General features: G+C 32.7%; 180 protein-coding genes, 1 tRNA gene and 1 pseudogene (1 of these 182 cut by a window edge). 50 read left to right on the plus strand and 132 right to left on the minus strand.

Features of this window, described 5'->3' with window-relative positions:
- The first annotated feature begins 247 nt into the window (after positions 1 to 247).
- From Q0870_RS07505 to ppk2, 7 genes are all read left to right on the plus strand, one after another.
- The gene (locus Q0870_RS07505) at positions 248 to 847 is read left to right on the plus strand and encodes a ribonuclease HII (protein WP_298553986.1); all 600 of its coding nucleotides are present in this window, start codon (positions 248 to 250) and stop codon (positions 845 to 847) included.
- A gap of 55 nt (positions 848 to 902) precedes the next feature.
- Positions 903 to 3,335, plus strand: a complete 2,433-nt coding sequence (locus tag Q0870_RS07510) for a ribonuclease HII (RefSeq protein WP_298553989.1) — start codon at positions 903 to 905, stop codon at positions 3,333 to 3,335.
- A 124-nt stretch (positions 3,336 to 3,459) separates the two neighbouring features.
- Positions 3,460 to 5,004, plus strand: a complete 1,545-nt coding sequence (locus tag Q0870_RS07515) for an OmpA family protein (protein ID WP_298553993.1) — start codon at positions 3,460 to 3,462, stop codon at positions 5,002 to 5,004.
- A gap of 5 nt (positions 5,005 to 5,009) precedes the next feature.
- Positions 5,010 to 5,687 carry a hypothetical protein gene (locus Q0870_RS07520; RefSeq protein WP_298553995.1) on the plus strand — a complete coding sequence of 226 codons (678 nt, stop codon included), beginning with the start codon at positions 5,010 to 5,012 and terminating at the stop codon, positions 5,685 to 5,687.
- Between the two features lie 123 nt (positions 5,688 to 5,810).
- A complete protein-coding gene (locus Q0870_RS07525; RefSeq protein WP_298553998.1) occupies positions 5,811 to 6,860 on the plus strand; it encodes a nucleoid-associated protein in 1,050 nt (349 codons plus the stop codon).
- Between the two features lie 70 nt (positions 6,861 to 6,930).
- Positions 6,931 to 7,467: a hypothetical protein gene (locus tag Q0870_RS07530; protein ID WP_298554001.1), complete on the plus strand. Its 537-nt coding sequence runs from the start codon at positions 6,931 to 6,933 to the stop codon at positions 7,465 to 7,467.
- Between the two features lie 97 nt (positions 7,468 to 7,564).
- Positions 7,565 to 8,344, plus strand: a complete 780-nt coding sequence (ppk2, locus tag Q0870_RS07535) for a polyphosphate kinase 2 (RefSeq protein ID WP_298554004.1) — start codon at positions 7,565 to 7,567, stop codon at positions 8,342 to 8,344.
- A 215-nt stretch (positions 8,345 to 8,559) separates the two neighbouring features.
- Here ppk2 and lipB read toward each other — a convergent pair whose 3' ends face one another.
- The 3 genes from lipB to Q0870_RS07550 are packed head-to-tail and all read right to left on the minus strand — an operon-like array spanning position 8,560 to position 10,216.
- Positions 8,560 to 9,258 (minus strand): lipoyl(octanoyl) transferase LipB, encoded by a 699-nt coding sequence (lipB, locus tag Q0870_RS07540; protein WP_298554007.1) that lies wholly within the window; start codon positions 9,256 to 9,258, stop codon positions 8,560 to 8,562.
- A 2-nt stretch (positions 9,259 to 9,260) separates the two neighbouring features.
- Positions 9,261 to 10,019, minus strand: coding sequence for a hypothetical protein (locus Q0870_RS07545; protein WP_298554010.1), 759 nt, complete (start codon positions 10,017 to 10,019; stop codon positions 9,261 to 9,263).
- 38 nt (positions 10,020 to 10,057) lie between these two features.
- The gene (locus Q0870_RS07550) at positions 10,058 to 10,216 is read right to left on the minus strand and encodes a YqaE/Pmp3 family membrane protein (RefSeq protein WP_298554013.1); all 159 of its coding nucleotides are present in this window, start codon (positions 10,214 to 10,216) and stop codon (positions 10,058 to 10,060) included.
- Positions 10,217 to 10,487: 271 nt separating this feature from the next.
- Between Q0870_RS07550 and lysS the strand changes: the two genes are divergently transcribed.
- The 3 genes from lysS to Q0870_RS07565 all read left to right on the plus strand — a co-directional run bounded on the left by lysS (position 10,488) and on the right by Q0870_RS07565 (position 14,426).
- Positions 10,488 to 12,182 carry a lysine--tRNA ligase gene (gene lysS, locus Q0870_RS07555; protein ID WP_298554613.1) on the plus strand — a complete coding sequence of 565 codons (1,695 nt, stop codon included), beginning with the start codon at positions 10,488 to 10,490 and terminating at the stop codon, positions 12,180 to 12,182.
- Between the two features lie 306 nt (positions 12,183 to 12,488).
- Positions 12,489 to 13,706 (plus strand): hypothetical protein, encoded by a 1,218-nt coding sequence (locus tag Q0870_RS07560; RefSeq protein ID WP_298554015.1) that lies wholly within the window; start codon positions 12,489 to 12,491, stop codon positions 13,704 to 13,706.
- Positions 13,707 to 13,955: 249 nt separating this feature from the next.
- Entirely contained in the window at positions 13,956 to 14,426 is a 471-nt protein-coding gene (locus Q0870_RS07565) for a hypothetical protein (protein ID WP_298554018.1), read from the plus strand.
- A 77-nt stretch (positions 14,427 to 14,503) separates the two neighbouring features.
- Here Q0870_RS07565 and hemL read toward each other — a convergent pair whose 3' ends face one another.
- From hemL to Q0870_RS07585, 4 genes are read right to left on the minus strand one after another with little or no spacing between them, the layout of a single operon-like run.
- Entirely contained in the window at positions 14,504 to 15,790 is a 1,287-nt protein-coding gene (hemL, locus tag Q0870_RS07570; RefSeq protein ID WP_298554021.1) for a glutamate-1-semialdehyde 2,1-aminomutase, read from the minus strand.
- A gap of 9 nt (positions 15,791 to 15,799) precedes the next feature.
- Positions 15,800 to 16,588 (minus strand): glucosaminidase domain-containing protein, encoded by a 789-nt coding sequence (locus Q0870_RS07575; protein WP_298554025.1) that lies wholly within the window; start codon positions 16,586 to 16,588, stop codon positions 15,800 to 15,802.
- A gap of 4 nt (positions 16,589 to 16,592) precedes the next feature.
- On the minus strand, positions 16,593 to 17,504 hold the full coding sequence (locus tag Q0870_RS07580) for a pyridoxal-phosphate dependent enzyme (RefSeq protein WP_298554028.1): 912 nt from the start codon (positions 17,502 to 17,504) through the stop codon (positions 16,593 to 16,595).
- Positions 17,494 to 17,832: a hypothetical protein gene (locus tag Q0870_RS07585; RefSeq protein ID WP_298554031.1), complete on the minus strand. Its 339-nt coding sequence runs from the start codon at positions 17,830 to 17,832 to the stop codon at positions 17,494 to 17,496. Before Q0870_RS07585 ends, Q0870_RS07580 begins: the two co-directional genes overlap by 11 nt.
- 49 nt (positions 17,833 to 17,881) lie before the next feature.
- Between Q0870_RS07585 and Q0870_RS07590 the strand changes: the two genes are divergently transcribed.
- Both Q0870_RS07590 and Q0870_RS07595 read left to right on the plus strand, forming a co-directional pair.
- Positions 17,882 to 18,046 (plus strand): DUF5522 domain-containing protein, encoded by a 165-nt coding sequence (locus Q0870_RS07590; RefSeq protein ID WP_298554034.1) that lies wholly within the window; start codon positions 17,882 to 17,884, stop codon positions 18,044 to 18,046.
- 125 nt (positions 18,047 to 18,171) lie between these two features.
- Positions 18,172 to 18,720: a DUF4136 domain-containing protein gene (locus tag Q0870_RS07595; RefSeq protein ID WP_298554037.1), complete on the plus strand. Its 549-nt coding sequence runs from the start codon at positions 18,172 to 18,174 to the stop codon at positions 18,718 to 18,720.
- A 31-nt stretch (positions 18,721 to 18,751) separates the two neighbouring features.
- Here Q0870_RS07595 and Q0870_RS07600 read toward each other — a convergent pair whose 3' ends face one another.
- Complete coding sequence (locus tag Q0870_RS07600; RefSeq protein ID WP_298342311.1) at positions 18,752 to 19,855, minus strand: bestrophin family ion channel; 1,104 nt, start codon at positions 19,853 to 19,855, stop codon at positions 18,752 to 18,754.
- Positions 19,856 to 20,018: 163 nt separating this feature from the next.
- On the opposite strand from Q0870_RS07600, the gene Q0870_RS07605 reads away from it, so the two are divergent.
- Positions 20,019 to 21,782, plus strand: a complete 1,764-nt coding sequence (locus Q0870_RS07605) for an aromatic amino acid hydroxylase (protein ID WP_298554041.1) — start codon at positions 20,019 to 20,021, stop codon at positions 21,780 to 21,782.
- A gap of 34 nt (positions 21,783 to 21,816) precedes the next feature.
- On the opposite strand, the gene Q0870_RS07610 is transcribed toward Q0870_RS07605, so the two are convergent.
- Positions 21,817 to 22,566 carry an enoyl-CoA hydratase/isomerase family protein gene (locus Q0870_RS07610; RefSeq protein ID WP_298554044.1) on the minus strand — a complete coding sequence of 250 codons (750 nt, stop codon included), beginning with the start codon at positions 22,564 to 22,566 and terminating at the stop codon, positions 21,817 to 21,819.
- Between the two features lie 112 nt (positions 22,567 to 22,678).
- On the opposite strand from Q0870_RS07610, the gene Q0870_RS07615 reads away from it, so the two are divergent.
- Positions 22,679 to 22,984 carry a rhodanese-like domain-containing protein gene (locus Q0870_RS07615; protein ID WP_298554047.1) on the plus strand — a complete coding sequence of 102 codons (306 nt, stop codon included), beginning with the start codon at positions 22,679 to 22,681 and terminating at the stop codon, positions 22,982 to 22,984.
- Here the strand turns inward: Q0870_RS07615 and Q0870_RS07620 are convergent.
- From Q0870_RS07620 to alaS, 9 genes are all read right to left on the minus strand, one after another.
- Positions 22,979 to 23,593 (minus strand): DUF4230 domain-containing protein, encoded by a 615-nt coding sequence (locus Q0870_RS07620; protein ID WP_298554050.1) that lies wholly within the window; start codon positions 23,591 to 23,593, stop codon positions 22,979 to 22,981. The two genes, Q0870_RS07615 and Q0870_RS07620, sit on opposite strands and share 6 nt — an antisense overlap.
- 177 nt (positions 23,594 to 23,770) lie before the next feature.
- The gene (locus tag Q0870_RS07625; protein ID WP_298554053.1) at positions 23,771 to 24,421 is read right to left on the minus strand and encodes a response regulator transcription factor; all 651 of its coding nucleotides are present in this window, start codon (positions 24,419 to 24,421) and stop codon (positions 23,771 to 23,773) included.
- Positions 24,422 to 24,497: 76 nt separating this feature from the next.
- The gene (locus Q0870_RS07630) at positions 24,498 to 26,450 is read right to left on the minus strand and encodes a sensor histidine kinase (RefSeq protein ID WP_298554056.1); all 1,953 of its coding nucleotides are present in this window, start codon (positions 26,448 to 26,450) and stop codon (positions 24,498 to 24,500) included.
- Between the two features lie 59 nt (positions 26,451 to 26,509).
- Positions 26,510 to 28,456 (minus strand): sensor histidine kinase, encoded by a 1,947-nt coding sequence (locus tag Q0870_RS07635; protein WP_298554059.1) that lies wholly within the window; start codon positions 28,454 to 28,456, stop codon positions 26,510 to 26,512.
- A 10-nt stretch (positions 28,457 to 28,466) separates the two neighbouring features.
- Positions 28,467 to 28,616 carry a hypothetical protein gene (locus Q0870_RS07640; protein ID WP_298554061.1) on the minus strand — a complete coding sequence of 50 codons (150 nt, stop codon included), beginning with the start codon at positions 28,614 to 28,616 and terminating at the stop codon, positions 28,467 to 28,469.
- Between the two features lie 366 nt (positions 28,617 to 28,982).
- Complete coding sequence (locus Q0870_RS07645; protein ID WP_298554065.1) at positions 28,983 to 30,833, minus strand: PQQ-binding-like beta-propeller repeat protein; 1,851 nt, start codon at positions 30,831 to 30,833, stop codon at positions 28,983 to 28,985.
- Positions 30,834 to 30,902: 69 nt separating this feature from the next.
- The gene (locus tag Q0870_RS07650; protein ID WP_298554068.1) at positions 30,903 to 31,442 is read right to left on the minus strand and encodes a DUF6252 family protein; all 540 of its coding nucleotides are present in this window, start codon (positions 31,440 to 31,442) and stop codon (positions 30,903 to 30,905) included.
- A 126-nt stretch (positions 31,443 to 31,568) separates the two neighbouring features.
- Entirely contained in the window at positions 31,569 to 32,513 is a 945-nt protein-coding gene (locus tag Q0870_RS07655; protein WP_298554071.1) for a GSCFA domain-containing protein, read from the minus strand.
- 3 nt (positions 32,514 to 32,516) lie between these two features.
- Positions 32,517 to 35,129 (minus strand): alanine--tRNA ligase, encoded by a 2,613-nt coding sequence (gene alaS / locus Q0870_RS07660; protein ID WP_298554074.1) that lies wholly within the window; start codon positions 35,127 to 35,129, stop codon positions 32,517 to 32,519.
- Between the two features lie 222 nt (positions 35,130 to 35,351).
- Between alaS and Q0870_RS07665 the strand changes: the two genes are divergently transcribed.
- From Q0870_RS07665 to Q0870_RS07685, 5 genes are all read left to right on the plus strand, one after another.
- On the plus strand, positions 35,352 to 36,323 hold the full coding sequence (locus tag Q0870_RS07665; RefSeq protein ID WP_298554077.1) for a M23 family metallopeptidase: 972 nt from the start codon (positions 35,352 to 35,354) through the stop codon (positions 36,321 to 36,323).
- Positions 36,323 to 36,652, plus strand: coding sequence for a MerR family transcriptional regulator (locus Q0870_RS07670; RefSeq protein WP_298554080.1), 330 nt, complete (start codon positions 36,323 to 36,325; stop codon positions 36,650 to 36,652). Before Q0870_RS07665 ends, Q0870_RS07670 begins: the two co-directional genes overlap by 1 nt.
- Positions 36,653 to 36,740: 88 nt before the next feature.
- The gene (locus Q0870_RS07675) at positions 36,741 to 37,328 is read left to right on the plus strand and encodes a LemA family protein (RefSeq protein WP_298554083.1); all 588 of its coding nucleotides are present in this window, start codon (positions 36,741 to 36,743) and stop codon (positions 37,326 to 37,328) included.
- 1 nt (position 37,329) lies between these two features.
- Positions 37,330 to 37,770: a TPM domain-containing protein gene (locus Q0870_RS07680; RefSeq protein WP_298554086.1), complete on the plus strand. Its 441-nt coding sequence runs from the start codon at positions 37,330 to 37,332 to the stop codon at positions 37,768 to 37,770.
- Positions 37,771 to 37,779: 9 nt separating this feature from the next.
- Positions 37,780 to 38,634, plus strand: coding sequence for a TPM domain-containing protein (locus tag Q0870_RS07685; RefSeq protein ID WP_298554088.1), 855 nt, complete (start codon positions 37,780 to 37,782; stop codon positions 38,632 to 38,634).
- Between the two features lie 230 nt (positions 38,635 to 38,864).
- Here Q0870_RS07685 and der read toward each other — a convergent pair whose 3' ends face one another.
- Positions 38,865 to 40,169: a ribosome biogenesis GTPase Der gene (gene der / locus Q0870_RS07690; RefSeq protein WP_298554090.1), complete on the minus strand. Its 1,305-nt coding sequence runs from the start codon at positions 40,167 to 40,169 to the stop codon at positions 38,865 to 38,867.
- Between the two features lie 168 nt (positions 40,170 to 40,337).
- Between der and Q0870_RS07695 the strand changes: the two genes are divergently transcribed.
- Complete coding sequence (locus Q0870_RS07695; RefSeq protein ID WP_298554093.1) at positions 40,338 to 40,838, plus strand: GTP-binding protein; 501 nt, start codon at positions 40,338 to 40,340, stop codon at positions 40,836 to 40,838.
- 60 nt (positions 40,839 to 40,898) lie between these two features.
- On the opposite strand, the gene Q0870_RS07700 is transcribed toward Q0870_RS07695, so the two are convergent.
- The 5 genes from Q0870_RS07700 to Q0870_RS07720 all read right to left on the minus strand — a co-directional run bounded on the left by Q0870_RS07700 (position 40,899) and on the right by Q0870_RS07720 (position 46,229).
- Complete coding sequence (locus tag Q0870_RS07700) at positions 40,899 to 42,449, minus strand: choice-of-anchor I family protein (RefSeq protein ID WP_298554096.1); 1,551 nt, start codon at positions 42,447 to 42,449, stop codon at positions 40,899 to 40,901.
- An 87-nt stretch (positions 42,450 to 42,536) separates the two neighbouring features.
- The gene (era, locus tag Q0870_RS07705; protein WP_298554098.1) at positions 42,537 to 43,418 is read right to left on the minus strand and encodes a GTPase Era; all 882 of its coding nucleotides are present in this window, start codon (positions 43,416 to 43,418) and stop codon (positions 42,537 to 42,539) included.
- A 123-nt stretch (positions 43,419 to 43,541) separates the two neighbouring features.
- Positions 43,542 to 44,243: an FKBP-type peptidyl-prolyl cis-trans isomerase gene (locus Q0870_RS07710; protein WP_363317936.1), complete on the minus strand. Its 702-nt coding sequence runs from the start codon at positions 44,241 to 44,243 to the stop codon at positions 43,542 to 43,544.
- A 177-nt stretch (positions 44,244 to 44,420) separates the two neighbouring features.
- Complete coding sequence (locus Q0870_RS07715; protein ID WP_298554103.1) at positions 44,421 to 45,089, minus strand: bifunctional 4-hydroxy-2-oxoglutarate aldolase/2-dehydro-3-deoxy-phosphogluconate aldolase; 669 nt, start codon at positions 45,087 to 45,089, stop codon at positions 44,421 to 44,423.
- A gap of 93 nt (positions 45,090 to 45,182) precedes the next feature.
- Positions 45,183 to 46,229: a sugar kinase gene (locus tag Q0870_RS07720; protein WP_298554105.1), complete on the minus strand. Its 1,047-nt coding sequence runs from the start codon at positions 46,227 to 46,229 to the stop codon at positions 45,183 to 45,185.
- 155 nt (positions 46,230 to 46,384) lie between these two features.
- Here Q0870_RS07720 and Q0870_RS07725 point away from each other — a divergent pair, with 155 nt between their 5' ends.
- Entirely contained in the window at positions 46,385 to 47,416 is a 1,032-nt protein-coding gene (locus Q0870_RS07725) for a LacI family DNA-binding transcriptional regulator (protein ID WP_298554108.1), read from the plus strand.
- Positions 47,417 to 47,679: 263 nt separating this feature from the next.
- Here Q0870_RS07725 and Q0870_RS07730 read toward each other — a convergent pair whose 3' ends face one another.
- From Q0870_RS07730 to Q0870_RS07850, 25 genes are all read right to left on the minus strand, one after another.
- Positions 47,680 to 48,321: a copper homeostasis protein CutC gene (locus tag Q0870_RS07730; protein ID WP_298554111.1), complete on the minus strand. Its 642-nt coding sequence runs from the start codon at positions 48,319 to 48,321 to the stop codon at positions 47,680 to 47,682.
- Positions 48,322 to 50,253, minus strand: a complete 1,932-nt coding sequence (locus Q0870_RS07735; protein ID WP_298554114.1) for a hypothetical protein — start codon at positions 50,251 to 50,253, stop codon at positions 48,322 to 48,324.
- Between the two features lie 27 nt (positions 50,254 to 50,280).
- A complete protein-coding gene (locus Q0870_RS07740) occupies positions 50,281 to 51,681 on the minus strand; it encodes a hypothetical protein (protein ID WP_298554119.1) in 1,401 nt (466 codons plus the stop codon).
- A gap of 43 nt (positions 51,682 to 51,724) precedes the next feature.
- The gene (locus tag Q0870_RS07745) at positions 51,725 to 52,795 is read right to left on the minus strand and encodes a mannonate dehydratase (protein WP_298554121.1); all 1,071 of its coding nucleotides are present in this window, start codon (positions 52,793 to 52,795) and stop codon (positions 51,725 to 51,727) included.
- Positions 52,796 to 52,801: 6 nt separating this feature from the next.
- On the minus strand, positions 52,802 to 53,989 hold the full coding sequence (locus Q0870_RS07750; protein ID WP_298554124.1) for a CoA transferase: 1,188 nt from the start codon (positions 53,987 to 53,989) through the stop codon (positions 52,802 to 52,804).
- A gap of 2 nt (positions 53,990 to 53,991) precedes the next feature.
- Positions 53,992 to 54,762 carry an enoyl-CoA hydratase/isomerase family protein gene (locus Q0870_RS07755; RefSeq protein WP_298554127.1) on the minus strand — a complete coding sequence of 257 codons (771 nt, stop codon included), beginning with the start codon at positions 54,760 to 54,762 and terminating at the stop codon, positions 53,992 to 53,994.
- Entirely contained in the window at positions 54,749 to 55,903 is a 1,155-nt protein-coding gene (locus Q0870_RS07760) for an extracellular solute-binding protein (RefSeq protein ID WP_298554129.1), read from the minus strand. Before Q0870_RS07760 ends, Q0870_RS07755 begins: the two co-directional genes overlap by 14 nt.
- A 29-nt stretch (positions 55,904 to 55,932) precedes the next feature.
- Positions 55,933 to 56,985 carry a lactonase family protein gene (locus Q0870_RS07765; RefSeq protein ID WP_298554131.1) on the minus strand — a complete coding sequence of 351 codons (1,053 nt, stop codon included), beginning with the start codon at positions 56,983 to 56,985 and terminating at the stop codon, positions 55,933 to 55,935.
- Between the two features lie 53 nt (positions 56,986 to 57,038).
- Positions 57,039 to 57,836 (minus strand): glucose 1-dehydrogenase, encoded by a 798-nt coding sequence (locus Q0870_RS07770; RefSeq protein ID WP_298554133.1) that lies wholly within the window; start codon positions 57,834 to 57,836, stop codon positions 57,039 to 57,041.
- An 11-nt stretch (positions 57,837 to 57,847) separates the two neighbouring features.
- A complete protein-coding gene (locus Q0870_RS07775; protein ID WP_298554135.1) occupies positions 57,848 to 58,264 on the minus strand; it encodes a hypothetical protein in 417 nt (138 codons plus the stop codon).
- 1 nt (position 58,265) lies between these two features.
- Complete coding sequence (locus Q0870_RS07780) at positions 58,266 to 59,726, minus strand: sugar porter family MFS transporter (protein ID WP_298554138.1); 1,461 nt, start codon at positions 59,724 to 59,726, stop codon at positions 58,266 to 58,268.
- A gap of 38 nt (positions 59,727 to 59,764) precedes the next feature.
- Positions 59,765 to 60,469 (minus strand): RraA family protein, encoded by a 705-nt coding sequence (locus Q0870_RS07785; RefSeq protein ID WP_298554141.1) that lies wholly within the window; start codon positions 60,467 to 60,469, stop codon positions 59,765 to 59,767.
- A 23-nt stretch (positions 60,470 to 60,492) separates the two neighbouring features.
- Positions 60,493 to 63,348, minus strand: a complete 2,856-nt coding sequence (locus Q0870_RS07790; protein ID WP_298554144.1) for a glycosyl hydrolase-related protein — start codon at positions 63,346 to 63,348, stop codon at positions 60,493 to 60,495.
- 64 nt (positions 63,349 to 63,412) lie between these two features.
- Positions 63,413 to 64,438 carry a LacI family DNA-binding transcriptional regulator gene (locus tag Q0870_RS07795; protein ID WP_298554146.1) on the minus strand — a complete coding sequence of 342 codons (1,026 nt, stop codon included), beginning with the start codon at positions 64,436 to 64,438 and terminating at the stop codon, positions 63,413 to 63,415.
- Between the two features lie 146 nt (positions 64,439 to 64,584).
- Positions 64,585 to 65,895: an L-fucose:H+ symporter permease gene (gene fucP, locus Q0870_RS07800; protein WP_298554149.1), complete on the minus strand. Its 1,311-nt coding sequence runs from the start codon at positions 65,893 to 65,895 to the stop codon at positions 64,585 to 64,587.
- 144 nt (positions 65,896 to 66,039) lie between these two features.
- Positions 66,040 to 70,071, minus strand: a complete 4,032-nt coding sequence (locus tag Q0870_RS07805) for a two-component regulator propeller domain-containing protein (RefSeq protein ID WP_298554152.1) — start codon at positions 70,069 to 70,071, stop codon at positions 66,040 to 66,042.
- 15 nt (positions 70,072 to 70,086) lie between these two features.
- Entirely contained in the window at positions 70,087 to 71,880 is a 1,794-nt protein-coding gene (locus Q0870_RS07810; protein ID WP_298554154.1) for a metallophosphoesterase, read from the minus strand.
- Positions 71,881 to 71,887: 7 nt separating this feature from the next.
- Positions 71,888 to 74,833, minus strand: a complete 2,946-nt coding sequence (locus tag Q0870_RS07815) for a glycosyl hydrolase 115 family protein (RefSeq protein ID WP_298554158.1) — start codon at positions 74,831 to 74,833, stop codon at positions 71,888 to 71,890.
- A complete protein-coding gene (locus Q0870_RS07820; RefSeq protein ID WP_298554161.1) occupies positions 74,826 to 75,902 on the minus strand; it encodes a phosphatidylinositol-specific phospholipase C1-like protein in 1,077 nt (358 codons plus the stop codon). Before Q0870_RS07820 ends, Q0870_RS07815 begins: the two co-directional genes overlap by 8 nt.
- Positions 75,903 to 77,342, minus strand: coding sequence for a glycoside hydrolase family 125 protein (locus Q0870_RS07825; protein WP_298554162.1), 1,440 nt, complete (start codon positions 77,340 to 77,342; stop codon positions 75,903 to 75,905).
- A 98-nt stretch (positions 77,343 to 77,440) separates the two neighbouring features.
- Entirely contained in the window at positions 77,441 to 79,747 is a 2,307-nt protein-coding gene (locus tag Q0870_RS07830; RefSeq protein ID WP_298554163.1) for a GH92 family glycosyl hydrolase, read from the minus strand.
- Between the two features lie 5 nt (positions 79,748 to 79,752).
- Positions 79,753 to 81,381: a glycosyl hydrolase family 28 protein gene (locus tag Q0870_RS07835; RefSeq protein ID WP_298554165.1), complete on the minus strand. Its 1,629-nt coding sequence runs from the start codon at positions 81,379 to 81,381 to the stop codon at positions 79,753 to 79,755.
- A 2-nt stretch (positions 81,382 to 81,383) separates the two neighbouring features.
- Positions 81,384 to 83,459, minus strand: a complete 2,076-nt coding sequence (locus Q0870_RS07840) for a GH92 family glycosyl hydrolase (RefSeq protein ID WP_298554168.1) — start codon at positions 83,457 to 83,459, stop codon at positions 81,384 to 81,386.
- A gap of 155 nt (positions 83,460 to 83,614) precedes the next feature.
- Positions 83,615 to 85,276, minus strand: a complete 1,662-nt coding sequence (locus Q0870_RS07845; RefSeq protein ID WP_298554171.1) for a RagB/SusD family nutrient uptake outer membrane protein — start codon at positions 85,274 to 85,276, stop codon at positions 83,615 to 83,617.
- Between the two features lie 19 nt (positions 85,277 to 85,295).
- Positions 85,296 to 88,352 carry a TonB-dependent receptor gene (locus Q0870_RS07850; protein WP_298554173.1) on the minus strand — a complete coding sequence of 1,019 codons (3,057 nt, stop codon included), beginning with the start codon at positions 88,350 to 88,352 and terminating at the stop codon, positions 85,296 to 85,298.
- 328 nt (positions 88,353 to 88,680) lie between these two features.
- On the opposite strand from Q0870_RS07850, the gene Q0870_RS07855 reads away from it, so the two are divergent.
- Positions 88,681 to 89,550 carry an inositol oxygenase family protein gene (locus Q0870_RS07855; RefSeq protein ID WP_298554174.1) on the plus strand — a complete coding sequence of 290 codons (870 nt, stop codon included), beginning with the start codon at positions 88,681 to 88,683 and terminating at the stop codon, positions 89,548 to 89,550.
- A gap of 33 nt (positions 89,551 to 89,583) precedes the next feature.
- A complete protein-coding gene (locus Q0870_RS07860; protein WP_298554176.1) occupies positions 89,584 to 91,161 on the plus strand; it encodes a solute:sodium symporter family transporter in 1,578 nt (525 codons plus the stop codon).
- 35 nt (positions 91,162 to 91,196) lie between these two features.
- Here the strand turns inward: Q0870_RS07860 and Q0870_RS07865 are convergent, their stop codons facing one another.
- The 5 genes from Q0870_RS07865 to Q0870_RS07885 are packed head-to-tail and all read right to left on the minus strand — an operon-like array spanning position 91,197 to position 100,646.
- Positions 91,197 to 92,807 carry an altronate dehydratase family protein gene (locus Q0870_RS07865; RefSeq protein ID WP_298554178.1) on the minus strand — a complete coding sequence of 537 codons (1,611 nt, stop codon included), beginning with the start codon at positions 92,805 to 92,807 and terminating at the stop codon, positions 91,197 to 91,199.
- 30 nt (positions 92,808 to 92,837) lie between these two features.
- The gene (locus tag Q0870_RS07870) at positions 92,838 to 94,298 is read right to left on the minus strand and encodes a tagaturonate reductase (RefSeq protein WP_298554180.1); all 1,461 of its coding nucleotides are present in this window, start codon (positions 94,296 to 94,298) and stop codon (positions 92,838 to 92,840) included.
- A gap of 55 nt (positions 94,299 to 94,353) precedes the next feature.
- Positions 94,354 to 96,678, minus strand: a complete 2,325-nt coding sequence (locus tag Q0870_RS07875) for a GH92 family glycosyl hydrolase (protein ID WP_298554182.1) — start codon at positions 96,676 to 96,678, stop codon at positions 94,354 to 94,356.
- A 43-nt stretch (positions 96,679 to 96,721) separates the two neighbouring features.
- Positions 96,722 to 99,415: a GH92 family glycosyl hydrolase gene (locus Q0870_RS07880; RefSeq protein WP_298554184.1), complete on the minus strand. Its 2,694-nt coding sequence runs from the start codon at positions 99,413 to 99,415 to the stop codon at positions 96,722 to 96,724.
- A gap of 28 nt (positions 99,416 to 99,443) precedes the next feature.
- Complete coding sequence (locus tag Q0870_RS07885; RefSeq protein ID WP_298554186.1) at positions 99,444 to 100,646, minus strand: CaiB/BaiF CoA-transferase family protein; 1,203 nt, start codon at positions 100,644 to 100,646, stop codon at positions 99,444 to 99,446.
- 584 nt (positions 100,647 to 101,230) lie between these two features.
- On the opposite strand from Q0870_RS07885, the gene Q0870_RS07890 reads away from it, so the two are divergent.
- Positions 101,231 to 104,665, plus strand: a complete 3,435-nt coding sequence (locus tag Q0870_RS07890) for a glycosyl hydrolase-related protein (protein ID WP_298554188.1) — start codon at positions 101,231 to 101,233, stop codon at positions 104,663 to 104,665.
- 18 nt (positions 104,666 to 104,683) lie between these two features.
- Positions 104,684 to 108,292 (plus strand): glycosyl hydrolase-related protein, encoded by a 3,609-nt coding sequence (locus tag Q0870_RS07895; RefSeq protein ID WP_298554191.1) that lies wholly within the window; start codon positions 104,684 to 104,686, stop codon positions 108,290 to 108,292.
- Between the two features lie 102 nt (positions 108,293 to 108,394).
- Here the strand turns inward: Q0870_RS07895 and Q0870_RS07900 are convergent, their stop codons facing one another.
- From Q0870_RS07900 to nagB, 23 genes are all read right to left on the minus strand, one after another.
- The gene (locus Q0870_RS07900) at positions 108,395 to 109,480 is read right to left on the minus strand and encodes a peptide-N-glycosidase F-related protein (protein ID WP_298554194.1); all 1,086 of its coding nucleotides are present in this window, start codon (positions 109,478 to 109,480) and stop codon (positions 108,395 to 108,397) included.
- Between the two features lie 767 nt (positions 109,481 to 110,247).
- Entirely contained in the window at positions 110,248 to 110,961 is a 714-nt protein-coding gene (locus Q0870_RS07905) for a response regulator transcription factor (RefSeq protein WP_298554200.1), read from the minus strand.
- The gene (locus tag Q0870_RS07910) at positions 110,958 to 112,037 is read right to left on the minus strand and encodes a sensor histidine kinase (protein ID WP_298554203.1); all 1,080 of its coding nucleotides are present in this window, start codon (positions 112,035 to 112,037) and stop codon (positions 110,958 to 110,960) included. The genes Q0870_RS07905 and Q0870_RS07910 overlap by 4 nt, the downstream gene beginning before the upstream one ends.
- Before the next feature lie 115 nt (positions 112,038 to 112,152).
- Positions 112,153 to 114,018 (minus strand): LamG-like jellyroll fold domain-containing protein, encoded by a 1,866-nt coding sequence (locus Q0870_RS07915; RefSeq protein ID WP_298554206.1) that lies wholly within the window; start codon positions 114,016 to 114,018, stop codon positions 112,153 to 112,155.
- Positions 114,019 to 114,026: 8 nt separating this feature from the next.
- The gene (locus Q0870_RS07920; RefSeq protein WP_298554209.1) at positions 114,027 to 115,574 is read right to left on the minus strand and encodes a SusD/RagB family nutrient-binding outer membrane lipoprotein; all 1,548 of its coding nucleotides are present in this window, start codon (positions 115,572 to 115,574) and stop codon (positions 114,027 to 114,029) included.
- An 11-nt stretch (positions 115,575 to 115,585) separates the two neighbouring features.
- Positions 115,586 to 118,666 (minus strand): SusC/RagA family TonB-linked outer membrane protein, encoded by a 3,081-nt coding sequence (locus Q0870_RS07925; protein WP_298554212.1) that lies wholly within the window; start codon positions 118,664 to 118,666, stop codon positions 115,586 to 115,588.
- A gap of 217 nt (positions 118,667 to 118,883) precedes the next feature.
- Positions 118,884 to 121,139, minus strand: a complete 2,256-nt coding sequence (locus tag Q0870_RS07930; RefSeq protein ID WP_298554215.1) for a GH92 family glycosyl hydrolase — start codon at positions 121,137 to 121,139, stop codon at positions 118,884 to 118,886.
- A gap of 19 nt (positions 121,140 to 121,158) precedes the next feature.
- Positions 121,159 to 122,328 carry a DUF418 domain-containing protein gene (locus tag Q0870_RS07935; RefSeq protein WP_298554218.1) on the minus strand — a complete coding sequence of 390 codons (1,170 nt, stop codon included), beginning with the start codon at positions 122,326 to 122,328 and terminating at the stop codon, positions 121,159 to 121,161.
- A 14-nt stretch (positions 122,329 to 122,342) separates the two neighbouring features.
- Positions 122,343 to 124,691 carry a GH92 family glycosyl hydrolase gene (locus Q0870_RS07940; RefSeq protein ID WP_298554222.1) on the minus strand — a complete coding sequence of 783 codons (2,349 nt, stop codon included), beginning with the start codon at positions 124,689 to 124,691 and terminating at the stop codon, positions 122,343 to 122,345.
- Between the two features lie 11 nt (positions 124,692 to 124,702).
- Positions 124,703 to 125,674, minus strand: a complete 972-nt coding sequence (locus Q0870_RS07945) for a type I phosphomannose isomerase catalytic subunit (RefSeq protein WP_298554224.1) — start codon at positions 125,672 to 125,674, stop codon at positions 124,703 to 124,705.
- Positions 125,675 to 125,708: 34 nt separating this feature from the next.
- The gene (locus Q0870_RS07950; protein WP_298554226.1) at positions 125,709 to 127,823 is read right to left on the minus strand and encodes an FN3 associated domain-containing protein; all 2,115 of its coding nucleotides are present in this window, start codon (positions 127,821 to 127,823) and stop codon (positions 125,709 to 125,711) included.
- Positions 127,824 to 128,615 carry a chitobiase/beta-hexosaminidase C-terminal domain-containing protein gene (locus Q0870_RS07955; protein ID WP_298554229.1) on the minus strand — a complete coding sequence of 264 codons (792 nt, stop codon included), beginning with the start codon at positions 128,613 to 128,615 and terminating at the stop codon, positions 127,824 to 127,826.
- A complete protein-coding gene (locus tag Q0870_RS07960) occupies positions 128,612 to 129,655 on the minus strand; it encodes a 6-bladed beta-propeller (protein WP_298554232.1) in 1,044 nt (347 codons plus the stop codon). Before Q0870_RS07960 ends, Q0870_RS07955 begins: the two co-directional genes overlap by 4 nt.
- Before the next feature lie 9 nt (positions 129,656 to 129,664).
- On the minus strand, positions 129,665 to 131,122 hold the full coding sequence (locus tag Q0870_RS07965) for a DUF1501 domain-containing protein (RefSeq protein WP_298554235.1): 1,458 nt from the start codon (positions 131,120 to 131,122) through the stop codon (positions 129,665 to 129,667).
- Between the two features lie 4 nt (positions 131,123 to 131,126).
- Positions 131,127 to 133,460, minus strand: coding sequence for a PSD1 and planctomycete cytochrome C domain-containing protein (locus tag Q0870_RS07970; RefSeq protein ID WP_298554238.1), 2,334 nt, complete (start codon positions 133,458 to 133,460; stop codon positions 131,127 to 131,129).
- Between the two features lie 181 nt (positions 133,461 to 133,641).
- Entirely contained in the window at positions 133,642 to 134,616 is a 975-nt protein-coding gene (locus Q0870_RS07975; protein ID WP_298554241.1) for a N(4)-(beta-N-acetylglucosaminyl)-L-asparaginase, read from the minus strand.
- 2 nt (positions 134,617 to 134,618) lie between these two features.
- Positions 134,619 to 136,895 carry a GH92 family glycosyl hydrolase gene (locus Q0870_RS07980; RefSeq protein ID WP_298554243.1) on the minus strand — a complete coding sequence of 759 codons (2,277 nt, stop codon included), beginning with the start codon at positions 136,893 to 136,895 and terminating at the stop codon, positions 134,619 to 134,621.
- A gap of 3 nt (positions 136,896 to 136,898) precedes the next feature.
- A complete protein-coding gene (locus Q0870_RS07985; protein WP_298554246.1) occupies positions 136,899 to 137,993 on the minus strand; it encodes a family 10 glycosylhydrolase in 1,095 nt (364 codons plus the stop codon).
- Positions 137,994 to 137,999: 6 nt separating this feature from the next.
- Positions 138,000 to 139,079, minus strand: a complete 1,080-nt coding sequence (locus tag Q0870_RS07990) for a carbohydrate-binding family 9-like protein (RefSeq protein WP_298554249.1) — start codon at positions 139,077 to 139,079, stop codon at positions 138,000 to 138,002.
- Between the two features lie 3 nt (positions 139,080 to 139,082).
- Positions 139,083 to 140,051: a glycoside hydrolase family 130 protein gene (locus tag Q0870_RS07995; protein WP_298554251.1), complete on the minus strand. Its 969-nt coding sequence runs from the start codon at positions 140,049 to 140,051 to the stop codon at positions 139,083 to 139,085.
- 9 nt (positions 140,052 to 140,060) lie between these two features.
- On the minus strand, positions 140,061 to 141,938 hold the full coding sequence (locus Q0870_RS08000) for a sodium:solute symporter family protein (protein WP_298554254.1): 1,878 nt from the start codon (positions 141,936 to 141,938) through the stop codon (positions 140,061 to 140,063).
- Positions 141,938 to 144,202 (minus strand): GH92 family glycosyl hydrolase, encoded by a 2,265-nt coding sequence (locus tag Q0870_RS08005; RefSeq protein ID WP_298554257.1) that lies wholly within the window; start codon positions 144,200 to 144,202, stop codon positions 141,938 to 141,940. Before Q0870_RS08005 ends, Q0870_RS08000 begins: the two co-directional genes overlap by 1 nt.
- Positions 144,203 to 144,410: 208 nt before the next feature.
- Positions 144,411 to 146,324: a glucosamine-6-phosphate deaminase gene (gene nagB, locus Q0870_RS08010; RefSeq protein WP_298554260.1), complete on the minus strand. Its 1,914-nt coding sequence runs from the start codon at positions 146,322 to 146,324 to the stop codon at positions 144,411 to 144,413.
- Positions 146,325 to 146,943: 619 nt separating this feature from the next.
- Here nagB and Q0870_RS08015 point away from each other — a divergent pair.
- Positions 146,944 to 148,275, plus strand: coding sequence for a tyrosine-type recombinase/integrase (locus Q0870_RS08015; protein WP_298554263.1), 1,332 nt, complete (start codon positions 146,944 to 146,946; stop codon positions 148,273 to 148,275).
- Position 148,276: 1 nt separating this feature from the next.
- On the opposite strand, the gene Q0870_RS08020 is transcribed toward Q0870_RS08015, so the two are convergent.
- Positions 148,277 to 149,257 carry a D-cysteine desulfhydrase family protein gene (locus tag Q0870_RS08020; RefSeq protein WP_298554266.1) on the minus strand — a complete coding sequence of 327 codons (981 nt, stop codon included), beginning with the start codon at positions 149,255 to 149,257 and terminating at the stop codon, positions 148,277 to 148,279.
- A 92-nt stretch (positions 149,258 to 149,349) separates the two neighbouring features.
- Here Q0870_RS08020 and Q0870_RS08025 point away from each other — a divergent pair, with 92 nt between their 5' ends.
- The 6 genes from Q0870_RS08025 (at position 149,350) to Q0870_RS08050 (ending at position 154,274) form a co-directional block, all read left to right on the plus strand.
- A complete protein-coding gene (locus Q0870_RS08025; RefSeq protein ID WP_298554270.1) occupies positions 149,350 to 150,264 on the plus strand; it encodes a helix-turn-helix transcriptional regulator in 915 nt (304 codons plus the stop codon).
- Between the two features lie 192 nt (positions 150,265 to 150,456).
- Positions 150,457 to 151,284, plus strand: coding sequence for an RteC domain-containing protein (locus tag Q0870_RS08030; RefSeq protein ID WP_298533087.1), 828 nt, complete (start codon positions 150,457 to 150,459; stop codon positions 151,282 to 151,284).
- Positions 151,285 to 151,563: 279 nt separating this feature from the next.
- On the plus strand, positions 151,564 to 151,845 hold the full coding sequence (locus tag Q0870_RS08035) for a helix-turn-helix domain-containing protein (RefSeq protein ID WP_028283588.1): 282 nt from the start codon (positions 151,564 to 151,566) through the stop codon (positions 151,843 to 151,845).
- Between the two features lie 6 nt (positions 151,846 to 151,851).
- A complete protein-coding gene (locus Q0870_RS08040) occupies positions 151,852 to 152,499 on the plus strand; it encodes a hypothetical protein (RefSeq protein WP_298533084.1) in 648 nt (215 codons plus the stop codon).
- Positions 152,483 to 153,139, plus strand: a complete 657-nt coding sequence (locus tag Q0870_RS08045) for an ATPase (protein WP_298554273.1) — start codon at positions 152,483 to 152,485, stop codon at positions 153,137 to 153,139. Before Q0870_RS08040 ends, Q0870_RS08045 begins: the two co-directional genes overlap by 17 nt.
- A 13-nt stretch (positions 153,140 to 153,152) precedes the next feature.
- On the plus strand, positions 153,153 to 154,274 hold the full coding sequence (locus Q0870_RS08050; RefSeq protein ID WP_298554276.1) for a hypothetical protein: 1,122 nt from the start codon (positions 153,153 to 153,155) through the stop codon (positions 154,272 to 154,274).
- A gap of 115 nt (positions 154,275 to 154,389) precedes the next feature.
- Here Q0870_RS08050 and Q0870_RS08055 read toward each other — a convergent pair whose 3' ends face one another.
- From Q0870_RS08055 to Q0870_RS08070, 4 genes are all read right to left on the minus strand, one after another.
- Positions 154,390 to 156,117 carry a DUF2326 domain-containing protein gene (locus Q0870_RS08055; RefSeq protein ID WP_298554279.1) on the minus strand — a complete coding sequence of 576 codons (1,728 nt, stop codon included), beginning with the start codon at positions 156,115 to 156,117 and terminating at the stop codon, positions 154,390 to 154,392.
- Positions 156,110 to 156,349 carry a hypothetical protein gene (locus tag Q0870_RS08060; protein ID WP_298554281.1) on the minus strand — a complete coding sequence of 80 codons (240 nt, stop codon included), beginning with the start codon at positions 156,347 to 156,349 and terminating at the stop codon, positions 156,110 to 156,112. Before Q0870_RS08060 ends, Q0870_RS08055 begins: the two co-directional genes overlap by 8 nt.
- 3 nt (positions 156,350 to 156,352) lie before the next feature.
- Positions 156,353 to 157,279 carry an SMEK domain-containing protein gene (locus Q0870_RS08065; RefSeq protein WP_298554284.1) on the minus strand — a complete coding sequence of 309 codons (927 nt, stop codon included), beginning with the start codon at positions 157,277 to 157,279 and terminating at the stop codon, positions 156,353 to 156,355.
- 289 nt (positions 157,280 to 157,568) lie between these two features.
- Positions 157,569 to 158,222, minus strand: a complete 654-nt coding sequence (locus Q0870_RS08070; RefSeq protein WP_298554286.1) for an N-acetylmuramoyl-L-alanine amidase — start codon at positions 158,220 to 158,222, stop codon at positions 157,569 to 157,571.
- 175 nt (positions 158,223 to 158,397) lie between these two features.
- On the opposite strand from Q0870_RS08070, the gene Q0870_RS08075 reads away from it, so the two are divergent.
- Positions 158,398 to 158,685 carry a hypothetical protein gene (locus Q0870_RS08075; protein ID WP_069831856.1) on the plus strand — a complete coding sequence of 96 codons (288 nt, stop codon included), beginning with the start codon at positions 158,398 to 158,400 and terminating at the stop codon, positions 158,683 to 158,685.
- A gap of 16 nt (positions 158,686 to 158,701) precedes the next feature.
- Here Q0870_RS08075 and Q0870_RS08080 read toward each other — a convergent pair whose 3' ends face one another.
- A complete protein-coding gene (locus Q0870_RS08080; RefSeq protein WP_298554629.1) occupies positions 158,702 to 158,839 on the minus strand; it encodes a hypothetical protein in 138 nt (45 codons plus the stop codon).
- On the opposite strand from Q0870_RS08080, the gene Q0870_RS08085 reads away from it, so the two are divergent.
- The 8 genes from Q0870_RS08085 (at position 158,775) to Q0870_RS08120 (ending at position 165,531) form a co-directional block, all read left to right on the plus strand.
- The gene (locus Q0870_RS08085; RefSeq protein ID WP_298554616.1) at positions 158,775 to 158,969 is read left to right on the plus strand and encodes a hypothetical protein; all 195 of its coding nucleotides are present in this window, start codon (positions 158,775 to 158,777) and stop codon (positions 158,967 to 158,969) included. The genes Q0870_RS08080 and Q0870_RS08085 overlap by 65 nt on opposite strands.
- Positions 158,956 to 161,358: a TraG family conjugative transposon ATPase gene (locus tag Q0870_RS08090; RefSeq protein ID WP_298554289.1), complete on the plus strand. Its 2,403-nt coding sequence runs from the start codon at positions 158,956 to 158,958 to the stop codon at positions 161,356 to 161,358. The genes Q0870_RS08085 and Q0870_RS08090 overlap by 14 nt, the downstream gene beginning before the upstream one ends.
- A gap of 4 nt (positions 161,359 to 161,362) precedes the next feature.
- Positions 161,363 to 161,944 carry a conjugal transfer protein gene (locus Q0870_RS08095; protein WP_298554292.1) on the plus strand — a complete coding sequence of 194 codons (582 nt, stop codon included), beginning with the start codon at positions 161,363 to 161,365 and terminating at the stop codon, positions 161,942 to 161,944.
- 2 nt (positions 161,945 to 161,946) lie between these two features.
- Positions 161,947 to 162,789, plus strand: a complete 843-nt coding sequence (locus Q0870_RS08100; RefSeq protein ID WP_298554297.1) for a hypothetical protein — start codon at positions 161,947 to 161,949, stop codon at positions 162,787 to 162,789.
- A gap of 11 nt (positions 162,790 to 162,800) precedes the next feature.
- Positions 162,801 to 163,424, plus strand: a complete 624-nt coding sequence (locus tag Q0870_RS08105) for a conjugal transfer protein TraK (RefSeq protein ID WP_298554300.1) — start codon at positions 162,801 to 162,803, stop codon at positions 163,422 to 163,424.
- On the plus strand, positions 163,405 to 164,334 hold the full coding sequence (traM, locus tag Q0870_RS08110; protein WP_298554303.1) for a conjugative transposon protein TraM: 930 nt from the start codon (positions 163,405 to 163,407) through the stop codon (positions 164,332 to 164,334). Before Q0870_RS08105 ends, traM begins: the two co-directional genes overlap by 20 nt.
- Complete coding sequence (locus tag Q0870_RS08115) at positions 164,331 to 165,161, plus strand: DUF4138 domain-containing protein (RefSeq protein WP_298554306.1); 831 nt, start codon at positions 164,331 to 164,333, stop codon at positions 165,159 to 165,161. The genes traM and Q0870_RS08115 overlap by 4 nt, the downstream gene beginning before the upstream one ends.
- A gap of 100 nt (positions 165,162 to 165,261) precedes the next feature.
- Positions 165,262 to 165,531 carry a hypothetical protein gene (locus Q0870_RS08120; RefSeq protein WP_298554309.1) on the plus strand — a complete coding sequence of 90 codons (270 nt, stop codon included), beginning with the start codon at positions 165,262 to 165,264 and terminating at the stop codon, positions 165,529 to 165,531.
- Positions 165,532 to 165,599: 68 nt separating this feature from the next.
- Here the strand turns inward: Q0870_RS08120 and Q0870_RS08125 are convergent, their stop codons facing one another.
- The 36 genes and pseudogenes from Q0870_RS08125 to Q0870_RS08300 all read right to left on the minus strand — a co-directional run bounded on the left by Q0870_RS08125 (position 165,600) and on the right by Q0870_RS08300 (position 208,281).
- Positions 165,600 to 166,064: a hypothetical protein gene (locus tag Q0870_RS08125; protein WP_298554311.1), complete on the minus strand. Its 465-nt coding sequence runs from the start codon at positions 166,062 to 166,064 to the stop codon at positions 165,600 to 165,602.
- The gene (locus tag Q0870_RS08130; RefSeq protein WP_298554314.1) at positions 166,061 to 166,567 is read right to left on the minus strand and encodes a restriction endonuclease; all 507 of its coding nucleotides are present in this window, start codon (positions 166,565 to 166,567) and stop codon (positions 166,061 to 166,063) included. The genes Q0870_RS08125 and Q0870_RS08130 overlap by 4 nt, the downstream gene beginning before the upstream one ends.
- A gap of 258 nt (positions 166,568 to 166,825) precedes the next feature.
- Entirely contained in the window at positions 166,826 to 168,334 is a 1,509-nt protein-coding gene (locus Q0870_RS08135; protein WP_298554317.1) for an RNA-binding domain-containing protein, read from the minus strand.
- The gene (locus Q0870_RS08140; protein ID WP_298554320.1) at positions 168,321 to 168,920 is read right to left on the minus strand and encodes a DUF4062 domain-containing protein; all 600 of its coding nucleotides are present in this window, start codon (positions 168,918 to 168,920) and stop codon (positions 168,321 to 168,323) included. Before Q0870_RS08140 ends, Q0870_RS08135 begins: the two co-directional genes overlap by 14 nt.
- A 49-nt stretch (positions 168,921 to 168,969) precedes the next feature.
- Positions 168,970 to 170,562, minus strand: coding sequence for a type IV secretory system conjugative DNA transfer family protein (locus Q0870_RS08145; protein ID WP_298554323.1), 1,593 nt, complete (start codon positions 170,560 to 170,562; stop codon positions 168,970 to 168,972).
- Position 170,563: 1 nt separating this feature from the next.
- Positions 170,564 to 171,592, minus strand: a complete 1,029-nt coding sequence (gene mobB / locus Q0870_RS08150; protein ID WP_298554619.1) for a MobB family relaxase — start codon at positions 171,590 to 171,592, stop codon at positions 170,564 to 170,566.
- Positions 171,593 to 171,596: 4 nt separating this feature from the next.
- A complete protein-coding gene (locus Q0870_RS08155; protein ID WP_298554326.1) occupies positions 171,597 to 171,992 on the minus strand; it encodes a BfmA/BtgA family mobilization protein in 396 nt (131 codons plus the stop codon).
- A 398-nt stretch (positions 171,993 to 172,390) separates the two neighbouring features.
- Positions 172,391 to 172,588: a hypothetical protein gene (locus Q0870_RS08160; protein WP_034043620.1), complete on the minus strand. Its 198-nt coding sequence runs from the start codon at positions 172,586 to 172,588 to the stop codon at positions 172,391 to 172,393.
- A gap of 11 nt (positions 172,589 to 172,599) precedes the next feature.
- Entirely contained in the window at positions 172,600 to 172,980 is a 381-nt protein-coding gene (locus tag Q0870_RS08165; protein WP_034043618.1) for a DUF6876 family protein, read from the minus strand.
- A gap of 77 nt (positions 172,981 to 173,057) precedes the next feature.
- Positions 173,058 to 173,411 carry a single-stranded DNA-binding protein gene (gene ssb, locus Q0870_RS08170; RefSeq protein WP_034043616.1) on the minus strand — a complete coding sequence of 118 codons (354 nt, stop codon included), beginning with the start codon at positions 173,409 to 173,411 and terminating at the stop codon, positions 173,058 to 173,060.
- A 623-nt stretch (positions 173,412 to 174,034) separates the two neighbouring features.
- Positions 174,035 to 174,580 (minus strand): hypothetical protein, encoded by a 546-nt coding sequence (locus tag Q0870_RS08175; RefSeq protein ID WP_298554333.1) that lies wholly within the window; start codon positions 174,578 to 174,580, stop codon positions 174,035 to 174,037.
- 36 nt (positions 174,581 to 174,616) lie between these two features.
- Positions 174,617 to 174,778: a hypothetical protein gene (locus Q0870_RS08180; RefSeq protein WP_298554335.1), complete on the minus strand. Its 162-nt coding sequence runs from the start codon at positions 174,776 to 174,778 to the stop codon at positions 174,617 to 174,619.
- 259 nt (positions 174,779 to 175,037) lie between these two features.
- Entirely contained in the window at positions 175,038 to 176,834 is a 1,797-nt protein-coding gene (locus tag Q0870_RS08185; protein ID WP_298554337.1) for a ParB/RepB/Spo0J family partition protein, read from the minus strand.
- Between the two features lie 374 nt (positions 176,835 to 177,208).
- Positions 177,209 to 179,083, minus strand: a complete 1,875-nt coding sequence (locus Q0870_RS08190; RefSeq protein WP_298554339.1) for a P-loop NTPase fold protein — start codon at positions 179,081 to 179,083, stop codon at positions 177,209 to 177,211.
- 89 nt (positions 179,084 to 179,172) lie between these two features.
- Positions 179,173 to 181,137, minus strand: coding sequence for a heavy metal translocating P-type ATPase (locus tag Q0870_RS08195; protein WP_298554341.1), 1,965 nt, complete (start codon positions 181,135 to 181,137; stop codon positions 179,173 to 179,175).
- Between the two features lie 11 nt (positions 181,138 to 181,148).
- Positions 181,149 to 181,355 (minus strand): GDCCVxC domain-containing (seleno)protein, encoded by a 207-nt coding sequence (locus Q0870_RS08200; protein ID WP_034043606.1) that lies wholly within the window; start codon positions 181,353 to 181,355, stop codon positions 181,149 to 181,151.
- Positions 181,355 to 181,948 carry a mercuric transport protein MerTP gene (gene merTP / locus Q0870_RS08205; RefSeq protein WP_298554342.1) on the minus strand — a complete coding sequence of 198 codons (594 nt, stop codon included), beginning with the start codon at positions 181,946 to 181,948 and terminating at the stop codon, positions 181,355 to 181,357. The genes Q0870_RS08200 and merTP overlap by 1 nt, the downstream gene beginning before the upstream one ends.
- 22 nt (positions 181,949 to 181,970) lie before the next feature.
- Positions 181,971 to 182,465 (minus strand): isoprenylcysteine carboxylmethyltransferase family protein, encoded by a 495-nt coding sequence (locus Q0870_RS08210; protein WP_298554344.1) that lies wholly within the window; start codon positions 182,463 to 182,465, stop codon positions 181,971 to 181,973.
- Between the two features lie 156 nt (positions 182,466 to 182,621).
- Positions 182,622 to 183,035 carry a transcriptional repressor gene (locus tag Q0870_RS08215; RefSeq protein WP_298554346.1) on the minus strand — a complete coding sequence of 138 codons (414 nt, stop codon included), beginning with the start codon at positions 183,033 to 183,035 and terminating at the stop codon, positions 182,622 to 182,624.
- Between the two features lie 2 nt (positions 183,036 to 183,037).
- Positions 183,038 to 184,243 carry an efflux RND transporter periplasmic adaptor subunit gene (locus Q0870_RS08220; RefSeq protein ID WP_298554347.1) on the minus strand — a complete coding sequence of 402 codons (1,206 nt, stop codon included), beginning with the start codon at positions 184,241 to 184,243 and terminating at the stop codon, positions 183,038 to 183,040.
- Positions 184,244 to 184,247: 4 nt separating this feature from the next.
- Positions 184,248 to 188,582 (minus strand): CusA/CzcA family heavy metal efflux RND transporter, encoded by a 4,335-nt coding sequence (locus Q0870_RS08225; protein WP_298554349.1) that lies wholly within the window; start codon positions 188,580 to 188,582, stop codon positions 184,248 to 184,250.
- A 123-nt stretch (positions 188,583 to 188,705) separates the two neighbouring features.
- Positions 188,706 to 189,017, minus strand: coding sequence for a DUF6660 family protein (locus Q0870_RS08230; RefSeq protein ID WP_147677779.1), 312 nt, complete (start codon positions 189,015 to 189,017; stop codon positions 188,706 to 188,708).
- Between the two features lie 108 nt (positions 189,018 to 189,125).
- The gene (locus tag Q0870_RS08235; RefSeq protein ID WP_298554351.1) at positions 189,126 to 189,566 is read right to left on the minus strand and encodes a heavy-metal-associated domain-containing protein; all 441 of its coding nucleotides are present in this window, start codon (positions 189,564 to 189,566) and stop codon (positions 189,126 to 189,128) included.
- 21 nt (positions 189,567 to 189,587) lie between these two features.
- The gene (locus Q0870_RS08240) at positions 189,588 to 191,360 is read right to left on the minus strand and encodes an efflux RND transporter periplasmic adaptor subunit (protein ID WP_298554354.1); all 1,773 of its coding nucleotides are present in this window, start codon (positions 191,358 to 191,360) and stop codon (positions 189,588 to 189,590) included.
- A gap of 3 nt (positions 191,361 to 191,363) precedes the next feature.
- Positions 191,364 to 193,862: a heavy metal translocating P-type ATPase gene (locus tag Q0870_RS08245; RefSeq protein ID WP_298554356.1), complete on the minus strand. Its 2,499-nt coding sequence runs from the start codon at positions 193,860 to 193,862 to the stop codon at positions 191,364 to 191,366.
- Positions 193,859 to 194,830, minus strand: coding sequence for a metal-dependent hydrolase (locus Q0870_RS08250; RefSeq protein ID WP_298554359.1), 972 nt, complete (start codon positions 194,828 to 194,830; stop codon positions 193,859 to 193,861). Before Q0870_RS08250 ends, Q0870_RS08245 begins: the two co-directional genes overlap by 4 nt.
- A 4-nt stretch (positions 194,831 to 194,834) precedes the next feature.
- A complete protein-coding gene (locus Q0870_RS08255) occupies positions 194,835 to 196,052 on the minus strand; it encodes a TolC family protein (protein WP_298554362.1) in 1,218 nt (405 codons plus the stop codon).
- Positions 196,049 to 199,777 carry an efflux RND transporter permease subunit gene (locus tag Q0870_RS08260; RefSeq protein WP_298554365.1) on the minus strand — a complete coding sequence of 1,243 codons (3,729 nt, stop codon included), beginning with the start codon at positions 199,775 to 199,777 and terminating at the stop codon, positions 196,049 to 196,051. The genes Q0870_RS08255 and Q0870_RS08260 overlap by 4 nt, the downstream gene beginning before the upstream one ends.
- A gap of 111 nt (positions 199,778 to 199,888) precedes the next feature.
- On the minus strand, positions 199,889 to 200,302 hold the full coding sequence (locus Q0870_RS08265) for a hypothetical protein (protein WP_298554368.1): 414 nt from the start codon (positions 200,300 to 200,302) through the stop codon (positions 199,889 to 199,891).
- A gap of 71 nt (positions 200,303 to 200,373) precedes the next feature.
- Positions 200,374 to 201,477 carry a DUF4238 domain-containing protein gene (locus Q0870_RS08270; protein ID WP_298554370.1) on the minus strand — a complete coding sequence of 368 codons (1,104 nt, stop codon included), beginning with the start codon at positions 201,475 to 201,477 and terminating at the stop codon, positions 200,374 to 200,376.
- Between the two features lie 7 nt (positions 201,478 to 201,484).
- The gene (locus tag Q0870_RS08275) at positions 201,485 to 203,167 is read right to left on the minus strand and encodes a hypothetical protein (RefSeq protein ID WP_298554373.1); all 1,683 of its coding nucleotides are present in this window, start codon (positions 203,165 to 203,167) and stop codon (positions 201,485 to 201,487) included.
- On the minus strand, positions 203,164 to 204,744 hold the full coding sequence (locus tag Q0870_RS08280; RefSeq protein ID WP_298554375.1) for a hypothetical protein: 1,581 nt from the start codon (positions 204,742 to 204,744) through the stop codon (positions 203,164 to 203,166). The genes Q0870_RS08275 and Q0870_RS08280 overlap by 4 nt, the downstream gene beginning before the upstream one ends.
- Positions 204,745 to 205,003: 259 nt before the next feature.
- A tRNA-Met gene (locus Q0870_RS08285) sits at positions 205,004 to 205,076 on the minus strand.
- Between the two features lie 126 nt (positions 205,077 to 205,202).
- Positions 205,203 to 205,373: pseudogene (locus Q0870_RS08290) on the minus strand (CPXCG motif-containing cysteine-rich protein); the annotation flags it as partial.
- 75 nt (positions 205,374 to 205,448) lie between these two features.
- Entirely contained in the window at positions 205,449 to 206,273 is an 825-nt protein-coding gene (locus Q0870_RS08295) for a Two component regulator three Y domain protein (RefSeq protein ID WP_298554377.1), read from the minus strand.
- Between the two features lie 97 nt (positions 206,274 to 206,370).
- Positions 206,371 to 208,281: an ABC-F family ATP-binding cassette domain-containing protein gene (locus Q0870_RS08300; protein WP_298554380.1), complete on the minus strand. Its 1,911-nt coding sequence runs from the start codon at positions 208,279 to 208,281 to the stop codon at positions 206,371 to 206,373.
- 85 nt (positions 208,282 to 208,366) lie between these two features.
- On the opposite strand from Q0870_RS08300, the gene Q0870_RS08305 reads away from it, so the two are divergent.
- Positions 208,367 to 208,750, plus strand: coding sequence for a DUF983 domain-containing protein (locus Q0870_RS08305; RefSeq protein WP_298554383.1), 384 nt, complete (start codon positions 208,367 to 208,369; stop codon positions 208,748 to 208,750).
- Between the two features lie 69 nt (positions 208,751 to 208,819).
- Here Q0870_RS08305 and Q0870_RS08310 read toward each other — a convergent pair whose 3' ends face one another.
- The 10 genes from Q0870_RS08310 to Q0870_RS08355 form a co-directional block, all read right to left on the minus strand.
- Complete coding sequence (locus Q0870_RS08310) at positions 208,820 to 209,860, minus strand: FAD-binding oxidoreductase (protein ID WP_298554386.1); 1,041 nt, start codon at positions 209,858 to 209,860, stop codon at positions 208,820 to 208,822.
- Positions 209,861 to 209,998: 138 nt separating this feature from the next.
- Positions 209,999 to 210,889, minus strand: coding sequence for a gliding motility protein GldN (gene gldN / locus Q0870_RS08315; protein ID WP_298554389.1), 891 nt, complete (start codon positions 210,887 to 210,889; stop codon positions 209,999 to 210,001).
- 68 nt (positions 210,890 to 210,957) lie between these two features.
- Complete coding sequence (gene gldM / locus Q0870_RS08320) at positions 210,958 to 212,523, minus strand: gliding motility protein GldM (RefSeq protein WP_298554392.1); 1,566 nt, start codon at positions 212,521 to 212,523, stop codon at positions 210,958 to 210,960.
- A gap of 47 nt (positions 212,524 to 212,570) precedes the next feature.
- A complete protein-coding gene (gene gldL / locus Q0870_RS08325; RefSeq protein ID WP_298554395.1) occupies positions 212,571 to 213,206 on the minus strand; it encodes a gliding motility protein GldL in 636 nt (211 codons plus the stop codon).
- Between the two features lie 85 nt (positions 213,207 to 213,291).
- Positions 213,292 to 214,665 carry a gliding motility lipoprotein GldK gene (gene gldK / locus Q0870_RS08330; RefSeq protein ID WP_298554622.1) on the minus strand — a complete coding sequence of 458 codons (1,374 nt, stop codon included), beginning with the start codon at positions 214,663 to 214,665 and terminating at the stop codon, positions 213,292 to 213,294.
- Positions 214,666 to 214,823: 158 nt separating this feature from the next.
- Entirely contained in the window at positions 214,824 to 215,990 is a 1,167-nt protein-coding gene (locus tag Q0870_RS08335; RefSeq protein ID WP_298554398.1) for a formimidoylglutamase, read from the minus strand.
- A 6-nt stretch (positions 215,991 to 215,996) separates the two neighbouring features.
- Positions 215,997 to 218,504 (minus strand): type I DNA topoisomerase, encoded by a 2,508-nt coding sequence (gene topA / locus Q0870_RS08340; protein ID WP_298554401.1) that lies wholly within the window; start codon positions 218,502 to 218,504, stop codon positions 215,997 to 215,999.
- Between the two features lie 123 nt (positions 218,505 to 218,627).
- A complete protein-coding gene (locus tag Q0870_RS08345; RefSeq protein ID WP_298554404.1) occupies positions 218,628 to 219,398 on the minus strand; it encodes a hypothetical protein in 771 nt (256 codons plus the stop codon).
- A gap of 109 nt (positions 219,399 to 219,507) precedes the next feature.
- Positions 219,508 to 220,752 carry a hypothetical protein gene (locus tag Q0870_RS08350; protein ID WP_298554407.1) on the minus strand — a complete coding sequence of 415 codons (1,245 nt, stop codon included), beginning with the start codon at positions 220,750 to 220,752 and terminating at the stop codon, positions 219,508 to 219,510.
- Positions 220,753 to 220,764: 12 nt separating this feature from the next.
- Positions 220,765 to 221,193 (minus strand): hypothetical protein, encoded by a 429-nt coding sequence (locus Q0870_RS08355; RefSeq protein WP_298554410.1) that lies wholly within the window; start codon positions 221,191 to 221,193, stop codon positions 220,765 to 220,767.
- A 189-nt stretch (positions 221,194 to 221,382) separates the two neighbouring features.
- Between Q0870_RS08355 and miaB the strand changes: the two genes are divergently transcribed.
- The 8 genes from miaB (at position 221,383) to groL (ending at position 228,603) form a co-directional block, all read left to right on the plus strand.
- Positions 221,383 to 222,831, plus strand: a complete 1,449-nt coding sequence (miaB, locus tag Q0870_RS08360; RefSeq protein WP_298554415.1) for a tRNA (N6-isopentenyl adenosine(37)-C2)-methylthiotransferase MiaB — start codon at positions 221,383 to 221,385, stop codon at positions 222,829 to 222,831.
- Between the two features lie 6 nt (positions 222,832 to 222,837).
- Complete coding sequence (locus tag Q0870_RS08365) at positions 222,838 to 223,179, plus strand: hypothetical protein (protein WP_298554418.1); 342 nt, start codon at positions 222,838 to 222,840, stop codon at positions 223,177 to 223,179.
- A gap of 13 nt (positions 223,180 to 223,192) precedes the next feature.
- Positions 223,193 to 224,467, plus strand: coding sequence for a sigma-54 dependent transcriptional regulator (locus tag Q0870_RS08370; RefSeq protein ID WP_298554420.1), 1,275 nt, complete (start codon positions 223,193 to 223,195; stop codon positions 224,465 to 224,467).
- A 36-nt stretch (positions 224,468 to 224,503) separates the two neighbouring features.
- Entirely contained in the window at positions 224,504 to 225,010 is a 507-nt protein-coding gene (locus Q0870_RS08375) for an LptE family protein (RefSeq protein ID WP_298554422.1), read from the plus strand.
- Positions 225,011 to 225,118: 108 nt separating this feature from the next.
- Positions 225,119 to 226,063, plus strand: a complete 945-nt coding sequence (locus tag Q0870_RS08380) for a hypothetical protein (protein ID WP_298554424.1) — start codon at positions 225,119 to 225,121, stop codon at positions 226,061 to 226,063.
- On the plus strand, positions 226,063 to 226,425 hold the full coding sequence (gene secG / locus Q0870_RS08385; protein ID WP_298554427.1) for a preprotein translocase subunit SecG: 363 nt from the start codon (positions 226,063 to 226,065) through the stop codon (positions 226,423 to 226,425). The genes Q0870_RS08380 and secG overlap by 1 nt, the downstream gene beginning before the upstream one ends.
- Before the next feature lie 143 nt (positions 226,426 to 226,568).
- Positions 226,569 to 226,847 (plus strand): co-chaperone GroES, encoded by a 279-nt coding sequence (locus tag Q0870_RS08390; protein ID WP_298554430.1) that lies wholly within the window; start codon positions 226,569 to 226,571, stop codon positions 226,845 to 226,847.
- Between the two features lie 121 nt (positions 226,848 to 226,968).
- On the plus strand, positions 226,969 to 228,603 hold the full coding sequence (gene groL, locus Q0870_RS08395; RefSeq protein WP_298554432.1) for a chaperonin GroEL: 1,635 nt from the start codon (positions 226,969 to 226,971) through the stop codon (positions 228,601 to 228,603).
- An 82-nt stretch (positions 228,604 to 228,685) separates the two neighbouring features.
- Here groL and Q0870_RS08400 read toward each other — a convergent pair whose 3' ends face one another.
- The 3 genes from Q0870_RS08400 to Q0870_RS08410 form a co-directional block, all read right to left on the minus strand.
- Positions 228,686 to 229,036 carry a ribose-5-phosphate isomerase gene (locus tag Q0870_RS08400; RefSeq protein ID WP_298554435.1) on the minus strand — a complete coding sequence of 117 codons (351 nt, stop codon included), beginning with the start codon at positions 229,034 to 229,036 and terminating at the stop codon, positions 228,686 to 228,688.
- Positions 229,037 to 229,053: 17 nt separating this feature from the next.
- Positions 229,054 to 229,407 (minus strand): heavy-metal-associated domain-containing protein, encoded by a 354-nt coding sequence (locus Q0870_RS08405; protein WP_298554438.1) that lies wholly within the window; start codon positions 229,405 to 229,407, stop codon positions 229,054 to 229,056.
- 65 nt (positions 229,408 to 229,472) lie between these two features.
- Positions 229,473 to 230,686 carry the 3' portion of a TonB-dependent receptor gene (locus Q0870_RS08410; RefSeq protein WP_298554442.1) on the minus strand. 1,024 nt of this gene lie beyond the right edge of the window, so 1,214 of the gene's 2,238 nt are visible here — the last part of the coding sequence; its start codon lies off the right edge, out of view; it ends in the stop codon at positions 229,473 to 229,475.

Here is a 230,686-nt window from a genome sequence, read left to right on the forward strand (position 1 = left end):
CAATCATATGATTGTTCAGTTTTAATTAATAAATTTAATCCTTTAATAATCTGTATCGACTATTTAGGACTAGACATATCATCCAATAGTTCTTAAGATGAAAATTCAAATTTTATTTGAGTTAGTCATTAACAAATGACTGAATGTTATTTTTAAAAACCAATATTATTTCTAAAAAAACGCAGCTATTTAACTATTTTCAATTATACTAAGTGCTACATATTATATATTTGTTTATATTTTATTTATGCTACTACTAAACCATTCAAAACACAAGTTAGAATGCGGAACTGATGAAGCTGGACGTGGCTGTTTAGCTGGGCCAGTTACTGCCGCCGCAGTAATACTTCCTAACACTTTTAAAAATTCAATTTTAAATGATTCAAAACAATTAAGCGAAAAGAAAAAAACCATTTTAAAACCTATTATTGAAAATCAAGCCCTATGTTATGGAATTGCTCATGTATTTCAAGAAAAAATTGACAGTATTAATATATTGAATGCATCTATTCTGGCCATGCACCTTTCTATTGATAAATTAAATAAAACTCCAGAATTCATTATTGTAGATGGAAATAAATTTAAACCGTATAAAAATATTCCGCATGCAACTATTATTAAAGGTGATGGTAAATATTTAAGTATTGCTGCAGCTTCCGTTTTAGCTAAAACGTATAGAGATTTATATATGGACAAGATTCATAAAGAATTTCCGATGTATAATTGGAAACAAAACAAAGGCTATCCAACAAAAGAACACAGAGCTGCTATTAAAAAATACGGCATAACAAAGTATCATAGAAAATCGTTTAAATTATTACCTGAGCAATTAAAATTAGATTTGTAAAATCTATTTTAAAACAGGCACTAAGTTTATATATTTACAGAAATTAATTCAATCCATGAGATTCCTTTGCTCCCTCCTCCTTCTTATATTATTAATTGGTTGCTCTAAATCTAAAACAGAAAGTTCTAATCTTTTAGATTTTGTACCCAAAAACACCTCAGTAATTATTAAAACTTCTAATCTAGAAAATTTAAATAGTAGTATTAGTAACAGTGATTTATTACAACGCATTTCAAAAACGGAAACCTATCAATATTTAGAGCAGAAACTATCTCTTTTAACAAACTTAAATACATCAAAAGATGTATTAATTTGTTTTACTAAAGATATAAATGATAGTTTGCATTATTCAATCGCAACCAGGCTTACTAAAAATTTATTTTTAACCGACTCGCTACCAAACTACACAGAAGAAAAGCTTTCATATAAAAATAAATCTATAACAAAATCCACCTTTAATGATGATGTACTTTATAGCACCATCATTGACAGTACTTTTTTTGCATCATCATCAAAAGCAATTGTTGATGCGGCTTTTCATAATATTAATGAAGATGCGGAACTTAAAAAAATACTCAAAGCATCAAGCAATCACAAAACGTTTTCATTAGTTTTAATGCCAAATGAAAGCTTTAAACCATTCATTTTTGTAAAAGACTCATTATCAATTGACAATTTTACAAAATATCTTTCTGTTGATATTGAATTAAACCAAAATGAAACCTATTTTAATGGCATTGCAAAAGCCACAGATTCTACTGAAAGTTTAATTAATATTTTCAAGAACACAATTCCTCAAATAAATCAAATACAAAATATTACACCATCTAACAGTGATGGTTTTATGAGTTTTACATTTAACAATTTTGATATTATAAAAACTAATTTACTTAAGTATAATAAGGTGGACTCTCTGGATGCTAACACAAAGCTCTTTAACGATATTATTGAAGTTGGTGTTATTTATGAAGATGATAATCGAGCCATCGTTTTAAACTCTCTTGATATTATAGCCACTAATGATGCCCTTTTAAGTGAACAAACCATTAACAGCACTTACAGAGAAATTGATATTTATAATTTTAGCAGACCGAACTTGCTTGCTAAAACATTTAAACCTTTAATAAGTGAAACAAGCATTAATTTGTATTGTATTTTAGACGACTTTTTTGTATTTACAAATGACGCAGAAATGCTTCAAAACATTATTGCAAACTATCAAAACAAAACAACTTTAAGTAACACATTTTATTTTAAAAACGTAAAAGAAAAGCTTAGTGACGCCTCGTCATTATTACAGGTTACAGACGCATCTACTCTAAAAACTATTTTAAATAAAAACATTTATGCGAATAACAACTATAAACTAAAAAACTATAATGCTTCAGCTATTCAGTTTATATATGACAACAATTTTGCACATGTTAATGGCATCATCCAAAAGAATAAGACAAGAGCATCTATAAATTCAATTTCGGAAGAATTAAACATTAAACTTGACAAAGCTATTTTAACAAATCCTCAATTAGTTAAAAATCATATTACCAAACAAAAAGAAATTGCAGTACAAGATGTAAATAATAATTTGTATTTAATTTCAAACAAAGGAAAAATTCTTTGGAAAAAACAACTACAAGGACCTATTTTAGGAGAAATAGAACAAATTGACATTTATAAAAACGGACGACTACAATTAGCTTTTGCAACGCCTAACCGCATATATGTTTTAGATAGAAACGGAAATGAAGTTAAGCCTTTTTCATTAAAGTTTAATGATGCCATCACACAACCATTAGCTGTTTTTGATTATGATAATCACAAAAAATACCGATTATTAGTAACTCAAGGTAAAAACGTTTTAATGTATGATGTTAAAGGAAAAAGAGTTAATGGATTTACTTTTAAATCAGCCAATAACACCATAATCTGTCAACCAAAACACTTTAGAATTGGCAGTAAAGATTACCTTGTTTTAAAAACTAAAAACAAACTATACATTTTAGACAGGTTAGGAAAAACAAGAGTTAAACCTAAACAATCTTTTACTTATTCTAACCAACCCATGTTTTTATACAATAACACATTTACAACCACTACTGCTTCTGGCGATTTAATTTCTGTTGACACAAAAGGAAACGTTTCTTCAAAAAACTTAAACCTTTCTGAAAATCATAATATTGAAACCACCAGCAAAACTTTAGTTACTCAAAACGAAAACAAACTTTCAATAAAAAACAGAACCACAACCTTAGATTTTGGAGAATATTCAAACCCAAAACTTTTTTATATAGATAATAAAATTTATGTTTCCACTACAGATTTACAGTCACATAAAATCTATTTATACGATAGCCAATCAAAACTGCTCCCAAATTTCCCTGTTTACGGAAACTCATTAATTGCACTTGATAATATTGATAAAGACAGGAATTTAGAGTTTGTAACCAAAGGAGAATCTAATGCTATAATTTTGTATCAAATAAATTAATAAGCCATCTATATTTAATAGCAAAACTGAATTGATTATAAATATTAAGAAATTTAACAATACATTTTTGTCGATAAAAAACTAATCTTTATCTTTAACACAGCTATTAATCAAATAATTACAAATGAAATTACCAAAAAATGCAATAGGCATCCTAGTCTTTTGGCTAGCTATTGTATTTATTATTCCCAATACTGAGGCACAAACCAAACCATTAAAACGCCCAAAAAGCAAAGTTGGTGTATCTAGTGTCGACACTTTTGTTTCAGAATCTTTTGATATTTATGATAAAGTTTACAAATATGATGCTTATGCCAAAGCAGGCACGCCTTTAGACGATGAAGATATTGATGTTTTAGAAGATGCTCTTGATGACTTAACAGGCTTAGGCGACAGTGCTCCTAATATATTAGGAGATATTGACGGTTTAAGTATTTTAAAACAAGGGAAAGCTACCCTGCAAATGAATAAGGCAAAAAAAGCACTTAAATATAGCATAAAAACTGCAAAAGAACTCTTACTGGGGCAAAGAGAACGTGATAAAAAAGAGGAGGATTCTGAGGAGGAAGAATCAAATACTAATAATGAGTCTTCTAAAAACCCTTCCGATTCATCAACCAATAAAGAAGAAACATCAAATATTTCAGATAACATTGAGGTTTATAGCAAATTTGATTTTGTACCTGGAGATGAATTACTCTTTTTTGATGATTTCTCTCAAGATTTCATTGGAGATTTTCCGAGTAAATGGAACACAAACGGCTCGGGCGAAGTCGTTAAAACGAACAAGGTAAAGGGCAATTGGTTTCAATTAAAATCTGGCTATAACATTCATTTTATTCCCGATTTAAATAACCTACCAGAAGATTACACTATTGAGTTTGATGTATTAGTTAATGGCGTAGATAAAAATACATCTTCCACTGCTAGATTACATATTATTATAAGTGATAACCCCAAATTTAATAAAGGGAATGCGCATTACGTTGAAGCCTCAATTCCTTTTGGGCAGTATGGTGCCTTCGATTTTAGGTTGAGTAATTTTTTCAATAAAAACACAGGAGATATTAACTCAAACATTAAAGCAGACATAAGAGACCAAGTTTTAAATCAGCCACACATATCAATCTCGGTAACAAAAAAAAGATATCGTTTGTGGATAAATCAAGTAAAATATGTTGATATACCAAGATTCGTTCAAGAATTGAATGTATTAAACTTCATCAAATTTCACATAAACAACTTTAAAGATGATAAAGAGCAACTTTTTATAAGAAATCTAAAAGTTGCTAAAGGTGGTGTAGATTTGCGTAGAGAATTACTAAGTAAAGGAAAAGTTTCTACTAATGGTATTTTATTTGATTCTGGTTCAGCATCTATACAACCTCAATCTTATGGTATTATTCGTCAAATTTCTCAAGTTTTAATGCAAGATGAAAATTTAAAATTGAACATAATAGGTCATACTGATTCTGACGGAAATGACGATACTAATTTAAAATTATCAAAAAACAGAGCTGATGCAGTAAAAGAAGCACTAATTAAAGTTTACAAGATTTCTGGCGACAGACTTCAAACTGATGGAAAAGGCGAAAGTATACCTGTTGTAGATAATAGTAATTCTGCTGAAAAAGCTAAAAACAGACGCGTAGAATTTGTGAAAATATAAATGTTATGAAAACAAAAGTTTTAATTTCAATTTGCTCATTTCTTATAAGCTTTATGGCATTTAGCCAAAACGCTTGTAAAACCTATTACCCTTTTGAAGAAGGCTCAAAATTTGAAATCACAAATTACAACAAAAAAGGCAAAAAAGAAGGCTCTATAAACTATGAAGTTACTAACGTTCAAAACAATGTAGCAACTGTAAAAACAATAATATTTGATGCTAAAGGAAAAGAAATAACTACTACTGACTATAAAATAACTTGCGTAGGCAATAGTATTTCAATTGATTTTAAATCTTTAATGAACCCAGATATGTTTAAACAATATAAAGACATGGATGTGGATTTTACAGGAACCAATGTTGAGTTACCCAACAACTTACAATTAGGGCAGTCTTTAAAAGATGCCAATATGAATATGGCTATAAATATGGGCGGCATGAAAATGAATATGAGCATAAATATGGTTAACAGAACAGTAGACAAAAAAGAATCTATAACTACACCAGCAGGCACTTTTGATTGTTTTGCTTTAAGCTATAACTCAGAAATGAAGATGGGAATGAAAATGAAATTTTCCATCAAAGAATGGATAGCAGAAGGTGTTGGCGTAGTAAGAAATGAATCATACAATAAAAATGGTAAACTCATGGGATATTCTGAACTTACAAGTCTTAATAAATAACGGTTTTTAACCACCAAAAGTAAGTCCTCAAATCTTGAGCGTCAAAATGTAATGTTTTGGCGCTCATTTTTTGTACTAATTCAAGGTTTATTTTATAGTATTGTAGTCTTAATAAAAACACTTATGATTTCAAGAAAAAATGCAGCTATTTCAAAATTTATTATTCATAAAGTTGGTAATAAATTTAACGATACTAAAAATGCTTTTTCAGAAAAACTAGTCGATTTTGACGAAGCTAGTTATGATTTAATGCTACCATTTTTATTAAGACCATTTGGTAGTGTGGTGCAAAGTTACCGCTTTAATCATCATGCAAATATTTCTTTAAACGAAATAAATAGTTATTGCACGCAACTGTTTAATGATGAAGATGGATTTATAGAAATTTCAAAACATATAGTAACTCATTTATATGAACAATCTAGCTCTGCTCAAATAAAAACAGGTGATGTATTAGTGGTTATGTTTGAAGGTATCGAGTTCAGAGATATGATTACCAATGCCATTGGAATTTTTAAAATAGAAAGTAAAGTTAATTTCTTTCAAACTTATTTAGAAAATAAAAGTTATGATGTTTTAGTGCAAAAAGGAATTAACTCAAAAAAAGTAGATAAAGGCTGTTTAATTTTAAATCAGAGCGACACTGAAGGCAATATTATTTTAAGTGTAGACAATAATAGTTATGATGCGCAATATTGGATTAATCATTTTTTAAACATAAAATATGCTGATGATGCTAATAATCATACTCAACAATACATAGAGCTTTGCAAAGAATTCTCAACCGAGGTTTTAAAAACCAATTATGGCGCGCAAGAGCGAAACACATTTTTAGCACAAACCATAGATTTCTTTAAAGAAAATGAAGTTGTCAATATTGAACGTTTTAAAGAAGAACTTTTTGAAGAAGAAAAGCACATTCGAGAATTTGAAAATTACAAAAAAGAATTTGAAGGCGAACAAAATCTGGTCATCAGAAACCAATTTGATGTTGCTGAATCTGTAGTTACTAAGGAAAAACGAAAAATTAAAACAGATATTAAATTAGACACAAACATTCAAATTAAATTAGACATTGACGCTCCTGATGCCTCGAGCGAATATTTAGAACGTGGTTATGATGATGAAAAGAAAATGCACTACTATAAAGTGTTCTTTAATGCCGAAGATTAATTTTTTGAATATCTGCTTTAAATAGCCGAACTTGTTGTGATAAATTCAACTAATAATTAATTTTGTAATTATGAAAAAAACACTTGTCTTTTTAGCTATTATGCTTATTACAAACATTAAAACTACCTACGCTTTTATTCCAAAAAAATCAAATACAGAAATCAATAAAGATTCACTTCGTATAGCTGAACTGAATCAGTATTGGAAAGCACTCTCCAAAACAGTAAAAGAAGGAGATTTTGAAGGATATGCCGCTGCATATCATGAAGATGCTGTAGTTATTTTTGCAACTGGAAAAAATAAAGTTTCAGTTCCGCTGGCTAAAGCATTAGCAAGTTGGAAACAAGGATTTAACGACACGAAAGCTGGAAAGAACAAAAGCGGTGTAACGTTCCGGTTTTCACAACGCATTGGAGATGCCACTACTGCGCACGAAACAGGCATTTTTAAATATTATACTTCAGACAGTAACAATAAAAACAATGTAGAGATTATGATACATTTTGAAATGCTATTGGTTAAAAAAAATGACAAATGGTTAGGCGTTATGGAATACCAAAAAAATCAAGCCACACTTAAAGAATGGGAAGCATTAAAAAACAAATAAGAATCTATATAAATTACATGTATTACCCACAAAAAGACTAAGTAGCACTTGGTCTTTTTGTGTTTTTTATTAACTTGTGCTTATCCAAAGCACAAGCATGTCAAAAGACAAAAAATTTAACTACGACGAAGAACTAGCCATATTACATGAAGAACTGGTGCATCTACAAGAATGGGTAAAAAACCAAGGTTTAAAAGTAGTTATCGTTTTTGAAGGCAGAGATGCTTCAGGAAAAGGTGGCACAATAAAACGATTTACCGAGCCTTTAAATCCGCGCGTATGCAAAGTAGTTGCTTTAGGAGTACCTACCGAAAGAGAGAAAACCCAATGGTATTTCCAAAGATATGCTTACCATTTACCCGCCGCTGGCGAAATTGTTCTTTTTGATAGAAGTTGGTACAATAGAGCTGGAGTTGAAAAAGTTATGGGGTTTTGTACCAATGATGAGTATGATGAATTTTTAAGGTCCTGTCCTGAATTTGAGCGTATGCTAGTTCGTTCTGGTATTATTGTTTTGAAATACTGGTTTTCTGTAAGCGATGAAGAACAAGAACGTCGTTTTAAGAATAGAATAAGTAATCCATTAAAACGCTGGAAATTTAGCCCTATGGATTTAGAATCGCGCTCTAGATGGTTAGAATATTCTAAGGCTAAGGATAATATGTTTGCGCATACTGATACCAAACAAGTACCTTGGTATGTTGTAAACTCAGATAATAAGAAAAAAGCACGTTTAAATTGTATTAGCCATGTATTGAGCCAGATTCCTTATAAACACATGGATATAAAACCTATTGAATTACCTGAATTACCAGACTATAAAGCTTATGTAAGACCGCCTATGAACTACCAAACTTTTGTACCCGAGAAGTATTAAATCTACTTGACTTTGTAAAAGTTTTCAACTAACTTCGCTAACGACTGATATAAGTCATTAAAACGACGTCATATCATGCTAGTTGGAGTGAATTCCTGCGTCATTCACTCCAACGTCCCCGCGAATAAGATTTGGAGCGACTGCCAAAAGGCACTCACACCAACAACGAATAAAATTCATTGAAACAAATCTTATTCGCGGGGACGTTAGCGAACCTAAAAAAACTCGGCCTCAAAAAGCTTAGAAAAGTGCTTTAATAATTTCTCTTTAACCTCAGCTTCATCAACTTCCTTTTTTCCTAATTCAACGTTTAAAGACGTTACTGCCTTACCACGAATACCACAAGGAATCATTAAATCAAAATAGCCCAAATTGGCATTGACGTTAAGCGCAAAACCATGCATAGTAACCCAACGGCTAGCACGAACGCCCATGGCACAAATTTTACGTGCAAATGGTGTTCCTACATCTAACCAAACTCCTGTTTCGCCTGGGCTATGCTCGGCTTTTAAACCATATTCTGCCAGGGTTAGGATTATCATTTCTTCTAGAAAGCGCAGATATTTATGAATATCGGTAAAAAAATTATCTAAATCTAAAATAGGGTAACCTACAATTTGCCCGGGGCCATGATAGGTAATATCGCCACCACGGTTTACTTTATAAAAGCTTGCATTTTTTTCTTTTAATTGGGCTTCGTCAATTAACAGATTTGACATATCGCCACTTTTACCTAAAGTATAAACATGCGGGTGCTCTACAAATAAAAAATAATTGCTAGTTTCTATACCAGCATCTTCTCGCCTATTTTTAATTTTAGTATCTACAATACTTCTAAACAATTGCTCTTGGTAATTCCAAGTTTGTTTGTAGTCTTTAAGCCCTAAATCTTGTAACTTAATGGTTTTATTCAAACTTAATTTTCTAGTACAATTTCTAAATTCATTACTTCTGGATTTGTCATGTAATCCATTAAACCGTATTCAATTATAACGGTTTTACCATCAGCACTAAACAGCGCTTTATCATTTGATACAGATTTAACTCTTTTTGGGAAGTGATAATTAAGTTTATATTTAGAATTTGCAAACATCATTGCTGCTTGCCCTAAACTGTCAATAATTTGTTGTTGCACTTCTTTATCTATAACCTTTACTGTTCTTTTAAAAACACCATTTTTAAACGAGTAACTTAAATTAGAATTTCCTCCTGAAGCCATAGACGAAAATGGATTTGTTGGGTCATTTGCTTTTACTACACCTTTTCCTTTTAAATTACCAACGGCACTTACAGCTGAAAACATATCTTGTAATTCATCAGCATTTTTAAAATCAGTAAAAATTTCCATGTTGAATTTCTTTTCATTTTCATTCATTAACATGTGTACTGAAAATTGTTCTAAAGCTTTAAGTTGTTCTTGTTGTTCGGTTGTTAATTTAGCAATACTATCTCTTTTTTTATCAAAAATCTCCTTGAATGTAAATGTGGAATCCATATCCTTATCGCCTGAACCTTCAGCTAATTTATCTCCTGCCATTTGCATGATTTCAGAAGCATCAAAACTAAATTCCATCTTACCAGAACCGTCTTCATTAAAATAAATACTTTCAGAAAATTGACAACCAACAAAAAATATAGTAATAAATACTAATAAGAAAAATTTAAGTCTGTTCATTCTAAATAAATTAGTGTTATAATACAGACAAAGATAATTTAATTTTTAGGATTATTAAGTATAACTAGTGCTGCTATAACTCCCGGTACCCAGTCACAAAGCCATAACAGGAAGACAATAATAATGGAGCCACAGCCCTTATCTATGACGGCTAAAGGAGGACAAATAATTGAGAGTAAAACTCTGAAGAAACTCATGTTTGATTTAATTTAATACTGAAACAAGTTCAGCACATGTTGATGATTTTAATAGTTTGACGTAAAAGTTGATTGTTTGTTACACCGTGCGCTAGGGATTGCAGTGGAAAGCCCACAGCGGAGGCACGGAGTGAGGACTTGTAACGAAAAGCCCGACCTCCCGATAGCTATCGGGAGTGGTAACGCCAAAAAAATCATAAATCAATAATCGTAAATCGTGAATCAAATGTTTATCTTTGTGGCTTTAAAATTTTCACACAGTAAATTGACTATGTCGCAATTATCAGAACAAGAACTTGTAAGAAGAGAAAAGTTAGCAAAATTACGTGATTTGGGCATAAACCCATATCCGGCAGATTTATATCCTGTAAAGGACACATCGAAATCTATAAAACGTGATTTTAAGGAAAGAAACAAGGTTGTTATTGCAGGTAGATTAATGTCTAGACGCATTCAAGGCAGCGCTAGTTTTGCTGAATTACAGGATGCTGAGGGACGCATACAGGTGTATTTTAATAGAGATGAAATTTGTACTGGTGATGATAAAAGCAAGTACAATGATGTATATAAAAAATTGCTAGACATTGGTGATTTTATTGGTATTGAAGGTGAATTATTCACAACTAAGGTTGGTGAAAAAAGTGTTAGAGTTAACCATTTTTCTTTGCTTAGTAAAGCTTTAAAACCTTTACCATTACCAAGAACAGATGCTGAAGGCAAAGTGCATGATGCTTTTACTGACCCTGAGCAACGTTATAGACAACGTTATGCTGATCTAGTGGTAAACCCGCAAGTTAAAGAGGTGTTTGTAAAGCGTACCAAATTGTTTAATGCCATGCGTTCTTTCTTTAATGATGCTGGATATTTTGAAGTAGAAACGCCTGTATTACAGCCTATACCAGGTGGTGCAGCGGCGCGTCCGTTTATTACGCATCATAACGCTTTAGATATTCCTTTGTACATGCGAATTGCAAATGAGTTATACCTAAAACGGTTAATTGTTGGTGGTTTTGACGGGGTTTATGAGTTTTCTAAAAACTTTAGAAACGAGGGTATGGACAGAACGCATAACCCAGAGTTTACTGCCATGGAAATCTATGTAGCCTATAAGGACTATAATTGGATGATGGATTTCTGTGAACAATTGCTAGAATACTGTGCAATTGCTGTAAACGGAAGTACGAAAGCTACTTTTGGCGAACATGAAATTGATTTTAAAGCGCCATACGCAAGAGTAACTATGGCAGATTCTATAAAGCATTTTACCGGTTTTGATATTACTGGAAAAAGCGAGGATGAAATAAGACATGCTGCTAAAGATTTAGGTGTTGAAGTTGATGCCACCATGGGAAAAGGAAAGCTTATTGATGAGATTTTTGGTGAGAAATGTGAAGGCAACTACATACAGCCAACTTACATAACAGACTACCCGAAAGAGATGAGCCCGTTGTGTAAAGAGCATCGTGATAATCCGGAATTAACTGAACGTTTTGAGCTTATGGTTTGTGGTAAAGAAATAGCAAACGCCTATTCTGAGCTTAATGACCCAATTGACCAACGTGAGCGTTTTGAACACCAACTTAAATTAGCTGCAAAAGGTGACGATGAAGCCACCGAGTTTATAGATTACGATTTTTTACGCGCCTTAGAATACGGCATGCCTCCTACATCTGGTATGGGTATAGGTATGGATAGGCTAATTATGTTTTTAACAAATAATCAGTCTATACAAGAGGTTTTATTCTTTCCACAAATGCGCCCAGAGAAAAAAGCTATTGCTATTAGCGATGATGCAAAAGCTGTTTTTGAGGTTTTAAAGAAAGCTGAAAAACTAGAGCTTATTGACTTGAAATCTCAATCTGGTTTATCAAATAAAAAATGGGATAAATCCATTAAAGAATTGACTAAAAATAATCTTGCAAAAGTTGAAAAGACAGATGAAGGATTATTTGTTAGTGCTGTTTAATTTCTTACCAAGATATAAAGCATTAAAAAAGCCAGTAATTTAAAATTACTGGCTTTTTTTAAAACTAACTAAATATATTAACTAAACTCAATACAAATATCAGTTAATTATACAGGCTTGGTGTTGTCTTTTAGAAATGTTTAACAATAGTTATTGGTATTTTAATTTTTATTTAAGATTTGATTATTTGTTATGTTAATTTTTTTAAGAAAAGACTAGTTTAGACTTGCAACTAATAAAACAAGCCCAGATAGAATTATTAAACACATAATTAATACTTATTCAAACTTTACCTATTTTTACACAATGCTAAAAAAAAGACTATTTGTTTTACTCTATTTATGTAGTTTAATTATAACCGCGCAAAAACAAGATAGCCTATCATTTAAAAATGGAATAGATAACCCGAGTATATTATCCACTCATCATTTTGGTATATTTAGTTCAAGGATAAACACCAATTTTAAGTATACTCCTCCAAAAAAAACCATATTAGCAGTCCATTATACTAGCGGAAATAATTTTCATCCTTTTGTTGAGGCATATTACCCAAAAGACCCAGCAATTAGAGAGCATCTTAGTCAATTTAAGTGGCATGACCGCCCTTTTAGTTTTATTAATCAAGACATAACACCTGCCGATTATTTAAACATTGTTATCGATGCCGTTATTAAAGAGTTTAGAGTTACCACAAACATCCCAATAAACAAACAACACGAATTAGGCATTACCCTTCGCTCCTATTTAATAACCAAAGGAAAATACCCGTTTTCACTTTTCACCAGTGATGAAAGTATTGAATGGTTTCATAGCAACGTAGCTGGTGGCGAAGACCCTTTCGGGAGGAGATACTATGGGCTCAATCAAGTTAATTTCAAATATCTTGATAGAAACGGCAACACTCTAGAGCTAAAAAACAACGATTTTTTTATTGGCGGACTTGAAATAAATCACCACTATTACCCAAAGCTATCCATAAATAAAACCCGAAATATATTTCTTAATTTTGGCACACATTTAGGATGGAATACTTCAAAATTCAATGCATCAATAGATGTTGGTATTTCCGCAAACGCCATTAAAAAACTTGTACTCAAAAACAATCATGAGCTTAATTTTGCCCTTGGCGCTAATTTGTTACGCAAAAACATCATTAACTTTAAAGAAGTTATTGACCTAGGCAACAATCCATATCTAGGAACTCTTGAGGCCGAAGTAGAAATCACCAAATACACAAAAAAAGGTAACTTCAACGCTTTTGGTATTAATTATCATATTCAAACCCGGTATAACAAAAAATCTGAAGCCGAATATTACAAGCTATTAGGCAAATGGCGCGAAATTAATGGCGGTTGGCAAAACGGCGTTTTCACACTCTACGAACCGCTTTCCAGCTGGAATTTCATTTACACATACGGCACACCCAAATACCTACTTACACTCTTTGTAAAAGAAGACTTAAGAGTAAACAACGCCCCCGATTTTCAAACAGGCATAAGTTTAAAATTCCCTCTATCTAAATAATTCGCAGCAATTCTGTATTATTATAGTGGTTGGGCGTTACCACTCCCGATAGCTATCGGGAGGTCGGGCTTTCACTACTCGCTTCCTCCTGCGTCGGCGAGCTCAAACATGCCGTTCAATCCCTAACGCAAACCCGTTTCCATAATAAAAACACAAATATGTTAATATGTCGTTAAAATCCTCAGGCATATTAAACCCTTTTAAACTTTTAAAGTCCAAAAGACAAATACATATAAAAACAATATAAAAATGAAAAAACTAATAATTATCGCATTAGCACTTGTAAGCTTACAAGCTATAGCACAAGAAGGGAAAAAAGAAAAACAAAACAAACCTGAAAGAGCAGAAAAAATGATGAATCTTCCTGCTGAAGATATTGCCACTCTAAAAACAAAGAAAATGACTTTGTTTTTAGATTTAAACGAATCTCAACAAGCTAAGATTCAGAAAATAAATTTAGAAAATGCCACAAAAAGAAAAGAAATGATGGCAAAACGTAAAGCCAAAAAAGAAAATGGCGATGCTAAAAGGCCAACGCCAGAGCAACGTTTAAAAATGGAAAATGCCAGATTAGATTACAAAATTGCTATGAAAGCTAAAATGAAAACCATTTTAAATGATGAGCAATATGCTAAATGGGAAAAGGCACAAATACGAAAAGCAAAAAAAGGAAAAGAGAAAATTAAAGCCAAAAAAAAAGGTGCTAACAAAAAATATTAGAAAAATTTTTGTTGGTTAATTTGATTATAGTTTAGTTGATGAAAAACGCATCCCAATAATTGGGATGCGTTTTTTATTTATAGTGTTTTCGCAACCGTATTCACAGCAGTAATCGTAAAATCTAAATCCTCATAACTTAATGCATCTGTTAAAAACCAAGTTTCAAAAGCGCTAGGTGCAATATATACCCCTTCATTTAGCATACCGTGAAAGAATTTTTTAAATGTATCATTATTGCCTTTTGCAGCTGTATCAAAGTCAATAACATCTGCTTCATCAAAATGCACAGAAATCATAGAACCTACTCTATTAATAGTATGCGTAATATTATTATCAATCAAAACCTTGGAGATACCTTCGTGCAAATAGGCTGTTTTTTCCTCAAGTCTATTAAACACTTGAGTATCCGTATTTAATTCGGTAAGCATTGCTAGTCCAGCAGCCATAGCTAACGGATTTCCGCTTAAAGTCCCTGCTTGGTATACAGGCCCTAAGGGCGCTAAATGATTCATAATCTCATTTCTAGCAGCAAAGGCACCAACTGGCAACCCACCACCAATCACTTTACCAAAACATACAATATCAGCTTGTATTCCAAACAATTCTTGTACACCACCTTTAGCTAAACGAAATCCCGTCATCACCTCATCAAAAACTAATAATATATCATTGGCATCACATAAATCTCTTAATGCTTGCAAAAAGCCTTCTTTAGGCGGAATACACCCCATATTTCCAGCAACAGGCTCAATGATAATACAGGCTATTTCATTCTTATTAGAATTTATAAGCTCAGATACATTATCAATATCATTATATCTAGCCAGCAATGTATCCTTAGCAGTTCCTTGTGTAACACCCGGACTATTAGGTGTTCCAAATGTGCTTGCACCACTTCCTGCCTGAATTAAAAACGAATCTGAATGCCCGTGATAACACCCTGCAAACTTGATAATTTTATCTTTCCCTGTAAAACCTCTTGCTAAACGCACCGCACTCATACAAGCTTCAGTACCAGAATTCACAAAACGAATTTTATCAACATTAGGCACCATAGAAACTGCTAATTCTGCAATTTTCGTTTCAATTTCGGTTGGCATTCCAAACGAGGTTCCTTTTTTCGCTTTTTCAACAACCGCATTCACAACAGGTTCGTGAGCATGACCTAAAATCATAGGCCCCCAAGAATTTATGTAATCAACTAATCGATTTCCATCTTCATCATACAAATACGCTCCTTTTGCCTCTTTTACAAAAATAGGTGTTCCACCAACTCCTTTAAACGCCCTAACCGGAGAGTTTACACCTCCTGGAATTACTTTTTCTGCTTCTGCGAACAACGCACTGCTTCTCTTATAAATCATGAATTCTTATTAATTTTTTGATGATGGTTTTACAACTAATACTTGCCCAATACTTAAAGCTGAATCACGTAAACCATTTATATTTTGAAGTTTTTCTACTGAAATATTATAGCGTTTGGAAATAGAATACAAAGTATCACCCTTAACAACTGTACAAGTCTCTGCCTCATTAACCACGGGGCTTTTATATTTAACATAAGTATCACCCATAACTTCTTTATCAAACTCATACAACTTATAACGCTCAATTAAACTAATAAGCTTTTGTGGGTATTTTTTATCGGTAGCATATCCAGCTGCTTTCAAACCTTTTGCCCAACCTTTATAGTCTTCTTTTTTTAACTTGAAAAGTTTTGAGTAACGCTTTCTTTCACTTAAAAATAAAGAATGATCTCTAAATGAATACTTAGCATCTTTATATTTTCTGAAACATTCTTGTTTTTTATCATCATCATGATAGATTTTTTTACCCGTCCAACCATGACATTTTATTCCAAAATGATTATTAGCCTCAACAGATAATCTACCCTTTCCTGAACCAGATTCTAAAATACCTTGAGCCAAAGTGATACTTGCAGGTATATCGTATAGACTCATTTCTTGTTGTGCCGTAGTTTTATGAACATCAATATAACGCTCTGTATTATTAGCATAAACTTTAGTTGCGGAATCGGCAGTTTCTTTTTGTTTATCTACTTGCTTCGTAGTATTACCAGCCTTTCTCGTGACAATGCCTTTTTTAGATTTACAGCTAAAAAGGACACAACTAAAACATAAGATTACAATTATTCTATTCATCAATCTAAATAATTACTGGTAAATTTTTCTTTTTTAAAACCACATTCATCCCATCAATGCCTTGTAAACCACCAGTATGAATGGTTAATAGTTTTGAACCTTCAGGAAAATAACCATTTTTAATTAAATCAAAAATTCCAAACAGCGTTTTACCTGTATAAACAGGATCTAACGGCACTCCTTGATTTATCTTAAACCGATTGATAAACGCCACTAATTCTTCATTTATTTTAGCGTAACCACCAAAATGGTAGTCGGTAATTAATTTCCAATTGGTTTGCGTTACAAATTTACTAATATCTTCCTTTAAAAAATCTCCTTTTAGGGCAGGAAAACCTAAAACTTGTTGACTGGGTTTTGAACAATTTATAAGTCCAGAAATTGTACCTCCCGTACCTACCGAACAACAGATATAATCAAAGGCTTCATCATCTTTATTTAAAATTTCTTCGCAACCTTTAACAGCTAATGCGTTTGTTCCACCTTCTGGAATTAGGTAAAATTCACCAAACTCATCTTCTAAAGATTTTAAAAAAATTTCAGAAGTTTTATTTCTATAAACTTCACGAGACACAAATTTAAATTGCATACCATTTTCTTTTGCAAAGCTTAAGGTTGGATTATTTTCTATTTTATTTTGCAGTTCATCACCTCTAATAATTCCAATAGTATTAAATCCGATTATATTCCCAGCAGAAGCTACCGCAGCAATATGATTTGAAAATGCACCTCCAAAAGTCAACAGGGTTTTAAAACTTGTTTTTTCGGCTTTTAAAAGATTATATTTAAGTTTTCTGTATTTATTTCCTGAAACAAAGGAATGAAGTTTATCTTCACGCTTTAAATACAGTTCAACACCCTTTGCATTAGGAAGGTTTACTCGCTCATTTACTGTATTTTCAAACTCAAATTTCATTAGCGCTAAGATACTTCAAAAAACTCCAAATTAAACGGTTTTGAAGGTATTCTAAATTTGCCTGATTGCAATAGGCTTCTCTTTCAAATGAAATATTTCTATAAGCCTTTTGCCAATTTCTGTATTTTACTAATCGTATTAAAAACTCTATCACATAGAACACATAAAAAGGAATAACCAAAAGTTCTAACTGCTGTTTTAAATGAATTTTTTCATGATTAATTAAAACTTTATTCTCTTTTAATTGCTTGGTTTTCAAAAACACAAAGGGGAATATAGTCATTCCGGTATAGCCTTTAGGTACTAAATATTTCGAAATAAAAATCATATTTATAGTATTTCAAAAATCAACCCAATTTACATTATATTTGTTATTAATGAAAAAAATAATCCTCATTGAAGAAGGCGATTACTACCTAACCCCTGAAGGTTATCGTTGTTTTACCAAACAATACCATTTAAAGCGTGGCTATTGCTGCCAAAGTGGTTGTAGGCATTGCCCTTATGGTTATGACAAAGCGACTAACTCTATAAAAAAGTAACTATACCCTGTAAAAACACAAGTATCTTGGTATGATTATTGATAATATTTACACACTAAGTTATTAAAAAAAAGCTGCTAAGAATATACTTTTTATACAGCTATAGCAACCTAAAAAATTGTATTATGAAAAAAATTATTAAAACATTACCACTTTTAGCATTGTTTATAGTGGTATCGTCTTGTAGCTCCATTAGAGTAGCTGCAGACTACGACAGAGAGGCAACTTTTAACGATTACAAAACCTTTGCTTTTTTTAAAACAGGAATAGATAAAGCTGAAATTAGCGATTTAGATAAGCGCAGAATTTTAAGAGCCATTGAAGCCGAACTTTTAGCTAAAGGTTTTACAAAATCTGAAAAACCAGATTTATTAGTAAGCCTGTTTACCAAATCTCAACAACGCGTTGATGTTTACAACAATTCCTGGGGCATGAATGGCTGGGGTTGGGGAGGCTTTGGTCCTGGTTGGGGCTGGGGTTGGAATCAGCCTAGCGTTTCAACGAGTACTCAGGGGCACCTATACATAGACCTTATCGATGCAGATAAAAAAGAATTAGTGTGGCAAGGTATGGGCACAGGCTATTTAAGCAGAAATATGGATAAGAAAGAAGCCCGAATAAAAGAATTTGTTACCAAAATCATGGAGAAATATCCTCCAGGATCTGAACAATAAAAAAAAGGCAACTCAATGAGTTGCTTTTTTATTACATCACAATATCATTCTCCCATTTATAAGGTTCAGGGATATCGGTATCATCTATAAGTTGTCTGATATCAATTTCTATACCTCTACTCATATCTGTAATAGGAATATCATTTGGTCCGCCTTCAAAAGGGTTCTCTGTATTTTCTCCAATAGCTTCCATGGTATGAAACACCCAAGAAATTAATGCACTAAAGGGTATAGAAAACCACACAAAATGCTTTGCTATAAACTCTTGTATTAAATGCCCTAGAGAAGTATGAGATTGATGGTTTGCTAAATCTTCTAGAATATGGTCGCCAATAGATTCAAAACCCTCCATAATTCCAAACGGCAATAGAATAATAAATATCCATACAAAAAGATAATTTAAAGTAGCAAACTGCCTTGGGTATGGAAAATTTTTAATGCGCTCACTCTTTCCTTGTAAGGTATAAAATTCAACAAGCATATTTGCCATTTCCATGTGCCTAAAATCTTCAATTAAACCTTCATTCATAAGTGTTTTTAGATGTCTTGACTGAATTCCTAAAATTTGAGAGGCTTGATTTCCTTTTGCAAATATTTCTTTGAATTCATCTTCAGAAAGATAGTCTTTAATGGCATCTTCCACTATAATTTCATCTTCACATACTCTAAAATGATTGCTTCTAAATTCTGCATTTTGTTTTCCTTGCTTTAAATGCATCTCCCATGGCTTATCTTGCCTTAATTGATACCTTAGAGCTGTTAACCAAGCTACATGCCTATGCACCAATTTACGTTTTATAGCTTGTAATTCCGTGTCTGTTCTTTTCTTCTTTGCATGTGTATTATCAATAAAATCCTTAACCATAATTGTCCAAGAACGAGAAGCGTTAACAATACCGCCCCAAATTTTTCGAGCTTCCCATAACCTATCATAAGACGCATTATTTTTAAAACTTACAATAAATGCCACAGCGGTACCTAAAACACCTAATGGTAACCATGGCACATGCAACCACTTTAGGCCAACAACATCAAATAATACAACTGGAATTAGCGCAATTAATAAAAACAAAAAAATATGTCTGCGCGTCCATTTTAAAACACCTCTTACAGGAAATATTCGTCTAGTATACATGAAGTTTGATTAAAAAATTAGGTGTTCTAAATATATGGAAATCTTTAAGGTTTTCTTAAACAGAATAAACTAATAGATTCTAATATTGAAAGAAAACCTAAATTTAACGATATATAGTGAATAATTCGTATTTTTATAAAGGATTTACATGTAAAAATTAACGATGTCGAAATTATTTGAATCTAACGAAATTCTTCAAAAGCTACCAAAGCATTTGAAACAGTTTATAAAACCTCAAAATTATGAGGATTATTCTGCTATTAATCAAGCGGTATGGCGATATGTTATGCGAAAAAATGTAGATTTCCTAAGCACTGTTGCTCATCATTCTTACTTAAAAGGCTTAAAACAAACAGGTATTTCAATTGATAGTATTCCAAATATGTATGGCATGAACCGTATTTTAAAAGATATAGGTTGGGCTGCTGTTGCTGTTGATGGATTTATTCCTCCAAATGCCTTTATGGAATTTCAAGCTTACAATGTTTTAGTTATAGCTAGCGATATCCGACAATTAGAACATATTGAATACACCCCTGCACCAGATATTATTCATGAGGGTGCAGGACATGCTCCTATTATCGCAAACCCTGAGTATGCTGAGTACTTAAGGCGTTTTGGAGAAATTGGAAGCAAAGCGATTTCATCAGCAAAAGATTATGAATTATATGAAGCCGTAAGGCATTTATCCATAATAAAAGAAGCTCCAACTTCCAAAGAAGATGATATCGCTTCCGCGGAAGCTAAAGTAGACGCTTTACAAAAAAATATGGGGGAACCCAGTGAAATGGCACTCATTAGAAACTTACATTGGTGGACCGTAGAGTATGGCTTAATTGGAAGCCTTGAAAACCCAAAAATATATGGAGCAGGTCTGCTTTCATCAATAGGTGAAAGTGCTTGGTGCATGACCAACGAAGTTATAAAACTACCTTATAATATTAATGCTACGTATAAAGATTTTGATATCACCAAACCTCAACCACAACTATACGTAACACCAGATTTTGCAAATTTAAGTTTGATATTGGAGGAATATGCAAACACTATGGCACTCCGTAGAGGCGGTCTTTCTGGAGTTAATAAGCTAATAAAATCAAACGCATTAGGAACAATCGAACTGAGTACAGGACTTCAAATTTCAGGAGTTTTTAATCATACTATTGAACACGAAGGCAAACCCATTTATATTCAAACTATTGGAAAAACTGCTTTAGCTTATCGCGAAAAAGAACTTGTTGGCCATGGTACACATTCACATCTAGAGGGTTTTGGTTCTCCTATCGGAAAATTAAAAGGGATTAACCTTGCTATTGAAGATATGAGTCCGCGAGATTTAGCTGCTTATAATATTTACGAAGAACGCATTGTAAACTTAGAATTTGAAGGTGGCATTAAGGTTTCTGGAGAAATTATTACTGGAAAACGAAACCTTCAAGGTAAAATTATACTTATCAGTTTTAAAAACTGTGTCGTTACACACAACGAAACTATATTATTTAAACCTGAATGGGGTAATTATGATATGGCTGTTGGAAAAGATATTGTTTCTGCCTTTTCTGGACCTGCTGATTTGAGTAGTTTTGATTTAATAACACACAAAACTTCTTCAAATACCATTCATATTGAAAAACCTAAAGAACAATTAGCTCTTGAAGTATTATACCAACAAGTTAGAGATTATCGAGAAGGCACAAACAAAACCATATCAAGAACGAAAGTTTTAGAGCAACTTATAGATGAGCATCCTAATGATTGGTTGTTACCTGTTGAACTTTATGAACTAGCCCAAATTGGAAATGAAAGAGAATTATGCGAAAAAATCATGAACCACCTAGAGTCAATCAAACAAAACAAACCTCAAGTTGGACATTTGATTGATGATGGGTTGAGGATTGCGAGGAATGATAAAATTAATAATCATTAAATTTTAAAACAAGCTTAAAATAACAAATAAAACCTTACCTAAACCGCTTTAATGTGTGTTTTGTAAACTCACTTAAAACAAGTCTTCCACTCATTTCAGCACGTTCAGATAATAAATCATCCCAATGCTCAGTGCCTTTCCAAAATACTTTTTTCATTTCGCTTAATGCTTCTGGGTTATATGCAGCTAACTTTTCTGCTAAAGTTTTAACTGCATCATCTAATACTTCAGTGGTTTCAAAAACATCAGCATATAAACCTTTATCTAATGCAAATTTTGGCGAGAAAAAAGTTTCTGCATCAATTGTCATTTGAGACATAGCTGTTACGCCTATTTTTCTAGATACTGCAGGCTCAATAACAAAAGGTCCAATACCAATACTTAATTCACTTAATCGAATAGAGGCGTATTGAGTAGCCAAACAATAATCTGTAGCAGCAGCCAAACCAACACCACCACCTACTGTTTTTCCTTGTATTCTTCCTATAATCAATTTAGGGCATTTACGCATGGCGTTAATTACATTCGCGAAACCCAAAAAGAATTTTTTTCCAGATGCTTCATTATTAATTGCAATAACTTCATTAAAACTAGCTCCTGCACAAAACGTTCTATCGCCTCCACTTTTTAGCACAATAACTTTTATCTCGTCATTTTTACCAGCTTTAATAATTGTGCCTTCTAGTTTTGATAAAACATCACTAGGCATTGAATTTCTATTGGGATGATAAAACTCGATAAAACCAACTTCATTTTCAATTGTAAGTGCAACATAGGCTTCCATAATACTCTATTTTTAAAAGTTGAATATACATAAAATTTTAATGTGCTTTAATGCAACATTTGTTACCAATACATTAAAAAAAATTAAAGTAATTTGTCATAAAATTTAAATTATGGGTTTATTCGATTTTCTATTCGGCAATAAAAAAAACAAAATAAAAGATTTACATTCTAAAGGCGCAATTATTATAGATGTAAGAACAATTAAAGAATATAATCAAGGTGCTATCTCTGGTTCAAAAAACATTCCTTTGCAAACAATCAAATCAAAAATTGAAGAGATAAAAAAATACAACAAACCTGTAATTACCTGTTGCGCAAGCGGAATGCGCTCTGGAAGCGCTAGTGTTATTTTAAAAAACAATGGCATTGAAGCTATTAATGGGGGCGGTTGGATGAGTTTAAAAAGTAAACTATAATTTAAGGTTTTGAAAATCTTTAAAGGATTGAACTGAATTTTCGTTATATTTTAAGGTCCAACCTAAAGAGTTTGTTAGAATATAAAACTTTGAAAGTTCACTAATTAATCTGTTTTTGGCATTTGCTTTTAAATCTGATTTATCAATTTTATTTGATAGAGATTTGTTGATTGTATTTTTAATATCATTATAATCTTTAGCCTCAAACGGATTTAAATAATCTGCTTGAACATCATAATACTCTAAATCTGGATTAATTTTTATTTCTTCCTCAGGAATACTTAAAATAGTAAGTGTTTTATTTGCTTCATCAACTTCAAATTCAATTTTACTTAAATCATAAGCAATAGTAACTTCTGCATTTACAACTACCAGAGCTTTCTTTTCAACAGACAGTAAATCGCCAAAAATATCTTTTGAGTTTTTATAATTAAAAACTTCGCTAAAATGCCCTTCGGTAACTATAAGCTTTCCAACATTATTAATTTGTTGCTGTATTAGGGCTGAATTTTCTTGAAGTACAATTTTGTCTTCGCGTTTATCACCACAATATTTAAAAGTAAAGAGTACAATTAGAGTAATTATAACTCCGAATAGAATTTTTCGCATGCACTAATTTAGACATAATTTGAGAAATCTGTGCATTTACAACTTAAATTTAGAGCAAAAAAAACATCAGTTTCCTTCGACATAAGAAGTCCAAACCAATGTAATTAATCAACTAAACTAACACTACAAATATATAAGCTTTATAATTTATTATGTTACCTCAAAGTTAAACCTAGTTTAAATTAAGTTATTCTTTTTTGCTTTTTGCACTGCTTCTAGTTTATTATGTACTTGAAGTTTTTTATAAATATTTTCAATATGTTTTCTTATAGTTCCTAAAGATAAAATAAGGTTGTCTGCTATAGCATTATAACTTAAGCCTTTGCTAAGGTGTTCTAAAACCTCAACCTCTCTTGGGGTAAGTTTAATCTTTTCTTGCTCTTGAGTGTTATCTATTTCTAATGGGTTTCTAAGCAATTTTAAGGTTTTTAGCGCAATGGATGGATTCATTGCAGCACCACCATTTAAAGTATCAACAATACCATCATGCAAGTTTTTTGCATTTACTTCTTTCAACAAATAACCATCTGCTCCAGCTTTTATAGCATTAAAAATATTTTCATCATTATCAAAAACAGTAAGCATTATAATTTTTATGTGTGGATACTTTTGTTTTACTATTTCGGTGGTTTCTATGCCGTTTAGAACTGGCATTTCTATATCCATTAAAATAATATCGATATTATGATTGTCTTGAAGCTTTTTTAATAAATCTGAGCCATTCAAGGTTGTAAATTTCACTTTTAAATTTTCAAAAAAGGATAGTTTTTCTTTAACAGTTTTAATTAGAAAAGAATTATCATCTGCAATGGCAATTTTAACAATCATATAATTTTATTTATGGACGAAAAAGGCACTCTTTAATTAGAAACAATCATATACGCAATTGGTCGTATATTTCACTTTATATTGGCAAAATTAAAGCCACATTAGTCCCTGTATTTATATCACTCTCTATATTGAGATTAGCACTCATATCTTGGGCTCTTTTCCGTATATTGTTTAGCCCATTTCCTTCTTCAGTTTCGCTTTCCTTAAATCCTTTACCATTGTCTTTTATTTCAATTTTAACGCTTTTGTTTTCTTTTAAAATATTAACCGAAATATTTTTAGCATCTGAATATTTTATAGCGTTATTTAAAGCTTCCTGGATAATTCTATACACATTCATACCTATAACTGATGTAAATTCTATATCCTTAGAAAGTGATTGATTAATATTAAAATCAAACTGAATTGAACTTGAAGAAATATCAGCTTTATCAATAAAATTTGAAATACGTGTTTGCAAATCTTTTAAAGAAATAGCATTTTTATTCATTGCCCAAATAGTATCCCTGAGTTCATATATCGTATCTCTAGAAAAATCACTTATACTAGACAACTTATTAATTAGCTTCTCATTTTTAATTTTTAAACCGTATTGTAAATTTTCAATTGAAGAAATTATAAAAGTAAGCTGCGCACCAATATTATCATGTAAATCTCTTGATATCCTTAAACGCTGGTCTTGTAACCTATTTTGTGTTTCTATTTTAACTAATGCTTCCTTAAGTTCACTTTCTCTTTGAAGTTGATTGTTTTTTAATTTTTGTTGTTTAAAAAGTAAATAGCCTAAAAGAGAAATAACTACCGCTAAAATAATCAACCCTATAAGCTGCGTGTTTTTTTTGTTTAAATTAAGTTCTTTTTCGGCTAAATCTGCACGCTGGGAAAGGATTTGCTTTTCTTTTTTTTCTGTTTGATACTTAACTTCTAAGCTAGCCAAACCATTAGCATTAGAATCCGAAAACATAGAATCTTTCATTTTTACAAAGCTATTAATGAGTTCTCTAGCTTTGGATGCATTACCAATCCTAAAATAGCTTTCAGCTGAATTAACATAAAAATCATCAGAATAATTATTGTAGTGCGGGTTTTCTATTAGAATACTCTCTGCTTTTTTAGAATATTTAAGTGCTTGAATTGGTTTATTCAATTTATTATAAACCCCCGTAATTTTCGCAAGTACAATCAGTTGTCCTTTCCTATTAGACTTTAACTCAACACTACCGTCATATGATTTATTATAATATTCTAAGGCTTTATTATATTGTCCTAACTCATCATACAATGTTCCTATATTTTCTAATATTTTGTAGTAATGTAATAAATTACCAGACTCCAAACCTATTTCAAGGCCTTTAGTATAGGCATCAAAAGCTTCATCAAAACGCTTTAATTCTTTTAAACAAATTCCTATATTATTATATGAATTTGTTTGTTCCTTTTTTAAGCTGTAAGTTTTTCGGATTTTAAGACTCTGTAAATGATATTCTAAAGCCTCTTCTACCATATTCAATTCTTGATAGATTAACCCAATATTACTTAGTGGAATCGCCCTTGATTTTTCATCCTTTAAAACTTCATACATTTTTAAAGCTTTAAAAAAGAAATCTTGAGCCTCTTTAAATTCCCCTCTATTCCAATTAAACATACCTAGATTATTTAGACACCTAACCTCTGTTGTTGGAATTTGATGCTCTTTACTTAATTGTAAAGCTCTATTAAAATAATATTTAGCTGAATCAGATTTACCAGACACATCCATATAAATACCATATGTATTTATAAGTTCTGACAATCCTATATATTCATTTTTTTTTTTAGCAATTTGGATTCCTTGTTTTAAAACCTGATTTGCGTTTTTTAAATCGTTAAAAATAGAGTAAAACCCAACTTTGTTATACAAGCTAACCTTAACAGAATCATTTTTCGTATGTCTTGCCACAACCAATAAGCTATCGAGGTTTTGAGAAAAAACAATTGTAGTTGTAGAACAGAAAAGTGCTAACGTAAAAAAAATCTTAATAATCATAATTACCAATCGCATTAGTTTTGTTTATTTATAGCAGAGTTAATTTAACAAAAAAATGATTACAGTTGAAGAACAACCGATGTTCCTTCATTTTCAACAGAGGTAATGCTAATCACACCATCAATATCATGCGCTCTTTTTTTTATATTGTTTAGCCCGTTTCCTGAGCTAACTTTTTCAGGATTAAATCCTTTTCCATTGTCTTTTATTTCAATTTTAACGCCTTGATTATTCTCAGACATATTAACAGACACAGCTTTTGCTTCCGAATATTTAATGGCATTATTTATAGCCTCCTGAATTATTCTATATATATTCATACCTTTTACCGATGCAAATTCAATGTCTTTAGAAAATGATTCATCAATATTTAAATCAAACCGAATTGAACAAGAAGAAATATCAGCTTTATCAATAAAATTTGAAATACGTGTTTCCAAATCTTCCAAAGAAATAGCATTTTTATTCATAGCCCAAATAGTATCCCTTAATTCATAAATAGTTTCTTTTGTAAAACCACTTATGCTTAACAATTTATTAGTAAGCTTTTCATTTTTAATTTTAAAACCATATTGCAAATTCTCTAAAGAAGAAATAATAAAGGTAAGTTGCGCGCCAATATTATCATGTAAATCTCTGGAAATTCTTAAGCGTTGTTCTTGTAATCTGTTTTGGGTTTCAATTTTAATTAATGCTTCACTAAGCTCCTTTTCTTTTTGAAGCTGACGGTTTTTAAGCTTTTGCTGATTGTATAACAAATACCCTAATACAGATAAAACAATTGCTAAAACGCCTAAACCAATAAGCTGGGTGTTTTTCTTGTTTAGACTAAGTTCTTTTTCTGCTATATCTGCACGTTGAGTAAGAATTTCTTTTTCACGTTCTGCAGTATTGTATCGTTCTTGTACCTCAGCTATTTCTTTTGTAACTCTGTTACCATATATTGAATCATTAAGCTTGATATATTGATTATGATAATGAACAATACTATCTGAATTTAATTTATTAGAATAATAATAGAGTAATAAATTGTATGCTTCAAGTTCATGTTTTTTATCTTTTATTTTTTTTGAAATAGCCAGCCCTTTATACAATTTACTTTTTGCTTCTAAATAATTTTTATTAATAGTATTTATATTACCAATATTTAGCAAAGCATTAGTTAATCCAAAATCATCATCAATTTTTTCACTTAACAAATAGGCTTCTTTATAAAAAATTAAGGCTTCAGAATACTTTTTTTGCCTCTCTTTCATCAATCCATAGTTTGCGTATAAATTTGACAATGTTCTATAGTAGTTGTTAGATTTGGAAATTTTTATAGCCTTTTCAAAATAACTAAACCCTTTAATTGTATCATTTAAAGACAAATATGTGTTTCCGATATTAGAATACACATTTGCTAAACCTAATGAATCATTAATCTCTTTGGATAAATCTAATGTTTCAAAATGTATTTTTAAGGCCTTATCATATTGCTTCATTTCTTCATATAAAGCAGCAATATTTCCTTTAATTAAAAAAACATGTCTAGGGCTTTTTAGACCATTATAAATATTAAGCGCCTTTATAGTATATTTTAAACAAGAATCCATTTGGAACTTCTTATAGTATGAAACTCCTAATTTATTATACAAACTAGCTAAACCAACAGAATCGTTAAGAATTTTTCTAATTTTTAATGACTTATGATAATGCTTTATTGACTCATCAAAATTAGATTCATAAGTATGTATAATACCTATATCATTATAGGCTTGAGCTTCTCCAACCAAATTATTAGTTTTTTGAGATAATTTGAGTGCTAAATTCCCATAATGAAAAGCTGAATCATTTGAAACTCTCCCGTAATACCAACATAAATCACTATACGTTTTAATTTTAATTGAGTCGTTAGGTTTTGATTCAATTACTAATTTTAAACTATCAATTATTTTTAAGTTTTTTTGAGAAATACAATGATAACTTATTGAAATAAATAAAAATGAGAGAACTATTTTTTTCATAAAAGCATGGTTACTTACCAAATATAAGCTTTTGAAATAAAATTAATTCTTTAGTAATAAAAAATAAACGATCTAAAATTGAATCATTAAAGCCATTGGCAATTTTACTTTTTTGAGAATTTAAATGATTTATTTTTCGCTCTAATTTATACTTTTCCATAAGGAAAATATAATTATTATCTGTATTTTTTCTAATAAGACGAGAATCTGAATATACTTTTACTACACAAAAAAGCAATAGAAATACAATTAAAAAGATTATAACACCAAACCAATCAAAAACCATAATCACAAATAATTTTTAGTGTTATTTAAATGATAAAATGGTCTACAAAAAAAACACCAATTACCAATCATTTTTTTGATTAATAGCATTGGTGCTTTTTGATATGAACTGATTAATAGCATTTTAAATCTACAATTAAAAGTAATACATCATTAAAATTTTCGACCAAATGTGATAAAAAAAGATTAAGCGTAATAATCTGATTATCACGCCCAATCAAACAAATCTCAACAACAAGATTTATTTTTTAAGGTCGTAAGCATATATGCTATTATTGCTAGCTAAGTAGTACAGGTAACCTCCAAAGTCATCCACTTCGTAGATTGGCTTTTTATCTTTTAATAAAATTTCCTTTTCAACTTTCCCTGAATCCTTGTTTATTTTTACTAAGCTCACACCTTCATCCAATTTAGTTAAAGTGAATTGTGCATTTTCAGTAGCGGAAGTCGCTCTAAACCGTTTTGCCATTTCATTAAAAGATGCTGTTGCTATGGCAGCATACGCATCCGCTTCTCTTTGTTTTTGAGCACCGTATTGATTGTATTGCCCAAGATAGTTTTTATTTGCCCCAGCTTGAAAGCTCGCATCCGCCATTGCTGCAGTTGATGCCAATGCTACCGCACTTAAAGCTACTATAGCAAAAGCACTTTTGCCTGGCGCCCTATAATATTCATGAAATTTCTCTGAACCATCAAAATCGAGCATCATAACATTTTGATCTGAGGACAGCAAAAGTCCTTCATCCCTTATCTCAAAACTTTTGGGATTTTCTTTAGCTTCAAAATCATAAGTAGCTAACGTACTAATATCTCCAGATTCTTCATTAATGGCAATCATCTCTTCACCCGTACTTATTAAATATCTGCCCCTATTCTGATCATAAACACTTGTAACAGCCTTAGCTCTTTTGTATTTTATTGGTTTGCTCCAAATAGATTCACCTGTATTTAAATTTATAATATTGGCATCACTATCTGTTATATAAATCATACCTTGTTTAGTTAGCGCCATGGTATGAATGTTTTCACCCGTTTTTAATGGCTTATTGAATAATGGCTTCCCATCAAAAGAAATCTTATTAATACCACCTTCACCAAGTCCAAATAAAATACCATCATCCATTATATAAAAATGCTGAACATAACCTTTTGTTTTTGGCGCTTTTTCCCATAAGTCCTCACCAGTACTCGACGACAAAAATGAAATATTACTTTGCGCTTTGGCAGAAGCCAATTTTCCTAAACCTTTTTTACCAGAATCTGCAACATCGCTTACAATAGCCAAGCCTTTAGGAGTTACTTCAAAATTTGAAACAACACCTTTCAATTTTTTGCCTTCACCCCACATTTGCGACCCAGAAGCACTTATTTTATGAATCATATGGTTTTTACCTTTACCTTGAACAGCATACATAGATTTACCATCATTGTCAGGAATAATGTAAGCCACATTTTTCAAATCCACTACCCAATTTTCTGCTCCAGTATTCATGTCTATTCTATAAATACCCTTATAAGTTGGCAATATTACACCCCCATCTATTATACTAGGCCTTCCGGTAAGCGAATTAGAACCTTTTAGTTTAAACAGTTTTATTTCATTGCCAGTTCCCATATCGTAAATACCTACTGCTTGCGTGTACTTTTCTTTTGCAGTACGTTGCCCTGACACAATTAATTTGTTCTCTGGCATAATTAAAGTTGGCCTTCCAGCGGCTTTCCAGCCATTAGCTTTAGTATCGAACAAACGCTTACCAGACACTACGTCTATTACGCTTTGTTTGGCAGCAATTCCGCCAAAACCAGCTTGACCCACCATAACATAAGGCGTGTTAGGCACAATAAAAATCTCTTCTTGCTTTACTTTTCCATAATCGTCAAAGTTAAATACTAAGCCATCTTGCCCAGGTTTTATTCCTGCTAACCCTTTACCATGTGTAATTAACATCACGCCCGAAGTCGTTAGAGTCATTTGATCTATTTTTCCACCTAAATTATATGTAAAATTAGGCGTCTCTGCCTTTTGAGCCTGTGTTACGCTAACCATTAGTATACATACTAATAGGAAACTAATTTGTTTTAATTTTTTCATTGTTGAATTTGTTTTGTTAATAATAGCAAAAGAGTCGTGCGAAAGTCACACAACTCTAATTTTTAAAACCTAAATGGTTTGTTTTGACAGATTGAATGAACCACTAGTTACATCCTTTATAGAATTGTCTCCATTTACATTCTTGCACATAAAACTAAAAGTGCCTTTTACATTGGAATTTGTTTCTTCAGAAATGGATACAGACCCCACTTTTGTATTGTCATATGGTGCTTGCCATATTTCTGTTGTAGATGCTGTTGGATTACTTAAATTAACATCTGTTTCAGTATAAGTAGCTACAACATTTCCTAAACTAGCACCAGTAATATCGTAAGTTCCTTCACCTGCATACCCAGAAATAGTAATTGCAAAGGCATTTCCGTCGCTGTTTGACGCAATGATGATTAAATTGTTAATACCACCTGCACTGGCAAGTGTTGCTTTTGACGAAATTTCCATGGATTGAAAAGATACCCCTCCAATATTTGCCGTTAGAGTTCCTGAAGCAGCATTTCCGTCACTACCGCCATCGTCACTTGATGAACATGATGTAAATGTTAGTAATGATCCTATCATTACTAACAGCATGATTTGTTTTAAATTTCTCATTGTTGAATTATTTTATTGATTAATAGTATTACAAAACTGCAACAATGAGCAAGGGAAATCAATACGATGAATTACGTATATTTTAATTTACGATGGAAAATTTTTGATTTATGAAAAAATTTTTCGCTAAAATTTAATGAAAGGAAATTGTGATTGAAGCGTTTTTGTCTTTGCTTCTATATTTTGAAGAAATGCTTTGTAAGATTGAGATTGCGGATTGAATGGTTTATGCTGAAGCCCTTTTTGAATTGCATCAACGTCATCCATAACTTTGGAAGATTCATCAGAAACCCAAACGTTTTTAAAGGTATTCCAGATATAATTGATGGCTAATTGATTTGGGTGAATCATATCTTCGCTATAAAAACGATAATCACGAAGTTCGTCCATCATTATTTCATAAGACGGAAAATAGAATGATTGATTCTTTACAACTTGATGAATAGCAGAAATTAAATGTGCTTTACTTTGCGTGTTTTCTACAAATCCATCATTTAAATGGCGAATTGGAGAAACTGTGAAAATTATTGAAACTTTAGAGTTTACTTTTCTAATTAAATCTACAATGCTATCCAAAGATGCTGTTACTTCTTCAACTGAAAGTAGTTTTTTGGTAAATTCCTTTTGAGATACTTTATGGCAGTTTGCAACTGTTTTATTTGCCTTATTAAAATGATAAACCCAAGCCGTTCCTAAAGTAATGATTATATGCGTTGTTTTACTAAGTTGCGAAGCTATGACGTTGATGCTATTGTTAAGTTGTCTTATTAATTCTTCTTTTGAAGTGTTGCTTAACTTTGAATGTGCATCAAAACAATGCCATTGCTCGTTATGAAAAAAGACATCATCTTCAGAAAATACTTTTTGATTTACTGTATTTTCAATTAAAGTCTGAATAGCTTTTGGATGAAATAATATCCCAAAAGGATTTTGAACACTTTGAAATTTGAAATACTCTAATTTATCTCCAATGTTTTCTGAAAAGCAAGAACCTATCAATAGAATATTAGACTCGTAATCTATTAGGTTATTAGATTGTTTTCCAAGTGATATTTTAGTTTGAAGATTCAAAACTTAAGAAACATAGTTCTTAGCGTTATTTAAAGCCTCATCAATACCTGCAAGGTTCTTACCGCCTGCAGTAGCAAAAAATGGTTGTCCACCACCACCTCCTTCGATGTATTTCCCCAATTCTCTAACTACTTGTCCTGCATTTAAATCTTTAGTTGCAACTAATTCTTTTGAAATATAACATGATAATAATGCTTTACCTTTTTGCTCTGAAGCTAAAAGTAAAAACAAGTTATCAAATTGACTTCCTAATTCAAAAGCAACATCTTTTAAACCTCCAGCATCCAAGTCTAACTTTTTAGCTAAAAATTGAACACCATTAATATTTTCCAACTCACTTTTAAGTTCGCTTTTAATATTTTTAGCTTTATCCTTAAGTAATCCTTCTATTTGTTTTTTAAGATTTATATTTTCTTCTTGAAGATTCTGGAGTGCTTTTACTGGTTCTTTGGCATTGTTTAATAAATCTCTCATTTCAAAATAAGCGCGGTTATTTTCAAAATAAAAATCTTTTACAGCATCATTAGTAATCGCTTCAATTCTTCTAATTCCAGCAGCAACAGCTCCTTCAGAAACTATTTTAAAATGCCATATATCAGAAGTATTTTGTACGTGTGTACCTCCACAAAGTTCTATAGATTTTCCAAATCTAATTGCTCGAACAGTATCTCCATATTTTTCACCAAATAAACTCATCGCACCTTCAGCAATTGCTTGTTCTTTTGGAACATTACGCATTTCTTCTAAAGGCAATTTACCTTCAATACGTCTGTTTACAAAATTCTCAACGTCTCTTATTTCTTCAACAGTTAATTTTGAAAAGTGTGAAAAATCGAAACGTAAATATTTTGAATGTACTGCACTTCCTTTTTGCTCTACATGCGTTCCTAAAATTTCTCGTAAAGCTTGGTGTAGTAAATGTGTTGCTGTATGATTACACTCTGTTCTATGTCGCTGTTTAGAGTCCACGACTGCTTTAAAAGATTCATTAATATGCTTAGGTAAGTTTTTAGCAAAATGGATAATAACGTTATTTTCCTTTTTAGTATCTAAAATATAAACCACATCACCATGCGTATCTTCCAAGTAGCCTTTATCGCCTACTTGTCCGCCTCCTTCTGGATAAAACGGTGTTAAATTAAATACTAACTGATACATGTCGCCTTCTTTTTTTGAAGTTACTTTTCTGTATCGTGTTAATTTTACATTAGCCTCTAAGGTGTCATAACCAACAAATTCTTCTTCAGCATCATTAACTAAAATTGTCCAATCATCTGTAGACATTTCACTTGCTGCACGAGATCTACTTTTTTGTTTTTGTAACTCAATATTAAAGCCTTCTTCATCAAGCTTCAATCCTTTTTCAGATAGAATCAACGCAGTTAAATCTATTGGAAATCCATAAGTATCATATAATTCAAACGCTTTTTCGCCTGAAACAGTTGTTCCTTGAGTTTCGTCAACAATTTTATTTAGTAATACTAAACCTTGATCTAAGGTTCTTAAAAACGACTGTTCTTCTTCTTTAATTACATTTTCAATAAGTTGTTTTTGAGCTTTAAGTTCTGGAAACGCCTTTCCCATTCGATTACTCAATACATCAACCAACCTATAAATAAAAGGTTCTTTTTTATCAAGAAATGTAAATCCGTATCGTACAGCACGACGCAAAATTCTTCTAATAACATAACCAGCTCCTGTATTACTTGGAAGCTGTCCATCTGCTATTGAGAAGGCTACAGCACGAACATGGTCTGAAATAACACGAATAGCTACATCTTCCTTTTCGTTTTTACCGTAATTTTTATTCGTAATCGTTTCAATCTCTCTAATAAGCGGTGTAAAAACATCGGTATCATAATTTGACTGCACCCCTTGAAGTACCATACACAAACGCTCAAAACCCATTCCTGTATCAATATGCTTATTTGGTAAATTTTCAAGAGAACCATTAGCTTTTCGGTTGTATTGCATGAAAACTAAATTCCATATTTCCACTACTTGTGGGTGGTCTTCGTTTACTAAATTTTTTCCAGAAATTTTTGCTTTTTCTTCCACAGAACGAATATCTACATGTATTTCGCTACAAGGTCCACATGGTCCTTGATCTCCCATTTCCCAAAAATTATCCTTTTTATTCCCTTTTAAAATACGGTCTTCAGAAATGTATTGCTTCCAAATATCATAAGCCTCATTATCCATTCCAATACCATCCTTTTCATCACCTTCAAAAACAGTAACGTATAAAATATCTTTATCAATACCGTAAACTTCAGTTAGAAGTTCCCAAGCCCAAGCAATAGCTTCTTTCTTAAAATAATCACCAAAACTCCAGTTACCAAGCATTTCAAAAAGTGTATGATGATATGTATCATAACCAACCTCTTCCAAATCATTATGCTTCCCAGACACGCGTAAGCATTTTTGAGAATCTGCAATACGGTTGTTTTTTGGCTGCGCATTTCCTAAAAAATACTCTTTAAAAGGTGCCATCCCAGAATTAACAAACATTAAAGTTGGGTCGTCTTTTAAAACCATAGGTGCAGAGGGCACTATGCTATGTTTCTTTTCTTGAAAAAAACTTAAAAATTTTGATCTTACGTCTTGTGATTTCATCTATTGTTATTGAGCATCTTTGTCTCTATTAAATTCTTTTTAATAGGAAACAATTTTTATATTTACTCTCCAAAATTATTTAAAATAAAGGAGTTCATTAACCTCGAATTAAGTTTTTAGTTTAATTACTATAAAAATAATTTCGTAGGTTTGTTCGTTTACACACTAGAAACAGTAGTAATACTGTTTAAAATTAGTTGCAAAAATAGTATAATTTAAGGAATGAGTAAGGTAAAATATTACTACGATAAAGAATCGCTTTCTTACCGAAAAATTGAGCGCAAAAAACGTACTACATTTAAATATGCTACTATATTTATTTTAGCAGCTGCTTTTTTTGCTTTTATTTTTGTTTTTATTGCCAGTCAATACATAGAATCTCCAAAAGAACGTGCTTTAAAAAGAGAACTTCAAAATGCACAATTACAATTTGAGTTGCTTAATAAAAAGATGGAACATGCGGAAGCTGTTTTAGAAAACATTGCAGATAGAGATAATAATATTTACCGTGTTTATTTTGAGGCAAACCCCATTCCTGATGAACAACGTAGGGCTGGATTTGGAGGAATTAACAGGTATAAAAATCTGGAAGGTTTTGATAATTCTAAATTAATTATTGAAAGTAACAAACGATTAGATATTTTACAAAAGCAAATTGTAGTTCAATCTAAATCGCTAGACGAAATTAAAATACTTGCTGAAGAAAAAGAAAAACTTTTAGAAGCAATTCCTGCAATACAACCTGTTAGTAATGAAAATTTAACGCGAATGGCTTCTGGGTATGGTATGCGTTCAGACCCATTTACTAAGGTAAGAAAAATGCATTGGGGTATGGATTTTACAGCGCCGAGAGGAACGCCAGTTTACGCAAGCGGAGATGGTGTTGTAGAACGTGCAGACAGTAACTCTTCTGGCTATGGAAAACATATACGAATTAAACACGGCTATGGGTACACCAGTTTATATGCCCACTTATACAAGTACAACGTTAGAAAAAATCAAAAAGTAAAACGAGGCGATTTAATTGCTTTTGTAGGCAGTACAGGACGCTCTGAAGCACCACATTTACATTATGAAATATTTAAAGATGGAGATCGTATAAACCCTATAAACTTTTACTATGGAAGTTTAACTGCCGAAGAATTTAATAAACTACTAGAACATGCTTCTTTAGAAAACCAATCCCTCGATTAATGCATATAGAATTACCTGAAAAACGATATTATGGTATAGGCGAAGTAGCTAAGGCTTTTGGCGTTAACACTTCTCTTATACGTTTCTGGGAAAAAGAGTTTGATGTACTCAAACCTAAGAAGAATGCTAAAGGCAATCGCAAGTTTACACCTGAGGATGTTAAAAACCTTAAATTCATTTACCACCTAGTTAAGGAACGCGGTTTTACTCTTGAAGGTGCCAAGACACATCTAAAAGAAGAAAAAAAACAGGCTCTTAATAATTTTGAAATTATTAATAAGCTTGAGGATGTAAAAAATCAGCTTATTAAAATAAAGCAACATCTGTAAAAATTTGTTATAGTAAATAAGTAACTTTTATAGAAAACATGTGTCTTATCTAACAACAACAAAATTAATTCACTAAACCATTTTTATCATGAAAAAATTTTTACCATTAATTATTATAGCAATTCTTGTATTAGGAATCTATTCTTGGGCAAAGGGATTTAACAATACTGCAGTTGAGTATGAAGCTGATGCTAAAACAGCCTGGTCTAATGTTGAAAGTGACTACCAGCGTCGCGCAGATTTAATTCCAAACCTAGTTGCTACAGTAAAAGGTTACGCAGCTCATGAAAAAGAAACTTTAGAAGGCGTTATTAAAGCACGATCTGAAGCTACAAAAACTACTATTGATGTTGGAGATTTAACCCCAGAAAAAATGGCTCAATTCCAAAAAGCGCAACAAGGCTTAAGTGGTGCTTTATCTAGATTATTAGTAACTGTAGAAAAATATCCTGAATTGAAAGCTGACAGAAGCTTTCTTGAACTACAATCTCAGTTAGAAGGTACCGAAAATAGAATTAAAGTCTCTAGAGATCGTTTTAATGAAAAGGTGAATATTTATGATAAATTCACAACAAAATTTCCAGGAAAGTTATTAGCTAGCCTATTTGGTTTTGAAGAAATGGCTCGTTTTAAAAGCGCTCCAGGAAGTGAAAACGCTCCTAAAGTAGAGTTTTAAAATGTCAAATAAAGTTGAAGACTTTTTAACACCTGATGAAGAACAGGACGTTATTGAAGCTATTCGGGTAGCAGAGTTAAATACTTCTGGAGAAATCCGTGTTCATATTGAAAAAACATGTGAAGGCAATGCTACAAATCGTGCTTTAGATCTTTTTCATACGCTTAAAATGGACAATACCAAACTTCAAAATGCGGTATTAATTTATTTAGCTATTGAAGATAAAACCTTTGTGATTTATGGTGACAAAGGTATAAATGACGTTGTTGAAAACGAGTTTTGGGACAGTACTAAAGAGATTATGCAATTATATTTCAAAAAAGGAGATTTTAAACAAGGTTTAATTGAAGGTGTTTTAAAATCTGGGGAACAACTTAAAAAATATTTCCCTTACACTGATTCTGATTCAAACGAATTAACAAACGAAATTTCTAAAGGATAATTTTTCAGTATGCAGTATTCAGTATTCAGTTTGCAGTTGCAGTATAGCTTTAAAAACAAAGCTATACTTAGTTTACTATTCGCTGTATTATCTATTAGTTTTTCTTCTGCTCAATATGATATCCCTGAAAAACCAACAAAAGCAAATCCAGATGCTGTATATGACTATATAAGCTTACTTTCTACCTCTCAAAAAAGTAGTTTAGAAAGAAAATTAATTAAGTATTCTGATACAACCTCAACTCAAATTGTTGTTGCTATAATTAACTCCACTAATGGCGAAAATATTAATTATTTAGGTGCTAAATGGGGGCAAAAATGGGGTATTGGTCAAGACAAAGAAGATAATGGTGTTTTAATACTATTAGCAAAAGGAGATAGAAGAATTGCTATAAATACAGGATATGGTGTTGAACATCTATTAACAGATGCCATGTCTAAACGTATTATAGAACGTGACATTATCCCTTATTTTAAACAAAATGATTACCCTGGAGGCTTAAATAGAGGCACTGATGCCATTTTTGAAGTCTTGAATGGCGAATACAAAGGTACACGTCAGTCCAATCAAAGTGAATTCCCTATAGGATTGATTTTTATTTTGATTTTCATATTTATAATTATCCTTATCTCAATTTCTAAAAATAGACGTGGAGGCGGCGATGGAAATCGCGGAAACCGATCTTCAGGAAGTGACTTATTAGAAGCCATAATTTTAAGTAATATGGGACGTGGTAGTTACCGTAGAGGTTCAAGCGGCTGGGGCGGAAGCTCTGGCGGTGGAGGATTTTCTGGTGGTGGTGGGTTCGGTGGCGGATTTGGCGGCGGTGGCTTCGGCGGTGGCGGTGCTTCAGGAGGGTGGTAGTAGTTTAATCTACAGCACATAACACAATCTTATATCGAACTTATATCACTAAACTAGACAGCATATAATATTAGTTTCAAAACAGACTTTGATGGATTTGCCCGCGTTAGGGATTGAAGTGTATAGCCCACAGCCCGACGTAGGAGGTGCGAGGACTTGTAACGGAAAGCACGACCCCTTAGGGTAACGCCCAAATTAATTATTATTAAAACTACTGTACTGGAACAGGTTTACTTTTTACGCATATATACACTAATAGGTACGCCATTAAACCCAAAATTCTCTCGAAGTTTGTTTTCTAGATAACGTTTGTAAGCGTCTTTAACGTACTGAGGTAGATTACAGAAAAATGCGAATTGTGGTTGTGCTGTTGGTAATTGCATGATGTATTTAATCTTTACAAATTTACCTTTATAAGCAGGAGGAGGATAACGCTCTATAATTGGCAACATAATATCATTTAACTGACTTGTTTTTATCTTTTTAGAACGGTTTTTGTAAACCTCAACAGCAGTTTCGATGGCTTTAAAAATACGTTGTTTAGTTAAGGCAGATATAAAAACTACTGGAACGTCTGTAAATGGCTCCATTTGTTTTTTTATAGCCTTTTCGTATTCCTTCATAGACTTATGGTCTTTTTCAACTAAATCCCACTTATTTACTAAAACCACAATCCCTTTTCTGTTACGCTCTGCTAACCAAAATATATTTTGCACTTGTCCGTCAAAACCTCTATTAGCATCTAAAACCAATAAACATACATCGGCATGTTCAATAGCTCTTACGCTTCGCATTACAGAATAAAACTCTAAATCTTCTTTTACTTTAGATTTTCTTCTAATTCCAGCAGTGTCTACCAAATTAAATTCGAATCCAAAACGATTGTATTTTGTATCAATAGAATCTCGTGTTGTTCCAGCAATATCAGTAACGATATATCTGTCTTCACCAATCAATGCGTTTATAAATGACGACTTTCCAGCATTAGGCCTTCCTACTACAGCAAATCTTGGCAACTCCTCTTCTATAACCTCTTCCTTTTCGGGTAAAGCTTCAATTAAAGCATCTAAAAGTTCTCCTGTACCACTTCCGTTAATACTAGCAACGGTGTAATATTCGCCTAATCCTAAAGAATAAAACTCAACAGCATCTTCAGCTCGTTTTCCATTATCTACCTTATTTACAACAAGAAATACAGGTTTAGTCACTTTTCTGAGTAATCTAGCCACATCTTCATCCATCCCTGTTACTCCAGATTCTACATCCACCATAAAGATTATAGCATCAGCTTCATCTATAGCTAATTCAACTTGCTTATCAATTTCAGCTTCAAAAACATCATCACTCCCCAAAACATAACCGCCTGTATCTATTAAAGAAAATTCTTTTCCGTTCCAATCACTTTTACCATAATGACGGTCTCTAGTAACGCCACTAACAGCGTCAACAATAGCTTCGCGTCGTTGTATTAAACGATTAAAAAACGTTGATTTCCCAACATTTGGCCTTCCTACTATAGCAACAATATTACTCATATCCTTTGTATTACGTTTTACATCTATCCGATGCCTCTATTATTTCTATCCGAAATATTTTGCAAAAATAGGAAATATAGACGACGCAAAGTTCTTTTTTAATAAAGATTGAATGTATTTAAAGTTTAAAGAAAAAATAGTACTTTACTGTTCTAAACTTAACTACAAATGCCACTAAGTAATGACATTGTTTTAAGACCGAGGTTTAAAATGGAAATACCAAGGTATAATGAAGCCATTTTAAGTGATTTCGAGAATGCAAAAACTACTCAAAAGGATTTTGTTATAACTCGAGTAGATGACCATGTATTCATAAAATTCCCTAGAGACAAACAAACATTTTGGACGCCACAACTTCATCTTGAAATTAATAAAATTGACGATAATTCAAGTAAACTTCACGGATTATTTGGACCAAACCCAACAGTTTGGACACTTTTTATGTTTCTTCATTTTATAGTAGCTGGATTATTTATAGCATTTGCCATTTGGACTTATACCAACATGACTATAAAAGAAAGTTATGCTGTTCAAGCTAGTGTTACATTTCTGATGGTTTTGGTTTGGATAACGTTATATTTTGCAGGAAGTATAGGAAAGGCTTCAGGTACAAGTGACATGCGATTACTTAATAATTTTATGAACAGTATATTAAACGCTGAAAGTTAAAACCAGAGTGTAAGTTACACTCTGGTTCTCTTATTTACTCTTTATAAATATCGTAAAATTCTATTTTGAATAAATATTTAAAGTAGCGTCACTTGGAAACTCATTTGAAACAATTAATAATCTTTTTCCATTAGGACTTTCTTCTGGGTTTACTACTAATAAACCTTCAGGTGAAGTATTCCTTAATCTTTGAACGAAAAATGGATTATATACATCTGTTATATTATAAATAAGTACATCCCCACTTCTTTCTAGTCCAATTATTGCGAATGTATTTATTCCATCAGAATAAGTAGTTACAGCCTCTGGCTCAGTTCCTTTATCATCTGATCTGTTTTCAGGATAGTTTCCAAAATCAAACAAACTCGCTAGTGTAAACTCATTCCCAGAGTCAAAAATCAATTTACCTGTAGTATCCCATATAGAAAAGGAACGTGCTCCATAGCCATATATTTGATCTATATCACCGTCTCCATCTGTATCTCCATTAGCTGTGGTAACTTTTAAACGTCCTAAATTTTCTTCCTCTTGAAGTATTGCTGCATTTGGGTAAGCTACCGGATCCAAAATTAAATCATCACCTCTTTCTTCTTCAGAATAACCATCATAATCTCTTGCATCTCCTTCATTAGCAGTAATAATATAACCAATACCTCCTATTTCAAAATAATCAATAGCATCAGGTTGATAAAAACTCAGTACTGGCCAATGTTTTAAATTTCCAATATCATCATCTCTATCACTTAAATCAAAAGCTATTTCAGAATAATCTTTTGTACCTAAAGGATAAATATTTGTTATTATTTTAGTATCAATATCCAATTTAGCAATACCATTATTCTCTTGTAGTGCTATAAAAGCTATTTTTGAGTCTGATGATACTGTTATATACTCGGGCTCAACATCTGTACTTAAATCTGCTCCTGGACCAAATACTCTAAATCCATTATCCTCTAAAGTGGCTTCATCTGAATTAAAATTATCAAAGAAAATTTGAGTTGCAGTTTTAGTTTCTACTTCAATTAATGTTATAGACCCTTTAGGATCTATATCATAAGCATCATTAGGCTCACCTTCATTTGCAGCTATAATATATTTTGCATCTGGTGTAAAAGTTACCATATCTGGTAATGCTCCAGCAGTAATTTCAGCATAAGGAGTGGTTAAATTATTTGTTTCAAAAACAATCACTTTACCATTGTCAGTAGATTCGTTTGCTTCTATTGCGATTGCCAAAAGACCACTTCTACAAGCTACAGAGTTTACATTACCTCCATACAAAGTAACATCAATTGGATTTTTAATCTCTGGGTTGTTTAAATCAGATATATTTATAACATCAACTTCTTTAGCTTCAGAATTTGTTGAAAACACAGTTTTAGTTGCAGCATCATAAGCAGAAATTTCCGGAACACCGTCGCCTAAGCTAATTTTAGCTTCAGTAGTAAAATAGGCAACATCCATGCCGTCTTGCCCATTGCCCCCATCTTGTCCATCAAGACCATTTGTTCCGTCTTGCCCGTCCATGCCGTCTTCAACACATGAAGTGAATACTATAAAAGTTCCCACAAGGGTTACACTAAGTAATTTAAATAATTTGTTACGTTTCATAATTTTGAATTTATTAATTAATTCACAAATATGAAACAGCAACTTTATGATAACGTTAATTTATCAAGAAACTACTATTAGGATTTACTAGTTATTGTAACCAAAACGTTTCAGCTGATTTTGGTTACTACGCCAATTTTTATTCACTTTTACATATAATTCTATATGAATTTGTTTTCCGAAGAACTTCTCTAAATCTTTTCTAGCCTCTATACCTACTCGTTTTAATGCGCTTCCTTTATGGCCTATAATGATGCCTTTTTGAGTCTCGCGCTCTACCATAATTACAGATCGCACTCTTATTATATTTTCTTCTTCAAAGAATTCTTCGGTATCAACTTCGACAGCATAAGGAATTTCCTTTTTGTAATGCATTAGAATTTTTTCACGAATGGTTTCGTTAATAAAAAAACGTTCTGGTTTATCTGTTAATTGGTCTTTTGGATAAAATGGTGGTGATTTAGGAAGTAAATCAATAATACGATTAAAAACTTCTTTTACATTAAACCCTTGAAGAGCAGATACAGGATAAATTTCAGCATTAGGCACTTTTTCAGTCCAAGATTGAACTTGATTTTCCAATTGTTCTTGATCTGATTTATCTATTTTGTTAAGTAATAACAAAATAGGTATTTTCGAATCTGTTATTTTATTAAAAAAGGCTTCATCTTTCAACTCCTTTTCACCAATTTCAACCATATAAATAAGAACATCGGCATCTTCAAAAGCCGACTTCACAAAACCCATCATAGATTCTTGAAGCTCGTAAGCTGGTTTTATTATGCCTGGTGTATCGCTTAAAACCACTTGAAAATCATCTCCATTTACAATGCCTAAAATCCTATGTCTTGTAGTTTGTGCTTTTGAAGTAATAATGGAAAGCTTTTCGCCAACAAAGGCATTCATTAATGTTGACTTTCCAACATTAGGGTTTCCTATTATATTTACAAAACCTGCTTTATGATTCATAGATGCCTTTATTTATAATTGCAAAGTTACAACTTGAATATTTTATTCTACTAGAAATATATAAAACAAAAAAAGCAGGAAGTATAACTTCCTGCTTTTAATATCTAAATAAGTAATTATAAATTACTTTACCTCCAATAATTCTACATCAAAAATTAATGTTGAATTAGGTTGAATTACTCCACCTGGTCTTGGGTTTGCACCGTAAGCGATATCGCTTGGCACAAAAAACTTGTATTTAGCACCTTCTTTCATTAACTGTAAACCTTCGGTCCAACCTTTTATAACTTGAGTTACACCAAATTCTGCTGGCTGTCCTTTATCAACTGAACTATCAAACACAGTTCCATCAATTAAAGTACCATGATAGTGCACTTTTACTTTAGATGCAGTAGTTGGCTTTTCGCCTGTTCCTTCTTTTAAAACAATGTATTGTAAACCACTCTCTGTTGTTTGAACACCATCTTTAGATTTGTTTTCAGCTAAGAATTTCTCACCTGCCTCCTTATTCTCTGCTGCTGCTTCCTGACGCTTAATAGCATCTGCTTTTTGTTTCTTCTGAAAATAAGTTCTAACTATTTGTTGTGCTACATTTTCTTCAAGCAAGATATCTGTAGAATCGGTAACATTATTAAACCCTTGTATAAACAAATCATTATCAAAATCGTCAAAACTAGCTTTGACATTTTTAGCAACATCCATTCCTATTGCATAGCTTACAGAATCTAATTCCGTTTTTATTGGTTTTTTAGTTGCTCCAGTTTGGTTACATGATACAACAAGCATTACCATAGTTACAAAACTTAAAAATTTCATTATTTTCATTTTTATTATTTTTTTATTATGACGCCAAATGTAACAAATTTATAGGGAGTATAAAAGAAAAATAATTGCACTTGATAAATACCAATAGTCATTTAAATATGATACAAAAAGGACACTATACAAAAGTAAAGAGCCGCAAAAATTGCGGCCCTTTAAATATTTAATATAATTCTACAATTATTTTCTAACAGATTTTACAATTGCCAAAGCAGCTCTAACATCGTTCTCTAATTTAGCATAATCTTTATTTGCTACTATCTCTTTTGAAATTAGTTTAGACCCCATTCCAACACAGGTTACCCCTGCATCAAACCATCCTTTTAGGTTTTCTTCAGTTGGAGAAACACCTCCTGTTGGCATAATAGAAGTCCACTGTTGTGGCCCTTTAATACCTTTTACAAATTGAGGTCCATAAATATCACCAGGGAATAGTTTTACGATTTCACACCCTAACTCTTCAGCTCTAGTAATTTCAGTTAATGTACCACAGCCAGGAGACCAAAGTACCTTTCTTCTATTACAAACTATTGCAATATCTTCTCGTAATACTGGTGTTACTATAAAATTAGCACCTAAAGCCATGTACAATGAAGCTTGTCCTGCATCTGTAACAGAACCCACACCCATTATCATACCAGGTAATTCTGTGATTGCATATTTTGTTAATTCGCCAAAAACTTCATGAGCGAAATCTCCACGTGCTGTAAACTCCATTAAACGAGCCCCACCATCGTAACATGCTTTTAGTACTTTTTTACTTAACTCAATATCATTATGAAAAAACAAAGGAATCATCCCTGTATCTTTCATTGTTTGTGCAACTTCTAATCTTGAAAATTGTGCCATTTTATTTAAATGTTTAATTGTTAATTTGTGTAGTTGTTGAACTGAAAACCGATTAAACGATTCAACAGTTCAACAATTAAACACTTATATTATCTATCTAGCAACACGCCCAGAAGCATCACCTCCCATTAATTTTTCAACTTCTGCTACAGTAGCTAAGTTAGCATCACCCTTAATTGTATGTTTTAAACAAGATGCTGCAACTGCAAAATCTAGTGCATTTTGATCATTCTCTGGGTATTTTAATAATCCGTAGATTAATCCGCCCATGAAAGAATCTCCACCACCAACTCTATCTACAATATCAGTAATTTGGTATTGACGAGTTTCGTACATTTTCTTTCCATCATATAAAACACCAGCCCAAGTATTATGAGATGCCGAAATAGACCCTCTTAATGTAGTAATTACCTTTTTAGCTCTTGGGAACTTTTCCATCATTTGCTGACAAACAGATAAGAAAGCTTCAGCTTTAACATCATGACCTTGTGTTTGAACTGTAATACCTTCTGGCTTAATTCCAAAATGCATTTCCGCATCTTCTTCATTTCCTAAAACAATATCACAATAAGAAGTTATTTCAGTCATTACTTTTTCTCTATGAGCATCGCTACAATATTTCCAAAGTTTAGCTCGGTAATTTAAATCTGTTGAAATGGTAATTCCTTTTGAGCTAGCAACTTTAACAGCTTCTAAACAAACATCTGCAGCACCTTGAGAAATAGCAGGAGTAATCCCTGTCCAGTGAAACCATTCAACACCTTCAAAAACAGCATCCCAATCAATCATTCCTGATTCAATTTCAGAAATTGCAGAATGTGCTCTATCATATACTACTTTAGAACCTCTAGATACCGCTCCAGTTTCCAAGAAATAAATACCTAAACGATCTCCACCCCAAACAATTTTATCAACTCCAACACCTCTTTTACGCATTTCCATCATAGCACACTCACCAATATCATTCTTTGGTAAACGTGTTACAAAATCACATGACACACCATAATTAGCTAAAGAAACAGCTACGTTAGATTCTCCTCCACCATAAATAGCGTCAAAATTATTTGCTTGCGAAAATCTTAAAAATCCTTGAGGAGCTAATCTTAACATGATTTCTCCGAATGTTACTACTTTACTCATTTTAATTAATCTTATTTAAAAAAGTTAGTTTTTTTAGTTAAACGTTTAACCTATATTTTAAAATTAAATAAAATCCTTTGAATTTATATTAGATTTTGATTTAATCATATAATACTATATATTTGCTTAAACGTTTAAGCAAATATATAAAAAAATTGAATACCAAAAAGAAAACTACAATAAAAGATATAGCAAACGTTTTAAATATCTCTATAGCTGCAGTTTCTAAAGCACTTCATGACGACTCTAGGATTAGTAAAAAAACTAAAAAAGCCGTAAAGCAGGTTGCAAAAAACTTAAATTATCAACCAAATCATTTGGCTAGTGCCTTAAGAAAAGGAAAAAGTAAATTAGTTGGTGTAATTGTTCCTAGAACTAACAGCAATTTTTTTTCTTCAGTCATCGAAAATATTGAAGAAGTATTAAATAAAGAAGGTTATAACATCATTATAACTCAGTCTAATGAATCGTTTAAAAAAGAGTGTGACAATATAAACACTTTATTATTCACTCAAGTAGACGGTATTATTGCTTCGATGGCCAATGAAACTATTGATTTAGAATATTTCGAAAAAATTAAAGCCAAAGGAATTCCATTAATCTTATTTGATCGTGGTGAAAATGATTTGAATGTGGATTATATTGGTATTAATGATTATGATAGTAGCCACAAGATTGTGGAGCACTTGGTAAACCAGGGATGCAAAAGAATTGCTCACATTGGTGGTTTTAAGCGTACTAGAATATACAATAACCGTATTAGGGGTTACATGGATGCCTTAAAAAAACATAATCTGCCTTTAGATAATGAACTTCTTATTGAAAGCAATCTCACAATTGCAGATGGAAAAGAAAAAATGCTTGAATTACTGAAGCTAAAGAAAAGACCAGATGCTGTATACGTTGCTAGTGATTATGCTGCCTTAGGAGCATTACAAGCTCTAAAAGACAAAAACATAAAAGTTCCTCAAGACATTGCTTTAGTAGGTTTTGGAGATGAACCTTTTACCGCTTTGGTAACACCTTCTATTTCAAGCATAAATCAACATAGCGCGGAAATTGGAAAACAAGCGGCACAAGTGTTTTTATCTTACACTAAAGTAAAATCAGTAAAACAAACTTTGAATAAAATTATTTTAGAGGCTAAACTAGTGATTCGGGAATCTTCAAACACAAACATAATTTAACTATATTTTTAAAACAGAAAAAAATTCAAGACATTGAAAGGCTTTTCTCTAGTAATTGGAACTGGGCTCCAACCTGTGAAATTGGTCTTATGAATTCTGTGTTGGTATTTTTTTTAACACAAGCACCGAACTTCACATCTGTATTTTTTGAAAATCATGTCCTAAAACGTATTTCGTTTTTATCTTCATTTTTGTTATTAATAGTATTTATAAAAATTTAAATATTATTAACTAATTCAACATTATTTTATACCGTTAGCCTTTTATAATTCTCCAACAATTAACTTACCATGATACGCTTTAGCATTCAAAATTTTGTGAGCCAATACTATATTTAAGTTTGTTATTTTTCCGCAGGGCATAATCTCTAATTTATCACCAGCTACTTTAATCATTTGTTTTATTAATCCCCCCCCTTCTTGCCATGTGTTTCCCTTGCCTGAAGTTAAAACTGTTTCAATGTCATTTATTTTCATAAGTTGTTTTGTAGCTTCTATTGGGTCTTTAACTGTATCTATAGCTTTATGAATGGTAACTTTCATAGGAAAGGCTAGTTTCGTCAATAATTCAATTTTAGATATATCTAATTGACCACCAATAGTAGTTATTCCAAACACTACGCCTTCAACTCCTATAGATTTACATTCCTTTATTTCTGATTTCATTATGCGGAACTCCGTTTTCGAGTATATAAAATTGCCTTCACGAGGCCTTATAATTACTCTAATTGGAATACTACATGCTTCTTTCACAGCTATTACCGTGCTCATCTTTGGGGTTAATCCATCCAAATCTAAACGGGCGCATAATTCAATTCTATCTGCACCTTGTTTTTCAGCATTTATGGCTTGTTGTATGCCTTCTACACAAGCTTCTTTAATGTATGAATGATTTATTTGATTCATCTATTTTAAGTGAACTATACTTCTTGAAACCTTACTTCGTGTTCCATCTTTAGCTATGGATTCCACAAGAATTTTTATAAAATTATCACTTTCTTTTATTTTGAAAGGTACCACGTAATAATCTGTACCTCTTGTTTTACCAAGCCATATTTTTTGGCTGCTATTTAGGTAATAAATATTGTGAAATTTGGCTCGTTTATCTCCGTCTATATGTACATAAAGCTCTATTTTATTTTTATTAAAAAAGGGCGTTACTTTTACCTTTGGCTTTTTTATAGATGATGCCTTAGCTTCTGTTATTGAAAGTGATCCCAGATTTACAAACTCATTTTTATTCCCAGTAAACAAAGCTTCAACCTTAATAACTCTAAGGCCTTTTAATTCTGATAAACTAAATTGACTTTTAGTCCAATCTTGATGTATTTCTGCTAAAAAAGACTGTTGAGAACCGTTATTGGTATAAATTACAAGACTCAATGTTCCTGAACCTTTAATTGCAAAAGACAATATTTCGCTGCCAGATAATTCTAGTGCTGTTTTATATAAAGGTATTTTAATGTTTTTAACACGTTTTACTGCCTGAAACTTAACAGAAGAGCCTCCTGTATAACTTTCGGTAAAATCAAAACCTGCTTTAACCATAGTTGTATCCACCTGCCATTGCCATGTAGGCAAAATATCTTGAATACTTAAATTATGCCATTCTTTATTTGATAACAACTTACCTCCTTCATTATAAAACCGACCTAACCCATAATTAAAATTTGTAACAAAAGGAAGCTCACTAATAACGGAACGTGCAGGAAGATATTTTGAAAACCCTTTCCATTCTTTAGATTGCCATGCAGGAACATCTTCTTCTAAAATAGTACCATTCCAAAATTTTTGTTCCTCAACATAAACTGATTCTGGTTGTTTGTCTTTTGCAATATCAAACGTAGAATTTGGCCAGTACAAACCAATAGATGTTGTATAAGGCTTTTCGTTTTTATATAGCCCTTTCCAGTTTGTTGGTGTTTTATAACTTTTACCTTGTACATCTATGCCTGAGAATAACTCCCACGGACTTCTATTAAGTTCTTTTGCACGTTTATGAGAATCTTCCAATTGGGTTTCGCTCCAACCAAAATCTATGAACATAATATCTGATAGTTTTTCATCTCCATTTTGAAAATACATACTATTATGATGATTTAACTCATCTTGCCAAATAACACGACCGTCTTCTATCATCGCATCATACCACATAATTTTTAGTGATGCGTTTGATTTTTTTTGATAGTATTTTAAAAAAGCTTGCATCAAATCTGCTTCTTTTTTCTCCATACCATTGGTTTCTTGATTGATGAACCAACCTTCAAATTTGTAAAGTTTAGCAACTTCAATAAGTTTATCGGCGACGGGAAAATTGCCATTTGCATCTTGCTGCAAAAATTCGCGAACCCACTCCTCCTTACCTCCATAAACATTTGGTGGAAAAAACACAGTTCCTAAAATTTTAACACCATTCTGGTGAGCAGATTCTATCCAAAATACTGTTGGGCTTATAATAATACCTTCGCCTGCAGACCCACCCCATTGCACTAAATAATCTATATATTGCCAATATGGAAATACATATTGCTCTACTGTTTGAAATCCTTGTGAAGGATGATTATTAGTAGTATGAGGCGCTATTAAAGACACAATAGAAGGCTTAGTAGTTAATGCAGGAGAAATTTGTGTTGCACTATCTATAAAACGCTGTTTTAAAGGCAAATGACTTATATTAAATTTGGTATTAATGTCCGTTTCTGGATTCCATTTTAAAAGCTCATCTATAAACCAATATGATGAAAATGGCTGATGCTTGCTAAGTTTTCTTTGAGCATTAGAAAAATTAAAAAAAACAACGAGTACAAGTATCTGAAATGGTATTTTAAATTGCTTCATATTAATACTACATTCTTAATAGTGTGATTATTTATTTTGATTGCGAATTACAGCTCCTAAAACATCTAAACCTATAGACTGGCAAACCCCATTTTTATTCTTTTCTTTCATCATATCCAGATTCCACTCATAAACCTCATCAGCTAAACCCCAAAGTTGTTTAAATTGTTTAACATATAATTTATCATTTTCCAAAGTTGTAAACTCTGGTTGAAACTGATTATTAGATTTATCTCTTGTTTCCCAAATAGCATTTAAAGTTTTTGATACGTTTTGGGCTAAATCTATATCTATTAAGTTATCTATTTCTTTTTGACCTAAGTAACGCATCATAATACCTCTACCAGCTAAATAATCTCTACCATGTTTGGGCCCAAAACTGGATAAGCATGGTGCTTCTCTAATAATACCATCAGTGTTAGATACAAATGCATTTTTTACACCTTTTCCCAGTAATTTTATATATTTTTTTAGTTTTGATTCGTAATCATCTATTTTAAAATCGGGGTCAATATTGTTTTCAATTAAATAATCAGATAATTCATTCTTAATAGCTAACATATCTACTAAAGCAGCAATTAACATTCCTTGATCCCCAGTCCAAACCCATCCTTCTGCCCATGGCGGGTGGACTTTTTCCTGATAAGTAGAACCTTCAACAAAAGCCATTGGTCGCTCTTGAACTAATGCCCCATTAGCGTCTAGTTTCTTTAGGTACTCGAATTCCTGTAGACCGAACCAGTTATCAAACCAAACCCATTGACTATAGGCCATATCTAGATATTTATTCTTATCTTCTTTAATACTTTCATCCAATAAAAGTCTATAAATACGTGATGATAATAAAAAAAGTAATACGTTAGTTACTGTATTTTTAACCCCTTTACTATGTCCGTTGGCATCTCCATTTCTACATCCGTGAAGGACAGGTTTTGCATCCTCTGTATAATCGTAAGCTGTTTTCTTTTTATACTCCCAGCATAAATCGGTAGATAGCTTTAAATAAGTATCAGCCAACTCTTTATTATCAATTTTTAAAAGATGTTTTCTTGCATTTAGTGCCATTAACCCCAACCAACCAAAATCATCCGCCCAAAGTTCGCCAGGATCATAACTATTGAAAAAGGTTAAATTTTCCTCTAGCATTACTTCAATTTGTTTTTGAATATCATTAACTTGATTATCATCAGGCCAACGTTTTTGTAGCGCATCAGCAAAAACAAGACAAGCATCGAAGGTATTTCCTCTTTTCCAAAAATCGTTAAAATTCCAAACTTCCGAAAAGCGCTTAAATGCTAATAAAGCTTGATTTTTTAATATCTTTTCTGGTACATTTGAATTAAAATGAGCAAAAGAAGTAAATGAAGAAAAACTCATTAAAGACACTCCAAATAAACTCGTATTTCGAATAAATTTTCTTCTTTCCACGTCTTGACTTTTAATACTATTTAATAATGATTATTCAATTTTATTACTCATTCACAGCCCTTAAAGCTGCTTTCATAAAGCCCATAGCATAAGCCATACCTGCGTACCAAGAACCATCGCAACTCATTTGCGGTGTATGGTCGGGAATTAAAATGCCTTCAAAATTATTCTGTTTTAAAATTTCTAAAATTTTAAACATATCAATATCTCCTTCATCCACAAATACCTCTTTATAATTAGGCACTTTACCTACTACATTTCTAAAATGGATATAAGCAATTTTATTTTGTTTACTATATTTGTTTGTTGCTTCGTAAACGTTGCCATCTGTCATTTCTGCAATGGTGCCTAAGCAAAATTCAAGATTATTACTTTCACTGGGTTGCATGTCTATAAGACGCTGATACATATCTGGTTGATAAACCAATCGCGGTGTGTTTCTAACATAGGGCATTGGTGGGTCGTCTGGGTGAGCAGCCATTTTCACACCCGCTTCTTCTGCAACAGGAATAATTTCATCTAGAAAATACTGCAAGCGTTCCCATAGTGTATCATGAGATACGCGTTCTACGGTTCCTTCTGGTGCATTTTCATCGTAAATCATGTTCCAAACCATGCCGTTAGGAATAGGGGTTTCATCTACTGAACCTTCCATCCCTACAGAAACAGCGCCTCCCCTAGCAAATGGTTTTTCAACTCTACTGGATACACCCGCCAAAGAAAAATTGTATCCAAAAACAGGTATTCCTGCTTTTCCAACAATACGAATCTGCTCTTTAACCAATTCTATTTGTGCTTCTTTTTTTGGGCCATCCAAAAGAATATCATGCCAAATAGAAGGGTCGAAATTTTCAATGGCATACCATTCCAAACCGTGACTATTTATCTCTTTTTTAATTTTAAGAAGTTCATCTAAAGTCCATAGCTCGCCATTACCTGCTTTACCCCAACCTCTATCGCCACCAATAGGCTGGTTGGCGTTAGATTTACTGTTGTCTGCATTACCAAAATAATCTACCATGTGCACTACTAAATGTGTAGCTCCACATTGCTTTGCAAATTTATAATGCTGCTCATTGAGCATGTGGCGGTATAATCCAAATCCTAATTTCATCTTATACTATTTTTGTTTTAAAAATGCTTTAACCTCTTCATCTGTATAGCTACTAAAGTGTTTCAATATCTCTTCAGCATGTTGATTTAATAAAGGCGCTGGTTTATCAATTTTTTGCGGTGTATCACTAAATTGAACAGGGAAACCTGTAGTTTTCACTTTACCTATTGTAGGGTGCTCATATTCTAAAATCATGTTGTTGTGTTTTATCTGAGGGTCTTCTACCATCTCTTTAAAACTATTAACCTGTGAGCACCAAATATCTTCAGCTAACAATATATCTAACCATTCGGTAGTAGTTTTTGTTTGAAAAACCGCGTTGAAATCATTGCGAATCTCATCCCTTCTTTCTATAATATTATTTGAATCGAATGTTTCATTATCGTACTTATCCAAACCGATGACCTGGGCTAATTTTCGAACAGCATTCATGCCTATAGCAATATAGCCATCACTTGTATCATACAATCCATATGGCGCTCCAAGCCACGGATTTGGAATACCACTTTCACTACGTTCAGGATTTTCGCCTTTGTGTAAAAACGCCGTAATTTCCTGAGTATGAAACCCTACTGCCGAACTCAATAAATTAGCTTCTATTTTCTGTCCTTTTCCTGTAACGCTGCGTGAATAAATCGCTGCCAAAACCGATTGTACAATAAACAAACTCGTTAATAAATCTGCTTGTCCAACCGCAGTCACTACCGGTAAATCTCCTTTTTTTCCATTTAGGAATGGCCCACCACTAATAGATTGTGCCAGTAAATCTTGCCCTGGTCGTTTTAAATAAGGTCCAGATGCACCATAACCTGAACTAGAGCAATACACTAATTTGGGGTTTAGCATTTTCATATCTTCATAACCTAATCCCAAACGCTCCATAACTCCTGGGCGAAAATTCTCTAAGAGTATATCGGCTTTGGCAATAATATCTTTTGCTATTTGTTTGCCCTCATCGGTTTTCATATCGAGCGCAATACTTTTTTTATTTCTGTTGAAACTAATAAACGAAATACTTTCACCTTTTGGATATAGATTGCCATAAGCATAATGACGCATCCAATCGCCTTTGGGGGGCTCTATTTTTATGATTTCCGCACCCATGTCTCCTAACATCTGTGTTGCCCAAGGGCCTTGTGCTAATTGTGAAAAATCGGCAACAACCAATCCTTTTAATGGTCCGTTTTGTTCCATAGTTATTTTTCTGATTTTTTTATAAAACTTTGAATGGCCTGTTGTGCTTCCTCATGCAAAAACAATTTTTTAACGGTGCGTGCTTCATTGTTTATGCGTTCTTCAAAGGGGGTAGCCGTCATACTTAAGTTTACCAAGCGTTTCAACTGCGCAATAGATTGTTGTGGTCGCCTTGATAATTTACCCGCGTAATTCATAGCCTGAGAAAGAAAATTATCACTTGGAAATATGGCGTTAACAACACCCCAATTGTTTAAGGTTTTAGCATCATATTGCCCTCCTAAAAACAACATTTCTTTAACACGGTTTACACCTATCTTTTGAATCAATCGCTGTGTACCACCACCTCCAGGAATTAAACTTAAAAATACTTCTGGTAATCCCATTTTGGCATCTTCTGAAGCTACAATCATGTCACAAGACAAAGCAATTTCAAAGCCACCCCCTAGCGCAAAACCGTTTACGGCGGCAATCCATGGTTTTGATGCATGTTCTATAGCATCATACAATTGCATTCCTTTTTCTTGAAATGCATCAAACTCTTCAGCAGTTTGACTGCCATATTCTTTAATATCGGCTCCAGCCATAAATGCTCTTCCTTCTCCGGTTATGACAGCGACGTTTACTTTATTATTTGAATTAATCCATCGAATACCTTCAACAATTTCATCCATCATCAGCCTATTCATGGCATTTAATTGTAAGGAGCGGTTAAATTTTAACACCGCTATTTTATCTGTAACTTCAATCTGTATCGTTTTAAATGTTTTCATTACCAACTGATTTATAAAGTTCGTTTAAATTTTTCATGATAATTTCAGAGCTTATATTTTTCAATATCCCTTCATGAATAATATCTGCACCATGCTCCTGAAATTGATTCCATCCTGGATGTTGTGGACGTATGTAAGCGTTTTCAATAGTTAACTTAGTGTCTTTAAAAAAGTTATTACATAGCTCATTGTTCTCTGCATTTTCCCAAGCAGTTTTACTTGCGGGTTGCCCCCCATTTAAAGTAAAAACACCTTTTTGAATAGCTGCACTTGCGGCATACATTACAAAATTTGCAGCTATTGAAGGGTGCTTACATAAAGCTGATACTGCTAGTCCTACACCTCCCATTATCGTTGACACGTTTTGCTGCTGGCCAACTGGACTATTGGTGAAATGCACGATATTTTTGGTGTAACTTTTTCGGGAATAATTGGTATATCCAAATAAATAGGGTGAATAAATGATTTCATCTTCATTACCCATGCTGTCTAATATTTGAATAGGGTTCCAGTTTAAAGACTCTGGATGACTATGCGTTGCATGAAACTTTATATCGTCTAATGCCTCCACTCCAACTTGCGAATTTATATGTTGATTTTGAATAAAGCCTTTACCATAATTCTGAGCACAAAGGCTTAGAAACGTACACCAAATATCGGTTGGACATAGTGCCCATGCTACTGAAAACTCTGATGGTAGTTTTTTATAAAACCCTTTAAGTTCTTCACGGTTTTTTGGGAAGCTTAAACCTGTATTTCCAAGAAGGTCTTTTCTATATGAAGCCACTAAAGCCGCTGCATCTATAGGCGTTGCATAGAAATGGCTGTTGTAATTATATATATCATAACATTTACCTAAAGCGTCAGATTTTAATAGTTCTAATGCTCCCGAAGAAACACATGTTTCTAATTTAAGTAACAATCCATTTTTATCGGCTTGCCCCATGTAAGGATGGTCAATAGTTATAAAATCGTACTTACCAATTAAATCCTCTATTGGCATGTCTCCAAATTCTTTTAAAGAGCGTACATCCCATTGAATATTTACTTTCGGATTTGTTTTTTTGAATGCCTTTGATGCTGCAATCAGAGGTTCATACCCTCGTGGGTGGTCCCACGCTATACCTTTAAGTTCAATCATTTTAGATTATGATTATTTATTTTTTCAATTTACAACCAGCAAATATTTACTGGTGTTTGTACTTCTAATTTTGATTGTTCTCGCAGCGTTCCATTTTTTGGATTAATTTGAAAAACAACTAATGTATTTGAATCTTGATTTGCTGCAATCAACCATTTACCTGTGTTATCAATATTGAAATCTCTAGGTGTTTTACCATTAGTAGATTGATGCCCCACAAGATTCAATTGTTTAGTTTCACTATCTATTCTAAATATTGTAATAGTTTCTGATCCTCGGTTTGAAGCATACAAAAACTTCCCGTTTGGATGAATTCTTATAGCTGCACCACCAATAGCTCCCGTATGATTTTCTGGAATAAAACTTAGTTTTTGTACGATTTCAGGTTTACTTCCTTGTAAGTCAGCCACAGAAATTTCACCTGTTAACTCTCCCAATATATAAGCAAAATCTTCGGCGTTATCCATAACCATGTGCCTTGAACCGCTACCCTTCTCAATTATAATATCAAGATTTGGTTTAGCCTCCCATTTTTTAGAAATAGGATTTAGTTGATATGCCTTGGCCGTATCTAAAGTTAAGTCTACTCCATACATTTTATCTTCTCCAAAAGGATATACCATATGGGCATGTGCAGCTTCTTGTCGTTCTGCATTAGGCCCTGTACCTTTGTGTTTCATCTCTTGCGAACAAGGTGCTAAACTCCCATCGTTTAGAATTGGAAAAGACAATAAATTTCCTGAAACATAATTAGCTAACACCAGTTTATCCTCAATTATATCTAAATGACATGCATAATCTCCATTTATTTTTTGTGAGTTTAAAAGTGTTAATGCCCCATCTTTTTCAATTTTATACGCATACACTTTAGGGTTTAAGTTTTCAAACATTTCCTCAAGAGCATAGAGATATTTTTTGTCTTCAGAAATTGTAAGATAACTAGGGCTACGTTGTTTTGTATAGTACAGGTTTTTAATTTCTCCAGTTTCTAAATTTAGCTGAAAGCACCCTATACCATTACCTGTTGGGTTTTCGGCAGGTGCACCCGCTTGCGTGTAACTTCCTGTATAGAATATTGCCATACTTTGTAGCGTTAATGTTAAGAAAATCAATTTCATAAATAAATTATGATTTATTATTTTTTACGTGGTGGCCGTGGGTCATACTGTATGGTATGATTCATATACGCACCATCTATATAAAGGTCTGAACCATTAATATAGGCTGCCATATCACTAGCAAGAAAGGCTACAGTATTTGCAACTTCGGTAACATTACCTACGCGACCAGATGGAATCCAATTGTTGAATTTTTCTCGACCAAATTTGTTAATTTCTTCTCTATTCATATTGGTTTCTATGGCACCTGGTGCTACCGAAACCACTCTTATATTACTTTCTGCTAATTCTAGAGACAAGCATTTTGAGAACATTTTTAAACCCGCTTTTGCAGAACAGTAATGAATTAAGCCTTTTCTTGGTACAACATCATGAATGGATGAAATGTTTATGATAACCCCAGATTTCTTTAATTCCATTCTTCGCCCCGCTTCTTGAGCACACAAAAAAGGACCTTTTAGATTGATGTCTAATACTCTATCCCATTCATCTTCTTCTAAATCTAAAACATGCTCTACGCTTTCACTACCAGCATTATTTACTAAAATATCTAAACTGCCGAGTTCTTCATCTAGTTTATTAAACATAGCTTTAACCTCTTTAAATTTAGATACGTTTGCTCTACCAATAGCTACTTTTACATCAAAAGACTTTCTTATCTCTTCGGCAACAACTTCTGCCTTTTCTTTATTACTGTAATAATTTATAAAAACATTTGCACCACAAGCTGCTAGTTGCTTACAAATTTCGGCTCCTATGCCTTGGCTTCCCCCAGTAACTAAAGCTGTTTTTCCAGTTAAATCAATATGTTTCATGTTGCTTATGTTTACTTTACTGTATTAAAAAGAGTTTTAACCTTTTCCTTTAATTCAATTTGTTTCTCTTTACTTAATTCAAAGAATTCAAAATCAGAAATGTGTGTGTTCGATTTTTCTATAATTATAACTTCACTACCTTCTTCCATGGCTATATTATGCCACATATCTTGTGGGATATTATAAACTTTTTGTTGTTCCATGAGTTGCAATTCAAAAACGGGCTCTCCATCTTCTATTTTGGCTGCAATTAATACTGAGTTTCCTTTTGTTAAAACAAAAACCTCATCTGTTTCTAGATGAACATCTAGTTTTTTTATATTATCAATATGCTGCTCTTCTTGATAGTTAAGTTGAGCTACTTGCCATCCTTCTCGTATTAAAAAAGGATGGTACCCATCGCCCTCTATTTTATATGTTTCTATCATTTTATGATTTGTTTCTAGTCTTAATTAATGAATGCCAGTGTTTTTCTATGTCTTCTAAAGTTTTTCCTTTTGTTTCTGGAACAAATTTCCATATAAACCAAATGGCTGGCATGGTTAAAAAGGCATATAAAAAGAAGGTTCCAGAAGCATTAATAGTTTCTATTAAAACAGGATTGGTAAGCGTGACTACAAAACCAGTAACCATTAATGAGAAACTTCCGATAGACACCGCTAAACCTCGTATTCTAGTGGGGAAAATCTCACTAATAATAACCCAAACAATTGGACCAAATGAGAATGCGAAACTTGCTACGTACATTAGTAACGGTATGATAACATATTGTGAACCAATAGCGAACAATATACCAACACCAGATAGTGAAATAAAAGCGCCTACAACTCCTATAAGTAGTAGTTTTTTTCTACCAAACTTTTCAATCTGAGAAATGGCTACAAACGTAAATGCACTATTTACAACCCCCACTAAAACCGCACCTAAAAAAGCACTTTCTACACTTTTTACAGATTCGTTAATAATATTTGGTGCATAGTACATTATTGCTGCAATACCGCTTAAATGCGCAAACATTGGAAGTAGAATACCTATTAAAAGTGGAATTCTTAAAAACGGTTGAAACAATTCTTTAAAGCCTCCTGTCTCTTCTTTTTCTAGAGCCTCTATTTCTTTCATCTCCAGTTGTGCTTCTTCTTTTCCAAGTATCTTTTCCATTATCGCTAACGCTTCAACTTTTCTCCCTTTAGTAATTAACCATCTAGGGGTTTCTGGCACTATAAAAAGTAAGCCTAAGAATAGTAATGCAATAGGAACTTCTGTACCAAACATACCACGCCATAACTCATCTACAAATAGCCAATTCCAAAATGAAGACGGCTCTTTAGTAATGACTCCTGCCGCATCGCCTGCATTACTTAATACAATCCAATCTATTAAAAAGGCTAATAAAATACCTAAAGTAATGGACAACTGATATAAAGACACCATTTTGCCTCTACTCTCTGGTTTAGAAAGTTCTGAAATATAAATTGGTGCTACTACAGATGTTATACCAACACCAATACCGCCTATTAATCTGACTACTATTAAGAAATTAAAAGATGTAGTAACATCTGATGTTATCCAAAAGTTGTTATCCAAATTACCTAAAAATTGTGGCGGTAACATAGAACCTAAGGCCGATACGGTTAAACAAAGTGCCGCTAAAATAAGTGCCTTTTTTCTTCCAAATTTATCTGTTATAGACCCTGCCACTACGCAGCCTAAAATTGTACCCAGTAATGCTGATGATACTACCCAACCTAACATGGCTGCAGACAATTGAAAGTGCTGTTCTAAAAACGAATTACAGCCAGAGATAATAGCTGTATCGTATCCAAACAGAAATCCTCCGATGGTAGACACAAAACTGATTCCCAATAAATAGTTAGATTTTTTAGTACTCATAATATGTGGTTTTAGTTTAGTTAGTTTGCATTTTACTTTTACATAATTCCGAATTTATTATAAGCGTCAACAGTACTCATACCTTCTTCTAAAGCTTTTTTAACTAACTGTTCGCCTCTAGCTTTTCCTATGGCACCCATAAATGCTTCTTCTTCAACAGCTTTAGGTACTATAATTACACCATCTCTATCTCCATAAATAATATCTCCTGGATTGATGCGCGTACCTTCAATTTCAATTGGCACTCTATAATCTATCACTTTTCCTCGTGGACCTTGGTCTTGTGCATAACCACCATAAGAAAATGTTGGAAAATTAAGTGATAAAACTTCGTTTGTATCTCTGGAATAGCCATGAAGTACAGCCCCAGCTGCCTTGAGTTTCATAGCTCTTGTACTCATTAATCCACCCCAAAGTGCATATCTTGGAGACGAGCCTGAACAGATGTAAACTTCATCTTCCTTTAAATCGTCTAAAGCTTCGAACATAATCCCAAAAGGTTTTTTCATCATTGGGTTATTGGTATTTTCAGCAGACTCTTCAAAAACATCCGCTTCTAACACAGGCATAGCTCTTCCTATTAAAACAAAATCTGTGTTTAAAGGTTTTATATTTGGTGGAAGAAATTGATGTTGATAACCAAGTGTATCTAAAATATCGCCTACTAAGGCAACGAATAATTCTGATTTAGCTATACTGAATAGCTCTTTATCATTTTTCCATATTTTCTTTGTACTGCTCATATAATTTAATTACAAAATATTAATTAGTTGTTTAGTAGAATTTTATAGGTTTCAATAGCGTTGTTACCTAAATCAATTTTTATATTCTTACCATTTACATCAAGTGTTTTAACTTCCTCTTCAATTAAATTTGTTTTAATCACTTCTGAAGCTGCTTTAGGTAAAGTAATTGTTGGTTGACTATTTTTCCCATCAAGCTCAACAAGTCTTAAAATAAGTGCATTTTCATCTTCCGCTTTTTTAATAGTACTAACGCGTACCATAGGGTCTGAAACGTTAAAGAAGCTATGACTTGTAGGTAAAGTTCCTGAATAGTTTTTCTTGTCTTGTTTTACAACTTGTAATGGGTGGTTTGAACCATTTCCAAATTGATAAGACGTTTCATCATTGGCTTTATTTGATGTTATTGAAAACTCAAAATGATGATCTCCTGTTTGATGGTACCAATTCCCTTCGCCGTGGCAACTTTTATGTGATGCCATAAGAATACCTTGAAGCACTGTATATTCTACCGATTCTCTCGTTGGATCTATCCAGTCTGCTAATGAAACATCCGTAGCTAAGGTTACTTGAAAACCATCTTTTTCTGAAGAAATAAAATTCATTACTTCTCTTGGATGAATCTCTACAGGTTTTTGATCGTAAGTTCCACCCCACGCCCACCCGCGTGGTGCTTCTTTCATTTCTGACTTTCCTACTTCTGCAATTGCAAGAGGTACTTCATATTTAATTGTGGAATCCTCCATATCTAAAGGTAGCATGAATCTAAACTCACGATTGTGAGTACCATCCCAGTTTAAAATATCAACTGAAAAATCGATTTTTTTAATATGGTGATGCACTTTTACATATTGAACAATATCTGCATGTTTAAACTTAACCTTGTTTTTATACTCGGTATAAACTGCCCCATCACTTACTATTTCCCAATTTGATGTATGTTGACTTGTTTTATTAAAACCGTCCATTTTAGGTTCTGTCATTTGGGTAAACTCCCCTGCACCATTACCATCATATTTCATGGTAATAATATCTCCACCTGCAAATCTTGTTGTTTTTACTACTTCTTTATTTAACTTCTTATCAAACAAATAAGTTAAACCACCATCTCCTAATCGTAATGTGTAAAATTCGTTACTTAGTGCGTTAGGGGATACCGTTTTTTTAATCTTAACTGATTTTTTTCCTTTTTTTAAGTAAAATGTAGCATATCCTAAAGAAGGAATGTTTGGAGCCACAAATTCCAGTGTTCTTTTTCCGTCTCGTTTCGTTATTTGTGAAGCAACAGCTGTTCCGTTGGCATCAACAACGTAATAATTTGAATTATCCTTTAATTCTACAGCTGCGGTAGTGGTTCTTGCCCAAGAAAGGTCGTTATAAACAACAATGGCATTGTTGCGGTTGGTTTTTACTTTTTTAGTGATTGATTGAAGTGATTTTTCAATTAATCTATCTGCTTCAGAAGCTGCAAATTCTAATTTAGAACGAAAAATACTATCGGTTATATGTCCGTTCTTTCCTCCCCAACCATGATCTGGATAAATGGATTCTTCAAAGGCATTAGAAATTGCTTCTGTTGGATAATTATTAAACGAATCATTTAAAACGGCATCTATTGAAGCAAAAATTTCTGCTGAAGGCAATAAACGTCCTGCTTTTCTTGAAGCAGTAATTGCTTTTGCATGTCCAGGTCCATGAATGTAAGACCATATATTTGGTCTTTCCCCAGAAATTGTTTCAAAAACGGCATCTGGTGTTTTTACTTCATTCATTAATGCGGTTACCGTAGAATGCCTTAGTATTGGCATTTTTACACCTGTTTTCTTTATAATAGCATTCCATTCAGACACAATATTCCCATAATTTGCAGGTCCAGCAGCGTCGTTACTAATTAATATAGCAAAATGAGGTGGCAGATTTCGTTCTTTATAATAATCTCCCCACATTTTTACTCTTGATTGTAATTTGTGCATTGCCTCAATGGCATCTTGTTCAAAAAGTTTATAAAACATAACAGCCCAGCCATAATTCCCTGGGCTATATGTTGGTATTGATGAACCGTCGGGGGAGTACCAATTATAGAAACCTTCTTTCATCCTCGAAACAAATAAGTTTTCTACACCAGATTTTGCTAGTATTTGAGGAAACTGTAACGTTCTTCCTGGTACGTCTGTATTAAAAGCGGTAACCACATCGTTACCTTCAAAATTCTTTTTAAGCCAACGTCTTCCAAAATACATTTCTCGAATCAATTGTTCATCGGTTTGCATCCCTTCATAAGGTTGATTGTAGGTTGCTCCCCACGTAAATCTTCCTTCGTTAGAGCGTGTCATAACCTCTTGCTTTCTATCTGGAAACTCTTCAATAAATTCTTTAAGGTTTAGCGTTTGTTCCATTCCAAAATGAAACCCTTTATCGTCATGCATGATGTCTAAGGCTGGCGCAATAATATCATGTATACGTTCATGTCTACAATGGCCAGGTGTATCCATCCACGCTATATCTTGGTGTGATGAAGAAATAACATGAAATGTACCTTCTTCAAAATACCCCCAGTCTGTTGTCACTAAAGGTGTGAATAATTGCTTTGTAGTATACTTTCTAGAAGTACCAACGAATGTCATGCTTTCTGGAGTTCCAAAAACTGGCAACCAAAGCCACGCTTTACCATCTTCATATTTAACCTCTATTGTTTTACCACTTTCTAAAACTACTTTTTTATAATGTTGATGCTTCTCAACATCTAAACTTGCTTTAGCTAATAAATTTCCGGTAACCTCTGTATATTCATAAGGTTCTACGTAATTAATGTTGATTGTTTTTTGTCCAAATGCAAAACTAAAAACTAGCATTAGGATTAAAATTGAGTGTTTTTTCATTACTATTAATTTTAATTATATTTTCACTAAATCGGTTTAGTTATTGATTAAAAAATTATTTTACTCATAATAATTGACCACAAGATTCTCTTATTTCAAGTTTTGTTTTTAAGACAGTTGGCTTTATGTCTTGCTGAACTGTGCTTTCAATTTTATTTAATAATATTTCTATGACTGAACAACCTATTTCTTTAATAGGCTGAATTACCGCTGTAATTGGTGGCTCAACAATATCAAAAGCACTTAACTCATCAAAACTAACAATTGCTACATCTTGCGGGACATTTATATTTAGTTTTTTAAGTACTCTTAATCCTTGTGAAGCCAAATAATGCGTTGCAAATACAATAGCATCAACAGGTGTTGAACTTAATATTAATTTTGATACAGCCTTTTCAATTTCCTCTAAATATGCTTCGCGCTCAATTTCAATTATATACTCTTTTCTTGGTTCAATATTAAAACTTTTCAATGCATCATTATATCCCAAAAGTCTTTGCGCAATAGGTTCTAAAGCTGGTTTCAATGTTATCAACCCTATTTGTTCTCTGCCTAAATTTAAAAGGTGCTCAGTAATTTTTTTAGTGCCTAAATAATTATCAACTACCACATAATCGGTATCCTTATTAGGGTAATGTCTATCAAACAAAACAAAAGGAAACTTCTCTTTTTTTAAAAAATCAATTTCTTTTTGATTCTTCTGCGTAGATGCTATAATTAGTCCATCCACTTGCCTATTTAACATTGACTGTATTAGCTCTCCCTCCTTTTCAGGATCTTCATAAGAACTACTAAAAAGTACTGTGTACCCTTGTTCTTTTGCTTTCCTTTCAATTACACCCGATACTTTAGAATAAAATGTATCTGAAATATTAGGAATAATTAAACCAATAGTTTCACTCTTACCTCTACTTAACCCACGTGCTAATTGATTTGGAATATAGTTATGCTTTTTAGCATATTCTATTATTCTTTGCTGGGTATCTTGACTTATTTTATTTTCGTCTCCTTTATCATTCAAAACCAGCGAAACTGCCGTCTTGGAAACATTTAAATCATTTGCAATATCTTTCAGATATACCTTTTTCATTTAGTAAAACTAAAACGGTTTAGTCTTAGCTATACAAATAAAGTTAATTAGATTTAAATTTCCTAAATTTTTGCTTTTAAAATTTAATATACATAAATCAACTGAACAAAATTATTGTTTATTAACCTTCTTATAAATTGAAAAAGTTAAACTACTACCCGTTTGCAATTCACAAAATAACCGTACCATGAAATATATAAGAAACACAACAATGGTAATATAAATGAAAAGTTAACCTCTGAAACACCTAATACTTTAGTATCAGATACGCCATTACCTCCCAAATCTATAATCATGCCTTGCAATTTTGGCATTAATGCTCCGCCAACAATAGCCATTACTAATCCTGCTGACCCAACTTTTGATTGCTCTTCAGTTAAATCTCCAAGTGCAATTCCATATATTGTTGGAAACATTAAAGACATACAAAATGACACACCCACTAGCGCATACAAACCAACAATACCGTTAATAAAAATAGTACCTAAAACAAAACACATTGCCAATACAGCAAAAACCATTAACAAGTTACCAGAACTCATAAATCTTAACATATAAGTGCCAATAGCTCTACCAATTGTGAATAATATAAACGCAGCCATTTGATAATAGCCTGCTGTAACACTATCCATACCAATAGCCTCTGCATACTGATAAATGTAAGTCCAACACATTATTTGGGCACCAACATATAATATTTGAGCTAAAACACCTAAAGTGTACTTACTATCTTTAAACAGGTTACCAAACGTATCACTAATACTAGGCATTGCGCCTTCCTCTTTAGATTGTGGCATTTTAGCAACCAAAAACAAAACAAAGATGCCTAGAAGAACGAGCCCAAGAATAACATAAGGATTTCTAATTACTAATAAATCTGATGTTTTTATTAAAAGTTTTGAAGCTTCATCTAAAGCACTGAAATTTTCTATATCATCAGATTTTAAATTTTTTAAAACAAACTGTTGCGCAACAAATAATCCTACAATTAATCCTATTGGATTAAATGCTTGTGCCAAATTTAAACGTTGAGTTGCTGTTTCTTTTGGCCCCATAGCAAGTGCATAAGGGTTGGCGGCAGTTTCTAAAAAAGCTAATCCAAAAGTTAAGACATATAGCCCCAAGCAAAAAAACCAAAATTGCTCTGTTGTTGCGGCTGGATAAAATAATAAAGCGCCAACGGCATATAAACCTAAACCTATGAGAATACCAGTTTTATAAGAATACTTCCTCATAAACATAGCAGCTGGTAAAGCCATACAAAAATACCCGCCATAGAATGCCATTTGCACCCATGCTGCTTGTGAATTTGAAAGCTCTAACACCTTTTTAAATGCTTGAACCATGGGGTCTGTAACTGCATTTGCAAAACCCCAAAGCGCAAAAAGTGATGTTACCAAAATAAAAGGCAATAGCATCTTTTTAGGGACAACTTCAATTTTTTGTTTTGAATTCATGTATTGAATTTAAATTATAGAGTTTAATTTATAAACATCAAATGTCGCATTTAAGCTATAATAGCATACAGACATTTTATTCAAAAACATGGATGTTTTCAAAATGAAAAATTTTAGAACGCCTTAAAAGACATAAAAAACACTTTACTTTAATAATTTACTAGGAGCGTAACCAAATTGCTTTTTAAAAACCCTACTGAAATATAAGGGGTCATTAAATCCAACCATATCCGATACTTCAGAGACATTGTAGTTTTTAGTTTTTAAAAGTTGAGCTGACTTTTTTAAACGAATGGTTCGAATGAACTCGTTAGGAGACAAATCTGTTAACTGCTTTATTTTTCTGTATAATTTAGAAGAACTCATAGCCATTTCATCTGAAACGAAACTTGGCGATAAATTAGGTTCGTTTAAGTTGGTTTCAATAACTTCTTTGATTCTAGATACTAAATCAATATCAATTTGAGAATGTGCCAAGGTCATTACATCGCTTTCTGCAACCCCTGAAAAACGTTGTTTTAAATCAAAATGAATTTTTATAACGTTATCTATTCTCGATTTTAATAAGGCGGGGTCAAAAGGTTTAACTAAGTAGCCATCTACTCCAATTTTATAGCCCTTAATTCTATTTTCGTTTTCTGCCAAAGCTGTTAACAAAATAACTGCTATATGACTAATATTTTCATCATTTTTTAAGGCTTCTACAAACTTAAAACCATCCATTACTGGCATCATAACATCTACTACGCACAATACTGGTTTTATCTTTTTACAAATTTCTAAGCCTTCTTTTCCATTTTCAGCTTCATAAACTGTAAAAAAGTCAGACAAATAGTCTACAGCATATTTTCTAAGTTCAGAATTATCTTCTATAACTAATATTTTATGCTTAACATCAATATTTAAATTTTTGGTTTTAGATTCAGTTTGATTCAACACTAAAGGAGCATCTTTAATAATTTCCTCAGTATTCTTTTGAGAATTCTCAGTATCTACTTCTTGTATTTCTTCAGTTGTAAAAGCATTTTTATAAACTGGCAATTCAATAGTAAATACACTTCCTTTTTTAGTTTCACTTTCAACCTTTATTAAGCCTTTATGAATTTCTACCAAGGCTTTTACTAAGGAAAGTCCTATACCAGTTCCCGTTGTATTCTTCATACTATTTTTAGCTTGATAAAATCTTGAAAATATTTTTTCCTGACTTTCTGAGGGTATACCAATACCATCATCACTAACTTCAATGATTAAGGTTTTATTTTTTTTATCTCCGATACCTATAAATAAATCAACATTACCATGATTATCAGTAAATTTCATTGCATTTGACAACAGATTATAAAGCATCTTATTCAACTTATCAATATCTACCCAACACATAATTGCATCGTCTTCGGTATTGAAATTAAAATTGATGTTTTTTGACTGCGCTAACTCTATAAAAGAATAGAAAACACTTTTTGTGCTTTGTATTACATCAACTTCTGAAACTTTTAGTTTTAGTTCTCCAGTTTCAGCTCTTCTAAAATCTAATATTTGATTTACTAGTCTTAAAAGTCTGTTGGCATTTTGATGAATTAAACCAATTTTATGTTTTGATTGACTTCCTCCAACTTGTGCATTTAGTAATTGTTTTGCTGGACCTAAAATTAACGTTAAAGGGGTACGCAATTCATGAGAGATATTTGTAAAAAACCGCAGCTTTTCGTTATTTAATTTTTCATCTCGTTCTCTTTTTACTTTTTCAAGTAAAAGTTCTTGCTTTAGTTGAATACGGTATTTAATCTGTTTTCTTAAAAAATAAATAAAAACTGAAAGTAACACCAAAACCAAAATAAAGAATTGGTATGTTAACCAAAAAGGAGACGATATACTTATATTATAAGTTGATACATCACTCCAATATCCGTTATTATTAGACGCTTTTACCCTCAAAATATAATCATCAGGATATAAGTTAGTGTATTGAACTGTTCTTGAATTACTTGTAGTTGTATTCCAGGTATCATCAAAACCTTCTAGCTTATATTCATAGGTATTTAACCGCTCATTGGCATAAGATGGTATTGCAAACTTTATTGAAAAATTACGATTGCGATATTTTAATTCAACTGAATTATTATAGTTTAAATCTTTATTAAGAACTATTTGATTATCAATTTCAATTCCTGGCAATACTTCCTTGTTTTGTATTTTAAAATCCGTTATTAAAGGCTTAGGCGCGTTGGTATTTTCCTTTATATCAATAGGTGAAAAATATATAATATCCTTGTCTCCACCTATATAAATTCTTGTGTTATCATATTGCAAAAACCCACGTTTATTAATAAGATTTGAACGCACACCATTGTTTATGTGAAACGATCTGTACTCGTTTTTTTCTGGGATATACTTTACAATCTTATTATAATTCATATTTAACCATAAACAGCCATGAATGTCAGTTGTCATATCTGTTATCCAACTATTCTTCAATTCTACAGGATTCTCTTTAAGAAAAAAGTCATCTCTTAATGAATCATAATAATTAAGCCCTTTTCGTGTACCTGCCCAAACTGTACCCTTACCATCAATAATAATGTCTTTTATTTTATTATTAGATAATCGTCTTTTATTTTCCTCAAATTTGTAATGCCTTGTTTCTTTATTTTCTATGTTATACTTAACTACACCTTCTTCTGTAGCCAACCATAAAACATCTTCTTTATCAGGTACAATTTTATTAATATCTTGCATAGCATCAAGCTCAGGATTAATTTTTAAAGACGTTCTCTTTTTTAAATCAAACTCAATTAACCCTTCTCCAACAGACCCTATTAATAACTTGGTATCAGAAATTTTATAAAATGTTGATATTGGAGATGATTTTACACCAACATTTAGCTCTGTTACGCTGTTAGTTTTTAAGTTATAGTTTAGAACTTTTCCGCTCCACAATCCTATAAAAAACTCAATATTATCAATGGTATAAATACTACTTATTCTCTTGTAAGATTTTAGTATTTGCTTAAATGCATTACCATATTTTATATACAATCCGTTAGAATTTGTTCCTACTAACACTTTATTATCATAGGTTTTTGCAAAGGAGCTTATAACTGGAATATTGCCACTTGAAGTAAAATTTGCCTTTATAGATTTAAATTGATTTTCGTAAGGATCTAATTTATCTAAGCCATTCTCTGTACCTATCCATAGTATGCCAGATTGATCAAAATAAAGAGATAAAATATAATTATTTACTAAAGAACTCGTGTTTCTAATATCTGGAATATACCTATTAAATGTGTTGTTTTTTATATCCTCAATACTTTCACATTCTATAATACCGTTTAATGTACCAAACCAGTATTTTCCATCAGGAGCAATGGTATAGCATCTAAAATAATCAGTAGAATTATCTTTATGAATCAGGCTAAACTCGTTATCAATATTATTAAATTGATATAATCCATCTTTTGTTCCTACATATAACTCATGCAACTTATCTTCTAAAATAAAATAAGCGTCCGAATCATTAATTAGTTCACCTTTTTTAGGAGACAACTTATAATTTTTGAAATTAGAAATATTATTTTTTTCATCTATAGTAAGACTAAAAACACCTTTATTAAAAGTTGTAAACCATATTTTACCATCGCTAGTTTGATATATTGACCTTATATTCTTAGCTCCATCTGCATTGACTTTATAAAAACGTTCTTCTTTTTTATTAAAATAACATATTCCATTTTGCATGGTACCCACCCAAAGTCTATCTGAGTTATCAATAAAAATAGACCTGATTTTATCTCCTACAATTGCATTCTTCTTATTTTTATTGCTATGATACGTTTTAAATGTGTGTGTTGGAATATTGTATTTAGTTAGACCAAAGTCTGTTGCAATCCAAAGATTATCGTGCTTGTCTGCAACAATCTCTAAAATATCATCACTATTCAGAAAATTAGGATCATCAACTTTAACTTCAAAGGTTTTAAAATCGTAACCGTCAAACCTGTTTACTCCTCCAAATGTACCAATCCACAAAAAGCCTTTACTATCTTGTACAATAGACCTTACTGAGTTGTGAGATAGTCCATTTACTTCATTATAATGTTCAAAAACGAGCTCTTGAGCACTTGTTATGCAAGTACTGATAAAAATGAAAAATATAAACAGTCTATTCGTTTTCAAATTGGTGCTCGATATTTAGTTAATTATAATTTTGTGCTCTTCTAAATTTATCACAAAATTTTCAGATGGCTCACCATTTAAAAACTTTTTAAAGATGAAACAAAACTGATTGAAGTCTTTTTGTCTATTAGAAGGTGTTTTTAAAAGCTGGAATTTACCCTGAAACAGTTCAATGATTTGTTTGTAATTATCTAATCTTTTTTCTCCAATATCACTAAAAGCAAGAGCATCTGCAGAACGCAGTCGATATAAATCAAAAAGCATATCAAAACCTGTCCAAGTTTTAAATTCAGTATTATTTTTAGTATCCCCTGAAGCAAATTTCAGTAAATCCTCTCCTGTTGCTTCCACTAGAAAATCGGTAAAAGAAATATTCCAATCTTCTTCTAAAAATCGTAATCGTACCAATTCCTTTAAATGAAATTGGGTGAAATCTTTATAACTCTTAGCTTTTAAAATAGTAGAATCCCATACTATTTTTGAGTTATTCTTTTTCAAATTTTGATGTTCTTGTTTGTAAAGGAAAAATAACTCCCTAAACCTAGGAACACTATCCACTACAATAGTTTCTATTTTAAATTCTTTGGCTGATACAGTTGCTATTTTATAGGCGGGAATATATGCTGCTAATGATGGAATTTGAACGTTTACCAAACTACCATTTATAAAGGTTGCTATGCCCGTATCATTAATATGCATATGACCGCCAAAATGGACTTTTACACCAGCATTTACAAAAGCTTTTGCTACAGCTTCTTTAGGTACTCTGTGCAATTGCATTTTAGTTTCTCCTAATAAATTTTGAATATGTTCTGAGGCACCATCGTTAAAATCTACAGTTGGATAATGACTAAAAACGATTAGTTTTTTATTTAACTTTTCTGCACGTTGCGTAACAGTCTTTATCCAATTTAGCAAGTGTTTTTTATGCGTTAAAACATTATTATAACCAATACTTGCACTACTGTAATTTTTTGAATTCTTTGGCACATAAACATTCGCATCAATAGCTAAAAACCAAAGTCCATCCGTGGGTTCTACTAAATAACTTACATCTGGAATTTTGTTTCCAAAAGGCGGAATTTCATAATTTCTATTTGATAAATCGGCTTGTTGTATTGCCTCATTAAATTGATAATTTGAATACGTATAATCTGAAAACGGTGTTTCCCAATACACATCTTTTTCCTTTGGAAAAAAGCCAAAATCCTTTAATTCGGAAAGAATTTCTTCATACCCTAACTTAGCAATATCTTTGGTGAAAATGGGGTTCAATTCTTGATTTTCTTGAGCTTCAAATGCTTTTTCGGAACTAAAAATAGGTTGTTGATTGCCACCTTCTCCAAGAAAATCGTATTTACCCGACTCTTGGTAAAACGGGCGCACAGGGTCATGATTACCTGTTGTAAGTATAAACTCAATATCATGCGCTTCTGAATACTTTTTTAATATTCCTTTTAGCCCTTTTATGTTCAGCATTTGTCCATCGTCACTAAAATCGCCTGGTAAAACCACATATTTTATGTTACGAGACGCTACATCATCTAAAGCAGCTAAAAAAGCAAAATAATTTTCGTTGAATAATCGCGTAGATTGCAATTGTGATTGCATGGTTCTTGCCAAGGTATATTTGCCTGTTGCTGGATTTAAAACACCTTTATACTCATTATCTGAAAACGTTCCGTAAATATCTTGCAAATGCACATCTGCCATAAAAGCCACTTTAAAACTCTTATCTGTTTTTCCTTGCTTCTCATTACAAGAAAACAATAGCAAACCAATAAAAATGACACTAAGTCTTTTGAACATTTAGATACTACATTTTAGTTTCTGGAGGAAATGCATACGATTTTTTCCATCCTCCAAAGTCGATTAAAATTTGGTCTATCATTACGCCAGCATCTACCATCCAAATTTTTAATTTGTGTTTTCCTGCTGTATTTACAATTTGCTTTACAGATTGTACGGATGCATTTTTTAATACATTTTGTTTCCAAGCATCACTTCTTCCAAAAGTTTGAAAATCGACTACAACAGGTTCTGCATCATCAATAGCTATGGCACAACGCACACCTGTTTTATTGTTGGGTGCATGTGTTGGAATGGCTTGTAAAAACACATCAACCTCTCCAAAATTAAACGCATAAAAATCGTATTCTAAAATAGGGCTATTTTGTTTTATATCTTCCAATTCTGTTTCAGAATTTGCTTTTCGTGGTAAAGCCACACTTACATTTCCTGTGTAACCAACACCATTAAAAGTAGTCCATTTTGCTTCTTTCCCATCAACTTTACGAGAAAAATTTTCTGCATTTATAGAAACAAATCCTTTGTCTTCAACAAATCCTTCATAATCTTCTAACTCCTTTAATTTTGGATTAAAAACAGATACTCCAATATGAGTCGTTTTTCCTTTTGAAATAAAATCTATTCCAGAATTTACTTTAAAACTTGGTGGAATCAGTTGATAATCGTGCCCCAAAGGTGCTTCTTTTCTGTTTTCTCCTTTCGGGACTTTATCCCAATCTATAGCTACCCAAATACGCTCTTCTAAATGGTTTTTATTTAGTATTCCTGATGTTTTCGATACTATAATCCAATCTGCTTTAGACACTGCTTCCCATTCCAATTCTTCTTTTCCTTTTAAAAATAAATCGATGTAATACTTGTTTTTGGTGTAAGCATTAAAAACGGGTAAAACATCGGCATAGGAATTTATAACCGCATCATTTACTTCCATTTGATAGCTTTCTAAAGCCATACCCAAAGTACTCGTTTTTTCTTTTAGGGGGATTGTTGCCGTTGGTTCAGCAAACACAGGCAAATGCCTTGGCGCCATAGTCATAATATGCTTCCACTTTCCGTTTTGGAGCGTATTGTTAAAATAGTCCGTTTCTTTTTGAATTGCTTTAAATGCATCAAAAGATTTTGTAGCAAAGTCGCTAGCACTTTCTCTTCCTTGAGCTGCAACAAATTTATTTTTATAACTGTAAAGCCATTTAAGATTTAAATTTGATGCGCCTGTAATGGGATAATGAATTAGTTGGTAAAAGGCATCTTTTCGGTATGCTGGAATGTTTTTTTGAATTTCATTTACATCACTAATTAAATTTTGATGTGCTTGAATGCGCTTACCAACTTCATCACCATAATGATATTGTGTCAACTCCGTTTCTCCTGATTTGGTAACCGGTTCTACGCTACTCCAAGCCATAAATTCTGGTCTGCGTTGAAAGGCCAATTGGTTATATTGAAACATCAAATTGGTAATAGCCTTTGCGTTTTCTTTTCCAAATGCATTAGCACTCCAATTTAGATGGTGTTTTCTAACTGAATCGTCATTTTTAAAAGCATCAATATTCCAAGCCATATCTAAAAATAACTCGATATTGTACTCGTGTGGTTTGATATCCCCACAATTTAAAATCCAAATGTTTTGAGACCCAAAATCATAAGCTTTCGTCATTTCCTCCCACATTAAAACAGGGTTTGTAGAATTTAACCATAGGTAATCGTGGGGTCTTCCCCAATACGAGGTATGGTAATAAACTCCTGCCCCTCCACTTCTTTTTTGTTCATCTTCATTACTTAATTGGCGCATGTATCCGTAATTATCATCGGTCCAAACCAAGCTAATATCTTCGGGCAAGTCTAAACCACTTTGGTAATAACGTAGCACCTCTTTATAAGGCACAAATGCCTGTGGTTTTGCAACTCCTCGCTTTGTATTGGCTTTAAGAATCTGACGTTGGTCGGCTATCACTTTTTCTAGAAGTTTTACTTGAGAATCGGTATCGTCTTCGCCAACTATCATAGGTGAATCGTGTTCTCCACGCATTCCAACGGTATAAATACCTTCAAAATTTGCCGTTTCTTTTGCTCGTTTTTTAAATAATGATTTTATGGATTCTGAATTCGTATCGTATCTATAATCGCCCATAGTTTCATGATGCCATTCTGCGTTTATATTACACAGCATGGGTTCTGCATGCGAACTTCCAATAACTATGGCATAATTATCGGCAACTATTTTATTTTCTGGATAATGATAAAATGCCTTTGTGCATTTATGCATTGCAGGCCAAATGGTATTAGCTCTTAAACGTAATAAAAGTTCAAACACTTTTGCATACGTTTTGGGGCCAATATCTCCCGTTTCAGGTTCGTAATTTAATGCAGCCCAACGTTGTAAGCCCCAATCTTCATCATTTAAAAAAATGCCTCGATATTTTACTGATGGCGCACCATAAGTCTTGTTTTTTATGTTTAAGACTAATTCTTGTTGCTTTTCTGGTGTAACATCTGCCCACCATTCCCAAGGAGATACACCAATCTTTCGAGATATTTCTAACAGTCCGTAGGCAGTTCCTCTTCGGTCTGAACCGATAATTACTAATGCTTTTTTTATTCCTTTTGAAGGATTATTTATAACTTGAATGTTATATGTTTCCCATTTGCCTTTAATTTGAGAAACATCAATGTTATGTTTTGTAACCAATTGATTGATGTGTTTACTTTTTCCTAATGTACCTGCAATAATTTGATAGGATGCCTTATTTTGATGGATTGCAACTGTTTTCCCTGAAACTTTTTTTACATCGTTTGCTAAAATTTCAGAAGCAATTCTAACCACTTCTGCGTCTTTTTCATCAATGTGTATTGAAGCTATTTCTCCATTTTTAACCAATGGGAATTGAATCGTATTTTGCCCCCATGCGGAAAGACAAAACATTAAAAATAAGAGTTTATATAGTTTAGTCATTGTATTCTGCTGCTTTTTTAATCCTTTCATAAGTGCCATCATCAAACTTCACTTTAAAATCAGATTTAAATAATGTTGATGGCTTATAATAATCGGTAGATATTACTTGCGCTCCCGATGCTTTTGCTTTTTCAAATTTGGTGTAATCGTTTGTTCTAGCTTCTTTAGTTCCTGCGTCGGCGCGCGTGCGCACCATATACCCTTTTGCAACTAACTGCTTTATATATTCAAAATCGGTAATGGGATTATTCACAATTCTAAACGCAGCTTCAGGATTTCCTTCTTTACTATTCACAAAAAACACGCGGTTTTTTAGTGTGTTATCGCCGTCGATGTAAAGTTTGTTTTTTTGTTCTTTTTCATCTAAAACGAAAAGGAATTTCCCTTTACAGTCTTCTAATTTTGGCCAGCCGTTTTTTAGGACTGCTTCTTCTAAATTATTAAAATCTTTCCGCACGTCATCTGGCACTATCAAATCGTCTTTTGAAAAAACCGAACGTATTTCAGCATCTAATTCTTGATAGGCTTTGGCTGAAAACGGCAGTGGTTTTGTTAACTGTTGTAGTGCTTTATCTTTCGTATTCATTAAGATGATAATTGGTGTATGTTTTGGGTTTTCATCCGACCATTGCTTCATCACGCTTAAACAATCTTTGAATAGCAAATGATGACTTCTAAAGTCGATATCTTGAATATGAAACAATTTAAATCCAGATGCTTCTAAAGTATTATCTTCATCATAAGGCATTGGAATAGCTCCAGATTGTTTTACAATTTCTAAACCTTTCGGATTGGAAAAATGACCACCTTTTGGGTCGTAAAACACATCTAATTCTAAATGTCGTAAACCTAGATTTAGTTGTTCTTTAATACTAACATGCTCATATTCTAAAGATTTTGCTTTGCTAGAATCAATAGTTCCAATATAATTTAACAATGGTTTTTCTATACCTATTTTATATGAATTATGACTTCCAATAACCTGAATATCATTCAGTTTTAAATGTGTTTGATCTGCACACCCAAAACAGACAACAATAATCAGACATAAAAGAGCCCGTTGTTTCATTTAAATAGATTTTAAAAGTTTTGGTTTTTCGTTGTATAGCTTTAAAATCAACTCCCCAAATAAGGTATTCGCCCAAGCAAACCAAGACCTAGAGAATTTAGAAGCATCATCTTTATGAAAGGTTTCATGCATAAATCCTGAACCATTATGCGTATTCATCAATTGTTTGATACACCAAACAATTTCCTCATCGCTATCGCTCGTCATGGCTCTTAAAATAATGCCCATAGGCCAAATGGTATCTAAACCTGCATGTGGACCACCTTGCCCCTCGCCTGCTTTCCCTTTAAAATAATAAGGGTTATCATCACTCAACAAATACGCTCTTGTATTTTTATAGACTTCGGAATCGTAAAACGCTTCATTCATCAAATATTTCATGGCGATTAATGACGGAATATTAGGGTCGTCTATACATACTTTATTCCCAAAACCATCTATTTCGTAGGCATATATTTTGCCATAGTGTAAATGTTCTGAAATGGCATATTTATTTACTGCTTGTAATACTTCGCTAGAAAATGAAGCACATTCTTTAGAAAACAAATCGTCTTTAAAAACCGTTTTATAAACCTCACTTAATTGTGCTAAAGACTCTACTGCAAACAGGTTTGATGGAATTAAAAAGGGGTACATTGTGCCGTCATCAGATGGTCTAAATGCAGAACAAATGAGTCCTGCTGGTTTTATTGGTCTGCCTTTTCCACTAAAAGGTGCTGTAACGTTTTTATTTCTTCTTACGCGTTCAAAATAATAGGGTGTTGTTCCGCTTTTGCGTTGTTCTGTTCTTAGGGTTTCTACTGCTAATCGCATGGCCTTATCCCAATCTGCATCAAAAACAGAAGTATCTCCGGTTTCTTTATAATACCCGTAAACCAAACGAACGGCATAACATAAAGAGTCTATTTCCCATTTACGTTCGTGAATACCTGACTGTGGCGTTGGTTTATCGTCTTTCCATTTTGTTGGTCTTGTAACATCTTTGTAAAATGCATTGGCATAAGGGTCTAACAGCACGCATTTGGTTTGCCTATTTATTAAGCCTTTAAATAATTTTTTTAGTTTTTTATCTTTATGAACCAAAGGTAAATATGGCCAAACTTGAGCTGTAGAATCTCGCAACCACATGGCATCAATATCGCCTGTTATAACAAATGTATCTGGTTTATCATCAATAATTTCATAATCTACTGTGGTATCTAAAGTGTTTGGAAAACAGTTTTCAAACATCCACGCCAATTCTTTATTATTGATACCTTTTTTTACATTTTTTATAGTTTTTTCAACAGCATCACTAACAAATGTTCTTTTAGAAGGAATAGGTCTGTTGGAAGTATACGCTTGAAAATCCTGAGCTACTCCTAAAGCAGAACAGTTTAATGCCGTAAGTCCAGCAACACCCAAAGCACTTTGTTTTATAAATTTTCTTCTTGTTGTCATTTATTTAAGAATTAGCATCTGAAAATGGTACGAATAAAATAAGGATTAGTGCCTCTAAGAAAATAGATATCATCCTAATACACTAAAGATAATACACTTTAATTATCTCTGGCTTCCATTTCCATGTTAAGCACACCACCACTTGTTATGTCTTTATGAAACAAGGTAAATTCTTTTAATGACTTACCATTAAAGGTCGCTTCTTTTACAAAAACGTTGGCTTCATTATTATCAGTAGCTAGAATTTCTAAGGTTTTTCCTGAATGATAATCGGGATGCAATTGAATGGAAATTTTATCGAAAATAGGGCTTCCAATTTGATATTCTGCATCTGCATCTGTTCCGCCATTTATTTGGAATAAACCAATTTTCATTAACACAGCAAGACTTCCCATTAAACCTTGGTCTTCGTCTCCATTATAACCTGTTGATGGTGCTAAACCTCCAAAAACGGTAGATGTTACTTTTCGAGACCAATACTGTGTTAAGTCTGGTCTGCCCAGTTTATGAAAAGCAAAAGCTGTTTGTATAGAGGGTTGATTACCATAGTTTATTGGAATCTTTCTGTATTCTGGATGTAATTCTGATGCATGTGATGTACCAGAGGTAAAGTTTAAAGTCTCTGCTTCTTCAAATTGAGTCTTCAATTTATCGGCAGCCACATCTTTTCCTCCCATTAATTCTCCTAATTCTGGAATATTATGAGGTACAAACCATGTGGATTGTGCCCCATTGGCTTCTATAAAACCTTCCTCGTAATTGTAAGGACTATAGTCAGCTTGCCATTGTCCCTTTATATTTTTGGGTTGCATCCACCCTATTTTTTTATTGAATAGGTTCTGATAGTTTTTAGAACGCTTCATAAAATAATCGTAATCTGCTTTCTTTCCTAACTTTAATGCCAATTGGGCTAACGTCCAATCTTGATACGCATATTCTAAAGTTAAACCTGCACCATCTTGATGCCCTCCAAATTTACCTTCTGGATTTGGATGTGGCACAAAACCATTTTTTAAATAATATTTAAGACCACCTCCTTTTTGTGTTTTATGCTCATAGCCCGCCTTTTCCATAATACCATTTGGCATATGGTTTTTCTTTAAAGCTTCGTATACATATTCTAAATTATTTTTAAGAATACCTTTTTGAATGGCACTCACAAAAAATGGTGTGGAAGAACTTCCCGTCATAACATAAGTATAATTCCCTCCTGATGGCCCTCTAGCAACTAAACCTCCATCTTTATAATATTGCAGTAAAGACCATGTAAACTCTTCATAAATTTCTGGATATACTAAGCCCCATAAAGTATTTATTGTCCATTGCGCGCCCCAAAAAGCATCTGAGTTATAATGATTAAACTTAGGCGTACCATCTTCTTTTAAAGGCAATTGCCCTATTCTAAAGCTTTTTCCTGTATTATCTGGATATGCACCATTTACATCACTTATGGTTCGTCTTCCTTGAAGCGCATGCCACAAGTCTGTATAAAATCTCTTTTGTTGCTTTTCAGTATTCCCTTCAACTTTTATTCTTCCTAAAAGACTATTCCATTCGGTTTTTGAGTCTGAAACTACAGCATTAAAATCCCAATGTGGTAATTCTGTTTTCATATTCAAACTGGCATTTTCTTCTGACGTATATGAAATAGCAACTTTCATTAAAAGCGGCGTATTCAAATCCTTAAAATGTAACATGTAATTCCCTGTTTCTTCATCTTTTTGAAGATGATTTACAGACTGATTTAAAGCTATTTTAAAAAATACTTTTAAATCTTTTGGTCTCCTATGCGTTGGCGTAGCTACTACAGAGCCAACAAATTCTTTATCGTTAATTTGTTTTAATATGCCATTTGCATTATCGCTAGGTCCTAAAACGGTATTTAAATTTAATAGGATTCCTGCTTCAGATTTTTCAGGAAATGTATATTTATGAAAACCGACACGTTTGGTGCTTGTTAATTCTGTTTTAATATTAAAACGTTGAAGTTCTAAGCTATGATAACCTGGTTTTACCACTTCATTATCATGACTAAATTTTGAATAGAAATCGGTAAAAATGCTATTTTTATTTTCTTCGGAAAAGGTAACTGGCATTACAGAAACACCAGATATTTGCCAACCATGAATATGGCTAAATCCTTTTATTGTATCTGTTTTATAACGATAACCACTACCCCAAGCTCCATCTATTTGATTATCTGGACTTAAATTTACCATTCCAAAAGGACGACATGCCGACGAAAAGAAAAACCATCTAGAATTTTCTGTATCTAGTTGAGGATAGACCATATTTGAAAAATCGACCTCTTTATAAACCTCATCTGTGATTATTTGTTTACTATCATTTTTACAAGCAAAAACTGATAATAGTATAAATAATATAAAAAATTTACAATATCTCATTGGGCCTATTTAATAATGGCAGTAGCCGTTTTCAATTCATCATCTTTTGTTACCTCATGCGTTCCTTTTAATACAAATTGTTTATGATTAGTTTCTGGTAAAACCACGTTTTCTAAATTTAAAACTTTTACTTCATCAAATACAAATGCTGGTCTAAAATCTTTGTTTTCCAGTTTTAAATTTACATTTTTAAAAGTAATATCATTTGCATAGCGAACGTAAAACCCCCAAGCAGGCAGCTCTCCAAACATTGAAAACTCTGGATAATCTTTTATTTTATGAGGCACTTGTTCTAATCTACTTAAAGGCACATAAGCCATTCCTTTTGATGCTCTACCAGGATATGTAATATCTATATTTTCTATAATTACATTTTCTATATTATGCCCAGGAATACCTACAATTGAAGAAGGAAAAGGGTTGTGGAAAAAATCGACCTCTGGTCCTCTTAAATCGTAATTTATATCTGGTCTTCCAAAAGGTATTTCAACCTTTATATCTTTTATATGTACATTTTTTATAATTCCCGGTTGCTCGCCACCTCTGTGACCTAAGCGAATAAAAATACCATTCCCTGTATTTTTAGCAACAATATTAGACACACTAATGTTTTCTATAGCACCTCCATCAACACTTTCAATAGCTATTGCAGAACGAAATGTATCAAAAACATTAATATTTTCGATAGTCACATTTTTAAATCCACCGTAAGAAGCTGTTCCAAACTTTAATGCACTTGCACTACTTTTAATTGTACAATTTGCAATATATATACTATCGTTATAATACTTTGGAAAGTACGATTTTAAACAAATGCCATCGTCAGCAGAATCTACATCGCAATTAGTTATTTGTACATTTTTACAATCGGTAATATCTATACCATCATTATTCCAAAAGGCTCTATTAACTATTTTAAGGTTATCTAATTTTAATTTTTCACATAACTCAAAAGAAAGTCCCCAACATGCTCCATTTTGCAGGTTTAAATCCAAGACATCTACATTTTTGCACATTGAAAATCTAAATAATTTAGGTCTTGCCGTTTCATTGGGACGCATGCGCCTGTAATTATACTTTGGGTCTATACGTTCTCCTGAATGGTGTAAACTATCTATACTTAGTGCCAAAGCTCTCCCTTGTCCATCTATTTTACCTTTGCCGTAGATTTTAAAATTATTAGCTTTATAGGCTACTAAAAATGCCATATTCGAGTAATCGTCTCTCTTTGGAGATTCTGGTCGTTCTGGCATTGGCACATCTTTATAATCGTAAGGATTTGTACTCCCTAATAAAACAGCACCTGCTTTTAAATACAAGCTTACATTAGATTTCATTACAAGACTACCAGAAAGGTATTCTCCTTTAGGAAATACTAAAGTGCCACCATGGGCTTGATGAACTCTATCTATTAATTCTTGTAAAGCAACTGTATTTAATATTTTACTGTTACCAACTATACCATAATCTGTAACCAAATATTCTTTATTATTAGTCTTTTTTAGATACTCTTTTTTAACTTCACTTTGAGAGACATTTACAGGTGTTTCAGGTGCTTCTTTACATGACCAAAAAAATAAAATCAGTAAAAAAACATATAAAACAGAAATACTACATTTTGTCTTGTATGCCATGTTTAATTTTGTTTACCCCAGTCTTTATTGGGTGTATCTGTTAATTCAAATTGCAAAATGCCGCCTTTAGAAATTAAATTAAAGTCTATAATACTTGAGTTAATTTCTTCTCCATTCCATGTTACTTTTTGAATGTATATCTTTTTTGATGTTCTACCGTTTGTAATTATTTGCAACGGTTTATCATTTGTTTTTATAGTAATTTCATCAAATTGTGGTGTACTTAATGCCAACTGAGTACTTCCTGGAAAAATAGGATATAAACCCATTGTAGACCATACGTACCATGAAGACATGGTGCCTGCATCGTCATCCATTTCTTTGATATAACCATTGGGCGTATTGGTAAAAATTTTACGCGTAATGGGTTGTTCTAATTTATGGTGTGTTCCGTACCAATTATTCGTTTCCTTGTTTAACAATTGGTCGACTAACCTTTGCGTTTTCCATGGCGAATTTGTGTAATTATACAAATACGGCACTTGAATATCGGGTTGGTTACCTATGTTAAATAATTCGTTTTCAAAGAAATAATCTAATTGATTTTCAAACTCATCTTTACCTCCTATCATGGTTTGAATTCCCTTTATATCAAAAGGTACAAACCATCGGTATTGCCACAACGTGCCTTCGTACAATCCGTCTCCATGCATGATATCTGAATTTTCATCCATAGTTAAAAACTTGTCTTTCCAAAGAGTTTTATATTCAAAAGCTTTATCTCTATAAAATTTAGCATCTGCATTTTCTCCTAAAGCTTTAGAAATTTCTGAAAGCGCCCATAAATCATAACTCGATTCTAGTACATTATCTGGCGATTTAAACGGTAAATGTTCAGCTTCTGCTTTCATTTCTTCATAAATATCAGATAATGGAAATGGCAAAATTCCTTTTTGATATGCATCTAACACAATAGCTATGGTATGCTCTGTTCTAATGGTTAAGAAAGGTTCTGTTTCTGTTGCCCAATCAGGTTTCCCTTGTTTGTACAATGCTTTTAAAGACGTTAACATGTCTTTATATCTATTTGGATATAAAAATGAAAATAAAGGAAGTTTTGTTCTAAACGTATCCCATACAGACCAACCGTGATAATGCGATGAATTAGATTTGTATGGATTACCATCACTACCTCTAAACACTCCATTTTCATCATTTATAATAAATGGCGATTGTGTTGCGTGGTACAAATGTGTATAGAATAATTCCTTTAGTGTATCATTTTCTGTCTCTACATGAACAACATCCATAAGATTGTTCCATAATGTAAATGCTTGCTCTTTAACTTCAGAAAAGCTTAATTTTTCTGATAATTTTAAATTTTGAATGGCACTGTTTTCATCAACAACCGACAAAGCACATCGTAATAAAATATCTTGATTATTTTTAGTTGAAAACTTAAAAATTAATTTAGACTTATCTTCAGTTACTTCTGATACTTCATGATTAAACCTAATAGCGTAGTAAAATGTGTATTTACCTTTTCTACAAACATTAACGCTTGTTATTTTGCCACTAATGATACCATTTTCTACATGATAACTATGAGATACGGGACCTGCATAACTACTTGCTAAATCTATGGTAAATCCAGCATTTTTAGATTCTGGAAATGTATATTGATGAAATGCGACTTGCCTAGTTGCAGTAAGCTGCGTTTTTACACCGTTGTTTAAGTTCACTGAATAATATCCAGCTTTAGCTTTTTCACTTTCTTTTGAATATGTTAAACCTTTAGGAATTGAATCTCCTTTTGAAATAACAAAAGGTAATATTCTTAAATTTCCTCCTACGCCTCTACATCCAACACCAGAAAATCTGGTATTTGAAAAACCAATGATTTCTTTAGCACTATAGTCGTACCCAGAATGTGCTATTGGGTTTGTATCTGGACATGGTTTTACCATTCCGAAAGGAACACTGGCAGCAACATCTGTTTGCCCATGGTCGTTTTCTGTACAGATAAATGGAATTACGTAGTCAACATTTTGTTTTGATGAAACTACGTCAACATCAGTATGCTTTTTACATCCTAAAAACGCTAAGAATAATATAACTGCAAGATGAGGTTTAATCATAAAAAAAAAAAATCAAATTATAAAGGCAGACAAAAAACATTCATCTGCCCTTATAAAAACTAAACTAACTCAAAATAATTACTACTCAAAAATTAAAGTTTTGATGTGAAACCACTCTCTTTTCTCTCTCTAAGAAAAGAGAATGAATTACGCATTTAATAATTTGGATTTTGTTTAATTGCCCCCTCAGACAATGCTACTTCATTACCTGGAATTGGCCTTACTAAATGTGTACTTGAATTAAAAACACCATGATCTACATTATGTGGATTATATATATTGACACGCTCTTCTAATTTACCTGTACGTTTTAAAACCGCCCATCTGTCTTCTTCCCCTGCAAGTTCAACAGCGCGTTCATCAAGTATAGTATCTAAGTCAATTGATAAATAGTGATTTGCTACACCAGTTGCACGCTCTCTAACAATATTTAAATTAGCTAAAGCAGAAGTTGTATTACCCGCACCTAAATAAGCTTCAGCAGCTATTAAATGTGTTTCTGCAACTCTAAAAACAAAAGTATCTCTAGAACCTCCATTTTCAGCATCGAAATTTACGTCATCAAACTTTTTAAATATTGGAAAATTTGTTCTTAAAACATTAGATGAATATTGATAAAGAACACCTGGAATATTATCTGGTAGACCAAATAAATACTGATCTGGTTGATACACCCAATATCTTTCTAATTTATCTGCTAACTCTACAGCGTCTATAGCTGTTTTAGGATAATACACAATCGTATCACCTACAGCAACATTTTCTATTCCTTCAGGAGATGAAAATTCACCTGCTTCATCAGCAAATAGCACTCTATGCAAAGTAACTTCATCTCTAGCATCATTATCTGCTAACAACTCATAAAAACGAGGCGTTGGCATTAAGTTTGTATTATTAGCTCCATAAGGATTACCTCTTCCAACACCAACATAATTATCAACTGGATTCATAATTATCGAATGTTTTGAATTGTTTCTATCATCAAATTCACCATTTGATCCATATTGAACAGCAAAAAGAACTTCAGGATTTACTTGATTTCCATAATCAAAAACCTGAGCATAAGACTGACTCATTAAATCATAACTACCAATAGCTAGTTCTGCTAAATTAGCAGCTGTTGTAAAATCATCACTAGTACCAAAAGACTTATAAGCTCTAGTTAGATAAACATCGGCTAGTAAATGTTGAGCTGCACGTTTAGAAATTCTACCAGTTTGTGAATCATCTAGTAAATCAGGAATGGCCGCTTCTAAATCTTTAATAATTTGAGTAAATGTTTCTTCTTCGCTAGAACGCACATAATCTGTACGAATAGAATTTGTTTCCTCTAGCTCTAACACAATTCCTCCAAAATGCTTTACCAAATTAAAGAAGCCTAGTGCTCTTAAAGCTTTTGCCTGAGCAATACCATAATCTCTATCTACTATCCTTTCATCACTCCAATTAATTTGATTTTGATAGCGATTTATAACAGTGTTTGCTTCAGAGGTTAAAGCATAATTATGAGCCCAAAACTCTCCAGCACCACCATCACTTGTTGGCGTTAAGCCAAAGTAATCATTTAATGCTAAATTACTTCTTACATCATCCTGAGACGTAAACATATCCGTTCCAGAAAACATAATAGCATAATTTTTATAAACTGATCTTAATTTTTCATACACTGAAATCACTAATTGATCAGCGTTATTTTCATCTAAAAAGTTTTCTGCAGTTACTGCACCATAATACTCTTCTTCTATAAAATCGTCGCAAGCTATAAAAACTAAAAGCAGCAATAATAACAGGTTTTTTATTTTAAAAATTGATTTCATTTTCTTTACAATTTTAAATTTATAATGATACATTTAATCCAAACAGTACTGTTTTTGTGAGATAAGCAGCACTGTACGAGTTTTGTAATCCAGTTTCAGGATCTGGACCTTCATAATCAGTAAAAATGAATGGGTTTTGTATATCAATAGATAACCTCATAGCATCTAATTTCAACTTATCTAACACATTAGAAGGTATGGTATAAGTTAAACCTATATTACCAATTTTCACAAAATCAAACTCCTCATAATAATACTCTCCAGGATGTGCATAAGACAATGCAGGCCTTTTTGCATCAGGATTATTAGGTGTCCAATAATCTAAGTCAATTTTATTGAATTTAGCTTGGTCATTTTGATAAGGGGCAAAATTTTGATAAAATTCTGAATGCCCTACCGAACCTTGGCGTGTATTAATTTGTATTCTTGCTTCAAAGTTTTTATAACTAAACGTATTAGTCATACCAGCAATCCAGTCTGGGTTAACAGAACCAATTACAACCTTATCATCATTATTAATAACGTCATCACCATTTTGATCTACAAATTTATATTGACCAGGGCGAGCTCCAAAAACAGCAGCTTCAGCATACTCATCTAATTGCCAAATACCTTCATTTTCAAAAGAAAAAATAGCTGTAGGGTCTTCTCCCACTTTCAAAACACCATGACGACCCAGAACTATTTCTTCTACATCCCCATCAAGCCTTAAAATTTCTGATGTATTTCTTGAAAAATTAAAATTAGTACGCCATCTAAAATTATTCGTTTGGATATTTGTAGTATTCAAAGCTACCTCAAAACCTCTGTTTCTTAATTTACCAAAATTACCAGTAGCATTTGCAAAACCAGATATACTTACTAAGTCTCTTTGAAAGATAGCTCCTTCTATCTCTTTATTATAATAATCCAAAGTCAAATTAACTCTATTGCTAAAAAGCCCTAAATCTAAACCAATGTTAGTTTCTGTAGAAACTTCCCATGTTAATTCGTCATTTGACAAACCATTTACGAATTTACTATTCACAAACTCATCTCCAAACAAATAAGTATCACTTTCCAAAAAAGATTGAGATTGGTAAGGACTTACTGTATCTATATTTCCTGTTTGACCATAACTTAAACGTAATTTCATATTATTAAGCCAGTTAATGTCTTGCATAAAGTTTTCTTCAGTTACTTTCCAAGCTAATGCCGCTGATGGAAAGAAATCCCATTTATTATTAACTGCTAATCTAGATGCCCCATCATAACGTCCTGTTAAAGTTAACAAATACTTATCTTTATAAGAATAGTTTAACCTAGCGGCAAAAGAAGCTATATTTTCTTTTATGAAATTACTACTGTACGTACGTACATCTGTTCCATCTCCTGTATTAAAAAACAAAAATTCATCTGCACTTAAATTACGGGTCTGAATATTACCTCCTTCAAATTCTTTATGAAAAAGAGATGTTATAATAGTTGCGCCTAAATCATTATTTTCATCTAAATCAAAGTTTATATTTGCTATATTATCCCAAGTATAAGTAACTATAGATGATGAATTATAAATCGCTCTAGTTCTACTTGGATCATTTCTTGCAGCTTTAGTTAGCAATCCTCTGTATTCTCCAAATCTATCATAAACTAGACTAGGTGAAAATTGTGTTTTCAAGTTTAACCATTTTAATGGTTTATATTCTAAAAAGGCATTAGCAATAATATCAAAACGTTTTGTATTAACACGCCATGCGCCATCTTGTTCATAAATTGGATTTATAAAACGTTGATCTTGCTCATCTGGTAATAAATCTAAACTTCCATTTTCCTCAAATGGATTTACAGTTGGAGCTAAACGAAATGAACTTCTAAATAGCTCGCGACTCCCTTCTTCTCTTTCAGAAAATGCTAGATAAGTTTTTACTCCAAAAGTTAATTTATCATTAACTTTTTTCGATAAAGAACCTGATAAATTATACCTTTCAAAACTTTCAATCCCAACAACTCCTTCATCTTTTAAATACCCTACAGATGCATTATATAGAAGACCATCATTTCCACCAGAAGCCGAAACAGTATGACTGGTTTGAACTCCTGTTTCTTGAAACTTACCAATCCAATCCGTGTAACTTCTGTTTGCAACATTACTCTGTTCTTCAGCCCCTATATATTCAACCGAAGTATCTAAAACAATGCTATTGTAATCAGCTACAGTTGCAGGACCTGCATTTAGTAAGTTACCAAATTCTCTGGCTCTTACTACATCATCAACAAAAGACACATACTCATCTCCATTATAAAAATCAGGTGAATTTACAACACTACGTATACCAAATGTGGCATCATAATTAAATCGTGTCCTTCCTTCTATTCCACTTTTTGTTGTTATAATTACAACCCCATTAACACCTCTTGCTCCATAAATAGCAGTTGAAGATGCATCTTTTAAAACATCAATTTGCTTAATATCAGCTGGATTCAAAGCATTAATATTATCAACAAAAATACCATCAACTACATACAATGGCTGTCCTAAATCCGCAAATGGACTATCATTAACTCCATCATTCCCCTGATTATTATTTCTCAGAACACTATTACCTCTAATATTTATCGATAGAGGAGCACCTGGCTTATTATTAAGCGTTCTAACATCTACACCGGCTAAACGCCCTTGTAATGCTTGTGCTACATCTGTTTTGCGTTGTTCAATAATATTGTCACTTCCAATAGATCCTACTGCTCCTGTTAAATCTTTTCGTTTAACACTTCCATACCCAATCACTACTACCTCATCAAGTTGAGCAGTGTCTTCAGAAAGCTGAATGTTCAAAGGAGATTGTCCAGTATAAGTAACCTCAAAAGTTTGGAAACCTAGGTAGGAAAACACTATAACGTCTCCATTATTTGCTTTGATTTGATAATTACCATCAAAATCTGTAGCAGCACCAATCGATGTGTTTTTAACAAGGATATTAACCCCTGGGATAGGTACACTCTGTTCATCAGTAACAACACCAGACACATTATCTTGTGCGAAAACCGATAAAGCACCTATAAAAAAGGCAATCAATAATAGTTTTAGTTTTTTCATTTTAATAAATTTAGATTAGTCAAAATTATTTTGGTTAAAATTAAGTTAAGGCTTAAGACTTGATATGGAATTTTATATCAAAAACATGGAAATATCATTTAAAACAGATTAAATTATTAAGGTTTATCTCACATAAAAATACGTTAAAGTTTCAACTATTATTTAAGTTAACACATTCTATACATTTCTTAAATAGAAAAAATAAGGAGTATTAATGATTAAATAATCCATATAAATAAACTATTAATCCATCTTATCAAATATTGTTGTAATTAAATTTGTTTTAGAATGAGAAATTAGGGAATAAAACTTAAAATAAGTTAGTAGTATGAAAAAATCATCCATAAATCAACCTCTAGAAAATATAGAACATTGGGAAGAAGATTTAATTAAACGTTACCCAGACCCAGATACTAATGGTAAAGAAAAGGAAGACTTTAGAAACTACGAAGATTCGGATAGAGCTGAAACCGTGAGGGAGTTCTATAGACTTAACCATACGTTTCAAACCTACGATTTTGTTTCAAAAAAAGAAGCTGGTTTTTTAGAGTTTAATAGAAAAGAAATGTCTATTTGGGAAGCTGTTGATTTCTTAAACACCCTTGTTGATGATAGCGATCCTGATATTGACTTAGATCAACTACAACATTTATTACAAACGTCTGAAGCTATAAGAGCTGACGGACATCCAGACTGGTTTGTCTTAACTGGATTTTTACATGATGTTGGCAAAGTGCTTTGCTTATTTGGAGAACCTCAATGGGCTGTAGTTGGAGATACTTTTCCTGTAGGTTGTAAATTCTCTGACAAAATTGTACATGCCAATTATTTTGCTGACAATCCTGATTCAACAAACCCAAAATACAATACAAAATATGGTATCTATTCACCAAATTGTGGGTTAGATAATGTTAAAATGAGTTGGGGACATGATGAGTACCTATATCAAATCATGAAAGATTATTTACCGGAACCAGCATTATATATTATTAGATATCATTCTTTCTATGCACAACATCGAGAAAACGAATATAGCCACTTGATGAATGAAAAAGATGTTGAAATGTTTGAATGGGTAAAGAAATTCAATCCTTACGATTTATATACAAAAGCACCTGTTAAACCAGATGTTAAATCTCTAAAACCTTATTACCAAGAACTTGTTAAAAAATACCTACCCGACACGCTAAAATTTTAAGAACTAAGAAACTAACTAACCAGCCAAACAATAATGTTTTATACCTATTTAGGATTTTTTGGATTTACCTTATTCGTAATACTTTATACAACATATAAACTCCGAAAAGATAAATTCACAACTTCAAAAGGTTATTTTTTAGCTGGAAAAAGTTTAACAGGCCCAATCATCGCAGGGTCTATGATACTTACCAACATTTCTACGGAACACTTAATAGGAATGAATGGAAGTTCCTATAAAAACGGTATTATTATAATAGCTTGGGAGGTTACTTCTGCTATTGCTTTAGTTATAGCTGCCATTTATTTTATTCCGAAGTTTATAAAATTGGGGATAACTACCATCCCCGAATTTCTAGAAAGGCGTTTTGATGGTGTAATACGCTCTGTTGTGGCCTTTTTGCTAATGTCATCATTTATTATAACGCTTTTACCAATTGTTTTATATTCTGGAGCTATTAATATTGAAAGTGTTTTTGATTTTTCTGCAATATTCAATGTATCAAAAAGTGAATCGCTTATTTATACTGTTTTAGCCATAGGTATTATTGGTTCTATGTATGCCATTTTTGGCGGTTTAAAAGCTGTAGCATACTCAGATTCTTTAAACGGTATTGGCTTAATGCTAGGAGGACTTCTTATACCCACAATTGCCTTATATCAAATTGGTAATGGTAATATGTTTGATGGCTTAAGCACAGTGTACCATTTTGCACCAGATAAATTTGATATTATTGGTAAGCCAGATTCGGTGCTTCCTTTTTCTGTTTTGTTTACCGGGTTAATGATTAATCAGTTGTATTTCTGGGGAATGAACCAGGCTATTATTCAGCGAGCATTTGGAGCTAAAAATTTAGTCGAAGCTCAAAAAGGACTTATTTACACTGGTGTATTGAAGCTCTTTGTTCCTGCCATAATCGTTTTACCAGGTCTAATTGCTTATTACTATTTTCAAGACACCTATTATGCAACACCAGATTTGATATATCCTATGTTGGTAAAAAAGGTATTACCTTCTTATCTTTTTGGTTTTTTTGCTGCTGTTATTCTGGGCGCTGTTTTAAGCACATTTAATAGTGTACTAAACTCAGCAAGCACCATTTTTTGTTTAGATATTTACAAAAAGATTTTTAATAAAAATGCTTCTGATGCTAAATTGGTGAAATACGGCAAAATATCATCTGTTATTCTAGCCTTAATAGCTATTGCTGTAGCACCAATGGTTGCTTATGCCCCTGATGGTTTGTACCAGTTATTACAAGAACTAAACGGCATTTTCTTTATTCCTATTTCTTCTATTATAATTGCTGGAATATTCTTTAAACAAATAAATACTAAGGGCGCAAAAGCAGGACTTTTCTTTGGATTTACATTTTACATTCTAACCACTTTTATACTTAAAGTAAATATCCATTTTGTGCATTTGTGGGGTATTGAATTTCTTCTAAATTTTGCAATCATGTTTTTAGTTTCAAAAATGTATCCTTCAGAAATTAAAACGGATTATTATAGTATGAAACAAGAAGTTGTAGAAAAGTCTTGGCCTAAGGTTAAACTTTACGGCAGTATACTTGTTGCTTTAACTGTGCTCATCTATATTTTGCTATCGTAGGTAAAAGAATGATATAATAGCTTTAAAAAATCAACTTATAAAGAAACCCCTCGCCTCCAAGGAATAAAGTCGTTTTGATTCAATATTTTGGCTTTGGTTTGTATTTCTCCGCTTGCTACTTTAATGATAAATTCTAGCATTTCATCTGCCATTTCCTCTATTGTTTTTTCACCACGAATAACACCACCCGTTTCAATATCAATAATATCTGGCATTCTATTGGCCAAATCTGTATTAGAAGACACTTTAATTACCGGAGCTATTGGGTTTCCTGTTGGTGTTCCTAAACCTGTTGTAAATAAAACAAGATTGGCACCTGCACCAACTATAGCTGTTGTACTTTCTACATCATTACCGGGAGTACACAATAAATTGAGTCCAGATTTACCAACATACTCTCCATAATCTAAAACATCTTGTATTGGAGACGTTCCTCCCTTTTTGGCAGCTCCTGCAGATTTCATGGCATCTGTAATTAAACCATCTTTTATATTTCCGGGAGACGGATTCATATCAAAACCAGAACCTGATTCTACTACAGATTTCTCGTAAGCTTTCATTAGTTTTAAAAACTTTTCGCCTTTTTCATCATCTATACATCTATTAACCAACTCCTGCTCTACCCCACACAACTCCGGGAATTCGGCCAAAATAGCGGTACCATGCAACGCAGTTAAAATGTCTGAAACAGCTCCTAAAGTAGGATTTGCAGATATTCCCGAAAATCCGTCCGAGCCTCCACATTCTAAACCCACTTTAAGTTTAGATAAAGAAGCTGGTTTCCGTACTATATTATTTGCCTTTTTTATGGCTTCGAAAGATTCTTTTATAATCGTAGACAACATATTGTCCACTGTTCCCATCTGTTGCTGTTCGTATATTAAAACTGGCTTATTTAGATTAGGATTTATACTTTTTAAAGCGTCTTTAAATATATCTATTTGAAGATTTTGACACCCTAAACTTAACACAGTGGCACCAGCAACATTTGGATTGTTAACATAACCTGCCAATAATTTTGCTAAACTTTCTGAATCTTGACGAATGCCTCCACAACCACCAGGATGCGTTATAAATTTAACATCAATATTATCAAAAACTTTTGTAGTATTTTCAGTTATCTCTGTTGATGATTCTTCTCCTCTTACTAAAGCTCTTAACATGAGTTGATGAGTGCTTACTTGCTGATGTAAAAGCTCTTTTTCAAAAATATCTTTTAAAATTTCAACATTTCTATTTTCGCAAAATACTAGCGGGAAAAATAACCAAACATTTTCTGTACCTACTTGACCATCTGCTCTATGATAACCTAAAAAAGTCCTTTCTTTCCATTTATCAACATTAGGGGCTTTCCAAGTAAATTGAGCTGTTCTACCAAATACCTTTTCGGTTTCATGTTTTACATTCTTCGTCGTTAATACATCTCCTTTGTTAATCACGCCATTAGCTTTTCCCACTAGAACACCATACATAATAATACTATCGCCCAAGTTAAAATGCTCTAAGGCAATTTTATGTTTAGACTTTGTATTTGATATAATTTTAATATCCTCTTCTTCAAAGGAAATAATCTCTCCTGCTTTTAAATTTACCAGAGTAACTGCAACATTGTCTGAGGTGTTTATTTTTATAAGCTTTTTTAACATCTTGTAAACTGTAATTCGTGTTGTTTAAATTTAAAACTGTTGACTATAATTCGCAAAGCCTTTTTCAATACCATTGGTCTCTATTTCTTTTAATGCAAACGCAATGGCTTCTGTTAAATTTTCAACATGCGTTAAATCTTCCCCCCAATAATCTTCAATACTTAAAACACTTTCGGCCACCAGAAAATAATCATTAGATTTCCATATTTCAGAAAATTTTAAAACAATAGCCTCACTATCTTGAACAGGTAAAGTATTCCCTTGCCACATTCCTTTATAAAAACGTATTAAGCAAGCAAAAGCAAAGGTTAAGTTTGTTGGTACTTTATTGTGAATATTTACATATTCTAATAAACTAGGTAGTACTCTTACTTTAAATTTTGATATTGAATTTAAAGCAATACTCGATAAATTATGACTAATAAAAGGATTTCTAAAACGGTCAAAAACTTCATCAGCAAAACTATTCAATTCACTTTTATCCATATCTAATGTATCTATAATTTCATTAAATACAGCGGTATTGATAAACGCACCAGTAAATGAATTATCTACAGATTGTTTTACTGTTTTGTTCCCATAAAGCAAAGAAAAAGGCACCATTGCGGTGTGTGCACCATTTAATATACGAACCTTTCTGGTACGGTAAGGTTGCATATCATTTACAATCTTAACATCTAATTTTGTTTTATCAAATGGTAGTTTCTCTTTTAATGTATTTCCGCCTTCTATAACCCATAATAAAAAAACTTCTGCGGCTACGATTAAATTATCTTTATAATCTAGCTTAGCGTTATATAGTTCTATTTCATCTTTTGGATAACCGGGTACAATTCTATCTACCAAAGTATTATGAAATGTATTACTTTCTAATAACCATGTTTTAAAACCGTTTTCCAACTTCCAATCGGAAACATATTTTAAAATGATTTCTTTTAATGTTTTGGCATTGTAATTAATAAGTTCGCAAGGAATAATGGTTACCCCTTTATTAGTAGCACCTTTAAAATGTTTAAATCTTTCGTACAATAGAACCGTTAGTTTTGCCGGAAATGAACTTGGTGGTTTCATGTTTGGAGAATCAGTACTTACATAAGCAATACCTGCCTCGGTTGTGTTAGAAATGATAAATTCTAACGATTCTTCTTTTGCTAAACTTAAATACTCTTCAAAATTAAGATACGGGTTAACACCTTTTACAATATTTTCTATGAGTTCAACCTCTTGAATTTCTTCTCCTTTCTTAACCCCTTTCATGAAAAGCGTGTATAAACCATCTTGGTTATTTAGCATTTCTACCAAACCCTTATCAATTGGCTGAACTACAGCTATTCCTCCATTAAAAGTTGCCTTTTTGTTTAACTCCTGAAAAGCATATCCAACAAAAGCCCTTAAAAAATTACCTTCTCCAAATTGTATGATTTTTACAGGTGGATGTTCCGTTAATCCTATATTTTTTCTATGTAGTAGAGGTTTGTTGGTTTTTGTCATTTCAATTTAAAATTAACCTATATATTTTTGAGTAATATAATACTTTACAGGAAAGTTATTGTTTAATTAAAGGGTTTTCCGCTGTCATTTTAAAAATTAATTCTCCCCCATTTATAATTTCTTCGTGAGTGATATAATTTCTATTTAATACTTCTCCATTAAGAGTAACAGATTCAACAATAAAATTATCATCACTAATATTTTTAGCTTTTATATTGAACTTATTACCATTTGGAAGCTTTATAACCACTTCTTCTACCTGTGGTGCTCCTAAAACATAGTGTCCTCCTGTTGGATTTACTGGATAAAAACCAAGTACACCAAACATATACCATGCAGACATTTGCCCACAATCGTCATTCCCCATCAAACCATCTGGTTTTGTGTAATAATATTCATCAATTAGTGTTTTTATGATTTTATCTGTTTTATAGGGTTTATCTGAATATTTGTACAAATAAGGCAAATGGTGACAAGGTTCATTTCCATGCCAATATTGTCCGTACGTACCATGAATATTCCAAACCAAAGTTTTTACCTCTGGTTTAGATTCTGAATAAAATAGATTGTCTAGTTTTTCTCCAAATTCTGTTTTACCTCCCATAATAGCAACCAAACCTGAGATATCGTGTAAGACATGAAATTGATAATGGTATGCATTACCTTCTGTAAAATCTGAACCTTTAAGCCATTCGCCAACCACTTCAGATAAATCTACCTCTTTTTTAAATTTTCCTTTAGCATTTTTACCTCGCATAAAACCACTTTCTTTGTCATATACATTTTTATAATAAGCAGCTCTTTTTTTAAGGAAGTCAGCCTCTTTTTGTTTTCCTAGTTTTTCAGCAAGTAAAGCCCCTGCATAATCGTCGTATATATTCTCCAAAAGACGTGATACCGTTTCTCTACCATCATCAATACTAGACAGTTTAACATCGTAAGGAATATATCCAAAGGAATCTATCAATTCTACATGATTGCGGTAATGTGGTTTGGTTAAAGATGTCCAAACAGCATCAAAAATTTCCTCATCACTATAACCTTTTGGTTTTATGCCTTTTAAATAAGCATCAACAATTACAGGTACAGCATGGTTACCAACCATAGTATGCGTTTCTTGCCCCCAAAGTTGCCATCTTGGCAAGTATTTATTAGCTTCTTTGAGATTTAATGAATCAACAGTCATAAATTTATAACTATCAAGCATAGAGGTATTAATATCGCTTACTAAATCTGGACTAAGAATTGTGTACATTGGGTTTGCCGCACGATACGTATCCCAGAGAGACAATGTTGAATAGTATTTACCGCTAGTTGCTTTTTGTACACCCGAATCGGCACTTCTAAATCTTCCATCTACATCTGCAATATTATTAGGTTGAATATAAAGATGGTACAAGCTAGTATAAAACGCTACTTTTTTATCTTCGTTTCCTTTTAAGTGAAACTTTGCTAATATGTCATTCCATTTTTTGTTGGTTGCTGCTCTAATGGAATCAAAACTATTCCATGTATTAATTTCAGCATCTAGGTTCTTTTTAGCCTCTGCTATTCCTACTGTAGATACTCCTATTTTTACTTCAAGAACTTTAGTGCCTTCCATTTCAAAATCTAGAATATAGCGTGGTGCCTTTTCATCCTTGTTTTCTGGTGGTGTTAGCTCTTGCTTTTTTACAATTTTCTTATTGAATTTAATTACATAATACAAATCTCTGGGCGCCCACACCCTAGCTTTTCTATAGCCAGTTAACGTATAGTCGTCTTCAAATTGTTGATTAGCTTCTAAAATATTTAAAGGAATTTCATTGATATCCCAAGAGACACCGTATTGTAAATCAATCAATAGTTTTGCATTTTTTTCATTGTCATAAGTGTACCTATGATATGCCACTCTTTCTGTAGCCGTTAACTCTACCTGTACTTTAAAATCATCTAAATACACCTTGTAATAACCGGGTTTGGCTATTTCAGAGTCTTTAGTGTATGTAGATTTATAGTTAAATCTAGATTCACTATTAATAGTATCTGTGTTTAAAGGTTGTAATAAAATATCGGACATAGAAGGACACCCAACTCCATTTAAATGTGTTTGAGTAAAGCCTATTAACCAAGGATCGTTGTACTGATAACCAGCAATATGATCCATTTCATATCCTTTGTAATGAATATTATAAGATTCTGGACTTGGTTGCACCATTCCTAAGGGCGTTGTTGCTCCTGGAAATGTATGTCCTTCGTTTTGGGTTCCTATAAATGGGTTTACGTAGGAGGTATAATCCACTGCGTGAATTGGTGCTTTTTGTTTTGATTTTTTTGTGCAACTCGACACGAAAAAAACCATCAATAAAATAAGCTTTATATTTATTATTCTAGTCTTCATAAAAGTTTTTTTAATTATAAACAATACTATTTTTTCGCTTCAATTATTCACTAATTGAAGCATGTCTATCTCCTTTCAAGGCTCCCCAATCTTTATTAGGGTTTGGTCCCATTTCAAATTCTAAAGTACTACCGTTCATAACAGCATCGTGATGTATCCATGACTTAGTGTAAGGCTTTCCATTTAATGTAGCAGATTGTATGTACACATTTTCTTTTGAATTGTTATTCGCTATTATAGTAAAGACTTTACCATTTGCAAGATCTATACTTACCTTTTTAAATGCGGGGCTTCCTATTTGATAGGTTGGACTTCCGGGGCAGGTAGGATAAAATCCCATGGCTCCAAAAATATACCAAGACGACATTTGTCCGCAGTCTTCATTACCAGGCAAACCACCAGGAGTATCTTCAAAATTATCATTAATTAATTCTCGGATAAGCTTTTGAGTTTTCCATGGTGCTCCAACGTAATTGTATAAATATGGGGAATGCATGGAATATTCATCGCCTACGTAATAGAAGTCGTTTTTAAAGAAATGGTCTAAGTATTCCTCTAGTTTATGATTGCCTCCCATAAAATTGGCTAATCCTTGCACATCATGCGGGGCAAAAAGTGTAATGTTCCTAAAATAATTTTCTCTGTCCTTGTCGCTTCCATACGCCCACCCACTAATTGATGGGTCGTTAGCATCTCGCCAAGAACCATCGGCATTTCTTCCTCTAACCAATTTTGTTTCGGGGTCTAGCATATTTTTATAATATAGAGCACGTTTCATGAATTCATCATAGATATCTGTTTTACCCATAGCTTTCGCCATTTGTGCGATACAATAATCATCATAAGCAAACTCCATGGTTCTTATGGCAGACTCTCCATATTTATCAGTAGGTACATACCCTAATTTTTGATACTCTAAAATTCCTGCACGCGCCACATAACGACCAGTACTTTTAGTAGTTGCATTTTTCATCATGGCTTCAAACGCTTTATCAACATTATAGCCTCTGATTCCTTTTACATAGGCATCCGAAATTACAGCATCGCCATGTGTACCATGCATAATGTTTGAATAGCCTGGACTTGGCCATTTTGGAATCCAACCGCCTTCATCATAAGAGTTAAGCAACGCTTCAATCATTACTGAAACCTTCTCAGGTTCAAGAAGTATAAGCAATGGATGTTCCGAACGGAATGTATCCCATAAAGAAAAATCAGTATACATAACTCCTGGCATTACTTTGCCATTAAACGCACTATAATGATAACCATCTTCTGTTATATTTCTTGGTAAAAGCATACAACGTTGTAAAGCGGTGTAGAAAATTTTCTTATCTGTTTCTGAGGCTTCAATCTTGATTTTACTTAATGCTTGATTCCATTTATTTTTGGTTTCTTCTGCTGTTGTTTCAAAATCCCAATGATTAATTTCACTATTTAGATTTTTTCTTGCATGGTCTATACTTATAAAAGAAGTCCCAATTTTAACTTGTACTTTTTCGCCTTCGTTAGTTTTAAAAGATACATGAACTGCATTAGCCTCAGCGCCTTTAGTTGCCATTAGACTAATTTGTTCTGGCGTATGTGTTACTGGAGGTGCGCAACCAAACTTTAATGTAGCACCGCCACCACTATCAAAATATTCAATTTTAATGCTATATGTTTTAGTGGCTTCTAAAGAAATGCTATACGTATCAGTAGTTGCACCTCGATTATACCAAGAATCTATAACTAATTTTTCATCTATAAATAAGCGTACGCCATCATCACTAGTAACATAGAATTTATGAATTCCTGATTGTTTTGTTACGAGTTCACCAATGTATTTTGCTGAAAATAGATCTGGTTTTATGCCTGCAAAAGGAGATCCGCTCCACTCGAAATCTATAATAGCATCATTTCTTGTAACACTTGGTTTTCCAGATAAGTTTAGATTGTTATAAAATTCACCTGTAAATCCTTCAGGAAATAGTAGAGATGTCTTAGTTATATCAGGTTTTGGTACTATCGTAAAACTATCAAAAGGCTTACTAAATTTTGCCACAAAATACGATGCAAATTCTCTGCCGGTATAGCCCATATTTCCAGTTCTACCCGTATTGTCTGTATAACCTTCTATCTCATTTTTTTTTGGATTTACACGAAAATAACCATGGGCAACAGGGTTATCTATAATAATATGGGATTCTTTTGATTCTGGATACGTAAACTGTAAAAACTTAGCTTTAGTAACAGCAGTTAATTCTGCTTTAATATTGTAATCCTCTAAAGTAACAGAATAATAATGTGGTTTTGCTATTTCATTAGCATGGTTAAATGTGGATGCGCGTTCTTCTGGTGTAATTTTTAAATCTCCAACCATAGGCATTATAGTTAGCGAACCATATTCAGACATAGAGGCTCCGTTTGGATAATGCGTACTTCTAAATCCTTGAGTTTTTTCATGCTCCCACCAATACGGAATATCTTTTTTTGTGGTTTGTGGGCTAATCTGTGTCATTGCAAAAGGTGCTCCAACACCAGGATAAACATGTCCTTGCGGTAATTCGGCTTGACTTAAGGTAGATTTACCAGACCATGGTTTTGTTCCTATTCGTGTATCAATGTAATCTATTGGAGAATTTACTTCGGTAAGTGAATCTTGAGTTTTATTAGGATTACAACTTACTGTTAAAAGCGTACCTATTACTAATGTATATACTAATTTTGAGGATACTGTTAAGGTTACGCTTTTCATATATTTCTAAAGGTTTAATAAACTGCTTTTAAAGCCTCTCTATTGTTATAACATTCTCATTAATTAACTCTTGAATTTCTTGTTTACTCAGTCCTAATTCTGCCAAAATTTCTTCGCCGTGTTCGCCCAACATTGGCGATGGTCGTTTTATTTGCCCAGGAGTTTCACTCATAGAAAAGGGTATATTAGTAACCTTTACTTTTCCTGCTTTAGGGTGCTCTACCTCTACAAATGTTTTATTGTGAATGACCTGCGGATTCTGTTCTACTTCAGACTGGTCGTGTACTTTGGCCACCCACAAATCCATTTCCAGCATAATATCTAACCACTCATCTGCTGTTTTGGTTATTGTTACAGCTTCTATTGCAGCATGAACTTCATCACGTTTATCATAAAGTACTTGTGCATCATCATATTGCATTAGCTCAGGTTCTCCTAATGCATCAACTAACTTAACCCATGGATTCATAGCTATTGTTAAATAGCCATCGCTTGTTTTATATGTTCCAAATGGTGCTCCACTTCCTGGGTGTCCTATATTTGATTCTGGTCGTTCAAAAGGGGTATTTAAGTTCTGAATTGCAAAGAAATCCTGCATTTGAAAAGCTATAGCAGACGACAATAAATTTGTTTTTATTTCTTGCCCTTTACCCGTTTTCTCTCTAAAATATAGTGCTGCAAGAATAGCATAAACAGAATTCAATCCGTTTACTTGGTCGCAAAGCGATGTTCCTAATACCACAGGTCCATCAGATTTTTTTCCGCTAGTCATCGCAGCACCACTAACACTCTGCACTAACAAGTCTTGCCCTGGTCTAGTTACATAAGGGCCATCTGCACCCCAACCACTTGCTGAACAATAAATAACACTAGGGTTAATCTTTTTTAAATCTTCATATCCAAAACCCAAACGCGCCATCACTCCAGGACGAAAATTCTCAACTACTACATCTGTATCTTTAACAAGTTTATAGATAATTTCTTTCCCTTCTTCAGATTTAATATCTATAGATAATGAGCGTTTGTTTCTATTCCAAGCCATAAAACAAGGCGATTCGTCTTTGGCAATCCATTTGTTTAAAAATGTCATACCTCTATAAATATCTCCTGAGCCGTTTCTCTCTATTTTTATAATATCTGCACCTAAATCTCCCATCATTTGGGTTGCATAAGGCCCTTGTAATAATTGTGAAAAATCTAAAACCTTAACGCCTTCTAATGCTTCTTGCATTTTTATAATTTTATATTAGTGTAAAATCTAAATTTTTAAAACTTTTTAAGCTCATTCTAAATTTTTCATTTTTGAGATATTTCATTAGCATTTCAACTTCTTTTCTAACTAAAACAGAATGAAATAAATACTTCTAAAATTTCATTTAATACTAGTTTTTTAGAATTTTAGTTTATTATCTAAAGATAATTTTCAACTTTATAGTAAAATTATCATTTCGACGAACAACTCACAGAACTAGCTAAATAACGTTTTTAAAACCCCAAAAAGCGACAAACTTAAAAACAAGACCAAAACAGCTGTATATTAAGCAACTACTTATTGTTTCAATATTATAAAAAACTAAAATTATTTAATATATTTGATAACTAAACCGATTTAGTTTTTTGTGTAAAAACTTATTTTCAAATTTAATTAATATAATCTTGAATACTAAAAAACTTTCCTTTTTTATTAAAATTCGTTTTTGTTTTGCAATACTTACCTTAAGTAATATTTATGCATTTGGAAACAAATTTAATGTAAACAAAGTAGCCCCTTTGTTTCATGACGGGAATAGTAACAGCCATATCCAAGAGCTGAACATGAATTATAAGTTATACAATATTTGTAAAAATGATATTGAAGGTTATAGTAAATCACTAAGCGGACGAGAATTTGGAGCTTATGGTTCTATTAGAGAGGGCTTGTATAATTCTTTAATAGCAAGAGCTACAACTGGCGAAATGGCTATTGAGTTTTTAACAGGAAAAACGCCTGAAACGTTCACATATAATGCTGTTACGTTTTTTATGATAAGTGATATTGACTTAAACTTAAGACAGCCTTTTGATATTCTTGTTAACGACAAACACTTACTTACTTATACAGCCAATGAAGATGGCTCATTACGCATCTCAAACAACCCTAATAAAGGACATGCCGAATTTATACTAGTAAAACGAAATGGTGGCGATGGTTATGGTGCGTTTCGTTTAACCGTTCCTACGTCATTATTAGATGCTGGAGAAGAAGCTAAAATTAGAATTGTTGGTCAAAAGAAAAACTCTAACTCGTGGTTAATGATATTTACAGCAACTGATGCTGTAGAGCGTATTAAAAAGTCGGCAACCACTGAAGCTGCTTTTGATATTAAAGAAAAAAACGGAAAACTCTATGTAGATGCTCCAGCACATTTTTCTGGTAAAAAAGTATACGTTATAAGCGACGGTCTAAAAAGTAAAGTAAAAACATTTGAGGTTTTAGGAGAACAATCAAAAGCTTCATTCACTATCCCACCTCCTAAAAACAACTTCAAAATTGTTTATGGAGACGACGCTCTGTCTTTACTTTTTGAAAACAAAAATGGCACAACATCAAAAACCGATATTAAAGGACATTATTTATATCATAATAAAACCAACTATAAAGATGGTTGGCGAGCTTCTTTAACAAAAATATATCGTCCAGAATATTTTGATACGTATGACGATTTCTTTGATAAAAAATATGCAGATGGAGGTATTTCCATCATGAACTCAAGTCATCAAGACATTGCATGGGTAGACAGACCAGAGGTTTGCATTATATTAAGAGATACGATGCTTTTAACCCCTGTAATTAAAGATGCTTTTATTAGAGACGATTACGGGTTTGATATTGAAGATGGTTTAATGCTAAGAGAATATCTTAACAGACACCCAGAATCTCAAGAAAAAATTACAACACTTTTAAATAAGAAATTAATCTCTGTTGGCGCTACATACAATTGCCCTTACGAAGATATGTATGATGCCGAAGACCAAGTACGTCAATTATATCTTGGTAAAAAATGGGTGAAAAAGACCTTTGGGGGGTACGATTCTAAAGTATACTGGAACGTAGATGTACCTGGAAAAACGTTACAATTACCACAAATACTAAAAAAAGCAGGTGTAGATTATATGGTAATTAGTAGACATTCTAGAGGGATGTTTCATTGGGAAAGTCCAGATGGAAGCTCTGTTTTCACATATTCCCCTGGGCATTATGGTGTTGATGAAACTATGCTAAGGCGAGGCGACATGAACTCTAAAATAAAATATGGTGCTGAACAAATAAAGTTTTGGGAGAAGAACTTTGAAGATGGTAAAGTACAAACACCACTACTATCTAGCCAAGATATGTTGCCCGCTATTGACTATTCTGATTATATAGCATCATGGAATACATTTGATACTTTAAAAGATGAAAAAGGACAACCTAAAGACGTGAATTTACCACCTATGGAATTAATGACTGTAGATGAGTATATGCCACTTGCCGAAAAACATGCTACTAAGGTAGATACTATTTTAGGAGAACGCCCAAACGTATGGCTTTACATTCATGGGCCTGGGCATCATGATGCGCTTACGGCAAGTAGAGAAGGCTCTAAGTTACTACCAGCTGCCGAAAAATTCTTATCAATAGCTAATAAAATAGAACCTGCTAAAATGCCTTATCCATTTGAGGAATTTGATGAAGCTTGGCAAGCTAAAATTTATCCAGACCACGGTTGGGGTGGTCATGATGGCGATGTTACCGATAATCTATTTCAAGCAAATCTTGTAAAGTCAAGAACTTTAGGGCAAAACCTTTTAGATAAAGGGGTTAACTTTTTATCAAGCTATATAAAATCTAATAAAAAATTAGGTGTACCCATCGTATTATATAATAGTTTATCCTGGAAACGGAATGACCCTGTAACCACTACGGTTCATTTTCCTAAAGGAAAAATTCAAAATATAGCTATTGTATCTGCAAATAAAAAAGAAATAGCATCACAAACTAACAACAAACAATTACATGATGATGGCAGTATTAAAAGTATAGCTATTACGTTTATTGCTGAGGTTCCTTCTATTGGTTATAGTACCTATTACATTCAAAACAAAATCAGCTCTAAACAAAACAAATATGAAAACGCAACGCTAGATACTTACGAGAATCCGTTTTACAATATCACGTTTGAAGATGGTGGTATTTCACAAGTATATGATAAAGCATTTAAGAAAAACTTATTTAAAACAGATGTGTTTAAAATAGGAGAAATATTTACTATGGAATCTGTTGGAACAGGTGCTGGTGAGTTTGGAGATATACAGCAACCTTCTATGAAAGATTTTGACCAAGTAAGCATTCATAATCCTAAATGGAAGATTATAGAAAATGGCCCAGTTTATACCAAATATAGACTAGAGCAACAAATTTTACATAGTATAGTAAGACAAGATGTAACGCTGTATCATAACTTAAAACGCGTTTACTTTAATACCAGTTTACGCAATTGGTCTGGTAAATTGTATCGTGAATTTAGAACAGCATTTCCTATAAACATGAATAGCCCTGAGGTAGCTCACGAAGTACCTTTCGGAAACGTACGCGTTGGTAAAGATGAAATTGAAACTGGTGGCGAATGGTATACACCGCTTTGTAAAGATGTACGTCCAAGAGGTATTATAGATTGGATTTCTGCAACAGATGATGATGTAGCCATAACTTTAAGCTCATCTGTAGCTGCTGCCGATTGGATTGACCCAACAGGAAAAACCAATACAACTATGTTACAAAATTTATTACTAGCCAGTAGAAGATCTTGCCATTGGGAGGGTAATGAATATTTACAAGGTGGAGACCATCACTACCATAATGTATTTACATCCAACAAATCAGGAAGTGTAAAGGGACAAAAAATAGCAAAACAAGAAAACGAACCTATACAAGTTGTTGTTAACCCTGTAACCACTTCAAAACCATACTTACCAGAAAATTTGAGCTTCTTTAAAATTGATGCGGAAAATGTCATCATCACAACAATTAAAAAAGCGGAAGATTCAGAAGAGTTTATTGCGAGAATGTACAATCTTAAAGATGGAAATGAAAGCGTAAATATGTCTTCCTATTTCAGTATAAACTCTTACAAGCACACTAATATTATAGAAGAAAATCCTAAACCTGTAGCACCAAAACTAGAACTTGGTAAATATGCCATTGAAACTTTTAGCCTTGGTACTAAATAAAAATTAATACATTAAAAAATGAAAATCAAAAATCAAAAATCAATCTTTAATCTAATTTGTAGTTTCGGTTTAGCCTTAGTTACTATTAGCGCAGCTTATGCAAACGATGGTGTTTTAAAAACCCCTAAAAGTTCCGCTTTTCATGGCGGTACCGGAAGTGTTGGACATATAGAAAGTCTTAACGTCAATTATCGTTTACATCAAATTTGTAAAAATGACATAGAAGGGTATAAAGAAATGCTTTCTGGGTCTGAATATTTCTTGTATCCATCATTAAGAGAAGATATGAATGTGGCGATGATTTCAAGAGCTACCACAGGAGAAAAAGGATTTGAGTTTTTAACTGGAGAGGTTCCTAAAAACTATGCTAAGGATAAAGTAAATTTCTTTTTTTTGAGTGATATTGATTTTAACTTAAGAGAATCCTTTGACATTTTTATTAACGACAAACCGCTATTAACCTTTAATTCTAACAAAGATGGCTCACTTTCTATAACAGAAAACCCAGGAAATGGTCATGCTGAATATATTTTAGTAAGAAGAGATTTAAACGGCGACGGTCTTGGAGCTTTTCGTTTAACCGTACCTACATCATCTCTAAAAAAAGGAGAAAGTGCAAAAATTAAAGTTGTTGGGCGTAAAAAAAGTTCCAACTGTTGGTTCATGATTTTTAAAGGTACCGATGTTGTAGAACGCATCAATAAATCTGTTACCGATGAAGCTGCTTTTAGCATTAAACAAAAAGATGGCAAACTTTATGTTGATGCACCTGCACATTTTGCTGGCAAATCGGTTTACGTTATATCTGATAGCAAAAAAAGTAAAACCAAAACGTTTACTGGTCAGGGCGAACTTGCTAAAGCATCATTTAATATAAATGCTCCAAAAAACACTTTCAAAATTGTTCACAGTAACCAAGAGATTACTGTAACTTTTGACAAAGGCAATGGGAAAATAATGAAGTCAGATATTGAAGGTAGTTTTCTATATCATCATGTTGCCAATTTTAATCCAAATTGGACAGCTTCATTAGCAAAATTATACAAGCCAGAGTTTTTTGATACCTATGATGATTTTTTTGATAAAAAATACGAAACGGGTCTGGTATCTATAATGAATTCTAGCCACCAAGATATTGCTTGGGTAGACAGACCAGAAGTATGCATTATTTTAAGAGACACCTTACTCCTTGCACCAGTACTTAAAGATGCTTTTATAAGAGATGATTATGGTTTTGATATTGAAGATGGATTAATGCTTCGCGAGTATATTGAAAGACACCCAGGTTCTGAAGAGCAAATTACAACATTGCTGCAAAGAAAATTAATGTCTGTTGGCGCTACTTACAATTGCCCTTATGAGGATATGTATGATGCTGAAGACCAAGTGAGACAGTTGTACTTAGGAAAAAAATGGGTTAAAAAAACCTTTGGTGGTTACGACTCTAAAGTTTACTGGAATGTTGATGTACCAGGAAAAACAATGCAACTGCCACAAATATTAAAAAAAGCTGGTGTTGATTATATGGTAATTAGTAGGCATGCAAAAGGCATGTTCCATTGGGCTAGCCCTGACGGAAGCTCTGTATTTACCTATTCACCTGGGCATTACGGTAACGATTTACTGTATCTTTCTAGAGATATGAATAACAAAATGAAATATGGTGCAGAACAAGTATTGTATTGGGAAAATAGTTTTGCCGAAGGTAAGATACAAACCCCTTTACTATCTAGTCAAGACATGTTACCTGCTATTGATTATTCAGATTATATTGATACCTGGAATGCCTTTGATAAAGTAAAAGATGCTGAAGGTAAAGCTATAGACGTTAATTTACCAAAAATGGAATTAATGACAGTTGATGAATTTTTTCCTTTAGCAGAAAAGAATGCCACTAAAGTAGATACCATAATGGGAGAACGCCCTAATGTATGGGTTTACATTCATGGTCCTGGGCATCACGATGCACTTACAGCAAGTAGAGAAGCTTCTAAATTATTACCAGCCGCTGAAAAGTTTTTATCTATAGCAAATAAAATTGAACCAGATTTATCGCCATATCCCTTTGAAGCCTTAGATGAAGCGTGGCAGGCCAAAATTTACCCAGACCATGGTTGGGGTGGTCATGATGGCGATGTTACAGACAACCTTTTTAAAGAGAATTTTGTAAAATCTAGAACCATGGGGCAAAACCTTTTAAATGATGGTATAGAACTTATTTCATCTAAAATTAAAAAGAACGAAAAATTAGGAAAACCTATCATGCTTTTTAATAGTTTATCATGGAAAAGAACAGACCCAATAACTACAACTTTAAATTTCTCCAAAGGAGATACAAAGTATATCACTATTGTTTCTTCTGATAAAAAGGAAGTACCATCTCAAACGTCTAATGCAAAATATTATGATGATGGTAGCATTAAAAATATTGATGTTACTTTTATCGCAAAAGATATTCCTTCCATAGGTTACGCTACTTACTACTTACAAGATAAAAATTCAACTTCAAAAGGTAAAAACAATTCAGCTACAACTAGTACGTATGAGAATTCATTTTACGCTATAAACTTTGAAAAAGGTGGTATTACTAGCGTATATGATAAAGAATTAAAGAAAGAGTTATTTGATAGTAGTATATTTAAAGCTGGCGATGTATTTACTATGGAATCGGTTGGAAATGGTGCAGGAGAATTTGGAGATGTACAACAACCTACCATGAAAGATTACGATCAAGTAAGTGCTCACAATACCGAATGGAAAATCTTAGAAAATGGTGTGGTTTACACCAAATACAGATTAGAACAACAAATTAATCATGCTATTGTAAGACAGGATGTAACCTTATATCACGATTTAAAACGTGTTTATTTTAATACAAGCTTACGTAATTGGTCTGGAGAATTATACAGAGAATTTAGAACCGCATTTCCATTAAATATGGATAATCCAGAAATAGCGCATGAAGTACCTTTTGGAAGTGTACGTGTTGGAAAAGACGAAATTGAAACAGCAGGAGAACGTTATACGCCACTTTGCAAAGATGTACACCCAAGAGCTATTATAGATTGGATTTCGGCTACTGATGATGATATATCAGTAACCTTAAGCTCATCTGTAGCTGCAGCAGATTGGATAGATCCAACTGGTAAAACTAAAGCTGGCACACCAATATTACAAAACCTTTTATTAGCAAGTAGAACCTCTTGCCATTGGGAAGGCAATGAATATTCGCAAGGTGGCAACCACAACTTTCATAATGTATTTACGTCTACTAAAGCAGGAAGTATTGTAGGACAAAAAGTTGCTAAACAAGAAAATGAGCCTATACAAGTGGTTTTAAACACTGTAACATCAGCTAAATCGTATTTACCAGAACAATTAAGTTTCTTTTCTATAGATTCTGAAAATGTGATTGTAACTACGGTTAAAAAGGCAGAAGATTCTGAAGATTTTATTGCAAGAATGTATAATGTAAAAGATACCAACGAAACGGTAAACATATCTTCTTACTTTGATATTAAGTCTCACAACCATACTAATATTATTGAAGAAAATCCAGTACCTGTTGCTCCTGCATTAAAAGTGGGTAAATACTCAATAGAGACTTTTAGCTTAGAAACTGATTAATAGCAACCATCCTTTTTTTAATAAAAATGGCTATCCGAATCTAGATAGCCATTTTTATTTATTGGAATCAACATAACTTCCAAAAAACATCAAAATTGTACTTTAATCGTTCACTACAGGAGCTTCTATTGGCGTTTTGCTTTTAACTACAACATAAGTTGAAATAGCATAATAAGCTCCAGTTTGGCTTGATTGTGTTCCTCCATCTGACACCCAATCTTCAAAATCATACTCAAAATCGAAAGTTACATTTGAGTTAGATTTATCAAACATATCAACTCTTGGTGGTACAGCCATACCAGGACACCAACCTGCTCTATCGGGTGCCCAATTACCGCGTTGTGGGTTTATTTTATTACTTCCACATCCAATAGGTTTTAATTCGTGTGTAAATTTGGGGTCATTATTAATTAAAATTTGGTGTGTTCTAAAGCACCATTCTGCACAACCTCTGCCATCGCTATCTGCAGGAGTGGCATGCCCCCAACCAGATATAACTGTTCGTAAATGTGTACTAAAGGCATTACTTGGTATTGCTATGGTTTTGGTTAAATCAAATCCTGCAGTACTACTTCCGTAAGGTACACCAGCTAAAGATAAAGCGTTATATGCTATAACTTCTGAAACGGCATAATAAGGATAATCAGGAATACCTTCTTCAAAATCAAATTCAACAGATAAATTCCAGCCATCGTCGCCCCAAGTTTCAATAAATGCTCTTAGCTCAACTTGACCTTCGAGCAAAGACTTAAAATCGGTAACATCTATTTCTATACCTCTAGTAAGCTGTGATGTATCAACGCCATAGGGTGTAATATAACGACCTAGTTCAAACCACTTTTTCGTTTTTTTGTCCTTAACACTTATGTTAGCATATACGTCCCATATATTACAACCAACAGATGGGCAATCCAAATTGATAAACATTTTAACGGATTTAACGTTGGTATTATCCTCATTTAAGGTGAATGTACTAATTTTACTTTGGCTTAAGCCTGCTCCAAACGCAATTCTTGTTTGACTAAATGTTTTATAATTTAAGATTTCAAAATTTTCTGGCGGGGTTTTGTCTCCAGATTTAGTTTCTTCATTTCCAGTATCATTACTACTACTGCAAAAACTAAATCCTAAAATAAATATTAAACAAAATGATAACTTTACGGTTGTTTTTAAAAAATTATTTTTCATAGCTTTCTTTTTAAGAAACTCGGTTTATTAATTGTCAATATAATTTTCATAATTAGAAAACACCTTTTTGCCAGACCAAGCAATGTAGGTAAAACATAATAGCGGTAGTGCAAATGATATATTTACTTCTGGCACTGATAAAATACTCACATCGGCAACCCCGTTACCAACAATATCTATAATTTATCCTTACAATTTAGGCATTAAAGCACCAGCTACTTATAAACACACTTATAGTTCTACCTTTTCAAGAGCTTTTTCTTATAAAAATAATAACCATAAAATACTATTTACAGATAAGTATTTTGAAAGTTAGATAGTTCTAGAACTTTTTCAAAAGCCTATACCTTGTATTAGTTAAAGCATTAAAAAACTTCATAATCTAAATAACTAAAATAAAGTGGAGCTACCCCTTTTAAAATTAACTTTTGATTTATCTCAATTTTAATTTTCGAAAAAAAAGAAGAACCTTTAACAGTTCTTCTCTTAAAACTAAAATATAACTAACTGAAAACTTTTGTAATTTCTATCGTATTCATCAAACAGACTAATAATAAGTTCATTTTAACCAATAAAAAAACTACTATATAAACTTAAAATTTCTAGAATATAATGTAGATTTATTTCGACCAACAACAGCTCTGGTGTGATAAATAAAATATATTAGTTTAATATATTAAGAATTTAAGTTCACATGAGACATTTGAGAAAACAATTCGAGTATAAAAGAGTAAGACTTAGTAAGTAATTATTTAGTAAAAAACATCTTACATTACCATACCAGACCTGAGAATTTTGTCTTTAACTTTTTCTACATAAGTCCTTCCAATAGTGTACCTTATACCATCAATTTCCAAACTATTGGCCTCCAAGGAGTCTATTTTATTTATTGCTATTGTGAAAGACCTATGTATTCTAATAAAGTTATCAGGTAGTAAATCAGTAAAAGCACTAAGAGTTTGGTGTATTATAAAACGCCCAGATTCTGTTTTTATTTTCAGGTAATCTTTAAGGCTCTCAACAACCAATATTTCGTCAATGTAAATTTTCTGAAGTTTCTTTTTATCTATTTTTATAAAAATGTATGGTCGTTTGGTTAAATTGAGGTCTGTGTTAGATTTTGACTCAAATACATTTGTTATTTTATTTACAGTTTTTACAAACCTAGAAAACTCTATTGGTTTCATCAAATAATCAAAAACTTCCAAGTCATAAGATTCCACTGCATATTCTTTGTAGGCGCTAGTAATGACAATAAGAGGCTTTTTAGATAAGTTTTTAATAAAACTTAACCCATCTAGTAAAGGCATATTAATATCCAAAAAAATAACATCTACAGAGTTATCTTTTAAATAAGCTAATCCATCTATAGCATTACTAAAAGTAGCGCATAATTCAAAAGTTGGAAACTCTTTTAAGTAACTTTTTATAACTTCAATTGCCAAAGGTTCGTCTTCAATTATAATACTTCGTATTTTCATTCTACCTTAATTTTCAATTTAACATTAAAATTTTTACCAGCATCGTCAATTTTGAGAACGTAATCATCTTGCTTATATCCCAAAGTTAATCTTTTTTTAACGTTTTTCAAACCAATACCTCCTTCGTACTCTACAGTGTTTGTATATTCCGTCTCTTGCAACTGTTGAGGTTTTGGATTAGAAATAAAGAAGTAAAGATCTTTTTTAATAATCTTAAAGTTAAGACTTATCTTAACCTTATCTATATTTTTATTAACTCCATGTTTAAATGCATTTTCAATAAATGATATTAATAGCATAGGTGCGATGGTTTTATTATGTATATCTCCCATAATATTCATATCAATTTCTAACTTGTCTCCATGCCGTATTCTCTCAATCTCTAAATAGTTCTCTATAAAATGTAATTCCTTTTCTAATGTTTGTCGCTTTTTCTTGACTTCGTAGAGCAAATACTTGAGTAACTCGGCAAGTTTAATGATTACTTTTGATGTTTTATTTGAATTAGTAATGGAAAGCGCATAAATATTATTGAGCGTATTTAGAAAAAAATGTGGAGATACTTGAGCCCTTAAAAACTGAAGTTCTGTTTCTAACTGAATCTTTTCTAAATCGGTTGAACGTTTATTCTCTTCTAACCAATCAAAAGTTATTTTTATAGCAGCAACAAATGCTATAACATATAATTCCCCAATCATCATATCAATCACATAATTCATTGTAAGATGATTAATAACTTCGGGGCCTTCTGGCCAAACATCTGTACTTACTAAAAAATAGGTTAAATTGAATTTTAGCAATACCATAAGGAAAATAGCTAGTAGAACAGAAAGAATATAGATTGGTATACGGCGTTTAAAAAGAAGCACTGGCATTAAAACATACAAGTTAAGATAGCACAGTGCCATGTGTATCGGGAAACCAATTAAATTGGTTTGTAGTGAATACCAATAATCATTAAAATAGCTGCCCCAACGAAACGTATTAAATGAGAAATAAATTAGCCAAAACATAACATGATGCCTTAAAGTTATCTTGTATATCCTAGCGGACTTTAGTTTAGTAATGTAAGGCATAAAGATTTATTTTTTTGTAAAACAGATATTATTATAGTATTACTAACCAGTAATATAAAAAAAAGCGCTAACATATTTAATATCTAGCGCTTTTAATAAATTTAATTTTATACTACTAATTCCAAACAATTCCTCTCATTTCTCCAGCATAATTTCCTGTTTCGTCTGCAAACTGAATACCTTTAACTCTATCAAGAGGGAAATAGATTTGAAGATTTGCTTCAGTACCATCTATATCAGCATCAAATTGTCCTACTGAACGTACTTCGTCCCAAATCCTAAAGTCTTTGATATCTCCATTCATTTTGAAACCAAAAGAGTTTCCTAACCAAATTTCACCCCATGTAGATACCGCTGGAACATCTATATCTATAGATTCTCCTACAATAATATTATCAACATAAATAGCTGTTGTTTTTGCTGTGTTATCATGTACTATAGCTACATGGTGCCAAGTTCCAGATTTTAATGTTCCCGCAGGATACATTGGACCAATGTAACCAAACCCTGCAACGTTAGTCCAGTTCCATCCTCCACCAGAATTAAGTACATTTTCTTCTGTTAATTCAGCGTAACCATTTACACGGAAACCAATATTACCATTACCCATGATATCCCCTATTGGAGGGTTAGTTGTAAAGTTTAAAGTTTTTAACTTTACTTCAAATTCATAAGTATAATCACCCTGTGGTGTATAATTTGGTGTAATTCTTAAACCTACAGCACTTGGGTCTTCGCTATCAATATAAACTCCGTCTGCAGGCCCTACTAAATTAGCATTTATCAGCGCTATTGAATCAATTAATGCACTCGCAGTATCATCTAAGGCTATTTGTCTTCCATCATTAGCTAATACATCATTAGCATTAGCTAATAAAGCATCTATATAGTCAATTGTACCTATTGGATAATCACCATCCATATCGCCTTCTACTACAGTAGCTTTAAAATCTGTCATTTGCTGAATAGCAGCATTTAAATTTGTATAGTCTAAAACTATAACTGGCGGCTCTGTTACCCACTCAAAATTTCCTTTTAAAGTGGCTGTAGAGTTACCAATGACATCAGAAAAACTATCACCTAAATTAGAACTAAATGGGAAATAGGCCACTAAACCAGATTCAGTTCCATCAACTGTTACTCCAATATTTGCTTGTATTGTTCCTTGGTCAAATACAGAATCCCATACCTTAAATTCTTTAAATAAAGTATTACATGAACGATCATTAAAAGAAGGGCTGTTTCCTAAATACATTGCAACGTCTGTCATTTCTGGAACTGAACTAAGAGTTGTTACCAGTTGTCCGTTTACATAAAGTTTTTGTTCGTTACCAGTATTAGTATAAGCAACATTCATCCACTCACCAGATTTCATAGTTCCATCTGGAGCCCAAGGAGACTCAGGCCAACCTTCAGCAGTACCAGCTTGAACCTGTATGCGACCACTACCTTGGTATCTAGACCCCAATCCTCTAGATGGTTCATCTTCAGTACTAAATAGATTATTAGCATACCCTAATTGGTTTAGGTCTACTATATATATTTCCATTTCAATAGTAGAAGGCTTATACATTGCTTGTTTAATATTGTCTGAAAGTTCTATTCCAGAACCAATACCATGTTGTACCCATGGGAAAGCTTCAGAAACTAAACTTGTTGAAAACTTTTCTATTGCAGCGTTTAGCTTAATTACTGCATCATCAATATCTGCCTGCTCTTGAGAACTTTCAATACGTTTATAAATCCAATTTATAACATCTTGAAGAGCATCTTTAGATCCTGGTTGATAATCTCCAGCATTAGTACCCTCAATTCCCGTAGCTATTAAATTTTCAGCTTCAGCAAGCCTAGATTCTAATTGAGCAATATCAAAATTCTGTGCCTTTACTTCATCGTCGTCAGCACATGATATGGTAAATAATACCAATATCATGGGTAACACTAGTGCTACTTTCTTTAAATTATTAAATATCTTCATCATATTTTTTTTTAAAAATTACTATTCATTAAACCATCAGACTTTGTCTTAGTATCTGCAGTATCCCACCATAATCTTATATCCATTCTATCAGAATCAATTGTGTTTTGTCCAGCTGGCATATTTTGTTGCTCCAATTCATGAGCATTATCTGGATATCTAATTCTTTTTACCCATGTTCCAGAAGCTACAGAAGCTGCACTACTTACACCATCAAGAGGCAGAGTAAGATCTGGATAATCTGTTCTTCTAAAATCTGCCCATGCTTCTTTTCCATTAGGGAAATTAGAAATATATTTTTGAGTAATTAACTGTTTTAATTTTGCTTCATTAGAACCAGACAGAGCTGGCAACTCGTTTATGTATGCCGTAGCATCTGCAGGATCTACACCAACAAACTCCATAGAAGCCCTTACACCCTCTAACATTAAAGCATTGGCATCTCCAGCTCCCCAACCTCGTAAAGCAGCTTCAGCCTGTAAGAATAACACCTCTGTATAAAGCATAATTGGTTGATAGTGATCAATCTCCCCACCATCTCCTGAAAAGCCTACGTAATTCGTATCTGCATTCATGGTAGCGTGGTCATTAGCATCTACAGGTAAAATATTATAACCATTGGCAACACCTTCTAAACGATCAGCACCAAACATAGAAGAGCTTTCTTTATAAGCAAACCATATTTTGGCTCTTGGATCTTCCATTGAAGTTTCAGAATACATAAAATCCAAAAATGTTTTTGAACATCTTATATTATCCCAAGCTACCGCCATATTTCTTAAATAGTCATAAAACCCTCTATTCCAAGCTGGTATCTGTGCCACATCTGCATTACTCTGCATGACACCGGCATTAATAGCTGCTATAGCTTCTGTTTGAGCCTTTCCAGGATCTATATTAGAAATTCTCATTGCCATACGCAATCTTAAAGAATTTCCAAAACGTTTCCATTTCTCTAAATCCCAACGGAAAATTAAATCTGGACTTATGGATTGACTCTCGTTTTTTTCTAATCCAATCTGGCTTGAATCATTTGAATCAATAGCATTAACTGCTGCTGTAATTCTATCAAACAAATCATAATATATTTCTTGTTGTGAATTATAGGGTACTACTTCACCAACTCCAGCTCCAAAGTACGGAATGTCTCCATATTGGTCTGTCATTCTTGTCCATTCAGAGGCTTCCCAAATTTCCAGAACTTGCATTAGGTTATTATAAGTAGGGTCTTCTCTATATATTCTCTGTAATGATCGGATGTCTGAAAGGCCTATTGTATACCATTCACGCCACATATTACCTATCCAACCATCAACATATTCATAACGACCAGATTCGAAACCAGATACTGTATTTGCCCAGTATTGCGAATAAAAATCTGCAAACAAATTCACATTTCTTTGGTAGTTATATACAGGAACTGTTACTATTGTAGTAAATAACTGTCCTGCTTCTGGAGTAACAATAGCATCTTTACGCGTATTTATCTCCTCAAAGTCATCTGTACAACTAACTAGTGTAATGAATACACTTAACATTAGGGTTATTGCTTTTTTCATATTCATTTTTTTTATAATTTAACGTTAAGAGAAAAACCATAGGTTCTTTCACCAGGTACTGGTGAGAAATCAACAGCCTTTGATCCAAAATCTGAGTTATAAACATTATCTGGTACTGTACCAGGCGTATTTCTATAAAGATAGAATAAATTTCTACCAACTACAGAGAATCTAACCTCATTTAAAAATCCATTTCCTATAGATTTTAAAACCGTTTTAGGTAGTGAATATCCAAGAGAAATTTCTCCTAACTTCATAAACGAAGCATCATATATAAATTCCTCATCAATATTAGTAACAGCTTGCCAATAAGCTTGAGGGCTAACAATAGTTGTATTAGTACTACCGTCTGCTAAAACACCAGTAGGCACAAAGAAAGGATCTCTACCTAAACTTAACGTTTTAGGCGTATTTCCACTTCCTGTTGCTGAGCGCTCTGTTAATGATAAAATATCACCACCTTCTTGCATTATTAAAAGGGCATTTAAAGAAAAGTTTTTGTAAGATGCATTTAGACCTATAGAACCTGTAAAATCTGCTTGCACATTACCTAGTTTGACATCTAATGGACTAGTAGTAGGTAAACCATCTGCTCCAACTATAATATTTCCGTTATCATCTTTTTGGTAAGATGTTCCATAAATATCACCATATCGCTCTCCTGGAATACCACGAACTGTTGCCCCGAAAAAACGATGAAAACTTTCTGGTTCTTCTTTTATAAACTCTTCAATTGTCCCTATATTTTTAGCAAAATTAAACGTTAAGCCTAAATTAAAATCTTCTGTCTTAACAGGAACTACATTGGCATATATTTCAATACCTTCATTTCTTACTAAACCTAAATTATCAATTCTAGTAGTAAAACCACCAGATCGAGGCACAACAACTGGAATAATTTGGTTTCGAGTATCTTCTCGATATAATGAGATATCAAATCCTACGCGATTATTAAGTAGTCTAAATTCAAGTCCAAGTTCCGTTGTAGTTGAAATCTCTGGTTGTAAATCTGGACTTACCGTAGCATCAGGCGTAGTAGTTGCTAAAAGCAGAAAATTACTTGGAGCTAATGTAAATACAGGGTTTGTTTGGTAAGGGTCTGTATCCTTTCCTACCTCTGCCCAAGACGCTCTAACTTTTAAATAATTTAACCAATCTGGCATATCTGTCATTTCTGAAATAAGAGCACTTAATCCTACCGAAGAATAGAAAAATGAATTTGCATCTATTGGTAATGCTGAAGACCAGTCATTTCTTGCAGTGGCGTTTAAGTATAGATAATTTTTGTATGAAACATCTGCAAACGCATATAAAGAATGAATTTCTCGATCATTAAAAGTTTCGTTTACTCCAAAATTTGTAGCTGCATTTAAAAACAGGTTATTTTCAGAAGATAACTTACCTGATGCCGCATTTAAATTTTGAATACCACGACTCATTAGGTTACCTCCACCACTAACACTAATAGTAAAATCATCATTCAATTCTTTATTATAACTCAATAGGAACTCAGCATTTTCTTCCTTAAAGAAAGATTCTGATGTGTTAATTGACGGTGTATTATTTGTAAATATAAGGTCTTCATAACGATTTCCATTTATCGCTTCATAACGATAAACATCTAGTCCGTATTTTAATTTTAACTGAAGGTTATCAGTAAACTTGAATGTGGTACCCAAATACCCAAATACTCTGTTACGTTCATCACTATTAAAACTAGAAGCTCTTAAGAAATAAGGATTTCTGTTATCAGCATTCGGATTTTCAGTTAAAACTGTACTAGGTCCAAATAAATATTCCCTAGTCTGATTATCTTCAAACACAAAACCAGGAGCCAGATCTTGGGTTCTAATATTTGCTGGCATACCATTCCAGTAAGACACACTACTATAAACACCTATAGTAGGTCTGCCTTCCCCTGTAGTATTAATATAAGACATTTTAGCATCTATATTCATCCAAGGGTTGATATCATAACTTGCTTTTAAATCAAAATTCAATCTATCTATATTAAAACCATCATAAATACCCTCTGACTTATCTTTACCAATAGACACTTTAAAATGACCATCTTCTCCTGAGTTAGTAAATATCAAGTTATGTGAAGTACTAACACCTGTTCTGGTAAAATCCTCCAATAAATTTGATTCTGATTGATAAGGCAAAGTCTCTCCAGTCCAAGCAACTCGATCTTCGCCGTCAAAACGTGGACCCCAAGAAACTCTAGATTGAGGATCATAAACTCCGTTAGTTCCTTGCCCATATTCTTTTTGCAAATCAAGAAAATAAGCAGCCTCTGAAAATGTAGTTGCCCCCGTATAAGACACACCTAATCCTTTAGAGTTTTTTCCGCTTTTTGTTGTAACAAGAACAACACCGTTAGCACCACGCGAACCATATAATGCGGCAGCAGGACCTCCTTTTAAAATAGACATAGTTTCTATGTCATTAGGGTTAATATCTAAATAGCCTCCACCGTTTGAAGTACCTCCAAATAATCCTTGAGCATCTGTAGCTGTATCTTCCGTAGAAAACGGCACACCATCTATTACCCAAAGCAAATCGTCATTTCCACTTAGCGAACTCGCGCCTCTAAGTTCAATTCTGGGTTTACCACCAATACCTCCAGAAGATGTAATATTTACACCTGCCGATTTTCCTTGAAGTGCAGATGTAACACTCGGGTTAGCTCCTGCGTTAATAGTTTCAGAATCCACTTCTTGAATTGAATAAGACAGCGCTTTCTTTTCCTTTTTAATACCTAAAGCGGTAACTACCACCTCACCAAGAGCCTCAAGGCTTTCATTTAAGGTAACATTAATTGTTGTCTGGCTTCCTACTGCAATTTCTTGTGTTACAAAACCCACATAAGAAAATACAAGTATAGAAGAAGAACTTGTGTTGATGGAATAATTCCCATCAAAATCTGTAGAAGCACCATTGTTAGTTGTTCCTTTTTCTGTAATATTTACCCCAGGTAGAGGAATACCGCTAGGATCAACCACAGAACCACTTACTGCAGTCTGTGCCTGCATACTGTAACAAAACAGCATACTTACAGCAAACAGAAGTTTTAGTACATTTTTTGTCATAATTTGATTAGTTTAATGTTTAGTTAATTCATTGTTAATTATAAAAAAACAAAAAAGTTGTTAGTAAAGAATTAGTTTTTCGACAAACAACGGTTTTGAAAAGGAGTTTGTGACTATAGTATACACAAACCTCTATTAATCCTACATATTATTAGGTATCACAAATAACTATTAATCTGTCAATATATTAGAAGTTATTTAATGGAAATTAAGGTTATCATTGACTGATAATTAAAGTTCCTGATTTTATTAAATCAGTATGATTTACGAAATACCCATCAACATCTTTATTTCCTAATTTAATATGTTGATTTTTATTATTTATTCGTTGTATAACTAACTCCTTATTTTCATAATACTTACTATTCAACTTTATTGTAATCTTATCAAAAACAGGAGTAGTAATAGCATATTTAGGTTCTGCTGGGGTTACAGGATAAATGCCCATCATTGAGAAAACTGCCCAAGCACTCATAGTTCCTGTATCGTCATTTCCTGGAAGTCCGTCGGGTGTATTTTTAAAATGTTTTTTTAATAATTCATTTACTTTTTGCCCCGTTTTATATTCTTGCCCTTTTATATGATTAAACAAAAATGGATAATTTATATCTGGCTCATTAGCCATATCAAACTGGTTTTTCTTAAAAACATCTTCCAGTCTATTTACAAAAGGTGTATCGCCTCCCATTAATTCTATAAGCCCTTTGGTATCATGAGAAACCATAAAAGTGTACTGCCATGCATTACCTTCTATAAAACCTAAGTTTTTCTCAAAATTGGCCCCTGCTTCAGGATTGTATGGTGCCACCCAACTGCTATCGTCATTTTTAGGTCGTAACAAATTTAATTCTTTATCAAAGAGTTTTCTATATGAAATAGCACGTTCTGAAAAGGTGTTATAATCATCTTTTTTATCTAATGCTTTTGCTAATTGTGCAATGGCAAAATCTGAAATATTATACTCTTGAGTGGTTGACACAGAACCACTATGAACAGTCTTTGTGGTTAAATAGCCTTTTTCAATATAATCTTTAATACCTGGGCGCAACGGGTTATTTTCTAATTGTGTTGCACTCTTTTTCATGGCCTCATAAGCTTTTTCAACATCAAAATCTTGAATACCTTTTAAATAAGTATCTGCTATAATAATACCTGCTGGGTCTCCTACCATGGTTGTGGTTTCAGTTGCATTTAGCTCCCATTTTGGTAACCAACCTGATTCATCATAAATCTGCAACATACTTTTTACCATATTCGATTGTTGTTCTGGATATACCAAACTCATCAATTGGTGCAAATTCCTGTAAGTATCCCATAACGAAAACACAGTGTAACGCGTACCATCGGTTTTTAAAGTTTCCCTAGTTTTCATTTTTGGATACTCGCCGTTAAAATCGTTTAAGGTATTTGGATGAATTAGCGTGTGATACAAAGCAGTGTAAAAAATAGTTTTATCATCGGCTGTACCGCCTTCAACTTCTATTCGCGATAAATACGTGTTCCATTCTTTTTTAGCATCAGCAAGAATATCGTCAAAACTTTTATCTGCTGTTTCTTTTTCTAAATTTTCACGTGCATTTTCTATGCTCACGTAGGAGACGCCTATTTTCATTTCAACCGTTGATGGTTTATCAAATTTATAACGCATAAACGCACCAATACTATCGCCAACCACTTCTTTTGTATAGTTTTCTTTAATTCGTGTTTCGGCATTATACGTCATCCAGTCTGCTTCCACACCTGTGTAGTTTCTTGGTTTTTTCCAAATACCAAATTCATCAGCAGGTTTTGAAAAGCGCGCTACAAAATAAACAGGATAAGCTTCTTCTGGTTTGTAATAACAAAATGACCCTACGCTACGCATTCCTTCAATTTCAGTAGACGATACCACTTTTACCATGGCACCTTCTTCATTCGTTAATCCTAAACCTAGATTTAAAAGAATATTAGCATCTCCAGCAGGAAAATGATATTTACTTACACCTACTCGTGTTGTAGCCGTAGCTTCAACTTTCACATTGTATTTATCAATTTTATTGCTGTAATAACCTATAGTTGCGTTTTCTTCTGAATAAGTTGAACCATATTTTAAATGATTTGTTTCTAAACTCCCTATTGTTGGCATTGCTAAAATTACGCCAAGCTCTGGGCAACCCACACCACTTAAATTAACATGACTAAAGCCCGTTAAAAAAGGGTTTTCATTGATATACGGTGTTGATAACCAACGGCTATCTTTTTCTAAAGGTAAGTTTTGAAAGCCTGCTACATTAAACGGCGATACATTAGCCATACCACGAACCGCAATAGGACCAGGATTGGTGGTTCCAAAATTGGAAGTTCCTATAAACGGATTTACATATTGCGTGAAATCTTTTAAAACTTCAACTTTATTTACTTCTTCTTTACAAGAAAACAGCATCAAAACAACACTTATAAAAAGTAATAATTCTTTATTAAAAATATTTCTCATTTTTTAGTAATGTGTTATGTTAATTTATTTTTCTAAATTTTAATTTAAAATCCATTAATGTAAAAGCTCTCCATACCCACTCTAGCGGACCATAATAAAAATGTTTTAACCAAAACTTACAAAAGAACCCTTGTAAAACAAAAAATGTAATCCCGTATAAAAAGCACATAGTAGCGCCAAAATATTTATACATGGCAAAACCATATCCGTAAAAGAATATAGTTCCAAAAAGAGCTTGAACAACATAATTTGTTAAACTCATTCTACCATAGTTTATTAAAATAGAACTCTTTGCTTTTTGAAAAATAGACGTGTATATGACTATAAAAAGTGCTATAATAAAAAATGTGAATACAAAATTAAAATAGGATGAAAACAATTGATTTAATAAATCTATTTGTACCTTAGAAAAGGTACTTTCTTGGAAACTTAAAGGCACATAATGAAACACTAAAGCCAATAGCCCACAAACCATTAAAACCTTAAGGGTTATTTTTTTGTGTTTATCAATATTTTTAAAATATTTAAATCTTCCTAATAATAAACCTACAATGAATAAGCCTATCATTTGTATATATCGGTTTGTGTTAATCATAAATTGCCATTTGGCAAGATGACCATTTATAGAGTTAAAGTTAACGACATCAAAAAACGAACCTTCCATAAAAGTTTTGGATACTAAAGCCCAATGATGCCAACTGTTTTTATGCACAAATGCATTATCCGTAAAGGAAATAAACAAGTTATAGAGTGTAGGTATCTGTATAGTAAATAACACTCCCAAAATAATTAAAAAGGGTGTTTTTAATTTGTACATAGGAACAAGAATTAACCCTAACAAAGCAAAAATGGTAAGTATTTCCCCTATATAAAACAACGAAAAAATATACCCTATGATAAATAAAATTACAAGGCGCCAAACGAATCTTAATCTAAAATCCTCTCCCTTAACTTCTCTATTATTTAGTTGAATAAAAAAACTAAAACCAAACATTATTGAAAAAATTGAATAGGCTTTACTTGCGAATATGAAAAAGACAACTTTTCTAATAATGATATTTAATTCTGCTAAAACACCCGTTGCTTCAGGATAATTTGCTAAATCGAATTGCTCAAGAGCATGAACTAATAATATTCCAAAAAGTGCAAAACCTCTAATAGCATCTACTAATTCAATTCTTTTAGTCATATCCTAAATCCATATTAATTATTTTTTTCACTTAAACTCAACGAATACGGCACAGCATCAGCATCACTAGACCAATTCTTATTTGGTGTGTTATCCATTTCAAAATACAATTCACCACCATTTTGAATAGCATCAAACGTAATAAATGATTTGTTATGAGCTTCAGAATTTAAAGTAGCTGATTGAATATAAAAGTTCTCTTTCGAGTTATTAGGTGCCGAAATTTGAAACGTTTTTCCATTTTCTAAATGTATGGTTGCTTTTTTAAATAAAGGACTGCCAATAACATATTGATTTACGGCTGGCGTAACAGGATAAAAACCTAAAGCACTAAATACGTACCAAGCTGATGTTTGTCCGTTATCCTCATCACCACAATACCCATCTGGTGTTGGCGTGTATAATTTTGTTAATACCTCTCTAATTTTTTCTTGCGTTTTATAACTTGTATTTGCATAATTATACAGATAAATCATGTGTTGAATGGGCTGATTTCCATGTGCATAGTTCCCCATATTCATAATTTGCATTTCTCTTATTTCGTGAATGGTAAAGCCGTAATACGAATTATCAAAATCTGGCGGCATGTTAAACACAGCATCTAATTGGTTTACAAAAGCTTCTTTCCCTCCCATTAAATCAATTAAACCATTGACATCATGAAAAACGGACCATGTGTAGTGTAGACTGTTACCTTCGGTAAACGCATCGCCCCATTTTAAAGGATTAAAAGGCGATTGAAACGAACCGTCTTCATTTTTACCACGCATCCAACCTGTTTCAGAATCAAATAAATTCTTGTAATTTAAAGAACGTTTGTAAAATGTATTTGCCATATCTTCTTTACCAAGTTTTTTTGCCATTTGCGCAATTGTAAAATCGGCATAAGCATATTCAAGCGTTCGGGCAGCGTTTTCTTTTATTCCAACATTGTATGGCACATAACCTAATTTGTTATAATAATCAATCCCTTCTCGTCCTACTGACTTAATCACTTTTCCGCCTCTAGAAAGCGGTCTGTTTTCTGCTGTAGTTGCATTTTTAATCATGGCTTCTAAAAGCAAATCAACATTATCTACAGTAACACCTTTTAAAAATGCATCTGAAATAATTGGTGACGAATTAGAACCTATCATACAATCGCGATGTCCAGGACTAGCCCATTCTGGTAACCAACCAGATTCTTTGTAGGTATTTGCCAATCCTTCCATAATTTGGCTATTTAGCTCTGGGTAGACCATATTGAAAAAAGGAAAAACAGCTCTAAACGTATCCCAAAATCCGTTATCGGTAAACATATAACCTGGTAAAACTTCGCCGTTATATGGGCTGTAATGCACTATGTTATTGTCTTTATCTAATTCGTGTAATTTTCTTGGGAATAATAACACACGATATAAACAGGAATAAAAGGTTCTGATGTTATCTATATTATCATCTTCAACTGTAATTTTGTTTAACTCTGTTTCCCATGATGCCTTTGCTTTTTCTAACGTATCATCAAAAGTATCGGCTCCTATTTCTCGGTTTAAATTGAGTTCTGCTTGCTCTAAACTTATAAATGACGATGCTACTTTTACATGGACTTCCTCGCCTCGTTTTGTTTTAAAACCCACAATGGCTCCAACATGTTCTCCCTCGCTTTCTTTAGAGTTTTCTAATAGTTTCCAATTATCGTCCCAAGTGTGCGTTACTTCAAAATCTTTATCAAATTCTGCCACAAAATAGTTATGAAAATTTTCTGGAACACCCCCTTTATTATTTCTACAGTAGCCTATAATTTTTCGTTCTTCGGGTATAATTTTAACCATAGATCCTTTAAAAAAGGCATCTAATAAAATATACGATTGATTATCTGGAAAGGTAAATTTAAAATGAGCTGCTCGCTCTGTTGGTGTAACCTCAGCAGTAACATCATAATCTGCTAAATACACACTATAATGGTGTGGTTTTACAGTTTCTGCTTTATGAGAAAACCAAGATTGACGTTCGTCTTCTTGATATTTTAAATCGCCCGTTACCGCCATTAATGAAAATGCGGCATAATCGTTTATCCACGGACTTGGTTGGTGGGTTTGTTTAATACCTCGTATTTTATTTTCGTCGTACTTGTATGTCCAACCATCTCCCATTTTGGAAGTCATTGGTGTCCAGAAATTCATTCCCCAAGGTGTTGCAATTGCAGGATATGTATTTCCGTTTGATAAATCGAAAGAAGAATCTGTTCCCATTAAAGGGTTTACAAAATCTACTAAACTTTTTCCTTTCGAAATTATATTCGAAGTATTTTCTTTTTCCGCTTCTTGATTACAAGAAAGCATACTTAAAAATAATACACAAAATAAATATTTAACTGTCTTCATACATCTTTTCATTAATAATACGCTTCTAAAATTTTAACTCCTGTTGATTCTAATTGTATTTCGCTTAAACTTGCGGGGATTAAAAGTGTTTCCCCTTTTTTAATATCGTAGCGTTCACCATTACAACTTAAATTAGCTGCACCTTCAACACACACATAAATAACAAAAGAATCTAGATTTGAATAATCTTTTTTCATCGTACCATCTAACGCAATAATATTGGTTTTAAAATATGGCGAATGCACTAGTGTATTTGATTTATTTGTCTCTAGTTTGTAATCTGTTTTATAAGCATCGTGCACTTCGTAGTCTATAACATCAATCGCTAAATCGTTATGCAACTCGCGCTTTTCCCCCGTTTTAGCATCTACTCTATCGTAATCATAAATTCTATAGGTAATGTCTGATGTTTGCTGAATTTCTGCCAATAAAACACCTGCACCAATAGCATGGACTCTACCCGTTGGAATATAAAATGTATCCCCTTTTTCTACAATTTCATGATGCATTACATTTAAAATCGTATTATTTTCTAAATGCGTTTTATAGTCTTCTTGATTTATTTTTTCATCAAAACCAACAATTAATTCTGCATCTTTATCGGCGCCCATAACATACCACATTTCATTTTTACCAAACGAATTATGACGCTCTTTTGCTATCTCGTTACTTGGATGCACTTGAATGGATAATGGTGTTTTAGCATCAATAAATTTAATGAGTAACGGAAATTTATCGCCAAAGGTTTCGTAGACATTATTACCTGCAAAATCGCCTTTAAACTCATTTATTAATGCTTTTAAACTTTTACCTTTAAGAGGCCCTTCTGCAACCAAGGTTTCATCGTTTTCAACTCCTGAAATCTCCCAAGATTCTCCTATGCTTTCTTCTGTATAATCTTTATTTAAAACTGTTTTTAATTTTTCGCCTCCCCAAATTCTATATTTATAAAGGGGCGTAAATTTTAAAGGGTATAAATTCATTTTATGTTTATAATTAAAGTTACTATTTATGTTATTAAAAAAATATTTCATCTACAAATATCCAAGAAGCATTTCCCGCTCCTTCATGCCATTTAGGTAGTACTTTTGGGTTATGCACTATAATCTTTAAATATCGCTTTTTTACTTCAGGAAAAACAACATTGTATCGTTTTATTACAGCACTAGTATTTATGTTATTCTCGTTTAATTTTAAACGACCTGCTTTTTTAAAATCTTTGTTGTTCGAACTGGAATACACCGTGATATGGGTTGGAAATAAAATCCAGTCTTGGGCTTTTCCCAAACAACTGACCGTAATATTATTAATTCCTTTTTCCTCTCCAAAATCTATAGTCGTATTTACGTCTTTTCCTAAAAATCCTGTCCACTTTTTATCGGCAAAATTCTCTGTTCCAAAAGTTAAATCGAAAAGTTTTTCTGGTCCGTCATACTTAATATCTGGTCTATTAGTTAAAGTATACTTCTTAACTTTATGTCTCGTTTTTAAAAAATCTACTTTCAATATGTCACTAGGTTCCCAGCCTTTTTTAAACACTTTTGCTTTAACTTGAGAAGCATCATTAATCACAAACGGTTTTGTATATAGACTTGCTGTAGTATCTGGTACTTTTCCGTTTAATGTATAATAAACTTTAGTGTTTACAAAATGAGATTCTAAAGCTACACTTATAGTATCTAAAAATAATGTTTTTTTAGTTTTTAGAAATGGTGGTTTTAATTGAGCATCGCCCGTAAATCCTTCTATAATACCGTTATTAATTTCTACCTTAAACTTTTGCTGTAAATTGGTTGTTTCTGTATTACTTATAGGTGTTTCCCAGACATAAACGTTTTCTAAATCAATAGTAGTTAGTAACTGCTTTAAACCTTTATCTGTAATTTTAGTTTTCACAAAATTAATAATTTTAAGCGCTTTTAAATCCTTTAAATACGCAATACTATTATCTGTTATTTTTGTATTGGTTAGTTTTAATTTTTTTAGATTAGGTAGTGCATCTAAACCAGATAACATATCATCCGTAAGCGCCGTGTTACTTAAGTCTAATTCAGTAATCTGTTCTTCTAAATTAGATAATGCTTTTATTGCTTTTTTAGAAATTTCGCCTACATTAAATTTAACCCAAAGCTCGGGTTGATTAGGCACTAATTTTCTAATTAAAAATCCATAATCCTCTACATTAGCAATATCCTTTTGAGATGCTTCTTTAATCTTCTTTTTATCGAAAATTAAATAGTTTTTTAGCAACTTAACCAATGTATCATTTTTAGGAATTGCGGCTACTTTATCGTTTATATTTAAACCGTTATTTAACCAATATTCAATAAGCCACAACTCATCTTTAGTCATTTGAGGTTTTCCTTCTGGCGGCATATGTTCTTCATCAGACAATGGCAAAAGCATACGCTCATACAATGAACTTTTATGTGCATTCCCTAAATTTAAAACCTGTCCTGTTACACCACCTTTTAGTAAACTTTCTACTGATGTTAAAGACAATTCGCCTTTAGTTTTGGTTTCGTTATGACACTGAATGCATTTATCTTCAAATATTTTAAGCATCACATGGTCATACATTTTTAAGCTATCAATATTTGTAATAGCTACTCGTTTGGATGAAGGCGCTATATATTCCGTTAAAAATTTATCGCCGTGGGTTAAAACGCTGCCGTAGTGCCCAGCCACAGTTATGCTTAATATCGCTAACACAAAAACTGGAAAAAAGACCCGTTTTGTTTTGGCAGTTTCATATCTAATTAAAACGAATAAAATAGTAATAAGTACTGCTGCTCCTATGCCTGTGTATAAATGAAAAGATAATGGTTCTTCTGAATACCCACCTTCTAAAGACAAGCAATAGCCTAAAATACAAGTAATAATTGCAAAGCCAGACGAAAAGCCTAAACCAAGTTTGATACTATCTTTAGGATATTTTTTTCTTACGCGCCCCACAATATCCAAAATAAATAAAAACACCAACGTACCAATGGGAATGTGCAATAACACTGGATGAAATCGTCCTAAAGCTAAAATAAACCGAGACGTTTCTTCTGTATTATCAGCATAAGCCATGCTTACAGATAGTAAACTAATGAGAATTGCAAATATGTTTTTTTGTGTTTTAAACATCTATTGGTTAATAATCCATTCGTCCATAAATAACCATGCTTTACCACCAGAACCTTCGTGCCAATTAGGAATAGACGTTCTATTTTCTATTTCAAGATATAAGGTATTCACTTTAGCATTTATAGGAATAATGAGTGCGTCCATTTTTCTAGCTGATACACTATCGGGTGTGTTCAACCTTATTTCCTTTTTTAAACTAGGGTTATTATTTATCAAAACAGAAACTTTACTTGGTGGAAATATCCAAGAACTCATATCGCTTAAATATCCAATAGTAACCGATTTGATAAATGCTTCTTCTTTCAAATTAATATTTCCTTTTACTAGGGTATCATAACCTACCCATTGTTTATCTGAAAAATTTAAGGATGCTTTTTGTTGATTTACTAAGGTTAAATTGCCAACTCCTACGTATTTTGGGTGGGGTTCTGAAACTGAAAAACCAGCAGAAACATCGATGCCTTTTTTATGTAACGTTATCATGGAGATTGCACTACTTTTCCAATCTGGATGATACGCTTTAAAGCTATACGTTCCTGATTTTTCAATTTTTAAAGGTTTAGTATATAACGTACTTTTTTCGTTAGGCATACTGCCATCTTTTGTGTAATATATAGATGCATCCTCTAATTTTAATGAAGCTTTTACTGTTACAAAGGAATCTATTAACGAACTATTTGTTGTGATTTTTGGTGGCGATACACTTATCACATTCGTTTGTAAATATGCTGTATTCTCTTTTTGTCCGCAACCCACTAAAAAAAGTCCCAATATGGTGATTATTGCTTTCATACCCGCGTTAATTTTATAGGATAGGTTTGTCCAGAGTTCCATTGTGCTACATATAAATTTTCATCATCATCTATACAAACATCATGCGGATACTGAAAAAGACGTACCGTTTGATATAACTCCTCTAAACCCGCATTTGTATAATTAGGTGATGTTGCTCCAGGGCAGGAAACCACCTCGTTTTTTTCGTTCATAATTAATAAAAAACCAGAATCGTCGTTACTCGCGTTTTTAGATTTTAATACTGCAAAATAAATATCGTTTTTATGAATAACTGGTCTACAAATTAATGCTCCTGGTACTTTTATAGATGATACATATTTGCCGTCTAAACTAAAGCGTTTCAACACGTTCATTTCGCGAGCAGAGATTAAAAGCGTCGGATTATTTTTGTCTCTATTATCATAACAAATACCATGAGCGTTTAAAAATTGATGGTCTTCCGTTCCTTTGCCTCCAAAACTATTTAGCAATTCGCCTTTATGATTGTAATGCGTTATAAACTGATTGCCATAACCATCTGCCACATAAAAATCGCCATTTTCTAAAACTGTGGTTTCCGTAGGTTTATACGCTTCTTTATTTTCGTAATGCCCCGTTTCCGCAGGGTAATCTAATTCAAAAACTACTTTCCCGTCTATGGTTGTTTTTATGACTTGATGCCTTTCGTAATCTGTAATTAGCAGAAAATCTTCACCATTTTCTTTAACCAAAGTTAACCCATGACCACCAGGATATGTTGTACCCCATGATGTAATGAATTTACCCGATTTATCATAAATTATGATATTATTTTTAGTGTGATTTGTGAGTAAAACGATTCTTCCTTTTGAATCTTGAACAATCTCGTGACAATCTTTTACAGGTGTTTGCAACGGGTTTAAATTCCCCCAGTTTAAATCTACTTTATATTGGTGCGAATTATGCCCAATAATCACATCCTTATAATTATTATACGAAAACGCGCTACTGTAGCTCGGGCACGCTAAAATACCCAAGGATGCTAAAGATGTATGCTTTAAAAACTTTCTACGCTGCATAGTAAATTATTAGGTTATTAAATCGTTTATGACATGTCCTGAAACATCGGTTAATCTAAAACGTCGCCCTTGATGCTTATGTGTAAACTTAGTGTGGTCTATACCCATAAGGTGCATCATGGTGGCTTGTAAATCATGTACATGTACAGGGTCTTTGGCAATATTATATCCAAAATCGTCTGTTTCACCATACGTAAACCCTGATTTTACGCCACCGCCAGCCATAAACATGGTAAAACATTTTGGGTGGTGATCTCTACCATAATTAGTATCTGTTAATGTGCCTTGGCTATAATTTGTTCTTCCAAATTCTCCTCCCCAAACCACTAGAGTATCATCCAACAATCCGCGTTGTTTTAAATCTAAAATTAATGCTGCTGTTGCTTGGTCTATATCTTTGGCTTGTTTTTCTATTTGCCCAGGTAAATTAGCATGTTGGTCCCAACCCATATGATATAATTGTACAAAACGCACATCTTTTTCTACCAATCTGCGTGCTAATAAACAGTTAGCGGCATACGTTCCGGGAACTGTTGCATCCATACCATACATTTTTATGATATGTTCTGGTTCATCATCCACATTCATTGTTTCTGGAACAGAGGTTTGCATGCGGTATGCCATTTCATATTGTGCTATTCTACTATTAATTTCAGGGTCGCCAAATTCGCGTTCTTGCTTTTCATTTATTGCGGCAATATAGTCTAGCATTTGTCGGCGCTCGTTTCTAGAAATACCATCAGGATTTTTTAAAAATAACACAGGGTCTTTTCCTGCCCTAAATTGTACGCCTTGATGCAAGGAACTTAAAAAGCCATTACCCCAAAGTCTGGAATATAAAGGTTGTGTTAATGGTCTGCCCGTTCCTCGTGATAGCAACACCGTAAACGTTGGCAAATTATTATTTAAACTTCCTAAACCGTAACTCATCCATGAGCCCATACTTGGTCTCCCTGGTTGTTGCGAACCTGTTTGAAAAAATGTAATTGCAGGGTCGTGATTTATAGCCTCGGTATGCATAGATTTTATAAAGCACAACTCGTCTACAATCTTTGCTGTATATGGCATAAGGCTACTTACCCATGCTCTAGATTGCCCATATTGATTAAATTTAAATTGACTACCTACTAGCGGAAAGCTATCTTGCCCCGAAGTCATTCCTGTTAATCGTTGCCCTTGTCTCACAGAATCTGGTAAATCTTGACCACGCAATTTATTAAGCAATGGTTTATGGTCAAAAAGTTCTAATTGTGAAGGCCCTCCACTCTGAAACAAATAAATAACACGTTTCGCCTTTGGTGCAAAATGCGGCAAATTTAAACCCGTTGGGTTTGTAGAAGCGTTAGCGGCCATTCCTGAAAAAGGGTCTAACATAGATGCGGCGGCTAACCCGCCAATACCGAGTCCCATTTTCTTTAAAAACTGTCGGCGATTATTATTCAAAAAGTGTTTTGATAGTTCTTCCATACCTCTAGCCTTTTATGATTGCTTCGTCTAAATTTAATATCAAACTTGTTAAAGCTCTATATGCATATATCGATTTTGCCTGTTCTGTACTCTCTTTAGAGTTTTCTGATTTATAATCGTTTTTTACAGTTTGTAAATACGCCATCAATTCTGCGAGTTCGTCTTCGTTTGGGTAACGTGTGGTTATTTTTCTAAAAATGAGTTCCACTTTTTTAGAATCATCAACTGCCGTTTTTGTTACTATGTTTTCTGCTAAATGTTTCGCTGCATTTATAAACTGTGGTTCGTTAAGCATTGCTAGCGCTTGCAATGGCGTACTTGTTTTTTGACGCTTTACTTCGCATAAATCTCTTGTAGGCGCATCAAACGTAACCATAGATGGCGGTGGAACTGTTCTTTTCCAAAACGTATATAAACTTCGTCTATATAAATTATCTCCAGTATCAGGAATATAATTTGTTAGGCCAACTCCAGAGGTTGTTTCTGCCCAAAGCCCAGGTGGCTGATATGGTTTTACACTTGGCCCACCCACTTTATTAACCAACAAACCACTTACAGCTAGCACATTATCTCTAACCATTTCTGCAGAAAGTTTGCTTCTAGAACTTCTGGCTAGCAATACATTATTTGGGTCTATTTCTAATAATTGCGGCGATATTTTTGAGGTTTGTTGGTAGGTACTAGACATTACCATTTTTTTATACATCTGTTTCATATCCCATCCTTCTTCTCTAAAAGTAACTGCCAAATAATCTAATAAATCTGGGTGTGAAGGCAATGCGCCTTGATTTCCAAAATCTGCCGAAGTAGACACAATACCAACGCCAAAAATTTGTTGCCACATTCTATTTACAGCAACCCGAGATACTAAAGCGTTCTCATCATCAAAAAACCATTTAGTTAGGCCTAATCTGTTTTTAGGTAAGGAATCTGCGTAGTTTAAAACAACTTTTGGTGTACTTGCCTGTACTTCGTCAGCTGGTGCATCATAAGCGCCTCGTTTTAAAACAAATGTTTTTCTTTTGCGAGCGCCGTCTTTCATAATCATTGGGCGTACTTCTTCAATAGAATCTGGTAGATTTACAAATGCTAAAACATCTTTAATTTCATTTTTTGTGATTTTTAAATTCGGTTCTGGTAGTTCATCATAACCTACTTGCCCTTTTTCATTTACTTTATTAAAAAAGCTGAAAAAACTAAAATATTCTTTTTGTGAAATAGGGTCGTATTTATGGTCGTGACATTGGGCACATTCCATAGTGAGTCCTAAAATAGCTTTAGATGTTGTGTTGGTTCTATCTAAAACATATTCTACACGATACTCTTCTTCTATTATTCCAACTTCTTGAGTAATTTTATGATTTCTATTGAATCCAGTAGCCAAAACTTGTTCCATAGTTGCATTTGGCAATAAATCGCCCGCTATTTGCCACTCTATAAATTTATCATAGCTTAAATTTTTGTTATACGCATTAATTACCCAATCGCGCCAAGGCCACATAAATCGCAGTACATCGTCCTGATAACCATGTGTATCGGCATATCTAGCAACATCTAACCAATCGGAAGCCATACGTTCTCCATAAGCTTTAGACGCTAATAATTTATCTACAACCGTCTCATAAGCATTTGCATCGGTATCATTTAAAAAATCGTCTATATCAGAAATTGAAGGAGGCAAACCTGTTAAATCGAAATATACTTTACGCAGTAGTTTTTCTTTTGAAGCTTTTTCTGAAGGTTTTAAACCTTCTTGGTCTAATCGTTTTAATATGAAATAATCAATATCGTTTGATATCCATTCTGCATTTGAAACTTTAGGTAATACTTTTTTAACTGGTGGCACAAAAGACCAATGCGTTTTCCAAACAGCTCCTTGCTTAATCCATTTTATTAGTAGTTGCTTTTCGTACTCAGATAGACTAAGATTAGAGGCTAATGGGGGCATTCGTTTTTCATCTTCCAAAGCTGTAATTCGTTTTACTAACTGGCTTTTATTAACATCGCCTGGTACAATAGCATATCTATTTAATCCTTCTCCTAAAGCTTTAAAAGCGCCTTCTTCAATATCAAATCGTAGTCCTGCTTCTCTGGTACCTTCATCAGGACCATGACATAAAAAACAGCGGTCTGAAAGGATAGGTTTTATATGAAAATTAAAATCTACAGTATCGGGTAACTTCGTTTGTGTTTTAACTTTCCCTTGATTTGAATCTAAACCATACTGATTTGATGCATTATATGAGGATGCATCATTTTTTTTTAAAACATACTTAACAGATAATACAGCTAAAAACGGTATTATAAAACATAGAAATAATGCTAAGTTTTTTTTCATATATAAAATTACATTTATAGCGATAATTACATCTGGAATATTTAATCAAAATCATGGAGATATCTTGACATTATATTTTTTCAGATAACAGATTTAATTTTAAATGCTGCTAACTCTAAAAACTCCTTCTTTTAGTGTACCTAACTCAATATTTCAATCAAAAAGTGACGAAAAGCATGTATCATTTGATTTTATATTTAGCATCTATTAATTGATTCTCTATAGACTTCGTTTGTACAGCATAATTAAACCCTGGCCTTAAGCAATAAGAACCATATTCGCCATTTTTGTTTAAAGCAATAAAACCTACTTGCAACCACTCTAAATCTGGCGCGTTTTGATAGATTTTATAAATGCGCTCTACCACTTCTTTGCAGGCTGCTTCTGGCGATTTTCCATGGCGCATTAATTCTACTACCATAGCGCTTCCTGCTGTTTTTATCATGGCTTCTCCCATGCCTGTAGCTGCTGCTGCACCAACTTCGTTATCTAAAAATAAGCCTGCTCCAATTATTGGCGAATCTCCTACGCGTCCATACATTTTCCATGATGCCCCACTTGTGGTACACGCCCCAGAAAGGTTACCGTTTTCATCTAACGCCAACATGCTAATCGTGTCGTGGTTTTCTATATTAATTATAGGTTTGTAATTAGAATTAACTAACCACGCTTCATAAGCTTTTTTAGATTTTTCGGTTAACAAGTCTTCTTTTTCAAACCCTTGTTCTAATGCAAATTGTAATGCGCCTTCTCCAACTAACATGACATGAGGTGTTTCTTCCATAACCTTTCGCGCTACAGAAATAGGGTGTTTTATATGTTGCAAAAATGCTACCGAACCACAATTATTATTTTGGTCCATAATACAAGCATCTAAAGTTACTTTTCCTTCTCTATCGGGAAAGCCACCTAAACCTACAGTTTGTACATTTGGGTTTGCTTCTGCGGTTTTTACACCAACCTCAACGGCATCGAGAGCACTTCCTCCGTTTATTAAAAGTTCCCAAGCCGATTCGTTCGCTACTAACCCGTGATTCCATGTTGAAATGACTACTGATTTTATAATTTGCTTTTTTTCTTTTTTTGAAGTTGAATTTTCGCAAGCATTAAAACTAAATATTACACTAAAAATTAATATGGCTTTTAAAAATCTCATATTCAATAGATGTTATTTTGTTGTGGTAAGCGTGTTTTATCAAACAAAGCATCATTGGGAGTATTTGTCATTTTAAATTCTAAAACACCACCATTAATAATTTCTTTATGTGTGATATATAGTCTATCTAATACTTTTCCATTTAGGGTCATGCTTTCAACATAAATATTTTCTGAAGCATGATTGGTTGCAATAACCTTAAAGGTTTTATCATTTTGCAGTTGGATTGTTGCTTCTTCAAACAATGGCGCTCCCAAATTATAAACTCCTTGTGCAGGATTTACAGGGTAAAACCCTAATGCATTAAAAATATACCAAGACGACATTTGTCCGCAATCTTCATTTCCACAATGCCCATTTGGTTCATTTTTATATTGGTTTTCTAAAATATTTCGAACTAATTTCTGAGTTTTAGATGGTGTTTTTAAGTAATTATATAGATACGCTACATGATGACTTGGTTCGTTACCGTGCGCATATTGCCCAATCATCCCTGTGCTAAAAACAGGTAGTTTGTCCGTTGGCTCGGGATAATACGAAAACATAGAATCTAGCTTTTGCTCAAAACGTTCTGCACCTCCTGTTTTTTCAATTAGTGTACCAACATCATGCGGCACGTACCAGTAATATTGCCATGCGTTGCTTTCGCAAAAATATGGACTATACTCTTTTGGAATAAAAGGGGTTATAAAATTCCCTTTTTCATCTTTAGGCTGAAACCACGAGTTATTTTTGTTGTGAAGGTTTTTCCAATTTTGAGAGTGTTCTATAAAAATTTTGTAATCGTCAAGCTTTCCTAAACCTTTTGCGAACATGGCAACGCACCAATCATCATAAGCATATTCCATAGTTTTTGAAACCGACCAATTTTCATGATGTTTATCAACAGGAATATATCCTTTGGCTCTATAAATATCTATTTGTCTATCATTAACCATAGCGCTTTCTTTACACGCTTTATAGGCTACTTCTGCATTAAATTTAAAGCCTTTAAAATAAGCATCTACAATAACTGGCACCGCATGATAACCAATCATCATATTAGTTTCACTCCCTTGCATAGACCAAACGGGAAGCTCACCTGTTTCATCATAATGTGCCAAGAGTGATTTTATCATATCTGGCACTAATTTTGGCTGTAAAATGGTGTAAAGCGGATGCGCCGCCCTGTAGGTATCCCACAACGAAAAAGTATCGTATCGATGAAACCCTCGTGCTCTAGCAATAGGTTTTACGCCTGTTTTGTAATTTCCATTTTCATCATTAGCCGCTTTGTAAGTGCCACCATAATCGCTAAATAATGTTGGTGCTAACATGGATTGATACATCATTGTATAAAACACACTTTTCTTATTGTCGTCTTGGGATTTTATTTTTACTTTTTTAAGTTGATTTTCCCAAATAAGCGTTGTTTTTTCCTGTTGATAATCAAAATCGAAACCTGTAGTTTCCATTTTTATGGCATAGGAAGCAGCCTCACAACTTGTTGAAGATAATCCTGTTTTGATAATAACCTGCTCATCTTCCATCGTTTGATATTTGAGCACCATTTTAGTGTTCCCTTTCATGGGGTAAATCTTCAGTGTGTCACCTTTAAAGTAGCTATGCGTATCAAAAGGTTTTGAAAACTGCATTTGAAAATACACTTTTTGGTTTCTTGCCCAACCTGTAGACATACGATAACCTTGAATAGTGGTATCGTTTACTTTTTCTAGATAAGTCTCTGTAGGCTTATCCCAATTTAAAGCATAGCCTAAATCGATATGAATTTCACTACTACCATCTTTTGGAAATGTATAACGGTGTATCCCAACACGTTTTGTAGCGGTTAATTCTACTTTAATACCATAGTCTAATAAATCTACAGAATAGTAGCCGGGAAATGCTTTTTCTTGGTCATGACTAAAAGACGAAAAGGGTTTAAAATTATTAGCCTCAATCCTTTTTTTTGACCTACTGTTTACTGGCATGATTAAAATATCATATAAATCTCCAGCACCAGTTCCCGATAAATGGGTATGCGAAAAGCCCGTAATTATAGAATCTTGATAATAATACCCTGCAATTCTATCCCAGCCAGGAATACCAATATCTGGACTTAATTGCACCATTCCAAAAGGTACTGTTGCACCAGGGTAGGTATTACCAGGACCATCTGTTCCTATAAAAGGATTAACATAATCCACCAACATGTTATTAGTGTCTGCCTTTGTAGTTTTAGATTGACTACATGCTCCAAATACCAATACAAAAGTTATATAAATGAAGCTTTTTTTCATAGATTATTTTTCTGTTTTTGATACTTTAATCACTTCGAAATGTGAATCTTGAATATCGAAAAATGCAACACCACTTGCACCACTTTCCTTGGCTGCTTTAATGGCATTAGCTACGGTTTCATCATCCATTTCAGGAAGGTATAAACCCGTGTGTAATTGTGTATTTCGTCCTTGTAAATCTTTTATCCCCTGTTCTGAAGCAAATTTTACCCAATCTAAACCTTCATTATAAAAATTATTGTAAATCATAGGTAATACTTCATCAATATTCCATTTATCCCAACGTTGGCGCACCATATGGTCTGCCATTTCTGGATATGGAAATACAGCAGCTGTTAATTTTTTACCGTGTTTATGTGCTATGTCATAAGCGCCGTCTACTACTGTTTTAATTTCGTTTAATCTAAACTGTTTCCATTCAATATCTATAGCTGGCACTTCTACTTCTTTTATGTTTCGTCCATATAATTTTTCAAATTTTTCTACGGCAGCATCAGAATAATCAAAATCAAAATCTGGTAATTCTTCATTTTGAACCAAATTATACTTCGGTAATAAACCTACTGGCAAATACACATCAGGATATCTTATATAATCTAGATGCACACTTGTAACCCCATCAACTTTAGCTAAACCTTCAACTAAATTCCATACATGTTGACGCGCATCTGGATGACTTGGCGATAACCATTGATAATAATCTACATAAGGGCGGTTGTCAAAACACGATTTACCACTACGGCTTACCATATACCAATCTGGGTGTTTTAGGGCAGTTGTGTCGCCTGGTCTGTTCATGGTAAACATCCACGCATGCACTTCCAAACCTTCTTCTATAGCGAGAGGTGTTATTTTAGATAAATAATTGGCATCTGCTCTGGTATCAATTAATACAGCATCTATGCCGTTATCTGCATATTTTTTAAATTGTTTTTTATGAATACTATCGGCTACTCCAGCACCTGCACCGTACCATGCCCAATATTTAAAAGCTAGTTCTACAGGCTCATCTGTTTTAGCAACTGTTTCTTTTTTTTGCTGAGTGCATGAAACCACTAAAAACAAAGTGATGATTATAATATATAAATTATGTTTCATTTTGAATTATTTTATAATGATTTGACCGTTTTTGTTTATAATAATTTTATTTCCCGTAAATGGACTTTTAACCCAAATATTATATCCCGTTTCATGAGATTGATATGTAGGTATTACTTCTTGTTTTAAAACTAATTTTGCAGCACCAACATCTTTAGGTGTTATTGTTTTATCCATTAAACCTTTATGCAAATCAAATAAAAACCACTTGATATGTTCATCTTTAGGAATTACAAAGTTTTTAGCTTCTTGTGAAGCTCCTCTTGCAAAATACACATAGCCCCAAGTTTCTGGTTGATGCATTGCAATAACGCCTTGCGGAGACCATACCCAATTGTATTCTGACTCAAATGCTCCAGAATTATTTTTTTTGCGAGAGTACCTATTGTTTTCTAATTGAAAATCCCAATGAACCCTAGAAAAATTTACTCTCCAAAACTTATCTTTCAATTCTACAATTTGATGATACGACGTATTAAACACCTTTAAAGGAATAGCAATTTCTACGCTCCAACTTTTATCTATATCGTTAGGATTATTTAATGTCCCATCAATATGCACAGCAGATTTTATACCGTTAGCATCCCAATCATTTAATACCAATGCACCGTCTCTATATGGTTTTGTAATGAATAAATCCCAAAGTGTATTTAAAGTATTAAATTCAAATTCATAGTAATTATGTGCATCGCCATCTGGGTCTATGAAAATTTCAAAATCATTGTTATAATAAACAATCGTATCTTTTTGTTTTAAAGTCCCCCACACATGAGGCTCTTCCATAGTTGCTAAAAAATAAATATACTCATTATCCCAGAGCATTTTTACACGGGTATTATATTTTGGTTTTTTTACTCCTTCTATATCTATAAACAAATCAGAAAACTCGGCATTTTTCCAAGAGTTCTCTAATCCTAAACCATCTATTTTAATAGGTTCTTTTATATGATTTGCAATATATGTTTTAGGGATAATACGGTTTGTTGCATCTTGAGCGCAACTAGCTAGCGGAAGACATAGAAATAAAAGGCATGTAAAACATAAGCCTTTTTTAAAAATGGAACATAATAACACTATTTTATACATATTTTAAACAATACTATTACTTTTAGTAAATTCTAATATTTCACTTATATAACCAAAGGCTATGGCTACAACCGTATCTGCGGCGCCATAAAAAATAGTGACTTTATCGGCTTCAACATCCTGTAAAGAGGCACATGGAAAAATTACATTAGGAACATCTCCAATTTGCTCATAAGGTTCCGACGGCGTTAGTAGATAAGGTTGTGTTCTGAACTTAACAATGTGTGGATTATTTTCATCCAATATTGCAGAACCCATGGCATATCTAAACCCATTACAGGTATTAATAACGCCATGATAAAACATAAGCCAACCTTCATTGGTTAAAAAAGGTACGGATCCTGCACCTACTTTTGTACATTGCCAAGCACTATCCTTAAATGCTGTTGGAGACATCATGTGCCTGTGTTCTCCCCAATATTTCATATCTGGACTATAGCTCATATAAATATCGCCAAAAGGAGTATGACCGTTATCGCTAGGGCGACTCATCATAGCATATTTTCCATTTATTTTTTTAGGAAATAACACACCATTTCTATTAAAGGGTAAAAAAGCGCTTTCACATTGAAAAAATTCTACAAAGTCATAGGTATAACCAATTCCAATAGTTGGACCATTATGTCCTTCGCACCATGTAATCCAATAGCGATCTTCTATAAAAATAACCCTAGGGTCGTATTTATAATCACCTAAAACTTGTGCTTCGTCTGCTGCTTTAAAATCTATTGGATTTTCGTTGATATTCCAATTAATTCCATCATTACTAAAACCTGCAAAAATATTCATTTGCACCGCTTTATTATCACACCTATATACGCCTGCGAAACCTTCTTTAAAAGGAACTACAGCACTATTAAATATGCTATTAGATGTTGGAATAGCATCTCTTTTAATTATTGGATTTTCAGAATAGCGCCAAACAACATCTTGACTTCCTTCTGGTTTATCTTGCCATGGAATTGAACTCATTTAATCTATTTAATTTTTATATTTTCTTACTTTATCTAACCACGTGAATTTTAAAATAACGGTAGTTATAATAAACACTACAAGAGCTAACCACATTTTTGGATAATCTCTTATCATGAGGTATATGGGTAATAATATCATACTAGATTGCCAAACAATTCCAACAATACAGTTTAGCATATCACTTACAAAGTCCTTGTTTTTTTCAAAATTCTCATCTTCATCTTTAAGAACTCTATAAACAGGATTCCACCAACCCCAAGGGCGCACATTAGAATAAAAACTTTTTAGAGTCTCCATACTTGTTGGAGGCGTAAGACAAGTTCCTAAAAAAGAACCCAATATAGACACTATAAATATTACGGGAAACACATAAATAGCTGGCATATGTGCAGCATCGCACATCCAGGTTCCTACTTCAAAATTGTCTTTATTTTGATCTAGTAAAAATTGAATAGTTGCAATAAATAAACCTGATGTCATACCCCAGAAATAACCCCAACCATTAAAACGCCACCAAATCCATTTTAAGAAATTTGCTGCTACGTAACCGCCAAAAAGTGCACTTGTTATCCATAATGTTAATGAATTGATAGACTCTGCAAAAAAGCCCATAAACACACCTAAAGCTACAATAGCAAAAGATGCTAAATGACTTGCTTTTATATAGTGCTTTGGTGTAGCCAAAGGTTTAAAATACTTTTTATAAATATCATTAACTATGTATGCAGGCCCCGAATTTACATAAGCCGAAAAGGTTGACATAAAAGCCGCTAAAAGTCCTGCTAACAACAACCCTTTTATACCTACAGGTACATGATTGTTGATTACTTTGGGTAAAATAACCTCTAAATCCCCAAGACTTAGTGAACTGGAACTTGCCATTTCGGGAGCCAAATACACTAATCCTAAAACAACGATACCCCCAATAAGTAAATATCTTGGTATAAAAAGTACAAGGTTTGTAAATCCACTCATATATGCAGCTTCTTTTACAGACCTTGTAGACAAAATACGTTGCATATCATAACTTGGTGTAGGACCTGCAATACTTGCAAAAAACCCTTTAAAAAGAGACATACCAATAAACGCACCAAACATTTTATAACCATGTGTGTCTATAAGTTCATTAAACGCTTCGAACTTTCCAGTCCACGAACCTTCTAGTTCAGCTCCAAAAAACAAATTACTCCATTGTTCAGACAATACGCTGGTAATTTCTACATCTGTTACATTAATAAACGCATAACCTGCCACCAAGACTCCTGCGAGTACCATAATAAAATATTGCAACACTTCTGTAGCAACTACAGAAAACATACCACCTTTAATAGTATAAATAGTAGTTAAAAATATGATGATTAAAGCATAGTTTTGGTCTGAGCTTAATAACACAGCATCTCCCATCATAAGTGTTAAATCCCATGGTAAAATGATTGTCATAAACTTACCAACACCTTCAAAAAAATAGGCTATAAAACCAACAGATGCTATTATAGCAAAAATAGCTACAATTAAGTGAGAGGCTCTTCCAGATTTACCATCGCCAAAACGTGTTAAAATCCATTCAGAACCAGTCATTATATTGGAGCGCCTTATCCATGCAGCTAAAAATATCATTACGAATATCTGGTTAAAAATTGGCCACACCCACATAAACATAAAACTCTTTACGCCATACAAGAAAAGAATACCAACCATCCAAGCAGTTCCTGAAACATCAAACATACCCGAACCATTACTTAAGCCTAAGTAATACCATTTAATGCTTTTTCCGCCAAGGAAATAAGAACTTAACCCTTTTGATGCCTTTTTGGAAATCCAAATACCAACACCTAATGTTAGAATAATATACAGGGCAATAATTAAAACATCTACTATATCCATTATTCTTTGTTATTTTTATGGATTCCCCATGATTTGTTAGGCTTAGAAGCCATAACAAAATAGAGTTTACCTCCTTTTAAAATTTGTTTGTGAGAGATAGATGTTTGATTAAATTCTTTACCATTAAGTGATGCAGATTTAATATAAATATTATCGCTAGAAGGATTTTCTACTTCAATTTCAAATATTTTACCATCAGAAAGATTAATCGTTGTTTTTTTGAATATAGGACTCCCAATATCGTAGTCTCCTGAAGCTGGGTTCATAGGGTATAGCCCAATAGAACTAAATACATACCAAGCAGACATTTGTCCGCAATCTTCATTTCCGCTCAATCCGTTTGGTGTAGTGTTATACTGTGTGTTTAAAATATGACGTACCCAATATTGTGTTCGCCAAGGTTGGTTTGCATGATTAAACATGTAGGCGATATGATGACTTGGCTCATTACCATGTGCATATTGCCCAATTAACCCTGAAATATCTGCGGAGATATTATCTCCTGTAATCTCAGAACTCTCAGTAAATAATTGATTTAATCGTTTAGAAAAAATATTTCCTCCACCATGAAGTGCTATGAAATTTTTAACATCATGAGGCACAAACCAGCTATGTTGCCACGCATTGCCTTCTGTATAATCTGTTTGTTCTCTGTGGTTAGAGTGTTTAGGGTCAAAAGGCGAATTCCAAGTTTTTCCATTATCGGATTTTCCCCGCATAAACCCACTTTCATTATCAAATAAATAGGTGTAAGCTTTAGAACGATTTAAGAAATACTTATAATCATTATCTTTACCTAAAGCTTTTGCCATTTGTGCAACACACCAATCGTTAAACGCATATTCTAGGGTAATCGTTACAGATTCATCTAATAAATTATAAGGAATGTAACCATATTTTTTATATAAATTTAATCCACGCTCGTCTTGCATCATGGTTTGTTTCATAGCTTCATAAGCCTTTTCAGCATCAAAACCTGTAATTCCTTTTTTATAGGCATCAACAATAACAGGTATAGAATGATATCCTGTCATGGTATTCGTTTCATTAGCATAAAGTGTCCAAACTGGTAATATTTTTTTGGTTTCATAATAGGCCAACATTGAGTTTATGATATCTGAAACTTTATCAGGTGCAATAAAAGTCAATAATGGATTTTCTGCTCTAAAAGTATCCCAAAGTGATAGTGTAGAATAGGCTGTATAATTTTTTGCAGTAACTATACTATCATTCTCTTTTCTAAATTGCCCATTTTTATCGCTGTAAGTAACAGGTGCTAATTGCGCATGATACATCGCTGTATAAAACATAGTTTTAAGTGAATCTACATCAGTTTCAACTTCTATGATATTTAAAGCATTTCCCCAGGTAATACCTGCTTCAGTTTTAACCTTTTCAAATTCAAAACCATCATTATTTAAATTATCTTTTGCATTTTCAATACTAACTGATGACAAGGCTACTTTAACTCGCAATTCATCATTACCTTTGGTATTAAAAAATAGTTGCGATGCAGTTTTTATTCCCTCTGAAATGTTACTATTACTTAGAATGCCATCTGCATAAAGCTTTGAATTTGATATAGGTTTTGAAAACTTGGCAACGAAAAATACTTTCTGATTTTTTGCCCAACCTTTACTGAAACGATAACCGCTTATTGTGTATTCGTCTTCAAAATTTAAAGAACTCTCAGTAACGGCATCCCAATTAATTTCAAATCCTAAATCTATTACAACAGATTGAATATCGTCTTTTTGAAAAGTATATTTGTGATATGCTGTTCTCTTAGATGTTGTAAGCTCAACATTAATGTTATGGTCTTCTAAATATAATTGGTAATATCCTGGAGTAGCAGTCTCGTTGTTATGAGAGTATTTTGATTTGTAATTTACACTGTCTCGGTTTTTCTTTGGCGTAACAGACACATCTACCTCTTTGTTTACAGGCATAAAAATAATATCTGCTAAATCGCCAATACCAGTACCGCTTAAGCTTAAATGGCTAAACCCGATTGCTAAAGAATCTGAATAGTGATACCCTGAACACCAATCCCAAGCACTTATACCATTCACGGGACTTACTTGTAACATTCCAAAGGGTACTGTTGCTCCCGGATAAGTATGGCCATGACCTCCTGTGCCTATAAAAGGGGCTACATAACTTTTAAATTTTAAATTTGTACTTATATTTTGTTTTTGGCTCTTTTCATTATTTATACAACCATAAACAAATACAAATAAAAACACAAATGAATATCTCAACATAATTTATCTCTCCGTATATAATCAAAATTTCACAAATAAATCTGAACGACAAACAAATTTAGACGGACAACGTATAATTGAAGCTAAACACCATCTATTGCTAATAAAACTTAACGTTTTAATTGATATATTTATTAAGAAAATAAATGATTTTAACTATAAATAGCCTTTTATTAATATTAAAAAAACAGACTTTAAATATTATTCACTAAAAAACATACCTTTTAAAAGCTTCAATTGCAGCATAATCTGCTAACCCTAAATCACTATACCTATCTGCAGTTAACCTATTTCTGTCTTCTGCCCTAACCCAAAATTCTCGAGAATCGTTACCTTGAAACATAACCCCATCTTTTTGAGATTGATGATAAAAAATAGCTCGCCTTTTTCTAAGCACCTGATCTGGACTCATAGGAACCGCCATATCTATTTGATAAGTTTCCCATTCGTGCCATGCACCACGATACAACCAAACCCAGCAATCATTCATATAATCCTCTTTTTTCAACTCATCAATAGCTCCAAATAGTGCGTCTAAACAAGTTTTATGGGTACCATGTGGATCTGATAAATCTCCGGCAGCATATATTTGGTGAGGTTTTACCTCATTAATTAATGCAACCATAATATCAATATCCTTTTGATTAAGACTATTCTTTTTTACAGTGCCTGTTTCATAAAATGGTAAATCTAAAAAATGAACATTTTCGTCACTTAACCCCAAATACCTTGTAGCTGCTTTAGATTCACTTCTACGAATATCTCCTTTAAGTTTTCTGAGTATGTCTAAATCAATCTCATCATCATTTTTTGAATTTATAAAATTGATAATTTGGTCAGACACTTCGCAATCTTTACAAAGGGACAAAGTAATTTCAGAAAACTTAAGCGCTTCTTCATCTGAAACTGCTATATTTCCTGAGGTTTGGTAGGCTACATGTACATCATGCCCTTGCGCTATCAACCTATCAAAAGTTCCGCCCATAGATATTACATCATCATCTGGGTGTGGGCTAAAAATAATAACACGCTTTTTCTCTGGAATAGCTCTTTCTGGTCTTCTAGAATCATCAGAATTTGGTTTACCTCCTGGCCAGCCTGTAATGGTATGCTGAAGTTTATTAAACATTTTAATATTTAAATCGTACGCAGAACCTTCCTGATTCAACAACTCAGCCATTCCATTGTTGTTATAATCAGAATCAGTTAGTTTCAAAATTGATTTCCCTAATAAACCAGATAACCAAACTACAGCTTTTAATTTCAATTTATCATCCCAACCGCAAGTTGAGACTATCCATGGTGTTTTTACTCTTGTAAGTTCTGAAGATGCTCCTTCATCTAAAATAAATGTCGTATTAGTATGCTCTTGTAAATATGTTGCTGGTACTTCTGAACTTATTGAACCTTCAATAGTTTCCTGTAATATTCCAGCCTTATTGTTACCCCATCCTAAAAGCACAATACGCTTGGCATCCATTACTGTTCCGATACCCATGGTAATCGCCTTTCTTGGCACATTATCAATACCTAAAAAATCTGGTGCTGCATCAACTCTAGTAATGTGATCTAAAGTAATACTTCTAGTTCTTGAATTTAAATGCGAACCTGGTTCATTAAAACCAATGTGCCCTGTTCTACCAATACCAAGCAGTTGAAAATCCAAACCTCCTAATGCCTTAATTTTATTCTCATAATCTATACAATATACTTTCAAGTTTTCAGTACTAATTGTACCATCTGGAATATTGATGTTTTCTGGTAATATATCTACATGATTAAAAAGATGATCGTGCATAAAATAATGGTAACTCTGCAAATTGCTACGCTCCATTGGGTAATATTCATCTAAATTAAAAGTAACAACATTTAAGAAACTTAACCCTTCTTCCTTATGCTGTCTTACAAGTTCTTGATACACACCAATAGGAGAAGAACCCGTTGCAAGTCCTAACACACACACTTCGTTTTTAGCCTCTTTTGCTCTTATTAAGCTTGCAATTTCATTAGCTACCAATACAGATGGTTCTTTAGATTCTTGAAAAATGATAGTATGTACTTTTTCGAATCTTGTGTCTTCAAAAGTTCCTGGCTCCTTAAATTTTATTGTATCTAAAATCATAAATGTGATATTAATTTTTATTACGACATAAAATTAACATCTGTAAATCATTAATAGCTCATTATTTCGACAAACAACTGCTGGCATTAGCCGAAAATCTAGTTATTATAAATGAAGTAAAGAAAAAACAAAATATTGTACCTAAACTAAAAAAGCTTCTCGAGACATGAGAAGCTTTTCATTTAAAGTGCGGGAAAGAAACTCGAACTCCAACACCTAACTACACTAAATTCTAAGTCTAGCATGTCGTTATAGCATACTACATCCTTAATTTTTTAAATTTTATTTCATATACCAAATGAAATAAAACTGAATCAAATGCTGTTAGGCGTTAGATAAACAGCTAAATTCTGTAATGCTTAAAATAAATAAAGCCTTTCAATTTCTTGAAAGGCTTTATTTCTAGTAGCGGGAACTGGACTCGAACCAGTGACCTTCGGGTTATGAGCTTAAAGGTAGTAAGACACTAAACACCTCATTATCTAGCAAAACCTATGTTATTCAGCAATTTACATTTCTAACGATAGCATTTAAATACAATTAAAATCAAATTATTCTGTACTTATTCTGTACTAACTATTTTAAAAATGATTATCTTTACATTCTAAGTTAAGTGATTATGGCGATTATTAAAATAGTACTTCGGAAAAACATGATTCGTAAAGATAAAACTATCCCTCTTGCGATTCGTATTAGTGAAAATTACAAGACAAATTATAAATGGCTTGGACAGTATGTGCTAGAAAAAGATTGGGATAAAGATGCAGGAAGAGTAAAAAAAACGCATCCAAACGCCAAGAAACTTAATAACTATCTTCTAAAAAAACTTACTGAAGCAAATGACGTTTACTATGATTCTAAAGACAAAATCACACCAAAGCAGGTCAAGTTAAAATTGAAAGGTGCTGGTGGTTCTAAATCATTTTTCAATGTTGCCTCAGGCAGAATTAAAAGCAAATATGAACGTGATGTATTTTCAGTTGCAAAATCTGAATTATCAATTTTATACAACTTAGAAGAATTTTTAAACCATAATAACTCACAAGAAAAAAATGTAGTTATTAATGGAATTAAAGGACGTAGAAAGTCACGAGTTAGTAAAGGAAGGAAAGGTGAGCATACTTTTATGGATTCTGTTGAACACTTTAAAAAGAATAAGTCCTTAAAGTTTCAAGATATTGATGAATCTTTCTTAGATAGGTATAAAGATTTTTGTGCGGTCTACCTTGAACAAAAAACACGCACCATCACTAATCAACTCATATTTATACGGACTCTTTTTAACAAGGCTATTAAAAATGGAATAGTTGATTCCAAATTCTATCCGTTTGGTGGTGAAAAAGAAAAGATTCGGATTGGATCCAGTCATAAGATAGGTCTGATTGTAAATGAGGTAGAGCAGATTGAACTTTTAGAATTAGAACCTGACACCTCAATATGGCACACTCAAAACGTATGGCTATTTGCTTTTTACTTTGCTGGAATAAGAATTTCGGATGCGATAAAATTGAAATGGTCAGACTTTAAAGATGGTCGTTTGTTCTACGTAATGAATAAGAATGAAAAACCACTAAGCCTTAAAGTGTCCGAAAAGGCAGAGGCTATATTAGAATATTATAAAAAAGAGAAAGAAGATAACAATGGATTTATCTTCCCATTTCTAAAAGATGTGAATCAATCTGATACTGAAGATGTGTTTAGAAAAACTAGAAACGCGACTAAACTGCTTAATAAATATTTAAAGCGAATTGGTGGAATCTGTGAAATAGACAAAAACCTTTCTAACCATATTGCCCGACATAGTTTTGGAAATATCGCTGGTAATAAGATTCATCCTAGAATGCTTCAAAAACTATACAGACATAGCGATTTAAAAACGACTTTAATCTATCAAGCTAACTTTATCCATGAAGAAGCTGATGATGCTTTAGAGGAAGTAATTAACTTTTAAGTTATTTTAAAAGTTCTTCAGAATAATAAAAATTTGCCGGTAAGCCACCTGTATGCCAAAAAAGAACATTAGAGTTTTTTTCTATCTTATTATTTTTAAGATGATCTATCATCCCGTAAAAAGCTCTCCCAGAATAAACAGGGTCTAACAATATACCTTCACTTTGAGCCAATTGCTTTATGGCTAACTTTTCATTTTGAGTAATTACTCCATAACCAGGTTTATCGTAATCTCTAATAAGTGTTGCATCTTTAATTGAGTACGTTTTTTGGATATTCAATTCTTTTTGACCTTGATGTAATATTTTTAAAACTGCTTCATCAAGAGTTCCATTCACTAACCCAATTTTGTCAATACTAATTGCCATAAGTTTAATATCTAATCCGTACAAATCAATACCAAGTCTTAATCCTGCTTGTGTACCTCCAGAGCTTGATGCGAAAAAAATGTAGTCTATTTTTAAGTTCTCTTTTAAAAGTTGTTTCTTTAATTCTTTAACTGCATCGACAAAACCATAAGCTCCTAACAAATTTGATCCACCATAAGGAATTTCATAAACATTCTTTGTCTGTGCTTCTAAATCTTGTTTTAATTTGATTATATCCTCTCCTTTTCTATTATCTCCAGTAAAATGAATTTTAGCTCCTAATAAATGGGAAAGCAACAAATTACCATTGTAATTTTTAGGCTTGTTACCTCCTAACAACAAATGACATTCCAATCCAGCTTTAGCACAAGCTGCTGCCGTTTGTCGGCAATGATTAGATTGTTGTGCTCCAGCAGTAACAACCGTATCACAACCTTTGCTTAAAGCGTCATAAATAAAAAACTGAAGCTTTCTTACTTTGTTTCCGCCAGATGCCAAACCTGAGTTATCATCTCTTTTTATATACAAATTATAGTTTGGATAGACTTTAGATAAGTTATCCATTTTCTCCAAGGGCGTAGAAAAAAAACCTAGTTTATACTTGTTATTCAGCATTTTACGCTTTATAATTTTTAATTCACACTAAGATAAGCTATATTTAGTACTCTCGTAATTTTAAGCTAAAGTATTGTTGTACATGCCCCTGTATGTTTTACTTAATTCAAAAATATCGATTTGTTCCAGAATACACCTACGCTTCTTCTATGCATTGGGTGGTGCTTTTCTTGTGCATAACAATTGGAATCATTATTGTTTTCCAACTCTTAAATATTGGATTAGGTAAGCGTCAAAACATTCAATCCAAGTATCGCTATCTAATTTTAGCTGTTATTTTCCTATTGTATAATGTTTTAAATGGTTTGCTTCCTTATGATGATTTTCCTGGTCCAAGAATAATTCAATATGTAATTACATACACAATTTCTATTATAATGTGTTTATATCTGGTTTGGTATTTATATAAAGAATTTGACATAAAAACACCAAATCCTTTTTTCAAAATAAAGAATTTAACTATTATTCTTTCTTCATGTTTTATACTACTTTTCATTGTACCATACTATTTCACAAACTCCTTGAATTTTGCAAGAAGCCTATTCCTGATATTTCCAACTATACTTTCCTTAGTTTTTATTGTGTATTTCTTTCTAGTGATTAAAAAGAAAACTAAAAGAGAGCGATATTTCAAAATCCAAACCAATTTAGGCTTAAGTTCAATATTCTCTTTAGTTATGCTTCCCGCATTAACTTATTTTGGTGATTTTCAACCTATAACCCATTCAATAATGACATCCTCTTTCCTTTTTGTAACCATTATGGAAGTAAATAGTTATTTATATCGATTAAAGAACACCTATAAATTGGATCAAGATATTGCAGACCTATATGGTCTTACAAACAGAGAAAATGAAATTGTATTACAGATAATAAAAGGCTACAGTTATAAAAAAATAGCCGAAAACATGTTTATATCCTACGGTACAGTTAGAAAACACGCCTCCAACATCTTTAACAAATCAAACTGTTCGAGCAGACAAGAACTTATTGATAAAGTGAATTAATAAACTAATCTCAATAGCATTTATGAATTGTGTATAAAGTTCACATAGCAAATACGCAAAATTTACACAGTTTATTGTTCTTCATTCATGAATTTCTAACCATCTTTATTAAACTAACCTAAAATCTACCAAATACTATTAAAAGTCAATAGATAATCTATTGAATACCGCGTGTATAACTAAACTTTTGTGATGGATTTTAACTTACGCAATACTATTTACACAAATGAACTTGAAAAAATTGAACAAAGTTCCTTATCCATCCTTGACACGTCTAGTCAAATCATCATCCTATCGCGCAATACATTAAATGATTTTAAAAAAGCTATTATTAAAACGGGGTTTGTTTCAGTTCCAAAGGAAGTAGAATTCTTCAAACATCAAAAACAAACCTCTTTAATTCAACTAATCTATTACACCGAAATACGTTCTTTTGAACTACAGTTTCCAAAATCAAATGTTCAAGACCAAGAAAAAGCTTTAAGGAAAAAACTTCGAAAGCTTAATCGGTTCTATTTATACAATATTGATTTCAACCAATATGTTGAAGCTAAACTCCATCACTTTGATAAGGAATATTACACAAGAGGTCATTTAGACAGCTTCTTAATCTCATCATCAAAATTTTATTTTCAAGATCCAGATTTTAGTACGCCTCGTGATATGCTCTTAGGTAAGATTAGAGCCTACAAGCTTTTTATAAATTACTTAAAATTTAGACTTGATAAAATAAAGAATGGAAAATCTACTGATGAAGTTAATAAAACAAACCTAAAATGGACATCTTCTAAATCTGCATTGACAGAACTAATCTATGCACTTTATTATAATCGTGTAATCAATAATGGCAACGTCGATATAAAAGAAATAGCAACAGCTCTGCAAAAAGTATTACAATTTGACCTTGGGGATTTCTATAAAATATTCTCTGAAATCAAATCTCGAAAAATAAGCAGAACCAAGTTTCTGGATGATTTATCCAATGGTTTACTTCTTAAAATGGATAGCGCTGACGAATAAAAATATTCATTTTTTTAACCACATACGGTTGACCTCCTGCTTACATGTTTTTATTCCAATTATCTACTTTTTCTAATCAATAATTCACTCATAACAACATCAAAACACACCAAATAGCATCAAATTTAATAATGTTAAAATTTGACCGTACTCTGGTCTTACTTGTGATTAAAATCCATCAATACTATTCAAATTTGTAGAACGAAAGTCAAATCAGGTCAAGGGCTATCATTTTAATTGAAAGCAAAATGGTAGTTCTTTTCTAAAAATAGTTCTACTATGCCAGCAACAATTATTACTACAGATGATCTTAGAGATTTCAAACTTGAACTGCTCGACGATATCAAAAAACTTTTAAGTAAACAAGCGCAAGGTAAACTGAAGAAATATCTAAAATCCTCAGAACTTATGGACTTACTGCAAATTAGTCCTGGCACTTTACAGAATCTTCGAATTAAAGGAACACTTCCTTATACAAAGGTAGGTGGTATCATTTTTTATGATTCCGAAGAAATTCAGAAGGTTATGGATAATAATCGAGTTCATCATAAAACGGAATAAATATGTATGAATTATATAAAACATCTCAATGCTGTATTTCAAAAATTCTATGCAGACAAAAGGTTAAATACAACTCATGTAAGCTTATATATGGCTTTGTTTCAGTTTTGGAATTTAAACCGATTTCGAGAAGAATTTTACATAGACAGACAAGAAGTTATGGAACTCTCAAAAATTGGTTCGACAGCAACTTATCATCGTTGTTTAAAACAGATGGATTCATGGGATTATCTAAAATATTTCCCTTCACATAATCCTTATAAAGGAAGTAAAATCAAGTTGTTCAATTTCGGTACAACCTCTGAACAAGTTGTGAATGAGTTTGAAACTAGTACTGAACAAGCATTGATACGTAATACAAACATTAATAAACAAATAGAAAACATAAATAAAACTAAGCTACCAAAAAATGAATTTGAAGTCATTGATTTTTTTAAAAAGAAAAAATGGCCAGATAATGAAGCCAAGAAATTCTACAACCACTATCAAGGCATTGGTTGGAAAATTGGTGGCAAAATAAAAATAGAAGATTGGCATGCTACTGCAAGTAATTGGATGCTTAAAGCCAATGAATTTGAAACTGCAGATGCAGTTCCTCAAAAAAAGGACAACCTGAGAACCAGTAAAAACAAAGATTATGGTCAACCCTTGTAAAATAGTCGAAGAACACAAAACGTATGACATTGGCACGTTTGATGGCAAAGAAGTGACGTACGATTTTGAAAAAATCTTAATTTACCTCGATGTCAAAGGAAAAATGCTCTTTGGTAACGGTTTTAAAATCTACGAAGAAGACCATCCAATCATTTTAAAACTCTGTCATTATTTCATAAAAGACAAAGCAAACTGCAAGAAAAACGAGATAGATCCAGATAAAGGTATTTTACTTTCCGGACCTGTAGGCTGTGGCAAAACAAGCTTAATGATTTTGCTTAAAAATATCGTTCCGTTACAAAAACCATACATCCTGATTCCTTCCAGAAATATTGTATTTGGTTTCAATCACATTGGCTACAAAACGATTGAAGATTATGGTTGTAGGCAGTTTTTCTGTTTTGATGATTTAGGTGTAGAACCTATTGGAAGACACTACGGAAAGGACTGTAACGTGATGGGCGAAATCTTACTCTCACGTCACGAACTTTTTATAAATCATCACATAAAAACACACGGAACTACAAACCTAAATGCAGAAGAATTGGAAGATTTATATGGCAATAGAGTCCGAAGTAGGATGCGAGAATTATTCAATCTCATAGCATTCGATCAAGATACTAACGATAAACGAAAGTAAAAATTTAGAAATTATGAAAATAGCAACTTTTAATGTTCAGAACTTATTTCACAGAGACAGAAGTCTACTAGAAAAACTAACCAAAAATCTAACCGCCGATTGGACAATTGAGCTTGACGAACTCATGCTTGAACCCTCTAAATCATTGATCCAGCAAGATCGTATTAGAGAACTATCATTTTTAATTGGTTTTGAAAAATCAAGTCCTCGTCCTTATGCTGTTTTGAGACGAAAAGCAGGTTTTCTCTTTATGAAAGGTCTTAGCCATTCTATTGATAACAGAGCTGGTAATCTCACAGATTGGAACGGATGGATAAAACTACAAACCGTTCCTATTCATCCTAAATCAACACAACATAAAGCACAAGTTATCGCCAACGTAAATCCAGATATTTTACTTCTACAAGAAATCGAGGATAGAGCATCATTTGAAGACTTTAACCAGCTCATTCTACCAGAATTTGACTGCAAACCTTTTAACCACTCTTTTGTGATTCAAGGTAACGATATGAATAGTTTAGAAATGGGAATAGCATTGCGGCAAGGCTATAATCTAGATGCTGTTAGAATTCACAATATCAATGCAGCAACTAATGATGATGACAAAAATTTGATTGAATATGAAATTAGTACACCATCAAAAGAAACTATTTGGTTACTAAATGCTTATTTAAGAAAGCCTACAAAAGATAGAAAACAGTCTGATAAAATTAGAAAAAAACAAGTTTATAAGATTGCTGAAGTTTACAAAAAGTTGATTGCTGAAGGCAAAAATAATATCATAATTGCAGGTACATTCAACGCGCCATCTTATTGTAATTCTCTATCGCCTTTAATACAAGATACAGACTTGAAAGACATTACTAAACATCTCTCGTTTGAAGTGGATATTGATAAGGGAAATGATGGCACTTATTTTAGATTAGGCGCTTACAGAATGGGTGTAAATATTAAGCAGAAAGATTACATGTTGTTCTCTCCAGCTTTATTCAATAAAATGGAAGATAGTGGCTTAAATCGCAAAGCGATGTGGCCAGAAAAGCATCCGCAATGGTCTATCTATAAATCTGTTTCTAATAGAAATGTTGCTGCTAGTGAACATCCTTTGGTTTGGGGAAGAATTAGAAACATGTAATCATTCAATTGAACTAAAAGCACACATTAATTAGATAATAGAGCAGACCTAATATATTAAATCAATTATTTATTTGAATTATTAGCGCTTTGGATGCTGATCAATCATGTGTCTTCTATTTTGTTTCGTTATATTTCATTCCTAAAAATCTATTGTCCTTTGTAAATGCTTCACGTTTTAAATCATCTACTTTAAATAATAGTTTCCCATTTCTTAAAGCCGATTCAATTAAATCACTATTAAGCGTAACTATATATTGAAATTCATTTGGTGTTTTGTTATTGTATTCAAATAAATAATTTAAACTTTTTTCAATAGAATCATCATCTTCAAATATGTTGTCGTGGATTAAGAATCCTGGGTGATTTGGTCGAGTGTATTCATTCAACATTAATGCAATATCATAGATAAACACCTTCATTCTTTCAGTTGAATGACTACCATCATCATCAGTTCTCATTATAAAATCAACCACACTTTGATTTTTTGTTGTTTTAATCTCAAAATGTGCCTCACGATTTCCCATAATTCTTTCGTGAATGTTTAGTATTGACTCTTTAAAACTCTTTAATGTTTTTTCGTTTTTATATAATTCTTCTTCGAAGTCGGAAATCAAAACAGCCTTATCTGCTTCTATTTTTTTCTTGTCTCTCTCTGATTCATCGTATTTTTGAATTAATGAACGTAAATTATTTAACTCTCGATTCTTTTCATTGAAAACATTAATCGATGTTTTTAAATCTTTTAAGACTTCTCCATTGTCTAATAATGATATTTTTTCCGAATACTCTTCATCAATTTTTCTAACGATTGAATTAAGTTCAGAAAGCTCAGTTCTTAAGCTTGTCAAGCGATCATTTACAATTGAATTTCTAAAACCATCAATCTTATTTTTAAATTCTTTCAAATCTTCCAAAGACTTTTCAACTAAATTTCCTAGACCTTTCTTGAACTGATTAAAAATTATTTGAATTTCGTTTTCATTAATACTTTCAGGTTTAGGGAACGAATCTATTTGTTTAATCTCGTATTTTATCGCTTGTTGTTTAGTCCTTAATTGTGTCAGTTTCGCTTCTAGCTTAACTAAATCTTCCTGGACTAGTTCAAATGATTCATTGGTTTTCAAGTTTTCAATTGCCTTATTAACTTTGTCAACTTCACTTTCTAATTCATTGAGATGAGCTTTAGCATCTTGGATTTTTATTTCGTTGTTATTTGTTATGAGTTTTTTAGTTTCAGAGAAAAAAGCTCTTTTCTTTTTTAATGCATCATTAACTTTTTTTATCTCTTTGTATTTTTCAAGACCCACATTCAAAAAGAAAAGATGAGGACTATAATCAGGTGGAATCGACTTGTTTGTGTCAAAACATTTTATTAAATCCTTAAATTCTGATCGTTCGTCTCTTATAATCGGTTGTAATAGATTTCTAAAACTCAGACGTGTAGTCTTTGCGGAATAATTCTCAAAATAAAGATTTCCGAGATATTCAGAAGCGTCATCTAGCTTCTCAAAATAAATTTGTTTATCATCAATTTCAATTAAAACCTGCTCAGGATTACTAATCGAGCGAGAAATTACAACCCTTTTATTATTGAAATCGAAGTCTAATTTAATTTGACTTTCAACAATATCAGTATTTTTTTTAGGTATTAAATTTAGCCGACTATCTGATATCCTTTTTAATAGACAAAAGTTAATAAATTCTATACATATTGATTTTCCAACACCAATTTTCTTATTTGTCTTTTCTGATTTCTCTCCCATTATTATATTGACCCCAAAATCAAAAGATATTGGTGTGAATATTTCAGGCTCACTATATAATTTATTGATTTTAATCATTTTTATTTTTGATATAAATAAAAGGTTCTTGAAAATCTACTATTCCTGAAGAATACAAAAATGCAAGACCAAAAAACAAGTGTCGATAACGAGTTATATTATGTTTTTTCAGTTCTTTAGAAACATCGAAAATAGAAATTTTATCCACCTTCTTTTTCTGAATTTGTTTCAAAATAAGAGTTGCAACATATATTGATGAAGTCTTTATATTTTCGTCTTTAGATAATAACATAAATTATTTGTTTGGAAATACATTGCAATTAATTAATTCATCAAGTAAATAAAACTTAATAGCTTGTTTGTCAAACTTAACTCCATTAGAAGAAAGTTTTCCATAAAATAATTCAACAAGTGAATGCAAAGCTAGTTTAGGGTTGTTATTTTCTTTAGTTAAAATAATGTCACTTTCATCTTTTAAAAAATCTGAAATTATTTCAGCTTCCACGCTATCAATCTCTGATGTCGCTTCGATTAAAGGACCATTATATTTACCATATAAACCTGCGTATTGTTGTTTGAGATAATCTGAATGTTCACTAAACCTGTTTTCAATTTTATTTTTTGGATCAACATTTACTGTTTTGTCAATAATTATTCTGTTTTTATTTAAACTAAGGTAATTAATCAGCTCCATTATGGTTTCAACTTCTGAACATTCTGTTTTTTGCCTTTCTGTCAATATATTATTGTTCAAAAAGTCTGCTAAATCTTTAATCTTATCTATTTCTTGAAGGTCATTGATGATTGCAAGAAGTCTTTTAATATCCAAAACATCTTCTGTATGATTAAAGTTTTTTCCGAACTTCGTTCTGTAATTTTTTGCGTCTTTTGAAATGAGCAATATTTGTAATTTATAGTATTGATTTTCTGGTTTTGAAAAAAAGCCATCTATCGCCTCTTTAATTTTGATATTATCATTTTGGGAAGTAACCTGAATTGCTTGTTTATTAACACTATCAATTAAGTCTATATGGGCAAAGTTGTTACTTTCAAAATTTGTATTGTTAAATTTAAATCCAATTAAGTTGAATAGGTCTCTATAAAAGTTTTCAGCAAAAACATTTATATCAGTTAAATTTAATGAATTAAAATTTTCTACTTCTTTCTGAAGATATGTTAGTCTTTTTGTAATTATTGATATGTAAGTTTGTCTATTGTCCATTTTCGATGTAAAGATACTTTTTCTAAATTTTGTTCTTCATAAATATTAATTAATTTGTTATTGTAAATTTATTGAACAGGCAACCAATGTTTTAAAAGTAGCTCATATCACTTCATTTATACTTCATTGAAAATGCGAAAATTATGGTATTAACACTATCGCGTAAAGTTAAATTCATTTCTTCTCTTAACTACATTATATATTTAGAACAATGATCTTACTTTAAATAATCTAATAATAGATAATAATATTTTTCTAATTACAATAATAACCTCTAAATACAACTCACTCATAACCCTAAAAATTTAATAATCGATTGAAGTATAACCAAAGCAACAGCACTTTGAGACTCTTCTTTTGATAGATATACCGCCTCATTAGTTTGAGACAAAAACCCAAGTTCTAAAAGAACAGTTGCTCCAATATCGCCATTATCCCGCAACACCTGAAAATTACCATATTTTATACCTCTGATTTTAATACCAAGTATATCTGCCAATCCTTTTTGTATGGTAAATCCTAAATAGGCAGATTCCTCAGCTTGCACTTCGCTTTTAGGATGAATAAAAACTTCTGTTCCTGAGGCTGTTCTGTTTATGGCTTGATTGCAATGAATTGAAATAAATATATCAGCTTTTAGTTTTTTGGATAGTTTTGTTCTATCGCTAAGAGATATTAATGTGTCTGTATATCTAGTTAGAAATAACATTAAAGGGTTTTCAAATAAGGCATTATTAAGTACCAACATTTTTGAAGCAATACCCAAAGCAATATCTTTTTCCTTTATACCAGTTTTGGTCGTTGCGCCAACATCTTTTCCACCATGCCCAGGATCTATTACTACAATAGATTTCTTGGGTTGGTCTTTACCATTCTGTGAATAAGAAAGATTTAGAAAAACTACGCAGAATAGTAAGAATGTAATTTGATTTAATGTGCTCATAATAATCGTTTTAGATTACACAATATTCAAGAAATCAATCACTTCCTTAATAATTTTCAAAAGTTTAACACCAATTAGCGTTAAAATTTAGAGATTTTCTTCCTTCATCTTCATTTCATAATAGATTTCACAAAATAAAATTAGAAACTGCCTCGAAAGGCTAAACCAAATAATTATGAAAAAATCAATTTTTATCTTACTCACATTCTTGATGACATCTGCGTCAAGCTTTGCACAAATTGGTGGTATTGAAGATTCTGTAAACGATGTTTCAGATACCATTAGAACCATTTTCCCAATCATTCTAGGTGTCATCTTTCTTGTTGGATTCCTATTTAATGCTGGTCATTTCTTTGGCGAGAACGCAGACCTTAAAAAAGGTATTACTCGTGTTTTAGTATTTGTTCTCATTGCTGGTGCTGTGGTAGGCATCTTCACTTACTTAATAACTATCGTAGTGTAATGAAACGATACGAGGTTTATAAAAACATTAGGAAACGGGCAGTAATTTTTGGACTGCCCATTTCCCTGTTTGCCTTGATGATGGTTTCAATTCTTGCATCATTATTAATCATCATTTTCTCTTTCAGTTTTGTGATGATAATTGGCATACTCATTTTCAATGCAGCTTTATATGTTGCCTTGACACGCATAACCAACGATCCACAACTTTTTCAGATAGCAAAAGCCTTTCCAAGAATTATAAGTAATAAAAGAAATTCAGGCTTCGATTATGAACAAGATTAATATTTCAGCATATCAACCTATTGTAGATATTCAAGACCACATCATATTTGCCAACAATGGCAATGTGGTTTTATGCTATGAAGGGAATCTACCAGAAATCTATTCTTTGTCCGAAAAGGATTTTGAGGATATGCATAGTGCATGGTTTCAAGCTTTGAAATCATTACCAATTGGTACTGTAGTTCACAAACAAGACATTTACCTTAAGAAATCTTATTCTTCAGAACAACTTCCAAACACTACCTTTTTAGAAAAAGCCACACACGAACATTTTAAAGGTCGTGGACATATAGAGCATAAGTGTTATCTATTCTTCATCTTAACCAAGAATAAAGCACTTAACAATCCGAAATATGTCAATCCGTTCAGAAAAATTTCAAAGGGAATTGTACAGGAACTAGATGATAACATTAAGAGCTTTGCCAATTCTGTAAGCGATTCTGTTTCTTTTATAAACAATAGCCGAAAAATGGCCTTTCTTCCACTTAAATCGGAAGATATTCAGAAACTCACAAATGGTTATTTCAATGGTTTCAATGAAGGATTTGATACCGATATTTTACTAGAAAAGAAAAGCGTCAATGTTGGCGAAAACCATTTTGATGCGCTTGCCATCAACAGCGAATTATGCTTTGGCGAAAACGTACAAAGTAGCAAAACCAATGAGAAATTCACTTCGGACGATTTTGTGTTTCATCAAGGGTTTATTGATGGTCTAGGACTTACACTTAATGAAAACCATATTGTTAACCAGATTCTTTATTTGGATGACAAACAAAAGTGGCGCAAGCTATTGGATAAGAAAATAGAAGAACTTAATAAAAGTTCCAATTTTGGTTCACAGAATAAGGTGGTTCTTGGTAAAATTCAGCACATTTTAGACCAAATTAATGCAGATGATAATTCACGTATTATTCGTGGTCATCTCAATATTATTTATTGGTCTAAGGATGCTAAAGAGCTGGACAAGATAACTTCCAAAATTAAAACGGAATTCAAGGAATTAGATATCATTCCTTATTATCCAAGAGGCGAAGAACGCAAAAATTATATCCTGAATAGTTACTGTTGCTTTTCTTCCAATTTCTCGAATAATGATTTATATGTTACCGATTTAAAGCATGCACTTTGCTTATTTATTAATAATACCAATTACAAATCGGATAAAACAGGTATCATCTTTAATGACAGGGAACATAACATTCCGGTATTAAAAGATGTTTGGGATGAAAAAAAGAAACGAATAAAGGCACGTAACTTTGCCATTTTCGCACCTACAGGCGAAGGCAAATCGTTTTTAGCAAATAACATTCTGCGCCAATATTTTGAAAGTGGTGTAAGATTGGTCATCATAGATTTAGGTGGTTCTTATACCAAATTCGCCAAACTCTATCCTGAAAAATATACCGTATTACGATATGAAAGCGGAAAGAACCTAGGTATCAATCCTTTTTACATTAGTGACGTAAAAGATTTGACACCTGAACGGTTAGAGGATTTATCAGTATTTCTTTTTGAATTGTTTGCTTCAGATTTAAAAGTAACAAAAGCGCAATCGGTTTCCGTTAAGAAAATATTACGTCATTATTACAATAGCACTTCAGAAAATCATTCTTTGGAAGGTTATTACAACTTTATAGAAAAGCATCAGAAAGATCTTCTGACTACCCTTAAAATCCATCCCGACTACTTTAATGTTACCAGCTTCTTGCATGTGATGTCTGAGTACGTTGGCGATGGTCTATATAGTTTTCTATTTGAGGTTAGCGAAGACCAGACCTATAAAATAGAAGACAAACGATTGATTGTTTTTGAACTAGACGAAGTAAAAGACAATAAGGAAATTTTGTCCGTAATGTTGAAGCTCATTAAGTCTGCCATCCAACGAACTATTTGGAAAAACAGAGCAGAAAAGGGCATCATCCTTTTCGATGAGTTTGCTAAACAACTGAAGTTTGAAAATGTACTGGAAAGTGTAGAATTCTATTATCAAGCTATTCGTAAACAAAATGGCGCTATTGGAATTATACTGCAATCCATTAATCAACTTCCGAATAATTCAACATCTGCCAGCATTCTAGAGAATACCCAAGTCATTTACAGTCTCAATAATGAAAAAGGCTATGAAGAACTGGTTAAAAGACTCAATCTATCTAGCCACGACTTAAACCAATTAAAATCCATTAAAAACAATCTTTCTGGTCCACGGAAGTATACCGAAATGTTTATCAAAATCGGAAAGGAAAGCAACATTTTTAGGCTTGAAGTGCCTAAAGAAGTGTACGCAGCCTATTTAACCGATGGACAAGAAAACGAAGACATAATGAAGTTCTATGAAGAGCATCATGACATGCAAAAAGCAATAATTCAATTCACATCTAAAACGTAATATTATGAAAAACAAAATCAGAATTTTAGTAATGGTAGTAGCATTAATGCTATTAATTCCATCAAAGGCAACAAGCCAAGGAATGCCAACTTATGACAACACCAATTTTATTAGTTTGGTAAAACAACTTGTGGAATCTGGTAAACAGACAGCTCAAATGATTAAGTCTGTGAAATTTTTAAAGGATGCAAAAGAAGCAATAGAAAAAGTTTCGAGTGTAGTGCAACAGCTTAGAGCGGTTGAGGAAATTGCACAAAACAATCAACGCCTTATTCAGATTATGCAAAATGATTTACAAGACATCTTGAACTCGCCTTATATAAAACCAGATGAAGTTACTAAGGTTGTAGAATCATTCGATGCCATAGTTCAAAACTCATTGGACACCGTCGAATTTATAGGTGAAATTTTATCCAGCGATAATCTTAAAATGACAGACGCCGAACGTGCAGAAGTACTAAAAGAAAAAGAACTGGAATCGAAGGAAATGGTTTCAAATATCAAGACAAAAACGAAACGTTATAGGGATATTATATCCTTCAGAAAAATGCAGGATAAAGTCAATAATCGCGAAACAAACTATTAGAAATGACCGCAACCATCATCTTAGGAATTGGGCTAGAATATATCGACACGGTGTTTCAAACCATACAGAACAGTAGTTTTTCGCAATATACCATTGCAGGAATGAAAACGCTTGCTGTTTTGTTTTTTCTAGTCAACATTCTTAAAAAGTACAATGAAGGGATTGCGGATAAAGATGGTTATTCTTGGGGATTGAGTCCTGGCGAACTAGCAAAGAATTTTGCTGTGGTACTCTTGGTTATATTTTCAACTCAGATTTTAGGGTTTTTTGACAGTATTCTTGTTGCAGTTGAAGGACAATATCGAGGTACTGCACCTGCTTTGTTGCCTTTACAGATGCAGGATATTCCTATTGAAGAAGATGTAAATTTTATCGAAGCAGCGCAAGCTGCTATGGCATTACTTTACGAAGCTTTGATAACACCTCTATACGGATTCAAAATACTTGCTTTCATAGTGAGTCTATTTTTATGGATTCTAGACTTGTTTATCTACCCGCTTTTTTTAGCAGAACGCTTCTTTCTTTTAGGCATTATGCAGGCATTTTTTCCATTGATTATAAGTCTGGCAGTATTTGAAAAATTCCGATCACTTGCCTACACGTTTTTTAAACTTTATGCAGCTGTCTATATGTTAGTGCCAGCATTTTTTCTAGTCAATGTATTTGTCAACGCCATCTATACTGAAATTAACACCAATTTCTGGACCAACTTGTTTGGTACCGATTTTGGCCAGGGCTTCTTTGCGCCTGTTGTACAATTAGGATCGGTAGGCTTTATCGTATTCCTGAAATTCAAGTTATACAAACGCGCTACATCTTTTACGCTTAGATTGTTTACCAGCTAATTCAACTCACAATGAAAACACCTTATAAAAACATTTACAACGTCTTAAAACTGAATCGATTTATCGTTTTAGCAGTAGTGGTTTGTGCTTTGCTATCCAGTAGTTTTTCAGTTTGGATGGCATTTACCACAAACAAAAATGCGATGAATAGCGCATTTGCCATTAATACAGATGGCAGTATCATTCCGCTGAAGCTCGTTAACCAAAAAGAAAATTTTAAAGTTGAAGCTTTGGCACATTTAGAATTGTTTCACAATTACTTCTACAACATTGATGCAAGTAACTATGAAAAGAATCTGAAAAAAGCGCTTTGGCTTGGTAATAGTTCAGTCGACAATCTATATCGCCAGAAAAAAGCTGATGGTGTCTATAATCGATTATTGCAATATTCCTTAGTGCAAAAAGTACTGAGTATCGATTCTCAGATAACAGAAAATAATGGCTCGTATGGTTTTACTACAACGACCATTTTTGAAATCAATAGAGGTTCTATAGTAGATACTTATGAATTAGTTTCCACCGGAAACCTAATTATGGTTGACCGAAACTTTCCCAACAATCCACATGGACTTTTAATTACAAATTACTTCGAAAACACTTTAAAAAAACTAAGCGATGAAAATAGAAAAGAATAAAATAGTATTTATTGCAGTATTGGCTATTGTTTTCATATTCCTGATTTCCTATTCCGTGATGGTAATGGGCGATGATGACAATGAAAATGACAACCTTGAACAGACCTTAATACCAGATTTGGAAGAAAACCAAAAAGAGTACGATTCTAAATTGGACGCTCTTAATGATTTAAAAGAAGTGCGTGAAAACAATGCACCGAGTATATATGATGAAAAACTAATTGATTCATTAGGCTATTACGATCCAGATCTTCCAGAGCGTGAAAAGAAACGTATTGTAGATAGTATTTACAATGCAGGTAAAATTCAATATTCCGAAAAAAGATATCAAAATTTCGGACAAAAGAAAGTTGAGAAGAAGCAAACTGTAGAAATTGATTCTTCAGAAATACTAAGAGAACTTAAAATCAAAGCCAAAGAATTGAGCCTAGAACATCAATTGTTTTTTGCTACTGCACCCAAACCCAATGAGCTTGCAATTATTGGTAACACAGATGCTACCATTTATGTGGTTGTTGATGGCGACCAAGTTGTAAAGGCGAATACCAGATTAAGAATGCGACTTACAAAAGCTGCAACAATAAATGGCAAACTAATGAAAAAGAACACGCCTGTTTTTGGCTTTATCAGTTTTCAACCTAATCGTGCATTAATTGAGATAGAAAACATTAAGCATCATCCCACAAAGCTTAAAGCTTTCGATTTACAGGATGGTAGTGAAGGCATTTATGTAGAAAACAACTTTAGAGCTGAAGCGACCAGTGAAGTTCTGGACGATGTTATAGGCGATATCAATATCCCGACTGTTCCGCAAGTTGGTGGCATTACAAAAGTATTAAGACGTAGTAACCGAAACGTAAAGGTTACTGTACTGAACAATTATAAACTTATTTTAAAACCTAAATTATGAGACCGATACTATTTATATTATCCGTATTGTTTGCCACTTTAGTGGAAGCACAAACAACAGAAATCCTTGATACTATTTATGCAAACGACAGCAAAAATGTCGCACTCTTTTTTCCAGAGCCTATACGACAAGGCATTACTGGCTCAGAAAATTTTGTATTCACTTACAATCGTGAAAAAGAGCAATATTTCGGCTTACTGCAAGCCCAACCAGGAAAAGAAAGTAATCTGCTGGTAATCAATAGAAATGGCTCAATTTTTTCGTATATTGTAAGGTATAAAGCGCAGCTTTCAAAACTCAATTATTTTGTCCCATTATCTAACAGTATTGGGAATGAAAAGCCAAAATTGGCAGACTCTATTCAGACTGAAACTTCTGAAAAAAGTATTGATAATGATACGTATTATTATCAAAAATTCTGCTCTTATCTTCTTGATAGAAGACAATATCTAGGAAGACACACAAGACGAAATAACGGTGTTATAATGAGGCTTGAAAATATTGTTTTTGATAAAGAAGAGCTCTACTTCGTTATTCAAATTAGGAATAATTCTACTTTGGATTACGATTTAAATTTCTTGAACCTTTCTATCGAGACTCGACAAAAAGGAAAAAAGAAATCTTTACAACGTTTGTACATAGAGCCTATTTTTAAACATCATCTGCCTTCGAAAATTGTGGTAAATGAAACGGTAAGACTTATATATGTTATGCCCAAATTTTCATTATCTAATGACAGAAGGGTAATTTTAGAATTAAACGAGAAAGATGGCGAACGAAATATAGAAATGAAAGTATCACATAAATATATCAATAACCCAAATTAATAATATTATGAAAACATTAATCACTTCCGTTCTCGCATTACTAATTTTCTCTTGTGCAGAAAAACAAAATCTGACTCATACCGAAACAGCTAAAATCGTTGTGGAAAGTTTCTATAAAAAGGACAATTCTACATTAAAAAAGCACACCACTTCTGACGGTTATACTGGCTTAATTATGATTCAAGACATGATACCAGATGAAGATAAAGATGCCAATGTAGAAATATTAGATGAAGCATTAGAAGGCGATTTGGCTTGGGTAAAATACAATTCATCCTATGATAAAAGTCCTGGTGTTTTTAAACTGGTCAAAGAGAATGGACAATGGAAAGTAACTAGCAAGAAGCCACGGGAACGAGGTCCATTTTAAATAGTTTCAAGTTATTACCACATGAGAGAAACCAGAAAATTTTAAGTTATCCTTTTGTAGTGACTTAATTAATCATCGGATGATAATAGTCCAAAAATCGATAACAACGCTGCACCACCTAAAATCCAAGCTAAAGCATTTGGGTTTTTATCTATCTCTTTTTTTAATTTTGTTATATTTTGGTCTAACTGGTTAATTGCTTTTTGAGGATAGTTTCTATCAAAAATTATATATGGACTTTTGAAATTTGGATCTATCTGAACAGTATTCTCAATCATTAATATGGATGGAACATTAGATACATTTGCCAATTGCCATTCTTTTAAAACCCTGTCTCTTTCCTGACCTTGACCTGTGATTATTCCAATAAATAAATTTGACTTATTGATATTAACTTTAGTTAATGAACTCATTTCTAAATGAAAATCATTGCTCTGCGTAATTGTAACACCTTTTTTGTAAAGTTCACTCGAAAGCAAAGTTAAAAGGTACTGGTCTGTATCATTAATTGAATATGATATAAATGTTCTCATTTTACTTTATTTTTAAAGGTTTGTATGTACTCATAGTATTCTGGAAAAAAAAGCTTTTGAATTTTTTCCTGTAAAATCAGTTTACTTAAAAACTGACTTCCATTCCAACATTCGTAATGGTATTTATCTTTACATTGATTATTTAGCCTTTCAAATAATTCCGTAACTCCTGAAGTTGCAGTCTTTTTGCAGACAAGTAAATAACCCTGTGCATTATATGAGTGAATTAAAGTGGGTATATTAATAGATTTGAGATGTGAAGGCGATACAGAATCTTCTCTAAATTTACATTGTATTACCCATCTCCTCTTAAAAACTTTTATATCATCCGAGAGATCAAACTCAATTAATATGTCTCTCCCACCATCAGTTCCTTCTCCAGTTTCATGAACAAGAACATTAGTAATACTGTTATCTGGTATTTCTTTAAGTTCGCGGAAATATGAGGCTGTTAATTGTTCAAATACTTTATCATCCTCTATTTCATCAAAAGTTAATCTCATTTATGGCTTTTTTATTAATGCTTTATTTTAGCAATTAGTTTAAATACGTCATTTTACCTTTTAATAAATTTAGAATTACCATTTATTTACCACCTATTAGACCACCTATTAGACCACCTATTAGACCACCTATTAGACCACCTAAACTTAAATCAACTTCTTGAATCGTAAAAGCCATTTTTAAAAAGTTTTCAGAAAATTAAATTTCTTTTTAATAAGTTTTTTTACCTCATTACTATTTATTAATTCGCTAACAGTTTAAATAGATTTCAATTTCTCTAATAACTCTTTATTAATAACATACTTTCTAGTCTTGTTTGCTCCTATGAAGTCTATAAGTTTATGTTCATTCATTAAAGTCATATCTCTTTGCATAGTTGCTCTACCAACATCAAAAGTATCTTGAAGACTTCTTAAACTTAGGCTTTCCTCTATATAAAGTAAAACAAGTTCTTGTTTAAGTCTACTTTTTACCGCATCATTTGTTGCATCACTTATTGCATCATTTATCGCATCACTTATTGCAGTATTTACTGCATCACTTATTGCATCATTTGTCGCATCAATGTTTTTATTTTTTAAATCAGAATGTCTTTTAGCTACAGAAGCTAGAGGTCCATTAAAAGTTAAAATAACTTCTCCTTTACTTTGTTTCCAAGTTGGGGATTTAAGTCCTGCAATTTTACATTCTTCATTTATCTTAACTGTTCCTCTTCCTAGTTTATCAATTAAACCTCTGAGAAAAACAATATGAGCGATATCTGGATTAACAGGAAAAGAGCGATGATTCTTTTTTAAATCTCGTATAGCAATTTCTTCAGGTAATTTACCACTATTAGCTATAACAAGTTTATCAGGATATATGCTTATGGTTAATTGACTATTATAACTACTGTAGTCTCTATGCATTAAAGCATTAATAATTCCTTCCTGTAATGCTTTTACTGGATATCTAAAGTCTATTCGTTTCCAATTTTTATCATCAAAATGACTCTTTGTTCCTAAATTGTAAATATAACTTTCAAGCTTATCTCTTAAAACAAATAGATTTCCTTCTAAAGCTTCATCACGAATTAGACTATTATCAGTTTTGCTATTAGCATATTCCGTTATTCTAACTCTAGATTGTGGAAGAAACTTAGATGTATTTTTTGAGAATAAAATTACACAAGCATTAGTATACGCACCATTAGTCATTAAACCATAATGGTTTAAAAATTCTTGTAAATCATTACCTTGATAACTGCTTCTATAATTTTCTTTAGATTCTATTAATGTATTCTTAATAAGCTTATGGTCTAAATCATCCCAAGCAAATCCTAAAAAAACTTGTCGCTCCCAATGTTGTTCATCAACTTCTCTTTGATGTATTAATCTTGATATTTCTTTTGAAGTAGCTTTAACCGTATTAGAACCTCTACGATAGTAGATATTACCATCATAAATATAAGGCTGCTTGCTTCCTTCGGAAACTTTAAGAATAATAATGGCTTTATCATTAATGTGTTCAATCGATAAATCTATGGGTGTGTCCGGAACTATTTCTTCAATTAGGTGTTTTCTTAAATCCTCACTAACTTGTTCAACATTATCTATTCCTTTTATTTCTCCTTTATCTGAAATACCTATTAAAACTCGTCCACCTTCAGAATTTAAGAGCGCGCTTACAGAATTACCAATCGGTTTTTTATTAGCATTTATCTTAAATTCTATGGCGTTAGTCTCGCCTTCTTTAAGAATGTCCTTTATTTCTTTATTTCTTGTCATCCTTTAAAGCATTTAAATCGTTAGTAAGTCTGGTTTTGTTCTCAAATTGACTTGCAACAAACGGTGCGCCATCCTTTGCAAACTTATAAAACTCATGCGCCCACAATCGTTTTTCCATTGGCTCTCCGTCTCCAATAGCCTCATTATACATATCAATAACCCTTAAATCGTCCATTAATGGTGTCTTCTTTAACAATTTAAAGTCATTTCTTTTACCATCTTCATCATACATAAATTGCTTTAATAAAGTACGAGCAAATGTAACAGAACTGTGAGCCAAAAAACCTCTAGGCTTATCCAATTCTATTGCTCTCTGAAATTCTAAATGTGTTATTCCAGACCCATAATGCGGTAAAATTATTCCAAAGAAAAAATCACATTCTTCAACTGCTTTTAAACAAGATTCGGTTGGCGATTTTCCAGGAATGTTGTAAACAGTTCCCATATGAGAACAAATAACATCATATCCATAACCTTTTAATATCCCGAAAATTTGTTCAATTTCAGTTTTGAAGTGGTATACCGTTGAAGACAACATTATCTTTAAAGGTTTTTCTGCCATATATTTAATTTCTTTTTTCTTCAAATAAAACTTTAAAGATAATAAATGTATTTTTTAGATAAAGGTAACAGGTCTATTTAAATATCGACCTAGCCTCTTCATAAACCCTATCAAAATTAGCTTGTAAGTCAGCTTCAGAATAGTCTTGTTGTTTTGTTGGTAATCGCTTTTCAATTTTTTGAAGTTTAAATTGTACTTTCCTGTCCTTTCCATCAGCGAACGTAATAAATTCGCCTTCTTTCAGTCTGAAAAACACATCAGCTCTAATTTTAGCTACTTCACGCTCTCCTGTTGTAATTCTAGTATCAAAATTAAGATTATGACCTCTGTTTACGCTTGTAGTTTCTTTCTTTACAATTTCAAAAAAGCGTTCGTAATATTTCGCTGTGTCTGGATCGTTTACCTTTCCGAAGAATTGATAGGATAAATTACTTAAAATCGCTTTACTTGCCTTATCGCCATACATCATATCGTTTTGAATTTTATCTTGCATCACGTAAATCGTAGCAATATCATAACTACGTAATGTGGCAGGAATTCTATGCATATTCAACAATCTAATCGTTGGTGCTTCTTCCATCAATAAAAACGAAGCATTAGAATTTCTCACACTCATTTGCTTTGTAATCGTGTGAATAATAGTTGCTATAATTGGCGAATAGGCAGTCTCGTATTTCGGATTATTGACTACTGAAATTACTAAAGGTTGTTCCTGACTATTTATATCTAATGGAACATCATCTGCGGATAAGGTCATAAAAATACGTTGGGTACTTATTTTTTTGAGCGCATTGGCCAAAGTGCTTTTTACACCAGCCGTTTGTCTGTCCGAATCCTTACCACTAATAAAAGCATCAGCCATCGCTCTCGATGTTGTATTCTTACTCAAAAATGCAATTAGACTTGAAGTATTGAGATATTGGTAAACAGCTATTAAGTGTGGCAATGTACAATATTGCGGATGTGAGGTTCTTAACTTCCAAATCAATCCTCCAATTAAGCCTTCTGCTGCATCATTGAAAAATTTTGTTGTTCCTATACTTCCGGACTCTCTTTGTTCTAATAAGTTTTCTATAAGTACTCTTGCAACCTCATTTACGCTTTCTTCATTGGTCATATATCTTGGTGCAATTGGATTCACTCGATCATGAATATTATCGAATGAAATCACTTTGAAATCAATCTCGTTTTTTTCAAATAAGGGAAATGCCATTTCTGTGATTTCAAAATTCTTGTAATCGTGAATCACACCAGAAAATTTATGCTTGCTGAAATGCTGAAGAAAATTAAAAACGACGCTTTCTGTTTTTCCGCTTCCTGCAGAACCAATAATTGAAGCGCCTCGTTTGATGTTGTTTATTTTGAAATTTCCACGCTTTACTTTAAAATGAACTTGGTGTTTATCATTGGAATCCAAAATTTCATTTTCCTTGTGAAGAAATACATATAAAACTGTATTAATCAGTAAAAGCGGACAACCAATATATAGAAGCTGGATAACCCAATGCATTAAATAAGGACTTAATTTAAAAAGTAGTCCTAAGCAAATTACAGTTAAAATAAGATTTATAAAAAAAGCATATCGGGTCATTTTGAAAAGACTAGAGAACACTAAGCTCATTCCAAATAATAACCCAATCGTAAATGTGATTCCTTGTATTTCCATTTTATATACCTATTGAACCTGATTTAATTGCTATGTCCACACCACGTTTTAAATACCTTATGGTTTTAAGCGCTATTTGGACTTGATTTGTTGGAATACTTGCAATGGGTACTCCAGATTTAGCAAGCATTTTAAAAGCAACTGCTTTTTCGCTTGCAGGCAATCCTAACAATGTTGTGAAGTACAGCTTTGGATTTTTAATAAAATCTTTCTTCGATTTATAGGATTCTGCATAGTTGCGTTTATAGCCAAAAGTTTTATCAAACGTGCTTTCTGCTTTTGTAAAAAATGCATCTCTGTCGAATCCACGTTTTACTAATTTTCCATTCATCGTAACTTCTGAAGCTTTGTATTTAGATCCTGGCGATAAACTCACAGAATTTGATGCATCCTTTCGACTCACGATAATATGAATATGACTTTGATTACCCGCTTTTTTCATCCCTTGAACAATTCGTTTTCCATTTTGTTGGTGTGGTGCTTCGGCTTCAAGTTTAATTATTTGGGATTTCATTTTTTTAATATTTCCATCTAATTGATGATTCTCTATTTTCCGAATGTCAGTTTTTAGCTGAAGTATTTTAGTGGCAAAAGGTTGGTTTTCTTTTACCTGTTTATCTGTGCCTTTAAATTTTCGTTGATGCTCAATTTTCGCATAATACTTTATGTCGTCAACGGTTATTGGCTTACCATTAATTTCTCGATTAAAGGACCTTGCATAATCGTTCATTATGGCTCTGGTATATTTCTTTAAATCTTCAGAATTATTCTGTAATTTTCTCAATTCATATTTACTAGGACTAACTGTAATTGAATAAAATTTAGGTTCTTTCTTTTTGAGTTTTGCAGTATTGCCATCGATTTCTTTTACCACTTCTTTGGCGTCAATTTCATCTCCATATTGATTGAAAAAATGTTCCACATCTTCTTGCTCCAAACCTTGATTTTCCTTCTCCAGATACTCAGCAAAATCCGCAGAACTTTGTGAATAATCTCCTCCTAATTTTTGAGCTGTGATTGTGATATACATAATATTATAATTGATTATTTGAATCATTTTTTTCTACAAATAGTACTTCCTTCTCTTTGATCTCTTTCTCTAAAATCAATTTTTCTTTCTTTGGTTCAAACTCCATAAATAAAGATTGCAACATTGCAGTTGTTGGTTTGTCATGGTTCTTTTCGATGTCTTTTATAATCGCAATTACTGCTTCAGTACGTTTACGATTCTTTAATAGTTCAATCAAAAGACTTGGCTCTTTTTTATCAAATGGCGAGAACCCGTGCCATTCAAAAAAATCGACCATTGCATCCAAAGTTTCCGATTGTGGTTTAGCAAATTTTTTTGATAGTTTACGAAAACGCTTTACCACATGGCGCTTTAAATTGATTGCTAAATAGTCGTATTCATATTTGTTCTTAACTTTCATTTTTCAATAAACTTTTTCAATGTTTCTGGTGCATTTCGCATGGTTTTCAATAAACTTTTGGAATATAGCTATCCAAATAAGTGTTCAAAAACCAAATAAACAACTGATATTCAATGAATTGAATATCAAATCAATATATATAACATCGCGCTAGCGTGTTACCCTCTTGCTATTCCTTTTCGTCCAGCTCGCTGGACAAAAAAAATACCATTTCATCCAAAAATGTAATGGCTTTTTAACGATTGCTAATTGTAATTCGATTTTTTAAGAGTGTTATTCTTGAAGTTTAAAAGTATCTTTAAGGAATGGCTCTTTTTGTTGCAGAATATAAAATAACATGACAAAAAAGACCTCTAAATAATTAGAGGTCCTGGGTTAATAATTCAATTATAAATCTTTTAAATGTTAAAAACATAACTGTAAGTGTATAAATTTTTAATCATTTCTTCGTCTATCAGGCTATCATAATCTGCGCCAGTTTCGTCAACATACTTTTTAATGGAATCTCCATAAAGATATGTAACGTGTTCTCTTGAAACTTGTAAAAGTTCCTCTTGCTTTTCCGAACTCAAATCTTGAAATTTAATATAAATCATATCTCAAAAATTTAATATTCACTTGGAAGCATCAGCGTATTATCTACAAAAAATAATCGCAATTCATCCAAAGGAAAATCGGTTACATTATATCGGTGCGTTTCAAAAATTTTATCATTTCCATCACTATAATTAATGATGGCTTCACATTGCTTTTCAAACTGTTCCTTTTCAGAAAGTCGTTTAAAATCGATGGTAATAAATTCACTTCTGTTCGATAAACTTTTTGCAATTACGGATGCATCTGTAATCAACCAAAAGCATTCCGCTTCGTTGGCTAAATATTTTAATCCATCTGTAAAACGAGTTCCAATTAATGGAATTTTAAAGAACATTTCTGTACCACAAAAATGTTGCAAATCGGCTTTTATTTTGTTAACTTTATCATTCATTGTAATTCTATTTAATAAGATTAATAATGAAAAAGAGAGCGCATCTTTCCATAGGAACGCTCTCTTTTAATTTTCAATTATTCCGTAGCGTTATCGCCTTTAATTCCTAAAAGAAGAATTTCATCTACGACCACTTCGGTAACGTATCTTTTTTCTCCCTCTTTAGTTTCATAAGAGCGTGAGGTTAATTTGCCTTCAAGTGCTACTTCTTTTCCTTTGCCAACATATTTCTCTACGATTTCGGCAATCTTTCCCCATGCTACAATATTGTGCCATTGGGTGTTTGTCACTTTTTCGCCTTTAGAATCCTTATAAGATTCATTTGTAGCGATTGAAAATTTTGCAACTTTCTTTCCACTTTCAAGGTTTGTGATTTCTGGCTCGTTTCCTACGTTGCCAATTAACTGTACTTTGTTTCTCAGAGTACTCATAATTAAAAAATTTAAAGATTAATATTGACCTATCTGAACTATTCAGAAAGGCTTTGTTATTGATTTACTTATTATATCCAAAGCGTTTTCCTTTTTTTGTTTTTTTAACTTTTGTTCCGCTTCCTTTTTATTGATTTTGTAAGATTTCATAAGATTCATTTTAGATTTACTTCCCATAGAGCCGACGCTGTTACCTTCTTTTTGTTGCTTAGTGCTTTCGATATTCAGCTTTGTTTAGACATATAAAAAGTGCGAGGCACGAGCCTGATTATGCTGTCGTTCAAAGCTGAATGTTGTTATTTTGCTGTCAAAAAAAGGTATGACGGCGTTGGATTACGGAAGTGATTCTAAATTCTTTGTGAAATACAAAATCATAGGAAGTGGAACAAAATGCAAATACATTTTTCCTTATTTGGCGGACTTGATTCGCGCTTTTTACTTGTAATGAAGTGTTCCTTTCCAGAGAATCGGAAAGGGTTAACGGAATGAAAAGTCAAAAGTGTGGATTATGTCCAAGACCTTTGATAATGAAGCTCTTTTTCTGAAATGTAGTTTTTACGGAATGGAAGGAAATGTGCTGAATGGGATGGTAAGATAATCTTCCTATTATTTGAATTTTTATTTTAAAACAGCTTCTCTTGAATATCTAGAATACCATCGTTTTTGGAAACTTTGTTCTTTTTCAAAATGTCTTTTAGAGCTTTTCGTCGTTTATCATAAATCCATTTTCTAAGATTATTCAGCATACCCATTTCATAATCCGAAAGCTCTTTTGGTGCTATTTCAATCATAGCTTCTAGTTGGTCTTTACTTTTGTTCTGCATTGCATATTGAAGTCCTAACCATGTGTAAATATTTGCCCATTCTCTTTGCATAGGTGCTTCATATGTTCTGGGCATTATGTAAGCTAAAGCCTCTGTAAGTGATGCCATTTTTTCATGTGTCATTGAGCAAATGATTCTTGATAATTTTATCCTTCCAAGTATGTCTTTTGGTATGGTGTCTTGCCATGCGGATTTAAAAACAATAATTGGACTAGCAAGGCAATCCATAAAATCGAAAACGAAATCGCTCTTATCCTCCTTAGTTGGTTTTACTACTTTTTCTTTTGCTAATATCGGCTTACATTCAAAACCGAAATCAAACTGAACTACTTTTAAATTTTCCATGATGTGAGATTTTAAACCTGTCTGCCGACAGGCAGGTTAAACACTATCTAATAGTACTTGATAATTCGCAGGATGCTTTTCTCTGTAATAAGCTAAATGACTTTCTCCACTATCGACATCGTAATTTTCACTACTTACTCGATAATGTTCTTCTACTTCTTGTAATGACATGTTGGGTTTTTCGGATACGTGTTTCATAATTCTAAGATTTTTTGATTAAACAATATTTGAGCAGTAACTAAACGGAAGCTAAAATCACAGCTCAAAAGGAAACGGAATAAATAAGCGTTGGATGATGGGTAGGCTTTATGCCGTAGTCTTTTGATGGGTGTATTTTACGAGTTTACCTTTGCGCTGATATTGATTGAATACTTTCTACTTACCCATTTTCATGAACGACTATATAAAAAAAATAAGAGCCAGCACGAATGCTGACCCTTACTTCCAACAACAAAAGCTAATCGTTTAATTTCTGAATTTTCTTTTCAAGATTTCCTATTCGCTCTTTCAAACGTGTTTCACGCTTGTTTCTCTCTTCTACATATTCCTTTTCAATATTGGCAATTTTGGTTTTATAATACCCTTGCATCGCATTGTAGAATGAAATGTTTGTCAGGTTATTAACGTGATTGCTTTCGCCAAAATGTACTTGCTTGGTAAGAATGTACCGAATCAACTTATAAAAGGTTTCCTTTTTGAAATTCTTTTTGAAGTTCTCGACAGTTTCCACATCAGTCTTCTTAGATGTGTTGCCCAATAATTTCGAAAAGTGTTTTTGTCGACCTACATAATCCACATTGTTTTCAAATACCGTTAATGAGAAAGCCACCATTTCATCTGTTGAAAGTGCTTTCTTCTTTTCAATATAATCGGTTTGGCGAATCATCTGAACCATATCCTCAAACTGCTTGTTATGCTCAATGTGTCTTTTACGAATTTCTCTTTCATTGATTTTTACAATTTGTTCTTCAGGTGTACAATCCGCCATTTTTCTATTGGCCATTGGTTCAGAATATGTAAAATTTTCAGTTTTTGAATCTTCTTTTATCTTCACAAAAACTACTTTGTGTACATACGTTTTTGGATGAAACATAATGCCATTTACAAATCCATTTTCCTTTGCAGAATTGTATGTTTCCAACTCTTCCTTGTAATTCTCAATCGCTTCTTCAAGTTCAGTTTTTAGCTCATCTTCAGAATAGTCATAATGTTGGTATTCTGTCTTAATTGCTTCTATTGTTGGTTCAATTGGTTCTTCAATTATTTCAACATCATCCAGAAGATAGACTTTCATTCCATTTTTTTCCAATTGCGATATAATGAGCTGATTATTGTCGTCATCAGCCCAATACTTGCGAATTTCAGGAATCAATAGTACATTCTTTTTCTTCGATTTCTCAATCAAGTTCAAAAACGACTTGCTCTTCTTTGTTTCATAACAAGCTGATTTTGTACAAACCATTTTACCATCGCCAAACAAATTACCTTGATTTGCTGCGTTGAACGGACATGTTGTACAAGCACCAACTTTAGTAATCAGTTTTTCATCGACTACATCAAAAGGTGCTTTCTCTAAATCATAGGTCTGGTTTTTAATCATCTGATTAATTTGATGTGCATTAAATTCTTCTCCCATTGTTTCCAGCATCATTTGCTGTTCCTCTGGCTCGAAAAGCGCAACACCTACTCCTAACGAAATAGTCATTTCGCCATTACGAACAAATACTTTAAAACCTTCAATTAGACCTGCTAATTTTAAACGTTGCCTTACAAAGTTTTCTGTTCTTCCAAACCGTTTTGAAATCTCCGTTGGCGAATATTTTTCGCTTAGGAATGCTACTGCTTCTGCTTCTTCGGTAGGTTCAACATCCTGTCTTTGTAGGTTTTCGATAATTTGAATTTCCAGAACATTATTATTAGAATATTCCCTTACGATACTCGGAATTGTTTTCTTTTTTGCCAATTTACTTGCGCGAAACCTACGCTCTCCCATTACGATGATGTAATCTTTTCCAGATTTTCGGACTGTAATAGGTTGCAGAACACCGTGTTCTTCGATGCTTTCAGACAGTTGCTTAAGAGCTTCCTCGTTAAAGGTTTTTCTTGGTTGCATCGAGTCTGGAATAATCCTGCCGATACTTAGCTCTTGAACTTGAAGTCCATTGGCGCTTTGTGTCAATTTCTTCTTGACTTCATTTTTAACGGTGGCTGTTGCCTCTCCGTTTTTGCTTACAGTACTTGCTTTTGTTGTCATAATACTTAAATTTTAGATTAAACAATATTTTTGCAGAACCCAAACGGAAGACAAAATTTCTGCTCAAAAGGAAACGGAATAAATGAGTTGTGGACGAGGCGTTGGCTTTATGCCGTAGTCTTTTGATGATAATATTTTGCGAGTTTATCTTTGTACCGATATTGATATAGATATCTCTCCCTCTTTTAAGCGGACGCTATTTCAAAATTTTATATTGGGAATGTAGTGTTCCTGCTCCCAAAGTTTTGGGATTAGGCAGGATTAAGCGAAGTGGAAATCTAAAACTTTGGAATTGTGTCCAAGATCTCTGTTAGTGAAGCTCTTTTCTTGGAATGTAGAGCAACAAAATGTAGGGAAATGTGCTGAATGGCTTGTTAACTTTTAAATTCAGTACCTAACTCGGCATCATCTTTTTTTAATGCTTCACATGTATTATCTAGCAAAGTTTCTAACTCCTCCCATAAAAACTTCCGTAGAGTTGGAATTTCATTTTCATTTAAATGCTTTTGAATTGCTAGATGCAATTGGTATAAACATTCATAATCATTAGGATAGAACATCTTAACATTAGTATGCTTATACCTTTCTTTAATTTCGTTTCTAAATAATGTTAAAAACTGATTTGTATTTTTATTTAAAGCTTGAAATAGCACCTGACCGTCTAGATATGCTATGAAATCTTTGTTGAATTTTTTATCTTTAAAAAGCTCGTCTAGTTTTTCGTATTCCTCCTTTGTAAGTACTTCAATAAGTTGATTACTTTCCTCTTTTACTAACTCTTTATCAAGTGCAGTATGAAGTTCTATAATCTTATCCCTTATAGGCTGTACAATTGGATTGCTTACTTCAAAATGAATCATATTATCGTAAAACCTACGGTCTATTTCATTTTTTTTTGAAGCAATTTGAATACCTGTGAATAGCTTTTTTTCTATTTCATCATTTGTATAGTCTATTAGACCTTTTTCTGCAAAGAAATGATAGAAGCCAGATAATTGCTCATAAGAATACATACTATAAGCACCTTCTTCTAAATACTTTAATACATCTGCGGTATAGGTTGCAAACTCATCGTCTGTAAATTTCCTAAAATTATAACTCATAAGATTACTAAAAGCCTCTTGTTCCTTTGTCGGTTGTTCTGGTTTTCTTTTTTCTAATTCTTTAGAAAGCTTATCAACATTTAAATAACCTGATAGCACGTAAGTGTAAGCACTCTCATAGAAATGATAATCTTCTAATCTGTTACTTACATACTTTAGATAAAATGTTTCGGCATAAGTTTTTTCCTTTTCAGGCTCTTCTTTCTTGCCTAGAATATTAACTCTTAGTCTATCTGATTCTACTTCTTGATACCAGAAATAAGTAGTGTTACCTAATCCTTTGTAGTCATGGGATTCATTGGATTTTAAAAAGCCTCTTTTAAATTCAATAGAAAGAATAGCAGTTAAGAACAGTAATTCTTTTTTTAATTCATCTTCAATATCAATAATACGTTTTAAAACATTTTGAAGGCTATCTAGGAAAAATGAAATAATCCTTATGTTATCTTCTTTCTGCTCATCAAATATTCGGAATATGTAGTTTTCGTTCTTTTTCAAAAACAATAAAAAAGCTTTATCGTTTTCATACTTATTAAAAAGTTGTGGAATTACACTTTTAAGTTCTGGCTTATAATTTAAGACTCGTCCTATAACTTTTTCTTTAATGCTGTAGTAATTTGTTTTTTGATTTTCATCTGTCTCAAAAATCTTGTCCTCATCAGCTAGAATTAAGCACTTAAGATTTTTGTGTTCTACAAAACCATTTATAAAACCTAGCAATTCTTTCATTGGTATTCTACAGCGTTCTAAATCATCGAAACAGATAAATTTCTTTGAGAAATCAAAATTATCTACACCAATACCTTGAAACAAATCAGATGGGTCAACCTTTATAAAAGCTTTACTAGCCGATTTTATAAGATTACCACTAATTGTTGCTAATGCTTTTAATGTTTTGTTTTGAGCTTTATCAAAATACGGTATAAGCTTAAAGAAAAGTTGTTTTTGTAACGCATCTATGGTTTTTATTCCATTAAGAGATATGTAGATGGTATCAAGATTCTTTTGTTGAATTAATGGTAATAATGTGTCTTTCCAGAAAAATGTTTTTCCTGTTCCCCAACCACCGTTAAGAAGTAAGGCATATTGGGTGTTTTGCGTTTCTATATACTCTACAACTATTGAAGCTATATTTTCGGAATTCATTTAAAAAAGATATTAGCTCTACAAGTTAAACAATAGTATAAGATTAATTTATAAAAATTAATCTTATACTATTTATAGCTTCAATTCTTTTAATCAACCCATTTCATGCGCTGTAATCTAACCGCATTCAATATTGCTAACAATGCAACACCAACATCTGCAAATACTGCCTCCCACATTGTTGCTAAACCACCTGCGCCTAAAATTAGAACAATCACTTTAACACCGAATGCGAGTATGATATTTTGCCACACAATCTTTCGGGTTGAACGACTAATTTTAATGGCTTTTACCACTTTTGAAGGTTGGTCGGTTTGAATAATAACATCTGCTGTTTCAATGGCGACATCGCTTCCTAAACCACCCATTGCAATACCAACATCACTTGCTGCTAAAACTGGTGCATCATTAATACCATCGCCTATAAAAGCAATCTTATTTTTAGGGTCTTGTTTTAAAATTTCAACTTCATTTAATTTATCTTCTGGTAACAAACCGCCTTTAGCAATTTCTATATTTAATTCGGAAGCTACTTTTTGGGTAATGGAATCCTTATCTCCAGAAAGCATCATTATATTTTTGACACCTACTTTATGCAATGCTGTAATCGTTTCTTTTGCATCTTCTTTTAATTCATCTGCAATAACCACATAACCTGCAAATTTGTCATCAATAGCAACCAAAACAATCGATTCTACAATGGTTTCGGTTTCCTCTAAAACATTAATTTCATTCGCTGTCATTAGGGCTTTATTACCAACTAAAACAGTCTTACCATTTACGATACCTTTTAAACCTTTTCCTGCTATTTCAGATACTTTGGAAGCCTCATAATCTGCACCTTCATCTTTATATTCTAAAATGGCTTTCGCGATTGGGTGTGTGGATTGTTCTTCCATAGCCATAAGGTATTTCATAAACTCTTTTTCATCCCAATTTATGGCTTTAATCTCCTTGATTTTAAAGACACCTTTTGTTACCGTTCCTGTTTTATCCATTACCAATGTGTTTATCTTGGTCATGGCATCTAAAAACGAAGCTCCTTTAAACAAAATTCCATTTTTAGAAGCTGCTCCCAAACCACCGAAATAACCCAATGGAATGGATATAACCAGAGCACAAGGACAGGATATAACCAAAAATATTAAGGCACGATACAACCAATCTCTAAACACATAATCATCTACAAAAAGGTAAGGAATGAAAGTAACACCTATAGCCAAGAAAACAACAATGGGTGTGTAAATTCGAGCAAATTGTCTGATGAATAATTCTGTTTTTGATTTTCGCGCTGTGGCATTCTGTACCATATCGAGAATTCGAGCAATTGAACTATCCTTAAACTCTTTTGTGGTTTCGATTTCTATAACATCATCCATATTAATACTCCCTGCAAATACTTTTTCGCCTTTTGCAATCGTATCAGGTTTGCTTTCGCCTGTCAATGCCGCTGTATTAAATGAACCCTTTTCGGAAAGTAGAATACCGTCTAAAGGAATTTTTTCTCCCACACGGACTTGAACTTTTTCTCCAATTTCAACCGTCTCTGGACTTACAGAAATGTAATCATTATTCCGATATACTAAAGCTTCATTAGGGCGTACATCGAGCAATGCTTTAATATTACTTTTTGCTCGATTGACTGCTGCACTCTGAAATAATTCTCCAACCGCATAAAAAAGCATTACTGCCACACCTTCGGGATATTCGCCAATAATGAATGCTCCTATGGTAGCAATAGACATTAAAAGGAACTCGGTAAAAAAATCGCCACTTTTAATGCTTTTCCAGCCTTCCTTTATAACAGGAAATCCAACTGGAATATAAGCTATAACATACCAAAGAATACGAATCCAACCAGAAAAATGTGGAAATACTTCAAAATAATCAACAGTAATTCCAACTATCAACATTACGAAACTGAAAATAGCTGGTAAATAGGTTTCAATATTTGAAACTTTTTTAGGACTGCTATGGTTATGACCATCATCGTGACTATGTTGTCCATCAGAACCTGGCTTTAAATCTCTTAGATTAACTTTCTTTTTTTTCATCAAGTTTTGTTTTAGCAACAACTTTTGTTTTGTTGAATTGGTGGACAAGGAACTGTACCATAAGAGCAATACACACAACAATCTCCTTCTTTTGGTTTCATTACCGTTTTGCAGTTATCACATTCATAGAAGAATTGGCAAGCATTTGTTGGCATATCTTCTTCTTTTTTATGACCACAGTTTGGGCAAGTGATTACTGATTTTAATATAATTTTCATTAGTTTTCTATTTTGTCAGTTATTTTGTAACCAGTTGAAATTATTGCTTTCTCAATTTCCCTCTTATTGGTTTTAGTTTTGTCAAATTCAATAATTGCATTACCCTTTTTGTATGAAGTATTTGAGTTAATAATTCCGTTGAGTTTATTTACTTCATGATTTACGTGTTCTTCGCAACTCGCACAGGTCATTCCATCTATTTTATATTCTGTTATTTTGATGTTTGATTTATCAACTACTATGACTTGCTTTTCTGTGTTTGGATAAAAAATACTTGAGTAATATGGAAACGCCAACATTATAATTGCGAATACTGTAATAATCCCTAGAAAGGTTTTTGATTGAATAAATTTTGGTTTTTCATCTGTTTCACATTCACAATCGATTTCGTTTTCTGGTTTCAGTTTTTGATACCAAGCAAAGACAAGTACTAATATTGTAAGTCCTATTAAATAAGGTCTAAATGGTTCTATCCAAGAAAAAGTTGAAGCTACACCACTTGTTCCTGCAATTAAAGCCAAAACAGGTGTGATACAACACAATGAAGCCGTAATTGCCGTTAGTAAACTAGTGATGACTAATTTGTTTTTCATAATTACTTTAATTATTTAATATTTATATCCAACGCCTTACTTTATTTACATACGCTAAATAATCATTACCAAACTCTCGTTCTAAAAATGCTTCTTCTAATCTAATTTGCGTATTTATACTTATAGTTGATAATGAAATTATCAATAGTGTAAAAGCATTTGGAATGACCAAAAACAATCCCGTATTCGCAATCATAATTCCGAGAAAGATTGGGTTACGGGAAAATGAAAATAATCCTTTAGTTACAAGTTTCGTCTTATTCTTTTCATCAATTCCAATTCTCCACGAATTAGCCATATGTGATTGAGCAATCCAAACTATGATTAGAGAAATAATTAAAAATCCCCAACCAATTATGGATAAAATTTCATTTTCTATATACCAAAAAGGAAGTAAATATTTATACCATTCAATCTTAAAAGCGTAGATTCCAACAACAACTAATTCCATAAAAGTTATTACGGTAAATACCTTTCCATTAAAACCGTGAGCATCATCAGTTTTATTAAAGGTCAATGGATTAATGCCTGTTTTATTTTTTAATAAAATTAACCTGATTACAAATACAAATAGAAAGTAAATTATAAAGAAAATGAATAAAAGCATTGATTCCTATATTAATTATGGTGATACAAAAATGCTATAAAAACCAATGCAATGGAAGTGCAATTATTATCCACTACACTTATCACATATACCTTTTACAACCAAGTTTACATTTTCTGAAACAAAACCATCAGGTACTTTTATTTGAGGTATTTTATGGTCTGTTAAGCAAATGGTTTCATTACAATTATTACAATGAAAGTGTAAATGCAAATCAGTTTTTATATCGCAATTACAACCTTGTTCACATAACGCATATTTTGTAATCCCAGTACCATCATCTATTTGATGCACAATCGCTTTTTCCTCAAAAGTTTTTATAGTTCTGTATAATGTAGTTCTATCTGCTTTTACAAACGCATTTTCTATGTCACTTAAAGTAACAGCTACCTCTTTTTCTGCAAGAAACTTATAAATTAACATACGCATTGCTGTAACACGAATGCCTCTCGACTCTAATACTTGTTCTATTGTTTCCATAATTAATGTTCGTGTTCTGCTTCGCCCTTTTTCATTTCAGCAATTAAATAATATGCATTATTATAAGCAAATTTCATGGTTTTATCTTGCTCTTCAGTAAATTGAACAGCAATCCAATCGCCATCTTTTGCCCCTAAAAGCACTTCAATAGGTTTAAAACTCCAATCTTCATTTTCTCTTTCTACTGAAAAAACATAAAACCTATCGCCCTCTTTTATAATAGCACTTTCTGGTAATGCCTTAGTTTCTGTATTCTCAACTTGAATTTTACCTCTTATATACATCCCTGGAATTAGATTCCCTTTTTTGTTTTCAATTTCAGCGTGTACGTGAAGTGCTTTAGGATTATCTTCAAAAGTCTTACTTACCGAATAGATTTCAGCTGTAAGATCTTCTTCTGTATTGGACTGTAAATTGAAAATCACTTTTTGACCTTTCTTTACTTTATAAACGTCTTTTTCGAACACCATTAAATCTGCGTGAACGTGATGCGTGTTTACAATTTCAAAAAGTTCGGTTTGTGGCTCAACATATTGTCCTGTTTTAACTTCAACTTTTTGGACAAAGCCTTCTATTGGACTTCTTAATGATATACTTTGAGCAATTGTTCCATTTCGTATTGATGACGTGTTTATGTTTAATAGTCTCAATTGGGCTTCCAATCCGTTTACCATCGCTTTAGAGGCATCATATTCTGCTTCGGCTTTTTGAAAATTTGCACCAGAGCCAACTCCTGCATCATTTAATTTTTGTTGACGCTCGTAGTTCTTCTTTAAAAAATTACTGTTGCTAAAAGCATTCAAATAATCAGTCTGCATTTTTATAATATTAGGATGTGATAGATATGCAACCACTTGACCTTTTTTAACTTTATCGCCTTCAATAACTTTTATAGATACCACATTAGCACCAACTACAGAAGTTATTGCAGCTTCGTTTTGTGGTGGCACTTCCAATGTGCCATTCGCTTCTACATAACCGCTCATATTGCGCAATACCAAGGTGTCAGTTTTCATTTTTAAGGCGTCAAACTGTTGCTGTGAAAGCATCACTTCTTCTTCATCACTATGGGCTTCTTCAGCTTCTGGCTTTGCATCTTCATTGTGTTCATGACCATCGCCTTCTTTATGACTTTCTTTATTTCCACATGCAACAACTAAAAGTGAAACTGCAAGTAATGTTAAGATTATATATCGTGTGTTTTTCATTTTCTTATTTATTAAAATATTGTAGTTGAAATGTACTTTCTAAATAATTTATTAATGCTTCTTGAGCTTGTAATTCAGATTGGATAGCTTCTTTTATGAGTTGTGTAAATCCTGTATAATCTACCTCGCCTTCTCTATAGGCAAATAAAGCACCCACTTTTTGTTCTTTTACAAGTGGTAAAACCTCATTTTTATAGAAAAGCCAAGAGGTCTTCCATTTTTGATAATTCTCTTTTGATTGTAGAAACTTGGATTGTACTTCTTGTTTTTTAAACTGAATGTTCGTTTCGGCAATTTCCTTATCTATTTTTGCAGTTTTAACTTTTGCTTTATTTGTACCAGACAAAAAAGGAATAGAAACACCTGCTTGATACGTATAAAAACCTGAATTTCCATTAACATTTTGTAAACCACCTTGAAGATTTAACTTGGGTAAGTTATCTGCTTTGACAGCTTTATATGTTGCTTCTGCTTCTGACACTTGTAATTGTGCTAGACCATATAAGGGATGTTCTTCTATGCTAAAAGTATCAACATCAATTTCATTGGTTATTTCAAAATCATTTGGAACCGTATAGAACGTATCAGAAACCAGCCATAGGTTTAACTGTTGTAATGCAATATTGTATTCACTTTTTGATTGCATAAATTTATTTTGAATCTGTAAGGCTTGATTTTTAGCTGCTGAATATTCTAACTTGGAAATAGCTTCAACTTCATAATTTAATGCTACTGCTTTTTCAAAATTGGTATATATAGAATCTAATTCTTTGTATAATTTATAATTCCTTTTACTCTGCAAGGCATTTGCCCACGCCTTTTTCACTTCCAATTCTAAATCTAATTCTGAAAGCTGAAACGCCTTTTGAGCTAATTGAATGCGTTGTTCTTGCAATCGCTTTTTTGCAGAAATACCGAACACATCAATGTTACTTTGACCAATTCCAATAGTCGTATAAATACCATTTCCGTTATTAATTTCCTCGCCTCCAGTAAAAATTTGAGATGTACCAAAATCGTAAGCTGTACTTTTTAACTGTTCTTGTTTGCTAATTTCTAATTGCTTTTGTTTTAAAAGCGGAAAATTTTCTTTTGATAATTTAACCGCTTCATTCATTGAAATAATTGGTAACGTATCATTAACTTCTTGGGCGTTTCCTGTTATTGGCAACAAAAACATAAAAGCTACCATTACAGTAACTGTAATTACTTTTTTATTTGCTCTAAACTTGAATGATTTGCTTTCTACCCAATGATATAATATCGGCAACACGAACAATGTTAATAATGTAGAGGTTAGTAAACCACCAATTACAACCGTCGCTAAAGGTCTTTGTACTTCTGCACCAGCTGATGCTGAAATTGCCATAGGTAAAAACCCTAAAACATCTGTAAAAGCCGTCAGCATAATTGGCCTAATTCTTCGTTTTGTACCTTCTATAATTCTATCTTTAAGATTGGTAACACCTTCTTCTTTCAACTCATTCAGTCCGCTTATCATTACCAGACCGTTAAGAACAGCAACGCCAAACAAAACAATAAAACCTACACCTGCCGAAATACTAAAGGGCATATCCCTTAACCACAATGCTACTACACCACCAATGGTTGCCATAGGAATTGCGATATAAATCATTAAGGTTTGTGGCAACGATTTCAAAGCAAAATAAATAAGTACAAAAATGAGTAATAACGCAATTGGAACTACAGTTTGCAATCTGTTACTTGCACGTTCTAAGTTTTCAAATGCACCACCATACCTAATAAAATAGCCAGTTGGTAATTCAAGTTTAGCATCTAACTTTGATTTAATCGCGGTTACTAAAGATTTTACATCACGTCCTCTTACATTAATACCAACATAGGTCCTTCTGTTTGTATTATCCCTGCTTATTTGCATTGGGCCTGCTTTGTAGCTTATATCTGCAACTTCACGAAGTGGAATTTGAGTACCAGACGGTAAATTAATATATAAATTTTGAACATCTGAAATATCCTTTCTGTTTTGAGAATTTAATCTTACCACTAAATCGAATCGCTTTTCGCCTTCAAAAATAATTCCTGCTGTACCACCTGCAAAAGCCGATTGAACAATTTGATTTAAGGTGTTTATTTGCAGTCCGTATTGTGCTAATTTATTTCTATTGTAGGTAATGGTCATTTGTGGTAAGCCTGTTGTGGCTTCGGCTTTCATATCTCCAATACCTTCTGTACCTGCAATAATTTGAGATATTTCTTCTGCTTTTTGAGACAGTACATTTATATCTTCTCCATAAAGTTTTATAGCAATGTCCTCTCTAACACCTTCTAGTAATTCGTTGAAGCGCATTTCGATAGGTTGTGTAAATTCATAGTTAACACCTGGAACGATTTCAACCGCTTCTTTCATCTTCTCTATCAATTCATCTTTTGTAATGGCTGTTGTCCATTCGCTTTTTGGCTTCAGAATTACAAAAACATCAGCCAAATCCATCGGCATTGGGTCTGTTGGAATTTCAGCAACACCAATTCGACTTACAATTTTTTCAACTTCTGGAAACTTTGCCTTTACAATTTGTTCAATTTTTGTAGTCGTTTCAATAGTTTCTGTAAGGGAACTACCTGGTTTTAAAATGGCGTGAAACGCAATATCGCCTTCATCAAGTTGTGGTATAAATTCGCCTCCCATTCTCGTAAACATAAAGACTGCAATACCAAATAAAACAACAGAAACACCAATTATTAGTTTACCTTTCTTTAAGGCTTTTTCTAACAACGGTTGATATTTACGTTCTACCCAATGCACAAATTTATCGCCATATGATTTTTTGTCGTTTTTTGGTGCTCTTAAAATCAAGGCAGACATCATTGGCACATAGGTCAAACAAAGCACCATGGCGCCAATCATTGCGAAAATGAAAGTCAATGCCATTGGTTTAAACATTTTCCCTTCAATACCTTGTAAAGCCAGAATTGGAAGAAAAACGATAAGGATAATAAGCTGACCGAAAAACGCAGCATTCATCATTTTTTTTGAAGCATTTGAAGCTACCTTATCTCTTTCTTTTGCTGTAAGGCTCTTCTTTTTAAATACTCGGGATGTAATGAGAAATACAGTACTTTCAACTATTATTACTGCTCCATCTACAATGATTCCAAAATCAATCGCACCCAAGCTCATTAGGTTTGCCCACACATCAAATACATTCATCAATATAAAGGCAAACAACAACGATAATGGGATAGTGGATGCTACTATTAAACCACCTCGCCAGTTTCCTAATAAAAAAATGAGTACAAATATTACAATTAATGCGCCTTCAATAAGGTTTGTTGCTACAGTTGATGTAGTTTCTGCTATTAATTTACTTCGGTCTAATAAAGGTTCAATAATTACACCTTCGGGTAATGACTTTTCTATTTGAGCCATGCGCTCTTTTACATTCTCGATAACATCGTTTGAATTAGCCCCTTTAAGCATCATTACCAAACCACCTACAACTTCGCCTTCGCCATCTTGTGTTAATGCGCCGTAACGTATAGCAGAGCCAAATTGCACTTTGGCAATGTCTCCAATAGTTATAGGAATATTATTTATATTTTTTACTGTAATTTTTTTAATATCATCCAAACTACGCACTAAGCCTTCGCCACGAATAAAATTGGCTTGATGGTTCTTTTCGATATATGCACCACCTGTATTTTGATTGTTGTTTTCCAACGCTTCAAAGACATCGGTAATTGTTAATCCGATTGCTCGCAACTCATTTGGGTCGACAGCGACTTCATATTGCTTAATTTTTCCACCAATAGCATTAACTTCAACAACACCCTCAACCATTGCCATTTGACGCTGTACTATCCAATCTTGCATGGTGCGCAAATCAGTAACCGAATATTTGTCTTTATATTCTGGTTTGACTTTAAGTGTGTATTGATATATTTCCCCTAGACCAGATGAAATAGGCCCCATTGAAGGTTCTCCGAATCCCTCGGGAATTTGTCCTTTAATGTCGTTGAGTTTTTCAGCAACTAATTGACGTGGCAGGTACGTTCCCATATCATCGTCAAAAACTATAGTAACAACTGATAAGCCAAAACGAGAAATGGAACGAATTTCTTGAACATTAGGCAGATTACTCATTGCCACCTCTACAGGATAAGTAATAATTTGCTCAATATCCTCTGTTCCTAAATTTGGTGCTTGTGTAATGACTTGTACTTGGTTGTTGGTAATATCTGGAACAGCATCGATTGGTACTTGGGTCATACTCCAAATACCTGCTCCAAATATGGTAAGCGTAAGCAAACCAATAATGAATTTGTTATTGATTGAAAAATCAATGATTTTATTAATCATAGAAAATGTATTAATTCAGTTAAACTTCTCGATATAATTCTAAAATAAAAATTAGAATTACTCGAAATGAAAAGAGCCATAATAGGCTTGAAATTGGATATAGTTATCCTTAAAAAAACTGAATTAAGCCCTAGGTGGCTGTAAAATTGAAGTAGTAAAATCTTTTTCTGTACCGTTTAAGTAAAGAAAATCTTGAGTAGATATATAAGGAAAATTAAATTTTAAATCTGCAAATTGAAAATATGTTGCATTTATATGGCAACATTGGCAAATACAAAAAGGCGAACATAAATCTGAATCTTGGTGCTGATGGTCATTGTCCATACCTTGTGAAATCTCAGTTTGCACCTCATTATCAAGCGTAGCATTATCTTCGCAAGGCGCTAAATTAAGCGCGAAAATATAAATTGATAATATGAAGGCTAAAAATTTCATCGTAGCAAAGATATACATTATTTAATGCAATGATGTTGCAAATAACGTAGACATGTAACTTTTATAATAGAAGAGCCTTTAATTAATAAGGCTCTTCTATATTTATTATTAATGGTCATGGTCTGAATGATCCTCTTCATTTTTATCTCCTGATTGATTCATTACCATATCATGTTCATATTTACAACATCCTGGCAGATTACTATATGCTTCTTCGCTTCCTGTTACTTTTTCAGTATCATAACCTGATGCTGCAATTGCGTTATGGATTGCCATTGCATCTGTTTTAGTATCGTCAAAAGACACGTCAATTTTCTTTTTATCGACATCCCAATTTGCACTAGCAACACCTTCAACTTTGTTTACAGCTTTTTCTATGTTTTTTTTACACATTCCGCAATTACCTCTAACACCAAAAGATATGTCTGCCATAGCCATGTCTTTAGATACTTCCGTTTTTGTTTCTGTTGTTTCTTGCTTGGTTTCGTTTTTACAACTTGTTAAACCTATAGCCATTACTACAGCTACACTTAAAATTACTTTTTTCATTGTTTTAAAAATTAATTGTTATTATTCTATTACTTGTTTTACTTCTCCACAGGTTAGCATCGCACCACCAAAATATGGGTTGATTACTTTTTCTTCCCTGCTCAACCAGTATGCACCATTGTTATCGTCTACCATCGGACAAAACTCAACAAAGACTTTTTCATTGATACCAAAGGTTTGAATTGTACTAATTAAATGTGATGAGAGGTGCTTAAAATGATTTCGTTGTGATTCAATATTTGATGTGCTTGAAATTGATGTTGCCGATGCTTTTATTTCTTTTTCTAATGACATCCAATGACCATGAGCCTCTTTATCTTTTAATAGCTTCATATCAACCTTAGATAAATTGCCCAATAGTCTTTTTGATTCTGTCATTACGTTATTAGTATCATCTTTAACCAAAACGTCTTTTAATTTGATATAATCATTAAAAACTACTTTCAATTGATTTTGAAAGTTCTTAGAAACTTTTATCCTCTCATTCATATTAGAATGATTCTCTTTATTTGCTGAAGGATCCTTTTCCATTCCAAGATGTCCTTCATGACCAGTCATAACTTTACCACCTTCTTTATTCATCATTGATTTTTTGCCTTGTAATTGGGCTGCTGCATCTATGGTAAACGTTCCATTTATTACTATCTCATCGTCAATTTTCAAACCCTCTAACACCTCATAATTATCGCCAATTTGATTACCTAATGTAATAATGCGCATTTCAAAAACAGGTTGAGTAGGGTCTGTTTTTATATAGACAACTGAACGTTCTCCTGTCCATAAAACAGCTGTAGATGGAATGGTCAATACGTGTTCGTTACTTGAAGAAATTCCTTTAATATTTCCTTCAACAAACATTCCTGGCTTAAAAACATTCTGTTTATTATTAAGCACCGCTCTTAATTTCACAGTTCTTGTTCTTGTATCTAAAACAGGATCTATAAAATCTACTTTAGCTTTGAATTCTTTATTAGAATAAGTATTGGTAGTGACTGAAATTTCTTGTCCTTTTTTAAATAAATCGATTTGATTTTCATACACATCAAAATTTGCCCAAACCGTGTTTAGATTAGCTATTTTGAGTAAAGGTTGACCTTGTTTAATATAATCGCCTTGTTCGACTAATTTATCTGAAACCGTACCTGAAACCGTTGCATATACCGGAAAGTTTTCTTTAACCTTACCAGAAGTTTCAATTTGATTAATTTGATTTTCAGAGAGCTTCCACAATTTTAATTTGTTACGCACAGCTTTGTATAATGCAGGTTGTGATACCTTTAATGAAGCTGCTGTGATGAGTTCTTGTTGCGCTGCATATAATTCTGGCGAATAGATAGTTGCCAATAACTGCCCTTTTCTAACTTCTTCGCCTGTAAAGCTCACATTTAGACGTTCTATTCTTCCTGAAAAATAACTAACTTGGACTGCATTAGCTTCTTCATTCTCTACAATTTTTCCTGATAATTTAACTGTATTATCTTCTGTTTTACCATTGCCAACTATTGACGTTTGAATGTTTGCCAATGCCATAGCATTTTCTGAAAGCTTGAATTGGTCTGCTAATAATCCTTTAGAACTACTTTCAGCAGGAATTAAATCCATACCGCAAATTGGGCAATCGCCAGCTTCTGGTTGCATAATTTGTGGATGCATAGAACACGTCCACATTTGATTGGTTTCTGTTGTTGCTTCGTGATTATGTTCAGTTTCTTTAGCAGATGAATTGCCAAAAAGAAGCCATCCTAACAAAAGTCCAACTGCTAATATTCCGAAGTAAATTATATATTTTTTCATTTTCTATATTTTAATATTTCTTAATCTTAATGCATTCACTATTACTGACACAGAACTAAAACTCATGGCTAATGCAGCAATCATTGGCGATAGTAAAATTCCGAAAAACGGGAACAAAACACCCGCTGCAATCGGCACACCTAATGTGTTATAGATAAGTGCAAAAAATAGATTCTGTTTAATGTTTTTCATTACAGCATCGCTTAAATTTCTGGCTTTTACAATACCGTGCAAATCGCCTTTTACCAAGGTTATCATAGCACTTTCTATAGCTACATCTGTTCCTGTACCCATTGCGACACCTACATCACTTTTAGCAAGTGCCGGTGCGTCATTAATACCATCGCCAGCCATAGCAACAACTTTTCCTTTTTCTTGTAGTTTCTCTACTTCTTTAAGTTTATCCTCAGGCAACATACTTGCTTTAAAATCTGTAAGATTTAATTCTGTTGCTACTGCTTGTGCTGTGTCGTGATTATCGCCTGTTAACATGATGACTTCAATACCTTTGTCTTGAAGTTCCTTAATGGCTTTAGCGCTAGTTTCCTTAATTTTATCGCCTATTACTACATAACCAGTAACCTTTTTATCTATCGATAAATAAGAAACTGTTTTCCCTTGTTTCTGATATACTTTAGCTTCTTCTTCCATCTGCAAGGTTATCTCAGCATTGGCATAATCCATCATCTTAGGATTTCCTAATGCCACCTTTTTATTTTTAATAGTAGCTTCTACTCCTTTACCTGTAACTGCACTAAATGCTTCTGATTTTAAAATTTCTGCTTTTTGTTCTTTTCCATATTTAATGGTAGCTTCTGCCAATGGATGTTCGCTGTTTTTGTTCAACGAAATAATATATTCCAGAATGTCACTTTCGCTAAAATCAGCATCAAAAGAACCTACTGTTTCAACGGTAGGTTTTCCTTCAGTAATAGTTCCTGTTTTGTCTACAATTAGTGTAGTAACCTTATCCATTTTTTCAAGTGCTTCAGCATTTTTAATTAATACACCATTTTGAGCACCTTTACCAACACCAACCATTACAGACATAGGTGTTGCCAATCCTAAAGCGCAAGGACAGGCTATTATCAAAACAGCGATAGCATTTACAAACGCATAAACATAAACTGGTTCTGGTCCCCAAATTGCCCAAACTGCAAAAGTTAATAAAGAGATAATGACCACAACAGGCACGAAATAACCTGATACTTTATCGGCTAAATTTTGAATTGGCGCACGACTTCTACTGGCATTGTTAACCATGTGGATGATTTGAGAGAGTAGTGTATCACTCCCCACTTTTTCAGCTTTCATTAAAAAAGATTGATTACCATTTATGGTTCCGCTGCTTACTTTATCATTTACTGTTTTATTAACAGGAATTGGCTCTCCAGTAATCATTGACTCATCAATGGTTGTATCTCCTTCTGTTATCGAGCCATCCACAGGAATCTTATCTCCTGGTTTTACTTTTAGAATATCATTTAATTCAATAGCATCGATGGTTACTTCAACATCTTCGCCATCTACCACTTTTATAGCTTTATTGGGTGCTAGCTTTAATAATTCTTTTACTGCTGAATTGGTTTTACTATGCGCACGAGCTTCTAAAAGTTGACCTAAAAGCACCAATGTTAGAATGACGGTTGCTGCTTCAAAATAAACGTGTACTGCTCCAGATTCAGTTTTGAACTGACTTGGAAAAATGTCTGGAAATAACATACCAAAAACACTAAATAACCAAGCTACACCAGCACCTATTCCAATAAGTGTGAACATATTGAGATTCCAAGTTTTTATACTTTTATAAGCACGTTCAAAGAACATCCATGTTGCATAAAACACGACAGGAATGGATAATGCGAACTGAATCCAATTCCAATATTTTTGTTCCATGATGTCATACAATGGATTATTGGTCAGCATTTCGCTCATTGCGATTAAGAAAATTGGCAATGTGAATATGACTGCAATCTTAAACTTCTTTAATAGTTTATTATAAGTTTTCTCTTCTGCTGAACTATCTGCTTCCATTGGTACTAAATCCATTCCGCATTTAGGACAAGAACCTGCTTCATCTTTTATAATTTCTGGATGCATTGGACACGTCCATTGCTCTGATGAAGTTGTGGATAGATTTTGTTCTTCGACCAAATCCATTCCGCATACAGGACAATCGCCTGATTTATCATAGGTCTTATCGCCTTCGCAATGCATAGGACAATAAAAAGTACCTGTTCCTTTTCCTTTTGGCTGCTGTTCCTTTTCTTCTTTGGCGTGATGATGCTCCCCTAACTTATGAATACTATATTTTCCGCCATCCTTCTTTAAAGCTTCTTGAAACCTTTCTATTGGAATATGAGATTCCATTTCGATTGTTGCTTCTGCTTTTTCTAAATCAACAGAAGCCTTTGAAACACCTTCCACTTTTGAAAGTGTTTCTTCTACATGACTGCGACAACCGTTGCAAGTCATTCCGTGTATGTGATATGTATGTTTCATTTTTTTTGTTTTTTGTGCATTCCTGTTGTTAAATCATAATTTCCATTTGAAAGCGGTGTAATTTCAAAATAAAAAGCTGTTGGTGCTTTATAATTTCTGTAAGTCCGAATGCCTTGCATATCGCATTGCATATTGTACAATCGTAATTTTCCGTTACTTTCTGCAACTGTATAAAAACCCTTAGAAAACCATTTTAAAGTTGAGGATATTTCAATAGGAATATTATTCAACAAATAGTCGTTAATTGGGAACTCCGTCAATGTTATTGGATTTTGTGATAAGTTATTGTACCTACCAATAAATAAACTATTATTAGTTTTAGCAACGCCATACCAACTAATACTTCCAATTTTAACTGGAACAGTTAATAGTGAGCTGTATTCGATTCCTTGTGAAGTTAAAACTTCATCGAACTTTTGATTTACATAAGATTTAATTCCTAAAGTTAATAACAAATACAAAGAGCTAATAGCTAATCCAACCTTACTATAAAAACTTCTTGAGTCTTTATTCCTGAAGTATGTAAGGCCTAAAATTAAACCTAATAATAAAGGCAAAGTATAAAAAGGGTCAACTATGTTAACACTATCGAAGCTTACTCGATAATTGGAAAAAGGCAACAATAGCTGAGTGCCATAGGTTGTAAATGCATCTAATAGCATATGTGTAAATAGAGCCAACCAACAAAAAATTAAAAGTCTTATATAAGAAATTTGCTTTGTCCACTTTAGTTTTGTTAATATAAAAGCTATTAAAATTGAGCCTATTAAACTAAACAAAATGGAATGACTGAAACCTCTGTGAATACTTATTCGCTCTACTGATGAATAAAATGGAAGCAAAACAATATCGAGATCTGGAATAGTAGCGACAATAACACCAATTGCTGCGCCTTTATATCCTATTTTTCGACCAAGAATTACTTCGCCAATTGCTGCTCCTAATGCTGCCTGTGTTAAACTATCCATACTCTTATTTAATTAAATAATTAATAATTGTGGTTTGCACATAGTAGGTTTGAACAGACTCAATTTGATTCATTTGAAACTTCAATTGCAATTCTTGTATGTCCAAAACGTCATTAAAATCAATCGTTCCTGTTTCGTAATTTTTAATAAGAATCTCTTCAGCATCTTTAGCTTGCTTTAAGTTCTTCGTTTGGGTTGCATAACTTATTCTTGCTGAAACCTTATCGTTTGCTGCTTTATCTAATAGTGTTTCTAATGTATTTGTGCGCTCTTGTTTTTGTGCCAAAATCTCTTGCTGTTGCAACTCATTTTGTTTGGTTTGGGATTTGTACTTATTATTGAATATGGGAATAGATAAGGACACCTTTGGCATAATTATATCTTTTCCATTGTCGCTAAAATCCATGTTAGGACGTTTATCAACATTGATATAATCTAAACCGAAACCAATCATTGGACTACTTTCTTTTTGGTTTAATAATTCAGATTGCTCTACCGACTGATAGAGTTTATCGAATTTCAGTAGTTCTGGGTGTAATGCTAAACTTTTAGTATTCATTTCAAAATCTTCTGAAGGAATTATTAACTCATTAACTACAGAAACTTGTACACCTTTATCACGATTTAAAAGCTTATTAATAGTAGTTTGTTCTGCTAAAAATTGTTGAACCAAAACATCTAACAATTGTTGCATTTCATTTTGACGCATTTGTAATCGTAAAACATCTACCGCTGAAGCTTTCCCAACTTCAACCGATGTTAAAGCCAATGTTTCGTAAGTTTTAAGTAGTTTAATATTCTCGCTTAAAACGTCTTGTTTTGCTTTATTAGCGTAAAGGTTGTAATAGGATTGTGATACAGAAGCCATCAATTTTCTTTTGGCAATAACAATATCTTCGTATTTAGCATCTGCCAAAGCACTCACATAGTTTTCTCTTGAGGTTATATTCCCAAACCAAGGCAACATTTGTTTAGCTGATACTTTGAAGCGTTGCGCTCCTGTTCGGGTTTCTGGTTCGCTTACGAAGTAACCTACGCCAAATTCGGTATTAGGTAATGTATTTACTTCATTCACTTTTTCGGAAGCAATACTATACTGTAATTCAAACTTTTGAATTGCAGGATTGTTATTTAATGCTTCATCAATAAGTGTTTCTAATTCTTGTGCATTAGAAACACTAAAAGTTAATAAACCTATGAGTGTATAAATTATTCTTTTCATTTGTTTGCTCTTTTCAATTTAAACTCTTCTCTCCAGCTGTATAAAACTGGTACAATAAAGTAAGAGGTAATGTCTATAACCATTCCGCCAAATATTGGAATTGCCATAGGTATCATAATATCACTTCCTTTTCCTGTGGATGTCAATACTGGTAACAGCGCCAAAATGGTAGTTACAGTAGTCATTAAACACGGACGAATACGTTTTTCTGCTGCTTGCAAAGCGGAAGTTCTAATACTCTTTTTATCGGCAGGTTTTTCACGCTCAAAAGTTTGCGTGAGGTATGTTGCCATAACAACTCCATCATCTGTAGCAATACCAAATAATGCTATGAAACCTACCCAAACCGCTACACTTAAATTGATGGTTTTCATATTGAAAAGGTCTCGCATATTCTCTCCAAATAAACTGAAATTTAAAAACCAATCTTGACCGTACAGCCATAGCATAATAAAACCACCTGCAAATGCAACTGTTATTCCTGTAAACACCATTAGTGAAGTAGTAACAGATTTGAACTGGAAATACAGAATCAAGAAAATAATAGCAAGTGCTAATGGAACGACAACTGATAGGGTTTTTTCTGCTCGTAACTGATTTTCATAAGTTCCTGTAAACTTATAGCTGATGCCTTTTGGAACACTTAATTCTCCTGAATCTATTTTCTGCTGAAACAAAGCTTGCGCATTTTCAACAACATCAACTTCTGCAAACCCATCTAATTTATCAAATAACACATAGCCAACTAAAAAGGTATCTTCACTTTTAATGACTTGTGGACCTTGCTCATATCGAATAGTCGCCAACTCACTTAAAGGAACAGGGCTACCTTTTTCAACAGGAATATAAATTCCTTTTATATCTTCTGAATTACCACGCAGTTCTCTTGGATATCGCACTCTAACAGCATAGCGTTCTCTTCCTTCAACCGTTTGCGTTATAGCCATACCACCAATTGCTACTTTCAGCACACTTTGTACATCTACTATAGACACACCATAACGTGCTATTTTTTCTCTATCAATATCAATAAGTAAATAAGGTTTCCCTACAATTCTATCTGCAAAAACAGCTTGCTCTTTTACACCTTCGGCTTGTTTAAGAATGGTTTCTAGTTGCAATCCAAACGCTTCAATTTGTTTTAAATCTTGTCCTTTTACTTTTATTCCCATTGGCGCACGCATTCCTGTTTGAAGCATTACCAATCTGGTTTCTATTGGTTGTAATTTTGGTGCAGAAGTAACTCCTGGTAATTTGGTAACTCTAACTATTTCATTCCAAATATCATCAGGACTATTAATTTCTGGTCGCCAATTACGATAGAATTCGCCATCATCATCTTCGATAAGTTGAGTATGTTCGACGTTTGTAAAAACAACATTTTCCGAATTATTAGGGTTGGCGATAAATGTTCCATCTTTCAACTCAAAAGCACCATCGTCGTTTACTTTGTAACGTTGTATTTTTCCTTTTGAATTACGCATGTATTCAGATTTATACTGAATCATGTTTTCGTACATAGATAAAGGCGCAGGGTCTAATGCAGATTCTGTTCTACCAGACTTTCCTACTACGGTTTCAATTTCTGGAATAGTGGCTACAGCCATATCTAATTGCTGAAGCACACGTTTATTTTCCTCAATACCTGAATGTGGTAATGAGGTTGGCATTAATAGAAAAGAGCCTTCGTTTAAAGATGGCATAAATTCTTTTCCTGTATTATTCATTATCCATCCTCCAGAAACAAGTACAGTTGCTGGAATAATTAAAAACAATAACTTGTTTGCTAAAGCCCAATTTAAAATTTGTCCATAATACCTTCTAAAAATTGAAAATATCCCTAAAATCCCAAAGCAAATAATAGCTACAAAAATTAAGTTTATTAGAATACTTCTGTCAAAGCCTAATGGTCGCCAATATTCGGCAAGTAAAAATATAATGGCAGTACATGAAATAATAATATTTACAAGATTGCTGTTTTTCTTATTTAGTTTACCTAAAACTCCGAGTAAACCTGTAATACCAAAAGCAATTAAAATAATCCCTAACCAATATCCAGTAACCATAATTGCGATTCCAGCAATTATTAAAGCACCATTTATGATATGTTTAAATGAACCTTTAAGTGATGTTTTTCTGAATAAATAGGCTGCAAATGGTGGAATTAGAAATAAGGCAATAACCAAAGATGCTGATAATGCCATCGTTTTGGTAAATGCTAAAGGTCTAAACAATTTCCCTTCTGCACCAATCATTGTAAATACAGGAACAAAGCTGATGATTGTAGTTAATACCGCTGTTAAGATTGCTCCTGAAACTTCGGCAGTCGCATTATAAACTACTTCATTTGTTGTTAACTCTGTACCATCTTCTCGTAGTCGTAATTTTTCATCATCGAGATGGCGAATCATATTCTCTGCGAGAATGACGCCTACATCTACCATAGTTCCAATAGCAATAGCAATACCAGAAAGTGCTACAATATTGGCATCTACGTTAAACAGTTTCATGGTAACAAATACCATTAATACTGCAACAGGCAACAATCCAGAAATTAAAATAGAAGCTCTTAAATTGAAAACCATAACAATAATAACCAAAATGGTAATTAATATTTCTAACGTTAATGCTTCGTTAAGGGTATCTAATGTTTCTTGAATAAGTTCGGTACGGTCATAAAAAGGAACGACTGTTAATTGAGATGTTCGTCCATCAGCCAATACTTTTGTTGGTAATCCTCCTTTTAGTTCTTCAATTTGCGCTTTTACATTGTTAATGACTTCCATTGGATTAGCACCATATCGCGCCACTACAACACCACCAACAACTTCTGCACCTTCTTTATCTAATAAACCTCTTCGCGTTGCTGGACCTAATGATACTTTAGCAATGTCTTTAATCTTAATTGAAGTAAAATCTTCTGAAGTAACTACAGCATTTTCAATATCTTCAACAGATTTTACATAACCCAAACCGCGTACTAAATATTCAGCTTGATTGATTTCTAAAGTTTGCGCACCAATATCTTGATTACTACTTTTAACTGCTTTTACGATCTGGTTTAAGCCAATGTTATATTGACGCATCAGCTCTGGATTGACATCAACTTGATACTCCTGAACATAACCACCAATGGAAGCTACTTCAGAAACACCGCTTGCAGTAGATAAAGCATATTTCACATAGTAATCTTGAATGCTACGCAGTTCGTGTAAATCCCAACCACCAGTAACATTTCCTTTTTCATCTCGACCTTCAAGAGTGTACCAAAATATTTGTCCTAAACCTGTGGCATCTGGTCCCAATGCAGGATTAACACCTTCGGGTAATAATCCACTTGGTAATGAATTGAGTTTTTCGAGGATTCGACTACGACTCCAATAGAATTCTATATCTTCTTCAAAAATGATATAGATGCTTGAAAACCCAAACATAGAAGAACTACGAATGGTTTTCACTCCTGGAATACCAAGTAAAGAAGTAGTTAAAGGATAAGTAATTTGGTCTTCTATATCTTGTGGCGAACGACCATCCCACTTTGTAAATACAATTTGTTGATTTTCTCCAATATCTGGAATGGCATCTACCGCTACGGGGTTGCTTGGTAAAAATCCTGTGTCCCAATTAAAAGGTGCGTTTACAGTTCCCCATCCAACAAAAAGGACGAGTAGCAGAACTGCTACGAGTTTATTTTCTATTAAAAATTTGATGCTTTTATTTAGCATTAGCTTTGATTATTAAACAGTTAGACATTGGCGTTAGGAAAACACCGAATACAGCAAATTATCCTTATGACATTATACAGTCATAGGATAAAACAGTCTATTGTTTAAAAATCAAATTAAATAGGTCTCGTCAATCTTGTAGAGTTGCCTTATGACGAGTGGTGGTTCGTATTCTTCAAAAGAAGATACATTATTATCTAAACCTTCAAAAAGGTTGATATATGTGTAAACAAATGAAGCAATGAATACTTGTTGCTCAAAAGAAATTTTGTCAACTTGCAATTGCAGTTCGTCTTGACCATCGACTACCAATTGTTCATCATTACAACAGTTCTTTTTTATAATAGAGCAACCTTCAGCTGATGGTTTTTCCATTTCCATTCCGCATCCTTCCGCTTTATTGAACATAGCAGTTTCAACCAAAGTATTTCCACAATAATGCATATTAAGCGTAAATGACATTGTAGAGAATAACACTACAAAAGCCATTGCCAAAGACATTATTTGATGGAATATTTGTTTCATACTGATTGCAAAGCTACGAAATTTTAACAACACCATGTTTTGTTTAACAGAAGTTTAGAGTTTATGCGTTATTACCATTTTCCCATTTTAGAAAGTACTTTTTTATATTTCAACATTTGTATATCATCTTTACAAAATGGATGCTCTAAAAGTTCCTTAAGTTTACCTATAAACTCTTTTGAAACAAACCCTTTTTTCTTTAGGATATCAAATAAAACAAGAGCTTGTTCTGCTCTGTATTTAGCTTTTTTTAAAAATTCTTCTCCATTTTCTGGATTTTCATAATGGTTTTGAATATCAAAATGCTTATCAATATCTCCTTTGTATGCTACTAATAAGTTTTCAGCATTTTGTTGTGTTACTCCATTTGTAGTAAACACATAGTCTCTGTCTTGAGTAAGTCTATTAATTCTTGTTTGACCATCTGCATAGTCATTAGGATGTATCTCTAAATAATGTGAACGATCCAAGGGTAATGTAATAACTGCTTTAGGATCATATAAACCTTGAAATTTATTTGTTTCAAAATGTCTAATTGAAACGGGATTATCAGACGTAATTATTGGTGCATCGGTGTCATTAATTTTAATCACATTTATTGTACAATCGTATTTGAACTTTACAAAATTCCCCCATTGTTCTAAATGATTTACTAAAAAAGCTGTTCTTGCACGTTCATTGTATTCTTTTTTAACTACTTCAATATCATCTATATGAAATTCCATTTTTTCTCCATACAAATTCATTTTAATAATACCTTCTTTATTTACTGTATGTGAAGCAGTATCAAATATTTGGTTATTAAAACTTTTTTGATGATTTAGAATCCGTGGTGTGCGGAAATATAATGATAGACATACATAAAGTATTTGGATTTTTTGCTCTTGCGTAACCGTCAGCAGCTTTTCGTGAATAAGCAACTTATATACTTTTGGAAACTCACTATCAACATTTTCAGCATAGTGTTTTTCTAAGGCATATTTTATTTCATCTGATTCAGCTGGTATTGTATAAATATTCTTTTCAAAACAAATATCTTTAGTGCTAATTTGCTCTAATAGCATATCATTATCCATTTTGTAAACATCCACAAAGTGATTTCTTTTTCTTCCTTCAACTGCAAAGTTCTTTAAATATGAACGTGGTATATAATGTTGTTTTATTGGATTTGACATTATTCTATTATTTTGTTGAGACTTCTTGCTTCATAAAAACACGCCAAGTTAAAGGAAAAGGTTGGCTTTTATAATGCCTGCTTGCAACGTGTGCTACAATATCGAAACTGTGCTTAAAAATTTTAAAATCCTTTTCTAATCCAAAGAGTTCCATTTCTGATACCATTTCTTTTTTGTATTCTTCAGCATCTTCATAAAGGGTCAAAGAATGTTTTAGGGTTCCTTCCTCATGACTATAATCTTGAACGCAAATTTTATCTTCCATTTCTTCAAGTGGAAACCAGATTTGCAAATTCAAATCAGCAAAAAGGTCGTTAATTATCTTACGAATAAACTGATATAAGTCTTCTTGATTTAAAATTAAAGCATACTCTGCCAAAATAGGTACTATCATAGAAGATTCAATTTCACAGTCTTCATCTCCATTATGGATATCTACAAGCTTGTCATAATTTTTTCTAAATAATGGAAAGAATTTTTCTATCCTATATCTGTCATCAAAACCCATAGTGATGGATGTTATCCATTTTTTTGCTGGATCAAAATTTCGAGTAAAATATAATAAGTTAAGTGCTAGTGCTATCTCCACACTATGCGAATCGTATTCTGGATATTTTGAAGGTGGATTATTCTCTATAAATAAACATAGTGCATTACTAATTGAGAGCGCACTATTATAATATTTTTGAGCTTCTTCCTTACGGTCCTCGCGATAATGAATTCTATATTCTTGTATTTCACTTAATCCAATGGTCGCTATTATTCCGATTTCTTCCCAAACATTAAGACTATATTCTAAACTATTTCTACTGTATTTATAGAGGCTATGCTCAGTTCTATAATGCATCGCAGCTTTGTTAAAGTAATTCACTCCGATTATTCTTCGTAGAAGATGAATTTTATAAAACTCTTGTCTCACAAAAGTCTTTTCCATATGTCCGCCTTGCTGAATAAATTGCCAAACGAGTATTAAACTTCTCTCGCTTGCAAAAATTGACGGTTTTAAGTTTTCGTTATCCTGAGACCATTTGTAAATTATATTTAAACACAACCTAACGAGTCTAAGTTTTTTCAATATCTGTCTCTTCTGCTTCGATTGTTTCTCTAAAATTTGACCAATCAGCACATAAAAATGTTGTAAATTATAATCAGGTAATTCTAAAAACACTAAGGATTTTCTTAATAAGGACTGATACTCCTGTGGAAATAATTTTTCCTTTACCAAATAATCGTCAAGCATTGCGCTTATTTCTCCTGTTCCCCAAAAATCATATTCAACTTTATCCGTAGTATTTAAATCTACATATTGCGTCCAATCAATTAATACATTTTGATTAATGACTCCATTTGTGCATACAATTATTTTAATAGGTAACTTTTTTAAGCGAGTTGTAAGTGATGTGGTTATATAAGTATCTTTTATTTGATTCAATGTAGAACGGATTGCGTTTACATCTCCATCCCAAGTTGTTCGGGTTAGATTACCTTGCTTTACTGCAAACAAAAACACTTTTTTTATTCCATCATCTGAATCTATACCCACAGCTGAAATATCCACACCAAATTGCCGACCTCTCATTGGTCTTGAAATGGTTGTAAATTTCATTCCAACTAAAAGATCAGTCAATAAGGTGTCTAACTCCTTATCCTCCTTTAATAGTTTTATATATTCGCTGAGTAAAAACCTCATTGTCGTCTTTTAAAATTTTGCCATAATAATCTTTCCTTTTTTTGACCAATAGGGTCTATGAATTCGCCTCTTGGCATTTCCCCTTTATGCGAAACAACTCCTGGTGTCATCCTTTCGGTATATTCCCCATTGTACTTTGTAAATGAAGATGCTCCAGCTCTGTAATGAAGATTCTTAAATAAACCACGTAGCGGTGAACTATTATCTTCAGTTTCCTTATACATCTTCCTGAATTTTTTATTCTGGATTTTGTCGTAATGCATTAGTCGTCCCTCAGATGGTGCAAATTCTTTCAGAACCTTTAGGTCTGAATAAGCTTTATATTTATTTTCGCCTTCCTCAATAATATCTTTAATTATTTTTTTAAGTTTTCTGCTGGCGGTTTTCTTTTTTAGGTTTAAAAATTCTATTGTAGAATAATAATTAAATATAAAATGGTCAATAAACAAATCTGCCAAAAAAGGAACCACCTCTTTATTATCTACTTTTTGTTCTAGTATTGAATATACTAATGATAATGAAGTGTCTTTATCATAGACGAAAGCCAAAATTTTATAGGTTATAAATTCGATATCATAATCAGAAAGATCTTTTAACACATCTTCAGAAAGTGTTAACCCTAAAAGATTTCTCATATATCTAGCACCATTCATTTCGAAAATGGCAATATGAAAATTAGGATTGTCTTTATTTAACCAGTTGGTGTAGAGCTTTTGAAAATCAGGATAAAAATCATCGCAAAGTGTATTTATTAAATGACTGAAGTATTCTATTTTTCTTGCATTTTCAAGACTCATATCTATCCAATCCGTAATAAAACCAACTACTATGCTTAAATTTGTTTTGGCTACATTTTCTAAGCGATATGCCAAGTGATTATAAGCACCTGCATGTTCAAGGTCTATGTGAAGTAATAATGGAAGATATTTTTCAAATAGTTTCATTTCCTTTTCTAAATTTAGATTATGGTCTAAAAAGTAAATGAGTTCTAGTTGAATGCCGATAGTTTTTACACTAGACAGTTTATCTATAATAGCATCAGCATTTTTTAAAACCTTTCTTTTAATTCTAACAGCAAAGAAAATTGATGGCCAAGACTCGGCTAATGCTTCAGTATTTGCAATATCATTAAATTGTTTCTCAATCCAACTGATAAAGGTTTTTGGTGTTGCTTTATCTAACAAATCTATCTTGGCTATAGATTGTATGCCAATTCTGCTTAAACTTATCTCAGCATTGCTCATTAAGCTTTTGATTTTAGTAATTGCAAACTTTTGGTCCGATTTATATAAGCCAGAGATAATATCTGTTAGAGAATCATACAAATATGGATTCTGAGCTTCCAAAATCTTAGAATAAATTTCCTTACCAAAAGAGGCGTTACTTTTTGATTCATTCTCTAAGGCTATTCTAAGATCTCTATGAGCGTAATTATTTTCTAACTTTTTTAATAAAGCCGGTAATGCTTCAATAAATAGGCTTCTATCAACTTTACTAATATCCTTACAAAAATCCTTATACTCCTTCCACCAATTATCTGGCTCTTTGTTATTTAATAAGTCTTGTAGAAATTGCAAATGAAAAGAATTAAATTTTTGACTAAAGTTAAAAAAGTATAGAAGCGAATTAGAAAAATTGTAAGGTATTTTTAATATTAATTCGCAATTCTTCAATTTTCATAGAAAAATATAGTTTAAATTTTATTTCATATACTAAATGAAATCAAACTAAATCAAATACTATTTAGCAGAAGATAAACAGCTAAATTCTGTACTTATTCTGTATTATGTGAAATAAAAAAGCCTTTCAATTTCTTGAAAGGCTTGGTTTTACTAGTAGCGGGAACTGGACTCGAACCAGTGACCTTCGGGTTATGAGCCCGACGAGCTACCTACTGCTCTATCCCGCGATTTAATCTTATAATAATTTACTTAGCTTTTAACTTTCGGTTCATAATGCCGACCAAATTATTTAGGACTGCAAATATACGTTGTTTTTTATGTTTCAACAAGCATAAATTTACAAAATATTATTGCTAAATGTTATTTACCTGAAACACTGTTAATTCTAAATTTACAATTTGAACTATTACTTGAATAGGGTTACAACACACTTCGCAATCTTCAATATAAGATTGATTGTAAATTGAATTATCCAGTAACATAGAAATCGTTTCCCAACAATATGGACATGTAAAATAATGCTCTACCTTACTATAAAATTAAAAAAACCATCATAAATATGATGGCTTCTTCATTAACTAGTTTTATAAAAACTTTATTTACTCTTTTTCAATATCCATAGTTGCTGTTGCATTTTGTAATTCTAAAAGCATTAACGTTGGTGGGTTTTTACCAGAAACACTAATATACTCTTGATTTAAATTATTATCACTTACCATCATAGTATTTAACTTTGTTAAATTCATAAACTCTTTTGGTAAATCTCCTGTGAATTTATTTGTTGACAACAACAATTCTTCTAAATCTTTCAATTGGGCTATTTCTGCAGGAATCTCACCATCCATTTTATTATCCATCAAACTTAACTTTTGTAATTTTGATAAAGCATAAATTTCATTTGGAATTTGACCAGTTAAAAAGTTACTTCCTAACAAAAGTTCTTTTAAATTGGTTAAACTCATTAATGAACTAGGTATTTCTCCAGTAAACTGATTACTGTATAATTTTAAAGATTCAAGGTTTTTTAACTCACCTAACTCTGAAGGAATATTTCCTTCAAATCTATTCATAAATAATTCAAGTGATTTCAGTTCTTTTAAGTTACTTAAAGATATAGGGAGTTTGCCCTGTAATTTATTAAATCCTAAGTTTAAAACTTTTAAACTCGAAAGACTACCAATTTCTTGAGGTAGCTCTCCATTTAAGTTATTAAATTGTAAATTTATTTCTATTACTCTATCGTTTTCAATTTTAACACCATACCATTTATCAACAGATGTATTTAAATCCCATGAGGAATTCCATTCTGCACCATTGGTTGCATTATATAAGGTGATTAAAGCATCTTTATCAGAAGAAGAAACATTAGCAAAGGCATACGCCGTAACTAAGAAACAAATGGCTAATAATTTTAAAGACTTCATTTTTGGTCAAATTTGGGATTAATTCTTGCACGAATATAAGCCGAAATCAGATTAAAAACTATTTTTATCGATGAAATACATTAAATTTTAACATTTTTTAATCGACAAACTGCTCTATTTCTAGTTGAATGACCTCCCATTTACTCATTAAACCTTGCAAATCTGTTTTCATTTTCTGATAATTATCGAAGAAATTTGGTTTAGATGTTGCCTCTTCATAATTAATCTCAAGTTCTAAATCAATCTTTTTAATATCACTTTCAAGCTGATTAATTTTAGATTCCACATTACTCAACTTGTTATTTAATGATTTTATTTTTTTCTGGTCTTCATAAGACTGTTGTTTCTTAACTTTTGGAGCGTCTTTAACAACAGTACGTTTTTCTACTTCACGCAAATTTTCAACTTTACGTTGATCTAAGTAATAATCAATATCACCTAAATACTCCTTTAGTTTATGATCTTTAAATTCATAAACAAGATTAGTTAAACCTTGGAGAAAATCACGATCATGTGAAACAAGAATTAATGTGCCCTCAAAACGTTTTAATGCTTCTTTCAAAACATTCTTAGATTTAATATCCAAGTGGTTCGTTGGCTCATCCATAATAAGCACGTTAAAAGGTTGCAACATTAATTTAGCTAATGCTAATCGATTTCGCTCACCTCCAGATAAAACACGTACGTATTTTTCAACCTCATCACCTCTAAATAAAAAAGACCCTAAAATATCTCTAACTTTACTTCTATTAGTTTCATTAGCTGCATCAATCATGGTATCTAAAACGGTTTTATTACCGTCAAGATATTCCGCTTGATTTTGCGCGAAATAACCAATCTTTACATTGTGTCCCAATTTTAAATGACCATTGTATTTTATATCACCGACTATAATTTTTGCCAATGTTGATTTTCCTTGCCCGTTTTGTCCTACAAATGCAGTTTTACTATCTCGCTCTATAAGTAAATTAATATCTTTTAAAACTTGATTATCACCATAATTTTTTGACACTTTTTCAGCCTCAACCACAACTTTACCTGGTGTTATAGAAACTGGAAAATTAAGAGTCATTACACTGTTATCATCTTCATCAACTTCAATTCTATCAATCTTATCAAGTTTTTTAATAAGTGATTGAGCCATGGTAGCTTTTGATGCCTTAGCACGAAACTTTTCAATTAATTTTTCGGTCTGCTCAATTTGCTTTTGTTGATTTTTTTGAGATGCCAATTGCTGCGTTCTTAATTCTTCACGTAGCACTAAATATTTTGTATATGGTTTAGGATAATCATAAATACGTCCAAGAGAAATTTCAATAGTTCTATTAGTTACGTTATCTAAAAACATTTTATCATGGGATACAATAGCAACTGCACCAGTATAATTTCTCAAAAAACTTTCCAACCAAATAATAGATTCAATATCCAAGTGGTTAGTAGGCTCATCTAAAAGTAAAATATCGTTGTTTTGCAGCAATAATTTAGCCAACTCAATACGCATACGCCAGCCACCAGAAAAGGTATCTGTGAGCTTATCAAAATCTTCTCGTTTAAAACCTAAGCCTTGAAGTATTTTTTCTGTATCACCTTGATAGTTATAGCCGCCTTGAATTTCATATTGATGCTGAAGTTCATTTATATCAATCATTAGTTGATTATAACTTTCACTTTCATAATCCGTACGTTCTGCCATTTGAGTATTAACGGCCTCCATTTTAGTCTCTAATTCTTTAATTTCAACAAAGGCTTCGTAAGATTCTTCTAAAACGGTTCTGCCAAAAATAAAATCAATATCCTGTTTTAAAAATCCAATTTTAAGTTCTTTATCTGCTGCAATTTGACCCGTATCAGGTTCCATTTCTTTCGATAAAATTTTAAGCATAGTCGATTTACCCGCTCCATTCTTTCCAATAAGCCCGATTCTATCACCATTACCTAATTTGAAGGTTATGTCTTCAAATAGGTATTCTCCTTGAAATGAAATCGATAAATTATGAATGTTCATCATAGAAATGTAACTTTTATCACAATGCAATATTATTAAATTGGTACTTTTGCGCTGTAATTGCGGATGCAAAAGTACATTAAATTATATGTTTAAAAAAGGAACAAAATTATATAGTATTTTTTTGGGTACATGTCCCAAATGTCATGAAGAATCCATGTTTAAAAACAAAAATCCCTATGTACTCTCGGAGGCATTAAGTATGAATGAAAAATGCTCTAACTGTAATACCAAATACAAAATCGAGCCATCATTTTTCTATGGTTCCATGTATGTAAGCTACCCTGTGGGTATTGCATTTGCCACTGCAGCATTCGTCATTTCCTTTTTCATATTTAAGGCAAGTTTAGCAACTGTATTTATTGCTATAGTAGCAACTTTAATAATATGCTTACCCATAATTTTAAGGCTTTCAAGAAACATTTGGATTAACTTTTTTATGAGTTATGATAAAACTTTGGCAAAAAAATAAGTTTTGGGCGTTAACCAAAAAAGGCCAGGGTTTATGTTGCAATCCCTAACGTAAGTTCATCTCAACTTTCTAGTAAAATCGATTAATATCAATTTCTTTATCAAGAAACTCGTTGTTTTCAATGAAATTATAGAGTTGCTTAGCAACATACGGACCAATCATAACACCACGAGTTCCTAATCCGTTTAACACAAATACATTCTTATAGTCATGATGTTCTCCCACCAAAGGCCTTCTATCTTTTACCGTTGGTCTTATACCAGTTACTTGATTTACAACTTTAAATGGACAATTAATAAGCTTTACAAGCTTGCCTAAAAGTTCATCCTTAGCTTTATCTGTAACATTATGACTTAAATCCTTCCATTCATATGTTGCTCCAACAATATACAAATCATCACCAAGCGGAATCAAAAATACTCCAGCTTTTAAAACATAATCAATTTTTAAATCTGGCGCATATATAGTAAGTAACTCGCCTTTTGCAGGGTTCAATGGCAACGTATTAAAGTATGGATTATACTTTATACCAGAACCTTCAGCAAAAACAATATACTTTGCATTTATATTTTGATAAATAACAGTGCTGTCTTGTAATTGTAAATCATTATAAGCAAACTGAGATTCAAATAATAAGTTAACTTTTAATAAGTCTGACTTATAAGCTTCAATCATAGTTTTTACATCAATTCTACCCGTTTCTAAAACCTCACCAAAACCAAAAGGAGCGTCAATGCCATCATTATCATTCTTTTTAATTTCAGTAGAAAGGTATCTTGAAAGCAAAGGCTTATCTGAGGCTGCAAACCAATCATTTTGCTCTTCAAGAGAAGCAAATTTTCTATAAACCGGAATTTTATAATCTAGCTTTACCTTTAGCCTATTTTCAATATTTGTATAAACAGGCAGTGCCATTTCTATTTGCTCTGTACTTCTCCAAACGGATGTAAAACGTTTTAACACCACAGGATTATACAAACCACCAGCTACTGTTGATGATTGCTGAGAGGCATCATCAAACACTATAAAGGTTTTACCAGATTCTCTTAATTGCTCGCAAAAACTAACTCCTGCAATTCCAACACCAACTATAATATAATCTACTTGCATAATTACTTGCGAAGATAGTTACATTATATTATTTAATAGGTTTTCGACTGCATTCAACCAAAAATCTTTCGCTGTTTAAACAAAAAAAAACGCCCACTTAAAAAGTGAGCGTTTAATTTAATTATAGATTATTATGGCTTAATATGTCCACATGTCTAATTCAAAATCTCTAATCTTATCCTTGATTCTTTCAGATTCAAGCAATTGCATTAAAGCATTTTGAGACACATATTCTGATATAGCTCTATCTCCTTGTACATTTTCTTCTCTAAAAATGTAGCCTTGAAAACGTCTTGCATTCAACACGTGATCAAAAGAAAACGGCATAGAACTATTTGAATTGTTAAAAGATTTTGCTTCGTGTAGCACCTCTCTAGCATCTGGGAAGAATATCCAAAACAAAGGCACTAAATCAGGTTCAGAGTCATCAATAAAGTTAACATCTGGAGCTACAGGAGCAATTCCTAACAATCTGTATTTCATTTCTGCTTGGCGTTTATCAAAATACCAAAGACCTTTTATGTGGTACTCTTGAATATCTGCAGCAGTAATATCTCTTTGATTAATATACTCAGCAGATAATTCTTCACCTGCATTTATTTGTTCAATACCTAATTCTGTAGTATCAACCATTTTTAAAGCAGACTCAATATCTTTCAAAGTACGTTTAGTAGTAAAATAAGAATCATCATAAATATTTTTGATTTTTCCGTTTTTAATGTTCTTCATAAGTACATCATATAATGATCTTCTATCACTACCAATATTGTTTGTATCAATTGGATAGTAAAGCGGAAAATTAGCACGCTCATCAAGCACAACTTTTTCCCAAACCATTTTAGAAAACAGAATATCTCTATCGTCTACATAGCCATATTCTAAAGGCTTATCATTGTCAACTGCCTTTTGAGCCTCAGTTCTTACACCTATTTCATCAGGACTTTTAGCATTAAGTATATTCGCTTGAGCAAATAGACTTGATACTGTAAAAACAGTAGCAACGGTTAATAAAAAACTTTTTACGTTCATCTTAATTTTATTTTACATTCTAATTATTAGAGATAGCCTTAAGTTAAGACTATCTCTAATAATTTATTTTAATTTGTAAGCTCTACAAAAACAGGTGATACTTTTTTAAGTATTACACTTACACCACTCGCTTTTGCTTCAATATCAAATATTTGAACTCCAGATCCACGTTTAGCTTTTGCTAAAGCTTTTTGAGCTCTACTATCTAACTTGTTTCCTTTAACATTTATTGTTGGTTGTCCTGGAACTTTAAATTTAAATCCAGAGACACGTAATGGTAATTCAAAATCGAAATCATCAAATTTAGCTCCAACAGTAGAAATTTTAAGGCTATTACGTTGCATTTTTATTGCACCATCTTCTCCTCTTATTGTTCCTGTTGGTTTTGGCAAATCTTTAATTCTAAATTTAGCATTATCACTTACTTTACCTCCATCTGGTAATGTACCAGTTACGTTAATAGTTACTTCTCTACCTTGTATTCTTGTAGCATCCATAACATATCTGCTTCCTCCTGATCTAGATAAACCTTGAGCACTAGCAGTTACTTTATTATCTGGAACACCAGCAAATGAAATAGTCATTGGGTTTTTAACACCTCTATAAACTACATTCATTTTATCAGCAGAAATTGTTGCTGCATTTGGTTTTGCAACCGTAGCAAATGATGATTTTACAGGTACTTCAATTTCCTCACCATCTTGAGCAAAGATTAATTTACCCTCAATTTTATGTTCTCCAACACCACCAGTACCTATTAATAATTTTACTTTACCATCTTCAATAGCATATTGCTTTTCGGTAAGCTTTCTACCATCTAGTGTTAACTCAACTCTACTTGGTTTTGTTGATGCATCTTTACGACCTAATACAATTTGTCCATCAAATTTCTCACCATTAAAGTAAGCAGATTTAGATGTTTCCATTAAGGTTGTATAATTAGTCATAGACACTTCATTACCAAGTGCATTTCCTAACATACTTGACAATACTTCAGATTCAGTAGTCTTAATATCTGACTGAAGTTGAGTCATTTTAGTTAAAGAGGCTACTAAAGGAAATCCTTTGTAGTGATAATCTAACCAATCTTTTGGCTTAACTTCTCCAGTAACTTTAATAGGATCAGTGTTAAATCTCTTATCAAGGTCTTTAATTACAGATTCCATTCCTTTTTCGTCAGCAAGTATTTTAGATACTCCTTCTCTAAAGGTTTTCATTTGCTTTAAAAATTCTTGACCATCTTCTTTAATCTTGTCTCCTTTAAAGAAATGTTCGTCAAGATAATCGCCTTTATCCATAATCTCATAATCTGTAGGATCATCGATTTTAGCAGTCATTTTACCTTTTAAATCTGTTAAATAAGCATCAAAATTATGCGCTAGTTTATCAATTTGATCTGCTTTAGCTTTTAAAGGCTTGTATTTTTCTGGTTGATCTTCAGCTTTCACTTCTAAACTTGCAACAAAACTAGCATTTCTAGCTTCAGTTGCTTCATTAGATTCCGTAAGCTTTTCGTTCATTAATCCGAAGGCCGATAGCACTTCTTTTGACATATTTAAAGCTAGCATTGCTATAAATATTAAATACATCAGATTAATCATCTTTTGTCTTGGTGATAAATTTCCTCCTGCCATTTATAATTAGGTTTTTGGTTAATATTGAATTTGGGATTACCCCCTAATTATTTATTCATTGCAGATAACATTCCACCATACACACCATTTAATGATGATAAGTTAGACGCTAAAGATTGCATTTGTTCTTTTAATTTCGCAGCATTCTCAACAGATTCTTCATTAACTGCTTGTTGCTTAGTTGCGTTATCTAACTGTACCTTGTATAAACTGTTTAAAGATTCCATTTGAGCAGCAGCTAATGATAATTCCTCACCATATTTTTTAGATGCTTCAACAGAATCAACTGTAGATGACATGTTTTTAGCAGCACCTTCGAAACCTCTGATGCTTTCTCCTAAACTTTCGATTAATTCGCCATCAATCTTAGCTTCTTTTAATAAGTTATCTAATTTTTGAGATAACATACCTTGTACATCTTCTTTTCCATCTTTGCTGATTGATTGTCCTCCAGCTAATTCTGGATATACTAAAGACCAATCTAAATCATCATCAACAGGTTCAAACGCTGATAATGCAAATATAATTGCCTCTGTTACAAGACCAATAGTTAACATTACGTTACCTGTTAAAGGTCCAATTTCAAAGTGAATAATTTTGAATAATGCACCAACGATTACAATTGCTGCTCCTAGGCCATAGGCCATATTCATGAATTTTTTGTTTGCTTTTGACTTTGCCATAATTTTCGGTTTTTAATTTAAGTAGGTTTTCTTTTTTACTTAAGTAGGTTAATTAATAGTGTTTATTATTGATTTGGATTAAAAATTATTTCTTACCGCTGCTTGTTACTTGTGTCCCCATATAATCTTGCACGGTTCTGAATCCTATATAACTCCTTGCAGAATCTGCATATTCGTAATCTCTAGAACTCACTTGTAAAAAGTAAGCTACATCTTTCCATGAGCCTCCTCTTACTATTTTTCGTTTATTGTCTGAATCATTAACACTTGGGTTAATACTTGATGTATATTCATAAGATGAAGGATCATAAGATGCATTCACCCATTCTGACACATTACCAGCCATGTTATATAAATTATAATCATTCGGGTCATAAGATTTAGCTTCAACAGTATATAAAGCCTGATCTGCTGCATAATCACCTCTTACTGGCTTAAAGTTTGCCATAAAGCACCCTCTATCACTTTTAGTATAAGGTCCACCCCATGGGTAAGTTGCTGCCTGCAAACCACCTCTAGCAGAATACTCCCACTCCGCTTCTGATGGTAATCTAAACGTATTTACCATTTGAGCTCCTTTTTTTGCTTTTTGGTAAGAGTTTTTGTTGATTGTTCTCCACTCACAAAATGCTTTGGCTTGTTTCCAAGTAACACCTACAACTGGATAATCGCTATAAGCATCGTGCCAGAAGTAATCATTATGCATAGGTTCGTTATAAGAATATGCAAAATCTCTAATCCAAACTGTAGTGTCTGGGTAGATTTCTAATTCTTCTTTAATAATAACATCTTTACGTTTTACACCTCTACTTCTTGCTGCCTCTTGAATATCCATATGGCTGTATTGAAATTTAAATTTCGTAACATCCCAAGTACGTTGTCCGTTATAAGACTCTTCTAAAGGTAAATACATCGTATCCATAACCTCGGCATAGTATTCATCCAAGTATTCTGAAGTATCATATATTAAATCAACATCTTTATTGATTTTTCTTCCTTCGTAACCTGTTGGTCCTAAACCTGTATAGTTATCATACATGTATTTTTCGTAAACTGTCATGTTTTCAGGGTCAGCATCACTAAAAGCATATTCACCAATAGTACCCTCATCTGCAGGGGTTAGTCCAACCTCATCAGCTAGTACTGCCAATTTCATTCTTACAATTGAGTCTCTTACCCAATTAACAAATTGACGGTATTCGCTATTTGTTATTTCAGTTGCATCCATATAAATGGCTCTAACAGTAACTGTTTTTGATGGTGCATCATTTACACCAGCAAGATCATCATCTGCTTTACCCATTATAAATGCTCCGCCCGGAATAAGTTCCATACCATAAGGCTTTTCTGGATGCCATTTTTTTCCTTGTACACCTACTAGTTCGCCTCTATCTTTAGAGCCGCAACTTGCAAGCATTGCAAATACAGTGGTTAATAATATAAACTTCTTAATATCCATAGAAAACTTGAGGTTAATTATTTTAAGCTTCATTTTTGAGAGCGTAAACATATTTATATATTTTTAATAAAACAACTTTTTATCTAAAAAAATAACATTTCATCGTAAAAAAACAGCATTTCAACGATAAAAATGGTAGTTCAGCTAAACTTGACATTTTACACACTATTCTTTTGTAGCGCTTTATACCAGCGATCTGGCAACTTATTATTGCAGGCATCTAAATAATCTTTATGCATGCATGGTAATAACGTATGTCTTTTCAATTTATTATTGACTTCTGATAAAAAAGGAATTTCAATCCACCATCTTCCTGTTTTATTACTTTTATAAAATATCAATTCCTCTGACTCTACCAACGTAATATATTTTTGATAGTTTCTATCATCTGAAAAATCGTCATCCTTTACTCTATAGTTAACGCCTTCAATAAAGTACCACAATATTTGGGCAACTAACATAGATGTAAGAGCGTCATCCTTTGATGGTTTATATTCATATATTCCAAATGATGACACTTTATTACTTATACCAGCATAACGAGCAATAGCGCAAATCTCTTTTCCATCTAAACCATTGGGTGAGTACTTTTGCCTCAAACTTACCTCTCCTCCTTTTACAGATGTTAAATCTATACTTACAATATTGGCGTCTCTTAAAACAGGCTCAACCATTGTAACGTCATTTGAAACTTCTCCTAATCGATAAGACTCAAAATATAAATTATCCATCAAATCTATTTCTTCTTGCGAATTAAAATAGGTTTGATAACCAATAGCGGCATAATTGAAAAGATTATATGGCTGATCTAAAATAATTTTCCCTACAAAACTATTATTTTTTATTGGTTTTGTAGAATCTCCAAGATTAAACTGAGCATCAACATTTACAATATTAACCATAGGAACTAAATCATCATAAGCTCTATAATTAGCATATGTTAAATCTTGTGAACCCCCTAGAATTAACGGAATAATATTTTTCTTAACCAATATGACTATAACTTCTCGTAAAGCAAAATAAGTATCTTCAATACTTTCTCCTTTATTAATATCACCTAAATCTGCTACTTGGATATTCCAACTACCAGGAAAAAGACCGTAAAAGGATTTTCTTATTTCATTAAGTTGAAATTCTTCACCAATATAATTGATATCATTTCTGTTTTCTAAAACGCCAAGAATAGCAATATTAACACCCTCTAAATCTGGAATACCATGTTGAGCGGAGTGAATTTTTAGTTTTCTACCTAGTGCTTGAGCAGATAATAGCTCGTTATGTGCTAAAACCGAATCTGAAACTGGTGATAAAAAATTAAAGTTCATGTATTATTATTTCTTCTTAGCTGGCGCTTTCTTTTTTGCGGTGGTTTTTCTTTTAGTAGCTTTCTTCTTAGGTGTATTAGCTTCAATAATGGCTTTCGCTTCTTCTAAAGTCATTTCAGAAACATCAACGGTTTTAGCAAGCTCAACTTTTATTTTTCCTTTTAAAACATTATGCCTTCCCCAACGTGCTTTTTCAACACGAATACCTTCATCTTCCCAATTATGAATTACCTTGTCAATCTCCTTTTGGATTTTGACTTCAATCAATTCAACAATATCTTCATCTGATAAGTTATCCCAATCGTATTTCTTATTTACATTAATAAACATATTGTTCCATTTAATAAATGGTCCAAAACGCCCTTTACCTTTTTGCACTGGCAAATCTTTATACATATATATTGGCGCGTCTGCTTTTTGTTTTTCTTTTATTAAAACAATAGCATCATCTAACTCTACACTTAAAGGGTCTGTTCCTCTTGGAAGTGATACAAAGGCATCTCCAAATTTCACATAAGGTCCAAAACGCCCATTATTTACCAATATTTCCTCACCTTCATAATTACCTAAATTTTTAGGAAGTTGGAATAAATCCATGGCTTCTTCATAGGTAATTGAATTTAATTGTTGATCTGGGCTTAAACTAGCAAATTGTGGTTTCTCCTCATCATCAACAGTACCTATTTGTACCATTGGTCCAAACTTACCTAAGCGCACACTTACTCGTCTACCAGTTTTAGGATCTTCTCCTAAAATACGCTCACCAGATTCTCTATCAGCATTTTCTTTTACATCTTCAACGACCGGATGAAAGCCTTTATAAAAATCTTTCATCATTTTAGTCCAATTTTCATTGCCTTCGGCTATATCATCAAAATCAGCCTCTACTTTCGCAGTGAAATTATAATCTAAAATTTGCTCAAAATGATTTACTAAAAAATCGGTTACAATCATTCCAATATCGGTAGGAACTAATTTTCCTTTATCTGAACCTACTTTTTCACTTAAGGTTTTATCTTTTACAGCACCTAGTTGCAATGTCAATTGCGAATAATTACGCTCTTCACCTTCTACGGTACCTTTCTCAACATAATTTCTGTTTTGAATAGTTGAAATAGTTGGCGCATAAGTTGACGGACGACCAATACCCAATTCTTCTAACTTCTTAACTAAAGAAGCCTCAGTATATCTTGCTGGCGGACGCGTGTAACGCTCGGTAGCTGTAATATAGTTGTTAAGTAAATTTTCATTCGTTTTCATTGCTGGTAGCATACCATCTTGCTCAACATTTTCATCATCTGTACCTTCAAGGTATACTTTTAAAAACCCGTCAAAAGTGATAACTTCTCCATTTGCAGTAAACGTTTCCTTATGTGTTGAAGCACTAATTTTTACATTAGTACGCTCTAATTCTGCTTCGCTCATTTGCGATGCAATAGCTCGTTTCCAGATTAAATCGTACAAGCGCGCTTGATCTCTATCAATAGCTACAGAATGTGTGGCGAAATTTGTTGGGCGAATAGCCTCATGTGCTTCTTGAGCTCCTTTAGCTTTGCCTTTATAGTTTCTTGATTTACTATATTTATCACCATAAGCATTTTTAATTTCTGCCTCTGCTCCTTTTTTAGCTTCATCAGATAAGTTGACACTATCTGTTCTCATATAAGTAATTAAACCAGCCTCATAAAGGCGTTGTGCCATAGTCATGGTTTTACTTACTGAAAAATATAATTTACGCGATGCTTCTTGTTGTAACGTTGACGTTGTAAATGGTGCAGCAGGCGATTTTTTTGCAGGTTTCTTTGTTAAATCTGAAACTTTAAAATCTGCTGAAGCATTTTGTTCTAAGAATTTTTGAGCTTCTGCTTTAGTTGAAAAATTCTTTGGAAGTTTGGCTTTAAACGTTTGCCCGTCTTCATTTGAGAATTCTGCGTCAATTCTGTAAGAGCCTATTGGCGTAAAATCTTGAATATCCCTTTCCTTTTCAACAATTAGCCTTACAGAAACAGATTGTACTCGACCCGCAGATAAACCACCTTTTACTTTTCTCCAAAGTACTGGAGATAGTTCATAACCAACAATTCTATCTAGAACACGTCGTGCTTGTTGTGCATCTACCAAATCGTAGTCAATACCTCTAGGGTTTTCTATTGCTTTTAAAATAGCTGCTTTTGTAATTTCATGAAAAACAATACGTTTTGTTTTGTCTTTTTCAAGTTTTAAAGTTTCTGCTAAATGCCATGCAATAGCCTCTCCCTCTCGGTCTTCATCACTTGCCAACCAAACCATTTCTGCTTTTTTAGCTAAGTCTTTCAGTTTTTTTACAACTGCTTTTTTATCTTTTGAAACTTCGTATTTTGGTTTAAAATCACCATCAACATCTACCCCTAATTCCTTGGAAGGTAAATCGGCAATATGCCCAAAACTAGATTCTACTTTAAAATCTTTTCCTAGAAATTTTTCAATGGTTTTTGCCTTAGCAGGTGACTCTACTATCACTAAATTCTTCGCCATACTTCATTTTTTGAAGCTACAAATGTATATCAAAAAAAGTTTATCTGTAGCATTTTATAGATTATCTGTGTATTATTTAAATAAAAAGACCTGCTTTTAACATTTTAAAAGTAAGCTTTTCTATTAAAAATCTGAATCGTCTTTTATTCCTATTTTCTCAATTTCATTGTTACTTTCAAAACCTACTACTTCCATATAAATAAAAAAAACAGGCAAATAAACTATAGACATAGTAAACAGAACACCTATCCCACAAGCTATAATACCTAACATTCCTATAACACCAGTAACAAACATAGTCCCAAAAGTAATAAGCCATTTTTTATTACCAAGCTTAAAACTTGCTTTAACAATTTCCATCTCACTTAAATCTGGATTATTAGCAAAAATAACAGTAAAATAAGACAGTGGCACAAACACATAAATATAAGGTATTATAAACAAGAATTGAGCTACCACAGCAATCCCCGTATGAATTATACCTAACATTAATAATTTGGAAAAATACTGTTTATTTAAAAAATAAAAATAATCATCTACTACATTTCCCCCTAAAACATGTTGCTTGCAAATTCTATAAAATGCTGCTACAAAGGCCATGGTCATCATACTTACTAAAATGGTCTGCGGAATACTATAAATTATAGTTTCTGAATAAAAACTATAAAAAGAATCAAAATCAAAATCATTAAAAATAAAATTCTGCTTTGGAGCTAAACCTATTAATGAGAATAAGATATTTGTTCCAATTGCTACAACAATAATTAGCAAAATAGTTAAAAGACCTTTAAGCCAAACTTTTTTAAATAGCTCTATGATACTATCAAATAAGCTACTAAAAACCAAGTCTTCAGCATTCTCTATCTTTTTTTCTAAACTATGGAATGAATTCATAATGGTTTGGATGTTTTAAAAGCAAGTATTATTGTTTTCTAAATTCGTTACAATTATACATAAAAAAAATCTGCCCGAAGGCAGATTTCAAAAACAACATTAGCTATGTTTAGTTTAGTTTGAATTGGCTAATAAGCCCAATGTTGTTTTCCAAATATTCGTATTGATAAATTACATTTCCTCCTATCATTATTAAACTATTTTCCAAAGGAATAACATCTTTAGCTTGAATATCTTTCAATGAATTTATTAGTTTTAAATCATCAGGAGTTTCTCGGTCAAACAGTTTTAAACCAGCTGTACCATCACAAACGTAAAGTGTGTTATCTTTAATTCCTAAACCATAAGGGTTTTCCAAATCATACCTGGCAGCTAACTTGGGGTTTGCTTTATCGCTAATATCAATAACCTCTAAGATACTTTCAAGTTGCCCACATAAGTTACCTCCTCTTAAGGTTAAATAAGCATAATCTCCATCAACAACCACAGGATCACAACCTTCCCAATGTGTAAACTCAGAAACAAATTCTGGAGATGATGGATTAACCAAATCATAAATATACATGCCATTTGTGCTTCCAAGATATAAATACCCTTCAGCTTGAAACATGGTTTCTATATTCCAACCTGCATATTGAGTATCAGTAAGAACTGGTTTCTCCAAATTCTGAATATTAAAAATAGCCATCTCATAATTTCCAACCGCATATAAATAGTTGTCTACAATTTGAAAACGTGCTAAAGAACCTCCTATCCCGGTAGCAGACTCAGCACCAGAACTTAAAACTGCCACATCATTAAAAACAACATCAATTTGGTGGTCATCAACTTTTTTGCGGCGTTCAGTAGTTAATGTCCACCCCACAACAATTTGATCTTCAAAATCAACTCCTTTAAAATCCACATCATCAGCTTCAATAGGAATGTCATAATCATACACATTAAAAACATCTTCCAAACGCTCAACAATAAACACATTGTTAATATCAGAAAGATCAAAAACAACTAAGTCCGTAGCACTATCTGCATACAAAAAACCATTTTTAACCGACATATCCTCATTCCCAGGAATTTCAATAAACTTAATTGCTTTTGGTGATTCTGGGTTCGAATTATCAATAACATGAATACCAGAATCCACATCACCAACAAAAATATAATCCTGATACACATAAATTTTACCAGGCTCTTCAATGGTTTTAGGCACAGCGACTTTTACCGAACTTCTAAAAGCAGATTTGCTCATTAACTGCGGTGTTGCAACTTGTACAAATTCATAATCGTCGTCATCATTTTTATCACAGGATAAAGCGACAATTAGTATTAAGGACAAAAAAAGGTATTTCAATTTCATAGGTAGGTGTTTTTAGTATTTATAATTTAAAGAAGACTCAAAGCCTTCAATATGCAATATTATTTCATTGCTTCCATTAATTTGTAGAGATGCTAAATCAAATGAAATCGTTCTTTCAAAATAAGCTAAACACAATTCATCATTTATTAACTGAAGCTTTAAATAACGCTGTTCTGGCGATGATTCTGCAATTGCTCCTGAATCTACTAAATTAAACACCCAAGTATTTCCATCACAGCCAGAAGCACCTAATTCAACATTCAAGCAATCATCGGTTATTTCAGCATTTATAAATTCGAAAGAAGATGATTCAAAGTTTTCATATAGATTCTCATTAATAACAACTCGATAATCACATAAGTCACTAGAAATATTTGGTTCGTCTACATCTTCGCATAGTATGTTCATAGAACAAAACATAATAACTATTGCAAAAGACATTTTTTTAAGCAGAATTCTCATTTGAGACAAGTTTGTTATAACATAGATACATAAACCCTATTAAGGTTGCGTTAATTTTTAAAATAAATTCAAAATTTAATAACAAAAACCAAACTGCCACTTTGTCATAAAATATAAATAAATTGTATCTTTGCATGCTTATTGACCGATAGAAGTATCAATCAATTTATGGAAAAGATAATAGACGAAAATAAACAAGGACAATCCTTAACTCTAAATAAAAAAGAAGGCAACAAACGTAAGCTTTTTATAGAGAGTTACGGTTGCGCTATGAATTTTAGCGATAGCGAAATTGTAGCCTCCATTTTAACCAATCAAGGCTTTAATACCACACAAAATCTAGAAGAAGCCGATTTAGTTTTAGTAAATACCTGCTCTATTCGAGATAAGGCAGAACAAACCGTTCGTAAACGCCTTGAAAAGTATAATGCCGTTAAACGCGACCATAATCCAAAAATGAAAGTTGGTGTATTAGGTTGTATGGCAGAACGTTTAAAAACAAAATTTCTTGAAGAAGAAAAAATTGTCGATTTAGTTGTAGGTCCAGATGCATACAAAGATTTACCAAATTTACTTGCAGAAGTTGATGAAGGCAGAGACGCCATAAACGTTATTCTTTCAAAAGAAGAAACTTATGGCGATATTTCACCTGTGCGTTTAAACACTAACGGCGTAACCGCATTTGTATCCATTACTCGTGGATGCGATAATATGTGTACGTTTTGCGTAGTACCTTTTACTAGAGGAAGAGAACGCAGCAGAGCTCCACAAAGCATCATTGAAGAAGTAAACGATTTATGGAACAAAGGCTATAAAGAAATCACACTGCTTGGTCAAAACGTAGATAGTTATTTATGGTATGGTGGCGGACTTAAAAAAGATTTTGACAAAGCAACCGATATGCAAAAAGCAACATCTGTTAATTTCTCAAACTTACTAGATCTTTGCGCCAAAGCCCAACCAAAAATGCGTATTCGTTTTTCAACATCAAACCCACAAGATTTAACGTTAGGTGTTGTTGAAACTATGGCTAAACATCAAAATATCTGTAACCATATTCATTTACCAGTACAAAGTGGCAGTAACCGTATTCTAAAAGAAATGAACCGTTTGCACACTCGCGAAGAGTACATGACATTGATTGATAAAATCAGAAAAATTATTCCAGATTGCGCCATAAGTCAAGATATGATTGTTGGTTTTCCAACGGAAACTGAAGAAGACTTTCAAGACACCATATCACTAATGGAATATGTAAAATACAACTTTGGATACATGTACAAATACTCTGAACGCCCAGGAACCATGGCGGGAAGAAATATGGAAGATGATGTGCCAGAAGAAACAAAAAAACGAAGACTGCAATATATTGTTGATTTACAAAGGCTTCACAGCGAAATTAAAACCAAAGAATGGCTTGATAAAACGGTGGAAGTGTTGATTGAAAAAGAATCAAAAAAATCAGATACGCAATGGTCAGGTCGCACACCACAAAGTATAGTGTGTGTGTTTCCAAAAGAAAACTATAAAGTAGGCGATTTTGTAAACGTAAAAGTAAAAAATTGTACCAGCGCTACATTGATTGGTGAAGTAGTTGGATATTCAGATAATAATTAAAAAGTAATGTCAGAATTCAACTTTAATAATAAAACATTTTCACTTTTAGAAAACTCTGAAAACGGGAAAGTGAATTCTGAAACCATATTTAAATATAAACAAGAAGGCAATTTAGTAACCGCCGATTATTATGGAGGCACTATTAAATATGGAAAAATAATTGCCAACTTAAGCAACAATACACTTAATATGTTATACCAATGTATAACAACAGAAAATGAATTAAAGGCAGGAAAAGCCATGGCGAAAATTAGTTTAACTAAAAATAAAAAAATGAAGTTAAAACTAAATTGGGAGTGGTTAGGAGATAAAAATAACAGTGGAATTTCTGAATATATTGAGAATTAAAATTAAGTATTAAATGGAATCAGTTCAAGCTATAAAACAACGCTTTGGTATTATTGGAAATACACCATCACTAAATCGTGCTATCGAGAAAGCTATTCAGGTTGCACCTACTGATATTTCAGTTTTAGTAACCGGTGAGAGTGGTGTTGGTAAAGAAAGTATTCCGAAAATTATTCATCAATTATCACATAGAAAACACAATAAATATATTGCTGTAAACTGTGGTGCCATTCCAGAAGGCACCATTGATAGTGAATTATTCGGACACGAAAAAGGAGCCTTTACAGGAGCAACACAAACCCGCGCAGGATATTTTGAAGTGGCAGATGGCGGAACTATTTTTTTAGATGAAGTTGGCGAATTACCATTAACAACCCAAGTACGCTTATTACGTGTTCTAGAAAATGGCGAGTTTTTAAAAGTAGGCTCTAGTAAAGTGCAAAAAACAGATGTACGCATTGTAGCAGCTACAAACGTTAATATGTTTGAAGCTATCGAGAAAGAAAAATTTCGTGAAGACTTATTTTACAGATTAAGTACAGTAGATATAAACCTACCGCCACTTAGAGAGCGACAAGAAGATATTCATTTATTGTTTAGAAAATTTGCCAGTGATTTTGCACTAAAATATAAAATGCCAACTGTAAAATTGACTGACAATGCTATTCAAGTGTTATTAAAACATCGCTGGGGCGGAAACATTCGCCAGTTACGAAATATTGCAGAACAACTTTCTGTTTTAGAACAAAACAGAACTGTTACGGCAGAAGTTTTAAGAAGTTATTTACCCCTTACAGCTGGAACCAATTTGCCAGCAGTAATTAAAACATCTAAATCTGAAAGTGACTTTAGTAGCGAACGAGAAATTCTTTATAAGGTGCTTTTTGACATGAAAGCAGACCTTAATGACTTGAAAAAGTTAACTATGGAGTTGATGAAAAATGGGAATACTAAAGACGTTGAAAAAAATAATGAAAGCCTGATTCAAAAAATATATGGAAATGATGATGATGATGAAAATTTAACCTATGAAGAAACCATAGAAAACAATGACGTTATTGCCATTCCTGAACATACTCCAATTGAAGAAGAAACATCTCCAATTGAAGACAAATATTACTTTGCCGAAGAAATTGAAGAAGAAGAGACCTTATCTTTACATGATAAAGAATTAGAATTAATTAAAAAATCGCTTGAACGTCACAACGGAAAACGTAAATTAGCAGCTGCAGAATTAGGCATTAGCGAACGCACATTATATAGAAAGATTAAACAATATGATTTGTAATTTTAAGTTTTATCTATATCACTAGTTTAGAAATATATGAAATCAGTTAAATATCTCGTTTTACTATTATTAATCACAACTTTTACGGGTTGTAAATTTTACTCATTCACTGGAGCATCTATACCCCCAGGAACAGAAACCTATCAAGTAAATCGTTTTGAAAACACATCCTTATTGATAGAACCAGGTTTAGAACGTGATTTCAAACTAGCTCTTGAAGATTTAATACAAAACCAAACTAATTTAACACTTGTTCCCTCAAAAGGAGATTTAATTTATGAAGGTGAAATAACCGATTATAGAATTTCGCCAACCACGGCTACCTCAGCAAATACAGCTGCACAAAACAGATTGACTATTAACATAAGACTAAGATTCATTAACACAAAAAAAGAAGAAGATGATTTGGAGCAAAGCTTCTCATTTTTCTATGATTATGCAGGAAGCGAGCAGCTTTCAGGATCTACAAAAACAACAGCACACGAAGAAATTTTTGAACGTATTACTCAAGACATATTTAATGCTACCTTAGCAAAATGGTAAGTTTTAGTCACAGGTTTCAGTTGCAGTCGCAGTTGTTCTCGTTTAAAATTAAATCATTTTACACTTTTTAAACTTAGCTCGAAAAAATTATTAATTTTGGAATAACCAATGCATCAAACAGATTTTACATACATATTACAAAACCCTCAAGCCATTTCACATGAGCAAACTGAGGGCATAAAATCTATCATTGATAAATTCCCTTATTTTCAACCAGCACGTGCCATATACCTAAAAGGCTTAAAGAATCAAAGTAGTATTACTTACAATCAAGAGCTTAAAACAACCGCAGCTTATACCACAGATAGAAGTATCTTATTTGATTTTATAACTTCGGAAGCTTTTATCCAAAATGAAATTTCAGAATTCATCAAAAAGAACACTGAAAATTTAAAAAAAATGTCTGTTAATATTGAAGATATTTCAGTAGACAAAAGTGTAACTATTGATGACACCTTAAAACAGCAGATAAAAGACACCGATGGCGTTTTGGATCCAGCTTTATTCCAACCTAAAGAAGCACGTCCAAAAAAAATAAATCCTTTTGTTTTAGATGAATCTGAATTTATTGAAAACATAACTCAAGAAACAAAAACACAAGAAGCTACTGCAGAAGATATACTTAATCTAGGCAAACCTCTTCCATTTGATAAAAAAGAAACACATTCTTTTAATGAATGGTTAAAGTTATCACGTTACAAACCAATCAAAAGAACAACCAAGGAAGAAGAAACACCTATTGAAGATAAAACACATGAAACTTTAAACAAAGAGAAAAAGTTCGAACTTATAGATAAATTTATTTCGGAAAATCCTAAAATAAAACCAAGCAAAATCAATCCTCAAAAAGTAAATTTAGCTAAGGCTCAAATGATACAACCAGAGTCACTAATGACAGTGACTTTAGCACGTATTTATGTAGAACAAAAAAACTACAAAAAGGCAATTCAATCTTATAAAATTTTAAGTTTGAAATATCCAGAAAAAAGTAGTTTCTTTGCAAACCAAATTAAAGCTGTAGAGCAATTACAAGAACAAAACAATAAAGAATAATGAGCACTTTTACAATATTTTTAGTCCTTATAGTGGTTGTAGCATTTTTACTAATCGTAGTAATTATGGTTCAAAACCCTAAAGGTGGTGGATTATCATCATCTTTTGGTGGCGGTGGCACACAACAATTAGGTGGTGTAAAAAAGACAACTGACTTTTTAGACAAAAGTACATGGACATTAGCAACTTTATTATTAGTATTAATACTAGTATCAAATATTGCAATTGACAGAGGTTCTGCTGGTATTGAATCTAAAGTATTAGATCCTGATGCACAAAGCACACAACCATTACCTGCTGTTCCTGCAAACACTAATACAGATGCAACAACAGTTACTCCAGAAGATTCAACTAAAGAGTAATATCATAAAAACAAACAAAAAATGCCAACTTTAAACGTTGGCATTTTTTGTTTCTGTAAGTTTGTCAGTTCCTAAATATTGGCACATTTTTAGCACATCGCTTAAGCGATAATATTAATTATAAAATTAAAAAAATATAAACAATGGCATTAAACATTAAACCAATTGCAGGAACTAATAATAGAGTTTTTATAGAACCTGCAGCAGCTGAGACCAAAACAGCTTCAGGAATTATTATTCCAGATAACGCTAAAGAAAAACCAAAAAAAGGAACTGTAGTAGCGATTGGTAATGATTCAAAAGATGAAACACCAACTGTAAAAGTTGGAGACACTGTCATATATAGTTATGGGTCGACTATAAACTATGAAGGTAAAGATTATATAGTAATGCGAGAGAGTGATATACTAGCAATTATATAATTGCAAATTCCAAAAAACAAAAACTAAATTTCAAAAATTCTCACTCACTCAAACAATCAATTTCCTTTTGGAATTTTGTATTTGAGTATTGAGATTTAAAATTTTAAATAAAATTTTCATTATGGCAAAAGATATAAAATTTGATATTGAAGCACGCGATGGTTTAAAACGCGGTGTAGACGCATTAGCCAATGCAGTAAAAGTAACTTTAGGTCCTAAAGGGCGTAACGTAATTATTTCTAAAAGTTTTGGAGCACCTCAAGTAACAAAAGATGGTGTATCAGTAGCAAAAGAAATTGAATTAGAAAACGAGCACGAAAACATGGGGGCTCAAATGGTAAAAGAAGTTGCTAGTAAAACTAACGATTTAGCTGGAGATGGAACAACTACTGCTACTGTTTTAGCACAAGCTATCGTAAAAGAAGGTTTGAAAAATGTTGCTTCTGGTGCTAATCCAATGGATTTAAAACGTGGTATTGACAAAGCTGTTGATGCTATCACTAAAGATCTTGAAAAGCAAGCTAAAAAAGTTGGTAATTCTTCTGAAAAAATAAAACAAGTTGCAGCTATTTCTGCAAATAACGATGATACTATTGGTGAGTTAATCGCTCAAGCTTTTGGTAAAGTTGGTAAAGAAGGCGTGATTACTGTTGAAGAAGCAAAAGGTATGGAAACATACGTTGATGTTGTTGAAGGTATGCAATTTGACAGAGGGTATTTATCACCTTACTTTGTAACGGATGCTGATAAAATGATTGCTGATTTAGAAAATCCATACATTTTATTATTTGACAAGAAGATTTCTAATCTAAATGAAATCCTTCCTATTTTAGAGCCAGTTGCACAATCTGGTCGTCCGTTATTAATTATCGCAGAAGATGTAGACGGACAAGCTTTAGCTACTTTAGTAGTTAACAAATTACGTGGTGGATTAAAAATTGCAGCTGTTAAAGCTCCAGGATTTGGAGATAGACGCAAAGCCATGCTTGAAGATATCGCTATTTTAACTGGTGGAACTGTAATTTCAGAAGAACGCGGATTCACTCTTGAAAATGCAGATTTAAGCATGTTAGGAACTGCTGAAACTGTAACTGTTGATAAAGACAATACAACAATTGTAAATGGTTCTGGAAAAGCTTCTGATATTAAAGCAAGAGTAAACCAGATTAAATCTCAAATTGAAACTACAACTTCAGATTACGATAAAGAAAAGCTTCAAGAGCGTTTAGCTAAATTAGCTGGTGGTGTTGCTGTACTTTATGTAGGTGCTGCAAGTGAAGTTGAAATGAAAGAGAAAAAAGACCGTGTTGATGATGCTTTACATGCAACAAGAGCTGCTGTAGAAGAAGGTATCGTTGCAGGTGGTGGTGTAGCATTAGTTAGAGCAAAATCTGTTTTAGCTAAATTAGAAACCGCAAATCTTGATGAAACAACTGGTGTACAAATAGTAAACAAAGCTATTGAAGCACCATTAAGAACCATTGTTGAGAATGCTGGTGGTGAAGGTTCAGTTGTTATCAATAAAGTTTTAGAAGGTAAAAAAGATTTTGGTTACAATGCTAAATCTGATGAATATGTAGATATGCTTAAAGCTGGTATTATCGATCCTAAAAAAGTAACTCGTATTGCATTAGAAAATGCGGCGTCTGTTGCTGGAATGATTCTTACTACAGAGTGTGCTTTAATCGATATTAAAGAAGCAGATGCTGGTCATGCACATCCTCCAATGGGTGGTGGTATGCCAGGAATGATGTAATGGCGAATCGCATAAATAAATTATTAAAAACGCTTCAATTAATTTTGAAGCGTTTTTTGTTTTTATGAAATCAATACGGCAATTAGTTAAACCAAACGGCATAACGTTGTCGTCGCAATTCTAACGCTAAGGTTTCTTCCATTTTAAGTGCTTCCTGTCTAGTGGAAATTGGGTCGATATGATTATATAAACTTGGACGTAAATACGAACCATATTTTTCAACAATATTGGAAGACAACTTATAACCTTTCTTATTTCTATAACCTGTTTTATGTTGAAGAAATCGTTCTTTTGGAGTTTTGCTTGTCATACCAACATAAAGACATTCTAATACACCGTTAAATTGTGGATTAGCAGCCCGAAACTTAGCATTTTCAGTAAATACACGTTTCGATAATTCGATTACATAAATTCGATATTCTGTTTTAGGCATAAAAGAATAATTCTAAACTATTTTTTATGTTTATCTTTCACCTCTTCATCTCGATATTTACAACACCCATGCACCGTAGCGTAAGCTTCATCTGTAGCCTTTTCTTCTTTAACATCATGTCCAGCAGCTAACACTTGCTTTTCTATGGTTTTTACATCAGTTTTGCGGTCATCATAGATAAGTTTTAATTCATGGGTATCAATACTCCATGTGGCGAACTTTACGCCTTTGGTGTTTAAACATGCTTTTTCTATACGCGCTTTACACATACCGCAAATACCATCTACTTCCATAGAAGCTTTTGCGTTTTTATTTTGTGCAAAGGTTGTTGTGGTAATTAAAACTGTTAATATTAAAATTATTTTTTTCATGTTTCTTTGTTTTATTAAGATGCTTCGACTGTGCTCAGCATGACAGACTGTTTAAATATCATTCTTTATTTTATTCTATATCGTAATCCTGCATAATACATACTTCCAAAAATGGGGCCATATACAAATGTAGAATCAAAATTCGCACCAAAAGGATCGTCTGCTCCTAAAATCGGGTTTGGTTGCCTCAAATTGGTGATGTTTTCGCCTCCTAAATACACTTCAAATTTAGGAGAAAACACTTTGGTTATTTGTGTATTCAACGTTGCCACCGTTGGTGTGCGTTCAGGTAATTGATACTGAGTAGGATTATTTGTTGTTGACGCGTAACGTTGATCGCTCAACCAATTAAAAGTTGCATCAAACTTCCAATGTGATTCATTCTCTTTCAATTTAGTTTCATAGCCAACATTAGCAAATATCCTGTGTTTTGGTGTTAGTGGTCTTTCTAATCTTCCAGAATTATAATCGGTTTTTACATCGTAAAACTTATACGCTGTTCTTAAATCAAAACCTTCAAAAGCATTATAATTTAATTCCACTTGAAAACTATTAGCAAAACTTTTTCCTTCAAGATTATAGAAATTTATTTCCTGAGGATTTTCCCAATCCACAACCACTTGATTTGTAAAATCAGTTTTATAAAAATCAAAAGTAATATCTGCTTTTCTTCCAAAAAGATTAAAACCTTGTAAATATGAAAACCCATAATTCCAAGCAATTTCAGGTTCTAATCCATAAACAGACCCTCCATAATTTAAAATATTAATCTGCCTAGACGTTGAAAATAGTTGTTGATTTTCTGTAAATATATTAGCACTTCGCTTTCCTCTTCCAAAAGACGCTCTAAAAGCGGATTTAACCCATGGCGAATACCTAGCATGAACACGAGGTGTCACAAACGTTCCTAACAAATTATGATGATTTACTCGAATGCCTGCAGTAAGATTAAATAATTCTAAATTATCAAAACTATATTCAAAAAAAGCACCAATAGAGTTTTCGGTTCTTTCATAATCAGTTGTATTAACTAATTCATCATAATGATCATAAGTATAACTTAATCCTGTTTTTATTTTATGACGAGAATCGCTTATAATTGAGTTGTAGATGGCATTCGCATATAAACTATTGTGTTTTATATCATACACATTCAAACCAAAATATGATTCTTGCTTATGACTACTAAACGCCGTTTGAACACCTATACTTTGCCATGGAATCTCCGGGTTTACATATCCAAATTTTGTAGAAATCTCGTAACGTCTGGTATCAATTT

Origin of the sequence: uncultured Algibacter sp., from assembly GCF_947487575.1 — a bacterium.
Taxonomy (GTDB): Bacteria; Bacteroidota; Bacteroidia; order Flavobacteriales; family Flavobacteriaceae; genus Algibacter_B.

Coding starts and splice junctions, on each gene's coding strand:
- Q0870_RS07505 (WP_298553986.1), top strand. CDS start 248: ATGCTACTACTAAACCATTCAAAACACAAGTTAGAATGCGGAACTGAT.
- Q0870_RS07510 (WP_298553989.1), top strand. CDS start 903: ATGAGATTCCTTTGCTCCCTCCTCCTTCTTATATTATTAATTGGTTGC.
- Q0870_RS07515 (WP_298553993.1), top strand. CDS start 3,460: ATGAAATTACCAAAAAATGCAATAGGCATCCTAGTCTTTTGGCTAGCT.
- Q0870_RS07520 (WP_298553995.1), top strand. CDS start 5,010: ATGAAAACAAAAGTTTTAATTTCAATTTGCTCATTTCTTATAAGCTTT.
- Q0870_RS07525 (WP_298553998.1), top strand. CDS start 5,811: ATGATTTCAAGAAAAAATGCAGCTATTTCAAAATTTATTATTCATAAA.
- Q0870_RS07530 (WP_298554001.1), top strand. CDS start 6,931: ATGAAAAAAACACTTGTCTTTTTAGCTATTATGCTTATTACAAACATT.
- ppk2 (WP_298554004.1), top strand. CDS start 7,565: ATGTCAAAAGACAAAAAATTTAACTACGACGAAGAACTAGCCATATTA.
- Q0870_RS07545 (WP_298554010.1), bottom strand. CDS start 10,019: ATGAACAGACTTAAATTTTTCTTATTAGTATTTATTACTATATTTTTT.
- Q0870_RS07550 (WP_298554013.1), bottom strand. CDS start 10,216: ATGAGTTTCTTCAGAGTTTTACTCTCAATTATTTGTCCTCCTTTAGCC.
- lysS (WP_298554613.1), top strand. CDS start 10,488: ATGTCGCAATTATCAGAACAAGAACTTGTAAGAAGAGAAAAGTTAGCA.
- Q0870_RS07560 (WP_298554015.1), top strand. CDS start 12,489: ATGCTAAAAAAAAGACTATTTGTTTTACTCTATTTATGTAGTTTAATT.
- Q0870_RS07565 (WP_298554018.1), top strand. CDS start 13,956: ATGAAAAAACTAATAATTATCGCATTAGCACTTGTAAGCTTACAAGCT.
- hemL (WP_298554021.1), bottom strand. CDS start 15,790: ATGATTTATAAGAGAAGCAGTGCGTTGTTCGCAGAAGCAGAAAAAGTA.
- Q0870_RS07575 (WP_298554025.1), bottom strand. CDS start 16,588: ATGAATAGAATAATTGTAATCTTATGTTTTAGTTGTGTCCTTTTTAGC.
- Q0870_RS07580 (WP_298554028.1), bottom strand. CDS start 17,504: ATGAAATTTGAGTTTGAAAATACAGTAAATGAGCGAGTAAACCTTCCT.
- Q0870_RS07585 (WP_298554031.1), bottom strand. CDS start 17,832: ATGATTTTTATTTCGAAATATTTAGTACCTAAAGGCTATACCGGAATG.
- Q0870_RS07590 (WP_298554034.1), top strand. CDS start 17,882: ATGAAAAAAATAATCCTCATTGAAGAAGGCGATTACTACCTAACCCCT.
- Q0870_RS07595 (WP_298554037.1), top strand. CDS start 18,172: ATGAAAAAAATTATTAAAACATTACCACTTTTAGCATTGTTTATAGTG.
- Q0870_RS07600 (WP_298342311.1), bottom strand. CDS start 19,855: ATGTATACTAGACGAATATTTCCTGTAAGAGGTGTTTTAAAATGGACG.
- Q0870_RS07605 (WP_298554041.1), top strand. CDS start 20,019: ATGTCGAAATTATTTGAATCTAACGAAATTCTTCAAAAGCTACCAAAG.
- Q0870_RS07610 (WP_298554044.1), bottom strand. CDS start 22,566: ATGGAAGCCTATGTTGCACTTACAATTGAAAATGAAGTTGGTTTTATC.
- Q0870_RS07615 (WP_298554047.1), top strand. CDS start 22,679: ATGGGTTTATTCGATTTTCTATTCGGCAATAAAAAAAACAAAATAAAA.
- Q0870_RS07620 (WP_298554050.1), bottom strand. CDS start 23,593: ATGCGAAAAATTCTATTCGGAGTTATAATTACTCTAATTGTACTCTTT.
- Q0870_RS07625 (WP_298554053.1), bottom strand. CDS start 24,421: ATGATTGTTAAAATTGCCATTGCAGATGATAATTCTTTTCTAATTAAA.
- Q0870_RS07630 (WP_298554056.1), bottom strand. CDS start 26,450: ATGATTATTAAGATTTTTTTTACGTTAGCACTTTTCTGTTCTACAACT.
- Q0870_RS07635 (WP_298554059.1), bottom strand. CDS start 28,456: ATGAAAAAAATAGTTCTCTCATTTTTATTTATTTCAATAAGTTATCAT.
- Q0870_RS07640 (WP_298554061.1), bottom strand. CDS start 28,616: ATGGAAAAGTATAAATTAGAGCGAAAAATAAATCATTTAAATTCTCAA.
- Q0870_RS07645 (WP_298554065.1), bottom strand. CDS start 30,833: ATGAAAAAATTAAAACAAATTAGTTTCCTATTAGTATGTATACTAATG.
- Q0870_RS07650 (WP_298554068.1), bottom strand. CDS start 31,442: ATGAGAAATTTAAAACAAATCATGCTGTTAGTAATGATAGGATCATTA.
- alaS (WP_298554074.1), bottom strand. CDS start 35,129: ATGAAATCACAAGACGTAAGATCAAAATTTTTAAGTTTTTTTCAAGAA.
- Q0870_RS07665 (WP_298554077.1), top strand. CDS start 35,352: ATGAGTAAGGTAAAATATTACTACGATAAAGAATCGCTTTCTTACCGA.
- Q0870_RS07670 (WP_298554080.1), top strand. CDS start 36,323: ATGCATATAGAATTACCTGAAAAACGATATTATGGTATAGGCGAAGTA.
- Q0870_RS07675 (WP_298554083.1), top strand. CDS start 36,741: ATGAAAAAATTTTTACCATTAATTATTATAGCAATTCTTGTATTAGGA.
- Q0870_RS07680 (WP_298554086.1), top strand. CDS start 37,330: ATGTCAAATAAAGTTGAAGACTTTTTAACACCTGATGAAGAACAGGAC.
- Q0870_RS07685 (WP_298554088.1), top strand. CDS start 37,780: ATGCAGTATTCAGTATTCAGTTTGCAGTTGCAGTATAGCTTTAAAAAC.
- der (WP_298554090.1), bottom strand. CDS start 40,169: ATGAGTAATATTGTTGCTATAGTAGGAAGGCCAAATGTTGGGAAATCA.
- Q0870_RS07695 (WP_298554093.1), top strand. CDS start 40,338: ATGCCACTAAGTAATGACATTGTTTTAAGACCGAGGTTTAAAATGGAA.
- Q0870_RS07700 (WP_298554096.1), bottom strand. CDS start 42,449: ATGAAACGTAACAAATTATTTAAATTACTTAGTGTAACCCTTGTGGGA.
- era (WP_298554098.1), bottom strand. CDS start 43,418: ATGAATCATAAAGCAGGTTTTGTAAATATAATAGGAAACCCTAATGTT.
- Q0870_RS07710 (WP_363317936.1), bottom strand. CDS start 44,243: ATGAAAATAATGAAATTTTTAAGTTTTGTAACTATGGTAATGCTTGTT.
- Q0870_RS07715 (WP_298554103.1), bottom strand. CDS start 45,089: ATGGCACAATTTTCAAGATTAGAAGTTGCACAAACAATGAAAGATACA.
- Q0870_RS07720 (WP_298554105.1), bottom strand. CDS start 46,229: ATGAGTAAAGTAGTAACATTCGGAGAAATCATGTTAAGATTAGCTCCT.
- Q0870_RS07730 (WP_298554111.1), bottom strand. CDS start 48,321: ATGAATCAAATAAATCATTCATACATTAAAGAAGCTTGTGTAGAAGGC.
- Q0870_RS07735 (WP_298554114.1), bottom strand. CDS start 50,253: ATGAAGCAATTTAAAATACCATTTCAGATACTTGTACTCGTTGTTTTT.
- Q0870_RS07745 (WP_298554121.1), bottom strand. CDS start 52,795: ATGAAATTAGGATTTGGATTATACCGCCACATGCTCAATGAGCAGCAT.
- Q0870_RS07750 (WP_298554124.1), bottom strand. CDS start 53,989: ATGGAACAAAACGGACCATTAAAAGGATTGGTTGTTGCCGATTTTTCA.
- Q0870_RS07755 (WP_298554127.1), bottom strand. CDS start 54,762: ATGAAAACATTTAAAACGATACAGATTGAAGTTACAGATAAAATAGCG.
- Q0870_RS07760 (WP_298554129.1), bottom strand. CDS start 55,903: ATGATTGAACTTAAAGGTATAGCGTGGGACCACCCACGAGGGTATGAA.
- Q0870_RS07765 (WP_298554131.1), bottom strand. CDS start 56,985: ATGGCAATATTCTATACAGGAAGTTACACGCAAGCGGGTGCACCTGCC.
- Q0870_RS07770 (WP_298554133.1), bottom strand. CDS start 57,836: ATGAAACATATTGATTTAACTGGAAAAACAGCTTTAGTTACTGGGGGA.
- Q0870_RS07775 (WP_298554135.1), bottom strand. CDS start 58,264: ATGATAGAAACATATAAAATAGAGGGCGATGGGTACCATCCTTTTTTA.
- Q0870_RS07780 (WP_298554138.1), bottom strand. CDS start 59,726: ATGAGTACTAAAAAATCTAACTATTTATTGGGAATCAGTTTTGTGTCT.
- Q0870_RS07785 (WP_298554141.1), bottom strand. CDS start 60,469: ATGAGCAGTACAAAGAAAATATGGAAAAATGATAAAGAGCTATTCAGT.
- Q0870_RS07790 (WP_298554144.1), bottom strand. CDS start 63,348: ATGAAAAAACACTCAATTTTAATCCTAATGCTAGTTTTTAGTTTTGCA.
- Q0870_RS07795 (WP_298554146.1), bottom strand. CDS start 64,438: ATGAAAAAGGTATATCTGAAAGATATTGCAAATGATTTAAATGTTTCC.
- fucP (WP_298554149.1), bottom strand. CDS start 65,895: ATGAATTCAAAACAAAAAATTGAAGTTGTCCCTAAAAAGATGCTATTG.
- Q0870_RS07810 (WP_298554154.1), bottom strand. CDS start 71,880: ATGTTCAAAAGACTTAGTGTCATTTTTATTGGTTTGCTATTGTTTTCT.
- Q0870_RS07815 (WP_298554158.1), bottom strand. CDS start 74,833: ATGACTAAACTATATAAACTCTTATTTTTAATGTTTTGTCTTTCCGCA.
- Q0870_RS07820 (WP_298554161.1), bottom strand. CDS start 75,902: ATGAAACAACGGGCTCTTTTATGTCTGATTATTGTTGTCTGTTTTGGG.
- Q0870_RS07825 (WP_298554162.1), bottom strand. CDS start 77,342: ATGACAACAAGAAGAAAATTTATAAAACAAAGTGCTTTGGGTGTTGCT.
- Q0870_RS07830 (WP_298554163.1), bottom strand. CDS start 79,747: ATGAGATATTGTAAATTTTTTATATTATTTATACTATTATCAGTTTTT.
- Q0870_RS07835 (WP_298554165.1), bottom strand. CDS start 81,381: ATGGCATACAAGACAAAATGTAGTATTTCTGTTTTATATGTTTTTTTA.
- Q0870_RS07840 (WP_298554168.1), bottom strand. CDS start 83,459: ATGATTAAACCTCATCTTGCAGTTATATTATTCTTAGCGTTTTTAGGA.
- Q0870_RS07845 (WP_298554171.1), bottom strand. CDS start 85,276: ATGAAATCAATTTTTAAAATAAAAAACCTGTTATTATTGCTGCTTTTA.
- Q0870_RS07850 (WP_298554173.1), bottom strand. CDS start 88,352: ATGAAAAAACTAAAACTATTATTGATTGCCTTTTTTATAGGTGCTTTA.
- Q0870_RS07855 (WP_298554174.1), top strand. CDS start 88,681: ATGAAAAAATCATCCATAAATCAACCTCTAGAAAATATAGAACATTGG.
- Q0870_RS07860 (WP_298554176.1), top strand. CDS start 89,584: ATGTTTTATACCTATTTAGGATTTTTTGGATTTACCTTATTCGTAATA.
- Q0870_RS07865 (WP_298554178.1), bottom strand. CDS start 92,807: ATGTTAAAAAAGCTTATAAAAATAAACACCTCAGACAATGTTGCAGTT.
- Q0870_RS07870 (WP_298554180.1), bottom strand. CDS start 94,298: ATGACAAAAACCAACAAACCTCTACTACATAGAAAAAATATAGGATTA.
- Q0870_RS07875 (WP_298554182.1), bottom strand. CDS start 96,678: ATGAAGACTAGAATAATAAATATAAAGCTTATTTTATTGATGGTTTTT.
- Q0870_RS07880 (WP_298554184.1), bottom strand. CDS start 99,415: ATGAAAAGCGTAACCTTAACAGTATCCTCAAAATTAGTATATACATTA.
- Q0870_RS07885 (WP_298554186.1), bottom strand. CDS start 100,646: ATGCAAGAAGCATTAGAAGGCGTTAAGGTTTTAGATTTTTCACAATTA.
- Q0870_RS07890 (WP_298554188.1), top strand. CDS start 101,231: ATGAATTATAAGTTATACAATATTTGTAAAAATGATATTGAAGGTTAT.
- Q0870_RS07895 (WP_298554191.1), top strand. CDS start 104,684: ATGAAAATCAAAAATCAAAAATCAATCTTTAATCTAATTTGTAGTTTC.
- Q0870_RS07900 (WP_298554194.1), bottom strand. CDS start 109,480: ATGAAAAATAATTTTTTAAAAACAACCGTAAAGTTATCATTTTGTTTA.
- Q0870_RS07905 (WP_298554200.1), bottom strand. CDS start 110,961: ATGAAAATACGAAGTATTATAATTGAAGACGAACCTTTGGCAATTGAA.
- Q0870_RS07910 (WP_298554203.1), bottom strand. CDS start 112,037: ATGCCTTACATTACTAAACTAAAGTCCGCTAGGATATACAAGATAACT.
- Q0870_RS07915 (WP_298554206.1), bottom strand. CDS start 114,018: ATGATGAAGATATTTAATAATTTAAAGAAAGTAGCACTAGTGTTACCC.
- Q0870_RS07920 (WP_298554209.1), bottom strand. CDS start 115,574: ATGAAAAAAGCAATAACCCTAATGTTAAGTGTATTCATTACACTAGTT.
- Q0870_RS07925 (WP_298554212.1), bottom strand. CDS start 118,666: ATGACAAAAAATGTACTAAAACTTCTGTTTGCTGTAAGTATGCTGTTT.
- Q0870_RS07930 (WP_298554215.1), bottom strand. CDS start 121,139: ATGAGAAATATTTTTAATAAAGAATTATTACTTTTTATAAGTGTTGTT.
- Q0870_RS07935 (WP_298554218.1), bottom strand. CDS start 122,328: ATGACTAAAAGAATTGAATTAGTAGATGCTATTAGAGGTTTTGCACTT.
- Q0870_RS07940 (WP_298554222.1), bottom strand. CDS start 124,691: ATGAAGACAGTTAAATATTTATTTTGTGTATTATTTTTAAGTATGCTT.
- Q0870_RS07945 (WP_298554224.1), bottom strand. CDS start 125,674: ATGAATTTATACCCTTTAAAATTTACGCCCCTTTATAAATATAGAATT.
- Q0870_RS07950 (WP_298554226.1), bottom strand. CDS start 127,823: ATGTTTAAAACACAAAAAAACATATTTGCAATTCTCATTAGTTTACTA.
- Q0870_RS07955 (WP_298554229.1), bottom strand. CDS start 128,615: ATGAAAGCAATAATCACCATATTGGGACTTTTTTTAGTGGGTTGCGGA.
- Q0870_RS07960 (WP_298554232.1), bottom strand. CDS start 129,655: ATGCAGCGTAGAAAGTTTTTAAAGCATACATCTTTAGCATCCTTGGGT.
- Q0870_RS07965 (WP_298554235.1), bottom strand. CDS start 131,122: ATGGAAGAACTATCAAAACACTTTTTGAATAATAATCGCCGACAGTTT.
- Q0870_RS07970 (WP_298554238.1), bottom strand. CDS start 133,460: ATGAAAAAAAACTTAGCATTATTTCTATGTTTTATAATACCGTTTTTA.
- Q0870_RS07975 (WP_298554241.1), bottom strand. CDS start 134,616: ATGAGATTTTTAAAAGCCATATTAATTTTTAGTGTAATATTTAGTTTT.
- Q0870_RS07980 (WP_298554243.1), bottom strand. CDS start 136,895: ATGAAAAAAAGCTTCATTTATATAACTTTTGTATTGGTATTTGGAGCA.
- Q0870_RS07985 (WP_298554246.1), bottom strand. CDS start 137,993: ATGAAACATAATTTATATATTATAATCATCACTTTGTTTTTAGTGGTT.
- Q0870_RS07990 (WP_298554249.1), bottom strand. CDS start 139,079: ATGTATAAAATAGTGTTATTATGTTCCATTTTTAAAAAAGGCTTATGT.
- Q0870_RS07995 (WP_298554251.1), bottom strand. CDS start 140,051: ATGAGTTCAATTCCATGGCAAGATAAACCAGAAGGAAGTCAAGATGTT.
- Q0870_RS08000 (WP_298554254.1), bottom strand. CDS start 141,938: ATGGATATAGTAGATGTTTTAATTATTGCCCTGTATATTATTCTAACA.
- Q0870_RS08005 (WP_298554257.1), bottom strand. CDS start 144,202: ATGTTGAGATATTCATTTGTGTTTTTATTTGTATTTGTTTATGGTTGT.
- nagB (WP_298554260.1), bottom strand. CDS start 146,324: ATGATTTTAGATACAATAAAATTTAAGGAGCCAGGAACTTTTGAAGAC.
- Q0870_RS08015 (WP_298554263.1), top strand. CDS start 146,944: ATGGCGATTATTAAAATAGTACTTCGGAAAAACATGATTCGTAAAGAT.
- Q0870_RS08020 (WP_298554266.1), bottom strand. CDS start 149,257: ATGCTGAATAACAAGTATAAACTAGGTTTTTTTTCTACGCCCTTGGAG.
- Q0870_RS08025 (WP_298554270.1), top strand. CDS start 149,350: ATGTTTTACTTAATTCAAAAATATCGATTTGTTCCAGAATACACCTAC.
- Q0870_RS08030 (WP_298533087.1), top strand. CDS start 150,457: ATGGATTTTAACTTACGCAATACTATTTACACAAATGAACTTGAAAAA.
- Q0870_RS08035 (WP_028283588.1), top strand. CDS start 151,564: ATGCCAGCAACAATTATTACTACAGATGATCTTAGAGATTTCAAACTT.
- Q0870_RS08040 (WP_298533084.1), top strand. CDS start 151,852: ATGAATTATATAAAACATCTCAATGCTGTATTTCAAAAATTCTATGCA.
- Q0870_RS08045 (WP_298554273.1), top strand. CDS start 152,483: ATGGTCAACCCTTGTAAAATAGTCGAAGAACACAAAACGTATGACATT.
- Q0870_RS08050 (WP_298554276.1), top strand. CDS start 153,153: ATGAAAATAGCAACTTTTAATGTTCAGAACTTATTTCACAGAGACAGA.
- Q0870_RS08055 (WP_298554279.1), bottom strand. CDS start 156,117: ATGATTAAAATCAATAAATTATATAGTGAGCCTGAAATATTCACACCA.
- Q0870_RS08060 (WP_298554281.1), bottom strand. CDS start 156,349: ATGTTATTATCTAAAGACGAAAATATAAAGACTTCATCAATATATGTT.
- Q0870_RS08065 (WP_298554284.1), bottom strand. CDS start 157,279: ATGGACAATAGACAAACTTACATATCAATAATTACAAAAAGACTAACA.
- Q0870_RS08070 (WP_298554286.1), bottom strand. CDS start 158,222: ATGAGCACATTAAATCAAATTACATTCTTACTATTCTGCGTAGTTTTT.
- Q0870_RS08075 (WP_069831856.1), top strand. CDS start 158,398: ATGAAAAAATCAATTTTTATCTTACTCACATTCTTGATGACATCTGCG.
- Q0870_RS08080 (WP_298554629.1), bottom strand. CDS start 158,839: ATGAGTATGCCAATTATCATCACAAAACTGAAAGAGAAAATGATGATT.
- Q0870_RS08090 (WP_298554289.1), top strand. CDS start 158,956: ATGAACAAGATTAATATTTCAGCATATCAACCTATTGTAGATATTCAA.
- Q0870_RS08095 (WP_298554292.1), top strand. CDS start 161,363: ATGAAAAACAAAATCAGAATTTTAGTAATGGTAGTAGCATTAATGCTA.
- Q0870_RS08100 (WP_298554297.1), top strand. CDS start 161,947: ATGACCGCAACCATCATCTTAGGAATTGGGCTAGAATATATCGACACG.
- Q0870_RS08105 (WP_298554300.1), top strand. CDS start 162,801: ATGAAAACACCTTATAAAAACATTTACAACGTCTTAAAACTGAATCGA.
- traM (WP_298554303.1), top strand. CDS start 163,405: ATGAAAATAGAAAAGAATAAAATAGTATTTATTGCAGTATTGGCTATT.
- Q0870_RS08115 (WP_298554306.1), top strand. CDS start 164,331: ATGAGACCGATACTATTTATATTATCCGTATTGTTTGCCACTTTAGTG.
- Q0870_RS08125 (WP_298554311.1), bottom strand. CDS start 166,064: ATGAGAACATTTATATCATATTCAATTAATGATACAGACCAGTACCTT.
- Q0870_RS08130 (WP_298554314.1), bottom strand. CDS start 166,567: ATGAGATTAACTTTTGATGAAATAGAGGATGATAAAGTATTTGAACAA.
- Q0870_RS08135 (WP_298554317.1), bottom strand. CDS start 168,334: ATGACAAGAAATAAAGAAATAAAGGACATTCTTAAAGAAGGCGAGACT.
- Q0870_RS08145 (WP_298554323.1), bottom strand. CDS start 170,562: ATGGAAATACAAGGAATCACATTTACGATTGGGTTATTATTTGGAATG.
- mobB (WP_298554619.1), bottom strand. CDS start 171,592: ATGTATATCACAATCACAGCTCAAAAATTAGGAGGAGATTATTCACAA.
- Q0870_RS08155 (WP_298554326.1), bottom strand. CDS start 171,992: ATGAAAGTTAAGAACAAATATGAATACGACTATTTAGCAATCAATTTA.
- Q0870_RS08160 (WP_034043620.1), bottom strand. CDS start 172,588: ATGATTTATATTAAATTTCAAGATTTGAGTTCGGAAAAGCAAGAGGAA.
- Q0870_RS08165 (WP_034043618.1), bottom strand. CDS start 172,980: ATGAATGATAAAGTTAACAAAATAAAAGCCGATTTGCAACATTTTTGT.
- ssb (WP_034043616.1), bottom strand. CDS start 173,411: ATGAGTACTCTGAGAAACAAAGTACAGTTAATTGGCAACGTAGGAAAC.
- Q0870_RS08175 (WP_298554333.1), bottom strand. CDS start 174,580: ATGGAAAATTTAAAAGTAGTTCAGTTTGATTTCGGTTTTGAATGTAAG.
- Q0870_RS08180 (WP_298554335.1), bottom strand. CDS start 174,778: ATGAAACACGTATCCGAAAAACCCAACATGTCATTACAAGAAGTAGAA.
- Q0870_RS08185 (WP_298554337.1), bottom strand. CDS start 176,834: ATGACAACAAAAGCAAGTACTGTAAGCAAAAACGGAGAGGCAACAGCC.
- Q0870_RS08190 (WP_298554339.1), bottom strand. CDS start 179,083: ATGAATTCCGAAAATATAGCTTCAATAGTTGTAGAGTATATAGAAACG.
- Q0870_RS08195 (WP_298554341.1), bottom strand. CDS start 181,137: ATGAAAAAAAAGAAAGTTAATCTAAGAGATTTAAAGCCAGGTTCTGAT.
- Q0870_RS08200 (WP_034043606.1), bottom strand. CDS start 181,355: ATGAAAATTATATTAAAATCAGTAATCACTTGCCCAAACTGTGGTCAT.
- merTP (WP_298554342.1), bottom strand. CDS start 181,948: ATGAAAAACAAATTAGTCATCACTAGTTTACTAACGGCAATTACGGCT.
- Q0870_RS08215 (WP_298554346.1), bottom strand. CDS start 183,035: ATGGAAACAATAGAACAAGTATTAGAGTCGAGAGGCATTCGTGTTACA.
- Q0870_RS08220 (WP_298554347.1), bottom strand. CDS start 184,243: ATGAAAAACACACGATATATAATCTTAACATTACTTGCAGTTTCACTT.
- Q0870_RS08225 (WP_298554349.1), bottom strand. CDS start 188,582: ATGATTAATAAAATCATTGATTTTTCAATCAATAACAAATTCATTATT.
- Q0870_RS08230 (WP_147677779.1), bottom strand. CDS start 189,017: ATGAAATTTTTAGCCTTCATATTATCAATTTATATTTTCGCGCTTAAT.
- Q0870_RS08235 (WP_298554351.1), bottom strand. CDS start 189,566: ATGAAAAAAGTAATTTTAAGTGTAGCTGTAGTAATGGCTATAGGTTTA.
- Q0870_RS08240 (WP_298554354.1), bottom strand. CDS start 191,360: ATGAAAAAATATATAATTTACTTCGGAATATTAGCAGTTGGACTTTTG.
- Q0870_RS08245 (WP_298554356.1), bottom strand. CDS start 193,862: ATGAAACATACATATCACATACACGGAATGACTTGCAACGGTTGTCGC.
- Q0870_RS08250 (WP_298554359.1), bottom strand. CDS start 194,830: ATGGATAGTTTAACACAGGCAGCATTAGGAGCAGCAATTGGCGAAGTA.
- Q0870_RS08255 (WP_298554362.1), bottom strand. CDS start 196,052: ATGAAAAGAATAATTTATACACTCATAGGTTTATTAACTTTTAGTGTT.
- Q0870_RS08260 (WP_298554365.1), bottom strand. CDS start 199,777: ATGCTAAATAAAAGCATCAAATTTTTAATAGAAAATAAACTCGTAGCA.
- Q0870_RS08265 (WP_298554368.1), bottom strand. CDS start 200,302: ATGAAACAAATATTCCATCAAATAATGTCTTTGGCAATGGCTTTTGTA.
- Q0870_RS08270 (WP_298554370.1), bottom strand. CDS start 201,477: ATGTCAAATCCAATAAAACAACATTATATACCACGTTCATATTTAAAG.
- Q0870_RS08275 (WP_298554373.1), bottom strand. CDS start 203,167: ATGAGGTTTTTACTCAGCGAATATATAAAACTATTAAAGGAGGATAAG.
- Q0870_RS08295 (WP_298554377.1), bottom strand. CDS start 206,273: ATGAAGTCTTTAAAATTATTAGCCATTTGTTTCTTAGTTACGGCGTAT.
- Q0870_RS08300 (WP_298554380.1), bottom strand. CDS start 208,281: ATGATGAACATTCATAATTTATCGATTTCATTTCAAGGAGAATACCTA.
- Q0870_RS08305 (WP_298554383.1), top strand. CDS start 208,367: ATGTTTAAAAAAGGAACAAAATTATATAGTATTTTTTTGGGTACATGT.
- Q0870_RS08310 (WP_298554386.1), bottom strand. CDS start 209,860: ATGCAAGTAGATTATATTATAGTTGGTGTTGGAATTGCAGGAGTTAGT.
- gldN (WP_298554389.1), bottom strand. CDS start 210,889: ATGAACGTAAAAAGTTTTTTATTAACCGTTGCTACTGTTTTTACAGTA.
- gldM (WP_298554392.1), bottom strand. CDS start 212,523: ATGGCAGGAGGAAATTTATCACCAAGACAAAAGATGATTAATCTGATG.
- gldL (WP_298554395.1), bottom strand. CDS start 213,206: ATGGCAAAGTCAAAAGCAAACAAAAAATTCATGAATATGGCCTATGGC.
- gldK (WP_298554622.1), bottom strand. CDS start 214,665: ATGGATATTAAGAAGTTTATATTATTAACCACTGTATTTGCAATGCTT.
- Q0870_RS08335 (WP_298554398.1), bottom strand. CDS start 215,990: ATGAACTTTAATTTTTTATCACCAGTTTCAGATTCGGTTTTAGCACAT.
- topA (WP_298554401.1), bottom strand. CDS start 218,504: ATGGCGAAGAATTTAGTGATAGTAGAGTCACCTGCTAAGGCAAAAACC.
- Q0870_RS08345 (WP_298554404.1), bottom strand. CDS start 219,398: ATGAATTCATTCCATAGTTTAGAAAAAAAGATAGAGAATGCTGAAGAC.
- Q0870_RS08350 (WP_298554407.1), bottom strand. CDS start 220,752: ATGAAATTGAAATACCTTTTTTTGTCCTTAATACTAATTGTCGCTTTA.
- Q0870_RS08355 (WP_298554410.1), bottom strand. CDS start 221,193: ATGTCTTTTGCAATAGTTATTATGTTTTGTTCTATGAACATACTATGC.
- miaB (WP_298554415.1), top strand. CDS start 221,383: ATGGAAAAGATAATAGACGAAAATAAACAAGGACAATCCTTAACTCTA.
- Q0870_RS08365 (WP_298554418.1), top strand. CDS start 222,838: ATGTCAGAATTCAACTTTAATAATAAAACATTTTCACTTTTAGAAAAC.
- Q0870_RS08370 (WP_298554420.1), top strand. CDS start 223,193: ATGGAATCAGTTCAAGCTATAAAACAACGCTTTGGTATTATTGGAAAT.
- Q0870_RS08375 (WP_298554422.1), top strand. CDS start 224,504: ATGAAATCAGTTAAATATCTCGTTTTACTATTATTAATCACAACTTTT.
- Q0870_RS08380 (WP_298554424.1), top strand. CDS start 225,119: ATGCATCAAACAGATTTTACATACATATTACAAAACCCTCAAGCCATT.
- secG (WP_298554427.1), top strand. CDS start 226,063: ATGAGCACTTTTACAATATTTTTAGTCCTTATAGTGGTTGTAGCATTT.
- Q0870_RS08390 (WP_298554430.1), top strand. CDS start 226,569: ATGGCATTAAACATTAAACCAATTGCAGGAACTAATAATAGAGTTTTT.
- groL (WP_298554432.1), top strand. CDS start 226,969: ATGGCAAAAGATATAAAATTTGATATTGAAGCACGCGATGGTTTAAAA.
- Q0870_RS08400 (WP_298554435.1), bottom strand. CDS start 229,036: ATGCCTAAAACAGAATATCGAATTTATGTAATCGAATTATCGAAACGT.
- Q0870_RS08405 (WP_298554438.1), bottom strand. CDS start 229,407: ATGAAAAAAATAATTTTAATATTAACAGTTTTAATTACCACAACAACC.